This window comes from Rhizobium sophorae (genome assembly GCF_013087515.1).
Classification (GTDB): Bacteria; Pseudomonadota; Alphaproteobacteria; order Rhizobiales; family Rhizobiaceae; genus Rhizobium; species Rhizobium sophorae.
Window position 1 is genome coordinate 1 of sequence record NZ_JABFCN010000009.1, and the last position, 224,756, is coordinate 224,756.

A 224,756-nucleotide genomic window follows, 5' to 3' on the forward strand; every position below is an offset into this window, starting at 1 on the left:
TCGCAGGACCTACGCCGTTGTCATGCTGATGCAACTGGAAACGTCGTATGTCCTCGACCGTCGCGGTGTCGGGGGCACGCCCAAGAAACGTAGCGAAGCGCCGGACGTGACGGATGTAGTCCTGCCGAGTGTGGGATCCCAACCCTCGCATCACCATGTCTTCCTGCATGCGCTGGCGGAGCGGTGTGGTCGGGGCATCGTGTTGAAAGCTGGCCATTGAACGTTCCTCTCGTTGAAGGGAACGTCATGGTCAGGCAACACCAACAGCCTGCCTAGAACCTCAGATAATCATGCGAAACTCGCCGCGCACTCTCTCCCGCGAAGCGGGTTCGTGCATGAGGGCGCAAAGCAGCCGCAGCCCATGGCTACTGTCGGACCACGGCCGTCATTCGTCCCCATTTAGGATTTCGTCCAAAGTATCTTCATCAGAGACGTCTTCGTTGCCAAAAACGCGATATCTCAACATGATCATCGTCGAAGACAGAAATCTCGACACGCTCTCCAACCACTGTGGCCGTCATGTCTATCGTGTCAGGACGATATCCGATGAAATAGTGGACTTTCGCATCATCGAGCCGTTTTAAACCCCGAATACTTTCGACATCGGCGGCCTCCTTCGGACTTGCCTTGCTAGATCACCATTTCGCGCAAATCGCGGATAATTCCGCCGGGGCCGTCCTCGGCTGCAGCGTCTACGCCAATCTTCGTTAGCCAGCACCACATGCTGACCCGGTGGAAAAGAGTGTAGAGCCGAAGCGCCCTTTCGGTGTCCGGGTGATCGATCGAGCCGTAACCTTCCAAAATTGGCTGGTAGCTGCGCGGGTCTTCATGTGCAGAGCAGAAAAGCGCCTTGGCCAAGTCGAAGAGCTTGTCCGCAGCGCGTGCGTTTCCGAAATCGACAAGCCCACTCAACTCAAGTCCGCCAGCCTTGCCACGCAACGCTAACACATTGCCCTGATGAAGATCGTCGTGGGCGAGGACTGCACCGTCGCTTGCGTCAAAAAGATCGAAGCTGCCTTGGGCAAATCGTTGCAGAGGACGTGCCAGCTCGGGGTCGCCGCCAAGGTTGCGAAACCGCCGAAACACGTCGTCAAACGCGGCGATCATATAATCTGCGTTCGTGGGTGTCGGTTTGCCGATGCCCTGGCCATGCACATAGCCATAAGCAGGCATCGGCACCGCATGAATGCGTCTCAGAAGCTCCCCCATCTGGCGATAGACCCTTTTGATATTAGGCTCGGCCATCCAGTGACGAAGCGAGCGGCCGGGCAGATGAGTCAACAAGGAATAGCGTAATGGGAGAACGGACCGTGATTCATCGACGCGCAGCCAGGTAGGAACCGGCAGCGTCAAATCCTTGAGCCAGCCCGCTACGAGCGCCTCCTTGGAGGGTCCCCACTCGGGCTCGTCCGGATAAATCTTTAGAACCAGCGACCCGTAATCGGAACCCGCGAGATCGATCTTGTAGACCTCGGTGCTGCCGCCCTCCAGTCGAGAGAAGCCGCTGATGGCGAGCCCAGGCTCATGCTGCTGGATGACCTGCAAGACAACTTCAGCGGTCAGTTCGAAAGTCATCCTTCGTCTCGGTGCCATTGCATGCGACCTCTTGTCGCGCCTTCACGTAACGAGATAAGCTCTGTGCATCTCACTATAATCAAGGCAATTGCGCAATGCTGACGAGGAACTCCACGGTGCCGGAAACTGGCTGGACCCGCGGCGTCAGTCCGTAGCCGGTGGGTGCCAATCGTTCGGCACGTTAGGACGGTCCACATTGCGGCTGATTCCGCCCAGGCGGCCATATCGACATCAGCTGTATGCCCGAACCGACCCAGTGACGGGTCTTCGGCGAGGAACGGAGTGGTCGCGGCATTTCCCTTCTCCCCGCAGGCGGAGGCCCGAAGGACCGGGTCGAGACCAGTGGCTCGACCCTCGGCAAAGGTGGCGGCAACCGGATGAGGAGCAGGCTTCGGCGATCTCCGCGGCCGAGGATTCGTATGCCCCACCGGTTCTTGCGCCTAGAGCGCCACGCCGGTGCCTCGGTCAAACACATGCACCTGATCGCTGGTGATGCTTGCCTCGAAGACGGCGCCGTAGCGGGCGGGATATTCGCCGTCGACGATGGCGGTCACCTGCTGGCCGGCAAGATCGAAGACGACATGGGTCTGGGCGCCTGTCGGTTCCACCAGCATCGTCCGGCCGGCGAGCGGCGTGCCGGCGGCAACACCGGGAATGAGATGTTCAGGGCGCAGGCCGATGGTGACGGCCTGGCCGGCCTTGACCTTGCGGTCGGGCGCTATTCGGATCGCCGTGCCGTCGCTGAGACGAGCAGCAGGCCCACCATTTTCACCGTCGACCGTGCCTTCGAGCATGTTCATCGCCGGCGATCCGATGAAGGCGGCGACGAAGAGATTGGCGGGTTTTTTGTAGAGTTCGAGCGGCGTCCCCTCTTGCTCCACCCTGCCCTGATTGAGCACGACGATGCGGTCGGCAAGCGTCATCGCTTCGATCTGGTCATGGGTGACATAGATCGATGTCGTTCTGACCTTCTGGTGCAGCGTCTTGATTTCCGAGCGCATCTGAACGCGCAGCTTGGCATCGAGATTGGACAGCGGCTCATCGAACAGGAACACGGCGGGATTGCGCACCACGGCGCGGCCCATGGCGACGCGCTGGCGCTGGCCGCCGGAAAGCTGGGCCGGCTTGCGGTCGAGGAGGTTGGCGAGATCCAGCATACGGGCGGCTTCGGCAACGCGGGCCTCGATCTGGGGTTTGGCAACGCCGGCAAGCTTCAGATTGAAGCCCATGTTCTCAGCAACGGTCATGTGGGGATAGAGCGCATAGGATTGGAAGACCATGGCGATGTTGCGTTCGCGCGGCGTCATGGCATTGACGACTTTGCCGCCGATGGCGATCTCGCCGTCGGTGATCTCCTCGAGGCCGGCGATCATCCGCAGCAGCGTCGATTTTCCGCAACCGGACGGGCCGACGAGGGCGACGAATTCCCCATCCTCGATATGAAGCGAAATGCCATGGATGACGTCGACGGCGCCATAGGTCTTGCGAATATCGGTAAGTTCAACGGATGCCATAATTGCACTCCAACGGTTCGGCTCAGGACTTCACGGCACCGGCGGTCAGACCGGCTATGATGTGTCTCTGGGCGACGAAAAAGACGATGATGGTGGGAAGGATCGTCAGCGTGATGAAGGCCAGCACCAGCTGCCACTCCGTACCGTACTCGCCGCGATAGACCATGATGCCGAGCGGCCAGGGATATTTCGATTCCGAGTTCAGCATGATCAGCGGCAGGATGTAGCTGTTCCAGCTGCCGACGAAGGAGATGATGCTGACGGTGGCGACGATCGGGCGGGAAAGCGGCAGCGAGATATGCCAGAAGAAGCGGAGATAGCCGCAGCCATCGACAAAGGCCGCCTGAAACAATTCTTCCGGAAGATTGCGGAAGTAGTTTCGAAACAGCAGGATGCTCATGCCAAGGCCGAAGGCCACCTGCGGCAGCACCACGCCCCAATAGGTATCGAGCAGGCCGAGATCGCGGATGCGGATAAACAGCGGCAGGATCGCGGTCGCCGCCGGAAACATCAAGCCGAGCAGGAAATAATTGAGCAGGAAAGACGATCCGAAGAAGCGGACATGGGCGAAGGCGAAAGCCGCCATCGACGATACGATCAGCGTCAGGAGGACGGTGAGCGACGCGATCACCAGCGAATTGCCGATCTGCAGCCAGTAGCGTTCACCGAAAAGAATGTCGGTGTAGTTCGTCCATTGCCACTCTGTCGGCAGGCCGAAGGGATTGGTGCGCAGGTCGCCCAGCGTCTTGAAGCCGCCGAGCGCCGTCGTCAGCAGCGGCACAAGCACGATTGCGGCAATCAGGCTCAGCGACACGTAGAGATAGACGCGCGTGGACGTGCTCATGCGGATGGAAGAGCTCATATCAGTCATGGCGCATGAATATCCTTTTGTAACCGAAGGCCAGCGTCACGCAGATGATGAAGAGCACGACGCCGACGGCGCTGCCGAGGCCGACCTGCATGCGCATGACGCCGTAGGTGTAGAGGAAGGTGACCATCGTCTGGGTGGAGTTGGACGGCCCGCCGCCCGTCAGCGGCATGATCATGTCGAAGAGCTGCAGCGAGCCGACGACGGCAAAGAAGATGGAAAGACGCAAGGTCGAGCCGAGCAGCGGCAGCGTGACGTAGCGGAACTTCTGCCAGCCGGTGGCGCCGTCGATTTCGGCAGCTTCCAGCACGCTCTTGTCGACGGATTGCAGGCCGGCGATGAACAGCATCATGTGGAAGCCGAAATATTTCCAGACGATGACCCCAAGCACGGCATAGATCGCCACGTCCTTGTCGGCGAGCACGTAAGGGTTGGCGAATCCCAAGAAATTGGAAACAGCGGCAAACAGGCCATAGTCGCCATCATAGACGAAGCGCCAGATAAGACCCGCGGCAACGTCCGCCAGCACATAGGGCAGGAAGAAGATCAGGCGGTAGCCGACGACACCCGGAATGCGGTGCGCCAACATGGTCGCCAGCCAGATGGCGAGCGGCACCTGGATGCAGATCGAGATCACGATGATCAGGCCGTTATTGACCAGCGCCTGGGTGAAGGCCGCATTTCGAAAGAGGACCTGGAAATTGCGCAGCGCGATGAACTCGGTCGGCGTGCCGTAGCCATTCCACTTGTAGAGGCTGTACCAGGCCGCCTCGCCCATCGGCATGATGACGAAGAGGGTGAAAAGCAGCAGCGCCGGCGGCAGGAAGATCAACAGCACCGCCAGCCGGTCATGGGCGACCGAGCTCTTGCTGTTTGCGGCTCTTTTTGCCGGCCTTGCGGCCGTGGTTATCGATGGGACTGAAATATTGGCCATGGGTCCTGCTTTCGCGTCTCGTCGGCAGAAATGCTGGCGCTCCGGATTAGCGGAGCGCCAGGAAGGGTCTGCAGGCGCTGGTTATTGTTCCAGTTCGAAAGCGTCCTGGATCATCTGGGCGCCGTCCTTGGAATTCATCTGCCCGGAGACGATTTCCACCGACACGTCGTTCACGACACGGCCGACCGCAGCGCCAAGATCCTGGTCGAAATAGTTCTGATGCCAGGTCGAACCGGCCAGCTGTTTTGCCGATTCGGCAAGCAGCGGATTGGTGACGCCATCGCCGGCGCCGACGGCAACGGGCAGAAGCATGCCGGCCTTGGCCATCGCCCGCTCATTGTCCGCATTGGTCAGGAAGGCGAGGAAATCGAGCGCTTCCTTGGATGCCTTCTTGGTAACGGCCCAGCCGTTCAGACCGCCCAGCGTATCGGTCGGCTTGCCGGCGCCGCCATCAACCGCCGGGAAGGCAAAACGGCCGATATTTTCGGGTGCGAGACCCTTGCCGTCGCCGGCATTCTTGCGCTGGTTGGCCTCGGTATTTTCAAAGCCGAGGATGATCGCAGCCTTGCCGTCGCCGAAAACGCCGAGCGCCTGCGGCCAGGTCGAGCCGAGATAGCCGGGCTGGAACGGTTCGAGCTTTCCAAGTTCGGCGAGATCGTCACCGGCCTTGATGATCGCGGGATCGAGGAAACCTTCGCCCTGGCCGGTCTTTGCCGCTTCGAAGACCTTCTGTCCGCCTTCGCGCATGACGAGATAGCTCCAGTAAAAATGGATCGGCCATTTCTCACCGCCGCCGCCGGCGATCGGCACGATGCCTGCCGCCTTGATCTTCTTCACGGTGCCGAGAAAATCAGCCCAGTTCTTGATGTCCTCGGCCTTCACGCCGGCCTTGGCAAAGAGCTCCTTATTGTAGAAAAAGCTGACGAGACCGACCTTATAGGGGATAGCCCAGGTCTTGCCTTCGAATGTCAGGCCGCTGACCGAAGCCGGGCTATAGGCGCCGCGCAATTTGCCGCCATCGGCATCCAGCGCCGGCGTCACATCCTGGAGGGCGCCGGTTTCGGACTGCTGCTTCAAGACGCCGCCGCCCCAGCTGAAAAAGAAATCCGGTACGTCATCGGATTGCAGCAATGTCGGAAGCTTGGCCTTGAAGGCCTCGTTTTCGAGGAACTGCATCTGGATATCGACGTCGGGATGCTGGGCTTCGTATTTCTTGACGATGTCTTCCCAGGCCGCGACATATTTCGGGTCGAGCTCGAGATGCAGCCATTTGACGACTGTCGCCGCCGAAGCCGCACCTGCTCCGGCCAGCAACATGCCGGCAGCCGCGGCAATGGATGCGATACGCCTGCCGCGAAAGGCGGCGCTCTTGAACCTAAAAGTCATGTTTTTCCTCCCAGGGGCCTATCCTCACAATTTTTCCCCTATGCGGATTAATTCAACGGAGCTTTGACGCAATGTCAACCCAATGCCTCTATTTTTATCAAATGCGCTTGACAGGACCGCCGAATTGTCCGCTATTTATTTCGTAACCCGTTAAAAATATTTGGGTTCCGTCCCAACGAAACGCTCGCCTGGCTAGTTCCAATGAAGACCGCAGATCCCGAATTAATGCGCGCGATCAATCGCTTGAACGTGCTCGATACCGTCCGACGCCATGGCCCCATCTCGCGGATAGAGATCAGCGAGCGTACCGAACTCTCCACCACGACCGTTTCGGCCATCACCGCTTCATTGCTCGACGACGGCCTGATCTTGCCGCGTCACGAAGGCGATATCCGCAATGAGGCCGTGCGCGGACGGCCGCGCGTGATGCTGGAGCTCAATCCCGATGCCGCCCGCGTGGTCGGCGCAAAGATCGCGGCCAACAGGATGGTCTTCGTCGTCACCAATTTCCGCGGCGACGTGCTGTCGAAGCTCGCCTTGCCGATCCGCATCGACCGGCAGCCGATCGGCGTCATCGCCGATCTGGTCGAGGATGGCGTCAGGCGCTGCGTCGTCGATGCCGGGCTTTCGCTGGAGGATGTCGACAGCGTCTGCCTCGGCTTTCCCGGCGTCATCGAGCATCGCACCGGATATATCCGCAGCAGCCCGATCTTTCGCGACACCAATGTCGATTTCGCCGCCGAAATGTCGACGCGGCTGGCAACGCCGACCATTGTCGAAAGCGACGCCCACGCCATTACGCTTGGCCATCACTGGTTCGGAAAGGCCCGCGACCTCGAGGATATGGTGCTGATTTCGCTGGAACAGACGCTTGGGCTCGGGGTCCTGCACGGCAACAGCCTGTTTCGCGGCGCCGGCGGCCTCAGCCACAACCTCGGCGACCTAGTGCTCGGCATGGGACCGAACGGCGTCGTCCGGCTTTTCAGCCAGGCCGGCGAAAGCGCCATCCTCGGCGAACAGCAGGCCGACGGGCGTTTTGCCGAAGCGATCCGTCTCGGCCGCGGCATGAACCATGCCCAGGCGCTGATCAAGGCCGATGACGACCGGCTGATCAGTGCTGCGATCCGCGCCGGCGAAGCGGTGGGTTTGACCATTGCCAACATCGTCACGCTGTTTGCGCCGCCGCGGGTCATTCTGGTCGGATCGAGCCTGGCGCTCGGCGAACCCTTTCTCAACAGCCTGCGCGATGCCTATGCGCTCGCCATTCCGCCATCGCTGCGCGGGGTGAGCGAACTCGTCTTCGACGATTCGACCGATGATTTCTGGGCGCAGGGTGCGGCGGCGGTGGCGCTCTACGAACTCTACGAATCGCCCTGGAGCACGACAGGGCCGGCGCTCTGACGAGCGTCACAATCAAGACTCAATGGAGGAATTCATGGACAAGGTCGGTATCGGCATCATCGGATGCGGCAATATTTCGGGCGCCTATCTCACGGCGATGGCATCCTTTCCCATCCTTGAGATCCGCGGCGTCGCTGATCTCAATCGGGAACTGGCGGAAGCAAAGTCTGCGGAATTCAATGTTCCCGTCAAGACCGTCGAGGAGCTTTTCGCCGATCCAAAGGTCGAGATCATCGTCAATTTGACGATCCCGAAGGCCCATGTTGCCGTGGCATTGCAGGCGCTTGAGGCCGGCAAGCATACCTATTCGGAAAAGCCGCTCGGGATTAATTTCGCGGAAGGGAAAAAATTGGCGGAAGCCGCCAAGGCGAGGAATCTCCGCATCGGCGCTGCCCCCGACACCTTCCTCGGCGGCGGCCACCAGACGGCGCGTGCCTTGATAGACCAAGGCGTCATCGGCCAGCCGGTCGGCGGCTCGGCAACCTTCATGTGCCCAGGCCATGAGCGCTGGCATCCGAACCCGGCCTTCTATTACGAAGTCGGCGGCGGGCCGATGCTCGATATGGGGCCCTATTACATCACCGATCTCGTCAATCTTCTCGGACCGGTTTCTCAAGTTGCGGGTTTTGCGACGACGCCGCGCGCGGAACGGCTGATCACCAGCGAACCGCGCAATGGCGAACGCATTCCCGTGCATGTGCCGACCCATGTCACCGGCATGATGGCCTTTGCCAACGGCGCCGTCGTCCAGATCGCCATGAGCTTCGATGTCGCCGGCCACAAGCATGTGCCGCTCGAAGTCTACGGCACCGACGGCACGCTGATCGTTCCCGATCCCAACAAGTTCGGCGGCCCTGTCGAATATCTGAAGAAGGGCGGTCCGTTCGAGGACCAGCCGGTCACAGCGCCCTATGCCGACGGCAACTACCGCTCGCTCGGCGTCGCCGATATGGCGCATGCGATCCGCTCCAACCGGCCGCACCGCGCCAATGGCGATCTGGCGCTGCATGTGCTCGAAGTCATGGAAGCGTTCCACACCGCTGCCGCAACCGGCCGGACGGTCGCGATCACCACGGCAACGGAGCGCCCTGCCCCGCTGTCCGATTCCATCGTCGACGGACGGCTGGCGAAATAATTTCAGGAGGAAAGACTATGCGTGAAGCACTGATTGTCTGGGGTGGCTGGAGTGGACACGAGCCGCAGGAATGCGCCGAAATCATCAAGACCATGCTCGAGGAAGACGGCTTCAAGGTCTATCTCGAACACGGCACCGAGGCGCTTGCAGACCCTTCCGTCCATGATCTCAGCCTCGTCGTGCCGATCATGACGATGTCGAAGATCGAGAAGGAAGAGGTCAAGAACCTTGCGACCGCGATCGAAAGCGGCGTCGGTATCGCCGGCTATCACGGCGGCGCGGGCGATGCCTTCCGCGAATCCGTCGACTACCAGTTCATCATCGGCGGCCAGTGGGTGGCTCATCCCGGCAACATCATCGATTATACCGTCAACATCACCCGCCCAGACGATCCCCTCATGGAGGGTATTGCCGATTTCCCCTATACGTCAGAGCAATATTACATGCATGTCGACCCCTCGAACGAGGTTCTGGCGACGACCAAGTTCACCGGCGAACACGCCTACTGGATCGACGGCGTCGTCATGCCTGTCGTCTGGAAGCGAAAATACGGCAAGGGCCGCGTCTTCTATTCCTCGCTCGGCCATCAGGCCAAGGAATTCGACGTTCCCCAGATGAAGACCATCTTCCGCCGCGGCGCCAACTGGGCTGCGCGGTAAGGCGAGGCTGTTGAGGCGGATGCCGCATGAGGGGCCAAGACATGGAGCCCTTTGGCAAGGGTTACCCTCATCCGCCTGCCGGCACCGACCGGGGTCGAGCCACGGGTCTCGACCCGTCCTTCGGACCCCCGCTTGCGGGGCGAAGGGGGATGTCGCGACCTCTCCGTTCCTCGCCAACTTTTCGCAGGGCACGTCCCCTCGCCCCGTTTACGGGGAGAGGGTTAGCGTGAGGGGCAGCCCGCGATCTCAGCGCAAGATCAATGCCGTCCCGTAGAGCCCCAGCGCGAAAACCGTATGGGCGAGAAGGTTGAAGCACCGGACCTTGTTCGGGGTCGGATGTTTGGAGGCGGCCCAGCCGATGCCGAGGCCCGGCTGCAGCAGGAACCACCCTGCCCCGACGGTGACGATGCCGAAGATCCAGGCGGGAAGAAATGTCGGGGCCGTCAGCCAGGCCGAGCCCATGATGACGGCGAAGATCACCCCATAGAGGATGCCGACGGCGTAATGGCTGATCCAACCGAGCGCCAGTTCATGGGCATAGGGCTCGGCGTCGGCAATGCTCTCGTGAAAGACCTTGCCGCGGCGAAGGTGCCAGAACCAACGGCCGACCGGAGCCCAGTTGGGCGCCGCCTGGCCGAACTGGGTGAGCAGGATCGCCCAGAGGTCCATGAGAATGGTTGCGCCGGCGCCGATCACCAGGCCGCGCCACAGAATATCGAACATTGGGAATCACCGGAAAACGTTGCGATTGCAGGACGCTACAAGATCATCGCAGACGCGCCGGCGCAATGGTTCCGGTGAATTCAAAAGGCACATTCCGGAGTGATTCAGAGGCTAATCCGCCTGCGGTCCGTCCTCGCCCTGCGTCTCACCCGCGCCATTGCCAATATCGCCACTGATATCCTCCGCAAACTTCCGCATGAGGCGCACGAGTTCATTGAAGTCGTGTTCGTCCCAGCTCTCGAAAATGGCCCGGCCCATCCGCTCGCGGGCGACGTCGATGCGATCGGTCATTGCCTTGCCCTTCGGGCTGATGACCGCCTCGCGCACGCGGCGGTCGGTGGCATTGCCGCGGCGCTCCACCAGATCGAGACTTTCGAGCTTGGCGACCTGGCGGCTGACGGTGGTGTAGTCGCGCCCGGCGCGGTCGGCGAGTTCGACCACGCCGATGGGACCGAGCCGTTCGATCGTGACCAGCAACGGAAACAGGGCGCGATCGAGCGAAATGCCCGCCTCGCGGACCATCTGCTCGTCACGCTGCGGGCGGTTCATGACACTGACGATCTCGATCAGAGCCCCATGCAGTTCGCGCAGTTTTCCGCTTATATGTGTATTTTGCACATTCTTTGTTGACGTCATGCCGATTCTCCTATTATGTGCATAATACACATATGGAGAAACCAATGACAGAGAATTCCACAGTCGACGTGCTGATTTCAGGCGCCGGGGCTGCCGGCCTGACGCTGGCAATCGAGCTGGCGCGGCGGGGCGTATCCTTCCGCCTGATCGAAAAATTGAACGACCCATTCCGCGGTTCCCGCGGCAAGGGTATTCAGCCGCGGAGCCAGGAGGTGTTCGAGGATCTCGGCATTCTCGACCGGATCGTCGCGCTCGGCGGCGCCTATCCCCGGCAGCGGGAATATCGTGACGACGGCAGCGTCAGCGAATCCGACGCCGTGGTGGGTGGGGAGCCGACGCCGGCCGAACCCTATCATCTTCCGCTGATGGTGCCGCAGTTCCTGACCGAAGGCGTGATGCGCGAGCGCCTGCTCGAGCTTGGGCATCGCCCAGAGTTCGGATGCGAACTCATCGGCTTCGAACAGGATGAGGCCGGCGTGACGGCGCGGCTTAAGGGCACATCCGGTGAAGAGGCCATCCGCGTGCGCTGGCTCGTCGGCGCCGATGGCGGCCGCAGCTTCGTGCGCCACGCGCTGGATATCGGCTTTCCCGGCAAGACGCTCGGCGTGCGCGCCATGGTCGCCGATGTCATTCTGACAGGGTTGGACCGAGACGTATGGCATCGCTTCGGCGATGGCGACATGCAGCGGCAGATCGCCATTTGCCCGCTCGCGGGAACGGATCTGTTCCAGATCCAGGCGCCCATCCCGCTCGAAGGCGAGCTCGACCTCTCCGCGGCAGGCTTGACTGCCCTGGTGAAGGAACGCACCGGCCGCGACGACATCGAGGTCCAATCGGTCTCCTGGGCGTCAGCCTTCCATATGAACGCCCGGCTTGCCGATCGCTACCGACTCGGCCGCGTGTTCCTGGTCGGCGATGCCGCCCATACGCATCCACCAACCGGCGGACAGGGTCTGAATACCAGCGTTCAGGACGCCTATAATCTCGGATGGAAACTGGCTGCGGTCACTGCCGGCGCCCCCGACGCGCTGCTCGACAGCTACGAGGAAGAGCGCCGCCCGGTCGCCGCCGCCGTGCTCGGTCTGGCGACCAATCTTCTCGACGCCATGAAGCGAGGCGATATGCGGCGCGGCCGCGATGTGCATCAACTCGATATCGGCTATCCCTCCTCCTCCTTCTCGCTGGAAAAGCCGGAGCGGAACGCCGGCCTGCTTGCGGGCGATCGTGCGCCCGATGCGCCGCTCAAAGGTGTCGCCGGCCAGCCGACGCGCCTGTTCGAACTGTTCAGGGGGCCGCACTGGACGCTGCTGGGCTACGAGGCCGCGCAAGCCGCCGTGCCGCCGCGCCCGGGACTGCATATCCACAGGATCGGCGAGCGCGGAGATGTCATCGATGAAGGCGGGCATTTCCATAATGCTTACGGTCTGACATCGGGCGACTGGGTGCTCGTACGTCCGGACGGTTATGTCGGCGCTATCATTGCGTCTGCTCACGCCTGGGCTCTGGAAGCCTATCTCGCAGATGTCGGCCTTGCTGCATAAGCGGCAACTCAAAGCGCCACCGCCTTGGCGCGTCTGAAAACAGACGCGCTGCTGGAACCCGGCCGCGGGAATACCCGCCCCGATCGCGCGGCGCACCGGAGAAGCGCCTCGACGCGGATTCTCTGGGCGACCGCCTGCGTCGCACCGCCCTACCCGTCAATGAGAGAGATGTGATGAGCGCTGAACTGCGTCCGATCGATGCTGCCGCAAGCGCCGCGTCGCAGAAACTTGATTGACGGCTGATGTTGCCGGTTTTCATCATCGTCAGCCTCGATGCCGCCAGCAGCGGCGCCATCCTGCCGGTCCTGCCATTCTACCTCCGAAATTTCGGCGCGTCGCCGCTCGTTCTCGGACTTGTCCTCGGTGCGGAAGCGCTCAGCCAGTTCGTTGCCGCTCCCTGGCTGGGTCAACTTTCCGACCATTACGGACGCAAGAGGGTTTTGCTCGCCAGCCAGGCCGGAGCGTTGATCAGCCTTTTGCTGCTGGCGCTTGCCAACAGCGTCGTCTTCGCGCTGCTGGCGCGGATCGTGCTCGGCCTGACCGCAGCCAACTTTTCGGCCGCGGCCGCCTATGCCGCCGACAACAGCAGTCCCACCACCCGGCGCCAAGCCATCGGCATTCTGAGCGCAGGCCTCGGCCTTGGCGGAATGATCGGACCGAGCCTCTCCGGATACCTTGCCGGCATTTCCCTGACGGCGCCGATCTGGGTTGCGCTTGCCCTGTCAGCGACCAGCATGCTGGTGACCGGGCTTTGGCTGAAAGGCGCCGATGCGCGCGGCCGGTTCGGCAACGACAGCAAAGCGGACGAGACGGTCGGCGAGAAGGTTTCCTTCCGAACCCTGCTTGCCTCGCCGGTCATCCGCGTCCTCGTCGCCGTTCTTCTCTGCCACTATTTCTCATACGGGATGTTCAGTTCGCAGCTCGCCGTTTTTCTGGCGGACACTTTCACCTGGAACGAGCATGCGTTCGGTCCGAAGGAGTTCGGTTACCTCCTGACCGCCGACGGTGCGATCAACGTCCTGGTCCAGCTTTTCCTGCTGAGATGGCTCGGCGGCACCTTCTCTGAGCGAGGCCTGATCGTTCTGGTCTTCACCATTCTCTCGATTGGCTATGTCACGGCTGGCCTTGCTACCGACATCGCCACCCTCGCCTTCGCCGTCCTTTGCATCAGCACGGGCGTGGCATTGGCGCGGCCGACATTCGTTGCGGCGCTCTCTGTGCACGTGCCGCAGCAACGCCAGGGCATCGTCATGGGAGCAACGCAGTCGCTTGTCGCCGTCACCGACATCGTCACGCCGGTCCTTGCCGGCGTCATTCTCGGGCAGAGCTTGTATGGCACATGGATCGGCGCCGTGGTGGCGATCGCACTGGCCGGGGCCGTCATCGCCCGCAGCCGGCTTCCCGCGATCGATCCGGAGACGAATGCTGCCGGCGGCTGACGCCTCTTGCCAGGCTTGGATCGCCTCTGTTTCAGAGGGCGTCACGCTCATATCGCGGCGCCCATCCGCGGGCCATCCCGCGGCTCATCACGCTTTCCGCCAGCGCCAATTGCCGGCGGAGATGTTTGCAGTCATCGAGCAGCGAGCGTATCGCTGCCTTGGCATTGTCGTCATGCCAGGCAAGCACGGCTTCGACTTCCCAAGCTTGATCGGGCCAAGCTTGATCCGGCCAGGCTTGCTCGAGCCCAGCTTGATCGATCCCGGCTCGTTCGGGGCGTGCCCGATGGGGTTCCAAGGCTTTTGCCGGCTGCATCAGTTCAGCGCCAACGGCAATTGAACCGGGCGCGGCAAGGGCGGCAGCGGCCGGCTGAGTTCGACCTTTCTCTGCCAGGCGGCCCGCCGCTGTTGATCCCGCTCGCGGGCTGCGCGGGACGCTTCGACAAGCGCGAGGGCGTTGGCGATCACCTGTTCCGTATGCGTCATGATCATCTCCAATGTTCCTGTTTTGTTCTAAGTTAGAGCTTCGGCAGGAAAAGTCAAGCGTCAGGACGATCTGGCTTTGAGGATAGGTGGGGAAGCGCGGAGAGTATTCAGTCCGCCGCTTCTATGACGGCAATGCCGGCCTCCTGTGCTGCCCTGATGAAGGCCGCCCGCACATGTTCTGGTGGGAGATCGCCGATAATCGCATCCAGGCACGACTTGACGGCCTCGAAATACTCTTCGCCGTCGTCTACCGGCCAGTCGCGCAAGAGCGTGCGCGCGGCGTCCCACACAGAGTTAATAACGGCGTAATGGCCGAGCCCCATTGAGGCCAAGCCAACCGGTCGAAAATGTGCCGTCTGTCTCACTTTGCTACAGCTTTTCCCAATTTCGGTGGAGCTATGGAATACGATGCAATTTGCGTGCCGTTGGCAATCCGCCTACCGGCCGAAGCGTCGCTTTTGATCCTAGAACAGATGATTTCAGGCCGGGTCGGCCTAAAATCTGAATCCTGTTCTACATTATATAGTTAGACCATGATGTCGTCCGAAAGCCGCTCACACTTTTCGGCACCATGCCCTCGTCGATCATGCCCGTCACAGACGTGTTACTCCAATCCCCGGGTTCGGCAGCCGCCGCGCTTGAGAACATGGAACGCTTGAAGATCCCGACAGCTCCCCGACCAGTCATTAAGCGACCGATTATGGTAAATATCGGGCTTTCATCCCACGCCCCGCTGATTAAAACTCAGTCTTTCCTTCTATACTCTATAATGATCACAGCAACACATATGCTTTGCTGGAAGCAAAAACCCTCTCTAATCATTCGTTGATTGTCCCGGAGGTGGACGGAGTTTCGTCCGGGTCGTACAATGCCATCTCCTGCACGCGGCGGATCTGGGAGGAGCGTGCGATGCCTATTTTCATGGACCGGCACCTTCTTGAAGGAACGACAGCCGCCGACGTTGCTCGGGCGCATCGTATGGATCTCGATATTCAGGACAAATACGGCGTCAAGTTCCTGACCTACTGGTTCGATCAGCGGCGCGGGACCGCCTTTTGTCTCGTGGATGCGCCGGATGCGGAAACCGCGCAATGCGTGCATCGTGAGGCCCACGGCTTCGTCGCCGGCGAGATCGTCGAGGTCGCCTTGTCGGCGGTCGAGGCTTTTCTTGGCCGAATTCACGATCCTGAGCCGGCCCCTGGCCAGTCGTCCAGCGACGTCGATCCCGGCCACCGGGCAATCCTCTTTACCGATATCGTCGGTTCGACAGCGATGACATCGCGCCTCGGCGACCGCATTGCGACCGAAATGGTCCGCGCCCATGACGCTATCGTGCGCCGATGCCTCAGCCAGAATTCGGGCCGCGAAGTGAAGCACACCGGCGACGGCATCATGGCGGCCTTTGCCGCGACAACGGCAGCCGTCGCATGTGCCATGGCGATCCAGCGGGAATTCGAGCGCTACAACGGCGGAAACACCGAGCCCATTCATATCCGCATCGGACTGGACTGCGGCGAGCCGGTCGAAGACAGCAACGACCTCTTCGGCTCGACCGTGCAACTTGCAGCGCGACTCTGCGCGGCAGCCTCCAGCGACCAGATCCTGGTATCGGAGAATATTTTTCGGGAGTATGGCGCTGCCGATCTCTTCGCTCACGCAACGCGCCGACGGTTCAAGGGGTTCTCGAAACCCATGCTGGTCTTCCGATGCGACTGGGCCAATGCCGGCGTAAACTAAGATCTGTTGAATCCGAAACCCGACCAAATAGCCGGCTGCCTCTTGGCAGGGCTTGCCGCCGCGCTTTGTGGCGAAGAAATAGGCGATCATCCGATCAGCAGATATCGAAACCAGAACGCGCCGCAACTGATGTCACGGCGCGCCCTCCCCTGCCATGCAGACGGCCCCCAATAGGCCTATAATCTGACTAAGCATTACCAACTTGATGATTCATCAGTCCGTCGAATTTGGGGCCACCCTCGACCTTCGCAAGCACGCCAGCCATCTTCAGGAACCGCCGGAAATTCTCGCGTGCAGCGCTCAGCGGGAAACGCCCGTTGGCCGTATCTCTGCATGCCTTCAACAGCGTGTCATATGCCAAACCCCGTTTGTCCTCCGGCCACTCGTCGAGAAAATCGAAGATTTCATCGAGGGAGCTGATCTCATCGATGAAATGTTTGCGGTGAAGCAGAATCGGATCAAACCGAGTTGACGACATAGTATCCTCCCATTTATATTACTTTTTTATGGTGTAATTTTACTGAAAAACCACAATCAATTCAAGTCGAAATCGAATCAACTTGACTATTAACGTCACGCAACTACTTCCATAACGACAGAATAGCCCGATCAGATTAGACTTACGTGAATTTGATCATCGGTTGAGGCACGACGCATCACGATTATAGATTGACTGATCAATCATACGAATGTTTTGGCTCAGGTGAGCGTGATCTGGCGGGCCAGAAGTTTTCGTATATTCTCGTGCGGGCATAGTAGATTGCAACCATGACAACCTTGCGAAGAGATGTTCAGATGAGCCGATTTTTTCCATTGGTAGCGGGAGTGCTGATCGGTGTGTCCGCGTTCACGTCTTCCTGCACATCGCCTGCAAGGCAGGATCACCAGGATTTTCAATATCAGCGGGATACATCGGTAAACCCGGCATGCGCGGGTGGATTCAGACCCGGCAATGCTCGCTCGTGCAGCTATTGAAAGGCATAGAGCCGGAAATTGGTTTGGCGCCGAAGGTTGCACACAGCATTGGACCGGTTGGGAACTCCAAGCCCTGCCTCACCGTTAAGTGATCGGGCCACAATGGCCCGACCCTTAAACAGGAGAACGGTTTCTCATGAACAATTTGATCTGGCTTGTCGGCGCTGTCGTTATCGTGCTCGCGATTTTGAGCTTCTTCGGCTTCCGCTGATTGCAGAGGTGCTGATGGCATGCGGCGGCTCAACCGCGTCTTCTTCTCCCGCGATCGTATGGACGAGGGAAGCCGGAGCACGCGCCTGGTTGAAAACACTTCACGAAGCGCGATTGATCCGCCAACGCCTCCTGACAGGCTTTAAGAAGACCGAGCCGGCTGTGTCACCGAAGGAATTTTCGGTCGTCAGTTGTGACGGTATTTTATGGCATCGGCGATACCGCCCGGTTGCCATCCAACAACGTCAGCCCACTTGCCCCCGGAGATACGCGTTTCCATATCGGAGAGCTTGAGCATTGGAGGAAGGGGAGACCGGCAATCCTGCGATGTCTTATTCTTTCAGTGCACTCGTTCTTGCGGGTTGCAGCGGTCAGCAGTCCGCGCTTAGTCCCGCCGGCGAGGAATCGGCGGCGGTCTATCGGCTGTTCGTCGTCATGCTTGTTGGCGGCATGTCGATTTGGGTCGGTGTAACCTTCCTGCTCATTCACGCTGCGCGCCATCGACGGGAAGCATGGGCGGCGGAGAAGGCTAGCGCGCTCATTGCAACCAGCCTCATCCCGCGTCTCACCGGTCCAGTCAGAGACCTACATACGTGACAGTCTTGAGGCTTATGCGACCGGCAAACGTCCAAGCGGTATCATGAAGGTTGCGCTCTCGCGGACATCGAGCGAAGACCGAAAAAAGCTGGCAGACTATTTCGCCAACCAGAGCGCAGCCACTGAAACGGGCCGGGTTTCGGAAAAAGACGCTCGCGGCAGGGTCCTTGCGGAACGCGGTGACCGGACGCGTGGCATCGCAGGCTGCGCCGCCTGCCACGATGCTGCCGGCGTCAACGAGGCCTATCCACGCCTTGCCGGCCAACCGGTACCCTATCTTGAAAACCAGCTCGGTCTTTTCCGCAGCGGAAATCGTGGCGGCGGCGCCTATGCGGGTGTGATGACCAGGGCTGCTGCAGGTCTGAGCGACGACGATATTCATGCGCTCGCGGCCTATTACGGCGCGTTTCCCCAGGATTGAAGCTTTCCTGCGCGACGATGTTCGCCGATCGCAAAAAGTGGATGATCACCCCCTCGGCCTTCCTTTACAATCAACCGTTTCGGCCTCCCAAGGCAGATGGCAAAGGAAAATCGATGGCTCGTCTTATGTGTCCAGATGAAACGGCTCAAAAGCGGGCTGCAAAAGCCGATCGGCCGGAGGGCTTGGCGCGGGATGTGACTGCCATCAAGATCGGCGACTGTCTCATCGGTTACAAGGCCGTCCAGCGCCGCATGCGGGCCAGCCGTTGGAACCATTTCCGCGGCCGGATGCGCGAGATCGAAAAATTGATCAGGCATCGCCATGGCGAAATCGTGCCGGAGGCCGATGACGCCTTGATTTACGTCGAGGTGATCGCCGGCCTCGCCCTTGTCGAATTCAAGGAAGAGTTTGTCGAGGTGGTCCTCGGCTGGGCGGCGCGATGGCTTCCCTGGGCTGGGAAAGCCGATATAGAGGAACTGATCTACGAGCGAACAAAGGTGCGCTTTTCTGACTTGTCCGCCGACGCGCTCGGTCACGCTCTGCACTTAAGCTACGCGGAACGGAGCGCCCTGGATATCCGCACCATCGGTGCATTCGATGTGCCGAAACGGATGAGAGCAAAACTTCAAAAGGAAAAGCGGCGGCAGCGGGACCGAAGCCGAAAAGAGGAGCAGCGCCGTGCCGCCGGCGCGCTTTCCAGAGCCGATTATCTCGCCAATTCTTTGAGCACAGCACGCCCCTGGGAGGCTTTCGGCATCAGCCGCCGGACGTGGGAACGCCGCGGCAAACCGATACCGGATCCCGCGACGATATCGGATTGCGATCCAATCTCGCTCGCCGCTTAGTCAGCGTTTTTCGGCCTTGAGCCAGTTGGTCCGAACCAGCTATTCACAGCCTCTTGCAGACCATCCTGCGTCCCCTCGCCCACCCACGCCACATATCCATCGGGCCGGATCAAGACTGCGGTTGGCGCCGAGACCAAGCCCAGCGCAGGCAGCTCCCATCCGCCGTGATATTCGGCGTCGACCAACCTGATGCGGTCCGACCACGGCGTGATGTGGAAGCTGCCGGGCGCGTCGAGGTTCAAGAACACAGGCCGCGCATCCTGGAGCAGCGTAAAGAGGCGCACAGGACCATCCGCCGTGGTGAGGTCGAGGTCAGGCATGCGGCGGCCGAGCAGCGGATGCCCCTCGCCGAACTCGTAATGGAGCGCCAGTCCGGACATTTCGGCTGCGATCCGTTTGCGTGGCTCCTCCATGCCAAGCAGCTCCGTCACCACCTCACGCAGAGCTTCTGTGCGATCGTCGGTCCGCTGCAATGCGACCTGCGCCATCGTCATGCGCAACACGCGCGCCGCAACCGGATGCCGCTCGGCGTGATAGGTGTCGAGCAAGGCGTCAGGCGACGCGCCTTTCACCACCTGCGCCAATTTCCAACCGAGATTGACGGCATCCTGCACGCCCGTATTGAGGCCCTGCCCGCCCACCGGAGAATGCACGTGGGCGGCATCGCCAGCCAGGAGTACCCGACCCTTGCGGTAGACCGTTGCCTGCCTGGACATGTCGGTGAACCGGGAAATCCAGTTGACGCGATGGAGTCCGTAATCCGTTCCGAAGGCGGCAATCAGCGCTTCCCTGAGATCGCCGAGCGTCGGTTCGGTCGTCGCGCCCGCATTCTTCTCCGGCACCATCACGCCGATCGGACCTTCCTTGGCAAAGACGATCTTGCCGTCGACAATTTCATACTCCTCCCTGCCGAAGGCATAGATGCCAAGCGCCGTGCGATGGATGCCCAATGGCGGCTCCTCTTCCATCTCCACCTCGGCGAGAATGTTGCCGGTCGTCGGATCCCATCCTTCAAACGCAATGCCGGCAGCCTTGCGAACCAGACTGCGGCCGCCGTCACAGCCGACGAGATAGCCTGCCCGGAGCGAGGCGCCGTCGGAGAGTTCGATGGTGACGCCGGTGTCGTCCTGCGCGAAACCCGTTACCTCCAGACTGCGATAGATCGGCACCGCCAGCTCGCCGACCCAGCCGGCCAGAATGCGCTCGATATGCTTCTGCCGCAGCGCCAGCCCGTAATTGTGCCGGGTCGGAAAATCGCTGATATCCAGACGCGTGACCGCGAACCCCGTGACCTGGGCTATCTGCCCTTCAGCAAGGAACCGGTCGACGATGCCGCGCTGATCGAGAACCTCGAGCGTGCGCGCACTCAGACCGCCGGCCCGCGTACCGGCAAGCCCCTGGTCGGGGCGGCGCTCGACAATGGCGACGTCGACGCCTGCCAAGGCCAGCTCGCCTGCCAGCATCAGGCCCGTCGGCCCTGCCCCTGATATCACGACCGCATGTTCGCTCATCCGCAAACCCCCTTATTTCAATTGTTCCAACGCAATATCTCAGGGTCCCAGAGACCTAGCCCACTGCTTCCTCTCCATCCAATCGGCCCTGCGCAGATGCCGATTTTCTCTGTCGTAGGTTGTTCTCCTATAAATATAAGCTCCATACTGGTTGGAAGGACTTGCGACAGGATTTCAGGCTTGCTCTTCAAAGCCCCTATTCGCTGCCACTTGCGGGTCTCTTGCTGTGGAGCCCAAGCTTCTCAATACGACCTGACCGGGTGGGCGCTGGATGTGGCAGGCGCCCTCTCTCGTCATCGCCCTCTCGAAGGGCGAACAATCAATGACTTGGAAGGACGTATCTCACTGCGGAGCTGGAGCTTTTTGCTGAATCGTCTCGGCCGCCGGTCGCTCGGACGGATCGGCGGGATGGCCATAGATCGTGTAGGCGGCGCCTGCCAGCACCCCCAGGACGAGAAGAGCGAGCACGTACAACATCATTCCGCGGATGGCCGTCTTCGGTGTCTTGTCCATCAGGATCTCCAGAATTGCTCAGCGGTCAAATTCACCGCGAGCGCTTTTGGTTCGGATGCGGCGGTTGTTCACGCGAGTAGCCGCTCACGGAACGATCAGGTCCGGATTTGGTTTAACCCACATCCTCATCGCTAGCGGAGGCCATCATGTGGGCAATCCTGACCGGAGCCGCTGTCATCATCGGCGGACTTCTTTTTCTCTTTACCTCGGTGCTTGGTCGAAGACCGAGTAATCCGCATCAAATGCCGCAAGGCGGCACCACGCTGGAGCCCCGGCGCCAGGGCCTCAGGTTCCTCGGGATATCCCAGAACTGGCCAGCGCTCGCCGTTATCGCGATCGGTGCACTTCTATTGGCTTTTGGCGGATATTCATGACATCCGACGGTCATCAGCCGGCTTAACTCCTTCGGCAACAAAAACCCGGCTTTCACCGGGTTTTTGTTCAGTCATTACCAGGTCTGGCATTACCAAGTCTGGCGACCGGTCCAGTCATCGATGTCGCGTTTAATACGATCCTTTTCGATGCCATACCGCTCCTGGATCTTGCCTTCCAGCTGGTCGCGCTTGCCGGCGATCTGGTCGAGATCATCGTCAGTGAGTTTTCCCCACTGCTCCTTGATCTTGCCTTTCGCCTGCTTCCAGTTTCCTTCGACACGATTCCAATCCATGGTCGATTTCTCCTGTTTGTCGATGAGAAGAAAACGGACCGCAGTGGAAGTTGGTTCCAGCCGGCACGTATTGGCGGGGTGGAATTCTCGAAATACCACCCCTCTTTCCGTGAAATTTATACCGGCGCTTGTCAACTCGTTCATGATGACGAAAAGCGATGCTTCGGGCTTGCGGCTGGTGCGAATAGAATCCCGTGACACAGGATGTCCAAAGAGATGATGACTTCGTCGTGAACGCCAATCATCACGTTAAACAGATGGGTGTGGCGTTTAATGTGCTAAAATACCCTGTAGGCGGAGACGACACAAATCAGGGAGAAAGAACGATGGCCGACTTAGGTGACCGCAAAAAGGCGATGGAGGATCAATACTTCCAAGACGCCGAGAGGTCCATCAAGCTCAAATCTCGCATGGACAGGCTTTTGGCGCAATGGATTGCGGGCCTCATTGGTCGGGATGATGTTGCGGGCTACGGCGCTGAAATCACTGATGCCCGCTTTAAAGGGGGTGGAGACGCTGGAGTTCTCTCGAAAGCTATATCGGATCTTCAAGCGGCTGGTCAGGACGTCAGCGAGCAGGACGTGGCAGCAAAGATGAGTGAATTTCTGGTTGAGGCCGCTGGACAGCCTTGAGCACGAAGCGCTCCTGCACTGGGCGTGTTCCATACGGTATGCAGCCGTCGGCCTCACCAGCCGGCGGTTTTACATGCCCATGTGTCATGTGCCAATCGTGTGCCGTAAAACCGCGTCATACGCCGTAAAGTGTGTAAAAGGGCCTCAATCACTGACGCCCCTTACACATACTACAGTATTGATATTGCTTGCAAATTATGGTGAGAGCGTCGGGGTTCGAACCCGAGACCTACTGATTAAAAGTCAGTTGCTCTACCGGCTGAGCTACGCTCTCCCTCTCCGCGGGTGTGACCACCCCGGCCGGAAGTGGGCGGAACATAGGCAGGCGACCCATTGCGGTCAACCGAAAAATTTGCCTTTTTCCGGCGGTCGGCACATTTCTTGCCAAGCGCAAGACAGACGTCTCGCCTGCAAAGACAGATTTCTTGCGCGCGCAAAAAGGTGATTGGCAATCGCTTGCCTGCAAAGATAGGAACATCACGCAGATTGCAGCCGGAGAGAATGCGTGTCGATTGCCGATATTTCCCTGTGGAGCGCGCTGATTGCCGGGGCGCTTTCCTTCCTGTCGCCCTGCGTGCTGCCCCTCGTCCCGCCCTATCTCTGCTATATGGCCGGCATCTCCGTCGAGCAGTTCCGCGGCGGCGGTGCGGTGGCGGTGGCGCCCGACGTCAGGCGCGGTGTCTTCTTCTCGGCACTGCTCTTCACACTCGGCTTTGCCACTGTCTTCGTGGCGCTTGGCGCCGGTGCTTCCAGCATCGGCATGGCGCTTCGCCAGCATCTTGACCTCCTGTCGAAGATCGGCGGGCTGATCATCATCGTCATGGGATTGAACTTCCTTGGCCTCTTTCGAATCGGAGTGCTGGCGCGTGAGGCGCGCTTCCAGGGCAGCGGCAAACCGGCGACGCTGACGGGCGCCTATATTATGGGCCTTGCCTTCGCATTCGGCTGGACGCCCTGCATCGGCCCGGTGCTCGGCGCCATCCTCGGCGTTGCCGCCTCGCGCGAGACGGTCGGCTCCGGCGCCGGGCTGCTCGCCATCTATTCGCTCGGCCTTGCCATCCCCTTCTGGATCGCCGCCGGCTTTTCGGGCGCCTTCATGCGCTTCCTGTCGCGCTTCCGCCGCCATCTCGGCACGGTAGAAAAGGTGATGGGCGTCTTCCTTGTGCTTACCGGCTTCGCCTTCCTGTTCGGATGGGTCAGCAATGTTGCGATCTGGTTCCAGCAGACCTTTCCGATCCTGATGCAGATCGGCTAGGCCACCGGTTGCCGATTTTCCCGGCCATGCGGCAGGTTGTGTTTGGGCTCCTCAAAAATAGCGCGGCGCCCACACTTCCGTGCAACTTGCTCTCATAAAAAAGTCAGATGTTAGCGATGGCGTTTAGTTGCGCCTTTTGTACGGACGTGCGTCTTCGTCTCGCATTTGCCGACTTCAGCTCGGGAATGTCCAAATTCGTCTCGTAATCCCAGTTAATGTCCATCTCTATCGCTCAAGCCGGTCCCAAGGATCGGTCTTTGTGTCATCGTGCGAAACGGTCGGATCTCGCTTGTTCAAAGCAACACCGAGGCTGACCCTAAAGCCAATTAATGACGGGTCTGGCAGTCGCTAAAGTTTCTCGACAGGCTCGCCGTTTGGGTTGGGCACCGGCGCCTCTCTTGTATCACGGGCCGGGTGTTTACGATCGTCAGGCTCCGGCGGTTCCTTATTGTCGGGGCGATTGACAGGCTGCTTTGATGGGGCATTATTCTTTTTGGACATGGCCGGTTCCTCCACAACAGAACGAACCGATTGGGGACATTGAAAGTTCCGAGGCAGCCAAACTGCCAACGCCAGCGCATAAAACTTAAGCTGAAGTACATTCGGCGGGGCTGGCCGGGCGCGATCCTACTTTCGTCCGAGGAATTGACGAACGCTTTGCTACCATCTGAAGGCGGCCCCCACTCGGACGCGGACGTGGAGCGGTATTCGCCGGCTCTACGGCCGCCATTCCTGGCTATTGCGATCGTCGAGCTCGCGATCTAGGTAGAACGCTGCGCTGATGAGAGCGAGATGAGTAAAGGCTTGCGGGAAATTGCCAGCGAGCTGCGCCTTGGTATCAAACTCCTCGGCATATAGTCCGAGATGGTTGGCATAATTCAGAACCGACTCGAAGACCCTGCGAGCCTTCTTGGTGTCCCCCGCTCGTGCGAGACACTCTGCATACCAGAATGAGCAGGCTGAGAAGGCGCCCTCCTCCCCGTCAAGGCCGTCATTACTTCGATATCGGTGCACGACGCCGTCGTCCGCTAGTTGGTCGCCGATCGCCGTCAAGGTCGACAGCCACCTCGGGTCCGTGGCACTGACAAACCTGACCAGCGGCATGAGTAGCAGCGAGGCGTCAAGCGTGTCGCCGCCCTTTGTCTGCACAAAGTGCCCCTTCTCCTCGTTCCAGAAGTTTTTCCAAATGTCTTCGTAAATGTCGTTCCTGACGTCATGCCACTTGGAAAAAGGCGCCGCGAGGGATCGCTTGGTCGCGAGACGTATTCCCCGATCGACCGCCACCCAACACATGAGCCTGGAATGGAGGAACTCCTGTGGCTCGCGGCGCATCTCCCAAATCCCGGCGTCAGGATCCTCCCAGTGGTCGCAGACAAACTCCACAACCTTTCGAACCCCCTCCCAGTGATCGTGAGAGATTGCGTGGCCGTATTTGTTGCTCAGATAGATCGAGTCAAGAAGCTCACCGTAGATGTCGAGCTGGAACTGTTCTGCAGCGTTGTTTCCCACCCGGACGGGCGTCGCACCGCCATAGCCGTGCAGGTGCTCGAGGCTGGCCTCATTAGGCACCTCGCCGCCGTCGATCGCATACATGATCCTCAGTCGGCCGCCGGCGTCACATGCCGACGCCCGCTGGCCGATCCAGTCGTTGAATGCCATCGCCTCGTCGCGATAGCCAAGCCTCATCAATGCATACACTGTGAAGGAGGCGTCGCGTATCCAGGTGGCGCGATAGTCCCAGTTGCGGCTGCCACCGGGGGTTTCCGGCAAGCCAAAGGTTGCGGCGGCGACGATCGACCCGTGCTTGCGCGAGGTCATGAGCTTCAACGCCAGTGCAGAGCGATTGACCATTTCGCGCCAGCGTCCGCGATAGGTCGACTGTCTCGCCCAGTTCTGCCAGAAGGCGACCGTCTGATCTTCCATCTCCTCCGTGGTCGCTTCCTCCGCATTGTCGCCACCGTCGTCGAGAATGAAATCGACGCCCTCTCCAGCTTGAAGGGTGATCTCGGCGATAACGCCGCCATCGATCTCGACGAGTGGCACACCAGCCAAGAGTCGTAGAACCTCGCCGTTCGCCTGCCGCCAGATTACAGCGCCCTCTTCCATCTTCGCCGGGAGCTGTCTTCTCGCATATTCGAACCGAGGAGTGCACGACATACGCAACTTCAAACTCCCGCGCGTCACACGAAAGCGCCGTACAACCATGCTCGAGCCGTCGCTACGGCTGTTTTTCACGTACATGAAATCAGTAAGTTCGCCGCTTGCCTTGTCGCCCATCCAACGTGTGAGGAGGACGTTCGTATCCGGAAGATACTGCTGCGTCACGCGGGCGTCGGCAAGCTCCGGAGCGATCTGAAACATGCCACCACCTCCCGGGTCGAGCAGCGCAGCAAAAATTGTCGGACTGTCGAAATCGGGCCAACATAGAAAATCGATCGTGCCGTCGGTAGCGACAAGCGCGATCGTCGCCAAATCGCCGATGACGCCGTGGTTCTCTATCGCGCGCGGAACGACGGCTGCGTCCTCCTGGCTACGTTTTGCGGCAACCTTATCCCCGATGAGCCCGCTGTTTGCATCCATGCTGCGTTCCTCTTGGCTGAGCTTCGGATGAAAAGTCCGCAGGGAGCTCGCCACTTCACCGATTTGGCGCTTTGGTTCGAAACGGCAATAGCGAATGAGGTCGCCGGGAGAGGGCCGCAGGTCAATGACCTTGCGTTAACGGGAATAGACAAAATTTGGCTTAGCCACAGCGTTTTCGACTATAGCATAGGTCTCTTCAAGCCCCATAGTCGCAGCAATTCTGCTGGAGCCGAAATCTCTGCCGCAATGACGTAAGGGTCTCCAGATCGTCTCGACTTCGTAGCATCCCGCATTTTGATTGGAAGCCCGTGCCCCATGTTCCTGACCGAATAGGAGGCCAGCTTAAGACCGTCTGTGGCCCGCCACGACTGCAATCTGCCCCATGGTTTTTCCTCCGCACGTCCGCTGCTTTCATCGAGGCCCTGGACTTCGAGCCACTGTGCTATGCATGCGCTCGCGTTGACCGGGTTCACAGTCCTATCGTCCATGCCCTGCCAGATCGTTACTCCGGGCCACGCCTTGACCACGGAAGAGATCTCTGTGACGGGTCGCCCCCAGCCGCCGGACGGCGGCGCCGCGCCCGACTTCATCGCTCGTAACGCGGATATCGCATCTCGGGCCGATCCGACGGGCATGCCTGCGATGATCGCGACGCCTGCGAACATTGGGGGATAGTTGGCAACGAGCGCGGCCGTCATCGCCCCGCCTGCAGACAGTCCTGCGATAAAGATCCTCGAGTGATCGATGCGATGTCTTTCGCAAGCATGTTCGATCATCTGCTTGATGGACAGCATCTCTCCACGGTCTCTGGCGACGGCGCTTGGGCGGAACCAGTTGAAGCATCGTTGCGAATTATTGGCGCTTCTCTGCTCAGGATAAAGGAGAACGAAGCCGCGGTCTTTTGCGAGTTTGGAGAAACCAGCGGCACTATCCAGGCTTTCGGGTGTTTGTCGGCAGCCATGAAGCACGACCACAAGTGCGGGGTTTTTCGGCAGCCGCGCTGTCGGCACGAAGGTTTTCATGATCAGGCGGCCGGGATTGCTTCCAAATGCGGTCGTCTCGACCAGAGTCGGTTTCGCGGCACGGAGTGTCGGCGTCGCGCGTTTCGCCTTGTTTCGCGGCGCCTTGAGGCCCTTTTCGATCAGCCTGCTGAATTTCTTCTGGGATTTGAGGAGCCGGGCTAGCGATTTGCCGAAACCGAACTTCATACGCCCACGGTCTCAAGCCGCGACAACAGCGTCCGCAGGCCCGGCTGCGCTGCTTCCCGCAGCGCGGTCTCCAAGGGGAACCACCGTGTCTTACGGGCATCCTTTTCCGGAAACTTGTCCGCGATCCTCCAGACCTTAAGAAGATGGACGGCCACGTGGTATTGGTTGGGACTCGTGTCCTTCCGATAAGAAAACGTACCGAATACGGCCTTGTCCACGGCGCCTGCGACCCCGGCCTCCTCGAACGCCTCTCTCAGCGCCGCGGCGCTGCTGGCCTCACCACCTTCGACGTGCCCCTTCGGAATGCCCCATCGACCGTTCCGTCGGCTGCCTACAAAAAGGACTTCAACTCCACCGTTTTCGTTCCGACGGTAGCAGAGAGCACCAGCCTGCGCGACATCGCGACCAGACATGGTTTTCGTAAGTTCCGTCTGGGCTTTTTCGTTGAGCATCGTCCGCCTCCGGTTTCGAAGCCCGCGCAAGCTAGCTGGGCAACGTTGAAGAGTCCAGTTTGCTTCATCACGTCGTGACGCAACCGAACTATGACAGGGCCTCAAGCGTTGAGGAGCGTCCAATCAGAATGGAGCCTGCCTTGCCATCAGAAAGCGAAATCAAGCTCGATCTCTCTAACGAAGCCCTTGAGAGCCTTTTAGGTTCCGATCTTCTCGGGGAGCCTGACGAGGCACTGCAGCAGTCTTCGACCTACTTCGAGACGGACGATCGTCGGCTGTCGGAAAAAGGGTTCTCTCTGCGTGTCCGCTCTACCGGCGCTTCCCACGTCCAGACTGTGAAGGCATCCGGACCGGCGAAATCACTGTTTGTCCGTTCGGAATGGGAGACCCCCCTTGAAGGGATGGAACCCGTCCTCGACCATACGAGCCCTCTCATAAGCGAGTTCGGACCGGAACTTGAGGTGGAAGCCGCTTTTAACGTGTTCATTGAGCGCCGCGTCTGGAACATCGAGTTGAACGGCTCTCGGCTGGAGGTGGTCGTCGATCGGGGAGCGGTGGCGTCTGGCAACAGGCGCTCGCCTGTTCAGGAAATCGAGGTCGAACTGAAGGACGGCGATCCGAAAGACCTGTTCGTATTTATTCGCAAGATCGACGCGATCGCACCTTTCCGGTTCGGCATTCAGTCCAAGTCCGAACGGGGTCTGGCACTACTGGACAGGCAGCAATTCATGTTCAAGGCAGAGCGCCTCGATCTTGAGCGAAACATCAAGGCATCTACCGCCTTTCGAGAGATCGCCGCGTCCTGCTTTCGGCAGTTCCGTCTCAACGAAGAGATCCTTCTCCAGCGACGAAATTCCGAAGCCCTTCATCAGGCGCGGGTAGCTCTTCGGCGTCTCCGCTCTGCGTTCTCGCTGTTCAAACCGCTCTTGACGGGCGACGAGCCGAGCAGGCTGCAGGGGGAGATTCGCTGGCTCGCTGGCGTCCTAGGTGAAGCGCGTAATCTCGACGTCCTGCTGATGAAGGCGAAGGACTCCGACCTTCGGGCCAAGCTCAAGGATGCCCGCAACACGGCATACGGCGACGCTGTCGAGGCTCTGGAATCGGCGAGAGCGCGCGCGCTGATGCTCGATTTCAACGAGTGGCTTCAATGTGACACCGATCGCGCAGGCGGCGGTGGCGCAACTTCCGAGGACGCGTCGGCTTCGGAGTTTGCCGCGAAGGCCCTCGACAAGATGCGCAAGAAGCTGAAAAAGCATGGCAGTGCGCTGGCTGAGACCGACGACGAGCATCGTCACCAGGTTCGCAAGGACGCTAAAAAGCTTCGCTACGCGGCCGAGTTCTTCGGATCGCTGTTCGACGACAAGCGCGGCGCCCGTCGGCACCGGAAATTTATCGCAGCGATGGAGGAGTTGCAGGACCATCTTGGAGCATTGAACGATCTGGCTATGGGACCGGACGTGCTTGAGCAGCATGGACTGGCCGACCACCCTGCTCGAGATTCTGTCATTTCCCACGATGACAAAAATGCGTTGATCGGCATGGCGCAGTCCTCAGTCGATGAGGTCATCGACACGAAGCGCTTCTGGCGCTGACATGAGGACGCCATGAACCTTAAGCGAAGGAACCTCGGTCTATCCGGCACGGTCGAGAACGTCGATGAACATGAGGAGACACGATGAATGAGATTGACGTCTATCCGAAGCCGATCCAGCAGTATGGTGCATTGTGTTTCCGAAACACCCCCAAGGGGCCACAGGTGCTTCTCATCACGACGCGGGAGACGAGACGTTGGATGATCCCGAAGGGATGGCCGATATCAGGTCTGAAGCCGCGCAAGGTGGCAGAACGTGAGGCCTGGGAGGAAGCTGGCGTGATCGGCAGGGCGAAGAAGAAGCCCTTCGGCGAGTTCCTCTATGACAAGCTGATGCAGGACGGAAGTGGAGCGCGACCGGTCGTTGCCGTCTTCCTACTGGAAGTCCGCCGTAGCCGAAAGCGCTTTCCAGAAATGGCGCAGCGAGATTCCGTGTGGCTGACGCCGATTGAGGCCGCCCGCCGCGTAGACGAACCCGACCTTGAGCGCCTGCTGCTGAAGTTCGGACGAATGGTCGAGCGCGGGGGCCGGCTTCCCTAGCTCGACTGTCGCACTCCTCAGCACTCGCAGAACATCTGGCATCCGCCCACCGACCCTGCCATAAATGAGCTTCATCGAGGGAGGCATCGTGATGCAGAAGAATGCGCCGGACTTCAGCCTTGAGGGCAAGGTGACTTTGGTGACGGGAGCGAGCCGTGGCATCGGTCGAGCTTGCGCACTTGCCTGTGCCGCAGCAGGCTCCGATATTGTTTTAGGGGTCCGCGATGTCGCAGCGTCGGCGAGCCTGGTTGCTGAACTGGAGGGCACGGGACGAAAAGTTCTGCCCGTTGAATTGGACATTCCCAATAAGGCCCATATCGCGCATGCCGTCGACGCGGCGCTTGCGACGTTCGGCCGGATCGACATCCTCGTCAACAATGTCGGCGTGGCTCCGGGCAATCTCGCGGAACTCGTCGAGGAGAAGGATCTTGACGAGATACTCGATGTCAACATCAAGGGTACCTTTCTGATGACGCAGGCTGTGGGCCGTCACATGATCAAGCGCAATGGCGGCCGGATCATCAACATCAGCTCACAGGCCGGTACCGTGGCACTGCGCGGCGAGGCAATCTATTGCATGAGCAAGGCGGCAATCAATCACCTCACGCGCTGCCTTGCAGCCGAATGGGCACGCTATAATGTCACCGTAAATACCGTATCGCCGACGTTCATTCACACCGATGGCACAGCACCTTTTCTATCCGATGCCGACAATCGCGAAGCGACGCTCGGTCACATTCCACTCGGCCGGATCGGTGAAACCGATGATGTGGTGGGTGCCGTCGTCTTCCTTGCATCACCGGCTGCGAGCCTGATCACCGGCGCTAACCTGCTGGTGGACGGTGGATGGTCCGTCGCCTGAGATCGAGGCGCAACCTGCAGCGCAAATCTTATCCAGACGAGAACAACGATTCCCCCGATAAGGATCTCTTCGGCGACTTGCGGACGCCGATCAGGGATCTACATTCCCTGGATGAAAAGCTTCGAATCCGACAACGGCTCTCGGCAAAATTCGCTTCGTCAGGTACTGCGAAGGCTCGATAGGGCCGAGGGCAGGCAGGCGGTCGCCTTTCGGCTGGTATTTGCTGCCATTGACGTCGCCATTCTCGCCTTCTTCCTGCTCGGCCCGTACCTGCGATCCGGTCCGTCCTATCTGATTATCGACTATGCGATAGCAGTGTGGATCGCCGCCGAGATGGTCGGCCGGGCGGTCGCCGCATTCTCTTTGCGCGAGTGGATTCGGCGGCCGATGACCTGGATCGACTTCGTGGTGCTGGCCACGCTGTTGCTGCCGGACCTGCTCTACAATTTCGCTTTCCTGCGGATCATGCGGTTCTGGGCGATCGGCACGAGTCCGCTGCTCAAGGACTTGCTGCGCAAGGCTGGCTATTTATACCTTCTCGACGTCGTCCGGGCGGTGATCAACCTCCTTGTGTTCCTCTTCATGGCAACCGGGTTCGTCTATACGTCCTTCTTCTACAACAGGGAGGGAAGCGAAGGATTCGTCGATGCGCTGTACTTCACGGTCGCGACGGTGACGACGACGGGATTCGGAGACATCACGCTTCCGGGAACGCTGGGCAAGCTCACTTCCGTTGTGACGATGATCGTCGGCATTTCCCTATTCGTCAGGCTTGCTCAGGCTGTGGTCCGCCCTCACAAAGTGACCTATTCCTGTCACCGATGCGGCCTTCAGCGCCATGACGCCGACGCCGTTCATTGCAAGGCGTGCGGAGAGGTCTTGAACATACCGGACGAGGGATCGTGACCGTCGATCCTGGCTAGACGATACGCTAGGAATCGCACGCAGTCGTTTGTCTGAGAGGGCGCCCAAGATCGTATCGGGGCAACCAGTGAACGTGGAATCTTGCAATTGAGCCACGTCTTCAGGTTGGAGCGCAGCCCCGCAGATGTTGTTGTGCCAGCTCATTGGTTTGCGCCGCCCCGGCGCACCATTTCAAATCGGTCCGTCGGATTGCAGCCCGCCATACCGGGGGAGCACGCCGCCGCCGACATCATCCTCTCGCGAAAGGATTATCCGCATCGTGGGCTGTTGCTAGACCGGCCGCCAGTTCATACGTTCTGTCATCCAACCTCACAGGAGCAGAAGATGCAGATCGACCTCACAGGCAAGACCGCTCTGGTTACCGGATCCACTGAAGGCATTGGATACGCAATCGCCCGCCAGCTCGCGAGGGCGGGTGCGGACGTGGTGGTCAACGGCCGGTCCGAAGAAAAGACCGCGAAGGCCGCCGACCGCCTGAAAGGCGAAGGCGCCAAGGGAAGCGTGACCGCGGCGGCAGCGGATCTCGCGACCGCTGGCGGATGTGACGCTCTTGTCGCCCAAGTTCCTGACGTGGACATCCTCATCAACAACGCGGGCATCTTCCAGCCGCTAGACTTCTTCGATGCGGACGACGAGGTATGGGACCGACACTGGCAGGTGAACGTCATGTCCGCCGTCAGGCTTTCGCGCGCATATCTTCCGGGCATGCAGAAGCTCGATTGGGGCCGCGTCATCTTCATCGCGTCGGAATCCGGCTTTAACATTCCGGTCGAGATGATCCACTACGGTGTCAGCAAGACCGCAGACATCGCGGTTGCTCGCGGCCTTGCCAAGCGCATGGCTGGCACGGGCGTCACCGTGAACTCCGTCCTTCCCGGCCCCACGCTGTCGGAAGGCGTCGAGGCGATGCTCGCCGAGGAACGTGCGAAGACGGGGAAACCGATCGAGGAGGTGGCGGCGGACTTCGTCAAGAAGCACCGCGCCGGTTCGATCATCCAACGCGCCGCGAGCGTCGAGGAAATAGCCAATCTCGTCACCTATCTCGCCTCCCCTTTGGCGTCCGCAACGACTGGAGCTTCGATGCGCGTGGACGGAGGCCTGATCGACACGCTCTGACGAACTTCACCGACCGGCCACTGCACCGTCTTCGTCGGAAGTTGTCTCCGCGATGCGCTGCGGTGGCGGGCTATTTTGGCGGCAGCACTACCATTCCGGTGCCCATGAAGTGCTGGGAATTGCACTTGGTAGCGCCACGCTGCTGATTGGTGGTCCCGGCGGTCAAGCAATAGCGGTGGCGGCCGGAGACTGTCTGGTGCTTCCAGCCGGGACAGGCCATCAGAATCTCGGCTGCACGTCGAACCTCCAGGTCATCGGCGCTTATCCTAAGGGACAGCATGCCGACATTCAGACTTCGGCTGCTTCAAGCGAAACGCTAACGAAAATGTCGTCGGTACCTCATACCCCACGCCGATCCCGTTCAAAGACCATCGGGATTTCTCATCGAGAAATGGCGGTAGCAGGCTTGCCGCGTTCGCTGATCTGATCGACTCCGCCCCCATCAGCACCACGCCGGCAGCAAAAAGCGAGGCCTGCACCTATGCCGTGGTATGGCTTGTCCTGTCCCTCGGCCCCACTCGTCCTTACCCCTCGACCAATCGATCGCAAGCACGCCTCCATGTAGCGTCGTCGATGCCGTGTTTGAGGCGGCGGTCAGAAGGAGACGAACATGAACCTTGAGACAAAGATGAGCCTGGAAAACACCGCACGCACCGGCAGACCTCCGCTCGACGAATTGGTTCCGTCGCGCTACGCGGTGCGGGTCGGCGAGATTGAGGTGCTGGTGGTCAGCGATGGAGTGCTACCGCTCCCTACCGCGATGCTGGGACACAACATCGATCCCGCCGTCCGAGCGGCCTGGCTGAAAGACATGTTCCTGCCAGCGGATGCTTTCGACTGGGCGCTGAACGTGGTCGTGGTGCGCAGCGGCGACCAGACCATCCTCCTCGACGCCGGGCTGGGGATCGACCCGGACCTGCACCTGCCGCGCGCCGGGCAGCTGATCAAGCGGTTGGAGGCCGCCGGCATCGATCTTGCGTCGGTGACCGACGTGGTGCTGACTCACATGCATATGGACCACATTGGCGGATTGCTCGTCGACGGGGTGAAGGACCAGCTGCGTCCGGACCTGCGGATCCACGTGGCGGCGGCCGAGGTCAAATTCTGGGAGGCGCCCGATTTCTCCCGGGTCTCCATGCCACCGGGGTTCCCGGACGCGCTTCGCGCTACCGCCAAGCGGTTCGCCAAGGAGTATCGCAGCCATCTCAGGCTGTTCGATGATGAGTACGAGGTGGCGCCGGGCGTGGTCGTCCATCGCACGGGCGGCCACACCCCGGGGCATAGCGTGATCCGCCTGACGTCCGGCGGCGAGCGGCTAATGTTTGCCGGCGACGCCGTGTTCGCGGTCGGGTTTGAACATCCCGACTGGTTCAACGGTTTCGAACATGACCCCGAGGAGGCGGCGCGCGTTCGGGTTCGTCTTTTGCGCGAACTGGCGGAGACCGGCGAGCAGCTGGTGGCGACTCACCTGCCGTTCCCGTCCGTCGGCCGGGTGGCGGTCGACGGCGACGCCTTTCGTTGGGTGGCGGCCTTCTGGGACTACTGATCGCTTGTCGGGTTGGGGTCATAAAGCGTGTACTCATTGAGTCCACGCTCTATCGATTTGTTTCTGCGCAATTCCGGACGCAAAACCGCTATACACTTTTGCTGGAACTGCTCTTGTTTTTGCGCAATTCCGCTCGCAAAAACCACTACACAGTTTCGTTGGAATTGCTTAAGTCAGATCCCCTACCCGCCGATCATCCCCGCGCCCCGGAAGACCTCTTGGCCGAAATCGTCAGCCTGCTATTGCCGTTCTTCGGCCTGATCCTGATCGGTTACATCGCCGCCAAGGCGACGAAGCAGCCGGCCGAAGCGCTCGGCTGGCTGAACACCTTCATCATCTATGCCGCCCTGCCCGCTCTCTTCTTCAAGCTCGTCTCGCGCACGCCGATCGAGGAGCTCACGCGCGTCGACTTCATCGTCACCGATATCGCGGCGACCTATGCGGTCTTCATCCTGCTTTTCGTCATCGGCCGCCTGGTGCACGGCAATTCGCTTGCCGATTGCACCATCCAGTCCTTTGCCGGCGCCTATGGCAATATCGGCTATATGGGGCCGGGCCTGGCGCTCTTGGCGCTCGGCGAAGGCGCAGCCGTGCCGGTGGCGCTGATCATCTGCTTCGAGAACGCGCTGCATTTCATCGTGGCGCCGGCGCTGATGGCGGCGGCCGGCGACGACAAGCGTTCGCCCAGTCGGCTCGCCGCCGATATCGTGCGCAAGGTCGCGCTGCATCCCTTCATTTTGTCGACGGCGCTGGGCTTTGCTGTGGCCGCCTTGCACATCGATCAGCCGTTGGCGTTTCTGCGCCTGGTCGATTATCTCGCCCAGGCGGCAGCGCCCTGCGCGCTCTTTGCCATGGGCGTGACGCTGGCGCTGCGGCCGCTGAAGCGGATCCCGGCCGAGATCTCCTATATCGTGCCGGCGAAGCTGATCCTGCATCCGATCGCGGTTTTCATTGCGCTGACGGCGGTTGGTGGTTTCGAGCCGGTCTGGATTCAGGCCGCCGTGCTGCTCGCCTGCCTGCCGACGGCGACCAACGTCTTCGTCATCGGCCAGCAATATGGCGTCTGGCAGGAGCGCGCCTCGGCGACGATCCTGATCACGACGGTGTTTTCGGTGGTGAGCGTTTCGCTCTGGCTGATCGTGATCCGATCAGGCCTTCTTCCGCTTCAGCTTTTCCCGTAGCGCATCCGGAATATCGCGAAAGCCGCGGCCGGGCTCGATGCCCTCGCGCATGACGATGTTGCGCAGCGGCGGTATGGCCGAGAGGATATGCAGCCCGGCAGCACGCAGCATCTGGACGGGCAGGAAATCCGAAAGCAGCGAGCGGTTGAGAATATCGACACTGGCCGTGCGCGTCATGATATCGGCGCGGCGCCTGCGGTCGAAGCTTTCGCCGGCATCGGCCGGCACCGGCAGCTCCGCCCTGTCGCAGAGGATATCGGCAAGCGCCATGATATCACGCAGGCTGAGGTTCAGCCCCTGCGCCCCGATCGGCGGGAAGACATGGGCGGCCTCGCCGATCAGCGCAATGCGTCCTTTGCCGAAACGATGCGCCATCATGCCGGAGAGCGGCCAGACCTGGACGCCCTCCTCGACGCTGACCTTGCCGAGCATGGATTGCATGCGCGCCTCGACAAGAGCGCCGAGCTCGGTAAGCGGCAATTCCATGCGGCTCGCCGCCTCAGCGGGATCCTGCACCCAGACGAGGCTGGAGCGGCTCCCCGGCAGCGGCACCTGGGTGAAGGGGCCGTGTCTGGTGTGAAATTCAGTCGAGATGTTCTGGTGCGGCAGCGAATGGGCGAAATTCAGCACCATGGCCGATTGCGGATAGGACCAGTTGCGCACGGTAATGCCGGATGTCTCGCGCAGCTTCGAGCCGCGGCCATCGGCGCCGACGGCAAAATCGGCCGACAGCGTCTCGCCGCCGGCCAGCGTGATCGAGACGGCTTCAGCCGATATTTCGAGCGATTCGGCCATATCGGTAAAGCGGGTGATATTGCCCTCGCCGGCTGCGGCCTCTTCGAGGATATCGATCAGCGCCTTGTTGGGGAAATTGTAGCCGAAGGCATCAAGGCCGACTTCGGCCGCGCGGAAGGTGGTGGTCGGCGCGCGCAGCAGCCGATCGGTGCCGTCGACGATGCGCATGCTGGTGAGAGGGGCGGTTGCGGAGCGGAGCTTTGCCCAGAGCGCCAGGCGGTCGAGGAAGCGGATAGACTGATCCATCAGCGCCGTGGTGCGTCGATCCTCTTTCGGAGCGAGGGGTGCCACCAGCGCCACGTTGCGACCGCCGCGCGCAAGCGCGATTGCGGCGATCATGCCGGCGAGACCTCCACCGATCACCGCCACTTCGAATGTCTTCATGCTACTGTTCCGCCATCGTAAAAGGGCGGGCCCCGCCGCTTATGCGGCCGGCTTCGCCTGACGGCGCCAACTATAGCCCTTGCCGGCGTCGGCGTCACGCACCGCCGGCTGATAATGATGGGGAATGGCGGGAAGACGGTTTTCGGAAAGCCGCTTCAATGCCGTGGCATTGCTGACCGAAAAGCTGTCGATGCCGACGCGCAGCATCAGCGGCACCTGATCGATCAGCACGTCACCGACGGCGCGCAGCTCGTTGGTGTAGCCGAGGCGCTGGCGCAGCAGCGAGGCATGGCTGAAGGCGCGGCCGTCGTTGAAAGCCGGAAAGGCGACGGCGACGATTTCGAGGCGATAGAGATAGGGCTCCAGCCGGCGCACGTCGTCCGCCGGCTTGATCAGTACGCCGAGGCCGACATCGTTGCTTTCATCGGCCCTGGCGATCAGTTCGTCGAGACCGAGCAGCGGCTTCTGCTCCTCGGTCGCCTTCACCTCGTCGGTTTCGATCACCCAGGGATCGTTTTCGACAAAACCGGTTTCTCTCCAGATCTTCGTCATCATCCCCCCCTTATGCCGCTTCGGCGGCTGAGCCGTAGAGCGCAGTCTTGAACGGCTGCGGTCCGACACGGCGATAAGCGGCGAGGAAGTTCTCGGAATGATCGAGGCGCAGGCCGAGATAGGTGTCGACGATCGTCTCGATCGCGTCCGTCACCCGGTCCGGCTCGAAGCCGCGGCCGATGATTTCGCCGATCGAGGTATGTTCGTCGCCGGAGCCGCCGAGCGTGATCTGGTAGAGTTCGGCGCCCTTCTTCTCCACACCGAGCAGGCCGATATGGCCGACATGGTGATGGCCGCAGGCATTGATGCAACCGGAGATCTTGATCTTCAGCTCGCCGATCTCGGCCTGGCGTTCGGCGTTGCCGAAGCGGCGGGAGATTTCCTGCGCCAGCGGAATGGAGCGCGCATTGGCGAGCGCGCAGTAGTCCAGCCCGGGACAGGCAATGATATCGGTGATCAGGCCGGCATTGGCTTCGGCGAGATTGATGGCGACGAGGCCGCGATAGACGGCTTCGAGATCGGCAAGCGCCACGTGCGGCAGGATCAGGTTCTGCTCATGGCTGACGCGGATTTCGTCGAAGGCATATTCCTCGGCAAGATCAGCGATCGCATCCATCTGTGCATCCGAGGCGTCGCCCGGAATGCCGCCGATCGGCTTCAGCGAGATCGTCACCATGCCGTAATCGGGGTTCTTGTGCGGCTGCACGTTCTGCTGGACCCAGCGGGAGAAACCGGAATCGGCCTTCTTCCAGCGGGCGAGGTTTTCCCAGCCCTCGGCGCGTTCGGGCAGTGCCGGCGGCGCGAAATAGGCAGCGATCGACTGCACGTCCTTTTCCGGCAGCTTGAGCTCGGTATCCTTCAGCGCGGCGAATTCAGCTTCCACCTGGCGCGTCAGCTCCTCGGTGCCGGTTTCGTGCACCAGGATCTTGATGCGGGCCTTGTACTTGTTGTCGCGGCGGCCGTGCAGATTGTACACACGCACGATTGCCGTGGTGTAGGAGAGCAGGTCTTCCTCGGGCAGGAAGTCGCGGATCAGCTTGGCGATCATCGGCGTACGGCCCTGGCCGCCGCCGACATAGACGGCAAAGCCGATCTCTCCCTTGTCATTCGTCTTCACGTGCAAGCCGATATCATGCACCTGGATTGCGGCGCGGTCACGCTCGGCGCCAGTGACGGCGATCTTGAACTTACGCGGGAGGAAGGAGAATTCCGGGTGGACCGACGACCACTGGCGCAGGATTTCGGCGTAAGGACGCGGATCGGCGACCTCATCAGCGGCAGCACCGGCAAAGTGATCGGCGGTGACGTTTCTGATACAGTTGCCCGAGGTCTGCAGCGCATGCATTTCAACGCTGGCAAGGTCGGCCAGCGCATCGGGAATGTCGGACAGCTTCGGCCAGTTGAACTGCAGGTTCTGGCGCGTGGTGAAGTGGCCATAACCGCGGTCGTAGGTGCGGGCGATATGGGCGAGCATGCGCAGCTGGCGCGAGCTCAGCGTGCCATAGGGAATGGCAATGCGCAGCATGTAGGCGTGGAGCTGCAGGTAGACGCCGTTCATCAGGCGCAGCGGCTTGAACGCGTCCTCGGCGAGCTCGCCGGAAAGGCGGCGCTGGACCTGATCGCGAAACTGCTCGACGCGCTCGGTAACAAAGGCATGGTCAAATTCGTCGTAACGGTACATCGTCTTCCTCAGACTGCAATGAATTCGGGATCGGCAGGAGCGTAGCCCGGGGCATATTCCATGGTCGGGCCCTGTGCGCGGATGCGCTCGCGAAGGCGAAGCGGCCAGAGAATGCCGTTGGTTTCCTGAACGTCGACGACGGCGACGTCGACGACCTCGTTGTCGGCATAGGATTTCTTGCCGATCGCCTCCAGCGCCGCAACGGCCTCGGCATGACGGGCAACGAGCGCCTCCTGCAGCGAGGTGGACCACTTGCCGTTCGCATCCAGCCAGACGGCAATGCCGTCCGTCAGCCGGTTGGCGGTCAGAACCTTGTCACCCATATTCAGCTCCTTGCAAGTTCCTCGAGCCGGGCGTTTGCGCGCACCAGTGGCTCGGACAGTTCGAAATTGGCGCCGGCGACCGCATCGCCGATGATGACCATGACAGGCCCGGTCAACTCGTCGCGGTGCTGCAGATCGGGCAGATCGGCAAGCGTGCCATGCAGCAGGCGGCGCTCAGCGCGGCTGGCATTTTCGATGACGGCGACGGTGGTTTCCGCAGGAATGCCCGCCTGCATCAGCCGCTCGGCAACGGAGGCAGCGACCGTGCGGCCCATATAGACGGCGATCGTCGCGCCGGAAACGGCAAGGCTTGCCCAATCGGGCAGCACGTCGCCTGTAAGATCATGGCCGGTGGTGAAGACCAGCGAGGAGGCGACGCCGCGCAGTGTCAGCGGCAGCTCGAAATCGGCAGCGGCGGCGAAGGCCGAGGTGATGCCAGGCACGACCTCATAGGTGACGCCGGCAGCGCGCAGTGCCGCCATCTCTTCCCCTGCCCGGCCATAGACCAGGGGATCGCCGGATTTCAGGCGGACGACGCGCTTGCCCTGACGGCCGAGATCGACCAGCAGGTCGTTGATCTCTTCCTGGGACTTCGAGTGGCAGCCCTTGCGCTTGCCGACGGAAAGCCGTTCGGCATCACGGCGGCCCATATCGACGATCGCCTGCGGCACCAGCGCATCATAGACGATGACATCGGCTTCCATCATTACGCGCTGGGCGCGCAACGTCAGCAGATCCTCGGCACCCGGACCGGCGCCGACCAGCCAGACATGGCCGGCGACCTTGTCCATCGCATGCAGCAGCCGGTCGGCGGCATGACGAGCCTGCGGCAGGTTGCCGTTGGCGACCGCATCGGCAACGGCACCGGAAAAGAAACGGCGCCAGAAGACCCGGCGGGAGACGCCTCTGGGAATCAGTTGTTCGACGGCCTTGCGGTAGCTCGTCGCCAGCCCGGCAAGGCGGCCGAGCGAGGGCGAAAGAAGCTGGTCGATCTGCGCGCGGATCATCTGCGCCAGAACCGGCCCCGCCCCTTCGGTGCCGATCGCAACGGCGACGGGCGCGCGGTTGACCAGCGCCGGCGTGAAGAAATCGCAGTAATCGGGCTGATCGACGGCATTGGCCGGAATTCTGGCGGCACGCGCAGCGTCGACGATGCTGCGGTCGTCGGCTTCATTGCCGGTTGCGGCGAAGACGAGCGCTGAACCCTCGACCTGTTCGGCGGAGAAGGCAGCGCGCACGGTCTCGATACGGTTGGCAATCAGGAAGGCGTGGTAATCGGCTTCCGGCCGGTCGGCATAGGCGACAATCCGGGCCTTTGTGTTCAGCAGCAGCCGCACCTTGGCGAAAGCTTCGTCGCCATTGCCGAAGACAGCCGTCTTCTGGCCTTCCACGCGAAAGAAGGCGGGAAATACCGAAAGCTGTTCAGTCTTGGGAGGCATCATCAATCCACTTCGAAGTTGCCGGAATATGCCCTTGATCGACAAGGGATTGAAGGAACAGAAATTCGAAAGCCCAAGCAAGCAGGTATTCTTTTGCTCGTGCCGTCAGTGATTTGAGAAAAGTCACCCGTGCTGCCAAAAAGCCGCATATTCTCAGCCCGCTTGCTGCAGTGCAGTATAAAGCCTGTGACAAAAGACGTCCACCGATGCTTCACGCATTTCACTCGCGCCGCCAAGGCGATAGACTGAGGAAAACTGGAGGGCCTTCATGCCTGATAAGACCATTGCCTCCCGCCTGCTTCAGGTCATGGAAGACGATATCCTGCCGCTGACCGAGCGTGGCGTTTCGCTTGGCAACAAGGTGTTCGGTGCGGCGATCTTAAGGAAATCCGATCTTTCGCTTGTCGTCGCCGAGACAAATAACGAGCTGGAGAATCCGCTCTGGCACGGCGAGGTGCATACGCTGAAGCGTTTCTACGAGCTGGGCGACAAGCCGTCGACCAAGGATCTGATCTTCCTGTCGACGCACGAACCCTGCACGATGTGCATGTCGGCGATCACCTGGGCGGGATTCGACAATTTCTACTATTTTTTCAGCCACGAGGATTCCCGCGACGCCTTCGCCATTCCGCACGACCTGAAAATCCTGAAGGAGGTCTTCGGGCTTGAACCCGGCGGCTACCGCAGGCAAAACGCCTTCTGGAACAGCTTTGCCATCGCCGATCTCGTCGAGACCGAAGAGGCTCAGCTGAAGACCGCGCTGAAGACGCAGACCGCCCGCATCAAGGCGCGCTACGACGCGCTGTCGACCAGCTACCAGTCGTCGAAGAGCGTCAACGACATTCCATTGAACTGAGGGCCATTGAACTGAGGGCCATTGAACTGAGGGCCTCTCAACTGAAGCCTGCTGAACCGAGGCAACATGCAACCTTCCAAAGACATTTCGCGGCTGATCGAGATCATGGCGGCGCTACGCCATCCCGAAACCGGCTGCCCCTGGGACATCGAACAGAACTTCGAGACGATCAAGCCCTATACGATCGAGGAGGCCTATGAGGTCTCCGATGCGATCGAGCGCGGCGATATGGACGACCTCTGCGACGAACTGGGCGACCTGCTGTTGCAGGTGGTCTTTCACGCCCGCATGGCCGAGGAGGCCGGCGAATTTTCCTTCGGCGACGTGGTCAACGCCATCACCACCAAGATGATCCGCCGCCACCCGCACGTCTTTGCCCGCTCGGCGGCGGATACGCCAGACGCGGTCAAGAGACAATGGGACGAGATCAAGCAGGCGGAGAAACGCGAGCGCGCTGAGCGGCGGTCACGGCGCGGCATCACCGAGGACTTCAACAGTGGCTTCCTCGGTTCCGTGCAGCGCAGCTTCCCGGCCTTGACGGAAGCCTTGAAGTTGCAGGAACGCGCCGCCAAGGTCGGCTTCGACTGGTCAGCGCCAGAGCCGATCCTCGACAAGATCGAGGAGGAAATCGGTGAATTGCGGGCGGCACTCAGGGAAGGCGATCAGGCAAAGGTCAGCGACGAACTCGGAGACCTGATCTTCGCCGTCGTCAATATCGGGCGGCATGTGAAGGCGGATCCGGAGCAAGCAGTGCGGGGAACGAATACGAAATTCCGTCGTCGCTTCAGCCATATAGAACAGGTTCTTGAAGCAGAAGGCGAGACGCTGGAAGACGCGACGCTGGAGCGGATGGAGGAAATCTGGCAGGCGGCGAAGGCGATCGAGCGGGCTGTGACATCGGGGGTTGAGTAAGCGGAACGTTGCCACATCTCCCTTTTCCCCGGCGGGGAGAAGGGAATGCCTTACCGCTCCCAATCTTCCTTTGAAGATTTCTGTCCGTTGCCGATGCGGCGTTCCAGTTCGGTTGCCTCGGTTTCGGACAGGCGCAGATCGAGCGTGATCGTGCCGTCCTCATTATCTTCGCGGCTGTCGACGATCGCGTGATCGTAAAGCCAGGGTAGCAGCGCCAGCTTGTCGACCGGAAGGCGGATCGTTGCAACGGTCATCACGCCTGACAGTCTGCGGCTGATCTCTTCCATCAGCGTGTCAACGCCCTCGCCGCTGACAGCGGAAACCGCCACCACGTTGCTGGCGCCGGCCGATTTCTGCACCATGGTGTCGTGCACCTCGGGCTCCAGCCGGTCGATCTTGTTCCAGACCTCGATCAGGCGTTTTTCGGCTTCGGCCTCGTCGATGCCGAGATCGTTCAGGATGCGCATCACGTCGGAGCTCTGCGCCTGGTTGTCGGCATCGGACATGTCGCGGACATGCAGGATGAGATCGGCTTCCAGCACCTCTTCCAGCGTCGCCCGGAAGGCGGCGACCAGATGGGTCGGCAGGTCGGAGATGAAGCCGACGGTGTCGGACAGGATGACGGTGCGGCCGTGCGGCAGTTTCATGCGCCGAAGCGTCGGGTCGAGCGTCGCAAAGAGCATGTCTTCGGCCAGCACGCCGGCGCCGGTGATGCGGTTGAACAGCGTCGACTTGCCGGCATTGGTATAACCGACCAGCGCCACGATCGGGTGCGGCACCTTGCGGCGCTTGGCGCGGTGGAGCTGGCGGGTGCGCACGACCTGCTCCAGCTCGCGTTCGAGCTTGATGATGCGGTCCTGCAGCATCCGCCGGTCGGCTTCGATCTGGGTTTCGCCGGGGCCGCCCATGAAGCCGCCGCCGCCGCGCTGGCGTTCAAGGTGGGTCCAGCTTCGGACCAGGCGGCCCTTCTGATAATTCAGATGGGCGAGATCGACCTGCAGCGTGCCTTCCTTGGTGGAGGCGCGGCGGCCGAAGATTTCGAGGATGAGGCCCGTCCGGTCGATGACCTTGGCGTTCCATTCCTTTTCGAGGTTGCGTTGCTGCACCGGCGTCAGCGGATGATCGACGATGACAAGACCGGAATCGCGCTCGTCGAGCAGCGCCTTGATCTCCTCGATCTTGCCGGTGCCGAGCAGTGTGGCCGGTCTCGGGTCATTGACCGGGACGATCTGGCCATTGACGACATCGAGGTCGATCGCCTGGGCAAGGCCGGTCGCCTCTTCGAGCCGGCTTTCCGGCGTGCGGGTCGAGGCCGATTCGCTTTGGCCGCCGCGACTGCGCGATTTCAGAACCGGCACGACGACAGTCGCGCGCATGTCGTCCCTGTGCTTGGCGGCTTCAGGGATGATCGAATCGTTCTTGGTATCGCGTGTCGAAATGACGGCTGATCCTGTTAGGACGCTGCTTCTTCGCTCTCGAACATCTGCATGGGTTGGCCCGGCATGATCGTCGAGATCGCATGCTTATACACGAGCTGCGAATGGCCGTCACGGCGAAGAAGAACACAGAAATTGTCAAAAGACGTAACAACGCCCGTGAGTTTCACGCCGTTGATCAGAAAGATTGTCAGGGAAATCTTTTGCTTGCGAACAGTATTGAGAAATAAGTCCTGAAGATTCTGAGAACGTTCCGCCATCGCGCCGCTTCTTTCTTTATTGCCGACCTGATCTGGCCGGTAGAATATCAATCAACCTCACCATGCGAAGACCGGTGGCATCCTCATTCCACCTGTCCAGCAAATCTTGGTATCAAATCGCAATCTTTTCCGCAACGTCGAAAAAGGCCTCGCGGACTTTCTGCGAAACGCTGCCCGGATGGCCGTTGGCAATGGGCTGGCCATCGACGGAAACGACCGGAAAACAAATGCTTGTGGCTGCAGTGAGGAAGACCTCGCGGGCTGCGAGCATCTCCGAAACGGAGAAATTCCGCTCCGCGATACTCAACCCCAGCTTGGCTCCGACATCCATCAGAGTGGTGCGGGTAATGCCGCGCAGAATGCCGTGTTCGGCCGGTGGCGTCACCAGCGTTCCGTCCGGATCGACGATCCAGACATTGGTCGCCGCCCCTTCCTTCACCATGCCGTCGCCATCGACATAGATCGCTTCCTGGGCGCCGGCCTCCTTGGCCTGCTGGCGGGCCATGGCATTCGGCAGCAGGCCGACGGACTTGATGTCGACGCGGTCCCAGCGATTGTCGACAAGGGTGATCGCCTTGATGCCGTTGGCGTTCTTGGCGGCGATGATCCTGGCATCGGTGCTCTTGGCGGTGATCACCAGAGAGGGCGGCGTACCCTCGGCCGGAAAGACATGATCGCGGCGGGCGACGCCGCGCGTCACCTGCATGTAAAAAAGCCCGTTGCGGACATGGTTGCGGCGCAGCGTCTCGCGAATGACCTGCGTCAGTGCCGCCCGGCCCATCGGCCAGGCGATGCGCAACTCACTAAGCGATCGGTCGAGACGGTTCAGATGGCGCGTGAGGTCGACGATATAGTCGTGGCGCACTTCGCAGACCTCGTAGACGCCATCGGCAAACTGGTAGCCGCGATCCTCGATATGCACGCTGGCATCGGAATGCTTGACGTAACGGCCATTCACATAGGCAATTCTCGGCATGGGAAACCTGGTCTTCCGGGAAGCAATATGGGACGCGGCGCGGCATCGGTCGCGCCGGAAACGATCAGACGCCGAGCGACTTCAGCTTGCGGTGTAGCGCCGAACGCTCCATGCCGACGAATTCCGCGGTGCGCGAGATATTGCCGCCGAAGCGGTTGATCTGGGCGATCAGATAATCCTTCTCGAACATCTCGCGGGCTTCGCGCAGCGGCAGCGTCATGATGTGATAGTCGTTCTTGGCGGACACCTTCGGCAGCATGTCGCCAAGATCGGTTGGCAGCATGTCGGCCGTGATCGGCGCATCGGGGCCGTCGGTGCGGGCAAGGATCATCAGCCGCTCGATATTGTTGCGCAGCTGGCGGATGTTGCCGGGCCAGTCATGCGCCTGCAGCACCGCCATGGCGTCGTCGCCGATGCGGCGCGGACGGATGCCGGCCTGCTCCGATATCTGGCGCATCAGCTGATCGACGAGGAAGGGAATGTCCTCGCGCCGTTCGGCCAGTGCGGGCACACGCACCGGCACGACGGCAAGGCGATGGTAGAGATCCTCGCGGAACCATCCTTCGGCGATGCGGCTTTCGAGATTATAGGCGGTCGAGGAGATGATGCGGACATCGACCTTGACGCGCTTGGAACCGCCGACCCGCTCGAACTGCTGATCGACCAGCACGCGCAGGATCTTGTTCTGCGTCTCGCGCGGCATTTCGCCGACTTCGTCGAGATAGAGGATGCCGCGATGAGCTTCCTCGAGCGCGCCGATCTTGCGCGCTTGGCCGGGTGTGCCCTCGGTGCCGAACAGCGCCACTTCCATGCGTTCGGGCGTGATGTTGGCGGCGTTGATCGCAACGAAGGGGCCGTTGGCGCGGGCCGACTTCTTGTGGATCATCCGCGCCACCAGCTCCTTGCCGGAGCCGGAGGCGCCGAGGATCATGATGCGGCTGTTGGTCGGCGCAATCTTCTCGATCGTCTGGCGCAGCTGCGAAACGGCGACCGAGGTGCCGATCAGCTCCAGCGCGTCGCCGGTGCGGCGCTTCAGATCTGAGACCTCGCGCTTCAGCTTGGAATTCTCCAGCGCGCGTTCGGCGATCAGGATCAGCCGGTCGGCCTTGAAGGGCTTCTCAATGAAATCGAAGGCGCCGCGCTTGATCGCCGAGACGGCGGTCTCGATGTTGCCATGGCCGGAGATCATCACGACGGGCAATTCCGGATGGCGGGTCTTGATCTCGTCGAGCAGCGACAGACCATCGAGCTTGCTGCCCTGCATCCAGATATCGAGGAAGATCAGCCGCGGCACACGATCGGAAATCGCCGCCAGTGCGCTGTCGCTGTCATGGGCCGTGCGCGTCTCGTGTCCCTCGTCCGAGAGAATGCCGGAAACGATCTCGCGAATATCGTGCTCATCGTCGACGACGAGAATATCAGAGGCCATAAACGCTTTCCTTGTCATTAGATGCGGGAGCAGCAGGCGTTGGATCAAGGCGTGGCAGATGCACGCGGATCATAGCCCCTCTTCCCCGGTCAAAATCGGCGGGCGCATCATGCAGCTCGAGCTGCCCGCCATGTTCCTCGATGATTTTCTTGACGATGGCGAGGCCGAGGCCGGTGCCCTTCTCGCGCATCGTCATATAGGGTTCCAGAATGCTGTGGCGGTTCTCCACCGGCAGGCCGCGGCCATTGTCGATCACGTCGACGGTGAAGCGGTCGCGGCCGGTATCGAGTACGGCGCGGACGAGAATCTTGCGTTCGTCCCGCTCGTCGCTCGGAACGGCCTCAATCGATTCGACGGCATTCTTGATGAGATTTCCGAAGGCCTGGCCGAGCATGCGGCTATCAAACAGGCCCTCCAGCGGCTGCTCGCCGAAATCCTGAGCAAAGCTGACATGATGATTGCCCATCTCGCGCAGGAAGATCGCGTCGCGCAGGATATCGCGCAGGTCGCTCGGCTCCTTGGTCGGCTTCGGCATGCGGGCAAAGGCGGAGAATTCGTCGACCATGCGGCCGATATCGCCGACCTGGCGGATGATCGTATCGGTGCATTGGTCGAAGACGGTCCGGTCGTTCGGGTCGATCTGCTTGCCGTAACGCCGCTGGATACGCTCAGCGGAAAGCTGGATCGGCGTCAGCGGGTTCTTGATCTCATGGGCGATGCGCCTTGCCACGTCGCCCCAGGCGGTCGAGCGCTGGGCGATGACGAGATCGGTGATGTCGTCGAGCGTGATCACGTAGGATTCGCTCATGTCGCGCACTTCCTCGCGGGTGACCTGCACGCTCAGCGTCCTCACAGTGCCGCCACGCACCAACGCGATCTGCTTGCGGAAATCGCCGCGATAGCGCACCGCCGCTTCGGTCAGCACGTGATCGACCTCCGGCGCGATATCGACCAGCTGCTTTCCGAGCATTTCGTCGGCTGACAGCGACATCAGCGTCTCGGCTGAGCTGTTGACGATGGCGATGCGGCGGTCCTGCTCGACGCCGATGACGGCGGCGGTGACGCCCGACAGCACCGCTTCGATGAAACGGCGGCGGTCGTCGACCTCGTCCTTGGCTTCGAGGATCTCATCGCGCTGGGTGCGGATTTCCGAAATCATCTTGTTGAAGGTGCGCGAGAGATTGGCGACGTCGCCGTCGACCGCGTGCACCGGCACGACGATATCCATATTGCCCGATGCAACGCTGTCGGCCGCCGTGATCAGCAGCCGGATCGGCCGGACGATTCGGTCGGCGACGGCGATCGCAGTCCAGATCGCCGCCAGGAGCACGATCAGCGCGAAGCCGATATAGAGAACGGCGAAGGCGACCTGCAGCGAGAAGCGATTGGCCTCCATCGAGCGGTATTCGGTAGCGTTCTCCTCCATCATGCGCATGGCGCCCATGACCTTGGGATCGACGGCGCGCACCGTATAGAGGAAGGTGCCCTGGATGGCATCGAGCTTGATGATGGCGCCGACGAGATTGGTGACGCCGGGCGGGATCAGCGTCGGCTGGCCGGCCGCCGCCTTTTCCAGCGCGTCCTGCGGAATGGCGGGCAGCGGCTTTTCGGTGGAGATATCGGCCTGGACGATCACCGAGCCGTCGCGCTCGACTAGGAAGGCGCCGAGCAGGCCGCGGCCCCTCGCCTGGCGGGTCATCAGATCGGCAAAGCCCGTCCTGTCGAGGCTGTAGAGCGCCCGGTTGCGCTCCAGGTCGTTGGCCATGGAGACCGTCTGCCCCTGCAGGTAGCTGGCATTCTCCATCATGTAGGCCTGGCCGATATTGCGCGACGAGCTGACGATCGACTGGGTGCGCAGGGCAAACCAGCGGTCGAGACCGGCGTTCAGCGTGATACTGGCGAAGATGGCGACGAGGATCGCCGGCGTGATCGCGACGATCGAAAAGAGCACGACGATGCGGATGTGCAGGCGGGCTGCCGCACGGCCGCGGGTGCGGGCCTTCAGCAGCCTTGCCACCTCGCGGCCGATCAAGGCGAGCAGCGTCAGGACAAAGAAGGAATTGACGATCACCGAGGTGATGACGACATGCGACGTCGGGGCGATCGGCGTCAGGCCGAGCAGCACGAAAAGCGTGGCCGTGGCACAGAGAAGCGCGCCGCCGGCGAGCACGAGGCCGGGCACGGCAAATAGGGCGCGGCGGTCGGTCACCGTCGTCACCGTCTCGCCCGCCGCCGCCGGCGATACCCCATCCTGCGTCATTCGGCCTCTCTTCAGACGGCACCTGCCGCCCTCGCCATCCGATCGAAAACCAAGCAACGCCGGCTTAAAAAAGCCAGCGCTGCAACGACTCGATCGGGAGCGAATGTCCAAAACCCTTGCGTGACCTTTAAGCAACGCATTGTGGCGAAAATGCAACGCGTGTCGTCACATTGTCAAGCCGTGCTTCCCTCGGCGAGCCTTAATCTGACCCGTCGAGGGAAGTTGTTTCACCTGAAGCGCGTCGCAATCTTTAGATCGCTCCTCGCGCTTTAGGTCTTTGTTTTTACGCATGTCGTTATCGCGCGACATGCTTAGAAGCGACGTGGTCCTTCCGGTTTATTTCCGACGATCGTGTCGATCCGGTCCAGCACGTCGGCAGTCACCTTCTCTCGGTGTGAGAGGGCCGCGAGATTGTCCTGCAGCTGGCTGGCGCGCGAGGCTCCAAGAATGACGGTCGAAACGTTGCGGTTGGCAAGGCACCACAAAAGGGCGAGATGCGTGATCGATATCCCGATCTCGTCCGCCAGCTTTGCAAGCTCGCCAACTTGTTTGAGCTGGGCGCGGCCGGCATCGCTGGACCATTTTTCCTTCAGCCATTCGTAGCCTGGCAGGTTCATACGGCTGTCGGCCGGCACACCGTCATTGTATTTGCCGGTCAGGACGCCCGAGGCGAGCGGCGACCAGATCGTGGTGCCAAGGCCGATCAGGTCATAGAGCGGCAGATAGTCAGATTCGACCTTCTGACGTTCGAAGATGTTGTACTGCGGCTGCTCCATGGTCGGCGGCGTGATGCGCAAGTCCCGGGCAACGGCGTAGGCTTCCGTCAACTGCTGCGCCGACCATTCCGACGTGCCCCAATAGAGCACCTTGCCCTGGGCGACGAGATCGTGCATCGCCCGGACCGTTTCCTCGATCGGCGTGTCGATATCCGGGCGGTGGCAGAAGTAGAGGTCGAGGTAGTCGACCTGAAGCCGCTTGAGCGCTGCATGGCAGGCGTCGGTCACATGCTTGCGCGACAGGCCGCGCTGCGTCGGCCTCTCACCTCCCCAGAAGACCTTGCTGGAGACGACGAAGCTGTCACGGCTCCAGCCAAGCCTGCTGAGCGCCTCGCCCATCACGATCTCGGACTTGCCGCTCTCGTATCCTTCGGCATTGTCGAAGAAGTTCACCCCATTGTCGTAGGCAAGCTTCATGAGGTCGACGGCGTCGCCTCCATTGACCTGCTTGCCGAACGTCACCCATGAGCCGAAGGAGAACTCGCTCACTTTCAGGCCCGATTTTCCCAAACGTCGATATTCCATCATGCAGCTCCCGCAGGTTATGAAGATGTGCCGGCCGGTCACCGGGTTCGGTGCCGCCCGATCGATCGGATGTCGATTCGCGTTGTCTAGGCATGAGCAACGGCATGCGAGGCTCAGCCCGCCAAGTTGACCGGCATAAAACACGATGTCGCCGTTCCCGTCAGCCCCCGACCGTAAAGAAAAAGGGCGCTCCACGACATCAGTCGGAGCGCCCCGTGGCTGCGATCGACGACGTTTGCGGCGGAGGTCGACGGCAGCAACGGCACAATGATGAGATTCGGAACGGATAGGCAACATGCGATTGGAATCTGCGACGTTATCGACCGCTGATTGATCATGTCGTCCACCGGATATCCACAGCTTATCCACAGGCACGGCGACGATGATCGCAGCAACTTCAATGACATTTGCCTGGCAGTAAAACACTCCTCACAAATGCTTATGTGACCGTCGAATGACACTGCATCTTTGTTTGTCTGCTTGGATACAAACCGTGGCCTGGCTCAGATAGGCTCACCTCTCCTCCCGACCGTGGCGGCGGACGCCGGGAGGGGTGGGCGGTGGGCAACATGAGGGCCCGCCGCCTTCTTTTAATCGCGCCCCGAGCAGGCTCAGGCGGTGCGGGAACTCCTGTAGACCGAGACGCCAAGTTCCCTGATCTTCTTGCGCAAGGTGTTGCGGTTGAGACCGAGAAGATCGGCCGCCTTGATCTGGTTGCCGCGCGTCGCCGTCAGTGCGGCGAGGATCAGCGGATATTCCATTTCGGTCAGCACGCGATCATAGAGGCCGGGCGGCGGCAGATTGTCCCCGAAGCCTGCGAAGTAGCTGCGCATGTTCTCTTCGACGGCTTGCGCGATCGTCATCGAGCCGCTGCGCATCGGCCCCTTGTCGATCGGGCTGTCGGGCACGTCGGAACGCAGTTCCGCGTCGATGATCTCGCGGGTGATCACATCCTGCGGATAGAGCGCCATTAGACGGCGGATGAGGTTTTCCAGCTCGCGGACGTTGCCCGGCCAGGCATAGGCCTTCATCAGTTCGAGCGCTTCCTGATCGAAACGCTTGGAGCCAAGACCTTCCTTTTCCGCCTGCTGGATGAAATGGCGCACCAGGTCGGGAATGTCCTCGGCGCGGTCTCGCAGCGGCGGCAGCCGCAGTGGCACGACATTGAGGCGGTAATAGAGATCCTCGCGGAAGAGGCCCTGGTTGATCGCCTGCTTCAGGTCCTTGTTGGTGGCGGCAACGATGCGCACGTCGGTGCGGATCGGCGTGCGGCCGCCGACGGTGGTATATTCGCCCTGCTGCAGGACGCGTAAGAGCCGCGTCTGGGCGTCCATCGGCATGTCGCCGATCTCGTCGAGGAAGAGCGTACCGCCTTCGGCCTGCTCGAAGCGGCCGGTCGAGCGGGTCTGCGCGCCGGTGAAGGCGCCCTTCTCATGGCCGAAGAGTTCGGATTCGATCAGGTCGCGCGGGATCGCCGCCATGTTGATCGCGACGAACGGGCCGTTGCGGCGCTTGCCGTAGTCGTGCAGCGCACGGGCGACGAGTTCCTTGCCGGTGCCGGATTCGCCGGTGATCATCAGCGTCAGGTCCGTCTGCATCAGGCGGGCGAGCACGCGGTAGATTTCCTGCATCGCCGCCGACCGGCCGACGAGCGGCATGCCGTCCTGCATGTCGTCTTCGAGTTTGGCGGGCTTGCGCTTCGGCTCGGCGAGCGCCCGGCCGATTATGCCGATCAGTTCGGTGAGGTCGAAGGGCTTCGGCAGATAGTCGTAGGCGCCCTTTTCCGAGGCCTTGATGGCAGTCATGAAGGTGTTCTGGGCGCTCATGACGAGGACCGGCAGGTCGGGCCGCGCCTTCTTGATACGTGGCAGCAGATCGAAGGCGTTCTCGTCGGGCATCACGACATCGGTGACGACCAGATCGCCCTCGCCTGCCGAAATCCAGCGCCAGAGGGTAGCGGCGTTGGAGGTGATGCGAACGTCATAACCGGCGCGGCTCAAAGCCTGGTTAAGCACGGTCCGGATGGCCGCATCATCATCTGCAACGAGGATCGTGGCTGTCATCGAGAAGGTCCTGTCGAGCTTGCTATAGAGGCGTCTTCAAGCGAGGCGTCCTTCGACGCCGGCATGAGAACGCGGAATGTCGTGCGGCTGTTCTGGCTGTCGCATTCGATGATGCCGCCGTGATCGCCGATGATCTTGGCGACCAGCGCCAGGCCGAGGCCGCTGCCGTTCGGCTTGGTGGTGATGAAGGGATCGAAGAGATGCGGCAACAGATCGAGGGGAACGCCGGGGCCGTTGTCGTGAACGCAGAATTCCAGCGGCAGCGAAATCTTTTCGCGCGTGCCGGCGACCGAAAGACGGATGCCGGGGCGATAGGCCGTCGTCAGCATGATTTCGCCGTCCGGCCGATCGCCGACCGCTTCGGCGGCGTTCTTCACCAGATTGAGGAAGACCTGGACGAGCTGGTCGCGATTGGCATAGACGGCCGGCAGCGACGGGTCGTAACTCTCGGTGACCCGAATGTTGCGGGCAAACCCCGCCTTGGCGACCGCCTTCACATGATCGAGCACGGAATGGATATTGACCGGCATGCGGTCGACAGGGCGTTCGTCGGAAAAGACTTCCATGCGGTCGACCAGCGAGACGATGCGATCGGTCTCGTCGCAGATCAGCCGGGTCAGCGCCCGATCGTCGTCGACCGCAGACTGTTCAAGCAGCTGGGCAGCACCCCGGATGCCGGAGAGCGGATTCTTGATCTCATGCGCCAGCATCGAGGCAAGGCCGGTCACCGAGCGGGCGGCGGCGCGATGCGTCAGCTGCCGGTCGATCTTGTCGGCCATCGAGCGTTCCTGAAAGACGATGACGACGGCGCCGGGCTCGCTGAGCACCGGGGCGACGTAGAGATCGACGAGTTTGTCCTGGCCCAGGCGGGGCGAACTCAGGTCGACGCGATATTCGTTGACCGGCGCCTTGCGCTCGCGCACCTGGTCGATCAGGGCAAGCAGCGGGCTGCCGAAAGGAATGAAGGTCGAAATGCGGTAACGCGCCAGATGCGAGGCGCTGGCGCCGAAGAAGGCTTCCGCCTCCCAATTGGCGAAAACGACGAAGCCGGATTCGTCGACCATGACGACGGGGTTCTGGATGGCGTTCAGCACGGCCATGGCGACGGTCCCGCCGGCGTGATCGGACGGAGATGTCATATCCTTCATCATGCCGCCTCCCGGCTGTCGACAATATTCGCAGCCAGCGCATCATAAAGGCGCGCGGCCACCTCGCGCGGGTCGCGCGAGGTCATGATCTCCGCCTTTTCAGCGCCTGACAGATCAGGCGCGAAACGCTGGAGATACCAGCCAAGGTGCTTGCGGGCATGGCGGATCGCCACCACCTCGCCATAGAAATCCAGCATCATCCGGTAATGCTCGACGGCGATATCGGCGATCTCCTGCGCTAGCGGCTCGGGCGCCCCCGATATGACGCCGGCATGCCATGGCCTGCCCTGGCAGCCCCTGCCGATCATCACGGCATCGGCGCCGGAGCGGCGCAATATTTCCTGCGCGTCGCCCGCGGTCTCGACATCGCCATTGGCGATCAGCGGAATGGAGATCACTTCGCGGACGGCGCGGATCGCATCCCAATCGGCGCGGCCCTCGTAGAATTGCATGCGGGTGCGCCCGTGAATGGTCACGAGCTGGATGCCGGCCGCCTCGGCGCGGCGGGCGATATCAGGCGCGTTGATCGAATTCTCGTCCCAGCCGAGACGCATCTTCAGCGTCACCGGAATGTCGACCGCCTTGACCGTCGCCTCGATGAGGCCTAGCGCGTGATCGGGATGGCGCATCAGCGCCGAGCCGGAATAACCGCCGATCACCTTCTTTGCCGGGCAACCCATGTTGATGTCGACGATATCGGCGCCATGATCGGCGGCGATCTTGGCCGCCTCCGCCATCCAGTGCGCCTCGCGCCCGGCAAGCTGCACCATATGCGGCCGGAAGCCCGCAGCACTCAGCCGCGACCACGATTCGGCCGTGTCATTGACCAGTTCGCGGCTCGCCACCATCTCGGTGACGACGAGGCCGGCGCCGAAGCGCCAGGCAAGCTCGCGGAAGGGCATATCCGTGACGCCGGACATCGGCGCTAGCACAACGCGGTTCCGCACGGACACGGGTCCGATTTGGAAAGGCGCTGCGAGGTCCTTGGAAATCAAATGATTATCTTTCGGGCACACAATAGAACTGCATTATTTTTAGCCACTATTCCCTGGCTTGCCAAGGGGGCTGGGACCCGAATTGATATTTTTCGGGCAGATGCTGGAAAAGGCCAAAGCAAGACGTTAGAGCACTCCGGTCAATTCCGCATAATTTAGGGGATTTATGCTGCAAATGCCTTCTAAGCAACCGATATCGGCTGGAATTGTCATCGTGGCCGCCGGCCGCGGCGAGCGCGCGGGATCATCCAAGGAAGGCCCCAAGCAGTATCGCATGATCGGCGGCAAGCCGGTTATCGTGCATACGCTTGAAAACTTCATGACATGGGAAGCGGCAACTGAGATCGTCGTCGTCATCCATCCCGATGACGAGGCGCTGTTTGCGAGAGCCTTCCGCCACATCATCTCGGCAACGCCGATCGAAACGGTGCATGGGGGTGCGACCAGGCAGCAATCCGTGCTTGCAGGCCTCAGATACCTCAAGGACAAGCAAATCAGCCATGTGCTGATCCATGATGCCGTGCGCCCGTTCTTCGACCATGCGCTTCTCGATCGCATCGCAGAGAGCCTTGACGCCGGCGCGCAGGCCGTCCTGCCGGCGATCCCGGTCACCGATACGCTGAAACGCGCAGACAATGCCGGCACAGTGCTGGCGACGGTTTCACGCGAGCATCTCTACGCGGCGCAGACGCCGCAATCCTTCGCCTTCGAAACGATCCTCGAGGCGCATGAGAAGGCGGCAGCAAGCGGACGAAGCGATTTCACCGACGACGCCTCGATCGCCGAATGGCTGGGCATTCCGGTGACGATCGTCGAGGGCACGGCCGACAACGTCAAGCTGACGGTCAAGGACGATATCGCCATGGCCGACGACAAGCTGTCGGCTTCGCTGCTTCCAGACGTGCGCACCGGCAACGGCTACGACGTGCACCAGCTCGTAGCGGGCGATGGCGTAACACTCTGCGGCGTGTTCATTCCGCACGACCAGAAGCTGAAAGGTCACTCGGATGCCGACGTCGCGCTGCATGCGCTGACGGACGCGCTGCTCGCCACCTGCGGCGCCGGCGATATCGGCGATCATTTCCCGCCGTCCGACCCGCAATGGAGGGGGGCAGCCTCGCGGATCTTCATCGAGCATGCCGCCCGGATCGTGCGCGAGCATGGCGGCACGATCATGAATGCCGACGTCTCACTGATCGCCGAAGCGCCGAAGGTCGGCCCGCATCGCGACGCCATGCGGACGAAACTGTCGGATTATCTCGGCATCGATATCGAGCGTTGCTCGGTCAAGGCGACGACCAACGAGACGATCGGTTTCGTCGGCCGGCGCGAAGGCATCGCGGCGATCGCGACCGCCACCGTCGTCTATCGCGGGAGGAAATGATGAGCCTTTTTCCCGACGATATCCTTTTGGCGGCGGAGGCGATCATCCGTGACTTTACGGCCGCAGGGCTGATGGTCTCGACTGCCGAATCCTGCACCGGCGGGCTGATCGCCGGGGCGCTGACGGAGATTTCGGGCTCCTCCGCCGTCGTCGACCGCGGCTTCGTCACCTATACGAATGGCGCGAAGATCGAGATACTCGGCGTGCAGACGGAAACGCTTTCGCGTTTCGGGGCGGTCTCCGAGGAAACGGCGCGACAGATGGTGCATGGCGCCCTCTTCCGCTCACGCGCCGAGATCGCCATTGCCGTCACCGGCATTGCCGGGCCCGGCGGCGGATCGGCGGAAAAGCCGGTCGGCCTCGTGCATCTCGCCGCCAAATCGCGCGGCGGCACGCTCATCCATCGGAAAATGCTCTATGGCGATATCGGCCGCAGCGAGGTCCGGCTGGCGACGATCAGGACGGCGCTGGAGATGGTGCGCTCGCTCCTTGCTGCCTGACGCGGGTTCGCTCATCAGACCGGCGTGTAGATCCTGTTTGCCCTGGTCTCGAAGGCTTCGGTGAACATGCGGAAGGCGCGGTCGAACATCGAGCCCATCAGCGCGCCTAAAATGCGGCTCTTGAACTCGTAGTCTATGAAGAAATCGACGGTGCAGCCGCCGGACGGGATCTCGGCAAAGTGCCAGCGATTATCGAGATATTTGAACGGGCCATCGATGTATTTGACCTCGATGACGTGCTCGGCGCGGTTCAGCAGCACCTGCGTCGTGAAGGTCTCGCGGATCGCCTTATAGCCGACCGTCATGTCGGCGACGAGAAGGATCTTGCCGTCGCGCTCCTTGCGGCTCCTAATGGCGAGCGCTTCGCAGAGCGGCAGAAATTCCGGATAGCGCTCGACATCGGCGACGAGATCGAACATCTGCTCGGGCGTGTGCGGGACGGGACGGTGCGTTTCGAATTGCGGCATAAGCGGCAATTAATCGGGCCGGCCGAGAAGATCAAGAAGCTCGCGCATCTGGCGGCGGGATTTTAGCTGAAGAACCGGCACGTCGGGGCCGTGCTCGGCGATGCCGGCGACGAGGCGCGGCGCGAATTTCTCCTCGAAGGTCCAGATGAAGCGGAGGAATTCCAAATCGACCTTCTCGATACAGCCCGGCGCCATTTCCGGTCGGGTGCGGCCGATCCATTTCACCCATCGGCTGATTGCGCCCCAGATGCAGAGAAGTCGTGGCATGCGCACCCAGACGACGAAATCGGTGCGCGGCAGCCGGATGTCCAAGGAAGACGGGTTCGTGCCGTCCATGATCCAACGTTCTTCGAGGATCCGGCTGGCGATGATATTTCTCTGCTCGACCCTGTCGCGCACCACCCAGCCGGGAAGCCAGAAAACATCGCGGTCGAGCGAAATGTAGGAAAGCCCGAAGCGCCTGGCGATCTTCAGCGACAGCGTCGATTTACCGCCGCCCGAGCAACCCATCACGAGGATGCGGCGGGCTGTACGGATATGCTCCGCAGCCTGTTTAAGATCGGTGATCTGGTGACGCGGCGGCAGCTCTGCTCTCTGATCCATCATGCAACTCCCTCGAGCCAGACATGCGTTTCGCCGGCACGATCTTAAGCGCCAAGAGCGGCGAACCGGTTAGCTGCTTTGCGCGATCTTATGATGACGGTGGAATTTGCAAGCGCGTGTTCCTGAAGCGCCGCTTCGATCAAGGGTACGGCGTCCCGCTCGAAATTCCAGATATAGGCAAGCGCGTCCAGCGAGAGGCGTTCAGGGCAGCCGGCAGGCAGTTCTGGGCGGTTGCGCCCAAAGTAGCGGAACGCTCTCGAGATGGCGCCGTACAGGCATGCATATCTAGGCAGCCGAAGCCAAATGACGGCGTCTGCGCGCGGCAGGCGAAGATGGAAGGAGCTGAGGCCGGTTCCATCCATGATCCAGCGTTCTTCCGCCACGGCCTTGGCGATCAGGCGGTCGACCTCGTCGCGCGGCCTCCTTCTCCAGCCCGGTAGCCAGTAGAAGTCACGGTCCATGGAAATGTAGTCAAGGTCGAGCGCTTGCGAGAGCCGCTTTGCGAGCGTGCTCTTGCCGCTGCCGGGGCAGCCGATCACCAGGATACGGTCGGCTTCTATCAGCGTCGATTTCAATCCGGAGGTGATGTTCATCGTCGGCCGCCCAATAAAAACGCGGCGAAAATCGCCGCGGTTCAATCAAAAAGCAAGTGATGGATCTTATTCGGCTGCGATCAGCAACTTCCTTTCGCGCGCTGCTCTCAGCCGCGCGAAGTCGTCGCCGGCATGGTGGGAGGAGCGTGTCAGCGGGCTGGAGGCGACCATCAGGAAACCCTTGCTGTAGGCGACGGTCTCGTAAGACTTGAACTCGTCGGGGGTGACGAAGCTTTCGACCTTGTGGTGCTTGCGGGTCGGCTGCAGGTACTGGCCGATCGTCAGGAAATCGACGTCGGCGGTGCGCAGATCGTCCATCAGCTGCAGGACTTCGTTTCGCTCTTCGCCGAGACCGACCATGATGCCCGATTTGGTGAACATGGACGGATCGAGTTCCTTCACCCGCTGGAGCAACCGGATAGAGTGGAAATAACGGGCGCCGGGACGAACCGTCAGATAGTTGCCGGGCACGGTCTCCATATTGTGGTTGAAGACGTCGGGCTTTGCAGCAACGACGCGCTCCAGCGCACCAGGCTTCTTCAGGAAGTCCGGGGTCAGGATCTCGATGGTCGTCATCGGCGAGGCCGCGCGGATCGCCCAGATCACCTTTTCGAAATGTTCGGCGCCACCATCTGCCAGATCGTCGCGGTCGACCGAAGTGATGACGACATGGCTGAGGCCCATCTGCTTCACGGCCTTGGCGACATTCTCAGGTTCCGCCATATCGAGCGCATTCGGCTTGCCGGTGGCGACATTGCAGAAGGCGCAGGCGCGGGTACAGATCTCGCCCATGATCATGAAGGTCGCATGCTTCTTGTCCCAGCACTCGCCGATGTTCGGGCAGCCGGCCTCCTCGCAGACGGTGACGAGCTTGTGCTCCTTCACGATCGCGCGCGTTTCGGCATAACCCTTGGAGGTCGGCGCCTTGACGCGAATCCAGTCCGGCTTGCGCATGACTTCCGTGTCCGGCCGATGCGCCTTCTCCGGATGCCGCACGCGCTTGGCGTCGGGATTGATCGTGTCGAGGATGGTCACCATTGCAGTTTCAGCTTTCTACCGCCCCTATGCGGCAAATCGATCGGATCTAGCGCCGCACCAGCCGCGCAAGGAATATCAACAAGCAGGCGCCGAGGAAACCCGTCACGAAATAGCCGAGCCGACCGCCGACCACCGCGACATGAAATTGCGCGAGGATGGCGCTGGCGACGACCGAGCCGACGATGCCGAGCACGATGTTCAGGAAGATTCCGTATCGCGCTTCCATCAGCTTGCCGGCGAGCCAGCCCGCAAGCCCGCCGATGATGATTGCCGAAATCCAGCCGACGCTTTCCATGCCCTGCCCTCTTTTGACCGTTAAGCGACCGCTCTTGCGATCAGAACCACGATAATGGCGCCGACCGTGGCATGGATGATCTGCACCACCAGCGCGTTTTCAATGCCCAGCGAAATGCCGAGCGCGCTGAACAGATAACCGCCGACGAAGGCGCCGATGATGCCGCTCAGCAGGCATCTTATCAACCCGCCGCCACCGACGACCAGGCTTGCAAGGAAGCCTGCAACCAAGCCGATCAGCAAAAACACCAGCAACGCCTGCGTCTCCATAGACATGATGATTTCCTTTCGTTTTTTCCACCCCGGCGGAGTGGCTTTCCACTCCGGACATAAAGGGCAGCTTCGGAAATTCTCAAGCGTTCAGCACACGGCCATAAGCATCGAGTACCGCTTCCTTCATCGTTTCGGACACGGTCGGATGCGGGAAGATCGTGTGCATCAGCTCTTCCTCGGTCGTTTCGAGGTTCATCGCGACGACGAAGCCCTGGATGAGCTCGGTGACTTCGGCGCCGACCATGTGGGCGCCGAGGAGCTCGCCGGTCTTCTTGTCGAAGATCACCTTCACCATGCCCTGGTCTTCGCCGAGCGCGATCGCCTTGCCGTTCGCCGCGAAGGAGAAGCGGCCGACGCGGATGTCGCGGCCCAGTTCCTTGGCTTTGGCTTCGGTGATGCCGACGGAGGCGACCTGTGGATTGCAATAGGTGCAGCCCGGGACCTTGCCCTTGTCGGTCGGATGGACATTCGGCAAGCCGGCGATCTTTTCGACGCAGACGACGCCCTCATGCTCTGCCTTGTGCGCCAACATCGGCGGGCCGGCGACATCGCCGATCGCATAGATGCCGGCGACATTGGTCTTGCCGTAACCGTCGATGACGACGCAGCCGCGGTCGGTCTTGACGCCGAGCGCCTCCAGGCCGAGGTTTTCGATATTGCCCTGAACGCCGACGGCCGAAATCAACCGGTCGGCGGTGATCTGCTGCACCTTGCCATCGGCCGTCTCGACGTGAGCGGTGACGCTGTCGGCGGCCTTGTCGACCTTCGAGACCTTGGCGCTGGTGAAGATCTTGAGGCCGCGCTTTTCAAGCTGCTTGCGGGCGATCGCTGTGATCTCGGCATCCTCGACCGGCATGATGGTCGGCATGACTTCGACGACCGTCACGTCGACGCCCATCGAGCGATAGAAGCTGGCGAATTCGATGCCGATCGCGCCCGAGCCCATGACGATCAACGACTTCGGCAGAACATCCGGCTTCAGCGCCTCGAAATAGGTCCAGATCAGCTTGCCATCCGGCTCGATGCCGGGCAGCGCGCGCGGGCGGGCGCCGGTGGCGATAATGATGTGTTTAGCGGTATAGGTGCCCTCGCCGCTCTTGACGTTCTTCGGCAGCGGATGCTGCGGCTCGACGACGGGCTTCGACGGCTTGCCGACAACGATCTCACCGGGCTTGGTGATCTTCGCTTCGCCCCAGATGATGTCGATCTTGTTCTTCTTCATCAGGAAGCCGACGCCGGCATTCAGGCGGGCGGAGACGGCGCGCGAGCGGCCGACGACGGCCTTGGCATCCGGCTTGACCGTGCCTTCGAGAACGAGGCCGTAATCCTTGAAGTGATTGGCGTGGTCGAGCACCTCGGCCGAGCGCAGCAGCGCCTTTGTGGGTATGCAGCCCCAGTTCAGGCAGATGCCGCCCATATGCTCGCGCTCGACGATCGCAGTCTTGAGGCCGAGCTGGCTGGCGCGGATGGCGGCGACATAGCCGCCGGGACCCGAACCGATGATGATGACGTCGTAGGATTCAGCCATGTGTTTCCTGCCTTTGTTACGCTGCGCTGCGGGTCATGAGCACCCACGCATGTCTCTTGCTGTTTTCGAAGAGCGGCACGGCATCGGCGCGCGCAGCCTCCAGGAATCCGTTTCTTTCATAAAGCGACAAAGCCGCTTCGTTGTCGCTTGCGGTGATCAGGCTGACGGGCCGTCGATCGGCCCTGTCGATCTGATCGTCCAGCAGCCTGCGTCCAATGCCGATGCCGCGCAGATGGCGATAAACGCCGAGACTGCCGATGAACCAGCTTCCGACCACCGTCTTCTGCAAGGCGAGCATCGGTTCGGTCGCCGGGATGCTCGCCTCGATATCGGCTATGCCCTCCTCCAGCGCATGGCCGATCGCCACACCTGCCACTTCGCCATAGGCCTCAGCAATGACGGCATCCCGCCAGCCGCCGACAGCCTCCTCCTCGCTCATCTTCAGCCGGCCCCGCTCCAGCGGCGTGTCGCTCACGCCGCTCTCCACATCGGCAAACCAGAGCCAGGAGGCAAAACCGCGCGATGCGATATCCGCCAGAATCGCCAGCTCCGAGGCATCCCGCCGTGAGGCCTGCCGCAGCGCGATGAAGGCGGTCATGATCAGATCCCCAGCATCATCCGCACGATCGATTCCAGCCCGCGGCCGAGCGCACGCGTATTCTCCGCATCGAGGTGAATGCCGTCGATCGGTGTGGTCTTGGCGACCGAATTGCCGTCGAAGAAGCCACAACCGAGTTCGTCGGCAAGATCACGATAAAGCGTTGCAAGCTTTGCCGATTCCTCGATGCCGCCGGGAAACGATGCGGCGAAGGGCACATTGCCCGTCGCGCGGATCGCCGGCGGCGCCACGATCAGGATCTCCGGCCCATCGAATTCGAAGGGCCAGGCATGATTGCGGATCAGCCGCACGAGCCGGCTGATGCCCTGGCATGCGGCAAAGGCCGAGCCTGCCACGACCGGCTTCATGTCATTGGTGCCGAGCAGAAGGATGACGAGGTCGAGCGGTGCATGCGTCTGGAGGATCGTCGGCAGGATGCGCGCACCGTTGCGGTCGCAATCGGCGAGATGGTCGTCGAAAGCGGTCGTGCGACCGTTCAAGCCTTCGGCGATGATACGCGCGTCACCGCCGAGCGCTGCCTGAAGCACGCTCGGCCAGCGATTCTTGTAATCATGACGGCCGATCGTCTCGGCGTCATAACCCCAGGTCAGCGAGTCCCCGTAGCAAAGAACGGTCTTGGTCATTTCCGCCTCGCGCCGCTATCAGACAAGCATGCCCATCGGGTTCTCGATGTAGCCCTTGAAGGCCTGGAGCAGCTCGGCGCCGAGCGCGCCGTCGACGCAGCGATGGTCGGTCGAGAGCGTGACTGACATCACGGTGGCAATCGCCATTTCGCCCTTCTTGACAACGACCCGCTGTTCGCCGGCGCCGACCGCGAGGATCGTCGCATGCGGCGGGTTGACGACGGCGGCGAAGTTCTTCACGCCCATCATGCCCATGTTGGAGACCGAGCTGGTGCCGCCCTGATATTCCTCAGGCTTCAGCTTGCGGTCCTTGGCCCGTTTGCCGAGATCGCGCATCTCGTTGGAGATCGTCGACAGGGTCTTTTCCTCGGCCTTGCGGATGATCGGGGTGATCAAGCCGCCGGAGATCGAGACAGCAACGCCGACATCGGCGTGCTTGTGCTTGACCATGTTGCTGTCGGTCCAGGAGACATTGGCATCCGGAACGTCGCGCAGCGACAGCGCCATGGCCTTGATGACCATGTCGTTGACCGAGAGCTTGTAGGCCGGAGCGTTGTCCTTGCGCGGAGCCGCATCGTTCAGCTGGGCGCGCAGCGCCAACAACGCATCGAGCTCGCAATCGACGCTGACGTAGAAATGCGGGATCGTCTGCTTGGATTCGACCAGGCGCCTGGCGATCGTCTTGCGCATGCCGTCATGCGGCACGAGCTCGTAGGAGCCAGGTTCGAATAGCTTGAGCACGGCTTCTTCGGACGCGCCCTTCGGGGCAGCGGCGGCCGGAGCCGGAGCTGCGGAGGCTTGCGGAGCGGAAGCAGCAGCTGCCGGGGCTGCGGCCTTAGCGCCGCCGCCGGCAACGGCGGCTTCGATGTCGCTCTTGACGACGCGGCCGTGCGGGCCGGAGCCTGCGACTGCCGAAAGGTCGATACCGGCTTCCTTGGCCAGCCTGCGGGCAAGCGGCGAAGAGAAGGCGCGGCTGCCATCAGATGAAACCGACGCGGGTGCAGCGGCGGTGACAGGTGCCGCAGCCGGAGTAGACTGGGCCGGAGCCGGTGCAGCTTCGGCCTTCGGCGCCGCTGCACCGTCAGCTTTCGGCGCCGGAGCGGCCGAACCCGCGCCGCTTGCGGCAGCGGCGACATCCTCGCCATCGGCGGCGAGAACCGCGATCAGCGCATTGACCTTGACGCCTTCGGTGCCGGCGGCAACGACGAGCTTGGCGACCGTGCCTTCATCGACGGCTTCGACTTCCATCGTCGCCTTGTCGGTCTCGATCTCGGCGATCACATCGCCAGACTTGACCGTGTCGCCTTCCTTGACCAGCCATTTGGAAAGATTGCCTTCCTCCATGGTCGGAGAGAGGGCGGGCATCGTGATATTGATCGGCATCGAAACACCCTCCCCTTATTTGTAGCAAACAGCCTTCACCGCATCGACCACTTCGCCGACGTTCGGAAGGGCGAGCTTTTCGAGATTGGCAGCGTAAGGCATCGGAACGTCCTTGCCTGCGATCGTCAGGATCGGCGCATCGAGATAGTCGAAGGCCTGCTGCATGACGCGGGTGGCGATTTCAGTGCCGACGGAGGACTGCGGATAACCTTCCTCGACGGTGACCAGGCGGCCGGTCTTCTTCACCGATTCGATCACGGTCGGCAGGTCCATCGGGCGGATGGTGCGAAGGTCGATCAGTTCGACGTCGATGCCGATCTTCTCGAGTTCGGCGACAGCCTTGGTCGCATAACTCATGCCGATGCCGAAGGAGACCACGGTGACGTCCTTGCCCGGACGATGGATGCGGGCCTTGCCGATCGGCAGAACGAAATTATCGAGCTTCGGCACATCGAAGTGCTGGCCGTAGAGGATTTCGTTTTCGAGGAAGATGACCGGGTTCGGATCGCGGATCGCAGCCTTGAGCAGGCCCTTGGCGTCGGATGCCGTATAAGGCATGACGACCTTCAGGCCGGGAATGGCGCTATACCAGGCTGCATAATCCTGGCTGTGCTGAGCGCCGACGCGGGCAGCCGCACCATTTGGGCCGCGGAAGACGATCGGAGCGCCCATCTGGCCGCCGGACATATAGAGCGTCTTGGCGGCGGAGTTGATGATCTGGTCGATCGCCTGCATGGCGAAGTTGAAGGTCATGAACTCGACGATCGGGCGAAGGCCGGCCATTGCGGCGCCGACGCCGACGCCGGCAAAGCCATGCTCGGTGATCGGCGTATCGACGACGCGGCGGGGGCCGAATTCCTGCAGCAGCCCCTGCGTGACCTTGTAGGCACCCTGATATTCGGCGACTTCCTCGCCCATGACGAAGACATTCTCGTCGGCGCGCATTTCCTCGGCCATGGCGTCGCGAAGCGCTTCGCGCACGGTCGTCGACACCATTTCGGTGCCGGCCGGAATTTCGGGGTCGTTCGGAACGACGGCCTTCGGCTCGGCCGGAAGCGGCGCGGAGGCAGAACCGGTGTTGGTCGGCTTCTCTTCCTGGGCAACTTCCGGAGCTGGTGCGGCGGCCGGCTTGGCGGCGGAAAGATCCGAGGCCGATTCGCCGTCCTGCAGCAGCACGGCGATCTTGGTGTTGACCTTGACGCCTTCAGTGCCGGCATCGACGAGCAGCTTGCCGATGACGCCTTCGTCGACGGCTTCGACTTCCATCGTCGCCTTGTCGGTTTCGATTTCGGCGATCACATCGCCCGAGGTGACCTTGTCACCTTCCTGCTTCAGCCATTTGGACAGTGTGCCTTCTTCCATGGTCGGAGAGAGGGCGGGCATGAGGATATCGATAGGCATGGGTTCCCTCCCCGATTAGAGCAGAATGTCGGTATAGAGCTCGGATGCATCCGGCTCCGGATCGGCCTGGGCGAAGTCGGCGCTGTCGGCGACGATGTCGCGGACATCCTTGTCGATCGCCTTCAGATCGTCTTCGGAAGCCCAGCCCTTTTCGACGAGGCGTGCCTTCACCTGTTCGATCGGATCCTGCTCGGAGCGCATCTTCTGCACTTCCTCCTTGGAGCGATACTTCGCCGGGTCGGACATCGAGTGACCGCGATAGCGATAGGTCAGCATTTCGAGGATGATCGGACCCTTGCCGGAGCGGCAATGTTCGAGCGCCTCATCGGCCGCCGCCTTGACGGCGCGAACGTCCATGCCGTCGACCTGAATGCCCGGGATGCCGAAGCCGGATCCGCGAAGCGAGTAGTTCGACTGAGCCGTGGCGCGGGCGGTCGAGGTGCCCATGGCGTAACGGTTGTTCTCGACGATATAGACGATCGGCAGCTTCCAGAGAGCAGCCATGTTGAAGCTCTCGTAGACCTGGCCCTGGTTGGCAGCGCCGTCGCCGAAATAGGCGATGGAGACATTGTCATTGCCGCGGTAGCGGTTTGCGAAGGCAAGACCCGTTCCGAGCGAGACCTGGGCGCCGACGATGCCGTGACCGCCGTAGAAATGCTTCTCTTTCGAGAACATGTGCATCGAGCCGCCCTTGCCGTGGGAATAGCCGCTGCGGCGCCCGGTCAGTTCCGCCATGACGCCCCGCGCTTCCATGCCGGTTGCCAGCATGTGGCCGTGGTCGCGATAGGCGGTGATGACCTGATCGCCTTCCTTCTGCGCCATCTGCATGCCGACGACGACAGCTTCCTGACCGATGTAGAGGTGACAAAAGCCGCCGATGAAGCCCATGCCGTAAAGCTGGCCGGCCTTCTCCTCGAAGCGGCGGATCAGCAGCATTTCGCGATAGGCCTTGAGCTCTTCATCGCGATCGAAGTCGGCTACCGGGCCTCCATTCGATGCTTTGGCTGCCGGTTTTGCTGCAGTTTTGCGGCTGGAAACGGTCGCGGTCTTTCGCGGCGCCATTCAACCCTCCCTATGGGTTTGTCGTTTCTTGGTGGCGCGTACCATAGGGAAGAAATATGACCACAGCAATGCCATAATTGCATGGCTCGTATTCGGCGCTAAATTGTTGGAATAACTACGAAAATTCTAATTAACCTGTTTCCGGTTAATTGGAATAATGGTTGAATACGACTATCTCGTCCGCGCGCGACATGTTGAGCTGATAGCGCGCTTTTTCGTCCAGCATATCCTTGTCGAGCGAACCATCACTCAGGAGCGCGACCTGATTTTCCAGATGTTCGCGCTTCGCCTTCAAGACCGCAAGCTCTTTTTCACGGGCGATACGCTGACGCTCGAACATCTCCGTCGCGCGCAGGCCGTAATCGCCATGGATGCAATGATAACCGAAATAGGAGAGGAAGGCGACCGTCATGGCCGGAATGACGAAGCGACCGATCTTTCTCTTCTTATGATGCTTTGTCCACATACACGCATGCTCTTGAACGCATTACCAATTCATTCAATCTAACGCGCAGAGATTAACCGTTCGTTGACTCTAAAAACAGGGCAACAAAAAACCCGCGCCGGGAAGGCGCGGGTCAAACCATTGAACATCAGATCCGATCAGCCGCGAATGATCGAGCGGCCGGCATACTGGGCCTGGGGGCCGAGGCCTTCTTCGATGCGGATCAGCTGGTTGTACTTGGCAAGACGGTCGGAACGCGACAGCGAGCCGGTCTTGATCTGGCCGCAGTTGGTGGCGACCGCGAGATCGGCAATGGTCGAATCTTCCGTCTCGCCGGAGCGGTGGGACATGACGGCGGTATAGGCTGCCTTATGCGCGGTGTTTACGGCATCGAGGGTTTCCGTCAGCGAGCCGATCTGGTTGACCTTGACGAGGATCGAGTTGGCAACGCCCATGCGGATGCCATCGCGAAGACGGGCGGAGTTGGTGACGAAGAGATCGTCGCCGACGAGCTGGGTCTTCTTGCCGGTCAGGTCGGTCAGCGTCTTCCAGCCGTCCCAATCATCTTCAGCCATGCCGTCTTCGATCGAGATTATCGGATACTTGGCAGCGAGTTCGGCGAGATATTCGGCCATGGCGCCCGATTCGAGCGTGCGGCCTTCCCCTTCGAGAACGTATTTGCCATCCTTGAAGAATTCCGTCGAGGCGCAATCGAGGCCGAGGTAGATATCCTCGCCCGGCTTGTAGCCGGCTTTCTCGACCGACTTCATGATGAAGTCGAGGGCTTCCGAAGCGCTCTTCAGGCCCGGTGCGAAACCGCCTTCGTCGCCGACATTGGTGTTGTGGCCCTGGCTCGCAAGTTCCTTGCGGAGCGTATGGAAGACTTCCGAACCCATGCGCACGGCTTCGGCGATCGTATCGGCGCCGACCGGCAGGATCATGAACTCCTGGAAATCGATCGGGTTGTCGGCATGGGCGCCGCCATTGATGATGTTCATCATCGGCACCGGCAGCAGGCTGGCGGAAGCGCCGCCGACATAACGGTAGAGCGGCAGGCCCGAGGCCTGGGCGGCAGCCTTGGCGACGGCGAGTGACACGCCGAGAATGGCGTTGGCGCCGAGGCGTGATTTGTTCGGCGTGCCGTCCAGCTCGATCATGATGTTGTCGATCTGGATCTGGTTTTCGGCGTCGATGCCACCAATCGCGTCGAAGATCTCAGTGTTAGCGGCTTCGACCGCCTTTTCGACGCCCTTGCCGAGGTAGCGCTTGCCGCCGTCGCGCAGTTCGACCGCCTCATGCGCGCCCGTCGAGGCACCCGAGGGAACGGCCGCGCGGCCCATGCTGCCATCTTCGAGATAGACATCGACTTCGACGGTGGGGTTGCCACGGCTATCGAGAATCTCGCGGGCGATGATATCGGTGATTGCAGTCATGGGTTCTTCCTGCTCGGTGGGTGATAAGTCGGTTCGAAACCTGTCTTAGTCGAAGGCGTGCAAATTACAATGCTGCAATTTCCCGCCTTCGAACCAGCGTTCGGATCTCGCCTATAGCACGATCATGTCAGGCTGTTGAACGTCAAGCCTTGGCGACCGCATCGAAGGCAAGCAGCTTTTCGAGAAGCCGCGGCATGTCCTTGAGATAGACCATGTTCGGCCCGTCGGAAGGGGCATTGTCAGGGTCCTGATGGGTTTCGAGGAAGACGCCGGCGATCCCGGTAGCCACCGCTGCGCGCGCCAGCGTTTCCACGAATTCCCGTTGACCGCCGGAGGATTCGCCCTGGCCGCCCGGCTGCGCCACGGAATGGGTCGCATCGAAGATGACGGGGGCGCCCATCGCCGCCATGATGGGCAGTGAGCGCATGTCGGAAACCAGCGTATTGTAACCGAAGGAGGCGCCGCGCTCGCACAGCAGCACGTTCGGATTGCCGCTGGCATTGAGCTTCTTCAGGACGTTCTTCATATCCCAGGGGGCGAGGAACTGGCCCTTCTTGACATTGACGACGCGGCCGGTCCTGGCGGCGGCGATGAGAAGATCGGTCTGGCGGCAGAGGAAGGCCGGGATCTGCAGGACATCGACGACCTTCGCCACCTCCCCGCATTGCTCGGCGGTGTGGACGTCGGTCAAGACAGGAAAGCCGAATTCCTTCTTGAGGTCGGCAAAGACCTCCATGCCCTTTTCGATCCCGATACCACGTTCGGCCGACAGCGAGGTCCGGTTCGCCTTATCGAAGGAGCTCTTGTAGACGAGGCCGATTCCGAGCTTTCCACAAAGCTCCTTCAGCGTGCCGGCAATCATGAAGGCGTGGTCGCGGCTCTCCATCTGGCAGGGACCGGCAATCAGCGACAGGCGGCCGGCATTGGAAAAGGTGACCTGGCCTTGGCCTTCGCCGACCCTGACTTCGGAATTCGTATCAGTGCTCATCGTGTTTCCTCGAAGGCGAAGAGCGTGCCCTGCCCGGGCGCGGGCTTCACCACAATGCGATTGTTCTTGCGCGTGTATGTCACCCCGTTAGCAGCCAAATGCGCTTCTGTCACGGCAAGATCGGCGACAGTAAAGAGGATTGCCCGGCCGCGCAAACCCCGATCGGCGGATGAGCCGCCAATGTCGAAACAGGCCTCCAGCCCTTCTGGCGTCATCAGGCTGATTTTGGCATTCGATGCCGCGATATTGACGCCGAAACCGGTTTTCTCGACTGCCGATTGCGCCACGACAAGGCTGACGAAGGCAGCGAAGGCGGCCGGTTCCGGCGTGCAAAGCGCGATCTCGACTATCCCGGTGACGCCATTGGCATGTGTTTCAAGCTCGGTGCGGTCGGCCGGCAGCGGATTGACGCGCTCGACGCTGAAAAGCAGGAGATCAGGCGCGCGCAGGTCGCCGGCAAAAGCCAGCTTGAAGCCGGCGATCGTCTCGGAACCGTCCGGCATCGTCATTGGCCGGGTGAACTGCAGCATCTCGCCGACGCTCGATCCGTTGCCGACGAAGTTTTGATGATCGATGCCGCCATCCTTGCTGCCGAAGGCCAGTCCCGAAAGCCCCTCCTCGCCGCAGCGGAAGCGGAAGGCCTGGTTGCGGGCAGTGAAGACATTGCCTTGCCGCGCCGATGCCTCGCTCTCCTCGACGCTCGCAACCCCGAGCGGCTCCAGATAGGTCTTATCGGCAAAAAAGACGCAGGCATTCTCCGTTCCGAAGGGGTGGCGCGCATCGGCGGCAACGGTGAAGCCGAGCTTACCGAGCCTTTCGCGCGCCAGATCGATATTGACGACCGGCAGCACGACATGATCCAGCGGGTGCGGTTTGGCGGAATGCTCGTTCATCATGTCCCTCCTGGAAAGGTCAAGAGATGTGCAGCGCCACCTTCAATACAAGCCTTGTGTCCCAATCCGGCGAATGAAAATAAAAATCTCAACGAGTTGGCGCCAAGTTTTACGGAAATTTAGCTACTTGCGGAACACATATGGAACATATAGTGTCTGTTCTGGATTTGTTTCAATCACGAGGTCACAACGTCGATGCTCACGCGCAAACAACAGGAGCTTCTCCTTTTTATTCATGAGCGCATGAAGGAATCCGGCGTTCCGCCATCTTTCGACGAGATGAAGGATGCCCTGGACCTCGCCTCGAAGTCCGGGATTCATCGCTTGATTACAGCGCTCGAGGAACGAGGCTTCATTCGCCGCCTACCGAACCGCGCCCGCGCGCTCGAGGTCATCAAGCTTCCGGAGGCCTACAGCCCCAGCATCCAGCCCCGGCGCGGCTTTTCGCCGAGCGTGATCGAGGGCAGCCTCGGCAAGCCACAGCCGGTCGCCGCTCCTGCTCCCGCAAAGCCCGTCGCCGACAATGGCAATTCGGTCTCCGTGCCGGTCATGGGCCGAATCGCTGCCGGTGTTCCGATCTCGGCGATCCAGAACAACACCCACGACATCGTCGTTCCGGCCGACATGCTCGGCTCCGGTGAACATTATGCGCTGGAGGTCAAGGGCGATTCGATGATCGACGCCGGCATCTTCGACGGCGACACCGTGATCATTCGCAACAGCAGCACCGCAAGTCCCGGCGATATCGTCGTTGCTCTCGTCGACGACGAAGAAGCGACACTGAAGCGCTTCCGCCGCAAGGGCGCCTCGATCGCGCTGGAGGCGGCCAATCCGGCTTACGAGACCCGGATTTTCGGGCCGGACCGTGTCAAGGTTCAGGGCAAACTCGTCGGCCTCATTCGCCGCTATCACTGATATTGGCCACGCCGGGTTCGGCAAAACTATTGCTGCGCCAGTCATAGGCGCGATGGCGCATCCATGGCCGCGACAATGCATCGAATGCCGTTACGGCCTCCAGGCCGGCCTGCGTGAAGCGCAACTCGACGGAACCGGTCCTGCGAAGCGTCTCACCGGTGAAGAGCGTCGCACCTGAGCGGCAGCTGTTGAGGCGCAGGCGGACCGACGTCACGACGATATCGGCGGCATCGCATGCCGGGCCGAGATAGGCGGCATTGTCGATGACGGCCACGATATGACCATTGCCAAGCCTTGATGTGCACCAAGCTTTCTTGACACAGGAAAAGCGATTTGCGTCACCGCCCTCTGCGGCGGCCCGCATCGCGGTCCTTGCTTCGTTCTGCTGATCGCGGGAAAGCCTGACGCCGCGATCTTCTCCCTCCGGCGGGATAGCAGGACCGTCCAGCATCTTCGGCGGATCATGCTTCGGCAGGACCAGCGCTCTCTGCTACTGGTCGAAGATGAAATCCGGCGGTCTTTGACGGTTGGAAGCCATTGCCGCCGCCTCGACGATTGCGACGAGACTACCATCCTCCGAAATGACCAGGTCCGGCGGCCGGGAAACCGGCAGAAGCAGCAGGATGAGCGTTGCGACCGCGATGATCGATGTGCCGATATGGCGCAACCGGGTGCGGAGCAGCGTCAGCAGCAGAAAGCCTGCCACGGTGAGCGCGAAATACCAAGCGGGCAAGCGGCCGACGTCGATATTGCCATTCCAACCGGACACCGTCTTTGCGACCGCGATCACCAGATCGAGGCCGAATCCGACGACCTTCCAGGGCAAGACGTCCAAGCCGAAAGGCATGAGCAGCATCGCCAGCAAGCCGGCCGGCATGATGATGAAGGAGATGATCGGCATCGTCGCGAGATTTGCCGGCAGGCCGTAGGCGGTCAGGCGATGAAAAATGCTCGATAGAAAACAGCGCGGTGGAAAAACCGCCGATCAGCGAGGTCAGGAAGACGCCACCGAAGAAGCCCGCAACGGTAACGAAGGGCCTGATCATCGGCAGCTTCAGGAAAGCGTTTTCGCGGACCCGCCGATCCTTCCACAGCTGATAGCCCGAGACCAGCGCTAATGTCGCGGCAAAAGACATCTGGAAGCTCGGACCCAAGACCTCGGACGGCGAAATGATAATGATGACGAGCGCGGAGAGAGCGACATTGCGAAGGCTGATCGACGGCCTGTCGAAGAAGACGGCAATCAACATGATGGCCATCATGATGAAGGCGCGTTCGGCAGAGACCGCAAAGCCGGAGATCAGGAAATAGGCGGTGACGGTGATGAGCGCGCCGGCGGCGGCGATCTTCTTCGTCGGATAGGCTTCGGCGACACCGGGAAACAGGCTGAGCAGCATCCGCAAGCCGACGAAGAAGATGCCGGCCGACAGCGCCATGTTAAGACCGGAGATGGCGATGATATGTGCCAGACCGGACTGGCGCAGCGCCTCCGTGGTCGCATCCGAGATGGCACGCCGCTCGTCCGTCACCAGAGCAGCGGCAAAAGCGCCGGTGTCGCCGGGCAGGATCGACCTTATGCGGTCGCCGATACCGCTGCGCAGCCGGTAGAGCCATTCCAGCAGCGCTTCCGTCGTCGATCTGGCCACCTGGGAACCTGCCTGCGCATCGACCTTCGTCGGTGCACCGTAGAAGAAACCGTTGGCGCCGATGCCATCGAAATAGGCACTGAAGGAGAAGTCGTTGAGCCCGGGAAGCGCTGGGCCCGCCGGCGGCGTCAGCCGTGCCCTGCCGGTGATAATGTCACCGATCTCGAAAGGCGCGTCCGCGCCGCGGGCAATCGCGGTTATGCGCCCCGGAGGCCGCTTCACCTGTGGCGCCTCAGTGCCGGTGACGGCAAGAATGTAGCGCCACCGCCCGCGACCGTCGCCTTCGCGCCGCTCGACACGGCCGGTCACCGTCGTCGTCACGGCGGAATCGAGGATCACGGTGGAAGCCCGCCGGCTCTCGAACTGCGCGGCGACCATGCCGCAGGCCACGAGCGAAAGCGCCAGCAGCGTTGCCCGCACCGCCGCCCGGCTGCGGCCGGCGACGAGAACCGCCACGGTCAGCGCCAACAGGCAGAGCAGTGATGCAACGAGAGGAAAATCCGATGCCGCGAGAAACCAGCCGGCTGACCCGGCGCCGAGGAAGACCGGCGAGAACAGCAGCAGGCGGCCATGGTCTACCTCCTCGCCCAGCATGCGCATGCCGGCACGCAGCAATTGCGAGGCTGCGGCCGGCAGCCGGTGGCGCAAGGGTGTCGCCGACTGTGTCGTTTTCGGTCGCGTCGCCACAACAGGTGGTGAAAAATTGGCGGAGCCGGCAAGGCCTTCGCCTGCTTCCGGCCGCAATTCGACTGTCGTCAACTCCTGCATGAACCGCCCAAGCCCGGCTGCGAAGGCGGCCAGAATGCAACCTTCGATCAGATCCGGCAAGCATAATCGATTGAAATATGAGGGAAAATCGCGAGCGCCAAAAGACCAGTCGAATCATCGGCTTCCGATATGCATGCGGCTCATCGCTGCAGTGCCTAAAAGGTGATACCGCAATGCACAAAATGCCATCACGGTAACTTGGCATTAGCTTCGCGATCATATAGCTATCGGTGAGGACGCTTAACCCCTATGGCGCTTTTATGGCGCCACCGCCATTTCGGAGGATCAGCATGACGGATCAAAGCGCTACAATAAAAATCGGTGACAAGTCTGTCGACCTTGCTGTCAAAAGCGGGACGATCGGCCCGAGCGTCATCGATATCGGTGCCCTCTACAAGAACACGGCTTCCTTCACGTACGATCCGGGTTTTACCTCGACCGCATCCTGTGAATCGAAAATCACCTACATCGACGGCGACGAAGGTGTTCTGCTGCATCGGGGCTATCCGATCGAGCAGCTCGCCGAGCACGGCGACTTCCTCGAGGTCTGCTATCTCCTGCTTTACGGCGAACTGCCGACCACCGTGCAGAAGAAGGATTTCGATTACCGCGTCACGCACCACACCATGGTGCACGAGCAGATGAGCCGCTTCTTCACCGGCTTCCGCCGCGATGCGCATCCGATGGCCGTCATGTGCGGCTGCGTCGGCGCGCTGTCGGCCTTCTATCACGACTCCACCGACATCACCGATCCGCACCAGCGCATGGTCGCCAGCCTGCGCATGATCGCCAAGATGCCGACGCTTGCCGCCATGGCCTACAAATACCATATCGGCCAGCCCTTCGTTTATCCGAAGAACGACCTCGACTACGCCTCGAACTTCCTGCGCATGTGCTTTGCCGTGCCTTGCGAGGAATATGTGGTCAATCCGGTGCTTGCCCGCGCCATGGACCGCATCTTCATCCTGCATGCCGATCATGAGCAGAACGCCTCGACCTCGACTGTCCGTCTCGCCGGTTCGTCGGGTGCCAACCCGTTCGCCTGCATCGCCGCCGGCATTGCCTGCCTCTGGGGGCCCGCTCACGGCGGTGCCAACGAAGCAGCCCTCAACATGCTGACGGAAATCGGCACGGTCGACCGCATTCCGGAATATGTCGCCCGCGCCAAGGACAAGAACGATCCGTTCCGCCTGATGGGCTTCGGTCACCGCGTCTACAAGAACTACGATCCGCGCGCCAAGATCATGCAGAAGACGACGCATGAAGTGCTCGGCGAACTCGGCATTAAGGACGATCCGTTGCTCGAAGTGGCGATGGAGCTGGAGCGCATCGCGCTCACCGACGAGTATTTCATCGAGAAGAAACTCTATCCGAACATCGACTTCTATTCCGGCATCACGCTGAAGGCGCTGGGCTTCCCCACAACCATGTTCACCGTGCTCTTCGCGCTCGCCCGCACGGTCGGCTGGATCGCGCAGTGGAACGAGATGATTGAGGATCCGGAACAGCGCATCGGCCGTCCGCGCCAGCTCTATGTCGGCGAATCGAAGCGTGACTATATTCCGGTTTCGAAGCGCTGATCGCTTCAGAAAGAACCCAAAAGAAAACCCGGTCAGAAACGACCGGGTTTTTTCTTTTTCAGCACGTCGAGAAGGATCCGGGCAGCATGCTCGCCCGGCGGCTTTTCGGTCTGCATGCGTTGCCAGATGAGATCGTAGCCTTCCTTCATCGCCTTCAGCTGATAGGTGTCGGCCGACAGCCTTTCCATCCAGCGCGCGAGGCTTGCGCCGCGAACGACGTCGTTCAGATATTCCGGGACGACCGCGTAATCGGCGATCAGGTTTGGCAGCGCGCCGGTCCAGGTCTTGATGCCCGCTGTCAGCATGCGCATGATCCAGTCGACCTTGTAGGCGGAGACGACGGGAACATCTGCAAGCGCCAGTTCAAGAATAACGGTTCCGGATGCCGCCATGGCCGCATCAGCCTCGGCAAAGGCTTTCCATTTTGCTTCTGCGCCGACGACGATCTCCGGCTTTACCCCCCACCCCGCCGTCATTTCGCGGATAAGCGCCTCCTTGTGCGTTACGGTCGGCAGAACGAAGCGTGTCGGCCCGTTGCGTGCGACGAGTTCGTTCGTTGCGACCTCGAAATAGGGCAGAAGCTTCTGGATCTCGGAGGAGCGTGAGCCGGGAAGAAGCAGGATCGTACCGTTGCCGGGTCGCCTTCCCACGCGCAGGCGACGTGTCTCCAACAGAGCGGGGTCGGCGACCAGACGATGCCCGACATAGGTTGTCGCCGGGCCATTGAGGCGTTGCATCACTGCAGGCTCGAAGGGCAGGACGGCGAGCACATGATCGACATAGGCGAGCATGCGCGTGGCGCGATATTCCTTCCAGGCCCAGACGCTTGGACAGACATAATTGACAACAGGCAGATCGGGCAGCGCGGTGCGGACACGCTTTGCGACGCGATGGGTGAAATCCGGGCTGTCGATGATGAGAAGAATATCAGGCCTTGCGGCGATGATGTCAGCCGTGGTCTGGCGGATCAGGGTATAGAGTTTCGGCAGCCGGCTCAGCACCTGGGTGATACCCATGATCGACAGCTCGGAGAAATCGAACAGGGATCTCAAGCCTTCGGCCTGCAGCCCCTCGCCGCCGACGCCGACGAGTTCCACCGGTCCGCTATGAATCCGCTTCAGGGCGGCGACGAGATCGGCACCGAGCAGGTCACCTGACACCTCGCCGGCAATGACGGCGATCTTCAGCGGCGCGCCGTTCATTCGAGCCCCCATGCCGGCAGGCCGCGATCGATGCCGCAGACGAAAAGCCCAGCCTCATCGGCGGCTTTGATAACGGCGGCGCGATCGAGCACCAGCGAGCGGCCGGCCTCGACAGCGACGCCGGCAAGGCCGGCTTTCTTTGCATTCACGACCGTGGAAACGCCGATCGCCGGCAAGTCGGCGCGGATATCCTGCTGTGGCTTGCAGAGCTTGACCAGCGCGCCGCGGCGGCGCGGCGAGATGCGCCCGGCTGCTCTGAGACCCGTGACACGGTCCAGCATCTCATCCGTGCCCTCAAGACCCTCGAGTGCCACGACGCGCCCGCCGATGCTGACGGCACCCTGCCCCACATCGAGCCGGCCCAGCATATCGGCGGCCTCGGCGGCGCGGCTGATATCGCGCCGGTCCTCCTCGCCGGGTGCTGCAGCGCCAAGCGGGCCGACGGAGGCAAGAAGGTCGGGGGCGATTTCATGGGCGCCGACGACGCGGCGGCCATTCCCCTCGATCAGCCGGATCACCATCTGCAGAACCGTGTCGTCGCCACCGGACAGCAGCGTGCGGATGGCGGCCGGCACCTTCATCAGGATGCGTAGCGTCGGACGCACCTCGCGCCATTCCGGCCGGCGGCGCACGCTGCCCGACATCACCACACGGCCGATACCATAACGGTTGAGCAACCCATCGAGGGCTGCGAAATCGCCGATAGCGATGACGGCGTGGTCATAACCCTCCCAGCGCCGGTCGCTTTCGTCCTTCAGTGCGACGATAACGGGATTTTCGCCCGCCGCGCGCGCGGCTTCGGCGACATAGGAAGGCAGAAGACCGCCGCCGGCGATGATCGCCAGCCGGCCCGCAGCGGTGTCGCCGGAAAAAGCCACGGATTAGCCCTTCTGCCCCCGGGTCGGCGAGGACAAGGCGCGGTCGCTGTCGGCGGCGATGAAGTCGAGGATGTGGAGCACCTGCTCGCAATCGGCATATTCTTCGCGGATGGCGGCGGCGTTTTCGCGGACGGAGCCTGTTCCTTCGAAGATCGACTTGTAGGCGCGGCGCACCCTGTGAATGACGGCGCGGTCGACGCCGGCGCGCGTCATGCCGACGACGTTGAGGCCGCCCAGCAGCCCGGGATTGCCGTTCAGCATGCCATAGGGAATGACGTCGTAGCTCACCGCCGAGAGCCCGCCGACGAAGGCTTGGCGGCCGATGCGGGTGAACTGGTGAACGGCCGAGCCGCCGCCCAGGATGACGCGATCCTCGATGACGACATGGCCGGCGAGCATGACGTTGTTCGACATGATCACGTGATTGCCGACCCGGCAGTCATGCGCGACATGGGAATTGGCAAGGAAGAGGTTGTTGTCGCCGACGATCGTCTGGCCGCCGAAATCGGCCGTGCCGGTGTTCATCGTCACGCCTTCGCGGATCGTGCAATTGGCGCCGACCGTCAGCGTCGTCTCCTCGCCGCCGTGATGCACACTCTGCGGATCGCCGCCGACGACGGCCATCGGGAAGATGCGCGTGCCCTTCCCGATCATTGTGCGGCCGGTTACGACCGCATGCGCTAGGAGCTCGACATTCGCATGCAGGACGACATGCGGGCCGACATAGCAGAAGGGACCGACTTTGACGCCCTCACCGATGGTCGCCCCGTCTTCGACGACGGCCATCGGATGAATATGGGCGCTTTCGGCGATAGTGCTCATGCCTGATCCTTACGAACGATCATCGCGCCGATATCGGCCTCGGCGACAAGCGCGCCGTCGACTTTGGCGTCACAATGGAACTTCCAAATATTGCCGCGCTGCTTATGCTTCTTCACGTGGAACTCGACGCGGTCGCCGGGCACGACGGGCTTGCGGAAGCGCGCATTCTCAATGGTCATGAAGTAGACGAGATTTCCCGGCTGGCCTTCCTTCTTGGCACAGATCGCGCCCGCCGTCTGAGCCATGCCCTCGATCAGCAGGACCCCCGGCATAATCGGAGATTCCGGAAAATGGCCGGTGAAATGCGGCTCGTTCACCGTGACGTTCTTGATGCCGATCGCCGAGTTGTCACCGTCGATCTCGATGATCTTATCGACCATCAGAAACGGGTAACGATGCGGCAGCAGCTTCATGATCTCAATGATGTCAGCCGAAGAAAGCGTTGTCGTGGCTTCCTCAGTCATTTTGCTTGCCTCCAGGTTTCCGCCCGTGCGATCTGGTCTTCGACACCAGTTGCGCAGCATCTCTCAAATATTCTTTTAGCGGACGTGCAGGGATACCGCCATATTGTCCGCCGGCGGCAAGATCGGTCATGATACCGCTTTTGGCGGCGATCTGCACGCCGTCGCCGATCGTCACATGCCCCTTGATGCCGACCTGGCCGCCGATCTGCACGCCATTACCGATCTTCGTGCTGCCGGCGATGCCGACCTGCGCGACGATGGCGCAATGGCGGCCGATCTGAACGTTGTGGCCGATCTGTACCTGGTTGTCGATCTTGGTGCCTTCGCCGATCACCGTATCGTCCATGGCGCCACGGTCGATCGTGGTGTTGGCGCCGATCTCGACATTATCCTGGATGATCACTCGGCCGATCTGGACGATCTTGATCATGCCGCGCGGGCCTGGTGCATAACCGAAACCATCCTGGCCGATGCGGGCGCCGTTGTGGATGATGACGCCGTTGCCGAGCAGCGCGCAGAGAATGCTCGCGCCGGCCGCAATCGAACAATCCCGGCCAATCTTGACATTCGGGCCGATGATGCTGTGCGCGCCGATGCGCGTCCCTTCGCCGATCTCGGCATGCGCCCCGATGACAGCCATCGGCTCGACGATCACACCCTTCTCGAGCTTGGCGCTCGGATCGATCACCGCGCTCGGCGCGATCTCGCTTTCACCGGAAAAGACGACCGGGTGCAATGCCGCGGGATAAAACAGGCCGCCCGCCATCGCAAAAGCCGCATGCGGATTGGACGACAGGATGACCGGGATGTGTGGGGGTACGAGATCGGCAAGCGCCTTGTCGCAGATCACTGCCGAGGCTTCGCATGTCACCAGCTCATCGCGGCTGCGACGCGACAGGATATAACAGACATCGCCCGCCCGGGCCCGGCTGATGGGGGCAACGGACCTGACGATAACATCGGCATAGTCGGAATTAGCAAGTTCCGCCCCAAGAAACTCTGCCAGCTCAGCGAGCTTCAGACCTTCATGGGGCAGAAAAAAAACGTTTTGCTCCATCGGCAATGCTCCAGAACGGAATTGAGTCTTACAGTTCCGGACTGCCGATATCAGAATTGGTTGTTGATGCCAAACTTGAAGTTCTGCGTCTTGTCGAAGTCTTCCTTGAGGACCGGGATCGCGTAATCCAGACGCAATGCACCGAAGGGAGACTGCCAGACGACACCGACACCGACGGACGCGCGCAGCGAAGCGCTGGTGCCGTCGGCCTGGTCGGACCCAAGAAGCTCGACATCGTTGCCGAACAGCGTGCCGGCATCGGCAAAGACTGCGCCGCGCAGGTTAAAGTCGCGCGGGAAGCCTGGCATCGGGAAGGTCGCTTCTGCAGACGCCGTGAAATAGGTCGTGCCACCGAGCGGGTCATCATTATCCCCGCGGATGCGCGGGCCGATACCCTTGTTCTCAAAGCCGCGAATATCGCCGTTGTTCAGCGTAAACTGGTCGAAGACGTTCAGATGGTCACCCAAGGGGACGACATAACCAGCCGAAGCGGAGAGCGAGCCGATGATATCGGCATCGTCAGCGAGCAAGTGGTAATAACGGGCCTTCCCGTAGATCTTGTAGAACTGCGAGTCGCCGCCGAGGCCGGCAAGTTCGTGCGTCGCCGTCGCATAGATGCCTTCACGCGGTAGGACGGTGTCGTCAAGCGTGTTGTAAGTCAGCGTCTGAGAGACGGAAGAGCGTGTCCACGGGCTCTCGTCGACCAGATTGGCGTAGGTCGCCGAAAGGTCGTCGGTATCGCCGTCATACTTCATCTGCTTGTAGTTATAGCGGAAGGTCGTCGCCAGATCTTCGGTGATCGGCGCAGTGACACGCAGGACGACGCTGGTTTCCTCGTAGTCGTAGTCGTCGTTGCTCGACGTTTCGCTGCGGTTGACGTCGAAGCCTGCCGCCAGGCGGTAGCCGAGGAAATAGGGTTCGGTGAAGCTGACGCCGTAGGCGCGCGAACCTTCCTGGCCGCCACCGGCCGAGATGCGGATGTACTGGCCACGGCCGAGGAAGTTCTTTTCCTCGATCGAGGCTTCGAGCAGCAGGCCGTCGCCGCCGGCGGCATAACCCGCGCCGACACCGAACGAACCGGTCGACTGATCCTGCACGTCGACGATCACCACGACGCGGTCCGGCGAACTACCCGGAGCGGTGGAGATGTTGACCGAGGAGAAGTAACCGAGCGCTTCGAGGCGACGCTTGGCCTTGGTGATCATCTGCTGATTGAAGGCGTCGCCTTCGCTCATGTCGAATTCGCGGCGAATGACGTAGTCGCGCGTACGGCTGTTGCCGCGGATCTCGATGCGCTCGACATAGGCGCGCTCGCCCTGGTCGACCAGATATTCGACACCGATCGTGTTGTTGTTGAGGTCGCGGTTACCACGCGGCGTAACGCGCGCAAAGGGATAACCGGCAGACGCCACCTGATCGGAGATCGCCTCGATCGACTTCTGCACTTCCTTGGCGTTATAGACTTGGCCTTCGCGGGTGCGCACCAGCGGCAGCAGCTGCTCTGAGCCGACACCTTCGACGGTCGACTGGACGGTCACCGGTCCGAAGTCGTAGCGCTGGCCTTCCTCGATGTTGAAAGTGAGCGTGTATTTGTTGGTCGCGTCGTCGAAGGTGGCATCGGAAGAGACGATGCGCATGTCGGCATAGCCGCGATTGTAATAGAACTGGCGCAGCGCTTCTTCGTCGGCGTGGAGCTTGTCTTCGTTGTAGACGTCCTTGCGGGTCAGGAACGACAGGAAGTTCGAACGCTTGGTGTTGATGACGGCAGCCAGGCGGCCGGCACTGTAGGCATTGTTGCCGACGAAGTTGATCGAATCGATCTTGGTGCGGTCACCCTCGTTGATAACGAAGGCAAGGTTGACGCGGCCTTCGCCGAGCGGCACCACCTGCGTCGTGACTTCGACTTCGCTGCGGCCGGTGGCAGCATAAGCTTCCTTGATCGACTGGATGTCGGCCTGAATCTGAGTATCGCTGTAGGGGCCTGCGGCGTGGGTCTGGACGATGGTCGCGAGCTTGTCGTCCTTGATCTTGCGGTTGCCGTTGAAAACGACCTGATTGACGAGCTGGGCTTCCTGAACGTTGACGACGAGCGTGCTTCCGGAAACCGAGATCTTGACGTCGGAGAAGTAACCCGTCCCGTAGAGCTGCTTGACCGAGGCATCGATATCGCTGTTCGAAAAACTCTTTCCGGGAGCGATGGTGAGGTTCGACCGAACGGCTTCCGCGCCGACACGGCTTGCGCCGCGCACATCGATGCGCTGGATGACCGCGGCCTCAGCGGCCGTAGCGGAAACGAACGTCACAGCACCTGCGCCCGAAGCAACAACACCAGCAGACAGCGCAACCGCCGATACTGCGTTCAAAAACTTTGAACCAGCCTTCATTTCACCCATTACCTTTTGTTTCCCTCGTCCTCGGCTTCAGGAGAACCCGATTCCGGTCACGTGTGTCGTTTTACCCGCTTTTGACATACAAGCAAGGCAGGTCGTTAATTTCTGTTTACTTCATTTGCAAGCGTGACCCATTCGCCACTACAGCCTTGAAACATCGTAAATAAATAGTAATTGGCCTCGCCTTGCTCGTTTACCCTATCCACGAGCCAATGTCGTTCCAGGTCGTGAAAACCATCAATGTCAGTATCATCGCCAGGCCGATGCGAAATGCAATTTCCTGGGCCGAAGAGCCGAGCGGTTTCCCCCTCACCGCTTCCACCGCATAGAACATCAGGTGGCCGCCATCAAGTACCGGAACCGGCATCAGGTTAAGCAATCCTATCGAAACAGAAAGCACCGCCGCAAGCTGCAACACTGCGCCTATTCCAAGCGACGCCATCTGGCCCGAAGCTTGCGCCACGCGGATCGGCCCGCCCAATTGATCGGCGCGCATCGTTCCGCTGAAGATGTTGCCGATATATTTGAAGGTGCCGGTGACAATGTCGCGGGTCTCGATCACAGCCTCGCGCAGCGACTGCAGCGGCGTATAGGTCTTCAGGCGGAAGTTGCCGGCCTCCCGGCTGGTGACGATGCCGATCTGGCCGAGCTCGACCTTGTTGCCGAACTGGTCGGTCGTGTCTACGCGCTGCGGCACCATCGGCACATCAAGTTTCTGGCCGGCGCGCTCGATCGTCACGACGATCTTCTGGCTCGGGCGGATGCCGACATAACGGCGCACGTCGTCGAATGTCTCGACCTTGCCGCCATCGATGGCGACGAGAAGGTCGCCTGGAAGGATGCCGGCGGCAGCGGCAGCGCCGTCGGGCTTGACCTCGGCAACGACGGGATCGGCGATCGTGCGGCCATAGACCGAGAAAAGAATGGTGAAGATGGCGATCGCCAGCAGAAAATTGGCGATCGGGCCAGCCGCGACGGTTGCAGCGCGTTTCCACAGCTTGGCGCCGGCAAAGGAGCGCGCCTTGTCCTCCTCGGACATGGCGGCGATCTTGTCGGTGTCGGGTTTGCTCGAGGCATCCTCGTCGCCGAAGAACCGGACGTAGCCGCCAAGCGGGATCACCGAAATCTTCCAGCGCGTTCCGTGGCGGTCGGTGAAGCCGAAGATCTCCGGACCGAAGCCGACGGAAAAGGCAAGGATGCGAATGCCGCTCCAGCGCCCGACGAGGTAATGGCCCATCTCATGCACGAAGACGAGCAGTGACAGCACGAGGATGAAGGTAACGATGTTCCCCATCAGAAATGCGTATATGCCGCTCATCGTTTCCATGAGTCCCTTCCGTCAGACTGCCGCGTTGTCAGAGTCCGAACAATGCCGCGCCGAGCGACGTCATTTCGGCCCCCTTTATCAGGGAAAAAAGCCCAGCAAGCAAGAACGCCGAAAAGCAGGCGAAAATCAGTCCGTCGACACGGTCCATGACGCCGCCATGGCCCGGAATGAGACGGCTCGAATCCTTGACGCCGAATTTCCGCTTGATGAACGATTCGAAAAGATCGCCCGATTGGCTGCAAACCGAGAGAACGAGTGCCACGAAGGCGGCGATGATTTCAGCGCCCGGAAGGAGAAAATGGACGAGAACGACGCCGGCTGCGACCGCCGAAACGGCGCCACCGATTGCACCTGACCAAGTCTTTCCGGGCGAGATCGAAGGGGCAAGCTTCGGCCCGCCAAGCGCCCTGCCGACGAAATAGGCAAGGATATCGGTTGCCCAGACGACGGCAAAGACGAAGAGCATGGCGTAAAGGCCAGGCCGGTCATCGCTTCTGATCGCGGCAAGCGCCAGGCCGGTGGCGCCGGCATAAAACAGGCCGGCCGCAAACCAGCGGCTCGTGCCCTGCAGGATGATCAGGGCGATGCCGACGGCGGTGACGCCGGCCAGCATGCCGGCGGCGAATTCGAAATTGCCGACAAGCACCAGGAAGGCAATCGCCGCCTCGCCGATCCAGCCGACGGCATTGGCGACCCAATCCCGCGCGATGCCGGTGATCTTCGACCATTCATAATAGATCAGCAGGCCGATCACGACCGCCAGGATACGGAAGGCAAGGCCGCCATACCAGGTGGCGGCAAGAACGATGGCCGCAAGAATCATTCCTGAAACGATGCGGAGCTTCAATTCCCTCTGCATCAGGTGCCGACCGCGGCCGCCTGCGACGACAGGCCGCCGAAGCGCCGGTCACGAGAGGCGAATGTCTCGAGCGCCGAGCGGAAGATCTCGGGGCTGAAATCCGGCCAATATTCCGGAAGGAAAATGAATTCCGAATAGGCGGCCTGCCAGAGGAGGAAGTTGGAAAGCCGCTCTTCGCCGCTGGTGCGGATAATGAGATCCGGATCGGGAATGCCGGCCGTGTCGAGACGGGCGTTGATCAGTGCCGGGGTGATGTCCTGCGCCCTCAGGCGGCCGGCCTCGACATCGCGGGCGAGGCTGACGACGGCGCGGGCGATCTCGTCGCGCGAACCGTAGTTGAAGGCGATGACGAGCGTCAGTGACGTGTTGTCCTTGGTCGTCTCCTCCGCCTCCAGCAAGAGGCCCAGAATGTCGCTGCGCAGGCTGTGGCGGTCGCCGATCACCTTGATCCGCACGTTCTGGCGATGGAGCTCGGCGAGGTCGCGCCGGATGAAAGCCTTGAGCAGGCCGAGCAGATCGGAGACCTCGGCTTCTGGCCGGCGCCAGTTCTCCGAGGAGAAGGCAAAGAGGGTCAGATATTTTATGCCGGCCGCACCGGCGGCGCGGACTGTCTCGCGCACCGCCTCGACGCCCTTGCGATGGCCCATCGTGCGCGGCAAGCCACGCTGCTTGGCCCAACGGCCATTGCCATCCATGATGATGGCAACATGCTCTGGCACAGTCACAAATACAGATTCCGACATTTCCCGTCCGGTCTTTCCAGGCAAAGGCACAGATCCACTAGACCTGCATGATTTCCTTTTCCTTCTCGCCAAGCAAGCGGTCGATTTCGGAAATCGTCTCGTCCGTCATCTTCTGTACACGTTCCGACTGCGCCCGGCTCTCGTCCTGGCCGATTACGCCGTCTTTTTCGGCTTTCTTCAGGCCATCCATGCCGTCGCGGCGGACATGGCGAATCGCCACCTTGCTCTTTTCGGCATAGTCGTGCGCCACCTTGACGAGCGACTTGCGGCGCTCCTCGTTCAGCTCCGGCAGCGGAATACGCAGGTTCTGGCCGTCGACGATCGGGTTGAGGCCGAGATTGGATTCGCGGATGCCGCGCTCGACGGCGCTGACCATCGACTTGTCCCAGACGGAAACCGACAGCATGCGCGGCTCGGGCACGGTGATGTTGGCGACCTGATTCAGCGGCATCCGCGAACCATAGGCCTCGATCGTCACCGGGTCGAGGATGTTGGCCGAAGCACGGCCGGTACGCAGCGATGCGATGTCGCTCTTGAATGCGGAAATCGCGCCGTCCATGCGGCGTTTCAGTTCCTTGATGTCGATACCTTCACTCATGTCGATGCTCCCGTCCAGAGCATGATGCCCGAAAAGTGTCAGCGGTTTTCGGGCGCCATCATGCTCTTACTATTTAATGTAGAACATGATTCAGCTTTCAGGCCAAACGGGCCTAAAATCATCATGTTCTAGCGAGGGCTGCGCCGAAACCGCGGCGCAGCTTATATCAGTTGTCGGAGACGATGGTCTTGAGGCCACCGCCCGTCAAGATTTCGGCAAAACCACCCTTCTCGTGGATCGAGAAGACGATGATCGGAATGGAATTTTCTCTGGCTAGCGCCACGGCGGCAACGTCCATCACCGCCAGCCCCCTGTCCAGCACTTCCTGGTGCGTCAGCCGGTCGAGCCGGGTCGCATCGGGATATTTTTTCGGGTCGGCGGTGTAGATGCCGTCCACCTGCGTGCCCTTGAAGATCGCTTCCGCACCCATTTCGGCAGCGCGGAGTGCTGCGGCGGAATCGGTGGTGAAGAAGGGGTTGCCGGTGCCGCCGGCAAAAATCACCACGCGTCCCATCGACAGATGATAGAGGGTTGCGCGCTGCGAAAAACTCTCGCAGATCTCGGGCATGGAGATGGCCGAAAGCACCACCGTATCGATGTTCAGCTTGCGCAGCGAGGTCGCCAGCGCCAGCGCATTGATGATGGTGCCGAGCATGCCCATATGATCGCCGGTGACCCGGTCGCCGCCCTTGGACGCTACCGCGACACCGCGAAAGATATTGCCGCCACCGACGACGACGCCGACTTCCACGCCCATATGCCTTGCCTCGGCGATGTCGGATGCAATGCGGTCTGCCACCGTCACATCGATCCCGAAACCCTGGCCACCCATGAGCGCTTCGCCGGAAGCCTTGAGTAGAACGCGTTTATAGACAGGCTCTAAAGACATCTTGGCTCCTCGTAAATTGCCGTGAATGCCCGATACACGAAGGGCACCGCGTTGTCACGCGATGCCCTTCGTGTTTTCCCAATTATGACTGGAAGATCAACCCTTCACGGCAGCCGCGACTTCGGCGGCGAAATCGGTCTCTTCCTTCTCGACGCCTTCGCCGAGCAGCAGGCGGGCCATGCCGGCGACTTCGATCGGCGCGCCGACGGCCTTTTCGGCTTCCTTGATGGCGGCAGCGACCGTCAGATCCGGATTGATGACGAAAGCCTGCGAGAGAAGGGCGACTTCCTCGAAGAACTTGCGCATGCGGCCGTCGACCATCTTCTCGATGATATTGTCCGGCTTGCCGGAAGCACGCGACTGCTCGATGAACACGTTGCGCTCGCGCTCGGCGACAGCGGCATCGACTTCTTCCGGGCGGATCGCCAGCGGCGCGGTGGCGGCGATGTGCATGGCGACCTGGCGGCCGATGGCGTTCAGGGCGTCCTTGTCGCCCGTCGACTTCAGCGCGACGAGAACGCCGAGCTTGCCGAGGCCGTCGGAAACAGCATTGTGGATATAGGTGGCGACGACGCCGTCCTCGACCGAGAGAGCGGTCGAACGGCGCAGGTTCATGTTCTCGCCGATCGTTGCGATCGCATCCTTGATCGTGTCGGACACGGACTTGCCGGATGCCGGGTAGGTCGCAGCGGCAACGGCGTCAACGCTGCCGTCGGTCGAAACAGCGACCTTGGCGATGCCGCGGACGAGTTCCTGGAAGGCATCGTTACGGGCGACGAAGTCGGTTTCGGAATTGACTTCGACGACGACGGCCTTGGTGCCTTGGCTCGAAACGCCGATGAGGCCTTCGGCAGCGGTGCGGCCGGACTTCTTGTCGGCCTTGGCGATGCCCTTGGCGCGCAGCCAGTCGATTGCCGCTTCCATGTCGCCGGCGGTTTCAGCAAGAGCCTTCTTGCAGTCCATCATGCCTGCGCCGGTCTTTTCGCGCAGTTCCTTCACCATTGCAGCCGTAATCTCGCTCATTAGCTTCCTCTTGTCGGTTCATACGGTGGGTCGCAAAGCGCGGCTCGGCACCGGATTGAGGCACGAAATGTACCTGTATGTATGACAGCGTGATGAAGACGCGTCATAACGAAACTTATCGGGCGGAGAGCCTGACGCCCTCCTCTTGAAACAGGCAAGGCCGCCGAACTTCGATGAGTCGCGAGCGGCCTTTCCCAGTCTCTGTAAGCTTTGGCGGAGTTTTCGATCCGCCCGCTTTCATCAGCCTTCGGCTGCTTCCTCGAGAGCCGGCTCGACCGGAACTTCGATGGATGCGCCGAGATCGCGGCCGGAAGAGCCCTGCTGACGCGCAATGCCGTCGATGGCGGCACGGGAGATCAGCTCGCAATAAAGAGCGATCGCGCGCGATGCGTCGTCGTTACCCGGGATCGGATAGTCGATCAGGTCCGGATCGCAGTTCGAATCGATGATGGCGACAACCGGGATGCCGAGGCGCTTGGCTTCGTCGATCGCGATCTTTTCCTTGTTGGTGTCGATGATGAACATCAGGTCGGGCGTGCCGCCCATATCGCGGATACCGCCAAGAGCCTTGTCCAGCTTTTCGCGTTCGCGCTCGAGGTTCAGGCGTTCCTTCTTGGTGAAGCCCTGGGCTTCGCCGTTCAGAATCTCGTCGAGCTTGCGCAGGCGCTGGATCGAATTGGAGATCGTCTTCCAGTTCGTCATCATGCCGCCGAGCCAGCGCGAGTTGACGTAGTACTGGGCCGAGCGCTTGGCGCTGTCGGCAATGATCTCAGACGCCTGGCGCTTGGTGCCGACGAAGAGAACGCGGCCGCCGCGGGCAACGGTGTCGCTGACGACCTGAAGGGCGCGCGACAGCATCGGAACGGTCTGGGCCAGATCGATGATGTGAATGTTGTTGCGATCGCCGAAGATATACGGCTTCATCTTCGGGTTCCAGCGATGCGTCTGGTGACCGAAGTGGACGCCTGCCTCAAGAAGCTGGCGCATAGAAAAATCAGGCAATGCCATGCCTTGTTACTCCTTTTCCGGTTGAACCTCCGCAAGGCGAACAGCACCCTCTTCGAGGATGCCACCGGGCGGAACAGCCCGGATTTCTCCCGGACGATCCCATGCCTTACGTGTGGAATGCCGGTGCCCATACATTCGATTTGGCGCAAAAGCAAGGCTTATGCCGAAAAAACCTGGTAGCTCAGCTTGCCAGCGTCGGCAGCAGCGACAGCATGACGCCTGCGTCGGGCATCGGCAGGATGGCATCGACCTCAGCCGGCAGCAGGGTGCCGATTGCGCTGTCGGCGTTGCCGGTGGCGGTCCCCAGCGGACCGCGGAAGCCATGCCTCGTCCAGGCAAGCCCCTGGAGCTTCGGGCTCACCAGCGCTTCGATCAGTCGGTTGGCATTCTCGTCGACGACGATCAGCGGATGCGCCGAATAGACGGTCGGGCGCGGATAGAGCACCACCGGCTTTGCGCCGGCGCTCGCCTTGATGCGCTCCCAGCGTGCTGGATCGGCGAGGATCCATTCGACCAGCTGGTTCTCATAACCGACGATCATCGGCTCGCCGCCGAGGCCGCCTGCGAGATACTGGTCGAAAAGTTTGCCCGAGGACGGCGACTTGAACCCCATGTTGCGGAAGATCGCCTGCACCTTGCCGCCAAACGTAGCAAGGTCGCCGGATGTCGCGACATTGCCGCTGAACAGGCTGAGCACCAGGCCTGCGAACATGAAGCCGGAATTGGAGCGGTTGGGATCGGTCGAGACGATGCGGGCGCGGCCGTAGAGCGAATTGACGCCGAGTTTCGACCAGTCGGATCCGGCCAGGATCGCATCAAGCAGCGCTTTGAGGTCGAGCTGATGATGGCCTTCGTTCGTCACCGTCACCAATCCCGCTTTCATCAGTCCATCGACGACGGGCTGCCAGGAATAGACGACGACCGGCGTGTTCAGCATGACGCGGTCGTTGCGAATAGAAATGCCGTTCTGCCTGGCGATATCGACCATGATCGAGGAGGATGGCCAGAGGAATTGCGGATGCTGCGACAGCAGCGCCGGTTCGCGCACCATCTCGACGGAACCGGCGACGCGGCTGTCCACCGTCAATCCGTATCCGCCGAGCGCCCTGACGACGTCGGGATCGGCGAGAAAGGCTTCCTTCTCGCCACCGACGAAGCCGAAAAGCGTCGTGCGGCTGCCGAGCAGGCCCTGCAATTCCGGCCGATCCCGGACAGCGAAATAACCGCCGGTGCCGAAGACGCCGGCTCCGAGCAGTCCCACTCCAAAGGCGCGACGAGAAAGGGCCATCAGCGTCCGATATCCTCTTTGAGTGATGCCTGGATGAGGCGCAGATCGGTGTCGAGCGTGCCGAGCTCCTCATCGACCAGGCTGTCGGCATAATGGACGAAAGCCTCTTCGAGCTTCACCAGCACGCCGCGCACCTCCTGCAACTGCTTGGGGTCTGGAACGCGCTTCGCCTCGATCACGGCAAAACCTTCCGCCACCTCGGCGGCACGCGGCAGATAATAAGAGAGGAACCGCCGCACGGCATTGGCACTCTCGGGCTTGGCCTCGACCTTGCGAAAGACATCGGCGGCGATTTCAGCAAGATGCCGGACCGCGGTTGCCATCTGACGATCGCTTATCGTGTCGGCGGCAGTCTCCAGCCTCTCAGCAAAGGGCACGGCGGCCTCCAGCAGGTCGCGGGCAAAGGCGACGCGCCCGCTGCCGATGCTCTTGATATCGAGGCCTTCGAACAGCCGGCGCGGCGCGAGCAGAATGACCAGGCCGGCAAAGACCAGAAGGGCGATGATGGCGGCGATCCAGAAGGGCATGCCGGCGGCAAAGCTCAAGAGCGGCACGGTGATTGCCGCCGCCAGTCCCGCCACGATCCAGTTGCCGTCATTGCCGAGCCAGTTGCGCATGCCTGTCCTAATTGTAGCCTCGCGCGGTGCGGAAAGCGGTGGCGAGATCCGAACCGCCGTCGAACACGCGCGCCGAGGTCAGCTTGGCGAGGCTGTCGAGCTGGGTCTTGTCGGCATCGCCGAATGTGATGCCGAAAATCGGCACATGCGGCTCCATCGCGTTCCATTGTCTGGTGAAGGCCTGGCTTTGATCATCGGACTTGCCATCGGTCATGATGACGATGGCAGGCAGATAAGTCGAGAGCCCGTCGGTTCGGGCAATCTGCTGCAGAGCCCGTGCGGCGCAGGCATACATGTTCGTGCCGCCATTGGCCTTCTGCCGGGAAATCTCGTTCAGCAGCCCCTCCTGCTCGAGCGGATTTCCACTCGCCACGAAAGTGTTGCGCACGCTGCCGTCGAAGGGAATAACGATGATCTGATCGGCGGGCGACCATTGCACCAGCACCTTACTCGCTTCGTCGGGCGTCAACAGGAAACGCATCGCCTTCTGCAGCTGGTCCTCGCCGTGACCTTGCATTGAACCGGAAAAATCAAGGCAGAGCGCGGTCAGCGACGGTTTGCGCAGCGCGGCCTGATAAAGGTTGAGCGCCTGGCGGATGACGCTCGCCTCCGGCATGCGGATCGCCGTCACCAATCGGGCGGGATCGAAATTCCAGCCTGGCTCCGGCTTTGCGGCAACGCCGGTCAGCGGAATGCGTCGGCCGGTATCGGCAATGCGCTGCTGCACCGGGGCCGAGCTGAGATAGGCGAGCAGATCGTTGAAGAAGGTCTGCACTTCAGGCCCTCGGCCATGATCGACGAAACCGATCGGCGAATCCGCCACGGCCACACCATCGGCCGGATAGATCGCGTAAAGCGGCTCCTGCGACAGGGCGGCCAGCTTGTCGTTGGTTTCCTTCAGCACCGCCTCGTAATTCCACATCGCGTCATAGACCGTGCCCTTGCCGGCGGATTCGACATAGAGATCGGCAAGCCAGCCGGAAGAGCCGGAAGAGCGCACGACACCTGACAGCAGCGACCGGACGCTCTCCTGGACGTGTCTGTCGTCGAGATCGCCGGGTTCGATCACCGGCTTGTTGCCGAGCGCGCTCGACAGCATGGCAAGATAGGCGCTGGCGCCCGAATTGGATTGCGTCGCCGAGGTCATCAGGAACTTCAGCGATCCGCTCTCGACCGCAGCGAGAATGTCCCTCATGAAGACGTCCTTGCCGATCCAGCCGAGCTGCTCAGCCTTCGACCTGCGCACGCCCAAGACCACCGGCGTCTGAGCGATCGAGGTCAGGCTTTTGACGCGGCGCTTGGTGTCGAACATGTCGACCCACACGCTGGAGGCCGGCCAGACCGCATCCTGCACGACGCCCTGGTCACTCTGCAGCGCCAGGCCGATATCGAGCGTGCCTTCATATTTGAAGGTGCAGGTGGCGCTCTTCTGCTTGCAGAATTCTTCGACGATCGGCTGCAGAACGGTGTTCTCCGATCCCGATACGATCGAGAAATCCGGCCCCTGCCCGAAGGGATTGCAGCCGGCAAGGGGCAGAACGGCAAGAAGTGCCAGACCGGAAAGCAGTGCTCGCATCGTCATCTTGCCGATCACGCCTGGGTCATAGCCTTCTTGAGTTCGACCGTCATCTGCTCCATCTGCTGCTCGGCGAGCGCCCGCTTCCGGCGCCCCTCCTCCTGAACCTGAAGCACCCCTGATATGGTATCGATCAGATCCTTGTTGGCCTTGGCGAGCGTGTCGATATCGACGATGCCGCGCTGCGACTGCTGCTCGATGGCGATAGCCTGATCCTTCATCATTTCCGATGCTTGGCGGATCATGTCGTTGGTGGCGTCGGTCACCGCCTTCTGCAGGTCGAGCGCCGATTTCTGCCGCGTCAGGCCGAGCAGGATCACCATCTTCTGCTTCCAGGCCGGCACCGTCAGCGCCGACGTCGCCTGCAGGTTTTCGATCAGCGTCTCGTCACCCGCCTGGACGATGCGGATCTGCGGCAATTGCTGGATGCCGAGCTGGCGAGCCTGCTGCAGGTAGAACACCCGCTTTTCCAGCCGGTCGAGCGCTTGCAGGCTATCCTGATAGCTCTGCGCCTCCAGCATGCCGCCGCCGGGGCCGGCCGCGGCCGCCTCTGCTTGCGCCTTCAGCTTTGGCAAATCGACACTGCGGAAGCGCTCGGCGAAAGTCTTGCCGGCCTGAACATAGGCCTCGAGCCGCATGATCGATTGCCTGGTTTCCTCATGCAGGTCGTCGAGCAGCGCAATGTCGCGCCTCAGCGTATCCTTATGGCGGTCGAGCTCCAGGCCGATCCGGTCGATCTGGCCGGCCACGTCTTCGAACTCTGCCTTGAAGCGTTCGAGCCGGGCCTTGGCAGAGAGAAACATGCGGCTGAGGAAACCCTTATCCTTCAGCGATGCCGGATCGAGGCTTCTCGATTTGTGGATGATGTCGGTCAGCAAGCGGCCGACATCGCCGAGGTCCTTGTTGCGGACTTCCCGCAGGATCCTGTCGGCATAATCGCTGACCGCCTGCTGGGCGCGGTCGCCATAGACCGAGATGCCGGCCCGGTCGGTGATATCGATGCTATCGGAAATGCGGGCAATTTCCGCCGGATCGGCGACCACAACCGGCAGGGCGGCATTCTGAACAGTCGCGAGATCGGTGTCGGCCATGGTTCGGGCTTTCAAGCTTGCGATGCGTAGTGGTCAAAGCAGTCTAGCAGATAGACGTCATCGCAATGGCTTGGCCGCCAGGATCGCACCGACCCGAAAAGCAGGACGTCAGACGGCGACTCAGTCATCGCTGATCGCCGAACCATAGTGAACTTTATGATACAGTTTTATGACAGGCGAGATGTCGTCGCCTACTTGCAAACCTCGGCCTTGCGATCGAGCAGCTCCAGCTTGGCGAGCTTGCCGGTCAGGACGAAATCGCCGTAATCCATCGTCAGGTCGCGGGTGATGCCGTTCTCATAGAGCTTGAAGGACATGCGGTAGACCGGCAAAGCATCCGATTTCGCACTCTCGTTGAAATAGGCGATCGTTACCGGCCAGAAGGCCGTCTTGGAGAAGGCGCCGGCATTGCCGGCATCGGCTTCCTCGGCGATAGGCGTTTGCTGCTTGCCGACGATCGTCGTCGTCGCCAGCGACTTGTCGCCGTCGTCCGAACCGTCGAAAACGCGCGCCTCGAAGAAGCGCTTGCCGTCCTTGGCGTGCTGGATCACGTCGAGCATATGTTCCGTGGGAAAACGGCTTTCTAAAAGCTGCAGCTCGCGGCTCGCTGGCTGCTTGAGATCGACTTTGACGCCATCCGGCTGGTCCTGCGCCGCGCCGTTGACCTCTTTATCGAGCTGTTCGTCGGTGAAGGATTTGGTGTCGAAGGTGAACTTGCCGTCCTTCAGGTTCTCGAATGTCTTCGTCTGCTGGTCGCTGACACGCACGCTATCGCCGGTGTCGATCTGCGTCACGAAGCGGAAGTTAGTCGTAAAGCCCCGGCAATAGCTGCCGTCGAACTCATAGACCATGCGACCGTACATGGCGGCGATGCCGGAGCGGTCCGAAGCGTCCTTCAGTTCCAGATCGTAGACCGCGCGATGGGCGACGAGGCCGGTCGCGATCGCAGCGCTCACCGCGGGCGCAGCCGCCCATGCATTGGCGGAAACGCTGGCGAGAAGCAGAGCGACAAGACTCGATCGGAACATTCATTAACTCCTGTTGGACTCGGTCGCGATGTTATAAGAACGCTTTCGGCCAAATCGAGGCTCGAAACTGTCATATTAAAGATTCTAGTCTTGATGCATAATTTTTGAAGAATTGACAACAAAAGCGGAGACGAAAATGTCCGATGAAATTGCAGCGCGCCTGACTGAGATGGGGATAACCCTGCCCGAAGCCGCAGCACCGGCTGCAAATTACGTTCCCTATGTCATCAGCGGCAATCTTCTCTACATCTCCGGCCAACTGCCACTCGAAGGCGGCAAGGTCACTATCTCGGGCCATCTCGGCAAAACCGTCGACGTTGCAACAGGCCAGCGCGGCGCCGAACTCTGCGCCATCAACATCCTTGCCCAGGCGAAGGCGGCACTTGGCGGCAATCTCGGCCGCATCCGGCGCGTCATCAAGCTGAACGGCTTCGTCGCCTCGGCGCCCGACTTCGTCGAGCAGCATCTCGTCATCAACGGCGCTTCGAACCTGATTGCCGGCGTGCTTGGCGAGGCCGGCAAACATGCGCGTGCCGCCGTCGGCATGGCCGCCCTGCCGCTGAACGCCGCCGTCGAGATTGATGCTATCATGGAAATCGCAGAATGACTAATGCAGACTGGATCAGGGACCTGCCGGTCGCCCACCGCGGCTATCACGACCTCAACCGACTCGTCTGGGAAAATACGCTTTCGGCCTTCGCGCGCGCCGTCGAAGCCGGCTTTGCGATCGAGTGCGATCTGCATTACGCCTCCGACGGCGTACCGGTCATCTTTCACGACGAGGACCTGCAGCGCCTGTGCAATCTCAACGGCGATATCCGCGAGCGCACCTCCCGGGAACTCGGACTGATCGCCATCGGCGGCACGCGCGACAAGGTGCCGACGCTGCGCCATCTCCTCGATCTCGTCGAGGGCAAGGTGCCGCTGGTGCTGGAGCTGAAGGGGCGCGAGGCCGATGACGAAGGTTTCGCCGAAGCCGTGCTCGAAGTCCTCGAAGGTTATGAGGGCAAGGCGGCGCTGATGAGCTTCGACCATTGGCTGCTGCGCGATCTGAAAGCGCTTGGTTCCCCCTACCCACTTGGGCTGACCGCCAACGGCAACACGCCGGAGGAGTTCAGGACGCATGCGGATGCGATGGAGATCGGTCTCGATTTCATCTCCTATTATTATGACGACCTGCCGAATGCCTTCATCACAGGTCAACGCGAAAAGGGCATTCCCGTCATCACCTGGACGGTGCGTGACGAAGAGGCGCGCCGACGCACATTCGCCAATGCAGACCAGATGACCTTCGAAGGCTTCGATCCGCGTGTGCCTGCTTGACGCTCGCTTTTTGGCCAAGATCATGCGCAGACTGAAGCAGAGCCGAGACCATCCCCCAAAGGCTTCGCATTTGCTCCATGACTGATGAACTATCCATTCGCGTAGAACGCTCCTTCACCGCGATTTCCCCGGAGAGCTGGTCCAGGCTTTCCGGGGCATCGAAGACTTGCGGCACGCTTGCCTACAACCCCTTCGTTTCGCACGCATTTTTATCGTCGCTGGAGGAATCCGGCTCGGCCGATGCCCATACCGGCTGGCTTGGCCACCACCTGATGCTCGAAACCGATCGCGGCGAACTGGTCGGCGCCCTGCCCGGCTATCTCAAGAGCCACAGCCAGGGCGAATATGTCTTCGACCATGGCTGGGCCGACGCCTTCGAGCGAGCCGGCGGGCGTTATTACCCCAAACTTCAGTGCTCTATTCCGTTCACGCCGGCGACAGGCCCGCGTCTTCTTGTCGCCGAAGGCTTGCAGCGGCTGCCGATCCAGAGCGCCATCGCCGAAAGCCTGAAGGAAGTCGTGCGCCGGCTCGGCATCTCCTCGGCCCATATCACCTTCGTGCCGGACGAAGAGATCGGCGTCTTCGAGATGGACGGCTATCTGCACCGCACCGACCAGCAGTTCCATTTCATCAATGACGGCTATGCCGATCACGAGGCGTTTCTGGAAACGCTGGCCTCGCGCAAACGCAAGGCGCTGCGCAAGGAGCGTCGCGCCGCGCTCGAAAACGGCATCAGCATAGACTGGCTGACCGGCCGCGACCTGACGGAACGCATCTGGGATCAGTTCTTCAAATTCTACATGGATACCGGCGGCCGCAAGTGGGGCCGGCCCTACCTCACCCGCAAGTTCTATTCGCTGATCGGTGAGCGCATGGCCGACGACATCCTGCTGGTCATGGCCAAGCGCGACGGGCGCTATATCGCCGGCGCGATCAACTTCATCGGCGGCGATACGCTCTACGGCCGTCACTGGGGCTGCATCGAGGATCACCCCTTCCTGCATTTCGAGGTCTGCTATCACCAGGCGATCGACTTCGCTCTGTCGAAAGGGCTGAAAAGGGTCGAGGCCGGAGCGCAAGGCGAACACAAGCTCGCCCGCGGTTACCTGCCGGTGACAACGCATTCTGCCCATTATGTCGCTCATGCCGGCCTTCGCCGGGCGATCGGCGACTATCTCGCCCGCGAGCGCGCCGATGTCGAACAGATGAGCGAGTTGCTGACCGAGCACAGCCCTTTCCGCAAGGGCGAACGTCAGCAGGAGGATTGACGCCACCGCACCGGCCGCGCTATCCGCTCAACGACGCATATTCCTTAAATCGGAATCGATTTAAGGATAAAACTTTGCAGCAATTCAAAGTGCGACAGCGTCCTTTGCGCGTTTGAAAAGACGCACGGCGCTGTGAAAAACGAGGAGATTTCGTGATGACCAGCCCGGCCGCTTATGACGACAACAACATCTTCGCCAAGATCCTCCGCGGCGAAATCCCCTCACACCGGGTTTACGAGGATGAGCATACCATCGCCTTCATGGATGTGATGCCGCAGGCGCCGGGCCATGTGCTCGTCCTTCCGAAGGCGGCGTCGCGCAATATTCTGGATGCCGATCCAGCCACCCTTACCCATGCGATCATCGTCGTCCAGAAGATCGCCAATGCGGTGAAAGACGTCTTCGACGCCGATGGCGTGTTCATCGCCCAGTTCAACGAGCCGGCCGCCGGTCAAACGGTGTTCCATCTACATTTCCACGTTATCCCGCGGCATGAGGGCATGGCCCTCAAGCCGCATTCCGGCAAAATGGAGGACGGTGCCGTGCTGGCCGGCAATGCCGAAAAGATCAGGGCGGCACTGACGTAAGGTCGGCCCTGCCGGTATCTAGCTCGGATGCCTCGCGTTTGCGTGCGGTCGTCAGTCAATCGATTACCGGCGAGCCTCCTCAGAGGGGCGGCATCCTGGCAGCGCTCCGCCGCTCTCCCATGGTCGGCGCAGATCTCGACCTCACGCGCCCTCGTGAGGAAGGTCGCAAAGTCGATCCTTGATGCGCTATCTGCTCGACACGAACATTCTCAGCATTGTCACCAAGCCGGCGCCATCGGAGTCCCTGCTGGCCTGGATGGCCGCTCAGACCGACACAGACCTCTTCATTTCCTCCCTTACCGTCGCCGAGATCCGATGCGGCGTTCTCGATAACCCTGCCGGCAAGAAGCGCGATCAGTTGGAGGCATGGTTTTCAGGGCCGGAGGGTCCGCAGGCCCTATTTGCCGATCGTATCCTCGCATTCGACGAGAAGGCCGGTCTGATCTGGGCACGGCTGATGGCTGATGGAAGGACCAAAGGCCGACCACGCAGCGGCCTCGACATGATCATCGCGGCTGTCGCCGAGGCCAACGGATGCATTGTCGTCACGGATAACGAGAAAGATTTCGACGGGATCGATATCGTCAATCCGCTGCGATATCCTTCATGACCGGTATCCCCTATCCCATCGTTCCCGTTGACGCTCTTCTCGACTGAATTTCTTTCGCACCTCTGAATGGACAAAATCATGATCCGCCACACTGTAGCATTCCGCCTGAAGCACGAAGCTGGCTCGGCCGAAGAAACGTCATTCCTCGCTGGCGCGCTGGTGCTTGCCAATATCCCGAGCGTTCGGAATTTCGAGCAGCTTCGGCAGACGAGTCCAAAGAATGATTTTACCTTCGGCTTCTCGATGGAGTTCGACGATCAGGCTGGCTATGACGTCTACAACGTCCATCCACTGCATGTCGCCTTCGTGCGCGACCGCTGGGTGCCCGAGGTCGCCGACTTTCTCGAGATCGACTACACCGAACTCTGAAAGGGCGCATGTAGATCCGGAAACGAAAAAGGCCGCGGGTGACGCGGCCTTTTCCAATTCGGTGACGGTATCTTACTTCTTGCGTGGAACCTTCGGAACCGCGCTTCCCTTCTTCGGGGCGTCGCGGACCTCAGGCTCGGCCTGCGGCACCGCTTTGGCGCGGGTCTTGCGGGCCGCCTTCGTCTTCAGCTCGCCGTCATCCCCATCATCGCCTTCGGGATGCACGACCTCGGCTTCGGGCTTCGGCTTGATCGGCGCCGTTTCCGAAATGGCTTCGAGCACGATGCCGGGTTTGCCGTCTTCCTTCGGGCCGACGGTGACGTTGACGACGCCGCCCTTCTTCAGCTTGCCGAAGAGGATTTCGTTGGCGAGCGGCTTCTTGATCGTATCCTGAATGACGCGAGCAAGCGGGCGGGCGCCCATCTTCTCGTCGTAACCCTTTTCCGCCAGCCAGGCGATCGCGTCCTCATGCAGGTCGAAGGTGACGTTCCTTTCGGAAAGCTGGGCCTCCAGCTGCATGATGAACTTCTGCACGACCTTGTGGATGACGGCCGTCGGCAACGCCGCGAAAGGAATGATCGCGTCGAGACGGTTGCGGAATTCCGGCGTGAAGAGACGGGTCAGCGCCTCTTCGTCCTCGCCGGTGCGCTTGGACGAGCCGAAGCCGATCGCCGCCTTGGCCATTTCGGATGCGCCCGCATTGGTCGTCATGATCAGGATGACGTTGCGGAAGTCGATCTTCTTGCCGTTATGGTCGGTCAGCGTGCCGTGGTCCATGACCTGCAAGAGGATATTGTAGATGTCGGGATGCGCTTTCTCGATTTCGTCGAGCAGGACCACGCAATGCGGATGCTGATCGACGCCATCGGTCAAAAGGCCGCCCTGGTCGAAGCCGACATAGCCGGGAGGTGCGCCGAGCAGACGCGAAACCGTATGCCGCTCCATATATTCCGACATGTCGAAGCGCAGCAATTCGACGCCGAGCGACGAGGCAAGCTGCTTTGCCACCTCGGTCTTGCCGACGCCGGTCGGACCGGAGAAGACATAGGCGCCGATCGGCTTGTTCGGCTCGCGAAGACCGGCACGCGCCAGCTTGATCGAGGTCGAAAGGGCTTCGATCGCGATATCCTGGCCGTAGACCACCGAACGCAGTTCCTGCTCGAGATTGGCGAGCACGGCTTCGTCGTCCTTGGAGACGGTCTTCGGCGGAATGCGCGCCATCGTGGCGACCGTCGCCTCGATCTCCTTTTCGGTGATCAGCTTGCGGCGCTTCGACGGCGGCAGCAGCATCTGGGCCGCACCGGTTTCGTCGATCACGTCGATCGCCTTGTCGGGCAGCTTGCGGTCGGAGATGTAACGGGCCGACAGTTCGACCGCCGACTTGATGGCGTCGTTCGAATAACGCAGGTGGTGATATTCCTCGAAATAAGGCTTCAGGCCCTTCATGATCTCGATCGCATCATCGATCGACGGCTCGCTGACATCGATCTTCTGGAAACGACGGACCAGTGCCCGGTCCTTCTCGAAGAACTGGCGGTATTCCTTGTAGGTGGTCGAGCCGATGCAGCGAATCGCGCCCGATGACAGGGCCGGCTTCAGGAGGTTCGATGCATCCATTGCGCCGCCCGAGGTGGCGCCGGCGCCGATCACCGTGTGGATCTCGTCGATGAAAAGCACGGCGCCCGGATATTCCTCCAGTTCCTTGACGACCTGCTTCAGGCGTTCCTCGAAATCGCCGCGGTAGCGCGTGCCGGCCAGGAGCGTGCCCATGTCGAGCGAGAAGATCGTCGCATCGGCAAGCGCTTCCGGAACCTTGCCTTCGACGATGCGCTTGGCAAGGCCTTCGGCGATCGCCGTCTTGCCGACGCCGGGATCACCGACATAGAGCGGATTGTTCTTCGAACGGCGGCACAGGATCTGGATCGTGCGGCTGACCTCGGCGTGACGGCCGATCAGCGGATCGATCTTGCCGCCCTTGGCCTTCTCGTTGAGATTGACGCAATAGGCCTTGAGCGCATCCTGCTGCTTCTTCGGGCCGCCCTCTTCCTCGCCGCCGCGCGCCGTCGGCTTACTGCTTTCGGCTTCCTCCTCGGCGCCGCGCGGGGGACGCACATCCGAAGCGCCCGGCCGCTTGCCGATGCCATGGGAGATATAGTTGACGGCATCGTAGCGGGTCATCTCCTGCTCCTGCAGGAAATAGGCGGCATGGCTTTCGCGCTCGGCGAAAATGGCGACGAGCACGTTAGCGCCGGTCACCTCCTCGCGGCCGGACGATTGCACGTGGATGACGGCACGCTGGATGACGCGCTGGAAGCCGGAGGTCGGCTTCGAATCCTCGTCATAACCGGTGATCAGGTTGGAAAGTTCGTTATCGACATATTCGACGAGCGTCTTGCGCAACGCGTCGAGATCGACATTGCAGGCACCCATGACCGCGGCCGCATCGGCATCGTCGATCAGGGCGAGCAGCAGATGCTCGAGCGTCGCATATTCGTGGTGCCGCTCGTTGGCAAAGGTCAGTGCCTGATGGAGCGCCTTCTCTAAACTAGGCGAAAATGTTGGCACGTTCAGATCCTCACTTCTTTTCCATGACGCATTGCAGCGGATGCTGGTGTTGCCGGGCGAAGTCCATCACCTGGCTGACCTTCGTTTCCGCTACCTCGTATGTGAATATTCCGCATTCGCCGACGCCGTGGTTATGGACATGGAGCATGATGCGGGTGGCACTTTCACGATCCTTCTGAAAAAAACGCTCCAGAATATGGATGACGAATTCCATGGGAGTGTAGTCGTCATTCAAAAGCAGCACGCGATAGAGGTTGGGCTTCTTGGTCTTCGGCTTGGTGCGTGTGATGACCGAGGTTCGATTTGCGTTGTCCCCGTTCCTTTCGCTGTCGTTCTGCATCCGGATCGGCTTTGCGATCATTGTCATTCATTCCTCAAGCAATCCGGCAGAGCATGGGAGGGTGCTTTTCCCGCCGAATATCTGAAACACTAACTTAGTTCATAATAGGCTGATTTTAAGCCCCCTGTCAGACACTGCAATCAAGAAATGGCCCGCATGCACGGGAAAGACCAAAAAAGTCCCCGAAGCATGTCGCGCAAAACCGTGCAACGGTTTTGCGCGACATGCGTAAAAACAAAGACCTAAAGCGCGAAGGGCGAATCTGAAAGATTGCGACGTGCTTTAGCCGATCCCAGCGGGCGCCGCAGCGAAAGTGGAAACAAAAAGACCGGCTACAGATGCGTAGCCGGTCCTCGTTTTTCAATATGTAGCGCAGGTTGCGCTTTAGAAATCATTTCATGCAGCAGCAGGCGTCGCCGACGGCGCAGACTTGGCGGTCTTGACGACGGCAGCGGCGATCGGCGCTTCATAGGGCTTATAGGCTGATTTGGCGAGATCGGCATACATCTCACTGAGCTTCGTCGTCTCGGAGACAAAACCTTCAAAATATGCCTTAACGTAGTTCGTCTGCAGCTCGAAAGCGGCCTCGAAGCTCTTGACGCCGGCCAGCGTCTCGAAATGCGTCACCGCGTCCTGAAAGGATTTCTTCGAATATTCAGTGGCTTCAGCGGCGATCGCCTGAAAGCCCTTGGTCGTGTCGGAATAGGTTCTCAGTGCCGTGTCCACGGCTTCCTTGCTCTTCTTGTTAGCATCGTCAAAGTTGAACATTAGCCATCCTCCGTTGGGCTGTTGGTGGCGGCAGGGTAGCTGCAATGCACAAATAGTCAAGTAGTCTTGTGCGCTGCAAAACATCTACTGGTTGCATTACAATAACATAACAAAGCCTGCGAGCCGGGGCACGTACGTCTTTAACTGATTTTGCTAAAATATATCAGAATGCCGCAACCGGAAGTTTTGAATAAATTCTCTCTTTGAATCGAAAAAACGAAAAAGGACCGAACGGATCGCGCCGTTCGGTCCTTTTGAAGCTTTCGAACGCGATCAGAGATCGACGTCAAGGATCGCCATCGAAAAGTTGTAGGAGCGGTCGCCGTCCTCGTCATCGATATAGACGACACCCAGAAATTCTTCGCCGAGATAGACTTCCGCAGAATCATCCTTGCGCGGACGCGCCTTGACGATCATCTGCGGGTTGAACATGCGCTTGAAATAGGCGTCGAGCTTCTTGATTTCTTCTGGCTTCACTCTGTCATCTCCGTAAGCGGTCTTGATTGGCCGCTTCTTGCACAGGAAATGCAGCGGTGTAAAGGCAAGGTTGCCGTTTGCTGATGGCCCTCCCGCTCGGATCCCGCCGACTTTTCCTATCCTTAGTTTCCAACGGGCGCTCAGATATCGGCGCCGATCACTTGGTCCATGTTGCGCGACGGCTCGGAACAACCGGCCTCGCCGACGACCTTGGCCGGCACGCCCGCCACCGTCTTCTTGGGCGGCACCGCCTTCAGGACGACGGAGCCGGCGGCGACGCGTGAGCAATAGCCGATCTCGATATTGCCGAGGATCTTGGCGCCGGCGCCGATCATGACGCCGGAGCCGATCTTCGGATGGCGGTCGGCGCCCTCCTTGCCGGTGCCGCCGAGTGTGACGCCGTGCAGGATCGAGACGTTGTCGCCGATGACGGCCGTCTCGCCGACGACGAGTCCGGTGGCGTGATCGAGGAAGATGCCCTTGCCGATCCGGGCGGCCGGATTGATGTCGGTCTGGAAGACGCTGGAGGAGCGGCTCTGCAGATAAAGCGCGAAATCACGCCGGCCGCGGTTCAGCAGCCAATGGGCCAGACGATGGGTCTGCAGCGCATGGAAGCCCTTGAAATAAAGCACCGCCTCCATGAAACGCAGGCAGGCTGGATCGCGATCGTAGATCGCTTGGATATCGACGCGCAGGATGGAGCTCCAGTCAGGCCAGTCGAGGAGCATTTCCTCGAAGGTCTGGCGAAGCAGGTTCGCCTGCATGTCGGGGTGATCGAGACGTTCGCAGATGCGGTGGATGACGCATTCCTCGAGCGAATGGTAGTTGATCACCGTAGAATAAAGGAAGGCGGCGAGAACCGGATCCCGTTCGGCGGCGAGCCGGGCTTCCTCGCGCAGGCTGTCCCAGATGGGATCCATCACCTTCAGAGGATGACCTGTGTCAAAAGCACGGATGTCAGTCTTTGCGACCATCGCCGCTCTCCTCGCTGCCAACAGGAATGCCATTTTCGGAATGCCAATATATAGATGAAAACGCCAATAACATAAATGGGTGTCGTCGCCATGGTTTTTTAGCATGGTTTTTCGGCATCACGATGTTGTCAGCGATGGGCGACCCTTGCATAGAAGGCCAGCACCGCCTGCTTGAAAACCCTGTCGCCGACGGCAAGCATATGATCGCGGCCCGGAATATCGAGCGCTTCGGCCTTTTGCATCAGCGCCGCCAATTCCTGCGGCGAGCCGGCGATATCATCCTTGGTGCCGACGCCGATCAGCGTCGGCATGTCGAGCTTGGCCATATCGGAGCGGGCGACGAGATCGCGCGAGCCGCGGATGCAATCGGCAAGAGCGACCCGGTCGCTCTTCGTCTGCTCGGCGAAGGCGCGGAACATACGGCCGCGGGCGTGCGTCACTTCGTCGAGCGAGGGGGCAAGCAGCGCATCGGCGATCGGGTCCCAGTCGCCGACGCCGTCGGTCATGCCGATGCCGAGGCCGCCGAGCACCAGTGAACGGACGCGATGCGGATTGGCAAGCGCTGCAAAGACGGAAATGCGCGCGCCCATCGAATAGCCCATGACGTTGGCTTCCGGGATGCCGAGATGATCGAGCAAGGCGATCGCATCGCCAGCCATGACCCAGGGACGATAGGCTTCGGCATCGTGCGGCTTGTCGCTTGCGCCGTGGCCGCGATTGTCGATGGCAATCACCCGGTAGCCGGCATCGCCGAGCGTCTTCAGCCAGCCCGGATGCACCCAGTTGACGTTGGCGGTCGAGGCAAAGCCGTGGATCAGCAATACGGGGACGCCGGCCGGATCGCCCTCATCGAAGAAGGCGAGTTGCAGTCCGTCATGGGTGAAGCTTGAAAATGTGGGCGTATTCAGGTTCATCGGGCCTTCCCTTTTGGCGCGACCATAGTCGAGCGGCATTTCATCGTGAAGCCAAAAACTGTGGCTAAAAACTGTGCTTGGCGCGGCGGTTTGGCTCTACACATTTGCGGCGAAGGCTTATAAGGTTCGCGCACATTTCAAAGCATTCGGAGAGCGACATGGCCGGCCACAACATTCCCCACTTCCAGAACGACGGCGGTCACCGCGTTATCGAAGTCGGCGTCAAGGAATTCATGTGCACCGGCGCTTCGGCTCCCTTCGATCATCCGCATATCTTCATCGACATGGGCGACGACAACGAGAAGGTCTGTTCCTACTGCTCTACGCTCTATCGCTTCAATTCCGCGCTCAAGCCGAGCCAGACCAATCCGGCCGGTTGCGTTTTCCACGTGAAGGCGGCGTAGTCGGTCCAGATCCGGATCGGACGGGCAATGCCGATCGAACATGCCGCCATCATCGGCGCCGGGATATCAGGGCTGACCGCTGCCCTTGCGCTTTCGCGCCGGGGCATCAGTTCGGAGATCTTCGAGCAGGCGGGCGAACTCACCGACATCGGCGCCGGATTGCAGGTTTCGCCGAACGCTTCCTGCATCCTTGCCGAACTCGGTATCCTTGAAGGCCTGTCAAAGGTCTGGCTCGAGCCCGACGCGATCCGGCTGATATCGGGTGGGTCGCTTCGCCAGCTCGCGGCGGTGCCGGCCGGCAAATTCGCGCGGGAACGCTGGGGCGCTCCCTATGGCGTCCTCCACCGCACCACATTGCAGAAAGCGCTTTTGGCTGCGGTTACGGCCGATCCGCGCTGCCGGCTTCACCTTGGCGTAAGGATGGTCTCGATCCTACCGCCTTTCGAGCGCGCGGCCGATGTTGTCATCGGCGCCGACGGCGTCTGGTCGAAGCTGCGGCAATTCTTTCCGGGCAGCCCCTCGCCGCGCTTTTCCGGCAATATCGCCTACCGCTTTACCATTGCCGAAACGGAGGCGCCCGGTTTCCTCGACCGGGCAAGCGTTTCGGCTTTTCTCGGCGGTTCGGCGCATCTCGTCTGCTATCCGCTGAGGGAGACCGGCAGCTTCAACATGGTGGCGATTACCGCCGGCAATATCGCGCCACAGGCTTGGCAAAGCGAACCGACGGCCGAGCAGCGGGCGCAACTGCGGGCGCGCTTTTCCGGCTGGAACGCCGCCATCGTCTCGCTGCTCGACAGAAATAGGAAGCTGACGTTCTGGCCGCTGTTCGAAACCACATCAGGCGCATGGCAGGACGGCCGAAAGACGGTTCTGATCGGCGATGCCGCGCATGCGATGATGCCTTTTGCCGCCCAAGGAGCGGCGATGGCGATCGAAGACGCCTATGAACTGGCCGCATTTCTTTCGAACCGTCCCGTGGCGGAAGCGCTGGCGCTGTTCGAAAGACATCGGGCACCGCGCATTGCGAGGCTTCGCCAGCGCGGCGCCTTCAACCGGTTTGCCTATCATGCGAAAGGGCCGATCCGGATCGGCCGCGATCTCGTGCTCGGCCTCAAGCCGCCGCTAAGCCTCGCGGCAGATCTCGACTGGATCTACGGCTATCGGGCTGCAGATCTGCGTTGAGTTGCCAGCGACGACGAAGCGTGTCTGATCAGATCGCGCTTGCCGCGGCAAAACCCCGTTCGATATCGGCCTTGAGGTCAGCCACGTCCTCTATGCCGATCTGCAGGCGGATGACCGGACCGTCCGTCGGCGCCTTGGCGACCTTGCGATCGTTGAGATAGGCATGCAAAGCGAGGCTTTCAAAGCCACCCCAGGAATAGCCGAGACCGAAAATCCTGAGCGCGTCGAGGAAGGCATGCGCCTTTGCTCTTGATTTCTCGGGGCCGTCGGCGGCAAGCACGAAGGAAAAGATGCCGCTGGCGCCTTTGAAATCGCGCTTCCAGAGATGGTGCGAGGGGAAACTCGGCAGGGCCGGATGCAGCACGCGGGCGACATCCTCCCTGCCCTCCAGCCATTCTGCGATATGAAGCGCGCTTTCATAATGCCGCTCGAGGCGCAGGGCCATGGTGCGCAATCCGCGCAGGATCTGGTAGGCATCATCGGGTGCGCCGCAGATGCCGAGCACACCGTTTGCTTCCTTCAGCCTCTCCCAGTGCTCGGCATTGGCCGAAACCGTTCCGAGCAGAATGTCGGAATGGCCGGACGGATATTTCGTCGATGCGTGGATGGAGATATCGACGCCGTAATCGAGCGGCCTGAAATAGACCGGCGTCGCCCAGGTATTGTCCATCATGACGACGGCGCCATGGCGGTGCGCAACCGTCGAGATCGCCGGAATATCCTGCATTTCGAAGGTATTGGAGCCCGGAGCCTCGGTGTGGACGAGCTTGGTGTTCGGCCGGAACAACGCCTCAATGCCGGCGCCGATCGTCGGATCGTAATATTCCACCTCGACGCCGAGGCGCTTCAGCATCGTGTCGCAGAAATGGCGCGTCGGGCCATAGACCGAATCGACCACCAGCGCGTGATCGCCGGCAGCGACGAAACCCAGAAACGGAATGGTGACGGCCGCAAGGCCAGACGGCACAAGGATCGTGCCGGCCGAGCCTTCGAGTGCGTCGATCGCCTCGCAGAGCGCATCCGTCGTCGGGGTGCCGCGCGTTCCGTAGGTGTATTTCTGCGTGCGCGTCTCCATCGCCCGCGCATTCGGAAACAGCACCGTCGAGGCATGCACGACCGGCGGATTGATGAAGCCGTGATAGTCGAAAGGATCGTTGCCGATATGGGTCAGGCGGGTGTTGATGCCGGCATTCTGCAGCAAGCTGTCTTTGTCTTTCATGTCGGGAATAGCCTTTGGCGACGGAGACGCGAAACCGGACTTTTGGACGCCCCGCCATATCAGGTCAACCCCTTGGAGTTGATCGCCGGCGACGTAGCGAAGCGGTGGAAGCCACGATTTTCGCGTTATTTTTCCGCAATCAGGCGCCTATTTCATAGCCAAGTGCCCACGAACGCAGCGCAATCTCCCAAAATGCTGAAATTTGCCGCAATTATTGACCGCGACACTTGACCCTGGTGACATTTGCGACTGTGATAGAACAACTCGCGCCGGGAGGGTGTCGAGAAAATGGGGGGCGGCAGAGTTTTTCCGCCGGAACTTCCCACAAGAAAATACAAGACAACGGAAAAGGTTGGGAAAAAATGAAGAACAAGCTTCTGTCCGCAACGATCGGCGCAGCAGTTTTCGCTCTTGGCGCTTCGGCTGCTTCGGCCACGACACTCACGGATGTCAAGGCAAAGGGTTTCGTTCAGTGCGGCGTCAATACCGGCCTTACCGGCTTTGCCGCACCTGACGCTTCCGGCAATTGGGCCGGCTTCGACGTCGACTTCTGCAAGGCCGTCGCTTCGGCCGTGTTCGGCGACCCCACCAAGGTCAAGTACACGCCGACAAATGCGAAGGAACGCTTCACCGCTCTGCAGTCCGGTGAAATCGACGTTCTCTCGCGTAACACCACTTGGACAATCAATCGCGACACCGCACTCGGCTTCAACTTCCGTCCCGTGACCTATTATGACGGTCAGGGCTTCATGGTTCGCAAGAGCCTGAATGTGAAGTCGGCTCTCGAACTCTCCGGCGCCGCAGTCTGCGTACAGTCGGGCACGACCACGGAATTGAACCTCGCCGATTACTTCAAGACGAACAATCTGCAGTACAATCCGGTCGTCTTCGAAAATCTTCCTGAGGTCAACGCGGCCTACGACGCCGGGCGTTGCGACGTTTACACGACCGACCAATCCGGTCTCTATTCGTTGCGTCTGACGCTGAAGAACCCCGACGAACACGTCATCCTTCCTGAGATCATCTCCAAGGAGCCACTTGGCCCGGCCGTCCGTCAGGGTGATGATCAGTGGTTCGATATCGTTTCCTGGACGGCTTATGCGCTGATCAATGCCGAAGAGTTCGGCATCACCCAGGCAAATGTCGACGAGATGAAGAACTCGCCGAACCCTGATATCAAGCGCTTCCTCGGCAGCGAGACCGACACCAAGATTGGTACCGATCTCGGCCTGACCAATGATTGGGCCGCCAACGTCATCAAGGGCGTCGGCAATTATGGCGAAATCTTCGAGCGCAACATCGGCCAGGGCAGCCCGCTTAAGATCGAACGCGGCTTGAATGCTCTGTGGAACAAGGGCGGCATCCAGTACGCACCGCCGGTTCGCTAATCGAGCTTTGGCATGAAATGCCGGGAAGGCGGCCGAGCCGCCCTCCCATCTTCCAAAAGTAAAAAGAAAGCCCGAAAACGGGCACAAGGGGATTGGCGCGGCATGACGCATGGGGCTGTGGATAGGACACCTTTGCATGACACCGGCTGGAGTTTCCGGTCGGCAATGTACGACCCGAAATACCGGAGCATATTTTACCAGCTTCTAACAATCGTTGTTCTCGTGGGCTTTGTATGGTGGGTGGCCCACAACACTGCCGTGAACCTTGCCCGCAGCAACACGGCATCGGGTTTCGGCTTTCTTCGCGGTCGCGCCGGTTTCGAAATCGGCCAGTCGCTGATCACCTTTTCGAGTGACTCGACTTATGCGCGCGCACTTCTCGTCGGTATTCTGAATACCTTGCTGGTGGCGGTGACCGGTATCTTCACGGCGACCATCATCGGCTTCCTGATCGGGATCGGCCGGCTGTCGCGCAATTGGCTAATTGCCAAGCTTTGCACGGTCTATGTCGAGGTTTTCCGCAACATTCCGCCGCTGCTCGTCATCTTTTTTTGGTATCTCGGCGTTCTCTCCGTTTTGCCGCAGCCGCGCGAGTCGGTGGGTCTGCCGTTCAGCATGTACCTCAACAACAGAGGACTGGCCTTCCCGAAGCCGATCTTCGACACGGGCATGATAGCGGTCGGCATCGCCCTGCTGATTGCGATTGTCGCCACCATCATCATCGCGCGCTGGGCCCACAAACGCCAGGCCGCAACCGGCCAGCCGTTCCACACCGTATGGACGTCGATCGCGCTGATCGTCGGCTTGCCATTGCTGGCCTTCGTTGTCTCCGGCTTTCCGCTCACCTTCGACGTTCCGGTCGCCGGAAAATTCAACCTGACGGGCGGCTCCGTCGTCGGCCCCGAATTCATGTCGCTGTTTCTCGCTCTGTCCTTCTATACCGCCTCGTTCATCGCCGAGATCGTTCGCGGCGGCATTCGCGGCGTTCCAAAGGGACAATCCGAAGCAGCCGGAGCGCTGGGGCTGCATCCGTCAAGCGTGACGAGACTTGTCGTGGTGCCGCAGGCGCTGCGCATCATCATTCCGCCGCTGACGAGCCAGTACCTGAACCTGACCAAGAACTCCTCACTCGCCATCGCGATCGGTTTCTCGGATCTCGTTGCCGTCGGTGGCACGATCCTCAATCAGAGCGGTCAAGCGATCGAGATCGTCTGCATCTGGGGTATCGTCTATCTCAGCTTGAGTATTCTCACGTCGCTGTTCATGAATTGGTTCAATGCCAAGATGGCACTGGTGGAGAGATAAGATGTCGGTCGCCGATAAACCGTTTGTCAGAACGTCCATCCTTGCCGCCGAACCGCCGCCGCCCGGCGAGAGGGGAGCCGTCGCCTGGATACGTCGCAATCTCCTGGCAACTCCGAAGGACGTGATCCTGACAATTCTGGCTCTTGCGCTCATTGCATGGGCGGTGCCGCAGCTCGTCAACTGGCTGTTCATCCAGGCCGTGTGGTCCGGGCCGGACCGCACATTCTGCGCGACGACGATCCAGGGCGGCATCCAGCCTGACGGCTGGAGCGGTGCATGCTGGGCCTTCATCAGCGCCAAGTACGATCAGTTTATATTCGGCCGCTATCCGCTCGGTGAGCGTTGGAGGCCGGCGATCGTCGGGATCCTATTCATTCTGCTGCTAATTCCAATGCTGATCCCGTCGGCGCCGCGCAAGGGTCTGAACGCCATTCTTCTGTTCGCCGTCCTGCCGGTCATCGCCTTCTGGCTTCTTCACGGCGGCTTCGGCCTCGAAGTGGTGGAGACTCCACTCTGGGGCGGGTTGATGGTGACGCTCGTCCTGTCCTTTGTCGGTATTGCCGTCTCCTTACCCTGCGGCATTCTGCTTGCGTTGGGGCGCCGCTCGAAGATGCCTGTCATCCGGATGCTCTGCGTTACCTTCATCGAGGTCATTCGAGGCGTTCCGCTGATCACCGTTCTGTTCATGGCAAGTGTCATGCTGCCGCTCTTCCTTCCCACAGGCTGGAACGTGGACAAATTGCTGCGGGCGCTGATCGGCGTGTCGATCTTCACGTCGGCCTATATGGCGGAAGTGATCCGCGGCGGCCTTCAGGCGATCCCGAAGGGACAATTCGAAGGCGCAGATTCGCTTGGCCTCGGCTATTGGCAGAAGACCCGACTGATCATCATGCCGCAGGCCATCAAGCTGGTCATCCCGAGCATCGTGAACACCTTCATCGGAACGTTCAAGGACACGTCGCTGGTCACCATTATCGGCATGTTCGATCTGCTTGGCATCGTCAAGCTGAACTTCTCCGATGCCAACTGGGCAAGCTCCGTCACGCCGATCACGGGTCTGATCTTCGCGGGCTTCATCTTCTGGCTGTTCTGCTTCGGCATGTCGCGCTATTCAGGCTTCATGGAACGCCATCTCGATACCGGCCACAAACGATAAGAACGCTAAAACGATAAGAATGAGGGAAAACAATCATGGCTGAAGCTCCAGCAAAAAAGCTCACCGTTTCCGCAACGGAAGTGGCGGTCGAGATCGTCAACATGAACAAGTGGTACGGCGATTTCCACGTGCTGCGCGACATCAACCTCAAGGTCATGCGCGGCGAGCGCATCGTCATTGCCGGTCCGTCAGGCTCGGGCAAATCGACGATGATCCGCTGCATCAACCGCCTGGAAGAGCATCAGAAGGGCCGCATCATCGTCGACGGCACCGAGCTCACCAATGATCTGAAGAAGATCGACGAGGTGCGGCGTGAAGTCGGCATGGTGTTCCAACACTTCAATCTCTTCCCGCATCTGACGATTCTGGAAAACTGCACGCTGGCGCCGATCTGGGTCCGAAAAATGCCGAAGAAGCAGGCCGAAGAAGTGGCCATGCACTTCCTGAAGCGGGTCAAGATTCCGGAACAGGCCAACAAATATCCGGGCCAGCTCTCCGGCGGCCAGCAACAGCGCGTGGCGATCGCCCGGTCGCTGTGCATGAACCCGAAGATCATGCTGTTCGACGAGCCGACCTCCGCACTCGATCCCGAAATGATCAAAGAAGTGCTCGACACTATGGTTGGCCTTGCCGAGGAAGGCATGACCATGCTCTGCGTCACGCACGAAATGGGCTTTGCCCGTCAGGTGGCCAACCGCGTCATCTTCATGGACCAGGGCCAGATCGTCGAGCAGAATTCGCCGGCCGAGTTCTTCGACAATCCGCAGCACGAACGCACCAAGCTGTTCCTCAGCCAGATCCTGCACTAAAGCGCGGTTGCGATCTTTCAGATTCGCGTACCGCGCTTTAGGTCTTTGTTTTCCGCATTCTTTGTCGCAAACCGCTGGACACTTTCGCGAGACATGCTTTAGATCAAAGTATTCTTTGAAAAGACCCGCCGAACCCTGTGGCTCGGCGGGTCTTTTCACGTTTAGCGGGAGGCTGTCGCCTGCAGCAGACTGCAGAGACCGGCAAGTCCGGAATCGGAGCCGCCTGAACCGGAGATATCGGCGCAACGGACGAGCATCTTGCGCTGCTCATTGACAGGCCTCGCCCGGAAGGCCTCCAGGGTGCGGATCTGGGACGCGCTGAGGCTGCGCTCAGCCGCGGGTCTCCCGCTGCTGCCTGCCCCATCTGCCCTGCCGATGGCGAGATTGGCATCGACGCCATTACCGCTGCCGACTGCGGCCGTGGCGTTGGCATCGATTCCATTGGAAACGCCGGTGCGCGCATTGAGATCGGCATTGACGCCGCGCCCGCCACCGATCCTGGCGTTGGCGTCTGCGTCGAGACCGTTGCCACCGCCGATACCGGCATTGACATCGGCATCGATGCCCCGGCCACCACCTGCATTGGCGGTCGCATTGGCATTGACGCCGCTCGAGCCGCCGACGGAAGCATTGGCATCGGCGCTGACGGCATTGCCTGCATTCACCGACACACCGACATCGATTGCACGCGCATCGCTTGCCGGCATGGCAAGGAGAGCGCAGGTAGATGCGAGCACTGCAAGGGAGACTCTATTGTGGTTATGGGTCATATTTTCCTCCGTTTCATTCCGCCGAACCATCTGCCCGGCAGCCGAAAATCGAGGAACGCGCGTACCTTCGATCGACCGGACGCCTGCAACTATAGGACGTCCATGGCAAGGCAACGTAAAGAGATGACAAATGTTTCACAGCATGGCGCGGCAAGTCGGTTTGGCGGCGTGCAATGATGTTTCACGGTTATTGAATTCCGAATTGCCTGACCGACTGTGCCAAAAGCGGGCATGTCTGATGACAGTCGGAAGGCTGCTGAAGTATTCCCTCCGATTGCGCAGCAATCTTGAACCGGCGGCGAGCAATCCTATGGCAGCTGTTCCTTATGATGGACCACAGCTGTCCCGGGCATTGGCTTTTCCACCAACGATTGAACATGCTAAAAATAACTCCCTTTCCGCCTGGATATATCAAGCGGGAAGTCCATGTTTCAGCATGTTCTCACCTGAGGGAACTGGAGGTTTAAAATGGGTATTTTCGACAAGATCAAAAATGCAATCTTCGGAGAGGCGAAAGCAGCCGAACCCGTTGCTGCCGGCGTGCCGAAGACAGAGCCGGCGCAAGCGCCTGCCTCACCGTCGGCAGCCCCCAGTCCGGCGCCTGCGGCCCCTGCCCCGCAGAGCAAGCCGGTCCCCACGGCCACCGCGCCAGGCACAGCCACAGTCGATATCGTCCCGATCCTCGATGCGGCTGTAAAGAAGAGCGGTCAGAAACTCGATTGGCGCCGCTCTATTGTAGACCTGATGAAAGCCGTCGGGATGGATGCGAGCCTGACCGAGCGCAAGGAACTTGCCGCTGAACTCGGCTATACCGGCGACACCAACGATTCCGCAAAAATGAACATGTGGCTGCACAAGGCGCTGATGAAGCGGCTTTCGGAAAATGGCGGCACGGTCCCGGCCGATCTCCTGGATTAATCAACGGCGGATGGCTGCCGCCATTTCTACGACGGCAGCCACCCGGCAAGGTCTCGCGCCGATGCGGAGGGAACAAGGAGTCCGCTTGCCCGCAGGCGTTGGAACCAATAACGTCGCGCTCGATTACTTCAAAAATCGATCATGGAGAATTAAATCCGATGAGATTGATGGCAGTCGTTGGTCTTGCACTGAGCTTGGGCTGTATCTCGGCCGCAGAATCCCCTTCAAACTATCAATCCTATAGCGGCATTCGGGTCGATACCGACCCGGTCCTCCTGGCTCGATACGACAAGGCGCTTCAACGCTGCGTGCCGGAGGCGAGCTCCTGGCGGCGCGGCTCGCCGGATCCGCAAAGCCTGCATTACAACGCGGCGCTCAGAAATTGCCTCTATAGACGCAGCTTCGTCGACAGAGGCGTCTACGCCTATCCTATCCCGAAGGTCTACTTCGATCACTTCCTGGATCGCTGAAAAGAGCCGAGCCCTTCAGAGGCCTATCAAACAGAAACCCCGCCATTTTGGCGGGGCTGTCCTCAATCGCGATGCTGCGACCTCTGCATAGTTCCTTAAATCGGAAAGACGCGCGGCGTTATAGTCAGCGTTTGCCGCCAGCTGGCGGGCGGCCCTTGCCCGCCGGGCGATTGCCGCTTCCGGACGAGGTCTTGGCATCGTTGCCCTGACCGAAGTTGGTGCCGCCGAGATGGCCACCGCCGCTGGTATTGGCAACCTGGCGCTGCGCTTTGCGCAACAGTGCCTCTGCATTGGTCTTGCTCATGAAATTCTCCTCGATGGCTGGAAAACCCAGCCGGAATGCCGCCCCTGACATCCGCGGTCAAGGACCGAAGGCATATCAGGCAGCGACGATGGGTGTTGGCGGGAGGCTTGTGTCGATCAAAGAATTGCCTGCGTTCATGACGATCCCCCCTCAACCGGCATGACAATCACCCTCCGGCTGCTACCGGACGGCGCAGAAATCGATTTTGAAAGGAAAGATCAGCTGGGACGCCAGGGCGCAAACCAAGCTCGACAAGCAATTTCGATAGAAGAATCAATAAGACGGCAATGTGTTTAAAACAAGTTCCCGGCTTCTGGTTGGAAAGGCATTGCCGACTGCTTTTGCCGATTTCATAGAGGATGATCATGACGCAGCTCGGGTTGGAACACTTCTTGCAGAGTTACTAATATGTTTATGATGCAAGGACCAAATGTCATGAATCGGTACACATCGCATCAGTTTCCCGCACTGAGGATCCTCATGAGCGGCCAAGATAAATACAGCGTCGTCAGAACCCTCGGCGACGCAGCCACCATGCTCATTTCCGAATGGCCCGGCGATGATGGCGAGGAGTATGTTGTCGCGGTGAGGACATGCCTCGACGCCATCCGCGGAACCACGCCCCCAAACGCCGCGCGGGAAGCGCTGATCAGAGCGGCGGATGAAGCCGGCATCCGCTACCTCTCGGTCGTTCACTGAGATCGCTCGAGCAGATTCCGGAGAAGAATTTGAGGAAGCGCTCGAGCAGTGCAGATCCGCCGCGATTTTCGCTTCTGCCCAGCTCATAGCCTGTCCTGGCGCTTCTCCCGTGACATCAGTTGGCTAACCACTGCAGCAGAGAGCGCGTCGTCGGCATATCCAAACGTACCCGCTGTTTTGACCTCCGTAGCGGCGCGCATCAACGCACCCAGCGCGGCCCGCGCGAAAGAGCCGCCGACACTCACGCGGCGCACTCCGACGCTCGACAGTTCGGCAACAGAGTATTTTCGCGCTTTCAAACCCATGACCACGTTGACCGGCTTGTCCACGGCTGCGCAAACGGTTCTGATTGCCTCGATATCAGGCAAGCCGGGGGCGTAAAGCACATCTGCCCCAGCGGCCGAAAACGCTTGCAGCCGTTCGATGGTATCGTCCAGATCGGGTCTCTCCCAAAGATAGTTCTCCGCCCGCGCCGTTAGAAGGAAAGGCAGATCGCGTGCCGCCTCCGCTGCAGCATGGATGCGTTCGACGGCCTGCGATAGTTCGTAGATCGGGGCAGCAGGATTGCCTGTCGCGTCTTCGATCGATCCGCCGACAAGTCCGATTTCGCAGGCCAAGCGGATGGTTTCCGCACAGGTTTCTGGCGACGCACCGAAGCCATCTTCAAGATCAGCAGAGACAGGAAGATCAGCAGCGCCAACGATCTCGGCGGCGTTCTCAAGAACCTCATCGCGTCCAAGGCTCGCGAATGAATCCAACTTGCCTTTGGAAAAGGCGTAACCCGCGCTGGTGGTCGCGAGCGCTTCGAAGCCAAGGCTCGCGAGAAGGCGAGCCGAACCGGCGTCCCACGGGTTCGGGATGACAAAGGCACTGTCCCCCTGGTGAAGTGCCTTCATCGCTCGAACTTGGCCTTTTGATCCATAAACGCCTCCCCTCGCCGGTGACTGAAGGTGAGACTAGCGCTGCGAGAACGAAATGTGAACACGCTCCCCGAACTTGCTTTGGAGAGAATAGCGACGATGGCTCTTGGGGCGCCTTTCCGTCAGTCTCAAGCTCCTGGACCAAACATGAGTCCGCAACAGAGGCCGAAACCAGCTATTACCCATGTCTCGGTATGGACAATTGAAATGATGGCGACCCCTGCAGGAATCGAACCTGCGACAACCTGCTTAGAAGGCAGGTGCTCTATCCAGCTGAGCTAAGGGGCCGTCCGGCGGCCGCGTCTCACGAGCGCGACCGGATGGCATATCTGGACCAGAAATCTCAATGCGTCCAGGGTTGCGTGCGGGTATAGCGAAAATTGTCCGGATAGGCGACGACCTGGCGGACCGGATCCTTCGGCGCGATGACGCGGTATTCGATGCCGTTGCGCTGGGCGTAGGCCTCGGCGAGTTCCTGCGTTTCGAAGGTGAGCTTCACCTGCTGGCGCATATCGCCCGAGGAGGTGTAGCCCATGATCGGATCGATCTTGCGCGGCGACTCCTGATCAAATTCAAGCACCCAGAGATGGGTCTTGGCCTTGCCGGACTGCATGGCGGTCTTGGCTGGACGATAGATCTTGGCAGACATGACTGCAGCGTCTCCGACTATGCGGGCAACGCCCGCCTTTCCTGGTCTCTATCCCGTTACCGGCCCGCTCTCGGGCCTTGGCTTCATCGCTGACGATAATGCCAAGAGATGAATTTTGCTTAGCCGCGAATCCCCGCTTTTTCAAGAAAAAAGGCGGTGTGCGACACGGCTGCCGACTCCGTTCGCATGACGGCCGACACCGCCTCCTTTCAAACCAGGTGATTGTCGGCCGGATTTCGCAATATTTCCGCTTGTCTCACCTTGTGATCACAACCTGATTGCCGCAGCCAGCCCTCGGCACTACTTTACGGGCCAGTCGCTTTCAGTGGATTTGCACTCATGATCAAACGTTCGGCGGAGTTCAATGCCATTGTGATTGGGGCCAGCATCACGGCGTTCTTCTACGTTGTCATCAGCTACGCCCAATATATCGGCCTGATCGCCCAAGGCTGAGGCAGCCTTGTCCTGACGTACAATTGCGCCAGGCAGACCGAACTCGTGCCCCTGGCAAGCAGGCTGGTGGCCTATCAAGATTTTTCTGTCTTGCATCCACAGGTCCGGCGAGGAATCTTCGGCCAGAGCTGGATTTATGGGTTGCGACGGCGAAGTGAACCGTGTATCTCCCCTGCCATTCACGGCACGGAGTGTAGCGCAGCCTGGTAGCGCATCTGGTTTGGGACCAGAGGGTCGGGAGTTCGAATCTCTCCACTCCGACCATTCAAATATCCCGATATTGTTGAATTCCTTGACAGGCGCACCTCTGCTCGTGGTCGCGCGCCGTCACTTCGCCTTCTTCGTTGTCGTGGCGCTGACGATCCTGTCGCCGGGCTTGATTCCCAGTTTGGCGACGATGCCGGCGTTGAGTTCGACGACGTATTTCACCGCGACCGTCGAATCGATGATGTCGCGCGAATAGGGCGTCGCGTTTTCCTTGATGTGACGGATCGTGCCGGTGTCGTCGGCAAAAAGCATGTCGAGCGGCAGGATGGTGTTTTCCATCCACATGGTGACGCGCCGCGGCTGGTCGAAATCGAAGATCATGCCGGCATCATCGGCCATCGTCTTGCGAAACATCAGGCCGTGGGCGCGCTGATCCGGGGTCGCGGCGATCTCGACGGTGAAATGCAGCACCTTGCCGGCAGCGGTCTGGATGAGCAGCGGCTCCTTGTCGAACCGCATCCCCTCGTCAGCGAACGCCGGCAGCGCGACCATGAAAAAAAGCGCCAGGATGGCGCTTCTGATGGCATCAAATAGGATTAAGCCGCGCATGTTCAGTGAGACCGGCTTGCCGGGCTCGGAACGTCGGGATGGATTTCAGCGGCCATCAGGCCCTTTTCTCCGTCGCCGAAGCGGACGAGAACCACCTGGCCGGGGCGGAGCTCAGTCAGGCCGAAGCGGCGCAATGTCTCCATATGCACGAAGATATCTTCGGTGCCCTCGCCGCGTGTCAGGAAGCCGAAGCCCTTGGTGCGGTTGAACCACTTGACCAGCGCACGCTCGAGCCCGCTCGTCGCGGTGACCTGCACATGGGTGCGCACCGGCGGCAGCTGCGAGGGATGAACCGCGGTCGACTGGTCCATCGAGAGGATCTTGAAAGCCTGATAGCCGCGCTCACGGCGCTGGATGAGGGCGACGATGCGCGTTCCCTCGAGGATCGTCTGGTAACCGTCGCGGCGCAGGCAGGTCACGTGCAGAAGAACATCCTGCAAGCCGTTGTCAGGCACGATGAAGCCGAAACCCTTGGCGACGTCAAACCACTTGACGACGCCGGTGATTTCAACAAGATCGACCGGCTCTCCCGATAGCTCGTCGAGGTCGGAGTATTCGTTCGATGAAATCCTATCAGCCATTGTCGCCAGCCCCTCGAATACGCGTCACACTGTTACGGTTAACTGATTCTTGAAATCAAGATTAACATCTTGGTAACGGATAAGCGCAAGTCCTAGTTTTCGGTTATTCCCAGCTGCACATTTTATAAAGATGACTTGCCCGAAGCTGACCTCGGTTCGCCGAAAAAAGCCAGCCCCAATAAAGGAGTAAATAGAATGCGTTATCTTCATACAATGGTTCGCGTCAAAGACCTGGACGCCTCGCTTGCCTTTTACACCACGCTGTTCGGGCTGGAGGAGATTCGTCGCCACGAAAACGAGAAGGGCCGCTTTACCCTGGTTTTCCTGGCCGCCCGCGACGATCTCGACCGTGCGCGCAGCGAAAAGGCTCCCTGCCTCGAGCTTACCTACAACTGGGACACGGAAGATTATAGCGGAGGACGCAATTTCGGCCACCTCGCTTATGAGGTCGACGATATTTACGCCACCTGCCAGAATCTGATGGACAACGGCATCACCATAAACCGACCGCCGCGTGACGGGAATATGGCCTTCGTGCGCTCGCCCGACGGCATCTCGATCGAAATCCTGCAGAAGGGCAGCCCGCTTCCGGCCACTGAGCCCTGGGCCTCGATGGGCAATACCGGCGCCTGGTAAGGGTTTTCGCCGCAAGGCTTTTGCGAGGCTTGCGGCTTTTTCGATTTCGGGTCCGGCCAGCGCCTCGGCGCTTGCCGCGATCCCACGCCGCAGGCAATCTCCTGGCGACTCGAAGCGGAAGAGAAGCGTTTTTCGCTTATTTTCCGCATCAACTGGAGACTGTCGCTTGTGTAACATGCAGATGCGGATGCCCGTGACGGGCGCTTTGCTGATCGCCACCTCGGTGCTGGCACTGTCCGGCTGCGCGTCGGACAAGAAGGCGCTCGATGCGGCGGCGACGAATCCAGTGGTTCCGGCGGTGCAAGCCGCAGCACCGCAGCTGGCCACGGCAGCCCCTGCAAGCCCTGCCCCGCGTGCGGTCTATACCGATCCCCGGCTCGTCAACGTCTCCGGCGTCCAGGGCGCGCCTCAGGTCGTGGCACAGGATCCGAATGTAGCCGTCCCGCCCGCTGGCTCGGCAACGGCGGCGCCTGCCAATATCGGCGGGCTCGTCCTGCAGTCGACCCGGATCAACGCGCAGGCGATGAGCATCTTTTCCGATCATCAGCCGGCGCCGCAGAACAACAGCACGTCGACCGTCATTCAACCGCAGGCCTATGTGCCGGTGGAAGGTGCAGCACCGGCGCGAAGCAGCGTCTACAGCCAGCCGCCCGTGCCCCAACAGCCGGCAGAACCAGTGCTGCCGCAGCAATCCTCGCAGAATAACAGCACGCAGCTTGCGCCCGTGCAGACGGCGTCGTTGGCGACGGGCAGCATTCCGACCTCGACGATGAACGCGCTCTACAGCGCGCCAAAGCAGAACCTGCTCGGCAGCCTCTCGGGCCTGCTGCACAAGGCGGCCCTGCCCGGCATGACGCGTATCGCGCCGAACGGGCTACATCTCCAGAACGACAAGGTCGAGGTCGGCTGCTTCAAGCCCGACCTGCTGAAGGTGATCAAGATGGTCGAAAGCCATTTCGGCCGGCCGGTCATCGTCACCTCCGGCTATCGCGACGAAGAACACAACCGCCTCGTCGGCGGCGCTGACGAATCGATGCACAAGAGCTGCGAGGCCGCCGACATCCAGATCGACGGCGTGACGAAATGGGATATCGCCGCCTATATCCGCTCATTGCCGGACCGCGGCGGCGTCGGCACCTACTGCCACACGGATTCGGTTCACCTCGATACTGGCAAAACCCGCGACTGGAACTGGGGTTGCGGCGGCAAGCGCGCACCGATAACGACGGCAAGAGCGATCTGACGGCCGCGCGATTTCCACATTACGTTACGGCAGCGCCGCCTCGTTTCATTAAAGAAACAAGTGGCAGCCTATTGATTCAGCTTCATTAATCGGCGTCTCGAATGCAGTCGGATTTCCTGTCATTTTTTTGAAAGAAAACCGCAATTGCCGCTTGCGGGATTTAAAACGCCTGACTATAAGGGCGCCACCACGAAGGAAGCGCCCTTCGTCTATCGGTTAGGACACCAGATTTTCATTCTGGGAAGAGGGGTTCGACTCCCCTAGGGCGTACCACTTTCTCTCCATATAGAAGCCAACACTTCCGCTTGCAGAAGCAGGCGCGCGCTCCTATTTTAACGATGCTGCCTGCGCCCTTCGTCTATCGGTTAGGACGACAGATTCTCATTCTGTAAAGAGGGGTTCGACTCCCCTAGGGCGTACCACTCCTGGTGATAGGCCATTGTCTTCCGTTTCGATCGACGTTGGCCGGGCCCTATGTGTGCCCTCAAGGAGAACCCTTCGGAGTCGCGCGACGTTGCCCATCCTAGCTGCCGGCTTGATTTTTCTCCGCTCCGCCGTAGCCTGCGCCTCGATTTTCCACAGGAGCAAAAAAATCGGCGAAAACGATGATTTTTTCGTGTCTTGGCGCTTGCGGCCTTCGAAGGTGCTGACTATAAGGGCGCCACCACGAAGGAAGCGCCCTTCGTCTATCGGTTAGGACACCAGATTTTCATTCTGGGAAGAGGGGTTCGACTCCCCTAGGGCGTACCACTTTCTCTCCCTTGACACTTCCCATCGTCAGCGCTCTTACGCGACTGCTCTATTTCGCCGGCGCAGCATCGCAGACGCGCAGCTGGATGCGGCGTGCGCCCTGGTAATGGTCGGCACCGAGCGAACCCGCGACATGCAGGCTGGCGCCGCGTGAATTGATGAGAAGATTGCCTAGCGGCGTATCGGCGGCGCGGAAGGCGATGCCGTCGAGCCGCGATCCGTCCATTGCCTCCAGCGTCACCTTCACATGTTTCTCGCCGACCAGGCGGGCGTCGCGCAGACGATGCGCCGGCACGGCAAAGAGCGGCTGCGCGTGACCGGAGCCATAGGGGCCTGCGGCCTCCAGGCGGTCGATGAGTTCGAGGGTGGCGCCGCTTGCGCCGATCGCACCGTCGATTTTCAGCGTCTCGTTGGCGACGAGGCCTGCCACCGTTCTTGCTGCCTTCTCCGTGAAGAATGTCCTCAGCTTGCCGAGATCGGCGCGCTCGACCGTCAGACCCGCGGCCATGGCGTGGCCGCCGCCTTTGACGAGCAGACCCTCGTCGACTGCGGCCCGGACCATCCTGCCCATGTCGAAGCCGTTGATCGAGCGGCCCGAACCAGTGCCGCGGCCGGAGGGATCGAAGGCGATAGCGAAAGCCGGCCGTTTGAATTTTTCCTTCAGCCGCGCCGCGATCAGCCCGACGATGCCGGGATGCCATTTTTCATGGGCGGTAACGATGACGGAGGCGCCCTCGCCGTCGCCATATTCGGCAAGCGCCTCGGCTTCCGCCTCCTGCAGCATGATCGCCTCCATCGCCTGACGTTCGCGATTGAGCTCGTCGAGACGCTGCGCGATCACATCAGCCTCTCCGGCGTCATCAAGCGTCAGCAGGCGGCTTCCGAGTGCCGCGTCGCCGATCCGCCCGCCGGCATTGATGCGCGGGCCGATCAGGAAGCCGAAATGATAGGGTGTCACCGGGCCGGCGAGCCCCGCCTTGCGGAACAGTGCTGCCAGCCCGGCATTGCTCTGGTGGCGGGCAGCGACCAGCCCCTTCACCACATAGGCGCGATTGAGGCCCTTCAGCGGCACGACATCGCAGACCGTCGCAAGTGCGACGATATCCAGCCATTGCAGCAGATCGAGCGCCAGGATGCGCTTGTTGCCGGCCGCGCGCAGCAGCCGGAGCGTCGCGACCAGCACCATGAAGACGACGCCGGCGGCGCAAAGGTGCCCCTGCCCCGACAGATCGTCCTCGCGGTTCGGGTTGACCAGCGCATGGCAGGGCGGCAGCTCATGTGTCACCTGGTGGTGATCGATGACGACGACATCGATATTGCGCGCCGCAGCGGCGGCCAGCGCCTCATGACTGGTGGAGCCGCAATCGACGGTCACGATCAGCTGAGCGCCATAGTCGATCAACTGGTTGATCGCCGCCGGATTGGGGCCGTAACCTTCGAAGACGCGGTCGGGGATATAGATGTTCGCCCTGACGCCGAAATGGCTGAGAAAACGAAACATTAGCGCCGAGGAGGCTGCGCCGTCGACGTCGTAGTCGCCGAAGATCGCGACGCTCTCGCCGCGCTCGATCGCGCGCAAGAGGCGGGTCGCGGCCTTTTCGCAATCGGTCAGCTTATGAGGATCGGGCATCAGGCTGCGGATCGTCGGATCGAGGAATTCGATCGCCTCGTCCACCGTCACGCCGCGCCCGGCAAGCACCCGGGCGATCAGATCCGGCAGTCCGTGGATCTGCGACATGGCCAGCGCGCGGTTCTGCCCGGCCTGGTCGAGCCGCGCGACCCAGCGATTGTCGAGCGCGGATTTCTCCACGCCGAGAAACGCGCGCTGTACGGGATCGACGAGATCTGCCATGCCACACTCCGCTGACTTCATCTGCTCTTTCTACAGGAGCAGCGGAGATAACATAGCGATGGATTTGCAGACACCGTTTTTACCAAAACACCGCCCAGATGATCATGGCGATGCCGGCGAACTGCACCAGCAGGAACGAAAACAGCGTCAGCAGAATGGCCCAGTTGCGGCCTTCCGTGTTTTCCTCGTCATCAGCCTCATCAGCGATCTCTTGAGGAATTTCACGGTAGGCCGGCTTGAGGATTTCCTCAGGCAAATCAGGATGGTTCGGCGGCACGTCGCTAGGGTAGCCATACCCCTTCCCGGCGTGGCTGTCCTTGCTCATGAAATTCTCCACCCAGACGACTCACCATCTTAGGTTTAGTTATATCAATATTTCGGTATCTGTTAATATAGACTTCCGTAACGAAAGGTTGAATAGATAACAAAAAAACCGCCCTGCAGGGACAGGGCGGCGCAACGGTCCTCCGGGACGAGAAAAGGCTCAGCCTTCCTCTTTCGGCCGCTCGATGCGAATCACCTGCGGCTCGCCGAAGAGGTAACCTTCCGACTTGATCGAGGCGACTGCCCTGCGCACCGACTCTTCCGTCGTTGCGTGGGTGACGAGAATGATCGTCTGGTGGTGCGATGGCGCCAGGTGCTGCTTGGAGCGCTGGACGATCGATTCCAGCGAAATGTTGTTTTCGGCCATGCGGGTTGCGACGCTGGCAAAGACGCCGGTACGGTCGAGCACGGTCAGGCGGATGAAATAGCCGCCCTCATGGCTCTGCATCCGCGCCTTGCGGTAGGGCTCCAGCGTCGTTGCGGGATGACCCAGCACCGGTACGCGCTGGGCGCCCGGCTGGCTCTTGGCGATATCGGCGATATCGCCAAGCACCGACGATGCCGTGGCGTTGCCGCCGGCGCCAGGGCCGACCATCAGCAGTTCGCCGAGCACGTCGGATTCGATTGCCACCGCATTGGTGACGCCGTCGACCTGGGCAATGACCGAATCGACCGGCACCATGGTCGGGTGCACACGCTGCTCGATGCCTGTATCGGTGCGCTGGGCAACGCCTAAGAGCTTGATGCGATAACCGAGCTCGGCGGCGGCGTGGATATCCTCGATCGAGATGTTGGTGATGCCTTCGAGATAGATGTCGTCGGCCGCGATCTGATTGCCGAAGGCGAGCGTCGTCAGGATGGAAAGCTTATGGGCGGTATCGTTGCCCTCGATATCGAAGGCCGGATCGGCCTCGGCATAACCCAGCCGCTGCGCTTCCTTGAGGCATTCGGCAAAGGAAAGCCCCTCCTTCTCCATCTTGGTCAGGATGTAATTGCAGGTGCCGTTCATGATGCCATAGATGCGCGAGACGGAATTGCCCGTCAGCGATTCACGAAGCGCCTTGATGACCGGGATACCGCCGGCAACCGCCGCCTCGAAGTTCAGCAGCGACCCCTTTTCCTCGGCGATCGTCGCAAGTTCGACGCCGTGATAGGCAAGCAGCGCCTTGTTGGCTGTCACCACATGGAGACCACGCTGGAGTGCGGCGCGGACCGAGACGTTGGCAACCCCTTCGGCGCCGCCCATCAGCTCGACGAAGACGTCGATATCGCCCTTTTCGGCAAGCTCTTCCGGCCGGTCGAACCAGGCAACAGTGGAAAGATCGATGCCGCGGTCCCTCGCCTTGTCACGTGCCGAGACGGCCGTAATGGTGATCGGACGACCGCAGGTAACGGCAAGCTCGTTGCTCTTCTGCTGGATGATGCGGACAAGCGAGGCGCCAACGGTGCCCAAGCCCGCAATGCCGATTTTGAGGGCATCTGCCATGGATCGATCCTGAATATCTGTGTGGCGGCAGCCGCTTGACGCGGCTGCCGGAGAGTTGGATTAGCGGTGTGCGTTCAGCGAGATGACGTTGTGCATCGTCTCGTCTGCCGTCGACATGAACTTCTTGATGTTGCGCGCAGCCTGGCGGATGCGGTGTTCGTTCTCGACAAGGGCCAGACGGACGTAGTCGTCGCCCATTTCGCCGAAGCCGATGCCCGGGGCAACGGCGACGTCGGCCTTCTCGACCAGCAGCTTGGAGAATTCCAGCGAACCGAGGTGACGGAACTTTTCCGGGATCTTCGCCCAGGCGAACATCGTCGCAGCCGGCGGCGGCACGTCGAACCCGGCCTTGCCGAAGCTTTCGACCATGACGTCGCGACGACGTTTATAGACGTTGCGGACTTCCGCAATGTCGGAACCATCGCCGTTCAGCGCATGCGTCGCCGCCACCTGGATCGGCGTGAAGGCGCCGTAGTCGAGATAGGACTTGACGCGGGTGAGCGCCGCGATCAGCCGCTCGTTGCCGACGGCAAAGCCCATTCGCCAGCCGGGCATGGAGAAGGTTTTCGACATCGAGGTGAACTCGACGGTCACGTCCATCGCGCCCGGCACTTCGAGAACCGACGGTGGCGGGGCGCCGTCGAAGTAGATTTCCGAATAGGCGAGGTCGGAAAGCACGATGATGTCGTGCTTTTTGGCAAAGGCGATGACGTCCTTGTAGAAGTCGAGCGTCGCGACAAAGGCCGTCGGGTTCGAGGGATAGTTGAGGATCAGCGCCAAGGGCTTCGGGATCGAATGCCGGACGGCGCGTTCAAGCGGCTCGAAGAAGCTCGCATCCGGCTCCACCGACATGGAACGGATCACGCCGCCCGCCATCAGGAAGCCGAAGGCGTGGATCGGATAGGTGGGGTTCGGGCAGAGGATCACGTCGCCGGGCGCGGTGATTGCCTGCGCCATGTTGGCGAAGCCTTCCTTGGAGCCCAAGGTGGCGACCACCTGGGTATCTGGGTTGAGCTTGACGCCGAAACGGCGGGCATAATAGGCGGCCTGGGCGCGGCGCAGGCCCGGAATGCCCTTGGAAGAGGAATAGCGGTGCGTGCGCGGATCCTGCACGACCTCGCACAGCTTGTCGACGATCGACTGGGGAGTGGGAAGGTCGGGGTTTCCCATGCCGAGATCGATGATATCGGCGCCGCCCGCTCGCGCGCTTGCCTTCAAACGGTTAACCTGTTCGAAAACATAAGGCGGCAAACGCCGGACTTTGTGAAACTCTTCCATCTCATTCCCCATGGAAAGGCGGCATTTCGGGCCGCAGTCGAAGTTCGTTCCGTCTCCCGGCGGCTGCGACACGAACTTCAGAATCGCAACGCCGTATTCATCAGACCCAAGCGACGCGGCGAATCTTTGACGGAAAGGCCGCGTAACGCGCTTTATCGGGAAAATTGTATCTTCCGATCCTTGCCGAAGGCTTTGCGTCCAAATTGCCTGAAAGGCAAGGTCTATTTGGAGATTTCAGACAGCGTATCGGTGCCGTGCTCGGCGGCGAGACGCCGCATTTCGGCGACCTTGGCCTGATATTCGGCTTCCGAAAGCGCGCCTGCCTTGCGCCGGGCGGCAAGTGCCGTCAGCTGATGCTGCAGTTCGGCCGCCTGTTCGTCGCTCATCTGGACATTGGCGGCCGTTAACGGAGCGCCGAAATTCGGATAGCCGTCAGGGTATTTTGTAAGGCCGCCCTCGGCCGCCTCGCCCTTGGTGGCCGGCATGACGACGGCGGTCGGCGCCGCTCGCTTGGCGGCGGCTGCGGCTTTTTGTTCCGCCGTCAGATTGCATCCGGCAAGGGCCATCGCCGCCGCGGCGCAGATCAGTGCGGTGCGGTTGAAGGTTGCGATGCGCCGAATGCCGTTCTTCGTCATGCCTCAAAATCCAATTTTGACTGCTTCGACTGTTAAATTTGTCGCAGCCACAAAGCAATAGCATGAGCCGATGCGGGTGGAACTTGTTTTCTCGTTCGATCGCGATGTACAACGAATGGATAAAAAGAGTGGTGCTGCCGCCGGAGGAAATGGTGACCGACAGCAAGCAGGAGAATGGCGGCAAGGCCGGCTTCGACGCGACCGATCTCGATCCCTATCTGTTGAAGGATCCTGAGGCCATGGCGATGAATTTCGCCCGGGCGCTCGAAAATCTCGGACAAGCAGCGTCTGCCTGGCTTGCGCCGCGCGAACGCGGCGAGATCACCGAAAGCGCCGCCGATCCGATGACCGACATGGTCAAGACGCTTTCCAAGGTCACCGAATACTGGATTTCCGATCCGCGCCGCACCTTCGAGGCACAGACGCAGCTGATGTCCTCGTTCTTCGGCATCTGGATGCGCTCGATGCAGCGCATGCAGGGCGATCCCACGCCACCCGAGCCGGACACCCGCAAGGACAAGCGCTTTTCGGACGAGGACTGGCAGAAGAATCCGTTCTTCGATTTTCTCCGCCAGGTCTATTTCGTCACGACCGACTGGGTGGAAAAGATGGTGTCGGAGACCGAGGGCCTCGACGAGCACACCAAGCACAAGGCCGGCTTCTACGTGAAGCAGATCACGGCAGCGCTTTCGCCGACCAACTTCATCGCTACCAATCCGCAGCTCTACCGCGAGACGATTGCGAGCAGCGGCGCCAATCTGGTGCGCGGGATGAAGATGCTGGCCGAGGATATCGCTGCCGGACATGGCGACCTTCGCCTTCGCCAGACCGACATGACGAAATTCGCCGTCGGCCGCGACATGGCGCTGACGCCGGGCAAAGTGATCGCCCAGAACGATATCTGCCAGATCATCCAGTACGAGTCATCGACCGAAACCGTGCTGAAGCGGCCGCTTTTGATCTGCCCGCCCTGGATCAACAAGTTCTATATACTCGACCTCAACCCGCAGAAATCCTTCATCAAATGGTGCGTCGACCAGGGGCAGACCGTCTTCGTCATCTCCTGGGTCAACCCGGATGCGCGCCACGCCGACAAGGACTGGGCGGCCTATGCCCGCGAGGGTATCGATTTCGCGCTGGCGACGATCGAGAAGGCGACCGGCGAGAAGGACGTCAACGCCGTCGGCTACTGCGTCGGCGGCACGCTGCTGGCAGCAACGCTGGCGTTGCATGCCAAGGAGAAGAACAAGCGCATCAAGACCGCGACACTCTTCACCACCCAGGTCGACTTCACCCATGCCGGCGACCTCAAGGTCTTCGTCGACGAGGAGCAGCTTGAAGCACTCGAAGAGCATATGCAGGCGGCCGGCTATCTCGACGGCACGAAGATGTCGATGGCCTTCAACATGCTGCGCGCCTCCGAGCTGATCTGGCCTTATTTCGTCAACAACTACCTCAAGGGCCAGGATCCCCTGCCCTTCGACCTGTTGTTCTGGAACGCCGATTCGACCCGCATGGCGGCGGCAAATCATGCCTTCTATCTGCGCAACTGCTATCTCAAGAATGCGCTGACGCAGAACGAGATGATCCTCGACGGCAAGCCGGTGTCGCTGAAGGACGTGAAGATCCCGATTTACAATCTCGCCACCCGCGAGGATCACATCGCACCTGCCAAGTCCGTCTTCCTCGGCAGCCAGTTCTTCGGCGGCAAGGTGGAATTCGTCGTCACCGGCTCGGGACACATCGCCGGCGTCGTCAACCCGCCCGACAAGAAGAAGTATCAATATTGGACCGGTGGCCCCGCCAAGGGAGAGTACGAGACCTGGCTCGAGCAAGCGACCGAGACGCCGGGATCATGGTGGCCGCATTGGCAGGCCTGGATCGAGGCGCATGACGGTAGACGCGTCCCGGCGCGCAAACCCGGCGGCGATGCGTTGAACGCGATCGAGGAAGCGCCGGGGAGTTATGTGATGGAGCGCGCCTGAGGCCCAACGCATCTGTTTTTGAGACGTCGAAAGAAAGAGCGACGCCGCGTAAACAAATTAGAAACCATAATTCGTCATCCTTGCGAGACAGTCGGACGTCGCGGGTGGTCTAAATTCGGCCCATTTGCGCCTGTACCGGCCCCCGGCGAAGTTTAGTCAGTCAGTGCCGCCGGCCTGCGTAGCGAGTTTGAAAGACGAGTGTAGTATGGCGTGTGCGGTCGGGACGTTCGATGACGTCACCCCTCTTGGCGGATCTGCTTTCCGTTGGCGCAGATCTCGCGGTTTCCTTTACGGTGTTGTCGGCGCCGGATTTTTGACCTCCACCTGGCTGATCGCGACCTTCGCGACGATGCACTCGATAGCCGCTCCCTATTCTCCCCCGGATCGCCTGGCACAGCTCGGCACTGCGCCAAAGGTTGCGCCTTCACCGCGCCATGAGAGGCTGATCCATGTCGGCAAGGCCGACCGGCTGACCGCCTTCGATGCAAAGCCGAAGGTCCCGCTGACGGCGAGCCTCATTCAATCCCATGCCGAAAAGACCGCCGCTGCTGCAACAGCACTGGCGGTTCTCGCCAAAAACAATCGGCTCGCCATGGCTGCCGAGCAGCCGGTCGTGGCAGCGATCTCCGACAGCGCCAAATTCCGCAAGGACGACGTGATCGCGGCGGCGGCGGTCGAGCTCGCCTCGGCAGAGACGGAAGAAGACGACGGCGACCGGATCATCGTTCCCTCGAAAGAGGCGGTCGCTGCGGCCGAACTCCCGACCCTGCTTGCTCTTGCCGATGCCGGATCCCGGCAAATCGCGCCGGCTCCGGTCGAGCCAGCTGCACCTCCCGTCAAAACGGCCTCCATTCCCGCATCTGAACCAGCTCCTGTGGTTGTCGCCGCCGCGGAAGACGCGCCACCCTTCGATCTCGTGCTGGCGCCGGACGAAGATTCGGTGCCGCTGCCGATGGCGCGTCCTGACGGATTGATTGGCAAACCGACACCGACCTCCAAGGGTTCTGAGCGCTCTGCCGAGCCTGTGCTTGCCTACGCCCAGCCGAACTCGCCGATCGAGGATGACGAGGACGATGCCGTGCCGCGCTACGACAAGCCGGTCTTCTCGCCGAAGCTGCGCGCAGGCGTGGCGATCTACGATATCGAGAACAGCACCGTCTATCTGCCGAATGGCGAACGGCTCGAGGCCCATTCCGGGCTCGGCAAGATGCGCGACAAGCCGCGTTTCGCCAACAAGAAGATGCGCGGACCGACGCCGCCGCACACCTATGTTCTTACCATGCGGGAGAGCCTTTTCCACGGCGTCGAGGCGCTGCGGCTGACACCTGTCGAGGGTTCGGACGCCATCTATGACCGTGTCGGCCTGCTCGCCCACACCTACATGCTCGGCAAGAACGGCGATTCGAACGGCTGCGTCTCCTTCAAGGATTACAAGCGCTTCCTCGCCGCCTATAAACGTGGCGACATCAAGCAGCTCGTGGTGGTGCCGCGGCTGAACAACAAACCGTCTTCGACGCTTGCTTCGCTGTTTTCGCGGCGCAGCTGAGGATTGGCGAGCGCACCGCCGCGTGCCCGGCAGCGGACGCTACTTCAGCCAGGCTGCGATTCGCTCCACCGCCTCGGCGATCTCCGCTTGCGAGCCCGCATAGGAGAGACGCAAGCTTCGATTTCCCTCCAGCGGATCGAAATCGAGACCGGGCGTGGCGGCGACGTCGATTTCCGCGAGCATGCGTTTGGCAAAGCCCATGCTGTCATTGGTGAAGCGGGTGACGTCGAGATAGGCGTAGAAGGCGCCGTCCATCGGCGAGGCGATGGAAAACCCGATCTGCGGCAGTCGCCGCATCAGCAAATCTCGGTTGGCGCCGTAACTGGCCTTGTAACGATCGAGCTCGGCGCCGGCGCTGAGAGCAGCCGTGGCGGCGATCTGGGAAAGCTCGGGCGGGGAGATGTAGAGGCTCTGCGCCACCCGCTCGATCGGCCGCACCAGGCGTTCCGGCAGTACCATCCAGCCGATTCGCCAGCCGGTCATGCAATAATATTTGGAGAAGGAGTTGATGACGATCGCCTCGTCGGTCAGTTCAAGCGCGCTCGCCTCCTCACCTGCGAAGGTCAGCCCGTGGTAGATTTCATCGGAGATGAAGACGATGGAATGGGCCGCGCAGTAATCCGAAAGCGCCTTCAGTCCCTCGCGGCCGGTCACCGTACCCGTCGGGTTGGCGGGGCTTGCGAGCAGCACGCCTTTCAGCGTGATGCCGCTTTCCTTCTGCGCCGCTTCGAGGCTTTGCGGCGTCAGGGTGAAGTGGGTCTCGGCCGTTACAGGCACTTCGAGAACCTTCAGGCCCAGCGCACCGAGGATATTGCGATAGGCGGGATAACCGGGTCTTGCGATCGCCACCGCATCACCGGCATCGAAGAGCGACAGGAAGGCTAGATTGAAGCCGGCCGAGGAACCGGTGGTGATGGCGATGCGCGTGGGATCGATCTCCAGGCCATGACGATCCTTGTAGTGCCAGGCGAGCGCCGATTTCAGCCGCGCCGTCCCCAGCGCATCGGTATAACCGATCCGGCCGTCGGCAAGGGCTGCCCGCGCCGCTTCGAGGGCCGCCTCAGGTGCCGGATGCGAAGGCTGGCCAACCGCCATCGAGATCACCGGATGGCCGGCCGCACGCCGCTTCGTTGCCTCCGCTAGGACGTCCATGGCGTGAAAAGGCTCGACTTCGCTGCGTTTCGATATGGAAAACAAGATCGTTTCTCGCTCAGCTTCTGCAATCACGGCCCGACAATTGCCGCATTAATCGGCTCATCACAATCCCGCGAGGGCCGCGCGGGGATGAAAAATTCTGGTTTGAGCAGAACCGAACGCACCGTACCTTGACGCGACGCATTCAAGTCCATTAACCCGGCGACGGTCTTCTCGATGAAGAGACGACCATATCGCCGATGACGAGGATATCATGGCATTCTTCCCGAAGACCTTCACCGCACTGGCGCTTGCCGCATCGATCGCCCTTCCGCTTCCGGCGGCAGCGCTCGACGATCAGCAGAAGAAGGAGTTCGGCGAATTCATCAAGCAATACCTGATCGAGAACCCCGAGATCATGCTCGAAGTCCAGGATGCGCTGCAGAAGAAGCAGGAGGCCCAGCGGTCGGTGAAAGCCAATATGGCGATCGAAGAGAACAGCACCGACATCTTCGAATCGAAGAACGACGTCACGCTCGGCAATCCCAAGGGCGATGTCACTGTCGTCGAATTCTTCGATTATAATTGCAGCTACTGCCGCCATGCGCTTCCCGACATGCAGGCGATGCTGAAGAAGGACAAGAACGTCCGTTTCGTCCTCAAGGAATTCCCGATCCTCGGGCCGGATTCGGTCGCCGCCCACAAGGTGGCCGACGCCTTCCGCAAGCTCGCACCGGAGAAATATGCCGATTTCCACGTCGCCCTTCTCGGCACCGAGGGCCGTGCCTCTGACGAAACAGCGGTCGCGGTCGCTGCCTCGCTCGGCGTCAGCGAGGACAAGATCCGCGCCGAGATGGCAAAGAGCCCGAATGACGGAATCGTTCAGGCGACCTATCAGCTCGCCTCCAGTCTCGGCATCAGCGGCACGCCGTCCTATGTGATCGGCAACGAACTGGTGCCCGGCGCCGTCGGGCTCGACGATCTCGAAGCCAAGGTCAAGAACATGCGCAGCTGCGGCAAGACCGCCTGCTGAGCAAACCAACCGCCGAACGATAGCCCATCAAATCGCCAAAATCGAAGCGTTTCAACCATGTGGACAAATGTGGCACGATTGCCGCTGCCAATCCGTAAGGGCTTTCATTCAGCCTTCGCGGAGTCTATAGGTTGCCGTCGTACATTTTACGGAACATTCGATGACGCAAACGATTTTTGTCCTGAACGGGCCCAACCTGAACATGCTGGGTAAACGAGAGCCCGGCATTTATGGCGGCAAGACGCTCAAGGACATCGAGGCGGACTGCAAGGCTGCAGGCCGCGAACTCGGATTTGATATCGATTTCCGGCAGAGCAACCACGAAGGCACGCTCGTCGACTGGTTCCATGAGGCCGACGACAAGGCCGCCGGCGTTGCCATCAACGCGGGCGCCTATACGCATACATCGGTCGCGCTGCATGATGCGATCCGCGCTATTTCCATTCCCGTCGTCGAGCTCCACATATCCAACGTGCATGCACGGGAAGAATTCCGCCATAAGTCGATGATCGCGCCGGCATGCAAAGGCGTGATCTGCGGCTTCGGGCCTCACAGCTACATCCTGGCGCTCCACGCGCTGAAGAACATCACGGCATAAGAAGAAGACAGGGCAACACCATGGCTGAAAAGAAATCGGGTATCGACCAGGCACTGATCCGCGATCTCGCTAATATTCTCAACGAAACGGATCTGACCGAGATCGAGGTCGAGCAAGACGACCTGCGCATCCGCGTTTCGCGTGCCGGCACGCCGCAATATGTCCAGGCGCCGATCGCAGCACCGGCCTTTGCCGCGCCCGCAGCCACCGCTGCGGCAGCTGCTGCCGCGCCTACCGCAGCTCCCAGCCGCAACCCGGCCAATGTCGTCAATGCACCGATGGTGGGTACCGTTTACATGGCGCCGGCTCCGGGCGCGCGTCCCTTCATCGAAGTCGGCGCAACCGTCAAGGAAGGCCAGACATTGATCATCATCGAAGCGATGAAGACGATGAACCAGATCCCCTCGCCGAAGTCAGGCAAGGTGACCGAGATCCTCGTCGATGACGGACATCCCGTCGAATACGGCCAAGCCCTCGTCGTCATCGAATAGGCCGATGCCCATGATTTCGAAAATCCTCATCGCCAATCGCGGGGAAATCGCCCTTCGCGTGCTCCGGGCCTGCAAGGAACTCGGCATCGCTTGCGTGGTGGTTCATTCCACCGCCGACGCCGATGCCATGCATGTGCGCCTTGCCGACGAAAGTGTCTGCATCGGCCCGCCCTCCTCGCGCGAGAGCTATCTCAACATCCACCAGATCGTCGCCGCCTGCGAGATCACCGGCGCTGACGCCGTGCATCCGGGCTACGGCTTTCTGTCGGAGAATGCCAAATTCGCCGATATCCTCGAAGCTCACGGCATCACCTTCATTGGGCCGACGGCCGACCATATCCGCATCATGGGCGACAAGATCACCGCCAAGACTACGGCGCTCGAGCTCGGCATTCCCGTCGTTCCGGGGTCGGACGGCGAAGTCAAGACCGAAGAGGATGCGCTGAAGACCGCCGCTGAAATCGGCTATCCCGTGCTGATCAAGGCGACGGCCGGCGGCGGCGGACGCGGCATGAAGGTCGCCAAGAGCGAGGCCGACCTGATCGAGGCCTGGTCGACGGCGCGCACGGAAGCGGCAGCCGCCTTCGGCAACGATGCCGTCTACATGGAAAAATATCTCGGCAAGCCGCGCCACATCGAAATCCAGGTGTTCGGCGACGGCGAAGGCAATGCCATCCATCTCGGCGAGCGCGACTGCTCGCTGCAGCGGCGCCATCAGAAGGTCTGGGAAGAGGCGAATTCGCCGGCACTCAACGTCGAGCAGCGCATGAAGATCGGCCAGGTCTGCGCCGACGCCATGAAGAAACTGAAATATCGCGGCGCCGGCACGATCGAATTCCTCTACGAAAACGGCGAGTTCTATTTCATCGAAATGAACACCCGCCTGCAGGTGGAGCATCCCATCACCGAAGCGATTACCGGCATCGACCTCGTGCACGAGCAGATCCGCGTCGCTTCCGGAGGCGGTCTCTCAGTGACGCAGGATGAAGTGCATTTTTCCGGTCACGCCATCGAGTGCCGCATCAATGCCGAGCACCCGCGCACCTTCGTGCCCTCACCCGGTACGATTACGCATTTCCACGCGCCGGGCGGCCTCGGCGTGCGCATCGATTCCGGTGCCTATCAGGGCTACAAGATCCCGCCCTATTACGATAGCCTCATCGGCAAGCTGATCGTGCACGGCCGTACCCGCGTCGAATGCATGATGCGCCTGCGCCGGGCGCTTGACGAATTCGTCGTCGACGGCATCAATACGACGTTGCCGCTGTTCCAGGATCTTGTCTCCAACCAGGATATCGCCAACGGCGACTACGACATCCATTGGCTGGAAGACTACCTCGCCAAGACACCGGCGGCATAGGACAGGAATGGCAGGATCGCGCAGGAAGTCACCAGGCATAACCCCTGACATTCTCCTGCGCGCCTATTCCATCGGCCTCTTCCCGATGGCTGAATCCGCAGATGACCCGGAGATCTTCTGGGTCGAACCGGAACTGCGCGGCGTGCTGCCGCTCGACCATTTCCACGTGTCGAAGAGCCTTGCCAAGGCAGTGCGCAGGAAACCCTTCGAAATCCGGTTCGATCACGCTTTCGATCAGGTCATCGCGGCTTGCGCGGAGGAGACGTCCGGGCGCCCGAGCACCTGGATCAACAGGACGATCAGATCGCTCTATTCGACGCTCTTCGACATGGGCCATGCCCACACCGTCGAAGCTTGGGAGAACGATGAACTGGTCGGCGGCCTCTACGGCGTCTCACTCGGCTCGGCCTTCTTCGGCGAAAGCATGTTTTCGCGCCGGACGGACGCCTCGAAGATCTGCCTCGTTCATCTGGTCGACCGGCTGCGGGAAAGAGGCTTCACCCTGCTCGACACGCAGTTCACCACCGAGCATCTGAAGACGTTCGGAGCTATCGACGTTCCGAAGGCCGACTATGCCGTGATGCTGTCTGCGGCGATGGAGTCGCCGCACCTGGCTTTCTGACGATCATTATCCGACGGAGGTTTGATCGAGCGGGACGATCCTCCGAGATGATCCTGCGCATAGCACATGAGGATCAGGCGCATAGGAGATGCCAGCCTAACGAAGATGCAGCTATTTCGCCTTGGCACCGTCAGGAGCCGGGACATCCGAGTTTGCCTTGCAGTCCTTCAGCCAGACGTCATAGATCGGGTGCTCGACGGCGTTGAGGCCGGGGCTGGCGGCGAACATCCAGCCGGTGAAGATGCGGCGGATCTTGCGGTCGAGGGTGATCTCGTCGACCTCGACGAAACCGTCGATCTTCTGTGCTTCCGACTGGTCGCGCGAATAACAGGTCTTCGGTGTCACCTGCAGCGCACCGAACTGTACCGTCTCATTGACATAGACGTCGAACGTCGTGATGCGGCCGGTGATCTTGTCCAGGCCGGAAAAGACGGCAACCGGATTTTCGATGCGTGCGGCATTTGCCGCAACTGGCGGAAGCAGGGCCGAGAGCGCCAGCAGCGATCCGGCGGCACGCAGCACCATGTTCCGCGTGAAGAGCTTCATGTGTACCCGTCTCCAGACATTTTCAGTTCACGGCCGCGGTCAAGCGCGGCCAACCTGCGGGTAAAGGTCAATTGTGGCCAAAAGCCGGGTCTTGGGATCGCCCGGTCGAGCCGTCTCAGTTGCCCGGCGTCCAGGCGTCGTAATCGCCGGTGACGCGCGGACGCTCGCCCGGAACGGCGATGGAGCCCGGCGGACGATAGGCCTGCGGCGAACCGGTATGGTTGGGCCGGTGCGGCTTCTGCCAATCCTTGGCGACGTAGTTTTCCTTGGACGGAGGAACATCGGTGCGATGATGCATCCAGCCATGCCAACCCGGCGGAATGGCGGAGGCTTCGGCATAACCCTTGTAGATCACCCAGCGCTTCGGCAGACCGTAGGAAGACATGCCGCCTTCGTAGTAGACGTTGCCGAATTCATCCTCGCCGACGCGCTTGCCAAAACGCCAGGTCGCAAAACGCGTGCCCATCGTCTGACCGTTCCACCAGGTAAAGGTCTGAACCAGAAGATTCCACATGTCTTTTCCTTGTGCCCGCCAGATGCGAGCCAAACCAGAATTCGTTTCCTCGCTTATGCCGTCGCCAAGCCGAATTGTCCAGCGATTCCGCGACAGTCACGGGTCATTTCAAAACCATCTTGAAGCCGAGATGCGAGGGCTTGAAGCCCAGCCTTTCGTAGAAACGATGGGCATCCTTGCGTATTGCATTCGAGGTCAAGGCAACCCGCCCGATACCGCGGCCTTTTGCCTCGGCAATGGCGAATTCGATCATCAGTCCGCCGACCCCCTGCCCGCGCATATCGGCGCGTGTCTGCACCGCCTCGATAATCATCGCCGAGGAGCCACGGCCGGTGAGCGAAGTCGTCACCATCGTCTGAAACGTGCCGACGACCTCGCCGCCACGCTCTGCGACGTAAAGCGTCTGGTCGGGCGAGGCCTCGATGACGGCGAAGGCCCTGAGGTAGTCGGGGAAGGCCTCAGGTTCCGTGGAATCGCCGTGACCGCCGAGTGCGTCGGCGGCAAACATAGCCACGAGCGCAGGCAGGTCGTCCTTGCGAGCCTGGCGAATGAAAATGTCGGATAACTCGGCCGCCACGGTCTCAATGCCCTTCGAGCGGTTTTTCGAAGATCAGCGCAGGAATGCCGGATTGCCCGGCCCCACTATTCTCATTGCGGCCGATCTCGCTGAAGCCATGCGTGAGATAGAAGGCGATCGCTGCAGCGTTTTGCGGTTCGACTTCGAGGCGCATGATCTCCGCATCGGGAAAGCAGGTTTCGAGCTCGGCGAAGATATCGCGGCCGATACCCTGGTGCTGCAGCGCCGGCCTGACATAGAGGAGATGCAGCATGACCGTTTTCGTCAATGCCTGCGACATTGCCGCATAACCCATGCCGCCGATATTACGGCCGTCATCGGCAACGAGGAATTCGGCATCCTTTCGCACCAGCCGCGCCTTCAGCGCCGCCGGCGAAAAGAGATGGGCGACCAGTTCATCTACTTTAGCTCGGCCATGGAGACCGTCATAGACGGCATGAAAGCTCTCCGCCAGCAGGGCGCGCACCTTCTCCAGGTCGCGCTCGCCGGCAGTGCGGACGAAATACACCGCTTACTCCTCGATGCCGAGCTTCGCCTTGACGAGGGCCTGAACAGCCTGCGGATTGGCCTTGCCGCCGGTCGCCTTCATCACCTGGCCGACGAACCATGCCGCCATGGTCGGCTTCGCCTTGACCTTTTCGACCTGGTCCGGATTGGCGGCGATGATCTCGTCGACGGCCTTTTCGATCGCGCCGGTATCGGTCACCTGCTTCATGCCGCGCGCCTCGACGATCTCGGCGGGATCGCCGCCCTCGGTGAGCACGATCTCGAAGAGATCCTTGGCGATCTTGCCGGATATGGTTCCCGCCTTGATAAGATCGATGATGGCGCCGAGCTGGGCAGGCGAAACCGGCGTCTGCTCGATGTCCTTGCCGGTGCGGTTCAGGGCTCCAAGCAGATCGTTGATCACCCAGTTGGCCGCCGTCTTGCCGTCACGGCCTGCGGCGACCGCTTCGAAATAATCGGCAATCGCCTTTTCGGAAACGAGCACTGAAGCATCGTAGATCGACAGGCCGAGATCGCGCACGAAGCGCTCCTTCTTGTCGTCGGGCAGTTCCGGCAGATCGGCTTCGAGCGCCTTGATGAAGGCATCGTCGAATTCGAGCGGCAGCAGATCCGGATCGGGGAAATAACGATAGTCATGCGCATCCTCCTTGGAGCGCATCGACCGCGTCTCGCCCTTGTTCGGATCGAACAGGCGGGTCTCCTGATCGATCTTGCCACCGTCCTCCAGAATGCCGATCTGGCGACGGGCTTCGTATTCGATCGCCTGACCGATGAAACGGATGGAGTTGACGTTCTTGATTTCGCAACGCGTGCCGAAATCTTCGCCCGGCCGGCGGACGGAGACGTTGACGTCGGCGCGCATCGAGCCCTCGTCCATGTTGCCGTCGCAGGTGCCAAGATAGCGCACGATCGAGCGCAGTTTGGTCATATAGGCCTTGGCCTCGTCGGACGAGCGCATGTCGGGCTTGGAGACGATCTCCATCAGGGCAACGCCCGAACGGTTTAAATCGACATAGGACATGGTCGCGTGCTGGTCATGCATCGACTTACCGGCATCCTGCTCCAGGTGCAGGCGCTCGATGCCGATCTCGATATCCTCGAACTGGCCCTGGCGGTCCGGCCCGAGAGAAATGACGATCTTGCCCTCGCCGACGATCGGATCCTTGAACTGCGAGATCTGATAGCCCTGCGGCAGGTCGGGATAGAAATAGTTCTTGCGATCAAACAGGGAGCGCTTGTTGATCTGGGCCTTCAGGCCGAGGCCGGTGCGAACAGCCTGCTTGACGCATTCCTCGTTGATGACAGGCAGCATGCCGGGCATGGCGGCGTCGACCATCGAGACGTTCGAATTCTGCGGCTTGCCGAATTCCGTCGAGGCGCCGGAGAAGAGCTTCGAATTGGACAGCACCTGGGCATGGACTTCCATGCCGACGATGACTTCCCAGTCGCCGGTGGCGCCGGGGATGAAGCGTTTCGGATCAGGCGTGCGGACGTCGACAAGGGTCATCTGATGCTCTTTGCAGGCTGTTCTTTTCCACTGGTGAGGTAAAGGAAATGGCGTGCCGGTGCAAGGCTTTCGCCATGACGCGCATTGCGGTTTTGCCGTCCATTAACGGAGCCGCGGTAGGGTTCCCCTATGACGATGATCGATATTATCAAATGGGCCTTACTGTTTCTGGCCCTGAACCTTTTAGTATTCTCGATCTATTTTAGGGACAAGCAGGCGGCGCGCCACGGCAAGCGGCGCATCAGCGAGCGCACGCTTCTCTTGCTGGCGCTGATCGGCGGCAGCCTTGGCGCGGTGGCGGCACAGCAGTTGCTGCGGCACAAGACGAGAAAGGAGCCGTTCCGGTCAATCCTGGCGGCGATCCTGATCCTGCACGGCGCACTGATTGCTGTGCTGGCCTTCTTGCCGCAATGGAGCCCTCTCCTTCTTTAGGATTTTTGAAACATCAGAATTCCAGCCCATACTCACCTTGGCCGTCCGAAACGAGCTGTTTCGTCAGTCCAACGGAGGGCACGTCACGGTCGAGCTTCGGATTGTAGGCAACCGAAAGCCAATGAATGCTATAGCCGTGCTTCTGGAAGAAGCCGATCGCCTCGCTATTGCCGGAATGGGTCTGCATCGCCGCCTTCTCGAAGCCCTGATCGGCGATCTCCTTTTCGATGCGGACGAGAAGGGCCGAGCCGAGACCCTGGCGGGTGAATGCGGGATCGATCCAGAAATCCGAGATGGTTTCGTCCAATCCCTCGCGCGCTGCCCATCCTGCGACCTGGCCGTTCTGCTCGACGACGGTGATGGTCAGCCAGTCGTTTTCCACGAAATTCCGGAAGGCGTTGCGCGCTGCGTCGATCATCGCGTCCGATTCGCCGATCGACGCCATCGCCTTTTGCCAGGCCCTGAGCCCGATCTCGCTCAATAGCTCCGCTTCACCGTCGCGGGCATTGCGAATGTGGATCAACGACACCTCCGCGTTACGCCTCAACTAGACCATTGAGTCGCGGATTTTACCAGTAGCTCCAACAGGATGATCGACCGAAACCGCGGTTTTCGGCTGGTTTTGAGAGGCAAACACGTCTTGACCGAATTTTCCGGGCTGAATAATAGGTCTTATCGAGGTGTTTTATGTTGAGCCTGCCTGAGACCCGGTAAAGGCCCTGCCCGCAAGTTTCCTTGCGCGCATGGGCCCGAAAAAAACGAAGCCCTGACGTTCGAATGAGCGCCAGATCGTTTTTGTGCGCCCTGCCGGGCGCGATACCGGATCTCAACATATGGACATTTCTCGCACGGAGCAGCGAATCCTGCATCTCATGGCCCAAGGCGGCCGCATCGAAATTACCCGCGACGACGACAGGAAGATCGAGGGGGTCAGTTGCTTCACTCGCGACGGCTGGCTCTATCCCGGGGTCGACCTCGATCTCTTCCGCAGGCTGAAGCGGCTGAAGGCAATCAAGTCCTCAGGCGGCCACCCCTACCGGATCACCGAAAGAGGGCTGAAGTTGGTCAGGTCTCAGCTGAACAACAGGTAATAGTGGCACTCCCGATCGCGTCTCGAACGGGGCGATCGGGGGTGTCGCCTCAAACCTTTGCAGAGAGTTCCGTCCGCATCGCCGACCACTCGTCTGCCATCGTGCCCGTGCCCCGCGCCTTGCCGGCGCGGCGATACCAGTAGTCGGCATTCCAGTCATCGCCCTCGATGCGATGGCAAAGGGCGTGCCCCCAATCGAACGGCTGTTCGCCTTCGTGGCGCTGGCAGATGTCGTGCACCGCCTGCCAATCCGCACCCATGGCGAAACCGCCGGCAGAGAGGCGATCGAATGCCTCGATTAATTGCGCAAGATCATTGTTCGCCATAAGACCTCCTCCTGGTTCCCGCTATCGGTCAGGCAACCGCTTCTCCAGATGCACCTTTTCAAGTTCAACGCCCATGCTCTTGGAAAATTCGCGGCCGCGCCAGATGATGATGAAGCCGCAGCGTTCGTAGAGCCGGATTGCGCCCTCGTTCCGGGCGTGCGTGTCGAGCCTGGCAGTCACCAGTCCCTCTGAGGCCATCAGCTCGCACAAATGAAGCAGGAGAGCCCGGCCAACGCCGTTGCCCTGATGATCGGGATGCACCCAGAGGTCGGACACATAATTCGGTTGATTTTCACGCGCGCCCCAGCCGAGAATCGTCCCGCCCCGCTCGGCAACGACGATCTCGCCTTTCGTTTCCTTAGGAAAGATGGCGAACTCGTGCCGCACCCTGGCGATTACATCGGGATCGAGATAGCTGTCCTCGAAGGCATCACTGGCGGCCCATGCGGCAAAGCCGACGGCGCCGACCGTTTCGTGGTCGGCAGCCGTTATTCTTCGGATCGTTAGATCCGTTACCACCACTTGGCCGGCGTAAACCGGCCGGCTGCCTGCTCGATGACATGAGCGGTCTTGAAGAGGGTTTCCTCATCGAAGGGTTTGCCGATCAGCTGCAGGCCGAGCGGCAGGCCCTTATGGTCGAGGCCGGCCGGCACGGCGATGCCGGGCAGGCCTGCCATGTTGACCGTCACCGTGAAGATGTCGTTCAGATACATCTTCACCGGATCGGCGGCGAGGTTCTCATCGGCAACGCCGAAGGCCGACGACGGCGTTGCCGGCGTCAGGATGGCATCGACACCAGCGTCAAAGGCGAGTTCGAAATCGCGCTTGATCAGCGTGCGCACCTTCTGGGCGCGGATGTAATAGGCATCGTAATAACCGGCCGACAGCACATAGGTGCCGATCATGATGCGGCGCTTGACTTCCTTGCCGAAGCCCGCGGCACGCGTCTTCTCATACATGTCGACGATATCCTTGCCGTCGACGCGCAGGCCGTAGCGCACACCGTCGTAACGCGCGAGGTTCGAGGATGCCTCGGCGGGAGCGACGATGTAATAGGCCGGAAGGGCATATTTTGTGTGCGGCAGCGAGATGTCGACGATCTCGGCGCCGGCATCCTTCAGCCAGGCGATGCCCTGGCGCCAGAGGGTCTCGATCTCATCCGGCATGCCGTCGACACGGTATTCGTTCGGAATGCCGATCTTCATGCCCTTCAGCGACTGGCCGAGAGCTGCTTCGTAATCCGGCACCGGCAGATCGACCGATGTCGTGTCCTTTGCGTCGACGCTTGCCATCGACTTCAAAAGGATGGCGGCGTCGCGTACGTCGCGGGCGATCGGGCCTGCCTGGTCGAGCGAAGAGGCGAAGGCGACGGTGCCCCAGCGCGAGCAGCGGCCATAGGTCGGCTTGATGCCGACGGTGCCGGTGAAGGCAGCCGGCTGGCGGATCGAGCCGCCGGTATCGGTCGCTGTGGCGCCGGCGCAAAGATGCGCGGCGACGGCTGCGGCCGAGCCGCCGGAGGAGCCGCCGGGCACGAGCTGCTGGTTGGAGCCTGACGCACGCCAGGGATTGATCACCGGGCCGTAATGCGAGGTCTCGTTGGAGGAGCCCATGGCGAACTCATCCATGTTCAGCTTGCCGAGCATGACGGCGCCGTCATCCCAGAGGTTCTGCGTCACGGTCGATTCATAACGCGGCTCGAAACCATCGAGAATGTGGCTGCAGGCCTGGGTGTGAACACCGACGGTGGCGAAGAGATCCTTGATGCCGAGCGGAATGCCTTCGAGTTCGCCCGCCTTGCCGGCGGCGATGCGCGCGTCGGAGTTCTTCGCCATGACGCTGGCAAGATCCGGCGTGATCTTGATATAGGCGTTCAACCGGCCATTGGCCGCATCGATCGCCGAGATATAGGCTTCGGTGAGTTCGATCGCGGTGATTTCCTTGGCGCGCAGCTTCTGGCGGGCTTCGGCAATGGTCAGGCTGGTGAGTTCGCTCATCGTGTTTTCGCTTCAGATCTGGAATGGCAACAGGGTCGGAAAGAGGCTTCGAAGCCTTATTCGACGACTTTCGGCACCAGGAAAAAATTGTGGTCGGTGACGGGCGCATTGGCGACGATATCGGCTGCCTTGTTGCCGTCGGTCACCTCATCGCTCCGCTTCTTCATTGCCGTCGGGGTCACCGACGTCATCGCCTCGACGCCATCGACATTCACTTCGGAGAGTTGCTCGACGAAGCCAAGGATGCCGTTCAGCTCGCCGACCATGCGATTTGCCTCGTCCTCGGAGACGGCAATACGGGCAAGGCGGGCGACGCGCTTCACAGTGGCAAGATCGACGGACATGGCATTCTCCGGATAGGATTTTTCCTACCCGCTATAAAGGCCATGTCCGCCGTGTGCAACGGGGTTTCGTCAGATCGACAGGCTCTCGGAAGGCTTGATCGCCCTCACTTCCGTCTTCGATCCCTCCATGCCGGCAACGAATTTTTCAGCCGTCTGGTCGATGATCGGAAAGGTACCGTAGTGGCAGGGGATCGCGGTCTTGAAGTTGAAATAGCGCCGGCAGGCAAGTGCTGCCACCGCGCCACCCATGGTGAAGCGGTCTCCGACCGGCACGAAGCCGATATCAGGCTGGTGCAATTCATTGATCAGCGCCATGTCGGAGAAGATATCGGTATCGCCCATGGCAAGGATCGAGGCTTCGTCGTCGAAATGCAGCATCAGGCCGTTGGCGTTGCCGAGCGCATGCGAGACGCCGTCCTCGGTGATCTGGGCGGAAGAGTGCAGCGCATTGGTGAAGGTCGCCGAGAAGCTGCCGAGTGCGATGGTGCCGCCGGTATTGCCCATCTCGATCTTGTCGACGCCCTTGGAGCCGAGCCAGGCGGCGAGATCGGCATTGGCGAGAACGACGGCGCCGGTTTCCTTGGCGAGTGCCACGGTATCGCCGACATGGTCGCCATGGCCATGCGTCAACAAGATATGGGTGATGCCTGCGGACACTTCCTTAATATCCTGGCCGGAAAAGGAGGCGTTATAGCTGAGGAACGGGTCGAGCAGGATCCTCGCCTTTGATGTCTCGATGCGGAAGGCGGAATGGCCGAGCCAGGTGATCTTCATGAAATCTCTCCTTTATTACGTGATGTAAAAGCCGGTTTGGATGGTATGGACATATCTCATACGGCCGCAAAGAAAAGCGGCGGCGACTTCAATTTGTTTTGACGGGATGAAACGGCGATGACGGTGCTGACGATCGAGGAAATGGCCGAGATGCTTGCCCCGCGCCAGGCGATTGCCGGCCTCGATCTCGGCACCAAGACGATCGGGCTTTCGATGTCCGATCTCGGCCGGCGTTTCGCCACGCCGCGCACAGTGATCCGCCGCGTCAAGTTCACCATCGATGCCCAGGCGCTCTTGGACTTCGCACAATCGGAAAAGGTCGCAGGCTTCATCATCGGCCTGCCGATGAATATGGACGGATCAGCGGGTCCGCGTGTGCAGGCGACGCGCGCCTTCGTGCGTAATATGGAGCAGAAGACGGCGCTGCCCTTCGTCTATTGGGATGAGCGGCTTTCGACGGTTGCCGCCGAACGGACGCTGCTCGAAATGGACGTCTCGCGCGCCAAGCGGGCCGAACGGATCGATTCGGCCGCGGCAAGCTTCATCCTTCAGGGCGCGCTCGACAGGCTTTCCTTGCTGGCAAGGTCTGACGGAGATGAATTCAGCGCCTGACGCGCCTTCCACCAGGCGATGATCGACTTGCGCTTCCGAAGGCCGATAATGGCGAAGACGACGAGGCTGTCCAACGCGATCGCGCGGGCAACGAGCGGCGGGATGGTCTCCGGCGGAATGCCGAGCGCCTTGCCATAAAGCTCGAAGGTCAGGTCATGGACCTGCCGGCTCAGCATGAAGATGCCGAAACTCATGTCGTAATAGGAGAGCCAGTACCATCCGCCCAGAAAGACGATGGGGCCGGCCCAGAAGATCAGAAACCACTTCATGCGGCCTCTCCTCCATGCTTGCGCGCCATGGGCAGATCGAGGGAGACCAACCAGGTCGACAATGCCATGATGCAAAGCACCAGCGCGGGAATTGCGATATCCAGCGCCAAGACTGCGAAAAACATCATCGCCGTCACCAGAAGCGCGACTTTAGCGATCTTGGTTCCCATGGGCGTCACTCGGGGACTCTCACTCATACTATCTCTGCTCACCGCCACACTGTCGGGTTAACCACCCCCACGCAACGTAAACCATTTGTTAAGGTTAACGTGAGGCCTGCCCCCTGTGGATGAGGCAGGCATCAGCCATAGACGCCGCGCACGATGCGCTTCAACGCCGTCGCCGCCTTCTCCCAGTCCTTGGGCGTTTTCAGCGACAGGCCGGCGCACTGCCCGCCGGCTGCGGCGGCGAGCACAAGGTGCTGGATCGCGGCGATGACGACGGCGTTGACGGCTGTTGCATCCACGCCCTTCGGCGGCGCCAGCGAGCCGCGCATGCGCTCGAGCCACAAGGCGAGCGCCTTCGAACGCGCCTCGGACAACCGCCTCACCTGCTCGGTGTTTTCCGATATCTCCCAGGCGAGGATGCGGCGCATCAGCGGATCGTTTCTCAAGGCGTCGAGGAGAAGAAGCGACAGCCGCTCCATCAGGTCGCCATAGGTGAGCAGGAACATGCCGCCGGCGTCTTCCGGAATGCGATCCTTCACCCATGTGCCGAGATCGGCGCCGATCGCCTCGACCAAGCCGTCGAGGCCGCCATAGTAACGATAGATCAACTGCTTGTCGCAACCGGCGCGGCGGGCGACCGCGTTGATGCCGAAATTCTGGAAGCCTTCCTCGGCGAGCAGCCCCTTGGCGGCGGCAAGAATTGTGCGCTCGGTGGCGCCGCGATCACGCACGCGCCGTTCCGGCCCCTCGCCGGTCCTGGGTGAATTTACAAGATTTACGGCTTCATTCAGCATGATCGACCCTTCCCCGCTGTCACCAACCGGTGAGTAGCGGGGAGGCTTCATGCAATCAATCCTATCCCTTTGGGAAGATTGTGGATATTCCAGCCGGACCGATGATTGTCCGTCGAACGGATGTGGATGGCTGCACGTTGAGCGGATCGGATCGGTTCAGAAATCTCGTCCTGGCGGTTGATCGCGATGGACGAACCCGGCATAGCTGCATTATGAACAATTCTAATATTCTCCACTAAGGCCCTGCAATGGTGAACTATATCGAAGCCTCTACCGCGCCCCCGAAGAATACGGGCGCCATCCGGCTTTATGACGCGCAAGCATTCGAGGGCATGCGCAGGGCGTGCCAGCTGACCGCGCGCTGCCTCGATGCGCTTGCCGACATCGTCAAGCCCGGCCTGCTGACCGATGAGATCGACAGGTTCGTTTTCGATTTCGGCATGGATCACGGCGCCTATCCGGCGACGCTGAACTATCGCGGCTACACCAAATCGACCTGCACCTCGATCAACCACGTCGTCTGCCACGGCATTCCGAACGACAAGCCGCTGCGTGACGGCGATATCGTCAATATCGACGTCACCTTCGTGCTCGACGGCTGGCACGGCGATTCCAGCCGGATGTATCCCGTCGGCGTCGTCAAGCGTGCTGCCGAGCGGCTGCTCGAGGTCACGTATGAATCGCTGATGCGCGGCATTGCCGCCGTCAGGCCCGGCGCCCGCACCGGCGCGATCGGCGAGGCGATCCAGACCTATGCCGAAGCCGAGCGCTGTTCAGTGGTGCGCGATTTCTGCGGCCATGGTGTCGGCCGGTTGTTCCACGATTCGCCGAACATCCTGCATTACGGCCGCGCCAATGAAGGGCCGGAGCTGCGCGAAGGCATGATCTTCACCATCGAGCCGATGATCAACCTCGGCCGACCGCATGTGAAGGTGCTGGCCGACGGATGGACGGCGGTCACCCGCGACCGCTCGCTCTCAGCCCAGTACGAACATACGGTCGGCGTCACCTCCGACGGCTGCGAGATTTTCACGCTGTCGCCGGGTGGGCTTGACCGCCCCGGTCTGCCGTCGCACAACGGGTAACGGTCCGATGGCGAAGGGGCCTGTTTCGACATCTTCCGACGACGAACTGCCTTTCGAGACGCAAGAGCCCATTGCCGCCGACGAACGTTCGTTCTTTGCAGGACAGCCCCAAAAACCGTCGGTAACGAATGCCGGGACCGCCCTGCCCGCCTCGCTTGTTGGCCAAGAGCATTATCACGGCCATCGCGAGCGGTTGCGTGACCGCTTCCGCGAGCTCGGCGACACCGCGCTTGCCGACTACGAAATCCTCGAGCTCTTACTTTTCCGCCTGATCCCGCGGCGCGACACCAAGCCGATCGCCAAGGCGCTGATCGAACGGTTCGGCTCGCTTTCGGGCGTCTTCGGTGCGCCTCAGGCGCTGCTGACCGAGGTAAAAGGCGTCGGCGAGGCCGTGGCGCTCGACTTGAAGCTGATCTCGACTGTCGCTCACCGGACGCTGAAGAGCGAACTCAGGAGCAAACAGGTCCTGTCCTCGTGGTCTTCGGTTATCCAGTATTGCCATGCCGCCATGGCGCACGAGACCCGCGAGCAGTTCCGCATCCTCTTCCTCGACAAGCGCAATGTGCTGATCGCCGACGAGGTGCAGGGCCGCGGCACGGTCGACCATACGCCGGTCTATCCGCGCGAGGTGGTCAAACGCGCACTTGAGCTTTCGGCAACCGCCATGATCCTCGTGCACAACCACCCCACTACCCCCTTTCGATCCCGCTCGATCACGCTCAATACCGCTGAAACACCAGTAGTTTAGCCGCTTTTTGTAGGTTGCGTACAGGGGGCGGTTATGGCAAATTGGGGGCGGTTGAAGGGGTAGAATACGGCTTTCCGCTCCCAGCAAACGATCCCCGTTTCTCCTCGACCGATCCCAGTTGCGGAAGAGGAGGAAGTGCAATGCCAAGCCTGACCGACACCGCCATCCGACATGCGCTGAAGCGGGTCGAGATGGGTCAGAAGCAAGAAAATCTCGCCGACGGCGAAGGGCGCGGCACAGGCCGTCTCGTCCTCGTCCTGAAGCCAATGCCGAAGCGCGTGACAGCGGACTGGATGGCCCAGCAGTGGCGCGACGGGAAGCGAACCAAGAAGAAGCTCGGCGCCTACCCGTCAATGACACTTGGCCAGGCCCGCGAGATTTTCAAACGCGACTATGCGGACGTGATCCAGAAGGGTCGAAGCATCAAGATCGCGACCGATACGCGCCCCGGCACCGTCGCCGATCTTTTCGAGGGCTATGTAGCGTCGCTCAAGGCCGCGAACAAACCCTCCTGGAAGGAAACCGAAAAGGGCCTGAACAAGATTGCCGATACGCTCGGGCGCAACCGTCTCGCCCGTGAGATCGAGTCCGAGGAAATCATCGAACTGATCCGCCCGATCTATGACCGCGGCGCCAAGTCGATGGCCGATCACGTCCGATCCTATATCCACGCCGCGTTTAGCTGGGGCATGAAGTCCGACAACGATTATCGCCAGCAATCCGCTCGTCGCTTCCGCATCCCGTTCAATCCAGCAGCAGGCATTCCGACCGAGCCCAAGGTCCAGGGCACGCGCTGGCTCGATGAGGACGAGTGGGTCCAGCTCTATCGCTGGCTCGAGTGCCCCGATACACCTGTCCATCCTCCGTATACCCGTGCGGTCCGAATCCTCATGCTGACCGGTCAGCGGGTCGAGGAGATCGCGAACCTTCACATCGATCAATGGGACGCTAAGGAGAAGATTATCGACTGGTCCAAGACCAAGAACGACCAGCCCCATGCCGTTCCGGTCCCGGATTTGGCCGCAGAGCTAATCTCGTCAATCAACGTCAACGAGTACGGCTGGTTCTTCCCTTCGGCCAAGGATCCCTCCAAGCCCGTCAGCCATGGCACGCTCTATTCGTTCATGTGGCGCCAGCGGGATCGTGGCGTGATTCCCTACGTGACGAACCGCGATCTGCGTCGAACCTTCAAAACACTCGCCGGCAAGGCAGGTGTGCCGAAAGAGATCCGCGACCGCCTACAGAACCATGCCTTGCAGGACGTCAGCTCAAAGCACTACGACCGCTGGAACTACATGGTAGAGAAACGTGCAGGCATGGCGAAATGGGACAAATTCGTCCGCGCCATGCTTGCGAAGAAGCGCATGAAGGCGGCGGCATGAGCTTCCGGCCTCTCCTTCTCTCCGGCGTGCTTGTTTTCCTTTGCCAGGTCGTCCCCGCCTATGCGGACCCGTGCAAAGCGCCTCTGCCAGCCCAAGCTGGCGTGCAGCTCTCTGGCACGGTTCGCTATGTCGGTGATGGTGACAGCCTTTGCGTGGGCAAGACGGCCGACCCCAACGCCTGGATCGAGGTCAGGCTCGCCGACTTCAACGCCCCCGAGCTTCACGAAGACCGCGGGGCTCAAGGAAAGGTCGCGCTCGAACGCATTGCGCTTCACCGTGAGGTGACATGTACGACGGAGCGCGGCCGCAGCAGGCGCGTGATCTCATTCGACCGCGTCATTGCTCGCTGCCGCGTCGGCTCTCAGCCCATTGGTGATATGCTGCGCCAAGCCGGAGCGCCGGAGGGCGGCAACTGATGTCGGTCCACCATTGACTTAACATAGCCTGGAAGCTATATGGATTGGGACGTCAGACTGCATGATGCCTTCGAGGCGGAGTTTCAGGCTTTCGCGAACGAGGTGCAGATCGAAATGCTTGCCCTCGCAAAGCTGCTGGCCGAATGCGGGCCGCAACTTGGTCGACCTTACGTCGACACGCTGAAGGGCTCGAAGCATTCCAACATGAAGGAAATGCGCTTTTCAGCAGCCGATGGCGAGTGGCGAACCGCCTTTGCCTTCGACCCAGCGCGAAACGCAATCCTGCTTGTAGCCGGAGACAAGTCGGGCGGAAGTCAGAAGCGCTTTTACAAGCAGCTTATCGCAAAGGCGGACAAGCGGTTTTCCGACCATCTGGAAAACCTGAAATCCGTAAAGAAGGGATAGCCCGATGGGACGCAGCATCACGGACGTCATCGCTTCGCTGCCCCGCGACCGGCAGGAGCAGGTCGAGGCCCGCTACCAGGAGCTTCGGCAGGAGGTCGAGGGTCTGCGCGAGCTGCGGCAGATCGCGGGGAAGGCGCAGGAAGATGTCGCCGGTGCCTTGAACATCAAACAGCCCTCGGTCTCGAAGATCGAAAAGCAGGCCGATATGTATCTGTCGACGTTGCGCAGCTACGTCGAAGCGATCGGCGGCAAGCTTGAACTCACCGTGAAGCTGCCGTCGCATCCGCCCCTCAAGCTTCACAGCCTGGGCGACGTGATGTCATCGAGCAGTCCCGCGCGCGCTCCCTCCCGCGTGCGAAAAGCGGCCAGAGCCCGGCCCTGATGCTTCAGTTCGACGGCAACTGGCGGTTCGACAGTCCCAGCGCGATAGAGCCTGCCGTACAAGAAGGCTTTCGCGACCTGATCAACCGCATCAGCGGACAAGGGCTTCGGAAGGCCATTCTGGAGCATTTCAAGGCGCGGTTCTGTGCGGCCGCCAGCGCCGAGTATTGGCCGAGCACCAACGAGCGGTTCGCCTCCGAAGATCTCGACCGAGACATGGCGCGCGCCGGTGAGAACGCTCCGGTCTTCATCGAAGCGTTCTGGGACGCATGCCAGGAACTTTGGGCTCGCAATCCGACGATGGTGATACCGGATGCCGGGAGGATCAATCGCATCCTCGCCGACGCCAACGCCGGCTATCAGCTCAATCCTCCGATGCTAGTCGCCACGCGCGTCCACATTCCGATCATCGTTCCCGACGCGCCCCCGTCCCTCGATGTCCAGGCGCGGGCCCTCATCCACGAGTCCCTCGACGCTTCCCAGCGATCCCTGAGCGAGGGCAACGGCCGTCAGTCGGTCCAGGAAGTGCTCTGGCTGCTGGAAACCATTGCCACCGCCTTTAGGGGCCTCGACGTTGCCGATGGAAGCATCCAGGGCCACTACTTCAACAAGATCATCCCCGAGTTGCGAAAGCGCGGCCGAGGGCACCAAGAGCAAATCCTGAACTGGATGATGACGCTGCATGGATACCTGTCGTCGCCCACCGGCGGCGGGGTGCGACATGGCGTAGATCTTAAAGAGGGCCTCGCTCTCGGGATCGACGAGGCGCGTCTTTATTGCAACCTCATCCGCAGCTACCTGACGTTTCTGATCGCCGAACACGAACGCGTCAGCAGAGGCGTTGCGTAAAACTCAAAAAAAGAGGCGATCGTGACCCGCATTTTCGACTTCGATGGACCAAACCTTGATCGTGGCTTCGTCAACCTCAGAACGGCTGACCATCCAGTCGAGAGGGAATTGCACGAACTCATCGAGAGAATGTGGGAGCGCTACGAGCCGTATGCCGATCCGGATTTCCGCCATGGCTTTGCGCGCGACGTCGACGGCCGTTTCTGGGAAATGTATCTTGGCTGCACCCTCCTCGACGCTGGCCGCAGCCTGCTGCCGGTTTCAGAACGCTTGCGCGAGGGCGGTCAACCCGACCTTTGCGTTCTAACGGACGAAGGCCGAATCTGGATCGAAGCCATCGCGCCAGACGAAGGTGACCCTGGCCCTGATCAGATTATCCGGCCTGTGCCAATGAACGAGGGCGGTGGCCTCAGCGCCGCCCCAATCCGTCAGGCGCAACTTCGCACCACGAGCGCCTTCTGGACCAAATTCCGAAGAGTTCGGCACTACCTGCGAGAGGGTGTGATCGGCGAGAATGACATTCGCATCATTGCGATCAGCGCGAGCCGGTTTGGGGTTTATGTGTCCGAGCGCCCACCGCTGATTATGACCTCCCTGTTCCCGATCGGCGACGCCTACATCACCATCGATCGCGAGACGGACGAAGTGGTGGATCAAGGTTTTCACGCCGCGCCGGAGATCGCGCGTCAGGGCGGGCCGATCCCGCGCACCGCCTTTCTCGATCCGGCTTTTGCCGATGTCTCCGGCGTTCTGTGGTCTCGCGTCAGCCTGGGCAATCTGTCCCGCGGAACCAGGCCGCTGACCTATGTCCACAATCCTCTCGCTACGCATCCGTTGCCGGTCCGCTGGGGTGTCTGGGACCGAGAATTCGTGACCGTCGTCGATGGCGAGGATTGGGAAGCCACCGACATCCTCGCACCGCAGCCTGAAACCGAACCATCGGCGGCCGAATGAGCACGACGCCGATTGACGTACGGAATATCGGGACGGCCTTTCTCGCCGAAATCAGGGCGTTGAGCGCCGATGGCTAAGACACTCGACGAGGACGCCATCGAACGCCACAAGGAACTGCTGATCGAGCCGGCTGCCACCCTCTACGCCGTCCAGAAGGTTTTCGGAGATCAAGCCAAGGCCAAGTCGATGGCCGCATACGGACGGCTGATCGACGCCCACATGCTGGCGACCGGCGTACTTGCAAACGGCATTTTGCGTATCAATGGCGCCGTCGTTGAGGGCGATCAGACCAGCTTCGAGCGAGACGCGCTGTTCGCCGCCTTCATCATCGGCCTTGAGCCCTGTGAGAGCGCAATTGCCGAGGCGCGCTATCTACAGGCCCACGCGCTGCTGCGCCAGGAACTCGAGATCCTCGCCCAGCTCAAAGCGGTTGGTGCAAAACGGCGAAAGCCCAACGGCGCTCCAAACGTCGCAGCTCTCGAACAATCGCTTGGCCGTCTCTATGGCGGGCTTTCCGCAGCCGCGCATGTGTCCAGGCATGACATCGTCCAGAGCGCGACAGCATGGGATGGCGAAATGGACAGCCTGCCCGGGCCGACAAACATGACCCGCTATTTTCCGGAAACCGACGAAGGGCTCGCAAGACGATCCTATGCCCTGCACATTTACATGATTGTCCGCCTCGTCGAGGAACTGAGCGTTGATCTTAGCGCCCGGCATATTTCAGCAACGTTTACCGACGCCGAAAACACGGCGCTCAATCTTGCAATAGATTTGATGGCGGCAGAAGGAATGCTCGAGATCATCACTGATGCTGATTCAAACAGCAGTACTGATAATTAGTGCATTGCCGTGTCGTTCGATTGTTCGGCCGACGCATGACGATTAATACGCTTGGGGGAGCAAATGCCAGCAACTGCATTTTCCGTGAGGTTCGCGCGCGAACTCGATGTCGACCAGCTCGCGATCCTGATGACCGGCACACAGCCGACGCCGGACCGCGATGGGGCCGAACTTCTCAGTATCTTCAGCGATGCGATCCGCGCGGACGTGCAATGCTCATCCTGCGGCAAATTCGGTGCAGGTGTAGTGCGGCCCGCAAAGTCGCGCGCGTCCAAGGCGGTTCTCCGGCAGGCCCACTTCCGGTTTGTCGATCCGAGTGGCGGCGACGCCCACCATCCCTTCTGTGAATTCTACGGGGACGAAGAGACTCGTTCGCCCCAAGTCAGCCTTCTCGACTTTGGATCGGAAAAAAGCGCGGAAACGCGAGCCGTGCGGCTCCTCGTCTGCAAAGGCATCGAACAGGGCATTTTTGACCAACGTCGTATCCGCGACATGCGGCAGTGGTTTTTCGATCTTAAATCCGCGACCCGCTTCACAGTATCGATGCCGCTAGAGGCGATTTCCTGGGCACACGCGCTTCAGCGCCATCCCCACTACCGGCGCTGGCAGTTCCACCCAGCCCAAGCGGAGATGCCGGCCTTCGATTGGAAGGCCGCCGCGAAGAATCAATTCACGGAAGATCATTTTCATCTGTTTGAGCTGCTGAAGGAGATACGTTCGGACGATAAAATATGGCAGCAGGCGACCGAGCTCGCCCGGAAAAACCACGGGCGTGAAGTGTTCAACGTCACCGTGCTCCAGCCCTACTACGAAGCTGCCATCTCGCTTTGCGTTTTCGTCGCCGCGAACAGCAGCGTCGATTTCGGCAAGACTCAGCCGGAATACTATCGGTGGAAAGGACCGCCGGTCGCGTTGCTCGCGCTGTGCGCTTTGGTGCTGTTCGTTTCCGATTGGGAGATGAACACTGCCATCTCAGCGTTCGCCAAGCTCTTGTCGGCCCCGGCGCCCAGCGATCTCACCCTTGGCAACGTCATCGGGCTCAACCCGTTTCACGAATATGCTGCGTGGCGCCTGGTCACCGCTTCCGCCGAGGTGGCCGCCAAAAGCACCGGTGAACTGGATTACGACCGCCAGCTTGCCACCATCGAGGCAGCGCTCCGAGAGCAACATCGTCGTTGGAAGAGCGGGCAATCTTAGGTCGGCTGTGCAGTGCGATGGAATGCGAACCAGATTGCAGGAACCTCCTGTCGTCGGACACACTGCGGCCCGAAGATCGAGCGACCTACGAAAAAGCTCGGTCGGACGAGCAGGCAAAACTGACGTGGGCTCCGGCCGGGCCGTCTGCCCTTAAACCCACGGCGGCCGGCGGATGAGCATTTCATGGGAATGGATCATCAGTTTGGGGGGAGGCTCGAAAAACGGTTACACCTCGGATGATATCGGTAAAGTGAACCTTGCCGACTACACGATCTTCGTCATCCTCTTGAAGATCATCTCCCCAGGCATGCCTGATGAGATTTCTCGTATACTCAGCTATATTGGAGTCACTCCATTTCGGCTGTGCGGTAATGGACTTCGGCCAGTTGTTATTGCCCGCTCTTAAGATTCCACCGTCATGCTTGAGCACCACCGCGACGTCATCAGAACCTTTAAAGCCCTCTCGAAACTCCTTCGGGTGGACCTCATCTTGGTCCTCGTCGTAGTCGAACTCGCCGTTAAAGCTAATGGCGATTTCAGACGATGATCGAAGTCGCTCTTCAAACTCGCTGGTCGACAGCCAGTCCGTTCCCCACTTCAAGAACTTAAGGCCTCCAAGCTCACCTCCGCATTCGAGCACCACCTCTGCAGAGCGGGCTTGGCGCTCCTCATCCTTCACGAAGGCCGTGATCAACTCAGCTTGCTTGGACGCCCAATACGCCAGAGCCTCCTTTGTAGCGATCGGCTGGGCGGCATCCCGTGCCGCGGTCATGGCCTCCCCCAGCAGTATCCCTTCCACATTGTGAAGCCTTCCGGCACGAAGCCCAGAGATGGTCACCCAGCCACCATCTGGCGAATACGAATATCGCGAGGGAGATATGAAGGCTCGACCATAGACTTGATCGTTATCTCCTTCGATCGGCTGCATAAGCGCCCTGTCTGCTTTGGGAGTGTCAGCTTCAGAATGATCGGCGGTGGGATTTAGTCGGCGCACTAGATCGAAATCGCTGATCTCAAGCCAATCGCCCGGGCGGGCTACCGGCTCCGCGCCTTCTTTCACCAACGTCGCAATCGCCACATCGAGGTTCGGAGCGACCGCGCCTACGAGTGTCGCGAGAGACATCGTTCGCTTGGTGTAAGAATTGATGTGGAGGAGCCCACCTGGCTGATACGGATGGATCTTCAGCAGCACCTCAACGCGCGTTCCCCCATCAATCGGGACCGGCTCCTTAGGTGCAGGAGAGAGAATGGGCCGCGCGCTCGTTCCCCCGCGAAACTCCAATAGCCGGCCGGTCTCTTGCCCCTTGTCGCAGCGTCGTGAGTAGACCCGGACCACTGGACCGAGCATAAAAACTGAGAAAAAGCCGATTCCGAACCGACCAATGGCCTGCATGCCAGCCGCCATAAGGCCAGGGAATTCCTCCATGGCCTGGGGCGATCGCCAGAAAGATGTTCCAAAATCGAGGAGTGGCCCGGTCATCACCTGCTCGGACATGCCGATGCCGGTATCCTCGACGACCAGCCACACCTTGTCGGCGTCCGACAACAGGCCGACTGTAATCAGGCCCCAATCCGCAGGTCGTTTTTGAAATTTTCGCCTCGCCTGAACAGCGTCGGCGGCGTTTTGTATCAGCTCACGGAGAGCAACAGTCGGGTCGTTGCCATAGAGCTTAGAACCGCCAAGGTTTTCTACGATACGTGGAACATCCGACACCTGAAGCCGTGCATCGACTGGGCGCCAGCCACGCGTCTGAACTGTACGCGCTAGCATCTCCGGCGATCCTGCGCCTTTGACACGTCTGGCTTTCAGCACTTCGCGACCGCGTCCTTGCAGCAGCAGGTCGACGTCCCGAAGCTCTCGGTCGACCGAATTCAGGGTGTCATATGCGAGCCACCAAGCTTCGGCGTCTTCCCGCCCAAAAGGCTGCCCAGTTGTGAAGACCACGGCGTCAAGCTCGATATGCGGTCTTGCCAACCGTTCCTGAAACGCCCAGTGGAGCGCCGAAATACCGCTCGGATTTGTTATCGCCCGAAGGAATCTGGGGGCGCGGCGGCTGTCGAGATGCAAGGCGTCGGCGACGCGCAACAAACAGGCGAGCTTTACCCGATCAACTCGATTAAGGGTCCTATGTGCGAGCGCACCTAAGTCCTCGGAGAATTCCTGCTCCAGTTTCTGCACCGACCACCAATGACTATGGGCGATCTGACCAATCGTCGGTCCGTAGAACCGACGCAATTCTGAATCCTCAACGAGATAGACCTGTGAACCGTCAGCAGCGATCCATGCCTGCTCGGCAAGTTCCTCGGCCCGCTCCGCATGCAGCCGGCGAAGAACATCGGGCACAATTCTTTGCAAGATATCGTTCGGCGGATTCTCAACGTCGAATTTCTCCCCTCCGCCCTCTTCTGACGCCAACGCGAGGCGGGCAACAGCGTCCTTCCATGCCACGGTGGCTCTAACTTCCGCCAAACCACCGGGATAAGCCGCCAAGCTCATAGCGGCATCGTGCAGAAGAATGCTCGCGCCAAGCACGAAGGCCTCGGCGGGATTGACGTTTACCGCCCCCTCAGCAACGGACGACGCCGTATCCCATAAGGCGTCCAAGTGGCTGACGTCATGGACGGTCATCCCTGGCAGATCGACAGCGATGCGCGAAACGAGATGGGCAGCCCTTTCCCGTATGGATAGGTACTGCGTCCTAAAGAACTCCTGTTCGTCCGTGGTAGAATCTGAACGCGGGTTTAGAAACGCTTGCCGCCATAGCCACGTTTGACGAAAATCAAGTCCACTCACAGTCATCTTTCTCCCTGGCCGGTCAAAACTCGAAGCTGGTGCACGCCTACTTCGTGCCGACTTGATCTCATTTTCGATCAAGTCGGCGATAATATTTCTTCTGACCGTTTGTAGGGTCAACGTATGTGAAGCAGTCCGCTAGACCGTCGATGCTTTGCAGCACACCGAGCAAAGCATAAGCATTGAAGGGGGTCCCCGCGCCGGTCTCGTAGTGGCTAACGAAATTGCCGATGATCGACGGCGCATGATGGTTCTGGAGATCGGCGATTTGCTGAGGTGCCAAGACGCATCGGTTCGCGGCCTGATACAGCGTCACAGCTTCGGTAATCGCGTCGATATAGGTGGACAACGTTCGCTTGTCGCCTCGTGTCGCATAGTCGGGAGGAACCGGGATTTCCAGTTTCGATATGATCTGCCCGAGCTTGTATTCGAGATACTGGCGCAAAAACGGCGCACCGATATCGAGTTGTCCCGCGTTGAGGTACTGAAGTGCCTGGGCCTTGAGCCGGTCCGCTTCCTGCGATGACACCATGAGCCGGCCCTTCGGCGGCATTCCCTGAAGCTTCTGATGATGCCAGTCGGTTGTGCCGTTTAGCTTGTCGAAATATTTCTCCAGGCTCGTGTCGTGGCTGAGGATAATGAACTGCAAACCATCAGGCACCGCGCCGTAGCGCAACAGCGTGCGCATCCCGTCCATCAACGCGAACTGATGGCCGGCGTCAAAGCTCGATGTCACGTCGTCGAGCACCATGAAACGCGGGACGCCACTATGCTTTATCGCGGCCGCCAAGAAAATCGAAGCGGCGACGGCATTGCGATAACTCTCCGAGAGCAACGCCCGTGCGCTGAGATCGTGCAAACCGAAGAAGTCGGCGAGCGTGAGGTCCACATTCTCGCTATTTTGGGCCCGTATCAACGTTGGCTTGACGTCCGGCCCACCGCGCACGAATTTGCCGAACAGTTCCTGACACGAGGTCTGGATCTCACCGATCCGCTCGTTCGCCAATGTCGCTTCCGCATCGGCAAAGGCTTGGCCAGCCTGGATGATGAATGACTTCCAGCGGTTCAGGAGCTTGAGCCTGTCCTGCTTCGCCTTCAGCGTCGGCTCCGCGGTTTCGTATTCGAGGACCGCATCGCGGAATTGCTTTGCGAAACTGAGGGTACGGGTCACCTGCACAAGCGAGGGCGGCAACTGCGCTTGCAGAGTAGTCGTCTCCTCCTGTGCGCGCTCGAGCGCGCGCGTCCGTAGCTTTTCTAGGTCCGACAGCCGCTCCTTGATCTTCTCCAGATCAGCAGTCGCCACCTCGCCCTTTTTCGCCTCAAAATCTAAGGCCACATGCAACCGATCACTCGTGCCGATCGCCATGGCCGGGACCTCTTCGATCTGGCGAAGCTTTGCAATCCCCGGCGCTGTCGAGACCTCTTTCGCGAGTTCGACGCCGAGTTGGGCGGCGGTGTCATATAGGGCGATCTTGCCCTCCAACCTGGGCTTCAGCGGCGCATCGCTCTTTGCCTCACAGACGGGGCACTGATTTGGATCGTGCCAGTCAGTTCCCGTGACGACCGTCAGCGCATCCCGCAATAGAGCATGCAGTGCCTCAGCGCCGACGGCACGCACTGCGTCATCCCGTTTCTTCGCGAGATCGATCAGCCGATCGACGTCGCTACCATCGGCATCCACGACAGCGATCACCGACAGCGACGCCACCGCGCCCGTCAGCGCATCGAGCGTCTTGCGCGCTTCTCCACCTTCCTCTTTCTCGATCGCCTTCTCTGCGGCGTCGAAATCGAGGTCCATGACCGACCCCTCGTCCACGAATGGCTTGAGCAAAGTGATACCGGATAATGCGGCAGTGACTGCGGTCTTCAAATCAGCGAGCTTGTCGATGTCGGCTCCGCCTGCCCCCGCCACTTCGTCATGAGCGGCGATGACGCGTCTTTCAACGCCGCTCAGCGCCCGCGCGCCGGTTGTCACCTCGGCGTCAAGAGTAGAAAGGCCGAGATCGCTGTTGATGTTCTGCGTCCTCTTCGCACCGTCGAGCGCTTGGCGGAGCCGGGAATAACGGCTCAGCCCCACGAGCGACGCGAAAGACCGCCCCCGATCCAACGCCGAAATGTCGACCAACTTGGCGAACCGGCCGTAGTCGACGAGGACGAAATCCTCCTGCAGACTCGCGAGGAATTGCAGGGGATCCGCCTGGCCGCTCGGTGATGTCACCAGACGCGCGCCGTTGGCCGCACGCGTCACTTTGATCGTGACATCCGCTGTCCCGTCGTCGCTCACGAACGTTAGGTCGATCGTCGCTTGCTGGCCGGGATGAAATTTGTTGACGATATAGCTGTCGCCTTGTTCGGCGTCCTGCATCGCCTTTAGACGCGGAACTGTGCCGTAAATGGCATAGTGAATGGCTTCAAAGATTGAACTCTTCCCGACACCGTTCGGCGCGTGCAGCGAGTTGACGGCGTCGGGTTTAAATTTGAGCACAAGCGGGTCGCCGTCGTTATTGATCCCGCGAAAGCCCTCGATGGTCAGAGCACCGAGAAAATAGCGGGTCACGACCTATCACCCTCCGGGGGCTTCGCTAGTGCGTCTAGCGCGGTCAAAACGGCTTTATGAAACTCGCCGATCGTTGCGCGGCTCGGCGCTGCATCGCCGCCTTTCTCAAGAAGTCCCAGATTGTCGAAGAGAATCTTCGCACATTCGGAATCGAGCTTTTCCGCCTCCGCTTTAAACAGCGCGACATTGTCGTCGAAAGAGTTATCGAGTTCGAACTTCATTTGCGCCCCCGCCCAATACGCTACATTTCAGATGTATGCTTTTCTTGTTACTTCTGACGACTGATCAGAGTCGCTACCGATATACCAGCGAACATAACACTCTAGTCATAGTAGAAAATCCGTTGAGCGAACATCCGCCGTTTTGCATTCGGCGATGAAAAAGCCTGTTCGCTGAGGAACCGCGCGCGCAGATCCAGAAGATCGAAGCCGGCTTTCGACCCCTTTATCTTTGCGCTCCCAGCGCACGCACTATTGGCGTCGTGACCAAAAAGCGATGTGCCACGTTCAAAATGGATAGCCATCCTTCCTAGCCAACCAGATGGCCTGATCCGACGTATTCTCTCACCTCAATCCATCCACTCAAGCGCCAGTGGGTCCGACGTGGCATCCACGTCCGCAGCGGCAAAAACCCTTTCGCGGATTTGAGTGAATTCCCGTTCTTTCAGAGCATGTTCGAAATGCTCGGCGAAGACCAGGTGGTGGGCGTGGTGCGCTTCCCTGCCGCAGTCGCATTGCTCCGGATGATCGATGCGATGCCAACGGAACTCGTCATCAACTCGAAAATAGCAGCCTCGGGTGATGCCAAACCCACCGGGACGGACGCCGAAGTGATCGACCGCCAGTTCCGTGAGAAACATCGTTCCGTCCTCATGCGCCTCCAGATAGACGCCTTTGCCATACTGGCCTGAGTTGGCGGCGTAAGGATGCCGGACTAATCCGTCGATTTCCAACGCGACGCTTGTGCGCTCGCGCAGGACACGGGTCAGATTCGGGAAGATCAGGTCGCCCGACGCCGTGCCATGGAAGAGCGTTTCTTCCGTCAGGTAGAAAGTCGTCTCGGCCAATAGCGTCTCGGGCTTCGCCGCATCGGCCAACCAGAACCGCCGATAATAGGCTGTCGTCTGCCCCGTGCGGCGAATGTCCTTCATCTCATATTCGGGGAGCGGAAGGCCGCGGTCAAAGAAGTCGATGCCAATTCCATCGCTATCGACCTCCCGCTTTACCCAAGGGATCGACAGCAGCGCCGCCATGACCGGGTCCACGGTCGGGCCAGGAAATAGCGCCTCGCATGTCAGTTCAGGCGATTGTGCAGCATAGTCCCGGAAGACTGACGACGGGGCGAAAACCCGAGTCACGATGCAATCATCGGGCAAGGGTCCGTTCAAAGGCCCCACCATGAACGCGGACTGCGCCAAGCAGCGATGACGCCCGGAGGCGGTCGCAATCTCAACCAGATCGACCGTTTGAAGGTCGCGCGCGCGCAACGCCTTGCGACTGAGCACATAGATACAGCCGCGATCGTCTGCCGGTTCATACCAGGCTCGTTGCCGAGCCACGAAAAGCGGGTCTTCGAAGCAATCCTCGATCATTTCACCGCAAGGCTCGCTTCGATAGCTGTTGGCGGCAAACCAACAGGCCACGGCCGGGTCCTCAGTCGCATCCAGAAAGAAAGATCGCCAACCATAGTGCTGCAAGATGGCCTGATCCGTCGCCAGATCGGTGAGGCCGTCGAACCCTTTGACGTAGGTGGACAGGATGGCGCGTGAATAGTGCCACCATTTCAGCATACGCGAGGGAATACAGCCGTGCCGATCAAAGCTCGTGCGAATATCGGGACCGCCATCGGCGCGAAGGTATTCCCTGGTTTGACCACGAAACAAGACACCGGGAGCTAAAGCATCGAAGAATTTCTGTAACTCCTCTGGCGTCTGGCAGTCGACCGTTTCCATCATACCTCCCCAGCGCATTCCCTTCGGGCGCTGACAATACCAGTAGCATCAAAACCTTTCAGCTTGCTCTCCTGTCCGAATCGCTTAGCTTGGTAGCTGGCTGATCCGGCCATGCCGTCCACAATGGCGAAGCCCCAGGGCAGGAAGTTTCAATCACCCTCTCCGAACCTCTTCCAGGTGCGCGGGCCTAGTGGACACACCTTCTCATAAGCACCGCTGGAGTGGTTCTATGCGAATCCAATTTCCCGACCTCGCGCGGCCAAAACAGGCCGCGAAAAACCTTGTCCGCATGTCGCCTGACCTGCAGCTCTCAGCAGCCCATGAAGCGCTTGCGCACGTACTCGGCTATCGCGATTGGCGCGAGCTTTCGAGCAGTCCCCGTTCAGACACATCAACTGCACCCTTTGAAGCCGACGACGCATTCCGCGTCGTCCTCGATCTGGCTGACGCTTTGGGACTCCCCGACCCCGATGTTCAGTATGCGATTTCCAAGGCGCGGCTGCTCCAGCACTGGTCTATCGACAATCACTTGAGCCTTCGTTCTGCGATCTGGCGCCAGCGCGTGTTTGGTCCGCCTGGCCGTGGCAAGCCGGGAACGATTGTCAGGGACAAAGCCTATGGGGCAAACGAGCCGGCCTATCTTCGTCAGGCCGGCCGGCCAACCTATCTGTTGTTCGACACTGGCATGGGCGTGCGCGCCGATTTCGAGGTGGCGGTGCCCCGGATTCCGCTCGCTGATTTCGTGCCATCTCGGCTCTGGCTGCCGTATGGCTACTGGACCCTGCAAGACGGCTCCGAGGTGATCTTCTCCCGCGACTATCTTCCGATGTGGCGGATCGCCGAGGGGACGGTCGAACGGCTAGATCCGTGGCTCTGGATCAACGGCATTGCGCGCGAGTTCCATTTCAGCCGGTCCGCCGCAACGGTCGTTTGGGCCAGTGGACCAGCACGGGAACTTGCGCTGCGTTACCTTGAGGAGCGTCGCATTTTCGAGTTGCCCAAACTCGTAGATGTCATGCCGCATCTGTTCGAGGTTGACGTCGAAGCGATCGCGGACGGTGTCGGAAAACTGCGGGAACAGCGTGGCGACGGCCAAACGCCGCCAGCCTATGCCGAAATCAATACCCGCATCTCTTTCGGTTGAGTTCAATATCGGCCAAGCCCATTCGAACCTTGCCGAACAGCGACAACATCCGCCGATACAGTCCTAGCCTATCATCCGACATCATGGGGAAAGCCTTACACTATGGCCGAGTAATCGGTAACGGCGATCGCCTCGATGACGGGATCGGCAACCTCAAGCGCAGATAGATAGTCTTCCCATGCCGTTGGGCCGGTGAACTGATTGTTCATCACTGTGCCGGGCGCATGGATGTGTGGCTCCCAGCGGCGCCATTCCGACCCTCGATTAATCCTGCTCCCCCCGTTTTTCCCTTTCGCGCTGCCTTATCGTGTAGCGACCATCGAATCGTGTGCAATGCAGCTAGCCCTCGAATCCCTGTTTGGGCGACCACCGTCTCATCTCGAGTTTGCGTGAACGGAAAGGGTCGCCCAGCAACGCAAGGCCGTCGCGAAACAGCGCGTAACTATACTCGGAGCCATCGACGCGCCGGCCGCGGCCACCCTCGCCAACACCGAAACCGACGTGGCCGAAGGTGGGCAGGTCGAGCCGCTCTGGACGACCGCCGCCGCCGCCGCTCCGGATCATACCAGTGAGACCGTTGAGGAACGCCGTACAGGCCGTCTCCTCCATGACGAACCAGCCAACCGACTCACCCGGGAAACCCCGGGCGATCACCTCGCGAACAGCGTGGTGCCGCCACATCGGATCGTCCCAGAGTCCGTCGTGCAACCAGTGGGGGAGTAAAGCCGGCCAGATCGAAAAGGCGCTTCCGAGATACCAACGCCCGGCATAGGGCAACCGAACAAAAGCCACTGGTCCAGAATCCACCGGCAACTCACCCGGCGCGCCGATCCAGTCAATCCAATCGACGACCTGGCTCGCACCCATGAGAAAGAAGTTCGAGCGGTGCGTCGCCAGCGCGATCGGCGTAGAAACCCCGCTGCTGACGGGCGATTGGCCAGGGGGCGCCGGCGGAGACTTTTTCTTGGGCTTCGAAATCCGTGTCTCGGCCACACTCAGGAATGCGCCAGTCGTTCCCGGCTTCGAGCCAAAGGCGACGGAGTAGCCGTGGACGACATGGCCAAACGGCGACCCCGTGTTGACGTAGGGCTTCACCTGTCGAGCATATTTTCGCTTCGCCTGAGAAGCGATGGTCTTTGCGGTCGCGTTCGCGGCGAACGAACCGTGCGCCTCGGCCAAAACCACGCCGTGCCCATCGACATTCCCGCCATCATAAAGAAAATCCGCATGCGGGTTGAGCGCCTTTGACAGGCAAGCTGCGTTGGCGCGCCAGACATACCCCAAGGCGTTCATATAGAGATCCGTTATCCCGGCTCCACAGCGCGCAGTGAACAGCGTTCTCTCGGTGTCGGCCAAGTCCGCAAAGTCCGGTGTCAGCTCGAACGACGACCCGTTCGAGATCAGGCATTCCAAATGGGCGAGCGCGCTTTTCTGGAGACCAGCGAGCAGTCGCGGTCGCGCTGGGCGCGTCGTCGCCGTTCTGGCGACGGCCGCGGCCAGCGCGATCGGTCCGAAGGTCAGAGTCGGCGCGGCTCCGGGCGCCTGGAAGAGCGGTGTTACCGGGCTGGGAACGTGCCGATGCTTTGTATGGGTGGTCAGGCCGACGGTGACGTCGACGTCCCACAACTCTACCATTGAGATCAAAGCGCTCATTCGTCCCCCCAAAGCCCGTGCGCTACTTGCTAGTCGCCTTGGCAGCGATATCGAAGCCAGGAATGGAAAGGCCCACGATCAGGTTGATGAACGTCTTCGCTTCAGAAATCGCCGCCTCGGCCTCTTCTGCATTACTGAACGCCCCCTGGTGTACGACAGCGTTCCGCACGGAATTGATCCGATCAGCAGATTTGATGAGCGCCTTCCCGGTTTTACTCTTCTCGGGACGAGCGAAGTAAATTGGCACAAACAAGCGCGAGACTTTGAGCTGGAGACCGTTGGCCCATCGCAAAAATTGGTCGACGATCGCCGCGTCGAACTCGGTCTGACGAGCCCATTCCGTTCTGATGGCGTAGTTCGCGGCGATTTCAGCAGCGGTCGCGCAGCGCACGATCGCAGCGGACGGTTCATCCCTCAGATGAAGCCCAGAAAGTTTGTTCCATTGCGATTGAAGTTTCTCGAGATCCGATCGCTCGTTGTATGGTTTCTTCGACGTCTTCCGGTGCGCCTCGTCTATCGTCTTCGCCACTTACTTCCCCTCCCGTCTTCAATAAAATGCAATACACGCAAAACGTCATTGATGTCCGTTCTGCTACTACAGTATCGACTATCAAAATTCCATGCATTCAGCGCCTTAAAGACTTTCGAGGCGCGTAGAGAAGATGAATTGACCGCGATGTGCGCTTCGAGCGCATTTCATCGAGCTTGGACGTGGCGGCAGTTACTCGATGAGATCGTCAGGGATGGGCTCGGTGATCAGCACCTCCGCCAGTTCCGAAAGCCATGCCGAGACATCCTCGATCTGCACCGCATCCCCATGAACAGCATAATACTCGCGAACCTTCCGAAATTGGCCGTCGAAACGCTCGGAGAACATCTTCTGCAGTTTGTCGTTCCGGCTTAGCACGCTGGATAGCGCCCGACCGCCGTGGAGGAATTTCAGAGCATGCTCGGTGCCTAGCAAGTACAGGTATTTCCGCTTGGGCGTTGGATGCTCCGCCAGCAGGACATAGTCCTTGAAGACGGAGTTTTGTCGGATCGATTCCGCGCCGCCGCGCCAGCGGATGAACTTGAACTCCGCCACCCGCAGGTTTGTCTCCAGATCGAATTCCCGACCTGTGTTGCCCGCGCCGAGCGAGACATATTCGACTTTCTCGCCTGGCTCCAGAATGTGCGGCAAGCACAGTAGGATGCCCAGAGCGTGGATCGTCACATTGATCTGACCTGCCAGGCGCTTCATCTCGGCGGCCGCGGCAAGCACTTCGCGACCAGCGCCGGCCCCTTCAAGGAAGGCGTCGCAGTCGTCGGCCGATATCCCCCGCACGGCCCCCTCGATCCGCCCGAGCGTATGGGTGAGATCCGGCCCGGTGAATTCCGACAGGAGATGAATGACCTTGGCTGGATCGGACTTCAAGCGGCGCCCCCAACGACCGCATTCAATCGGTCAATCTGATTGTAGTTGATGACCCGGGCGTCGGACCCGATCACCGGAAAGCGGCTGATCAGGTAATGCTCCACCTTATCGAGACCCAGTTTGTCCTTGAGCAAACCTTCACGCTTGCGCTCTTTTTGAAGCGCGCGCCGATAGTAGTTGGTCAGAGACCGATTGTAGCGGACGAACAGGGCCCGGTTTGACTCGACCTTCGCCAGGTCAATCCAGTTGTTCTTGCATTGGAAGTTATAGATCACGCCGCCGTGGATAGTGACGACGTCGAACTCCTTGCGGTTGATGCGCTTCACGTCAGTCACCTGAAAACCCATGGCCGACAGGTCGCGCTTCACCATGTCCTCGAAGATGAAGCCGGCATGGATTTGGAAGCGGCGGCGGCTGCCCAGGTGGACGTTCTTGAAGGCATACAGGAAGCGCGACAGCAGGTTGACGTTCGAGATCACCATATCGCCCGCGTCGATAAACGGCTCATAGGCGTTGCTGTTGGTGGCGTAGTCAGAGGGCACGTTCACCAGCAGGCGTTCAAGTTCGTCCGCGTCGAGAACCGACTGCGCCCGAAGCATCGCCTGAAATTTCGCCTTCCCGATCTCGACGAAATAGTCGTCGCGGGCTTGTCGCGCGAAGGCGATCATCAACAGCGCCATCGTCGAGAAATCGGAATCGTTCAGCCCGAAGGCCGCGTAGGTCGCGCCGATCAGCCTCACCGAATTTCGCAGCTCGGCCGCTGAAAAAATCTTCTTCGGATCGAGCGCCTCCATCGGAGGCAACACAATCTGGTCTCGGCGAAGCTCGGCCATCACATGGATGGACGCCCGTTCCGGCTCCAGGAAATTCTCATCGAGCGTGTCGAACCCGTGGCTGGCCATCGCTCCGATCCCGTCAACCTCCAAGATGAAGTCGTCGAGAATCTCCAATTGGGCCAGCTTCAGGTGGAGCCCGGTAATCGTGATGCAGCTATGCTCGACCTGGGGCAGAAGGACATTCAGCGTGTCGAGCGGCACGAGAAGGTCTGTTCCCTTGCAGACAAGGGGCATGGTGTAGAGCAAAGTGACCATGTGCCGGCGGCGCGATTGGAAATAATCGACGGCCGCGCCCACGCTGTTGAGCGTAATGCCGGGTCCGAATGTCTGTCCGTGCATTTTGAACGCGCTGGCGATGGCCGCAGTCTGCAGCATCGTTTGGAGGTAGCGGCTGACGACGCCGGCTTCGAAGCGCGGGGATAATATCTCCCGAACGGCCCTGAAGGCGGACTCCACATTGGACAGCAGCCGATCGTCGAGAGGGATCGAACAAAGCCGCGCCCTCACACGCGGATCGTCGATGCCGAACCGGGGAAGGTTGATGAACTCCTCGACCGCGCGAATGGTCCCGTGCCAGGCAGCCAAGGCATCCGCCAACCGATATCGCGCAAGGACGGCAAGAACGCCGTCATCATGAGCGGCCAGTTGCGCTTCGATCAACGACCTGGCCTCTTCCCCGGAAATCTTACGCGACGCTGCCGATGGCATCGGGAATTCGACGCCCCTCATGTGCCCATCCATCGCCGCTGCCGCATGTGATCGGCGAAATCCGCACGATCCTCAGACATCCCCCGAACACTCGGAATCTTCAATCGTCCAACGCGCACTCATCTCCGCCCCCGAAATCACTTCTGTATTTCTACAGTTGTAGCGCAAATGCCCGCAGCAATCTTGCAGACTCTCGCTGATTACCGAAAGGGGAAAGCCTTCCCCTGCGCCCGAGCCTTGCGTCTCGGTCGACCCCTTCTGCGGGAGGCCCCGCAACGCCCCTTTGAGAGGAAGAGGACGGACCGGCTTTGCCGTGACGGGTTGAGGGCTGGAGAAGAGGTCTCCGGCGCCCGTCATGGAGATTGGTCCCATGACCCAGCTTTCAGTTCTAGAGGCCCGCCGCGACACCAGCGGCGGTTACAAAGTGGATGTCGGCCGCGGCGAGCGAATCGGCCGCGTCTCGTCGGAATGGTTTTCCCGGCCCGCAGACGAGCGCTACCTGTCGCTGTCCGAGCTGGCGTGGGCCGTTCGTGATCGCACCGATCGCAGCCGGACCCGCGTGGTGGAAAGCGCCTTGATCCACGTCGAGGCGAACCGCAGCGACCCCGAACGGCTGGCGTTGATCCTGCCAGGCACGGACACGCCCATCGCCCCGACCCATTGGAGCTTCGGCCAACTGGCCAGCCTGGTCGGCGCGCCGGCAGCCTATCTGCGCCAGCTTCCCGCACCGCTCGCCGCGATCAACCTGCAATATGGCCTGACGTCCAATCGGGCGGAGCAGATCAAGACGCTGGAAACCGATAACGGCCGGGTCGCGCTGCGCGCCGTCACCGGTCCGGATTATGGCCGCATCTTCGACCACGAATTGGTCGAGGCAGTGCAACGCATCGCCGGCAACGGCACAGGCGACACCCGCTGGAAAGTGCCGGGCGTGCTAGACTGGTCGACCGGCATCTACAATCCGCGCGTCGATATCACCGAGGATACGACCACGCTTTATGCGTCCGACCGTGACGTTTTCCTGTTCCTGGTCGACGACCTGAATCCGATCGAGGCCGGGCGCCTTCCAGACGGCTCGCCCGACTTATATTTCCGCGGCTTCTACTGCTGGAATTCGGAAGTTGGCGCCAAGACGCTGGGCATGGCGAGCTTCTATCTCCGTGCGGTCTGCCAGAATCGAAATCTCTGGGGCGTGGAGGATTTCGAGGAGATCACCATCCGCCACAGCAAATATGCCGCCAACCGTTTCGCCCATGAGGCGGCGCCAGCGCTGGCGAACTTTGCCAACTCCTCACCCCTGCCTTTCGTCAACGGCATCAAGGCGGCGCGCGAGCGGATCGTGGCGCGCAGCGACGAGGACCGCACCGACTTCCTGCGTCGACGCGGTTTCTCCAAGGCCGAGACCGGCAAGATCATCGACACGGTCCTGGCAGAGGAAGGCCGTCCGCCCGAGAGCATCTTCGATTTCGTGCAGGGCATCACTGCGGTCGCGCGCGACAAGCCGCATCAGGACGCCCGCCTCGACATGGAAGGCAAGGCCAAGAAGCTGCTCGATCGAGCGGCCTGATTTCCGCAAAGCCGGAGATGCGGTTTTCCGTGTCTCCGGCTTTGCGCTTCCGCGTGTCCCCAATTCCGCTCCGTGGCGCTGCCCCCTTTAGAGGAAGAGGGCGGCGCTTCGCTTCGTGACGGGTTTAGGGCTGAGAGAGAGTCTCTCGGCGCCCGTCGCGGAGTACATTCCCATGGCTACTGCTGCGAAGAAAATCACCCTGTCGTCGTCGCGCGACATCCCCTTCAACCAGCTCGTCATCTCCCAGGCGAACGTCCGGCGGATCAAGGCCGGTGTGTCGATCGAGGAGCTGGCGGAGGACATCGCCCGGCGAACTCTCCTCCAGAGCATCACCGTGCGGCCCGTGCGCGATGCGGACGGCAACGAGACCGGCATGTTCGAGATCCCGGCCGGCGGGCGCCGCTATCGCGCGCTTGAACTGTTGGTGAAGCAGAAGCGCCTTGCCAAGAACGCGCCAGTCCCCTGCGTCGTCCGCGAGGGCGGCATGGCCGAGGAGGATTCGCTGGCCGAAAACATCCAGCGGGCGCCGCTGCATCCGCTGGACCAGTTCCGCGCCTTCCTGACCTTCCGCGAGAAGGGCATGTCCGAAGAGGAGATCGCCGCCAACCAGTTCGTCTCGGTCTCGGTCGTGAAGCAGCGCCTGCGTCTGGCGTCGATCTCGCCCAGGCTCCTCGACGTCTATGCCGCCGACGGCATGACCCTCGATCAGTTGATGGCGTTCACCGTCAACGGCGATCATGAGCGGCAGGAACAGGTCTTCGAGCGCCTTGCGCAGGCCTACAGCAAGGAACCGCATCTCATCCGCCGGATGCTCACCGAGGGCGCGGTCCGCGCGGCCGACAAGCGTGCACAGTTTGTCGGGCTGGAAGCCTACGCCGAAGCTGGCGGCGTAATCATGCACGACCTGTTCCAGGGCGACGACGGCGGTTGGCTGCAGGATGTCGGCCTTCTCGACATGCTGGTGGCCGAGAAACTGCGCGACCAGTCCGAGGCGATCTCCGCCGAGGGCTGGAAGTGGATCGATGTCGCGCCGGACTTCCCCTACGGCCACACCTACGGCCTGCGTCACCTCCGTGGCGAGCAGCCCACTCTCACCGAAGAAGAACAAGCCACCCGCGACGCCCTGCAAGCCGAGTTGGATGGACTGGAGGAAACCTATGCCGATGCCGAGGATCTGCCCGACGAGGTGGACGAGCGGCTCGGGGAGATCGAGACCGCGATTAGCGCGCTCGACGATCGGCCGATGGTCTTCGATTCCGAGGAAATCGCGCGGGCCGGCGCTTTCGTCAGCATCGATGGATCGGGCAACCTACGGGTCGAGCGCGGCTATGTCCGCCCCGAGGACGAACAACCGATCGAACGAAAAGTCGGTCCCGAGATCGCCGACGGCGTGAGCACCATGTCTGCACGCGCAGAGAATGACGACGATCACATGATCGCGGACAGCGAAACCACGGCAGAGCCCGAGGAAGACGATGGCCTGAAGCCGATCCCTGACCGCTTGATGACCGAGCTGACCGCCCAACGCACGCTGGCTCTGCGCCATGCGCTCGGCGAGCGGCCCGATGTCGCCTTCCTCGCCGCGCTCCATGCGCTCACCCTTCGGGCCTTCTATCACTATGGCTCGGATACCTGCCTGGAGTTCGACCTGAAAAGCGTCAGTTTCGGCGCACAGGCGCCAGGTCTCAATGACAGCAGCCTGGCCTCGGCAGTCGACGGCCGCCATCAGGCGTGGGTGGCGGCGCTTCCCAAGGAGCCCGGGGAGCTGTGGGAGGCGCTGCAGGCGTTCGACGGCGACAGCCGCCACTCCCTGTTTGCGCATTGCGTGTCGCTGTCGGTCAACGCGATCTACGAGGCCTACAATCGTCGGCCTCGTGCGCTCGCGCATGCTGATCTGCTCGCCCAGGCCGTCGATCTCGACATGGTGGCGGCCGGATGGGAGCCGACGATCGACACCTATCTCGGTCGCGTCACCAAGGCGCGCATTCTCGCGTCGGTGCGCGAGGCGAAGGGCACCCGTGCTGGCGATCGCATCGAGCACCTCAAGAAGGGCGACATGGCCGAAAAGGCGCAGGAACTGCTCGCCGGGTCCGGTTGGTTGCCGGAGCCGCTGCGCACGCCCGGCCACCTTGTCACCGCTGTCGACGACGCGTCGTCCGTCGATACCGGCCAGTCCGCCGATGGTGACGTCGAAGACACGGCGGAAGACGGCGGCGAAACGGCCATGGCAGAAATCGATTGGCGGATCGAAGATGAGCTGGCCGAGATCGACATGCATGTGATCGCGGCTGAATAGCCGAAGGAGCAACACGTCCATCCAAGGGCGCCCGTCGGCAACGGCGGGCCCATTTTCGTCTCGGAGACCGCGATGCAACCCGCCACAGATCTCGCGCGACGGCTGGCGGCTCAGGCCGAGGCCGTGTGCCGACACTATCTCTCCAACGGCCACCGCGAAGGCCGCTACTGGCTTGTTGGCGATGCGCGCAACACGCCTGGCCGATCGATGTTCGTGCGGCTGAAGGGCGGCGACAGCGGCAAAGGCGCCGCCGGCAAATGGACCGACGCCGCCACCGGCGAGCATGGCGATCTCCTCGACGTCATCCGGAAAAGCTGTGGCTTGGTCGACTTCAAGGACGTGGCCGACGAGGCGCGCATCTTCCTCAGCATGCCACCACCCGAGCCGGAGCCACGACTTCCGGAGCACCGACGCCCTGCACCGAGCGGTTCACTCGAAGCAGCGCGACGTCTCATCGGAATGTCGCAGCCGATTACGGGCACAGTCGTGCAAGCGTATTTACGGAAACGCGGCATTACGGATTTACGCGGAACCGGAAACCTTCGCTTCCATCCACACTGTTATTATCGGCCCGACGAGCATTCGCCGACCGAGACATGGCCGGCGATGATCGCCGCCGTCACGGATCTTGACGGCAAGATCACGGGCGTGCACCGAACTTGGCTCGATCCCCGATCGCGGGACAAGGCACCGATTGACACGCCGAGGCGAGCGATGGGCGACTTGCTCGGCAACGCGGTGCGCTTCGGCATTGGCGGTGAGGTCATGGCGGCCGGCGAAGGCATCGAGACTGTCCTGTCACTCAGACAGGTCCTTCCCGACATGCCGATGCTGGCGGCGCTCTCGGCAGCACATCTCGCCGCCATCCTGTTCCCCGATACGCTGCGACGGCTCTACATCGTGCGCGACAATGATCCGGCCGGCGACGGTGCGCGTGACAGCCTGATCGAACGGGCCAACGTCGTCGGGATCGAGGCGATCGTCATTTCGCCGGCGCTCGGCGACTTCAACGAGGATCTCCGCACCCTGGGCATCGAGCATCTCCGTCAGCAGTCGCGGATGCAGATTGCACCCCAGGACGTCGCAAGGTTCATGGCGCTGTCGGCATAGCCCGGCACGCGAGAACGACAAGGGCGGTGCGTCGTCATGCTCGCGCGGATGCACCAACCCTCGGAGGGGGACCGCGCCTCGGCCTTCGAGAGGGCGATCGGCCAGCAAACGGGCCCGCCCGGCAATGGCTGCGGCCGACGATTTTCCGGCGGCGCGTGCCGCGCCTTTCCATCGCGAGGCAAAATCGCCGGCCTTCGCCATCCTCCGCTGACGCTCCGGCCCTGCGCTGCGCTCCGGGTGCAGGGCTGGCCCGCCCGCCGGCTTCGTCGCCATGAAGGCCGCGACGGTCGCGGTCCAACCGACGGAGCATCCCATGAGCCAGCACGACGACTTCGAACCGCATCACGCCTCATCACCGACCGACCATGTCCTCACCGAGCTTCAGCTCCACGGCTACCGTCCTTTCGAGGATGAACCCGACCAACGACTTCTCCCCGACGGCAGTGCAGTTGCGGGCGCCATCGCCGACATCTTCGACGCTCTGATCGGGACGCTGGAGGACACTCGCCTCGAACCCGACCTCGACGATCTCCTCTGGTCGACGGTCAACGTCTTCCACCGCGCCACCGACCGGATCGCGCGCGAACTGGACGACAACGAGCAGGCGCAACGCCGCGGGCAGCGTGAACAGGACGGCAGCGAGGTGAAAGCGGTCGAACTCGAGCGCCACATCGCCGAGGGCCAGACCCTGATCGAACGTCAGAACGCCTTCGAACTGATGCGCGACCAAGCAGCCGAACATTACGAACGCCACGTCGGCAAGACCTGGCTTCCGCGCAGCGGATCAAGGGTCAATCACCGCAATCTAACCTCGGCGATGATCGACAGCCGCGACTTCCTGGCAGCGAAGCGGCGCGCTGAGCAGACGATCCTTCTTCCCCCTGGTCCGAAGATCCTCGTCACCGGCGGGCTCGACTTCGACGATCACCGCCTGATCTGGGCCAAGCTCGACCAGGTGCACGAAAAGCACCCGGACATGGTGCTGATGCACGGCAAGTCGCCGAAAGGCGCCGAGAAGATCGCCTCGCTTTGGGCCACGAACCGCAACGTGCCGCAGATCGGCTTTGCTCCCGACTGGACCAAGCACGGGCGCGCAGCGCCCTTCAAGCGCAACGACGAGATGCTTGAAATCCTGCCCAAGGGCGTGATGCACTTCCCCGGCACCGGCATCAACGACAACCTCGCCGACAAGGCCAAGAAGCTCGGCATCCCGGTCTGGAAGTTCGGCGGCGCGTGAGCGCCGCCTTGCGAACAACGTCGACCGCACAACGGGTCATCGGAGTCTACTCTGGCGTTCGCGGAGAGCGTTGACGCTGTGGAGCTGACAGAGGCAGGTGGGTTTTTGCATCTAGTCTTCGACATAGCGCTTTGCCAACAGGGCTACGGCGCGCAGCGCGTCCGCGCGCTCGGCTTCTCCCAGGCGACCGAATTCTGCGGACGCCTGCTCGCGCGCTTCGATCTCTCTCAATAAAAGGTCGCGGACCTGCTCTTTGGCCAGGACCAGCCTTTCGATTTCCGCTGACCCGCTGCGGAAATCATGGCGCACAAGCGCCGTCCGCTCCGTGCGGCCAGGCGCGGCCTCCGCATTGTCAATCGCGGCGATCAGCTCTCGAAGGAGCGCGACTTCGCGCTTCTTTCCGAGCTTCATCGCCCTGCCCAAGTCGGCGCGCAGGCGCGATTTCATTTGGCTTCCACCATCTTCGGACATTTGCCTGCTCTCAATTTCTGCGCAGCCACGAAGCTACATATTGATCCTGGATGCTCCCTATTATACCATATTAACGGCGCTTTCAGGGGCAATGTGGTATGTCTGATATTCTTGTCACCGTCGAACAAGCAGCGGAGCAACTGAAGCTGCACCCCAAGACCGTGCTCCGCTACATCCATGACGGACGCTTGCCCGCGACGCGGATTGGAAAGGCGTACCGTATCGAGCGGGCCAAACTTGTGGAGTTTTCCGGTGTGGTGAGCGGCTACACGAGTGCATCGAATGACGTGCGCACAACCTGCATCGTCGACATCCCCCGCATCACGCCAGAGAGTGCCGAGCGGATGGCAATGTTCCTTAACGCCGCCGCTATGACGGGCGACGCCAAGACGCCGCCATTGCACATCAACACTGCATTCGACCCGCTGGCCACGAGCATGAAGGTCGTTGTGATCGGCAGTCCATCCGATGCGGCCAGGTTGTTGGAGATGTTGCAACTGCAGCTTGGATCGAGCCGATGAACGATGTAGTCTTTCGAAGCGGCGCGGCCGCCGAGCAAGTCATGGCGCAGTACAGGCAGGTCCTCGACCAATGGCCGGTGCCGAAATCCGAAATATACGTCCCGACACGCGAAGGCCCGACATTCGTCGTGGCATGCGGACAGGAGGACGCTGCGCCGGTGGTGCTGCTCCACGGTTCGCAGGCCAATTCCGCGGCCTGGATGCCAGATGTGACGCTGTGGTCAACCAAGTTCCGGCTCTTTGCGGTCGATATGATCGGAGAAGCTGGGCTGAGCCCGCGGGTGAGACCAGACCTTGCGGGGGATACTCACGCTCTGTGGCTCGATGACGTCCTAAGAGGCTTGAATATACAAACCGCCGGCGTTGTCGGTACGTCGCTGGGCGGTTGGCTCGCGCTCGACTACGCGAGCAGTAGACCCTCGGCGGTGCAGGCGCTTGGATTGATCTGCCCAGCCGGCATCGGGCGGCAGAAGAATTTCCTGCTCAAGGCAGTGCCGTTCCTGCTTCTCGGCTCTTGGGGGAAGCGCAGAATCCGGGAGATGGTTTTTGGTCCCGCGCCAGAGGAGTTACCGACCGACGTGCGGCCCATGGCTGACCTCATGGAGACCGTCGGCCGAGCGATCAAGCCGCGCGTGGTGAAGATCCCGCAACTGACAGACGAACAGCTTCGTCGGCTTAACATGCCGATCCTCACGATCATCGGTGGGCGGGATGTTCTGCTGGACTCTCAGGATACCCGGGTCAGGCTGGGCCGAGACGCGCCGCACGCTGAGATTTGCTTTATCGACGACGGCTATCACTTCCTGCCGAATCAATCGCACCGCGTCATGGAGTTCCTGGAACAGCATGTTCAGCCCGCCTAATGTCGTGGACCGCGCTGGCTCCCATCGCTGAGCACCTCCCCGCTTATCTGCGCTGATCCTTGGTCCGACTGATCGCCTGACGCCATCAACCCGTAAAGGGTCGGCTATGCGAGCATGCCGCCGCTTCGGCTTCGCCTGCGCCGTGATTGCAGCGCTCAGTCCGACACATCGGGCGCCTGTCAGCGGGGGATGGTCCTCCGCTCAAACAGGAGCCGGATCGATGTCCCTCAACGACGCGCACGCCTTCGCCTTCAGCCTCGCCACCACACTGATGGCCGCCATCATCATCTTCCAAGCCGGCGACGGCACCCTCTCGGTGACACTCGCCAGCGAGTACGACGGCGACACGGCCGCGATCGTCCATGAGATCGATCCCTTCGCCCCCTGACCGGGGCGAACCGGCGCCGCCGCGCGGAAGTCGCACGCGATTTCCGCTCCCGGCGCGGTCGATTTTCAACTATAGTTCGAGCGCGCCGTGGTGGTGGTGGAAGACGCGACCGTCAGACTTTTCTCACTGAGGCCACCACCATGATCTTCCTCGCAATACTTGCATCCCTCGCAGCGATCGGCCTGCTTTGCTGACTGCTGTTCACGCTGGCCGTCTTCGCGCTGCCGGCGCTCGTCGGCGTGACCGCAGGGGCCTGAGCGCACGGCACCGGCGGCGGCATCCCCGGCGCAATCCTGGTCGGGGCCGTCGCCGCCGCCTTCACGCTGGCCACCGGTCAACTGCTAATCACCTTCGTCCGCCCGATGTGGGTGAAGTTACTTGTGGCCATTGCCTTCGTTGCGCCGGCGGCGATTGCTGGATTCCACGCCACGCATGGCATTGTGAAGCACCTCATGCCGTCCGACGGATGGCAAATCACCTTTTCCGTCATTGGTGCGATCGCGGTCGGCATCACCGCCTTCGTGCGGGTCGCGGGAATGGCGGCAGCCCTGAGCCCGTCCGACCGGGATCTTGCGCGGGCCTGATCTTCATCATCGCCGTCAGGAGGGTCAGCGCAGCGGTGAGCGGTCGTCCCCTCGTCCCATGTCGGAGCGATGGACCGTTGTGGCATGCATCGACGCTCGGCCTGACAAAGCGGTCGTCATTGGAGCCTGCTTGAGCGGTATCATGTCTCGGCGGCGCGCCGAACATTCGGAGCGGCGATCTCTCCTATTGGCGGCGAAAGGGCCAGGATGCAGCAGCGTTGGCCTGCCGGGAGGGGACGAAGCCGGTGAGCGTTGCAGCGACGCCGATTTGCTGGCGCGGGACGGCCGCCATTTTCTCCGTTCTCTGACCGTGCCTCGACCGCTCCAAACGGCCTCTTCAATGGCCTGATCTGGCCGAAGGCCGGCTGCGCCTCGATCGCCTAGACGCAACAGCCGCGTCAAACTTTCTTCCCCTGCCGGCTTTGCCGCCATTCCTCGCGAGACAAGAAAGCCCTCCTTAGCTGTCAGGCCCCTTCGGGGTGTGCCGTCGATCGCCTCCGGCCTGCCGATCGCCATCGAGGCCGCAATGGTGCGGGCTCGGGAACGGAAAACGGAGACTTACAATGGCGACCATCGGAACCTTCAAGAAGACCGGCTCGAACGAGTTCACCGGCGAAATCACAACCCTCAGCGTCCAGGCCAAGAACGTGCGCATCGTCCCCGACCAGCGCGCCACCGGCGAGAACGCCCCCAGCCACCGGGTCCTGGTCGGCCGCGCCGAGATCGGCGCCGCCTGGTCCAAGCGCTCCAATGAGGGCCGCGACTATCTGGGCCTCAAGCTGGACGATCCGAGCTTCAACGCCCCGATCTACGCCAACCTCTTCGACGACGAGGACGAGAGCTTCTCGCTCATCTGGTCCCGCCCCAACGGGCGGCGCGGCGACTGAGGCCCGCGCAAGGCCCCGGCCAAACAGGCCGGGGCCTTCGGCTTGGCGGCGACCGAATCAGTTGTCGCCTTTCACGGTCGCAGAAAGCCTTAACAGCCACTTCCGACTAGAAAACCAAGCCAAGAACGACTATTATAGCCGTAGTTTTGGCGTACGCGTAGGTCCGTGTGGGAGGTGATCATGCATGATCACCGCCCGACAGTTTCGGGCCGCACGCGCGTTGCTGGGTTGGACACAGGAGACGCTCGCTGACAAGGCCCGGGTCTCATTGACCGCACTCAAGCGCCTCGAATCCCTCAGTGGGCTCGAGGTCTTCGAGAGCACGCGCGATGAGGTGAGACGGGCTTTCGAACGCGCCGGCATCGTCTTCCTGAACTCCGATCAGGGCAAGGGAGTGCTGCTCGTTGATACGAACAAGGAAACCTGACGTTCGACAGGTCGCGGCGTTGCCACGTCTTCCCGCGTCAGGGCCTTGCGTCATCATTCCGATGAAATCATCGTTAACAATCTCCTCCAGTTTGGATACATCTCATCATCGGGGGATGTTGTGACCAAAGACGACTTTCTTGATCAGCCGCCCACCGGGGCGGCTTTGACCGCCTATGACGAGGCGCATCTGAAGCTCTACGCCCGGCTGCTCGATGCCGACGCGGCGAGCGCCGACTGGCGCGAAGTCGTCGAAGTTCTCTTCGGCCTCGACGCCAAGGCCGAACCGGAGCGCGCCCTGCACGTCTACACCAGCCATCTCGACCGCGCCAAATGGATGACGACAAGCGGCTTCTGCCAGCTTCTCCAAGGCCGCCTGCACTGAGGTGATGCGCAAATCGCATCACGTTGCGGCCACTTCGTTCTTCCCGCGCTTCATTCAACCGGGAATCGTATCCACTGCATAACTCGCGTTGTGGACCTTGCGCGGAGACGGTGGAGATGTCCGAAGATGAAAGTTGGCGGTCTGAAGCCGCCTATGACTATATCGACAAGTTGACGCCCGGCGATCTCGCCTGGGAGTTCCTGCGTCGTAATCCCGATTACAGAAAATCCTATCAGGAATTGGTGTCCACCGGCCGGCTAACCGAGGACATTGCGCGCAAGTTTGCCGAACAATGGGGGTTGCGATTTCGTCGCCGACCCTCGCAACTCCGCGCTCGTCCAGCCGATCTTCTGGACCCCGCAAACCGATCCGGCGACACTCCCGTTTACCGCCGGACCGAACCCGGCGGGAGATCTCCGCCTCAGTGTTGAGGATCTGCGCACCCACGCCATCATTGAACATGATGCTCGCCTGATCCGGCTGGTGCTGCGGGGCGAACCCCACGACGTGGCCCTGGTCGACGTCGATGACGCCTGCCCCCTCGGCGCATTCGTCATGTTCGATGAATTGACGCCCGACCGGCTGACAGCTGTCGAACGCCTCTGGCATGCAATGTTCGGCAAGCGTGTGCCGACCGATCCACGCCTCACACCGCAGCGCCGTCATCGGGCACGTCTGATGCTCCGCGTCCTCGACGCGCGTTTCGCGAGCGCGAGCTATCGAAGGATCGCCGAGCAGATCTTTCCCAACCTCAAACCTGATGCCGCGACGTGGGATGAAAACCCGGTCCGGATAACGATCGCCCGGCTTGCGCGGGACGGCCTGTCCTACGTGCGCGGCGGCTACCGCACGCTGCTCCGCCGCCCGCGCCGCCGCTGATCTGCAGTAGGTATCAAAAATAGTCCCCTAACTTCGTTCCTGCCCGAGGCGCCGTCACCACGCCACCGTGCTCGCAACCCGCCGCTTGTTCGTAGCGGCCACCCGCGAGACCACGGAGGTTCGATCATGGCCGAAAAAGCCGCCAATATACCGCCGCGCTATCTGAGGACGCAGGAAGCGGCCCGCTTCCTTGGCCTTTCCGAGCGTACCCTAGAGAAGCACCGGACCTACGGAACCGGGCCTACCTACCGCAAACTCGGTGGTCGCGTCGTCTATTCCGTCGAGGACCTGCAGAGCTGGGCGGACCGGGGTCTCGTCACCTCGACCTCCGATCCCCGTGGCGGCACGGTGCTCCCAGCCAAGCGCCAGGCCGCCGCATCCTCCGCCACCGCCGGCGGCCGCTTCGCGCGCTGAGGCGGCCGGCCATGCTGTCCCGCCACACCCATCACGATGACCGCGCGCAGCTCGATCTGTTTCGGGCGTTGCCCGGCGATCTCGCGCCCCGCGACGCGCAGGACCTCATGGCCTATCCGTTCTTCTCGCTCGCCAAGTCGAAGCGCCTCGCGCCGATCGACTTTAAAGCGGGCTCGGTGAAGATCCGCGTCGAAGCCGTGCCCGAGCACGGCATGGCGACGATCTGGGACGCGGACGTCCTGATCTGGGCGGCTTCGCAGATCGTCGAAGCCCGCGACGTCGGCCTACGCCCGTCGCGCCTGATGGCGACTACCCCCTATGAAATCTTGAACTTCATCGGCCGCGGCGCATCGCTGCGCGATTACGACCGCCTGAAGGCGGCACTCGACCGATTGCAATCGACCACGGTCGCGACCTCGATCCGCCAGCCGACCGAACGGCGGATGCACCGCTTCTCTTGGATCAACGAATGGAAGGAGCGCGCCGACCATCGAGGACGTCCGCTCGGTCTCGAGCTGATCCTCCCCGACTGGTTCTATGGCGCCGTCCTGGACGACGCGCTCGTGCTGACAATTGACCGAAACTATTTCGGTCTCACGGGCGGCCTGGAGCGCTGGCTCTACCGCCTGGTGCGCAAGCACGGCGGCAAACAAGAGTTCGGCTGGAGCTTCGACTTCCCGCACCTCCACGCGAAATCCGGCAGTCTCTCACCGCTCAAGCACTTCGCCTACGACCTGCGCGACATCGTCCGCCGCCAGCCGCTGCCGGGCTACCGGCTCACCATCGAGCAATGCCTCGGCGGTCCGGAAATCCTGTCCTTCGTACCCACCGATCCCGACGCGCTCGGCATCCCGCGCCGCCGTCGCCGCTCGTCAACTCGCCCTGGGGATAAGCTGTGAATAGTCTCGTGCTATCAGGGACCGGCACTGTCGTGCCATCGGGGACCGGACTCTCGTGCTATCGGGGACCGGAATCGCCTATTCATCATGCTGAATCAGCCGCTTGCAGGCCCCGTAACTTATCTAACCTAGATTCCTTCGGAATCTTTCTAACGGAACCCGCTTTCTCGCGCCGTGTGGACGAGTCCCCTTTTCCCGGGAGACCGTCATGATCGTCGCTCTCCTCAACCAGAAGGGCGGCGTCGGCAAGACGACGCTGGCGCTGCATCTCGCTGGCGAATGGGCTCGACATGGGCAGCGCGTCACGTTGATCGACGCCGACCCACAGGGCTCGGCGCTGGACTGGTCGCAGCAACGCAGCCGGGAGGGATTGCAGCGGCTCTTCGGCGTCGTCGGCCTGGCGCGCGACACCCTGCATCGCGAAGCGCCCGAGCTGGCCCGTGACGCCGACCATGTCGTCATCGATGGGCCGCCACGCGTCGCCAGCCTCATGCGCTCGGCGCTGCTCGCCGCCGATCTCGTGCTGATCCCAGTGCAGCCGTCGCCGTTCGACGGCTGGGCGTCGGCCGAGATGCTGGCGCTGCTCGGCGAGGCGCGCATCTACCGTCCCGACCTTGCCGCGCGCTTCGTGCTGAACCGCTGCGCGGCGCGCACGGTGCTCGCCCGCGAAACCGCCGAGACGCTCGCCGACCACGACCCGTCTTTGCTCGCCACCACCATCGGTCAGCGCATCGTCTTCGCCGATGTCGTGCAGACCGGCCGGATCGCTGCTGAGCAGGACGAGGATAGTCCAGGTGCGCGCGAGATCGCCGCGTTCGCGGCCGAGGTGGCGAGGCTCGGCGCATGAGCGAACGATCCCCCAACCGCGGCTTCGCATCCCGACCAGGCGATCCGGAGAGTTGGATCAAGGCCCCCGATCGCCAGGCCCGGCAACCTCAAAGCGCCGACGACTTCTCGGCCAGGCTGACCATCGACGTCACCGCCGACATGCGCGGCCGGATCAAGATCGCGGCCTTCCAGCGCGGCCAGACGGTCGCCGACATGCTCCGCGCGCTGTTCGAGCGCGAATTTCCACCAGCCCAAGGAGACGCTCAATGACCGGCCTTGCCGCCGCATCCGCGCGCCCCGGCCGCGCCCTTCATGCGCCGCCGGAAGATCTCACCCAGGTCGAACTGGTCTGGATCGAGAAGCAGATCGAACACTGGATCCGCTTCGGCCGCGAGGTCCGCGAACAGGTCCTCGACCGACGCCGCCGCATCCTCTTTTTCCCTCCCGGCGTGACCTTCGCGCTGGTGCGCTGGGCCGCGAACGAGCACGGCACCGTGCTCTCCCGGCTCGACATTCTGCGCGCGGTCGCTTCCGGCGAACCCTGCCAGACGCTCCCGGCCGTAACGCCTGGCGGCGACATCCTGCTACGGGTCGATGGCTGGCCGAAAGTGGAGCGCATCCTCCAACTCATCGACGCGGTCGAGGCCATCGGCATCGATCCAGTTGATGTCTCGCCCGATCACTGGCGGCACGTCCATAACCGCCTGACGGCCGGCGAGACGCCGCGCAGCTACACGATGCAGCGCCATCGCGCCTTCCTTCTCCGCCGGGAGATTGGCGCATGAGCCGGCTCGGCTACGCCATCACCACGACGGCCGCCGTGTCGTTGCTGGGCATTCTGTCGCTCGTTTCCTTCGCGCCGAAGCTGATCTGGAACGCGTCGGCCAGCACGCCCATTGGCCTCTACTCCATCGAGCCGGACCGGTCGCAGGACGTCACCGATCTGGTCGCCGTGAATGCGCCCGAGCCGCTCGCGAGCTTCCTTGCTGAGGGCGGTTATCTGCCGCGCGGCGTGCCGCTGATGAAGCGCGTCGTGGCGCTTCCTGGCCAGCGGGTTTGCAGGACGGGCCTCGCGATCACCGTCGACGCCGTGCCACTCGGCGAGGCGCTGGATCGCGACCGCCACGGCAATCCGCTGCCCGTCTGGCAGGGCTGCCGCGTCGTCGCCGAGGGCGAGCTGTTCCTGATGAACTGGGAAGTCCGCGACAGCCTCGACGGCCGCTACTTCGGACCGCTGCCGGCCTCCGCCGTGATCGGCCGGGCCATCCCTCTCTACACCGACGAGGACGGCGATGGCCGCTTCGTCTGGCGCGCGCCGACGCGGTGACGGCGAGCCCATGCCCAACCTCACCGCAATCTGAAGGAGGAAATCATGTCTCTGATCGGTCAATTCACCCGCGACGATGGTGGCTTCATCGGCCACTTGGAAACACTCCTGCTGCAGCAGGACATCATCATCATTCCGGCCGAGCCGTCCGATGCCGAGAATGCGCCGGATTTTCGCGTCCATATCTTCGACAGTATGAACAACGAACCCCGAGCCGAACTCGGCGCGGGTTGGAAGCGCACCGGTGAGAAGGCCGGAGAGTACGTCGCGCTGCAGCTCGACGATCCATGCTTCCCGCAGCCGATCCGCGCTAATCTGTTCCAGTCGGCCGACGACAAGTCCGCCTGGGGCCTGCACTGGAACCGCCCGCCCAAGCGCGGCGAGCGGGACTGAGCGATGCCGGTCCACCGCCATCGCGCTGTTGTCGGACGGTTTCCCACCGTCCGGCACACAGTCTTCCTTCTCCTTTCCGGCCTGTTCACCGGCCTGTCGTCGACCGTTCCGGCCGCCGCACAAGACGCATCGGTGGAGCGCGCATCACCTAGCGATCCCTATGCTGGTCATATCACCGACGCAGCGCGCCGGTTCGGCATTCCGGAGGCGTGGATTCGAGCCGTCATGCGCGTCGAAAGCCGCGGTGATGTGCGCGCGATCTCGCCCGAGGGCGCGATAGGCCTGATGCAGATCATGCCAGCGACGTGGCGCGATTTGCGCGCTCGACATGGTCTCGGCGGCGATCCCTACGACCCACGCGACAACATCATGGCGGGCGCTGCGTATCTGCGCGAGATGCACGATCGCTACGGTTCGCCCGGCTTTCTGGCGGCCTACAATGCTGGTCCCGGGCGCTATGAGGAATATCGCACGACGGGTCGCACATTGCCGGCCGAAACGCGCGCCTATGTCGCCGCTCTCGCACCGATCATCGGTGGCGGCGATCTTGCTGCCCCCATCACGGTAGCGACCGCCGATCCGCTCGCCTGGACCCGTGCGCCGCTCTTCATCGTGCAGGTCGATAGCAGGCCGCGTGCAGATCAGCAGCATGCGGACGCCGATCCGGCTACACCATCTGCGGCAGAGTCCGCGGCCGATCCGGCACAACCTGCACTGCGATCGGACGGCCTTTTCGTGATGCGTTCCGATAGTGCGGGGCCGCGATGATGGGCTTCGCACTCTCTGCGGCATTGTCGGGCTCTGGCGTAGAATTGGCGTCAGAAGTGGGAAAAGCAGTCACCACAACCGCACGATGGCAGGATAAAGGGCCGCGATGTGCGGCCTTGTGCGGTTGTAGTTTTTCAAGGGGTTATGGCGCCTTTGCGCGAGGTGCGCCTGATCGGCGCAGCCTGCGCGCGCGGCGCTTGCCCAACGATTTCCTCGGCTTTGCGCGATGTGCGGGGCCACGCCCATGAGCACCGAGGACGATTTCCGCATCCGGCCGGGCCGCATCCGCTCGACGCGCGCGCAACAAGTCAGACCCTTCATCGCGCAGGCGCTCGCCGCCGCGCAGAAGGCCGGCGGCGCGGTATCCCGGCAAGGAAGGATCGGGCCGGGCAACCGCTCGCGCTTCGGCCGCGGCCAGCGCGCGGCTGTGCAGGCCAACCGCCTGCTGACCGCCCGCTCGCGGGGCGCCGTCGTCAAGGCGCGGGTCGTGCGTCAGGGCGGACGCAACGCGCCGCTCGCCACCCACCTCAATTACCTCCGCCGCGAAGGCGTGACCCGGGATGGAGAGAAGGCCCGGCTGTTCGGTCCAGACGGGGATGACGCCGATCCCAAGGCGTTCGCGGAGCGGTGCGAGGACGACCGCCACCATTTCCGGTTCATCGTGTCGCCCGACGACGCGGTGGAGATGGCCGACCTCAAAGAGTTCACCCGCGAGCTGGTCGGGCAGATGGAGAAGGATCTCGGCACAAGGCTCGACTGGGTCGCCGTCGATCACTGGAACACCGAGCATCCGCATGTGCATTTGATCATGCGCGGCGTCCGCGACGACGGCGAGAATCTCGTCATCTCGCGTGACTACATCAAGGAGGGCATGCGCGACCGGGCACGCGATCTCATCACGCAGGAGCTGGGGCCGCGCACCGATCTGGAAATCCGTCGCACCATCGAGCGCCAGATCGAGTCCGAGCGCTGGACCAATCTCGATCGCCAGCTCGCGCGCGACGCCTACAGGACCGGCGTCGTTGATCTCGCCCCGCATCCCGACCGGCAACCGGATGAATTCCACGCCCTGAAGGTCGGGCGGCTGCGCAAGCTCCAAGGCCTTGGCCTTGCCGACGAGATCGGCCCCGGCCAATGGACGATCTCGGAGAAGGCCGAGGCGACGCTGCGCGAGCTCGGCGAGCGCGGCGATATCATCAAGCGCATGTACCGTGCGCTGACCGACCGCGGCATCGAGCGCGGCGCGGCGACCTATGTCCTGGCCGGCGAAAGCCTGAACGACCCCGTTGTCGGCCGGCTGGTGACGCGAGGTCTCGACGACGAACTCAAGGGCACGGCCTATGCCGTCGTCGACGGGGTCGATGGCCGCACCCACCACATCAAGCTACCCGACCTCGAGGCCGCGGGCGACGGCGCACCGGGCGCGATCGTTGAACTGCGCAAGTTCGACGACGCGCGGGGGAAGCGGCGCGTCGCGCTTGCCGTCCGCTCGGATCTGGACATCTCTGCCCAGGTCACCGCGACCGGCGCGACCTGGCTCGACCGGCAGGCGATCGCCCGCGATCCCGTTGCGCTCGGCGGCGGCGGCTTCGGCGCGGAGGTTCGCCAGGCAATGGACAGACGGGCCGAGCATCTCGTCGGCCAGGGCCTCGCCAAGCGGCAAACGCGCGGCGTCAGTTTCTCGCCGGGGCTGATTGACACGCTGCGGCAGCGCGAGGTGGAGGCCCTTGGCGAAAAGCTCGCGGCCGAGACCGGCCGACAATTCTCGAAGGCCGGAACGGGCGAGTATGTGGCGGGCACCTATCGCCAGCGCTTCGCGCTCGCGTCGGGCCGCTTCGCCATGATCGACGACGGCCTCGGCTTCCAGCTCGTGCCCTGGTCGCCATCCCTCGAACGCCAGCTCGGTCAGCACGTCTCCGGCGTGTCGCGCGGCGCCGGCGGTGTCGACTGGAGCTTCGGCCGCAACCGCGGGCTCGGCATGTAGCCCAATCAAGAAAGGAGTGCCCGCCATGTCGGCGACCAAAATCCTCTGGGGTCAGATCCTCACTGTCGGCTTGATCGTCCTGATGACGACTTGGACGGCGACGCAGTGGACGGCCTACCGTCTCGGCTTCCAGCCGCAGCTCGGCCTCCCTTGGTTCGAGCTGGCCGGCTGGCCGATCTATTATCCGCCGGCCTTCTTCTGGTGGTGGTACTTCTACGATGCCTATGCGCCGCCGATCTTCGTCGAGGGCGCCTATATCGCAGCGTCGGGCGGTTTTATCTCGATCGCCGTTGCCATCGGCATGTCGGTCTGGCGGGCACGTGAAGCGAATAACGTCGAGACCTATGGCTCGGCACGCTGGGCGCGGGATGACGAGGTGAAGGCCGCCGGCCTGCTCGGTCCCGATGGCGTGGTGCTCGGCAAGCTCGATCGCGACTATCTGCGCCATGACGGCCCCGAGCATGTGCTGTGCTTCGCCCCGACCCGCTCCGGCAAGGGCGTGGGCCTGGTCGTGCCGTCGCTGCTGACCTGGCCGGGCTCGGCGATCGTCCACGATATCAAGGGCGAGAACTGGACGCTGACGGCGGGCTTCCGCTCAAAGCATGGCCGCGTCCTGCTGTTCGATCCGACCAACCCGAAGTCAGCCGCCTATAACCCGCTGCTCGAGGTGCGCCGTGGCGAGTGGGAGGTCCGCGACGTTCAGAACATCGCCGACATCCTAGTTGACCCGGAAGGCAGCCTCGAAAAGCGCAATCACTGGGAAAAGACCAGTCACGCGCTGCTGGTCGGCGCGATCCTCCATGTCCTCTATGCCGAGGCCGACAAGACCCTCGCCGGCGTCGCCGCCTTCCTCTCCGATCCAAAGCGGCCGATCGAGTCGACGTTGGCGGCGATGATGAAGACAGCGCATCTCGGCGAAGCGGGTCCGCATCCCGTCATCGCCAGCGCCGCACGCGAGCTGCTGAACAAATCGGACAACGAACGCAGCGGCGTGCTTTCGACTGCGATGTCGTTCCTCGGCCTCTACCGCGATCCCGTCGTCGCCGAGGTGACCCGACGCTGCGACTGGCGCATCGCAGATGTCGTCGGCGGCAAGCGGCCATCGACGCTTTACCTCGTGGTTCCGCCCTCGGACATCAACCGGACAAAGCCGCTGATCCGCCTGATCCTCAATCAGGTCGGCCGTCGCCTCACGGAGGACCTGCAGGCAAAGGGCGGCCGACACCGCCTGCTGCTCATGCTGGACGAGTTTCCGGCGCTCGGACGGCTCGACTTCTTCGAGTCCGCGCTGGCGTTTATGGCGGGCTACGGCCTCAAAAGCTTCCTGATCGCCCAGTCGCTGAACCAAATCGAGAGGGCCTATGGGCCTAACAATTCGATCCTCGACAACTGCCATGTCCGGGTCAGCTTTGCGACCAACGACGAGCGAACCGCCAAGCGCGTGTCGGACGCGCTCGGCACCGCGACCGAGATGCGGGCGATGAAGAACTATGCCGGCCATCGGCTTTCGCCCTGGCTCGGCCACATGATGGTGTCGCGGTCGGAAACCGCCAGACAGTTGCTCACGCCCGGCGAGATCATGCAGCTTCCGCCCTCCGACGAGATCGTCATGGTCGCAGGCACGCCGCCGATCCGGGCGAAGAAGGCGAGGTATTACGAGGATCGCCGCTTCCAGGACCGAGTGCTGCCGCCTCCAAAGATCACCAAGCCGGATGGGGCCTCGTCCGATGACTGGAGCAAGCTGGCGTTGCCGCCGTCGCCAGAAATCCTGACGGTCACGGCGGGGATCGACCCAGATGAGGAGGACACGACCGATTCCGAGCGCCGCCGCCAGCCCGAGCTGAGCCACGTGCAGCCGATCGCCAAAGTGGCGCCGATCGAGAACGAGTTCGAGATCGACCCGGCGGACGACGCGGATGACGACGCCGCGCGCCTCAGCCGGATAAACCAGAAAATGCGGCAGGTCGCCCGCCAGGCTTCGCTCGACCCGGGCGACGGCATCGAGCTTTAGGAGTGCCGCGATGACGAAATCCCCGAAGAAGCAGCGGCTCTCCGTCTATCTTGAGCCCGACGTCATGAAGGCGCTCTCCGCCCACGCGGCCAGGCGTGGTCACTCACTCTCGCTCGTCGCCGAGGCCGGCATCGCTTCCTTCCTGTCGCCCGACGCGGCTGAACGCCAGGAGGCAGCGATCACCAAGCGCCTCGACCAGATTGACCGACGTATGACCCGCATGGAGCGCGACGTCGGTATCGCCGTCGAGACGCTGGCCATCTTCGTCCGCTTCTGGCTGACCACGACGCCGGCCTTGCCCGAGCCTGCCGCTCAGGCCGCTCGAGCCAAGGCCGGCGAACGATACGAGGTGTTCATCGCGGCTCTGGGTCGTCGACTCGCGACCGGGCCGAAGCTCAGGCAGGAGATCTCGGAGGACGTCGATCCGTCGCGCGACGCTGACTAGCGCAATCAGACCGAGCCTTGTTGATGCCGCGTTGCGGATCTACCACAACACGAATACCTGCTGTTGAGGTTCGTTATGCGTATCCGGTCATCGCTCTATTTCCTCGGCATGGCAGTCACGTTCATGCCCGCCATGATCAGTTGCACGTCCGCAGAGGTGGCTCCGGTTGCGGCTTCTCCGCTTGCCACGCCGAATGTCGTGATGGTTGCCGATCCGCGGCCGCCATTCACGTATTGGGCTCCTGAAAACTCGACAGTCCGAAATCATCCGCGTGAGCCGGGTATCTGGATCGCGGAGTCCCCAAATGGCTCGCGCAAATTTTACTACGGCGACCAGTGCCGTGCGTCGGAATTCCAACGCTTCATCGGTCAGAGCGTCGATGCGCTTCCGGAAAAGCCAGCCAATGCGACGTGGCGTCTGTCCTGTTCAGCGTGCGCACGAACTTCAGATCTGGGTTGGACAAGAATGAACGTCTCCTACAATCAGGAAACGCGAAGGATTGACGACATCTCGTGCGGCTAGCCGGGCACTGGGCCTGCGTTGCGAGCCTCTTCAGCGCGATGCAACCACGGCTACGCGTGTGGCTCGCGGAGGAGTCGGCGAACACGCTCGCAAGGACAATGTGTCCGTCTAGGACAACGGCCTCAACTGCCAGAATAGTGATGGCGAGCACGCAAACTCGGTCTGGCGGGAGAGACCGCACCGTGCGTTAACATTGGCGAAACAGTCGCCGAGACGTCCTGCATATCGGCGGAAACGTGTTGCCAACACGGCTACAGTAGTGAGCGCATCCATCAGGATATCAAACATCAAGTTCGGACGATCAAAAAGATATCACGGATTTCCGAGCATAGATCGTTTCTACAGGCATAACTATCGTATCGCCTGACTATGGAGGCGATACAATGATTTGCACCACGATCCATTCCATACCCGCGCCGGCAGCAGATCGGATCAAAGGACCGGCGGGCGCTCTGTTTACAATTCTTTTGCCTATCGGGCTGTTCTCTGCGTCTTCAGCCGCCGCTCAGGAGGCAGATGGAGAGCGCTTGTTCCGGCAGCGTTGCGCCGCCTGCCACAACATCGAGCCGGGACAAACCAAAATGGGACCCCCACTCCTTGGCGTTATCGGCCGGACTGCCGGCACCGTCGAAGGCGCGAACTATTCCCAGGCCATGCAATCTTCCGGGATCACCTGGGATCCCCAGTCACTCGAGACCTTTCTCGCCGCGCCGCGCCAAATGATCCGCGGGACACGGATGACCGTCAGCATCCCCGATGGCGCACAACGGGCTGCAATCATCAATTACCTCGAGAGCCAATCACCAGATTGAGGAGAAGCATTTATGACGACCTTCACGATCAACGGGCGAGCGGTTGATGTCGCCGCCGAACCCGATACGCCGCTCCTTTGGGTGATCCGCGAGCATCTGAAGCTCACCGGCACCAAATTCGGCTGTGGGATTGCGCAATGCGGCGCGTGCACTGTCCATATCGACGGAGAACCGACACGCTCATGCCAGACCTTCCTGGAAGACGTTGCGGGCCGAGAAGTGACCACCATTGAAGGTCTGTCGCCGGACGCAAGCCATCCACTGCAGAAGGCTTGGATCTCCGAGCAGGTGCCGCAATGCGGATACTGTCAGTCCGGCCAGATCATGCAGGCGGCAGCACTCCTCGAACACACTCCCGCCCCCACTCGCGAGCAGATCATCGCTCACATGGACGGCAACATTTGTCGTTGCGGGACCTACGTCCGCATCATCAGCGCGATCCAACGCGCCGCACAGGAGGGCTGAGCCATGACCCACATCTTGCAGCCTCAGAGCCGCGCACTGTCGCGCCGCAGCTTCCTCGTCACTGTCGGTGGCTTAGGCATCGCAGTCGCGTTCGGGAGATCGCCCGGCCTTGCATACGGTGCAGACATGGCCCCCTCCGCCCAAGGTGACTTCCGTCCTAACGCCTGGGTCACGATCGCGGCGGACGGCACCGTCAGCATCATCTCACCTGCGGTCGAGATGGGCCAAGGCATCACAACGACACTGCCGCTCCTCGTCGCCGAGGAGCTAGATGCCGATTGGAACCGTGTGCGGGTCGTGCAGGCGCCCTCCGATGCCGAGACCTACGGTAATCCCGGTTTCTACGGGATACAACTCACCGGTGGTAGCGAGTCTACGCGCGGCTACAATGCACTGCTCCGGCTAACCGGCGCCCAGACCCGCTTGGTCCTTCTTGCAGGTGCGGCTGGCATGCTGAACGTGCCAGTGAAGGAGCTCGAGACCGAGCCCCACAGGGTCGTGCATCCACCCTCGGGCCGCTCGCTCGACTACGGTGAGATCGCTGTCAGGGCAGTGCTTCCGGATCCAATGCCGCAGGCGACTGAGGCTGATCTAAAGCCAAGCGACAGGTGGCGCTATATCGGAAGCAGGACAATCCGGCGCATCGACGTGCCCTCCAAGGTCAATGGAACCGCCGTCTTCGGTATCGACGTCCAGCTTCCGAACATGCTCTTTGGAGCGGTTCTGCGGGCGCCGGTTCAGGACGAACGGCCTGAGACCATCGACGACGCCGAAGCGCGAAACGTGCCCGGCATCACCCAGATCGTCCCGCTGCCCTACGGCGTCGGCATTATCGGCGAAACGGTCGAAGCTACGAAGCGTGCGAAAGATCTGCTCAAGGTGACCTGGAGCACCACATCACGGGTCAGAAATTACACAAGCCAGCGGCTGATCGACGAGTATCGCGCCGTCGGCCGCGACCTTGGCCAGCAAGGTGTTCCTGCACACACCAATGGTGACGCCGAGGCTGCAATTGCCGGGGCCGCGAGGGTAATCGAAGTCGACTACATGAGCGACCATGTCGCCCACGCGACCATGGAGCCGATGAACGCCACGGCGCTTGTCACCGGCGACAGGGTGGAGATCTGGGCGCCGACCCAGGGTCCGACGGGCACACAGGGTTTCGCGGCAAAGGTGGTGGGCACTACGCCCGACAAGGTCAAGGTCAACACAACCCTGCTCGGCGGCGGGTTCGGACGCAAGGCGGAGGCGGACTTCATCATCGATGCGGTGTCGCTGGCCAAGGCCGTGGAGGGCCGGCCGGTTAAGGTCATTTGGAGCCGGGAAGATGACGTCCGGCACGACACGTTCCGGCCACTCGAGGCACAGCACGTTAAGGTCGGACTCGATGCCGAGGGGAACATCGTCGGCTGGCGGCATCGCATCGTAGCGGACTCGATCTTTGCACGCACATTGCCGCCCGTCTTCGCGGAGGCAGGCGGTCACGACGACGTCGTGACCGAGGGCGCAAAATTCAATTACGCAGTGCCGGCCCACCAGATCGAATACCTGCGGCAAGACAAGGGTCTCGCCATCGGATTCTGGTTCGCGGTGGGGGTCGGCTATACGAGGTTTGCGATCGAATGTGTCATCGACGAGATTGCAGCCGCCAGGGGCATCGATCCCGCCGCGTTGCGGCTGGAACTTCTCAAGGACCAGCCGCGCGCGCGAAAGGTGATCGAGACCGTTACCCGGATGGCTGAGTGGGATCGCACCCGGGACGGTCGGGGGCTCGGCCTGGCCTACTCCGATGCCTTCGGCTCGCATTGCGCCCAGGTCGCCGAGGTTTCTCTCAACCGCGACACTGGCGAAATCCGGGTGCACAAGGTCTGGTGCGCGATCGATCCCGGCGTGGCGATCCAGCCCCTCCATATCGAGGCCATGATGATGACCGGAATCACCAACGGTACCGGCCATGCCCTCTTTGAGCAAATCAACGTCGTCAATGGCGAGGTTCAGGAGTCAAATTTCGACACGTATCGAGTGATCCGCATGTCCGAGGCGCCTGAGATCGAGGTCGCCGTGGTGCCGACGCCCGGGAGTTCGTTTGGCGGCATTGGTCAGGCTGGCCTCCCTCCCACGGGTCCGGCAATCGCCAACGCTGTCGCGCGCCTCACCGGGGGTGTGCGACTTCGGCACTATCCGTTCACGCCAGACCGAGTTAAGGAAGCACTGGAAGCCTGACCTTCTTCGGGCCTCGCGGTGGATTGGCCCAGCCCACATAGCCGCGCTACATCGCAGCTATGTGGGGGGCCCGTTTCAATCTCTGCGCCGCCTTACCTGCAGGCCATGATCATCTTGTCTCGGTGGCGTTCCCACCGCTTGATGCTGCTTGACCTATAACGCGCATTACCTTGCTGCTGGATTACGACATCGTGGGACATGCGCCGACCACCCGCCTCTTGTCCACGCTACGGCAGAAGGCTTTCGATTAAAAGCGACTCTCCCCAACTTTATCGAATTGAAGGGTTCGGCAATTCCTCGCTCTTCTTCTCACTAGCCCCTGCGTCCCAGGTAGGCCGTCCACTTTGCGTCCCGTAAAGGCGGCCAATCACGCATTTGTAGGAATGAGCAATTTATTTGAAGGATCGCGCGTGTTCGTCTGAGCCGGAACAGAATAGCCTCTCAGGTGAAATAGCAAATCCCGAGAGTTGTTCATGCCGTATGCGATCTCCGTCAATGGCCAGGTTCACCACGTCGAAGATGACGGGGAGACTCCCCTCCTCTGGGTGCTTCGCGATACGTTAAAGCTGACCGGCACGAAGTATGGCTGCGGTGCTGCGCAATGCGGCGCATGCACGGTGCATGTCGATGGCGAGCCGATGCGTTCCTGTACGCTCCCGCTGGAGGTGGCTTCGTCCGCGCGAATCACCACGATCGAGGGTGTAGAAGGCGCCGACGTGAGAGCAATCCAGAATGCCTGGGTTGCGCACGACGTCCCACAATGTGGCTTCTGTCAATCCGGGCAGGTGATGAGCGCGATCGCGTTGCTTCGCACCATCGAGAAACCAACCGACCGCGATATCGATCTAGCCATGAGCGGCAACCTCTGTCGATGCGCGACCTATAACCGGATACGTGCCGCAATCCACGACGCGGCGTCGAAGTTGGGTATACCGACATGAGTTCCGAGGCAACCACCTTCGGGAACTGGCGTCGCCGACTTAAGGTTGGCGTCTTATCGTTACTTGGGCTGATCGTGGTGGTGGGTGCGGGCGGCCTTGCCTACGCGCTATACCCCCGGACCATGCCGCAGACACAGATCCTCGCGGCCAAGCTGCAGCCTGTCGAGATCGAGCGCCTGCGCCTTGCGGCGGACTTCGATACGATCGCCGATCCACGGGCGCGGTCGGTCGCGCTGTTCGAGGAAGCGGGTCGCGTGATACAGCACCCGCGCTGCATGAACTGTCATCCGCGAACAGATCGGCCGACGCAGACGGATGGCATGCGGGCCCACACGCCTTGGGTGACGCGCGGCGTTGATGGTGGTGGCGCGTCGACGCTGCGCTGCAGCACCTGCCACCAGGCTGAAAATTTCGTGGCGTCCGGTGTGCCGGGCAATATCAATTGGAAGCTCGCTCCAATCGAGATGGCCTGGCAGGGCAAGACGCTCGGCGATCTCTGCAGGCAACTTCTGGATCCCGCACGCTCGCACATGACACGACAAGAACTACTCCACCACATGACAGAGGACGAACTGGTCGGCTGGGCATGGCATCCGGGCGCAAACCGGCGGCCTGTGCCCGGCACTCAGGCGGAGTTCGGCGCGCTGATCAAAGCCTGGCTGGAAACCGGTGCAGCCTGCCCGCCATGAGCAGGCCGCGCACCCCCGACAAGAGGATACCCATGACGGATTTGCCCGAACAGAAATCGCGCTTCCGGATGACGCGCCGCCGGTTAATCCTGGGTGGATCGCTGATCGGCGGCGCACTGGTCGTCGGCTACATCGCAGCCAACCCGATGCAGGTCGCCGGCGCAATCCTGCAAGGCGGCGGCGGCGATCCCGAGCCCAGCGCCTTTGGACCCTTCATCCGTATTACTGAGGACGGTTGGGTAACGATCGTTAGCAGGCAGCAGGAACTGGGTCAGGGCATCCATGCCGGTCTCGCCGCGATCGTCGCCGAGGAGCTCGACGCGGATTGGGACAAAGTGCGCGTCGTCGATTCGCGCAGCAATTTTCGCGCCTACGGCCCGCAGATGACAGGAGCGTCAAACGGCATTGCATCCAATTGGGACCTGATGCGCAATGCCGGTGCCGCGGCACGTACTATGTTCGTGGCCGCGGCCGCTCTCCGGTGGGGCGTTCCGAGCGGCTCAATCGATGTCCGCGACGGCATTGTATCTCACCTCGACTCTCGCCGCACTGCCACCTTCCCGGAACTCCTCGCCGACGCTTCGCGCCAGCCGCCGCCGGAGTCGCCCATGCTTAAACAGCCGGCGGACTATCGGCTGATCGGCACCGACAAGGTGCGGCGCAAGGATAGCCTTTCGAAGAGCACGGGCGCCCAGGTCTACACGCAGGACATCCAACGCCCGGACATGCTGGTCGCGATGGTCGCGCATAGCCCCCGCTTCGGCGGCACGCTGGCGCGGTTCGATGCATCCGACGCGCGCAAGGTGAAGGGCGTCGTCGATGTCTTCGCGATCGAAACCGGCGTTGCCGTGGTCGCCGACACGACTTTTGCCGCATGGAAGGGGCGCGATGCGCTTCGCATTGAATGGGACGACAGCGAAGCCGAAACGCGCTCCACGCACGAACTCGTCCGCTACTATCACGATATCGCGGCAGGACGCAGCGATGTGGAACCGGCCGAGTTCGATTCCAAGGGCGACGATCCTGAGGTCCCGTTCGATGGTGATGTCGCGGATTTCGCCTTCGACTTTCCCTATCTCGCGCATGCGCCGATGGAGACACTCGACTGTGTTGCCCAGGTGAACGGCTGGGACGTCTCGATCACATCGGGCGCGCATCTGGCGACGGTTGACCAGGTCTATGCGGCGTTTGCCGCCCGCACCATTCCCGGCAAGGTCGACATCGAAGTGGTGCCTGCCGGCGGGTCGTTCGGCCGCCGCGGCGTTCTGAGCTCCGACTATCTCGTCGAATGTGTGCGGATCGCCAAGCGGACCGATGGCCGCCCTGTCAAGCTGATGTGGAGCCGCGAGGACGAGATAGCATCCGGCTATTTCCGGCCGATGTCGCATCACCGTGTGTGGGTTCAATTGGGTCCGGACGGGTTTCCGACGCGCTGGCGCATCCACAGCGTCTGCCAATCGCTTCTTCCCGTTGGGCCGAACTCTCTGGCAACCGAAGGGATCACCCACTCGCCCTATTTCTCGACCGCTTCGACCGTCGATGGCAAGATCTTCACCCCAACTTTTCCGGTCGTCGTCGGCTTATGGCGCTCGGTCGGTCATTCCTATACCGCGCTGGTGATGGAGCATATCGTCGATCAACTTGCCCGGCGGGCCGGCCTCGACCCGGCAGGATACCGACGTGTGTTCTATGAGAAGGTGGGGGATAGGCGACGGCTGGCAGTTCTTGACGAGCTTTGCCTGAAGGCAGGCTGGGGCACGGCCGTCGAAACCGGGTGGTCACGGGGTCTCGCCATTCACGAAGCCTTCGGCACGATCGTTGGCCATGTCGCCGAGGTGCGATTGGTCGACGACCGGCCCATCGTCCGCCGCGTTGTTGCTGTCGTCGATTGTGGTATCGCAATCGCGCACGACCAGATCGCAGCGCAAATGGAGGGGAGCATCGGCTTCGGTCTGTCTGCTGCCCTGTATGGCGCCATCACGCTAAAGGACGGTATCGTTCAGGAAACCAATTTCGATCGATACCTGGTTGTGCGTATGAACGAGATGCCGGTCGTCGAAACCCACGTTATCCCCTCCACGGGCCGACCGACCGGTATGGGGGAGCCGGGGGTAGCGCCAATTGCACCGGCGGTCGCGAACGCGATCCTGGCATTGACTGGGCAGCCAACGTCACGCCTGCCCTTCCTCGACGGAAACGCGCGCAGCAATTCGGACGTGTCCGTGCAGTCCTAGCTGTTGGCGGATCCTGCAGGTCTTTGATCCAACGCAAGTCGTCCACCCGCTGCCGCCACAGCAATCTTGTGCTGAATGCGACGGCTCTCATTATCGGTATCCGGGCGCCGCTCATGGGACAGCAAGCTTGCGGCAACAGACCTTGTCTCAGGCTCAACCTTCCGCCAGCGCCCATATTGACGGGGCGAGCAGCCCATGACGCGTTTGAAGGCCGTGCTGAACGCGCTTTCCGACTCATAGCCGAGCCAAGCGGCAACCGTCGCGACGGGATCGCTTGAATTTTCCAGCCTCTCGCAGGCAAGCAGCATCCGCCATCGCGCCACGTACTGCATCGGCGGCTCCCCGACGCGCTCCTTGAACCTGAGCGCGAAAGTCGAGCGCGACATGCCGGCGATCGTACCAAGCTCTTGAAGGGTCCATTGGTAAGCGGGTTCGGCATGGATTGCCTTGATCGCGGCACCAAGCTGTTTATCCGCCAGAGAGAAGAACCAGCCGACTCGGTCTCCGCCGCCCGTGTCCAGATGCACACGTAGTGCCTGCACCAGCATCATATGGGCCAAATGCTGCGCGACCAGGGCGTTGCCAGGCTGCTCTTCTCGCAGTTCCTTCATCATTTGCTCGACAGACCAGCGCAGGGCTGCCTGCTCTGGCTGTTCGTGGATGTGCACGATCGGCGGAAGCATGCCCAGCAGCATATCGGCCTGATTGCCTCTCACGCCGAAGCGGCTTCCGACAAGAAACAATCCGCCGCCGCCATTGAGCGTGACGACACCACCCCTTCGCGCGGCCGGGAATATCTCCCCGGCCCCAACCGCGCCGCCATCGATGCTGCTGCCAAGCCGGAAGGGGCGACCAGTCGGCAGCACGAAGCAATCCCCAGCCACCAGGCGCACCGGGTCGGCAACGCCGTCGACGGTGAGCCAGCAGTCACCGGACACGACCGCATAACATTTGATGAGCTTGTGCTGGTCGCCGAACTGGACAGCCCAGTCGCCGCCAGCGTCGAAGCCCGATGAGACGTAGGCATGTGGCTTGAGCAGAGAAAGGACGTCTGAAAGTGGATCCATGGCTATCTCGGACGATTGCGAAGATAATGAGGATTATGCAGCATAGACCGTCCTAATGCAACGGCGTAATTTCGAGGCCGAACGTAAATGCTGGCGAGGCACATTTGCTGGTCAGCCGGTGCGAGACGCGTCGGCCGAACTTGCGCCTTCAAACACTGGAGTAAAACATGATCGTTATAACTGCCCCCACTGGCAATATTGGCCGTCAAGTCATTCAACATCTTCTCATGTCGAGCGCGCCAATCCGAGTGATTGTGCGAGATCCATCACAGTTGGCCGAAGATGTGCGAGATAGCGTCGAGGTCGTCAAAGGCTCTCACGGGGATCCTGGCGTCGTCAATGAAGCGTTCAGCGGCGCCGACGCGGTATTCTGGCTCGTGCCTCCCGACCCGAAGGCCGTTTCCGTCAAGGCGGCCTATGTCGATTTCACCCGTCCCGCGGCAGCGGTTTTGAAGGAGCACCATATCAAGCGCGTTGTTTCGATCACGGCGCTCGGGCGCGGTTCGCCGGTCGCAGACCAGGCGGGCTTTGTCACCGGCTCGATGGCGATGGATGACTTGATTGCCAGTACGGGCGTCGCATTCCGCGGCTTGGCCATGCCGTCCTTCATGGACAACATAGCCCGTCAGGCGGCAGCGATCAGGGATCAGGGCAAGTTCTTCCTGCCGATCTCGGGCGGTCTCAAGCTTCCCAGCGTCGCCACACGTGACATCGCAGCGGTCGCGGCACGCTGGCTGCTCGATGAGAGTTGGACAGGCCAGAGCGAGGTGCCCGTCCTCGGACCCAAGGACATTTCGTTCAACGACATGGCCGAGATCATCTCCGATGTGCTCGGCAAGGCAGTCAGCTACCAGCAGATCAGCTTAGACGCCTACAAGGCGCGCTTCGTGCAGTTCGGCATGTCCAACGCGATGGCGCAGGGCATGATGGACATGGCCTGGGCCAAGGATCAGGGCCTCGACCTGGCAGTGTCGAGGACGCCGGACAACTCAACGCAGACAAGTTTCCGCCAATGGTGCGAGGACACGCTCAAGCCCGCGTGCTCGGCTGAACCGATCTTCCCAATACGCCATTAACAGGAGCATCAAGCCATGCATTTGACGGGCCACACAATTCTCATCACCGGCGGGACGAGCGGCATCGGCCGAGGGCTCGCCGAGGCGTTCCATCAACTCGGCAACCGGGTCATCATCGCTGGACGTCGCCAGGCGCTCATCGACGAGATTACCGCAGCGCATCCCGGGATGCATGGCCTGCAGGTAGATGTGCAGGATCCGGCGGCGATTGCCTGCCTAGCCGAAAAGACTCAGTCGCTTTTTCCCGACCTCGACGTTCTCGTGAACAACGCAGGCATTTCCCGTCTCGAGGCCTTGGATGGCGATGAAATCGACATCGACACATCGCTCTCGATCATCGAGACCAACATTGTGGGTGTCCTGCGGCTAACGGCGGCCCTGCTGCCGACACTCGCGAGGCAGCGGGCGTCGACCATTATAACCACCACTTCAGGCCTCGCCTTCATACCCCGCTCCAACTACCCCACCTATTGCGCGAGCAAGGCCTTCCTCCATTCGTGGCTACAGTCCCTGCGCCACCAGCTGCGGCATAAGCCGATCGAGGTCATCGAGCTTCCGCCGCCATACGTTCAGACTGAACTCGCGGGTCCTCAGCAGGCGAGCGATCCCGCCGCCATGCCGCTCGCGGACTATATCGCCGAAGTCATCAAACTTCTCGGGGAGCCAGCGTCGTCCAACGGCGAGATCCTGGTCGAGCGGGTCAAGGCTCTGCGCATGGCGGAGCAGCGGGGCGCGTATGCGGAAATCTACGCGCATCTAAACCCGGCATAGGCGTCGGTGTGTTCGCGGGGTCGGATCGATACCCCGAAGCATAGCTCGACTCGCACACCCCTCGTCTCGACCGGGTTCTGGAGACTTATGAAAGGAAACATCACAATGAGCAGTGCACAATTTCAAGAAGCGCAAAGGCTGCCGCAGGCCAATCACCGCCTGCACCGCAGGAAATTCATCCTCTGGACAGTCATCGCCTCCGTCGTAGCGGCCTTCGCCGCGTGGCTCAGCGCAGCGCTCAACCTCGAAGTCTGGGTGATGTTCATCGGATTCATCGCGTGGTTCACCCGCCCAACATCCGTGAGGAATAGCTCGGCGGCGATGCTATGCCTCTGGCTCGGTATTGCGGTCGGCGCGGTCTCACATATCATGACCGGCGCCCTCTTCCCTTTGCTCGACCATATGGCGCTGCCTGCCGTTGTGTTCCTCGTCGCGATCCTCATCGTCGGCCTGCGCACCCACAGTATCGTAGGCAACATGCTGGCATGGTTCCTCGGCATGGTGACCTACTTCGCGGCCGAACTCGATCTTGCCGTCGCCTCCTTCATGCATCTGGCCATCGCGACCGGGATCGGCGGATTTGCCGGCTATACTTGCCAAGCTTTGAACCGGCGCTTCGCCGAGTAACCTCGTCCTTCCGGATCGCGAAGAAATGCCAAGCGCAACAGGACTGAGCACAAGATCACTCGTGCTCAGTCACACATTTTGAAGCAACGCATCTGCGGCCCAGATGGCCTGCAAGATTATTTCATCTGACCAAGACTAAATCATCCAGGATCGCCCAGCTGTCTCCAGCATCACACCGCCATAGTGAGCTATGCGGCCCGCCATCTCCCTGTCTTTGTACGCCACAGTACGACGACCACATTTCGGTTGTTGTCATGCCCTGATTTCTGCCTCTTCTACTTATCCCCGATCCAGGGCCGCACTTCGCGGGCCCGCACGAGAACGGGGACGACGTGGCGGCCACTCACCAGAAATCGGAGGCAATCCTTCGCGGCGCGCGCATGCTGCGCACGGCCCTCGGGCCGGCGATCGCCCAATTCCTGGAAGATCCCGCGATCGTCGAGGTGATGCTCAACCCTGATGGGCGGCTCTGGATCGACCGCCTGTCCGAGGGACTCTCCGACACGGGTGAACGGCTGTCGCCGGCCGACGGCGAACGCATCGTTCGCCTCGTCGCGCACCATGTCGGCGCCGAGGTTCATCCAAGCAGCCCCCGCGTCTCTGCCGAGTTGCCGGAAACGGGAGAGCGGTTCGAGGGCCTTCTGCCCCCCGTCGTCGCCGCGCCGGCCTTCGCGATCCGCAAGCCTGCGGTCGCTGTGTTCACGCTCGACAACTATGTCGCGGCCGGCATCATGGCGGACGACCAGGCTGAAGCGCTGCGGGTCGCCGTCGCCGAGCGCCGCAATATCCTGGTCGCCGGCGGCACCTCGACCGGCAAGACCACGCTCACGAACGCGCTGCTTGCCGAGGTGTCAAAGACGTCCGACCGCGTGGTGCTGATCGAGGACACGCGCGAACTGCAATGCGCCGCCCCGAACCTCGTTGCCATGCGGACGAAGGACGGCGTGGTCACGCTGTCAGATCTCGTCCGATCCTCGCTGCGTCTGCGCCCTGATCGTATCCCGATTGGCGAGGTGCGCGGCGCTGAGGCGCTCGATCTGCTCAAGGCCTGGGGCACCGGCCATCCGGGTGGCATCGGGACCATTCATGCCGGCACCGCCATCGGCGCGCTCCGCCGCCTCGAGCAGCTCATCCAGGAAGCCGTCCTCACCGTTCCGCGCGCCCTGATCGCCGAGACGATCGATCTGGTCGCCGTGCTCTCCGGCCGCGGCGCCTCGCGCCGGCTCGCCGAACTCGCTCGCGTCGAAGGGCTCGGCCCCGACGGCGACTACCGCGTCATACCCGCCAGCCAGCACCTCACAGGAGATCCGTCATGATCCAGCATACCATGCGTATCCGCCGTCATATCGCGACGGCGGCCTCCCTCACCTTCCTCACCTTGGCGCTCGCGCCCGCCGCCCACGCGTCCGGTTCGTCCATGCCGTGGGAAGCGCCGCTGCAGTCCATCCTCGAATCCATCGAAGGCCCTGTCGCCAAGATCGTCGCGGTGATCATCATCATCGTGACTGGCCTCACGCTCGCCTTCGGCGACACCTCCGGCGGCTTCCGGCGTCTGATCCAGATCGTCTTCGGCCTGTCGATCGCCTTCGCCGCGTCCAGCTTCTTCCTGTCCTTCTTCTCGTTCGGCGGCGGAGCGCTGGTCTGATGGCGACGTCCGCGGAGACGGCAGGCGAAGTGCCGGGTTTTTCGGTGCCGGTCCATCGCGCGCTGACCGAGCATATTCTGCTCGGCGGCGCGCCGCGCTCGATCGCTATCCTGAACGGGACGCTGGCGGCAGCGCTTGGCCTCGGCCTGCGCCTCTGGCTGGTCGGCCTCGGTCTTTGGGCGATCGGTCACTTCGCCGCCGTCTGGGCCGCCAAACGCGATCCGCAGTTCATCGACGTCGTGCGCAGGCATCTGCGCATCCCCAGTCATCTGTCGGTTTGAGGGGCGCGCGGCCATGATGAACCTTGCCGAATATCGCAACCGCAACACCCGGCTCGCCGACTTCCTCCCCTGGGTCGCGCTGGTCGGCGAAGGCGTCGTCCTCAACAAGGATGGTAGCCTGCAGCGCACCGCCCGGTTTCGCGGCCCCGATCTCGACAGCGCCGTGCCGGCCGAGCTGATCGCGGTCGCGGGACGGCTGAACAATGCCTTCCGCCGCCTCGGCTCCGGCTGGGCGATCTTCGTCGAGGCGCAGCGGCACGGCGCCGCCACCTATCCCGACAGCATGTTCGCCGACAGCGCCTCCGCGCTGGTCGACGCCGAACGCAAGGCCGACTTCGAGGAAGCCGGCGCGCATTTCGAGTCGAGCTACTTCCTGACCTTCCTCTATCTGCCTCCAGCCGAGGACGCCGCGCGCGCCGAAACCTGGCTCTACGAGGGCCGCGACCATGCCGGCGTCGATGCACGCGAGGTCCTGCGGGGTTTTGCCGACCGCACCGATCGCATCCTCCAGCTCATCGACGCCTTCATGCCTGAATGCGCCTGGCTCGATGACGGCGAGACCCTGACCCATCTGCATTCGACGGTCTCGACGAAGCGGCATCGGGTCCGGGTGCCCGAGACACCCATGTATCTCGACGCACTGCTCGCCGATCAGCCGCTCACCGGCGGGCTCGAACCCCGGCTCGGTGACGCACATGTCCGCATCCTCACCATCGTCGGCTTCCCCACCGCGACCACGCCCGGGATCCTCGACGAGTTGAACCGCCTGGCTTTTCCCTATCGTTGGTCGACGCGCGCCGTTCTCCTCGACAAGACCGACGCGACCAAGCTGCTGACCAAGATCCGGCGGCAATGGTTCGCCAAGCGCAAGTCGATCGCCGCCATCCTCAAGGAGGTGATGACTAATGAGGCGTCAGTGCTGGTCGACACCGACGCGGCGAACAAGGCCGCCGACGCCGACATGGCGTTGCAGGAGCTCGGCGCGGACTATGCCGGCCAAGCCTATGTGACGGCGACGATCACTGTCTGGGACGAGGATCCACGAATCGCGGCCGAGAAGCTCCGCCTCGTCGAGAAGGTCATCCAAGGCCGCGACTTCACCGCCATGCCCGAGACGATCAACGCGGTGGACGCCTGGCTCGGGTCGCTGCCCGGCCATGTGTACGCCAATGTCCGGCAACCACCCATCAACACGCTCAATCTCGCCCACATGATCCCGCTGTCGGCGGTATGGGCGGGACCGGAACGGGACGAGCACTTCGCAGCACCCCCACTGCTGTTCGGCAAGACCGAAGGCTCGACCCCGTTCCGGCTTTCCATCCACGTCGGCGACGTCGGTCACACACTGATCGTCGGCCCGACCGGCGCCGGCAAATCCGTGCTGCTGGCGCTGATGGCGCTGCAGTTCCGCCGCTATGCGCGCTCCCAGGTCTTTGCGTTCGATTTCGGTGGGTCGATCCGGGCCGCGGCGCTCGCCATGCGTGGCGATTGGCACGATCTCAGCGGTGGACTCACCGAAGGTGCCGACGACAGCGTGTCGCTGCAGCCGCTGGCACGCATTGACGATGTCGCGGAACGCGCCTGGGCGGCGGACTGGCTCGCCGCCATCTTGGGACGCGAGAGCGTTTCGATTACGCCCGAGGTCAAGGAGCATCTCTGGTCGGCGCTCTCGTCGCTCGCCTCCGCGCCGATCGGCGAGCGCACGCTGACGGGCCTGTCGGTCCTGCTGCAGTCAAACGACCTTAAGCAGGCGCTGCGGCCGTTCTGCGTCGGCGGCCCCTATGGCCGGCTGCTCGACGCCGAAGCCGAGCATCTCGGCGAAGCCTCGGTTCAGGCGTTCGAGACCGAAGGACTGATCGGGACTGGCGCCGCGGCCGCCGTGCTCGCCTATCTCTTCCATCGCATCGAGGATCGTCTCGACGGCCGGCCGACGCTGCTGATCGTCGATGAAGGCTGGCTGGCCCTCGATGACGAGGGCTTCGCCGGCCAGATTCGTGAATGGCTGAAGACGCTGCGCAAGAAGAACGCCAGCGTCATCTTCGCCACCCAGTCGCTTTCAGACATTGACGGCTCGGCAATCGCGCCGGCCATCATCGAGAGCTGCCAGACCCGCATCCTGCTGCCGAACGAACGCGCGATCGAGCCGCAGATCACGGCGATATATCGCCGCTTTGGGTTGAACGACCGGCAGATCGAGATCCTCGCCCGGGCCATGCCCAAGCGCGACTATTACTGCCAGTCGCGCCGCGGTAATCGCTTGTTCGAGCTCGGCCTGTCGGATGTGGCGCTCGCCCTCTGTGCAACATCTTCAAAGACCGATCAGGCTGCGATCGCGCAGACGGTCGCAGCGCACGGGCGCGAGGACTTCCTGGCGGCATGGCTGCGCCAGCGCGGCCTCGGCTGGGCCGCCGATCTCATCCCCAACCTCAACAACATGGAGACGTCCTCATGACCCCGCGTCGTTCGCGCGGCGTGCGCCTTGCCGCCGCGCTGCTCACCGCTTCCGTTGCCACGACCCCGTTCCTGGCGGCTCCCGCACACGCACAGTTCGGACGCATCGTCTATGATCCCACAAATTACGCGCAGAACGTCCTGACGGCGGCCCGCACCCTTCAGCAGGTCAATCAGCAGATCACCCAGCTTCAGAACGAAGCCACGATGCTGATCAACCAGGCCCGCAATCTCGCAAGCCTTCCCTATTCCTCGCTCCAGCAGCTACAGCAGTCCGTGCAGCGGACCCAGCAGCTCCTGCAACAGGCGCAGCGCATCGCCTACGATGTCCAGAACATCGATCAGGCATTCCAGACCACCTACGGCAACGCCTCGATGTCGGCGTCCGATCGGCAGCTCGTCGCCGGAGCCCGGGAACGCTGGCAGAATACCGTCGGCGGCTTGCAAGACGCCATGCGCGTGCAGGCCGGTGTCGTCGGCAATATCGACACCAACCGGTCCGAGATGTCGTCACTGATCGGACGCAGCCAAGGGGCGACCGGCGCGCTGCAGGCGACGCAAGCCGGTAATCAGCTCCTCGCGCTGCAGGCGCAGCAACTCGCAGACCTGACCGCCGTGGTGGCCGCCAACGGTCGTGCGCAGGCGCTCCAATCGGCCGAACAAGCTGCGGCCGCCGAACAGGGTCGCGAGCAGCGCCGCCGCTTCCTTACGCCGGGCTCCGGCTATCAGGCGGGCAACGCCCGCATGTTCCCGAACAGTGGCAACTGAGGGGGCGCGGCCATGGACGGCAAGATCCTCGCCCGACTTGGCGCGGTGGTATTCGTCGCGGTGGCCGTCACCGCGACGGCGATCGAGTTCAGCCGGGATGAGGAGTCGGCGGAGAGCTGGGCTTCGTCACGACCGGGCACGGCCCCGTCCGACCCCTTACGCGACGAGCTGTTCCGCTGCCAGGCCCTCGGAGAGGCCGGCCCGCGCGACGCGGCCTGCCTGCGTGCCTGGGCGGAGAACCGCAACCGCTTCCTTGCGCCGGGCGCTCGACCGGCAGAGCGGCTGCCAGAAGCGGCGCCGGCTCCCCATCCGCAAGCGGACCCGGCCATGCCGGCCCATCCGGCGCCGGTCTCTCCGCCGGCCGAGACGCGGTAGCGTCATGGGCAACACCGGCGTCATTGACCACTTCCTTGAAGTCTTCACCCGCTACATCGATTCCGGCTTCGGGCTGCTCAGCGGTGAAGTCGCGTTCATCGCCACGACGCTGATCGTGATCGATGTGACGCTGGCGGCGCTCTTCTGGTCCTGGGGCGGCGACGACGACATCTTCGCCGCCCGACTCGTGAAGAAGACGCTGTTCGTCGGCGTGTTCGCTTACATCATCGGCAACTGGAATAACCTCGCGCGGATCGTCTTCGAGAGCTTCGCGGGTTTGGGCCTGAAGGCCAGTGGCACCGGCTTCACGACCGCCGACCTGCTGCGGCCCGGCAAGGTGGCCCAGACCGGTCTCGATGCCGGGCGGCCGCTCCTGGAATCGATCTCGGGCCTGATGGGTTACTGGTCGTTCTTCGAGAACTTTATCCAGATCGCCTGCATGTTCCTCGCCTGGGCGCTGGTGCTGCTCGCCTTCTTCATCCTCGCCATCCAGCTCTTCGTCACGCTGATCGAATTCAAGCTGACGACGCTCGCGGGCTTCGTCCTCATTCCGTTCGGCCTGTTCGGCAAGTCCGCCTTCATGGCCGAACGTGTGCTCGGCAACGTCATCTCGTCCGGCATCAAGGTGTTGGTGCTCGCCGTCATCATCGGCATCGGCTCGACACTGTTTTCCGAATTCACCGCCGGCTTCGGCGGCGCCACGCCTTCGATCGACGAAGCCATGGCCATCGTCCTGGCCGCGCTGTCGCTCCTCGGCCTCGGCATCTTTGGCCCTGGCATCGCCAGCGGCATCGTCTCCGGCGGCCCACAGCTCAGCGCCGGCGCGGCGGTTGGTACAGGTCTCGCGGCCGGCGGCATGATCGCCGCGGGAGCCGGCGCGGTCGGCGCCGTCGCCTCCGGCGGTGCGGCACTTGCCGGAGGCGCAGCAGCCGCGGCCCGGGGCGGCGCCGCGATGGCGGGTGGCGCGTCCACTGCGTACAGCCTCGGCGCAGCCGGCCAGTCAGGCGCCAGCGGCATCGCGTCAGGTCTCGGCGGTGTTGCCCGCGCCGGCGGTGGCGCGGCTGTTTCGCCGCTGCGCCGTGCCGCCTCACGCGCCGCAGAGAGCATGCGCTCCAGCTTCAATGCCGGCGCCAAGGCCGCGTTCGAAGCCACTGGCGGCTCCTCGACGATGGGATCGGTCGGTGGCGACGCAGCCGGCGATGGCGGCGGCTCGGCCGCTCGGGCAGCCGCGGGCGGACCGCCCGCATGGGCGCAGCGCATGCGCCGCTCCCAACGCATGACCCACGCCGTCCAGGCGACCGCCCATGCCGTGCGCTCCGGTGACGCCCATGGCGGCGGCTCCTCTGTCAATCTCTCCGAAGGCGACCGCTGATGTTTAAACGACTCTCCACCCACTATGGAAAATCCCCCGAGCCTGAGACGCCCTATCAACGCGCCGCGCAGGTCTGGGACGAACGGATCGGCGCGTCGCGCGTCCAGGCGAAGAACTGGCGGCTGATGGCCTTCGGCTCGCTAGTTCTCTCGGCCGCCTTCGCCACCGCGCTGGTCTGGCAATCGGCGCGCGGCACGATCGTCCCCTGGGTGGTGCAGGTCGACCGGCTCGGCCAGGCCCAAGCCGTGGCGCCTGCCGTCGCCGACTATCGCCCGACCGATCCGCAGATCGCCTTCCACCTGGCGGGGTTCATCGAGCAGGTCCGCTCGATTCCGGCCGACGCCATCATCGTGCGGCAGAACTGGCTGCGCGCCTACGACTTCACAACCGACCGCGGCGCGGCGGCGCTCAACGACTATGCGCGGGCAAACGACCCGTTCACCAAGGTCGGCCGCCAGCAGATCGCCGTTGAAGTCTCGAGCGTCATCCGCGCGTCTCCAGACAGTTTCCGCGTCGCTTGGGTCGAGCGCCGCTACGAGAACGGCCAACTCGCCACGACCGAGCGCTGGACCGCGATCCTGACAATCGTCGTGCAGGTCCCGCGCAACGCCGATCGGCTCAGGGCGAACCCGCTCGGCATCTACGTCAACGCCATCAACTGGTCACGGGAGCTTGAGCAATGAAGCCGTCTTTCCGTAAAGCCGGAAACCCGGCTTCACACAATTCCTCAGCTCCGGCTTTGCGCCGAGGCGCACTGCCGCTCCTGCTGCTGGCGACGTCCGCGCTTGCCGGCTGCGCCACCAGCACGCCGCCGCCGGGAATCTCCTACGATGCTGCCGCGCCCGCCGTGCAGACCGTCGACCCACCGGCGCCAGTCACCGTGGTCGAGATTCCGCGACCGCTTCCGCTGCCTGGCCAGATGCAACGCGTCGAACCGTCCCGATCGACACCCGAGCCGACCGACCCGATGGCGCGCGTCAACCAGGCCAACGCCGCCGCGCGCATCCAGCCCGTGCGCAACGGCTTCATCAACTCGATGCAGGTCTACCCCTTCACTCAGGGCGCACTCTACCAAGTCTACACCGCCGTCGGGCAGATCACGGACATCGCGTTGCAGCCGGGCGAGCAGCTCGTTGGCTCGGGTCCCGTCGCCGCTGGCGACACGGTGCGCTGGATCATCGGCGACACACAGAGCGGCGCCGGGCCGACGCTTCAGATCCATATCCTGGTGAAGCCGACCCGGCCGGATTTGATGACCAACCTCGTCATCAACACCAACCTGCGCACCTATCACATGGAGCTGCGGTCGACCGAGCGGACCTACATGGCCTCGGTCTCCTGGCAGTACCCGCAGGACCAGCTCATCGCGCTGCGCCGCCAGAACCAACAGGCTGAGGCCGCGCAGCCGGTCGCATCCGGCGTCGACCTCGCCAACGTCAACTTCCGCTACGCGATCAACGGCGACCGCGCGCCGTGGCGGCCGCTGCGCGCCTTCGACGACGGCCGCCAGGTCTTCATCGAATTCCCACGCGGTATTGGCCAGGGAGAAATGCCGCCACTATTCGTGGTCGGCCCGGAGGGCAACACCTCGGAGCTGGTGAACTACCGGGTGCGCGGCCATCACATGATCGTCGATCGGCTCTTCGCCGCCGCCGAGTTGCGGTTCGGCTCCGGCGACCGCCAGAAGCGCGTCCGCATCGTGCGCAGCGATGGGAGGCCAGCGTCGTGAGCGAGACGGAGCCCCGGAAAGAGGAAGGGCCGGACGAGGAGGCTCGGCCGTTGACAGGCGAGCCCGTCGGTCCCGCGCCGATGCGGCTGCGCACCGAACCGCCGCGCGTCACCCGAGTGTCGCGCAAGGTGCTGGCGGGTCTCGGCCTGGTCGCGAGTGTCGGGATCGGCGGTGCGCTCATCTATGCCCTACAGACCCGCGATGGCGGTCGGCCGAACGAGGAACTCTATTCGACCGAGAACCGCTCGACAGCCGATGGCATCGCCGGTTTGCCGCGCGACTATAGCGGCGTGCCTCAGCTTGGCCCGCCGCTTCCGGGCGACCTTGGTCGCCCCATCCTTGGCGCACAGAATCGCGGCCAACCCGTGCCGACACCCGGCATGGCCACCCCGAGCCCCGGCCCCAGTCCGGAAGAGCAGCGGCGCATTCAGGAGCTTGAATCGGCACGCACGGCGCGTTTGTTCGCCGCCACCGAAACCCGGACGGCGACGATGACACCGTCCCAGGCAACGCCCGGTGTGCTACCGACGCCCGATCTAACCAGTCTCGGGCTGGCCCCGCCGCCAACGACGCCGACGGCGCAGGATCGGCAAAACGCCTTCCTCAACGCCGCCGCCGATCGGCGCACCGTCGCGCCGGACCGCGTCGCCGCGCCCGCATCGCCGAACATCCTCCAGGCAGGCGCCGTTATCTCGGCGGCTCTGATCACCGGCATCCGTTCGGATCTCCCCGGCCAGATCACAGCTCACGTGACTGAAAATATCTATGACAGCCCGACGGGGCGCATCCTGCTCGTGCCTCAGGGCACGCGGGTAATCGGCCAGTACGACAACAACGTCCAGTTCGGGCAGAGCCGCGTGCTTCTAGTTTGGAACCGGCTGATCTTCCCGAACGGTCGCTCAATCGTGCTCGAGCGTCAACCAGGCGCGGACGCGGAAGGGTTCGCCGGGCTTCAGGACGGCGTCGACTACCATTGGTGGGATCTAGCCAAGGCGGCGGGCCTCTCGACGCTGCTCAGCGTCGGTGCAGAACTCGCCGTGGACAATGACGACCGTCTGATCCAGGCAATCCGTGACGGCGGGCAAGACACGATCAACGACGCCGGCCAGCAGATCGTCCGGCGCCAGCTCAACATCGCCCCGACGCTCACCATCCGCCCGGGCTTTCCCGTCCGCGTGATCGTCACGCGAGATTTGGTGCTCGAACGCTACGGAGCCTCCTGATGACAAAGCTGAAGCTCGGCCCGATTACGGATGACAAGCCGGTCAAGGTGACAGTGGAACTGCCGCCATCGTTACACCGCGATCTTATCGCCTATGCCGAAATACTGTCACGTGAGACCGGCCAGGCGGTGGCCGACCCGGCAAAGCTGATCGCGCCAATGGTGCAACGCTTTATCGCCACCGATCGAGGTTTTGCGAAGGCGCGCCGCTCGTCCTGAGCGAACAGGCAGACCCTGCAATCACGGCCGTTGCGCAAGACCTTGCATCGTCTCCGCGACGAGAGGTTGGCATGGCCGTCCGACACCAGTGTAAGACTTGAATATCAGAAAGCGAGCCGACTCGTCGAAACTATGTATGTTCTCGCCGACGCGCTGTTGAGCTTGCAAGTTGCTCCCCTGTCTGAAGGAACTTGTGAAACGCCGGATTGTCGTTTTCGTACAACCAGACTGCGCTGAACGGTACGATGTCGGCGCGAGCGGTCAACGGCCGTAGCACCAACCCCGGCACCTTGACAGCGGCCCATGCCGCCGAGACCAGGGTGATGCCTTGGCCAAGGCTGACGAGGTTCATAAGCGTGTCCTGCAGCGCCGCCTTCTCTTCGATATAGGGGTAGTTGCTGTAATCGGCGGATCGCCGAACAATATAGTGATGAACCTCGGGCCCCGGTTCTCCACGGCTCACGAGGAAGTGCTCCTCTTTGAGGTCGGGCCAATCGAGCTTGTGTTTTTCAGCCAGCGGATGGCTTTCCGGCAATGCGACATGGACGCGCTCGCGCCACAGCTCCCGTGTCTCACAGCCAGGTATCGCTCCCGAACCTGTAACGATGGCGGCATCCAATCGACCGGTCCTCACCGCTGCGAGATGCTCCAGTCGGCCGCCGTCACGAACGTCAATGATCACGCAGGGATGGCGTTCCGCATAGCTTTGAACGAGTTCTCGCAGAAATCCGCCTGCCAGCGAGGTCAGTATGCCAATGCGTAACAAGCCTGACTCAGCCGCCCGCGTTGTGCGGGCAGAGCGTCTTGCGGATTCAAGCTGCTCGATCACGGGCGAGACATCAGCCAAGAAGTGCCGCCCCGCCGGGGTCAGCCGCACCCCACTGCGTGCCCGCTCGAACAATGACACGCCGAGGTCATCTTCCAGTTGCTTCAGCGCGCGGCTGACACTTGATTGATCGACATCGCACATTTCCGCTGCGCGCCTGAAGCTCCCTACTTGCGCGGCGACTGACAGGTATCGCAGTTGTCGAAGCGCGTTCCTCATGGCCGCGGCTCGTCGCGGTCGACGACGCCGATCAGCGGCGCATCGCTGGGGCGAACCCGCGCTCTGGAGCCAATATGCAGACTTTCGTACGGACGGCGGCTCATTTGGGCACCCCGTCAGTTCAGCGGTTCGGGTGTGACCGGGCCGGCTTCGTCGGTATTGGCGGCAGGCTTCAAAGAGGTGCCCATCCCAAAGGTCTCACGCGAGGGTAACGTTCGTGAGCTGCAAGGATGTCTCCCACAGACGGGCGGCAACGGCGGTATCGAGCGCCTGCTTGGGAGGCTTCTCCTCGGTCGGATAGCCACGCGTCCCTCCCAGCCTGTCAGGTCCGTAGTAGGCGCCGTCGCGCGCTGCCGGATCGGTCGCTGCATAAAGCGTGGGCAGTGCGCCCTGCCACACGGGCTGAAACAGAAATGGCAAGAAGCGGCGCGCCATCCCGGCTGCGCTCGTCTTCCCCGCTCCGTTCGGAAGCAGATCAGTGCGCGAGACGCCGGGATGTGCCGCAAGGCTCTCGACGCCCCATCCGGCCGCTTTGCTGCGCCGGCTCAGCTCAAACGCAAACATTATGCAAGCGAGCTTAGACTGGCTGTAGACCGGCCCCGGTTTGTAGCCGCGCTCGGCTTGCAGGTCGTTGAAGTTGATCGCGCCTTGCCGCGCCGCAATGCTGCCGAGGGTCACGACCCGCGAATTCCGGCCCTCCTTCAGCAGCGGCAGCAAATGCCGGGTAAGAGCGAAATGGCCGAGATAGTTGGTGCCGAACTGCAGCTCGAAGCCGTCGGCGGTCTCGCGACGCGTCGGCGGCGTCATAACGCCGGCATTGTTGATCAGGAGATCGAGGCTGTCCTGCTCCTGCGCGAGTTGCTCGGTGAACGCCGCGATAGAAGCGAGGTTGGCAAGATCCACCTCCCCGAACCGCACTTGTCCGCCTGGAACAGCTTGCTTGATCGCTGCCACAGCTTCAGCGCCCTTGCGCGGGTTCCGCCCGGCGATCACGACACTTGCACCGGCTCGAGCCAAGGCCAGGGCGTCTTCGTAGCCCAATCCTCCAGTGCCCGTGACGACCGCTGTACGGCCGTGTTGCGGTGGAATGTTACTTGTCGTCCATTTGGTCATTTATGAGGTCCACGCCTTCTCGAAACTTCAGCGAGACGTCTCGGAAGGGTTGTCTCAACGCGCTCGCTTTTCACGTTCCTCAATAGAATGGCTACGGCTCCAAGCTACCATGCCCGAACCGGCAAAAAACGTGCCTATTTCTACATTCGTTCCGCATGCGAGGAGTATCTGACGGGAGTGGATGCCGAACTTGGTGCGCCTATGTTGGCGCGATCAAAGCCTGCGGGCGTGCTACATCTATGTTCACGTTGGTCAGTTCCAGCGAGGTCTCCCAGAGGCGAGCTGCGGCGGCTGTGTCCAGTGCCTGGAAAGGAGGTTTCTCCGCGGCCGGATAGCCCCGCGTCCCAGCCAGCCTGTCAGGGCCGTAATAGCCGCCGTTCCGCGCTTCCGGATCTGTCGCAGCAAAGAGCGTGGGCAAGGCGCCCTGCCATGCAGGCTGGTAGAGAAACCATAGATAGCGTCGCGCGAAACCAGGTAAGCTCGACCAGCCGGGTCCGTTCGGAATGAGGTCGGTGCGTGAGATACCGGGATGCGCCGCCAGACTCTGCACGCCCCATCCGGCCGCCTCGCTGCGTCGGCTCAACTCGAAGGCGAACATGATGCAGGCAAGCTTCGACTGGCTGTAGACCTGCATCGGCTTGTAACCACGCTCGGCTTGCAGGTCGTCGAAGTTAATCGCTCCCCACCGTGCTGCCACACTGCCCAGGGTCACGACGCGCGGCTTTTTCGCCCTCTTCAGGAGCGGCAGCAGATGGGCGGTAAGAGCGAAATGACCGAGATAATTCGTGCCCAACTGGAGCTCGAAGCCGTCGCTGGTCTCGCGACGCTCCGGCGTTCTCATGACGCCCGCGTTGTTCACCAAGAGCTCGACGCTATCTTGCTCCTGTACGAGCTGGGCGGCAAATTCCGCGATCGAAGCAAGATTTGCGAAATCCGCCTTGCCGAACCGCACCTGCGCGCCAGGGACAGTTTCTCTGATCGCCTCGACCGCTTTAGCGCCCTTATCGGGATTGCGCCCGGCTATCACGACACTCCCGCCCGCGCCCGCCAGGGCGAGCGCGGTCTCGAAACCCAGCCCACCGGTGCCGGTGACGACCGCTGAGCGGCCGCGCTGTGATGGAATGTTCCGGAATGTCCACTTTGACATCAATCGTTCTGCCTTCTCTAACGCTGGGCGGAGCCTTCGACTAATGATGGTTTCCAAGCCCGCCTTTCTTCTTCATTGCCAGCATGCCCGGGGCACGGCAGACCTCCATGCCGGAACCCGCAAAAATCATGTCTGATCCTGCATTGGTGCGGTTCATGACGGGATGTCGGAGGCAAGCCATCGCCCAGCTTCGGCCGTGCTTAGGATTCGCACGAGGCCGATCATCTGCAACTGCGATATCGCCTGATGGATGCCTAAAGCCACGCTTCCGTGACGCCGCTGATCATCCTCGGGCCCCAACTGCGGACGGTGAAGTTCCACGTCGCGAAGAGAATGAAGACGCTTGCAGCCAGGAGCACCGTTGCTGCTCCAAAGTGAATAACCCGTCCGCGATTCTGGCGGCACACCCGGATAAACAGTTCGGCGACGATGAGATTGGGGACATAGAAAAAGAAGATCATGATCGCGTCGAACCAACCGGTAAAGCCGGGTCCGATTCCGACACCGCCGCTCAATAGGAACCAGGCGCCATATTCCATCCGGTACAGCCAGGAGCCGACCGTCAGCGCGAAAAGCCTGATCGCCCAGGCACGGTGCTGATCGAAACTGCCGGCCCGGGCTCGGGCATAGGCCATCGCGGCGCAGAGCACCATCAACGCGCCGTAGATGCCAAAGCCCGTATCCATCAGTGGCCCACCGATCGTGCCTCTTCCTAGTATGAAGCCAAGCCCACCCAGCCCGGCCACGCCGGCGCAAAAGACGTAGGTTCGGCCCAACCAGCGATGGAGGGCGGGAACGCTGCGGCGCACGCTCCCTATCAGCTGAACAGGCCCGAGCAACAGGAGCACGCCCCCAGCCATGAAATGTGCACCGATGGCTGCCGTGGGAAGCAACGCGCGGCCATCGTACAAGTCGGGAAGGGATTCGTTCCATTGCTCACCGGCACCGCTCAAGGCCGTTCCTCCGAAGAAGGCGATGATATAGGTGGCGAAGATGGCGCCGCTGATCCAACTCGCGGCCACGAGCAGCCGAGCGCTCCAGCGCAATGCAGCACCATGAGAGGCTCCGCTCTGCCTGGCGAGTTGCCGAGCTATGGTCGGGGAACTGCCCGCTATGGTGATTGTGTTAGATCGCACACCCATTGCGCGCTCCTCTTCAAAGGCATGGCTGTCCCCCTGGTACCTTCGCCCGGTTTCATTGCGCGCGGCGAAGCACCATGGTCCGACCGAGAAGGGCGGTGCCCATATAGGCGCGAAGCTCCAGTTTTCCGCTCACGAGCGTTGCTTGTGCTGAATGGGTCCGACCGGTCGCTCCGCTGTAGAAATTTCCGCCTTCCCAGCGATCGTCAGCTGGATCCCACTTGAGGTTGGTCACAAGGACGGCTCGTTCCAGCGAACGGCTTCTGAGCTTCGGATCCGGATTGAGGGTATCCTTCTTGAAGGTCTTGCCGTCAGCCTCCATCAAAAGCTTTCCGTGGAGGACCCGGGCCGCATAGCTTCCTCCGGCGTCAAACATCTCGAGTTTGAGGTTGCCGTCATCGGATTCCCAGACGCCGACAATCTGATCCGGCGAATACGTCTGTGCGAAAGCCTCTCCAGCCGGGAGACCTGTCATTCCTGCCGAGAGCACTGCGGCCAGCAACGGGCCCACTAGTGATTTCACCATTCCATGCTTCCTTTTTACGGTTTGAGGCGGACATCGACAAGAGAGTCGTCGCGCGCCAGACGCTGTGGATGCCAATGATCCAGCGGCTCTCCTCAAAAGGAGCTCGGTCTTGGAACCATCCGGACAACTGACATTGCGCCCTTGAAACTACACGCTCGCGGCGCGGCGCCGAATGCCCAGAAGCTCAAATTTCCTGCCTGATCCTACAGTTGAGCAAAGCGAGGATGGGTCATCCCAGCTCGCTCAGCAGTTCGTGAAGAGGCGAGGAAACTGGCCTTCGTTCGATCTGCCAATGCTGCCTCCTCTCCTCCCGCCAGTGATCTAAGCAAAGCGGATCCCCCTTGACATTTATTTGGTACCTCACATATTTGCTAGGTAGCTAGCAAGATTGGAGCCTGCGTTGGTGGATCGGGAGCGGAAAGATACAGGTCGCGACCGTATCGGAGCCTGGACAAAGCGATGCTACTTTGCCGGACGGGCGGTCATGGACTCTGCCCTGCGTCCTTACGATCTCGGATCCGTGCAGTGGTACGTGCTCTACCAGCTCGCAACTGCCGGACCGACCATGCAACGTGATCTCGTGCGGTTGCTTACGATCGAACGCGCCACAATGACCGGCATCGTCGCGACCCTCGTGCGCAAGGGTCTCGTGGAGCAAGAGCCCGACCGGGTTGATCAGCGCCAGAAGCTTCTACGCATTACCGCCACCGGCGCCAAGTTGTGGGGCGAGCTGCCCGATCTCTCATTCATCCGCTCGGTCGCGTTCGACGGCATCGACGAGGCCGACGTCGCGGTCGCGGTCCGGGTTCTTCAGACCGCAACGGAGCGTCTCGAAAACCTGCTACAGAAAGGAACAGCGTCATGACAGTCTTGGTAACCGGCGCAACAGGGCTCGTCGGAGCCCGCCTTCTTCCGCGCCTTGTCGACGCAGCGGTGAATTGCCGTGTCCTGATGCGCGGCGCGAAGCAGGCGCCCCCCGGCGTCAGCGCGGCAGAAGCGGACCTACTCGATCCCGCGTCCGTCATGCGGGCGGTGGAGGGCGTTTCGGCGATCATCCATCTTGCTGCGGTTTTCCGCACCTCCGACACCGATCTTATCTGGAAGAGCAACCTCGAAGGCACGCGCAACCTTATCGCCGCGGCAAAGGCGCGTGCGCCCGAGGCACGTTTCATCATGGCAAGCACGTCCAATGTTTATGACGCGGACAGCCCGCGCCCTGGCCGTGAGGACGATGCGGCCAACCCGCAACAAGCCTATCCGGCCAGCAAGCTCGCCGCCGAGAACGCGCTACGTGAAAGCGGGCTAAACTGGGCGATCCAGCGGTTCGGCTTCGTTTATGGCGATAAGGACGGACATCTCGAAGAGTTGCCGCGATTGGTCACAAACTTCAAAATGCATCCTGCCCAGAGGATGAGCCTCATACATCATCTCGACATCGCCACCGCCATGAACCTCGCCCTGACCGGCACGATGGATGGGCGCATCGTCAATATCGCTGATGAGGCGCCGACCTCGATCTACGAGCTCGTCGCCCTGGTCGGCGGCACAATGGAACCGTCCTCAGCGCCGCTCGGCAATCCCTGGCGCCTGCACATGGATGTCTCGCTCGCTCGCAGTGTTGGTTTTCGGCCAATCGTGAGGACCGTTTATCAGGCAATGCAGGAAAACCTGATGTGACGCCGCCGGTCGGCATCTGACGGCCCGAGGCATATCCGCGCCACTCACAATGGCATTCCTTCATATCAGGACGGCCGCTCCGAACCGAGGCGGCAAGGAGCGACCTGCTGCAAACGGTGTCTAGGCTGTTCGCGCCTTGCGGCTGGCGTACTGGCTATACATGCGCTGGTGGTTCAGCGCGTCCTGCTTTGGGGCAACGCCGAACATCCGAGAATATTCGCGGCTGAACTGCGAAGCGCTTTCGTAGCCGACCTTGTAGGCGGCTTCCTCGACGCTTGCAGCGTCCGCGACCATCAGGCGTCGCGACTCGAGGAGGCGCAACTGCTTCTGGAACTGAAGCGGTGTCACCGAGGTGAGCTGCTTGAAATGCTGGTGAAACGATGACGGACTCATGCGCGCCACCTCTGCCATTTGTTCTACACGCAGCGTCTGGGCGAAATTTGCGCGCAGGAAATAGATGGCCTTGGCAACCCGCATGAAATTCGATTCCGGCACGGCCAGGCTGCAGAGCTCGGCGCCGTGCGGGCCGGTCAGAAGCCAATAGCAGATCTCCCGCATGACAGATGGGTAGAGGATCGGAATTGCCTTCGGTGTCTGGGACATCCGGATCAGGCGCAGCACGCATTCCGCCAAAGGTTCGTCAACCTTTCCGACGAACACGGATGGACCGGGCGTGGCAGGCGAAACCGGTGGCGTCTCCAACTGCTCCAACACCTCGCGCAGCATGTTCACGTCGAGATCGATGGTAACACCGATATAGGGTGTCTGCTCACTTGCCTCGACAACCCGCCCGCTGGCCGGCATTTCCATGCTGACGACCAGGCATTCCATGGCGCCATAGCGAAGCGTCTCTTCGCCGAAGAGAATTTCCTTTGCGCCCTGAGCCACCACGCAGAGCGACGGACGATAGATCTGCCGCATAGGCATCCGCTGCTGGTAGGAACGGATGATGTTGACGTTCTCTATCTGCGTCGGAAATAGGCCTTCACCGCCGCCCTGGCTTTCGATGTATGCGGTGATCCCGTCAAGCAGCGATGACGACACGCGAACCTCCGGTTGGTTTCGAGGCCAGCGCAGCACTCGCCCTTCAGCCGGCAACATATCGCCGCCTGTAGGAATAGGCAAGTTTATTGAGGTATTCGGCATTCTGGTCATGGAAGACTTCCTCTAGCTTGATGACGTCACTCACAGCCAGGGAAGCACCAAGCATGACAGAAACGGCCGCTTCGTCAATAGATAAGCACGCTGATCTGCCCACCATATCTACTGCGAGCGGGGATGAATACGTTGAGGGTCGGCGGGCCACAATGCTGCTTATTACGCTATTTCTTGTCAGCGCCACGTCCCAGATCGACCGGATGCTTCCCTTCGTCCTGGCCGAGTCAATCAAGGAAGAACTCGATCTGAGCGACACCGATGTGGGCTTGCTCACGGGCCTCGCCTTTGCGGTGTGCTACACGTTGCTGTCGATGCCCCTCGCCCGTGCCGCCGACCGAGGATCGCCCCGTTCCGCCCTCGTTTCATGCATCTTGCTCTGGAGCGCGATGACATTGCTCGGCGGCCTCGCCATGAGCTTCCTGTTCCTCGCCTTTACCCGCTTCGGTGTCGCTTTCGGCGAGGCCGGCGGAACGCCCTGCAGCCACGCGATCATTGCCCGGAAGATCCCACCCGCGCACCGCGGGCTGGCGCTCGGCATTTTCTCGATGGGCATTCCACTCGGCACTATGGTCGGTTTCGGCGCCGGCGGCGCTATCGGCGATACGCTCGGCTGGCGTACAGCGCTGGTCGGGGCCGGCGCCATGGGCGTACTGATCGGTTTGCTGGCCCTCCTCGTCGTCGGTCCGACCTCACCGCTCAAGCGCTCGGCCGCCACGAGCGAACCCTTCCTGCGGTCGAGCTTGCAACTGCTTTCGTCCCCGTCATTTCGTTGGTTGTTTATGGGCTCGATCGCACTCGGTTTCGCCGCAGCACCGTTCTACGCTTTCGCGGTTCCTTTCCTGATCCGCACCCACGACTTCAGCGCCAGCGAAGCCGGGCTCGCGTTCGGACTGCTGCAAGGCCTGATGGGGATTTGCGGAACACTGATAGGTGGGCGCCTGTTTGACCGCGCCGTGCGCTCCCGCACCGGCAGGTTGCTCGGGCCGCCCGCAATCCTGTTCATCATCGCAAGCCTGACGACGACCGCTGCGTTGCTCGCGCCGGTCGGGTGGCTTTCCATCCTCCTTTTCGTCCCCGGCATGTTGTCGTTCGCTTTTCTTCTGCCCTGGTGCTTCGGCGCTGCCCATTTGGTGGCAGGCAAGGGCAAGGAGGCGATGGCGACAAGCCTCGCGATGATCGGCTCCGGGCTCCTGGGGCCTGCGCTGGGCCCTCTGATCGTCGGCATAATCAGCGATGCGGCAACAGTGGCGCAAGTTCCCAATGGCCTAGGACTTGGTCTGCTGACAGTCCCGGTCGCCAGCGTTCTGACCGGCATCGCGATGCTGATCGCAAATAAGCGCATCGCAGCGGCCCTTCGCACAGCTGACATCGCCTAAACGCCCGAAAATTCACCTCTGGGAGCGTATCCTGAAATGACAGACTCATCGGGAGAGAACGGGACGATCAAGACCAGATCATCAGGATTGTCGCGCCGTTCGTTTATGCGATACAGTACAGTGGGAGCTGGTGTCGCGGCCGTGGGCGGCGCAATTGCGGTCAGGGCAAACATGCCACCCTTGTCCCCGCGTCAGCAGGGACTACCGAGCATCCCCGATTGGACGGCAGCCGACATCCCCTCGCTGCAAGGACGCTCGGCGCTCGTCACGGGCGGCAACGGCTATCCCGAGGGCGACCGAAGTGGTTTGGGCTATCATGACGCCCTTCAACTCGCACGCGCCGGGGCGGACGTAACCATCGCGTCCCGGAAGCAGGAACGTGGAGAGGAAGCCGTCCGACGCATCAAGGTCGCCGTCCCCAGCGCTTTGATCCGTTTCGAGCCGCTCGATCTTTCGGACCTCCTTTCGGTTGCCAGCTTTGCTGATCGGATGCGCGCTTCCCGGAAAAATTTGGACATCCTCGTCAACAATGCAGGCGTCATGGGGCGGAAAAACCGGGAAATGAGCGCCAACGGGTTCGAACGAGTGTTCGCCACGAACGCGCTTGGTCATTTTGCGTTGACCGCCCGGCTGTTGCCACTGCTGAGCCAAGGGAATTCCCCGCGCGTCGTCTGGGTGTCCAGCAGTCGCGCGTTCATGGGCACAATCAACCCCGCCGATCTGCCACTCGGTCGCGACTATGACTATGGGGCGGCTTACGACAACTCCAAGCTCGCCATCCTCATGCTTGCCTTTGAGATGCAGAGGCGCAGCGCGGCGGAAGGCTGGGGTATCTCGGCCATGGCTTCCCATCCCGGCATCGCCCGCACCAACCTGGTCCCGGACGGCCCCGGCTTCGACAGCCTGGAGGGGCGCAATCATAGATACCTGCCTTTCCTGTTCCAGCCGCCTGCTCAAGGCGCTCTGCCGACCCTATATGCGGCAACATCGCCGCAAGCGGTGGCTGGCGGATATTACGGCCCCAACGGGTTTCTGGGGTTAGGTGGTTTGCCGGGCTGGGCCGGGATTCCTGAGAAAGCCGACGACCAGCAAGCTGGGACGAGATTGTGGGCCACCCTTGAGCAGCTTGGCAACGTGACATTCGGGCGGATGAGTTGATGCACAATCATGTTGTCTCTATAGACTAACGATCAATCATGGCGAGCAATGAACGCCGTTAGCGAACTCGCGTTTTGCTTCCGGCTGTCACAGCCGCATTTGGCTAGCTCTGATCGGGGCTTGGACGAACGAAAACGGGATCGGGGACATCTCGCAACTCAAGATCCTACCGGCGGCCGCTGCCACCTCCTTGCCCAAGCGACTCCCGGCCAGCGCACCTGATCCATATCCGACTATGACGCCAGGCCCCGGACGAAATCCAGAAAGGCCCGCACCTTGGCCGAAACCAGGTTCGAGCTGTGGTGAAACGCATAGAGCGGGAACGTTTCGTCTCCCCAGTCCGGCAGTAACTGGACCAGCCTGTTCTGGGCAATAAAGTCCCTGGCATAGATTTCCAGCAGCTGGGCAACGCCGGTACCACCCAGGCACGCGCCGAGCAGCGAGCCGGTATCGTTGACCATCAGACGGCCGGATGCGGCAAGCGGGACGACCTCCTTCCCGCGTTGGAATTCCCATTCGAACGGACGGCCCGTCGTGGGGTCGCGGATCAGCAGGCACTGATGGTCCTGGGCGAGCTGTTCGGGATGCGCCGGCGCGCCGTGCCTGGCGACGTAGGCCGGAGAAGCGCATGTCAGGACGTGCGTCTCCAGCAACAGGCGAGCCTTGAGCGAAGACGGCTCGGGCGCCCCGAACCGGACGGCGACGTCAACGCCCTCGGCGACAAGATCGCCCATGGCATCCCGGACGCTGATCTCGACGGAGAGTTCGGGATAGTGATCCAGAAACTCCCCTAGCCGCGGCGCAAGAACATAATGTCCGAAGGTTCCGTCGACGTTCACGCGCAATCGTCCACGCACGATTGCCTTGCTCTTGCCCGCGCTCACAGCCGCTTCTCCGATGCCCGCAAGCAACGGCGCCACGGCTTCGTAGAAACGGCGCCCTTCGTCGGTCAGCGAAATCGCCCGGGCGGTCCGATTGAAGATGCGGATGCCCACGCGCTCTTCCAAACGCGCAACGGCGCGGCTCACCGCGGGCTGGGTCAGCCCCATCGCCTCACCGGCTCGCGCAAAGCTACCGGCCTCAACCACGGCGACCACGACCCCTATTCCACTTAGCAGCCGGCTATCGAAGCTCATGACACATACTTTTAGTCATTATTGGGATGACGAGTATGCATTATTTTTATTGGGCGGAAACCGCTAAATTTCCCGTCAGCCGCGGTGCGGTATATCAGGAAAGGCAGAAGTCATGAGCGAAACGAACAAGGTGGCCCTGGTTACGGGCTCTTCGCGCGGGATAGGTGCTGTCATTGCGCAGCGTCTCGCGGGTGACGGCTTCAAAGTCGTCGTGAACTATGCGCGTGGCGCGGAAGCCGCGCAGGAGGTTGTGGACAGGATCGCAGCGGCAGGCGGCGAAGCGATCACGGCTCAGGCAGATATTTCCGACCCTGCGGCGGTTGCGGCGATGTTCGACACAGCCGAGCGGTCTTTCGGCGGCATCGATGTCGCCGTGAACAACGCCGGCATAATGCGGCTGGCGCCGATCGTCGAATTTGCCGACGATACCTTCGACCAGACCGTCGCGATCAATCTTAAAGGCACGTTCAATGTCGCTCGCCAGGCCGGCAGGCAACTGCGCGAGGGCGGGCGCATCATCAACCTGTCCAGCAGCGTCATCGGCATGCGTCTTCCCTCCTATGGCGTCTACATCGCGACCAAGGCTGCGGTGGAAGGGCTGACGCAGGTGCTCGCGCAGGAAATGCGTGGCCGAGGAATCAGGGTGAATGCCGTTGCGCCGGGGCCGACCGCCACGGACCTCTTCCTCGAGGGCAAGAGCCCGGAACTCATCGACCGGATGGCCAAGATGAACCCGCTCGAGCGGCTCGGCCAGCCCGAGGATATCGCCCGCGTGGTTTCGTTTTTGGCAGGGCCGGAAGGTGCCTGGGTGAATGGTCAGACGCTGCGGGCAAACGGCGGCATGTGCTGAACCGATCCCAGGCAGTCCTACATCGACAATCAGAAAGATTGAGGAGATCAAGAGATGTCACATGAAACCAACTCGACCGCGTCAACCGCACAAGGCCGCAACACAGGTACCGGGATTTATATCATACTGACCGTCACAGCGGCACTGACAGCCGCGACGGCGGCCCAGACAAGTCTGCTCCTGACACTTCCGCCTTGGGCGATGTTCATGGGCTGGGTTGCCTATTTTACACGCCGTCCCTCTGCCGCCGAGGGCTTCCAGAGCTGGGTCTGCACGGTACTCGGGCTGTGCGTCGGCGCGGCTGCCGTACTGGCGGTGCCGTTGCTCGCACCGACCCTTGGCAGCGTGGCGTTTCCCGTGGTCGTGTTGTGCGTGGCGCTTACCGTCATCTCCACACGCGGCCTTCCGGTCCTCAGCAATCTGCTCGGCTATTTCATCGGCCTGATTACCTTCTTCGCCGCCCATCTTGAGCCGGAGCTTTCTTCAATCGCGAAGCTTGGAAGCGCTACCGCAATCGGCTCGATCGCAGGATGGGTTGTTCAGACGGTGGAGAAGAAGATCCGGAGCATCGTTGCGGCCTAGTTGAGCCAGCACATCGAAGGCAACACACGGAGAAGACCATGACCAAGGTCGTCATTATCACGGGAGCCGGCACTGGCATGGGCCGGCTCGTAGCAAGAAGTCTTGCTCAGGCAGGGCACACCGTCTACGCCACCATGCGCTTCGTTGAGGGTCGCAACAGGGACAAGGCTGAAGAGGCCCTCGCATTCGCGAGCGACCATGAGGTTAATCTGCGGCCGCTGGAACTCGATGTGAACTCCGACGCCTCCATCGAGCAGGCAGTCCAGACCGTTACGGCGAACGAAGGCCGTATTGACGTCCTCGTGCACAACGCGGCGCATCTTTACTTCGGCATCACTGAAGCCTTTACCCCGGAGCAGATCCTGGCAAGCCTGAACACGAATACGGTCGGAGCCCTGCGGGTGAACCGTCGCGTATTGCCGGTGATGCGCGAACAGGGCTCGGGTCTTCTCCTTTGGATTGGCAGCGGCACATCCCGTGTCGTTCCGCCGTTCCTTGCTCCGTATACAGCGGCGAAAGCCGCGATGGACTCGTTCGCAGACAGCATCTCCTACGAGGTCGCCAGATTTGGCATCGAGACCTCAATTTTGATGCCTGGCCCATTCGTTGAAGGCACGGCCCACTTTCCGCATGCCGAATTTCCGGCGGACGAGACAGTCCAGAAGAAGTATCTCGCGCTTTACGAGGATGCCATTGCCGGAAACGAGCAGTCGACAAGGGCGCTTTTCCCCGACGATGTGACCGCAGACGTGCAGGCCGTCGCCGACGAAGCTCTTAGGATCGTCGATCTCCCGCATGGATCACGACCTTACAGATCCGAGGTGGACTTCAGCGATTTTGGCGATGCCCCAGTCAACGCTGTGGCCACTGTAATGCGCGAACGGCTCCTGAAGCGCTTCGGGCTCTCCGATCTGCTCCACCCGACGAACTTCAGATCACAGGGGAAATGAAACCTTGCAGACGGATGATACAATCGAAATGTCAAAAAACATCCCCGCCGATTTGCCGAACGTCATCCGGAACTTCGTTCTGCGCACGAACGCCGGAGATTCAGCCGGTGTCCTGGAATGTTTCACGTCAGATGCAATCCTGAGCGACGGCGATCAGAAATATCAAGGTCGGGCAGAGCTGGCGGCGTGGGATCGAAATGACAACGTGGGTGTCCAATCGCAACTGACAATTACAACATGGGCAGTGTTCTTCCGAGGTTATCGCATCGCGGTCAAAGTCGCCGGGAACGGTTTCACCGGAACGGGCGAAATGAATTTTCAACTACTTGACGGAAAGATCGCTCTTCTCAGCATTTCGGAAGCGAACGTCAACTAGCGATGGCGTGCAGGCATGTCTTGCCTTGGCTGCGTCACCCGGCCACGTCGAAGAATCTGCCTGCTTCGCAGTTCTTGTGGTGGCGAGAAATCAAGGTCGTGACCATGTCAATAATCTGACATCCTTACGGTCCGATCGTAACTTCACTGGTCTTGTGAACTGCGACAGACTTGTTCCGGCAATGTCTCCTGAGGCTACTCCCGGTCAGTCAGCCCCCTCGCTGGACCCCTGCCGCCTCGAGATCGGCGACCGTGTCGATATCGATCGATTCGCAAGGATTGATCGATATCGTGCCCGCTCCGGGCAGCATGCTAAAGAGCCCGCGTGCTCCTTCATCTCCACGCAATTCCGTGAGCCGATCAAATAAATCACGCCTAAAGGCCGCCGGGGGCATAAGGATCTCGCCCTTCCTGGAGAAGACTGCTGCCCGGTCGCCTGTGATCGCCTGACGCAGGGCGAGCAGGTGGCGCTCTGATACCTCAGGCATATCCGCAAGGAGGATCAGCGCAGCACCTACGGGGTAATTGCTTGCGCAACGGATGCCTTCGGAGATCGAGGCGGCCAGCGCCGGCACTTTCGTTCGGCAGACAGCTACCGACCAGCCCATCGCCTGCAAAGTCTCGGTGCGGGCGCGCTACCGTTCTCCAACGACCGCGATGCGTATAGCGACGGCTTCGCCTTTTAACAGTCGCGCGCTCCGCTCTAAAATTGGAGCTCCCCGGTACATCGCCATAAGCTTGTCACCGGCCTCGAAGCGGCTCGACTTGCCGGCGGCGAGGAGAATTATGGCCGTGTCTGAAAAGGGTCGATCGAAACCTGCTTCCAGCAACCGAGAATCTCCGCCAAAATTGAGACAGCAAGGGATGAGGCATCGCGCATTGAAGCGACTAACCCGACAGGCGCCCTAATGCGCCGGATCTGTTGCTCACCGCATCCGAGCGCGCGCAGGCGATTGCATCGCCGTTCATGCGTCTTGCGGCTGCCGACGGCGCCGATGAAGAACGCCGGGCCTTGCAATGCCTGAACGAGTAAAGGATCCTCCCAGTCGGCGTCATGGAGCGACAGAATAACCGCCGTCCAGGGATCGTCGTCAAGAACTGGCAACGACGTTGGTATCTGCATGCGCAATGCCCTTGAGAGATCGAGCGCTGGATCAGCATTGCCAAAATCTTGCTCCGGCATCTGAAGAAGAACCGGCAGACCGGCCGCGGTAGCGACCCTGTGCAACGCGATCGCATCGGCGCTACGTCCGGCTATCCGGATCCGCAGCTTCGGCAGATAGGTGAAGATATGATCGACCTCCCCGGTTGGAGCGAGCACGATCTCGCCGCACTCACGAAAGCCGAGGCGCTGGGGAATGCGGGCGGCAAGCAAATCGGCGCAGCGGCGCACAACCATGGGATCGGCATTTGGAACGATCAATACTTCGACCGCCCCACCGCAAGGAAGCGGCAGATCCAGAAATGGAGAGCCTGAACCATAACGCAGTTTTCTGGCCTTACCGTCTGAGAATGCGTCAAGAGCATGCCTTGCAACGTCGGCATCGAGACAGCCGCCGGAAATGTAGCCAACGCGTTGGCCCGTTCGCGAGACCGTCATCACCGCGC

232 protein-coding genes, 6 tRNA genes and 5 pseudogenes (1 of these 243 running past the window's edge) are annotated in these 224,756 nt (G+C 61.4%); 121 read left to right on the plus strand and 122 right to left on the minus strand.

All coding sequences use genetic code 11. The annotated features are described in order from the left end of the window. The 6 genes from G9X64_RS04635 to G9X64_RS04660 all read right to left on the minus strand — a co-directional run. Positions 1–217, minus strand: a 217-nt coding sequence (locus G9X64_RS04635) for a phage integrase N-terminal SAM-like domain-containing protein (RefSeq protein ID WP_171376039.1), incomplete at its 3' end; no start/stop codon positions are given. Positions 218–630: 413 nt separating this feature from the next. Beyond that, on the minus strand, positions 631–1,575 hold the full coding sequence (locus G9X64_RS04640) for a phosphotransferase family protein (RefSeq protein WP_171376040.1): 945 nt from the start codon (positions 1,573–1,575) through the stop codon (positions 631–633). Between the two features lie 440 nt (positions 1,576–2,015). Further along, positions 2,016–3,089, minus strand: coding sequence for an ABC transporter ATP-binding protein (locus G9X64_RS04645; protein WP_171376041.1), 1,074 nt, complete (start codon positions 3,087–3,089; stop codon positions 2,016–2,018). Positions 3,090–3,111: 22 nt separating this feature from the next. Continuing rightward, entirely contained in the window at positions 3,112–3,960 is an 849-nt protein-coding gene (locus G9X64_RS04650) for a carbohydrate ABC transporter permease (protein WP_131644008.1), read from the minus strand. After that, on the minus strand, positions 3,953–4,891 hold the full coding sequence (locus tag G9X64_RS04655) for a carbohydrate ABC transporter permease (RefSeq protein WP_171376042.1): 939 nt from the start codon (positions 4,889–4,891) through the stop codon (positions 3,953–3,955). The genes G9X64_RS04650 and G9X64_RS04655 overlap by 8 nt, the downstream gene beginning before the upstream one ends. An 81-nt stretch (positions 4,892–4,972) precedes the next feature. Further along, positions 4,973–6,277 (minus strand): ABC transporter substrate-binding protein, encoded by a 1,305-nt coding sequence (locus G9X64_RS04660; protein WP_171376043.1) that lies wholly within the window; start codon positions 6,275–6,277, stop codon positions 4,973–4,975. Positions 6,278–6,478: 201 nt separating this feature from the next. Between G9X64_RS04660 and G9X64_RS04665 the strand changes: the two genes are divergently transcribed. From G9X64_RS04665 to G9X64_RS04675, 3 genes are read left to right on the plus strand one after another with little or no spacing between them, the layout of a single operon-like run. Further along, the gene (locus G9X64_RS04665) at positions 6,479–7,678 is read left to right on the plus strand and encodes an ROK family transcriptional regulator (protein WP_003559245.1); all 1,200 of its coding nucleotides are present in this window, start codon (positions 6,479–6,481) and stop codon (positions 7,676–7,678) included. Positions 7,679–7,712: 34 nt separating this feature from the next. Beyond that, on the plus strand, positions 7,713–8,813 hold the full coding sequence (locus G9X64_RS04670) for a Gfo/Idh/MocA family protein (RefSeq protein ID WP_171376044.1): 1,101 nt from the start codon (positions 7,713–7,715) through the stop codon (positions 8,811–8,813). 17 nt (positions 8,814–8,830) lie between these two features. Beyond that, complete coding sequence (locus tag G9X64_RS04675) at positions 8,831–9,472, plus strand: ThuA domain-containing protein (protein WP_168308854.1); 642 nt, start codon at positions 8,831–8,833, stop codon at positions 9,470–9,472. Between the two features lie 246 nt (positions 9,473–9,718). Here the strand turns inward: G9X64_RS04675 and G9X64_RS04680 are convergent, their stop codons facing one another. Beyond that, positions 9,719–10,195 carry a DUF2938 domain-containing protein gene (locus G9X64_RS04680; RefSeq protein ID WP_168308853.1) on the minus strand — a complete coding sequence of 159 codons (477 nt, stop codon included), beginning with the start codon at positions 10,193–10,195 and terminating at the stop codon, positions 9,719–9,721. A 111-nt stretch (positions 10,196–10,306) separates the two neighbouring features. Further along, positions 10,307–10,831, minus strand: coding sequence for a MarR family winged helix-turn-helix transcriptional regulator (locus G9X64_RS04685; RefSeq protein WP_168308852.1), 525 nt, complete (start codon positions 10,829–10,831; stop codon positions 10,307–10,309). Between the two features lie 44 nt (positions 10,832–10,875). On the opposite strand from G9X64_RS04685, the gene G9X64_RS04690 reads away from it, so the two are divergent. Beyond that, positions 10,876–12,372: an FAD-dependent oxidoreductase gene (locus G9X64_RS04690; RefSeq protein WP_168308851.1), complete on the plus strand. Its 1,497-nt coding sequence runs from the start codon at positions 10,876–10,878 to the stop codon at positions 12,370–12,372. 242 nt (positions 12,373–12,614) lie between these two features. Then, positions 12,615–13,811: an MFS transporter gene (locus tag G9X64_RS04695; RefSeq protein ID WP_246270899.1), complete on the plus strand. Its 1,197-nt coding sequence runs from the start codon at positions 12,615–12,617 to the stop codon at positions 13,809–13,811. A 31-nt stretch (positions 13,812–13,842) separates the two neighbouring features. Here the strand turns inward: G9X64_RS04695 and G9X64_RS04700 are convergent, their stop codons facing one another. The 3 genes from G9X64_RS04700 to G9X64_RS04710 form a co-directional block, all read right to left on the minus strand. Beyond that, positions 13,843–14,124 carry a hypothetical protein gene (locus G9X64_RS04700; RefSeq protein ID WP_168316907.1) on the minus strand — a complete coding sequence of 94 codons (282 nt, stop codon included), beginning with the start codon at positions 14,122–14,124 and terminating at the stop codon, positions 13,843–13,845. After that, entirely contained in the window at positions 14,124–14,294 is a 171-nt protein-coding gene (locus G9X64_RS04705; protein ID WP_162039352.1) for a hypothetical protein, read from the minus strand. The genes G9X64_RS04700 and G9X64_RS04705 overlap by 1 nt, the downstream gene beginning before the upstream one ends. A 107-nt stretch (positions 14,295–14,401) precedes the next feature. Beyond that, a complete protein-coding gene (locus G9X64_RS04710) occupies positions 14,402–14,659 on the minus strand; it encodes a DUF982 domain-containing protein (protein ID WP_011651896.1) in 258 nt (85 codons plus the stop codon). Between the two features lie 544 nt (positions 14,660–15,203). Between G9X64_RS04710 and G9X64_RS04715 the strand changes: the two genes are divergently transcribed. After that, positions 15,204–16,031 (plus strand): nickel-binding protein, encoded by an 828-nt coding sequence (locus G9X64_RS04715; RefSeq protein WP_168308849.1) that lies wholly within the window; start codon positions 15,204–15,206, stop codon positions 16,029–16,031. A gap of 187 nt (positions 16,032–16,218) precedes the next feature. Here G9X64_RS04715 and G9X64_RS04720 read toward each other — a convergent pair whose 3' ends face one another. Continuing rightward, positions 16,219–16,509: a DUF982 domain-containing protein gene (locus G9X64_RS04720; RefSeq protein WP_168308848.1), complete on the minus strand. Its 291-nt coding sequence runs from the start codon at positions 16,507–16,509 to the stop codon at positions 16,219–16,221. Between the two features lie 1,004 nt (positions 16,510–17,513). Here G9X64_RS04720 and G9X64_RS36380 point away from each other — a divergent pair. The 3 genes from G9X64_RS36380 (at position 17,514) to G9X64_RS04735 (ending at position 19,079) form a co-directional block, all read left to right on the plus strand. Then, positions 17,514–17,813, plus strand: coding sequence for a cytochrome c oxidase subunit II (locus G9X64_RS36380; protein ID WP_246270900.1), 300 nt, complete (start codon positions 17,514–17,516; stop codon positions 17,811–17,813). Positions 17,814–17,856: 43 nt separating this feature from the next. Next, positions 17,857–18,234 (plus strand): c-type cytochrome, encoded by a 378-nt coding sequence (locus G9X64_RS04730; protein ID WP_246270901.1) that lies wholly within the window; start codon positions 17,857–17,859, stop codon positions 18,232–18,234. 113 nt (positions 18,235–18,347) lie between these two features. Continuing rightward, positions 18,348–19,079, plus strand: coding sequence for a hypothetical protein (locus G9X64_RS04735; RefSeq protein WP_171376045.1), 732 nt, complete (start codon positions 18,348–18,350; stop codon positions 19,077–19,079). On the opposite strand, the gene G9X64_RS04740 is transcribed toward G9X64_RS04735, so the two are convergent. Both G9X64_RS04740 and G9X64_RS04745 read right to left on the minus strand, forming a co-directional pair. Then, positions 19,076–20,590 (minus strand): FAD-dependent monooxygenase, encoded by a 1,515-nt coding sequence (locus tag G9X64_RS04740; protein ID WP_171376046.1) that lies wholly within the window; start codon positions 20,588–20,590, stop codon positions 19,076–19,078. The genes G9X64_RS04735 and G9X64_RS04740 overlap by 4 nt on opposite strands. A 342-nt stretch (positions 20,591–20,932) precedes the next feature. Further along, positions 20,933–21,103, minus strand: coding sequence for a hypothetical protein (locus G9X64_RS04745; protein WP_171376047.1), 171 nt, complete (start codon positions 21,101–21,103; stop codon positions 20,933–20,935). Positions 21,104–21,249: 146 nt separating this feature from the next. Between G9X64_RS04745 and G9X64_RS04750 the strand changes: the two genes are divergently transcribed. Continuing rightward, positions 21,250–21,477 (plus strand): hypothetical protein, encoded by a 228-nt coding sequence (locus G9X64_RS04750; RefSeq protein ID WP_171376048.1) that lies wholly within the window; start codon positions 21,250–21,252, stop codon positions 21,475–21,477. 89 nt (positions 21,478–21,566) lie between these two features. Here G9X64_RS04750 and G9X64_RS04755 read toward each other — a convergent pair whose 3' ends face one another. Beyond that, a complete protein-coding gene (locus G9X64_RS04755) occupies positions 21,567–21,770 on the minus strand; it encodes a CsbD family protein (RefSeq protein WP_129420829.1) in 204 nt (67 codons plus the stop codon). A 194-nt stretch (positions 21,771–21,964) separates the two neighbouring features. Between G9X64_RS04755 and G9X64_RS04760 the strand changes: the two genes are divergently transcribed. Continuing rightward, entirely contained in the window at positions 21,965–22,402 is a 438-nt protein-coding gene (locus G9X64_RS04760; protein ID WP_312864026.1) for an ATPase inhibitor subunit zeta, read from the plus strand. Positions 22,403–22,600: 198 nt separating this feature from the next. On the opposite strand, the gene G9X64_RS04765 is transcribed toward G9X64_RS04760, so the two are convergent. Then, positions 22,601–22,676 (minus strand) — tRNA-Lys (locus tag G9X64_RS04765). Positions 22,677–22,907: 231 nt separating this feature from the next. On the opposite strand from G9X64_RS04765, the gene G9X64_RS04770 reads away from it, so the two are divergent. Further along, positions 22,908–23,657, plus strand: coding sequence for a cytochrome c biogenesis CcdA family protein (locus G9X64_RS04770; RefSeq protein WP_168308842.1), 750 nt, complete (start codon positions 22,908–22,910; stop codon positions 23,655–23,657). 717 nt (positions 23,658–24,374) lie between these two features. On the opposite strand, the gene G9X64_RS04775 is transcribed toward G9X64_RS04770, so the two are convergent. From G9X64_RS04775 to G9X64_RS04785, 3 genes are all read right to left on the minus strand, one after another. Then, a complete protein-coding gene (locus G9X64_RS04775; protein WP_171376049.1) occupies positions 24,375–26,237 on the minus strand; it encodes a glycoside hydrolase family 15 protein in 1,863 nt (620 codons plus the stop codon). A gap of 179 nt (positions 26,238–26,416) precedes the next feature. Next, positions 26,417–27,445 (minus strand): extracellular catalytic domain type 1 short-chain-length polyhydroxyalkanoate depolymerase, encoded by a 1,029-nt coding sequence (locus G9X64_RS04780; RefSeq protein WP_171376050.1) that lies wholly within the window; start codon positions 27,443–27,445, stop codon positions 26,417–26,419. Next, the gene (locus G9X64_RS04785; protein ID WP_171376051.1) at positions 27,442–27,897 is read right to left on the minus strand and encodes an NUDIX hydrolase; all 456 of its coding nucleotides are present in this window, start codon (positions 27,895–27,897) and stop codon (positions 27,442–27,444) included. Before G9X64_RS04785 ends, G9X64_RS04780 begins: the two co-directional genes overlap by 4 nt. Before the next feature lie 128 nt (positions 27,898–28,025). Here G9X64_RS04785 and G9X64_RS04790 point away from each other — a divergent pair, with 128 nt between their 5' ends. The 8 genes and pseudogenes from G9X64_RS04790 (at position 28,026) to G9X64_RS04820 (ending at position 35,657) form a co-directional block, all read left to right on the plus strand. After that, positions 28,026–29,489 carry a CYTH and CHAD domain-containing protein gene (locus G9X64_RS04790; protein WP_171376052.1) on the plus strand — a complete coding sequence of 488 codons (1,464 nt, stop codon included), beginning with the start codon at positions 28,026–28,028 and terminating at the stop codon, positions 29,487–29,489. An 83-nt stretch (positions 29,490–29,572) separates the two neighbouring features. Continuing rightward, complete coding sequence (locus G9X64_RS04795) at positions 29,573–30,028, plus strand: NUDIX hydrolase (protein WP_168308837.1); 456 nt, start codon at positions 29,573–29,575, stop codon at positions 30,026–30,028. 91 nt (positions 30,029–30,119) lie between these two features. Next, the gene (locus G9X64_RS04800) at positions 30,120–30,890 is read left to right on the plus strand and encodes an SDR family NAD(P)-dependent oxidoreductase (RefSeq protein ID WP_168308877.1); all 771 of its coding nucleotides are present in this window, start codon (positions 30,120–30,122) and stop codon (positions 30,888–30,890) included. A 111-nt stretch (positions 30,891–31,001) separates the two neighbouring features. After that, on the plus strand, positions 31,002–31,796 hold the full coding sequence (locus G9X64_RS04805) for a potassium channel family protein (protein ID WP_171376053.1): 795 nt from the start codon (positions 31,002–31,004) through the stop codon (positions 31,794–31,796). Positions 31,797–32,138: 342 nt separating this feature from the next. After that, a complete protein-coding gene (locus G9X64_RS04810; RefSeq protein ID WP_129420819.1) occupies positions 32,139–32,930 on the plus strand; it encodes an SDR family NAD(P)-dependent oxidoreductase in 792 nt (263 codons plus the stop codon). A 67-nt stretch (positions 32,931–32,997) separates the two neighbouring features. Further along, positions 32,998–33,331: pseudogene (locus G9X64_RS36385) on the plus strand (cupin); the annotation flags it as partial. Positions 33,332–33,540: 209 nt separating this feature from the next. Beyond that, the gene (locus G9X64_RS04815; protein ID WP_171376054.1) at positions 33,541–34,476 is read left to right on the plus strand and encodes an MBL fold metallo-hydrolase; all 936 of its coding nucleotides are present in this window, start codon (positions 33,541–33,543) and stop codon (positions 34,474–34,476) included. A gap of 218 nt (positions 34,477–34,694) precedes the next feature. Continuing rightward, positions 34,695–35,657: an AEC family transporter gene (locus G9X64_RS04820; RefSeq protein WP_171376055.1), complete on the plus strand. Its 963-nt coding sequence runs from the start codon at positions 34,695–34,697 to the stop codon at positions 35,655–35,657. On the opposite strand, the gene G9X64_RS04825 is transcribed toward G9X64_RS04820, so the two are convergent. From G9X64_RS04825 to cysG, 5 genes are read right to left on the minus strand one after another with little or no spacing between them, the layout of a single operon-like run. Next, a complete protein-coding gene (locus tag G9X64_RS04825) occupies positions 35,625–36,836 on the minus strand; it encodes a UbiH/UbiF family hydroxylase (RefSeq protein WP_171376056.1) in 1,212 nt (403 codons plus the stop codon). The genes G9X64_RS04820 and G9X64_RS04825 overlap by 33 nt on opposite strands. Before the next feature lie 39 nt (positions 36,837–36,875). Continuing rightward, entirely contained in the window at positions 36,876–37,388 is a 513-nt protein-coding gene (locus G9X64_RS04830; protein WP_168308876.1) for a DUF934 domain-containing protein, read from the minus strand. A gap of 10 nt (positions 37,389–37,398) precedes the next feature. Continuing rightward, the gene (locus tag G9X64_RS04835; RefSeq protein ID WP_171376057.1) at positions 37,399–39,069 is read right to left on the minus strand and encodes a nitrite/sulfite reductase; all 1,671 of its coding nucleotides are present in this window, start codon (positions 39,067–39,069) and stop codon (positions 37,399–37,401) included. An 8-nt stretch (positions 39,070–39,077) separates the two neighbouring features. Beyond that, entirely contained in the window at positions 39,078–39,392 is a 315-nt protein-coding gene (locus tag G9X64_RS04840) for a DUF2849 domain-containing protein (RefSeq protein ID WP_011651871.1), read from the minus strand. 2 nt (positions 39,393–39,394) lie between these two features. Then, positions 39,395–40,831: a siroheme synthase CysG gene (gene cysG / locus G9X64_RS04845; RefSeq protein WP_168316949.1), complete on the minus strand. Its 1,437-nt coding sequence runs from the start codon at positions 40,829–40,831 to the stop codon at positions 39,395–39,397. Between the two features lie 268 nt (positions 40,832–41,099). Between cysG and G9X64_RS04850 the strand changes: the two genes are divergently transcribed. Then, on the plus strand, positions 41,100–41,687 hold the full coding sequence (locus G9X64_RS04850; protein WP_168308829.1) for a deaminase: 588 nt from the start codon (positions 41,100–41,102) through the stop codon (positions 41,685–41,687). Between the two features lie 66 nt (positions 41,688–41,753). After that, positions 41,754–42,599 carry a nucleoside triphosphate pyrophosphohydrolase gene (mazG, locus tag G9X64_RS04855; protein ID WP_171376058.1) on the plus strand — a complete coding sequence of 282 codons (846 nt, stop codon included), beginning with the start codon at positions 41,754–41,756 and terminating at the stop codon, positions 42,597–42,599. Between the two features lie 50 nt (positions 42,600–42,649). Here mazG and hflX read toward each other — a convergent pair whose 3' ends face one another. The 9 genes from hflX to dusB form a co-directional block, all read right to left on the minus strand. Beyond that, a complete protein-coding gene (hflX, locus tag G9X64_RS04860; RefSeq protein ID WP_168308827.1) occupies positions 42,650–43,975 on the minus strand; it encodes a GTPase HflX in 1,326 nt (441 codons plus the stop codon). A 77-nt stretch (positions 43,976–44,052) separates the two neighbouring features. Continuing rightward, positions 44,053–44,295: an RNA chaperone Hfq gene (hfq, locus tag G9X64_RS04865; protein ID WP_003539403.1), complete on the minus strand. Its 243-nt coding sequence runs from the start codon at positions 44,293–44,295 to the stop codon at positions 44,053–44,055. Positions 44,296–44,407: 112 nt separating this feature from the next. After that, on the minus strand, positions 44,408–45,271 hold the full coding sequence (locus G9X64_RS04870; RefSeq protein WP_171376059.1) for a D-amino-acid transaminase: 864 nt from the start codon (positions 45,269–45,271) through the stop codon (positions 44,408–44,410). Between the two features lie 64 nt (positions 45,272–45,335). Further along, positions 45,336–46,700, minus strand: a complete 1,365-nt coding sequence (ntrX, locus tag G9X64_RS04875) for a nitrogen assimilation response regulator NtrX (RefSeq protein ID WP_003539383.1) — start codon at positions 46,698–46,700, stop codon at positions 45,336–45,338. Further along, positions 46,690–48,960, minus strand: a complete 2,271-nt coding sequence (locus G9X64_RS04880; RefSeq protein WP_171376060.1) for a sensor histidine kinase NtrY-like — start codon at positions 48,958–48,960, stop codon at positions 46,690–46,692. The genes ntrX and G9X64_RS04880 overlap by 11 nt, the downstream gene beginning before the upstream one ends. A 311-nt stretch (positions 48,961–49,271) precedes the next feature. Continuing rightward, positions 49,272–50,261: a potassium channel beta subunit family protein gene (locus G9X64_RS04885; protein ID WP_171376061.1), complete on the minus strand. Its 990-nt coding sequence runs from the start codon at positions 50,259–50,261 to the stop codon at positions 49,272–49,274. A 611-nt stretch (positions 50,262–50,872) separates the two neighbouring features. After that, a complete protein-coding gene (gene ntrC / locus G9X64_RS04890; RefSeq protein ID WP_003539347.1) occupies positions 50,873–52,324 on the minus strand; it encodes a nitrogen regulation protein NR(I) in 1,452 nt (483 codons plus the stop codon). Further along, positions 52,321–53,475 carry a two-component system sensor histidine kinase NtrB gene (locus tag G9X64_RS04895; RefSeq protein WP_020049802.1) on the minus strand — a complete coding sequence of 385 codons (1,155 nt, stop codon included), beginning with the start codon at positions 53,473–53,475 and terminating at the stop codon, positions 52,321–52,323. Before G9X64_RS04895 ends, ntrC begins: the two co-directional genes overlap by 4 nt. After that, positions 53,472–54,488 (minus strand): tRNA dihydrouridine synthase DusB, encoded by a 1,017-nt coding sequence (dusB, locus tag G9X64_RS04900; RefSeq protein ID WP_171376062.1) that lies wholly within the window; start codon positions 54,486–54,488, stop codon positions 53,472–53,474. The genes G9X64_RS04895 and dusB overlap by 4 nt, the downstream gene beginning before the upstream one ends. Positions 54,489–54,633: 145 nt before the next feature. Between dusB and G9X64_RS04905 the strand changes: the two genes are divergently transcribed. Both G9X64_RS04905 and G9X64_RS04910 read left to right on the plus strand, forming a co-directional pair. Then, positions 54,634–55,851: a bifunctional 2-C-methyl-D-erythritol 4-phosphate cytidylyltransferase/2-C-methyl-D-erythritol 2,4-cyclodiphosphate synthase gene (locus tag G9X64_RS04905; RefSeq protein WP_171376063.1), complete on the plus strand. Its 1,218-nt coding sequence runs from the start codon at positions 54,634–54,636 to the stop codon at positions 55,849–55,851. Further along, positions 55,848–56,351 carry a CinA family protein gene (locus G9X64_RS04910; protein WP_171376064.1) on the plus strand — a complete coding sequence of 168 codons (504 nt, stop codon included), beginning with the start codon at positions 55,848–55,850 and terminating at the stop codon, positions 56,349–56,351. Before G9X64_RS04905 ends, G9X64_RS04910 begins: the two co-directional genes overlap by 4 nt. A gap of 14 nt (positions 56,352–56,365) precedes the next feature. Here G9X64_RS04910 and G9X64_RS04915 read toward each other — a convergent pair whose 3' ends face one another. The 16 genes from G9X64_RS04915 to G9X64_RS04990 form a co-directional block, all read right to left on the minus strand. Further along, positions 56,366–56,818 carry a type II toxin-antitoxin system RatA family toxin gene (locus tag G9X64_RS04915; RefSeq protein WP_129420805.1) on the minus strand — a complete coding sequence of 151 codons (453 nt, stop codon included), beginning with the start codon at positions 56,816–56,818 and terminating at the stop codon, positions 56,366–56,368. Positions 56,819–56,827: 9 nt separating this feature from the next. Continuing rightward, the gene (locus G9X64_RS04920; RefSeq protein WP_171376065.1) at positions 56,828–57,424 is read right to left on the minus strand and encodes a P-loop NTPase family protein; all 597 of its coding nucleotides are present in this window, start codon (positions 57,422–57,424) and stop codon (positions 56,828–56,830) included. 41 nt (positions 57,425–57,465) lie between these two features. Further along, positions 57,466–58,014 carry an AAA family ATPase gene (locus G9X64_RS04925; RefSeq protein WP_168308821.1) on the minus strand — a complete coding sequence of 183 codons (549 nt, stop codon included), beginning with the start codon at positions 58,012–58,014 and terminating at the stop codon, positions 57,466–57,468. A gap of 66 nt (positions 58,015–58,080) precedes the next feature. After that, complete coding sequence (lipA, locus tag G9X64_RS04930; protein WP_168308820.1) at positions 58,081–59,052, minus strand: lipoyl synthase; 972 nt, start codon at positions 59,050–59,052, stop codon at positions 58,081–58,083. A 46-nt stretch (positions 59,053–59,098) separates the two neighbouring features. Beyond that, entirely contained in the window at positions 59,099–59,347 is a 249-nt protein-coding gene (locus G9X64_RS04935) for a GlsB/YeaQ/YmgE family stress response membrane protein (RefSeq protein ID WP_168308819.1), read from the minus strand. 20 nt (positions 59,348–59,367) lie between these two features. Then, positions 59,368–59,622, minus strand: a complete 255-nt coding sequence (locus G9X64_RS04940) for a GlsB/YeaQ/YmgE family stress response membrane protein (RefSeq protein WP_003539329.1) — start codon at positions 59,620–59,622, stop codon at positions 59,368–59,370. Between the two features lie 76 nt (positions 59,623–59,698). After that, complete coding sequence (lpdA, locus tag G9X64_RS04945) at positions 59,699–61,147, minus strand: dihydrolipoyl dehydrogenase (RefSeq protein WP_171376066.1); 1,449 nt, start codon at positions 61,145–61,147, stop codon at positions 59,699–59,701. Between the two features lie 16 nt (positions 61,148–61,163). Further along, entirely contained in the window at positions 61,164–61,745 is a 582-nt protein-coding gene (locus G9X64_RS04950; RefSeq protein WP_171376067.1) for a GNAT family N-acetyltransferase, read from the minus strand. 2 nt (positions 61,746–61,747) lie between these two features. Further along, the gene (locus G9X64_RS04955) at positions 61,748–62,389 is read right to left on the minus strand and encodes an SGNH/GDSL hydrolase family protein (protein WP_003539320.1); all 642 of its coding nucleotides are present in this window, start codon (positions 62,387–62,389) and stop codon (positions 61,748–61,750) included. An 18-nt stretch (positions 62,390–62,407) separates the two neighbouring features. After that, on the minus strand, positions 62,408–63,772 hold the full coding sequence (locus G9X64_RS04960; protein WP_171376068.1) for a pyruvate dehydrogenase complex dihydrolipoamide acetyltransferase: 1,365 nt from the start codon (positions 63,770–63,772) through the stop codon (positions 62,408–62,410). A gap of 15 nt (positions 63,773–63,787) precedes the next feature. Beyond that, positions 63,788–65,173 (minus strand): pyruvate dehydrogenase complex E1 component subunit beta, encoded by a 1,386-nt coding sequence (locus G9X64_RS04965; RefSeq protein ID WP_168308814.1) that lies wholly within the window; start codon positions 65,171–65,173, stop codon positions 63,788–63,790. A 15-nt stretch (positions 65,174–65,188) separates the two neighbouring features. Continuing rightward, positions 65,189–66,235 (minus strand): pyruvate dehydrogenase (acetyl-transferring) E1 component subunit alpha, encoded by a 1,047-nt coding sequence (gene pdhA, locus G9X64_RS04970; protein WP_129420796.1) that lies wholly within the window; start codon positions 66,233–66,235, stop codon positions 65,189–65,191. A 145-nt stretch (positions 66,236–66,380) separates the two neighbouring features. After that, positions 66,381–66,701, minus strand: coding sequence for an FtsB family cell division protein (locus G9X64_RS04975; RefSeq protein WP_168308813.1), 321 nt, complete (start codon positions 66,699–66,701; stop codon positions 66,381–66,383). 137 nt (positions 66,702–66,838) lie between these two features. Further along, on the minus strand, positions 66,839–68,113 hold the full coding sequence (gene eno / locus G9X64_RS04980; protein WP_168308812.1) for a phosphopyruvate hydratase: 1,275 nt from the start codon (positions 68,111–68,113) through the stop codon (positions 66,839–66,841). A gap of 142 nt (positions 68,114–68,255) precedes the next feature. Beyond that, a complete protein-coding gene (gene kdsA, locus G9X64_RS04985) occupies positions 68,256–69,101 on the minus strand; it encodes a 3-deoxy-8-phosphooctulonate synthase (protein WP_168308811.1) in 846 nt (281 codons plus the stop codon). Further along, positions 69,098–69,994 carry a VOC family protein gene (locus G9X64_RS04990; protein ID WP_168308871.1) on the minus strand — a complete coding sequence of 299 codons (897 nt, stop codon included), beginning with the start codon at positions 69,992–69,994 and terminating at the stop codon, positions 69,098–69,100. Before G9X64_RS04990 ends, kdsA begins: the two co-directional genes overlap by 4 nt. A gap of 195 nt (positions 69,995–70,189) precedes the next feature. Between G9X64_RS04990 and lexA the strand changes: the two genes are divergently transcribed. Then, positions 70,190–70,909 (plus strand): transcriptional repressor LexA, encoded by a 720-nt coding sequence (gene lexA, locus G9X64_RS04995; RefSeq protein WP_129420792.1) that lies wholly within the window; start codon positions 70,190–70,192, stop codon positions 70,907–70,909. On the opposite strand, the pseudogene G9X64_RS05000 reads toward lexA, so the two are convergent. After that, a pseudogene (locus G9X64_RS05000) lies at positions 70,890–73,323 on the minus strand (ComEC/Rec2 family competence protein). The gene lexA and the pseudogene G9X64_RS05000 sit on opposite strands and share 20 nt — an antisense overlap. Positions 73,324–73,613: 290 nt before the next feature. Here G9X64_RS05000 and gltA point away from each other — a divergent pair. Further along, positions 73,614–74,903 (plus strand): citrate synthase, encoded by a 1,290-nt coding sequence (gene gltA / locus G9X64_RS05005; RefSeq protein ID WP_171376069.1) that lies wholly within the window; start codon positions 73,614–73,616, stop codon positions 74,901–74,903. Between the two features lie 32 nt (positions 74,904–74,935). On the opposite strand, the gene lpxB is transcribed toward gltA, so the two are convergent. The 18 genes from lpxB to G9X64_RS05095 form a co-directional block, all read right to left on the minus strand. After that, a complete protein-coding gene (gene lpxB, locus G9X64_RS05010; protein ID WP_168308810.1) occupies positions 74,936–76,105 on the minus strand; it encodes a lipid-A-disaccharide synthase in 1,170 nt (389 codons plus the stop codon). Further along, entirely contained in the window at positions 76,102–76,983 is an 882-nt protein-coding gene (locus tag G9X64_RS05015) for an LpxI family protein (RefSeq protein WP_168308809.1), read from the minus strand. The genes lpxB and G9X64_RS05015 overlap by 4 nt, the downstream gene beginning before the upstream one ends. A gap of 3 nt (positions 76,984–76,986) precedes the next feature. Next, the gene (gene lpxA / locus G9X64_RS05020; RefSeq protein WP_168308808.1) at positions 76,987–77,805 is read right to left on the minus strand and encodes an acyl-ACP--UDP-N-acetylglucosamine O-acyltransferase; all 819 of its coding nucleotides are present in this window, start codon (positions 77,803–77,805) and stop codon (positions 76,987–76,989) included. Continuing rightward, the gene (fabZ, locus tag G9X64_RS05025) at positions 77,802–78,269 is read right to left on the minus strand and encodes a 3-hydroxyacyl-ACP dehydratase FabZ (protein WP_038688684.1); all 468 of its coding nucleotides are present in this window, start codon (positions 78,267–78,269) and stop codon (positions 77,802–77,804) included. Before fabZ ends, lpxA begins: the two co-directional genes overlap by 4 nt. Then, the gene (lpxD, locus tag G9X64_RS05030) at positions 78,262–79,326 is read right to left on the minus strand and encodes a UDP-3-O-(3-hydroxymyristoyl)glucosamine N-acyltransferase (RefSeq protein WP_168308807.1); all 1,065 of its coding nucleotides are present in this window, start codon (positions 79,324–79,326) and stop codon (positions 78,262–78,264) included. The genes fabZ and lpxD overlap by 8 nt, the downstream gene beginning before the upstream one ends. Before the next feature lie 50 nt (positions 79,327–79,376). Then, a complete protein-coding gene (gene bamA, locus G9X64_RS05035) occupies positions 79,377–81,710 on the minus strand; it encodes an outer membrane protein assembly factor BamA (RefSeq protein WP_168308869.1) in 2,334 nt (777 codons plus the stop codon). A gap of 199 nt (positions 81,711–81,909) precedes the next feature. Beyond that, positions 81,910–83,043, minus strand: coding sequence for an RIP metalloprotease RseP (gene rseP / locus G9X64_RS05040; protein WP_168308806.1), 1,134 nt, complete (start codon positions 83,041–83,043; stop codon positions 81,910–81,912). A gap of 28 nt (positions 83,044–83,071) precedes the next feature. Beyond that, positions 83,072–83,902, minus strand: a complete 831-nt coding sequence (locus G9X64_RS05045) for a phosphatidate cytidylyltransferase (RefSeq protein WP_168308805.1) — start codon at positions 83,900–83,902, stop codon at positions 83,072–83,074. Further along, positions 83,902–84,645: an isoprenyl transferase gene (locus G9X64_RS05050; RefSeq protein ID WP_003539291.1), complete on the minus strand. Its 744-nt coding sequence runs from the start codon at positions 84,643–84,645 to the stop codon at positions 83,902–83,904. The genes G9X64_RS05045 and G9X64_RS05050 overlap by 1 nt, the downstream gene beginning before the upstream one ends. Positions 84,646–84,682: 37 nt before the next feature. Beyond that, positions 84,683–85,243, minus strand: a complete 561-nt coding sequence (frr, locus tag G9X64_RS05055) for a ribosome recycling factor (protein WP_018241888.1) — start codon at positions 85,241–85,243, stop codon at positions 84,683–84,685. A gap of 166 nt (positions 85,244–85,409) precedes the next feature. Beyond that, a complete protein-coding gene (gene pyrH, locus G9X64_RS05060; protein ID WP_003539289.1) occupies positions 85,410–86,132 on the minus strand; it encodes a UMP kinase in 723 nt (240 codons plus the stop codon). Between the two features lie 96 nt (positions 86,133–86,228). Continuing rightward, complete coding sequence (gene tsf, locus G9X64_RS05065; protein ID WP_168316877.1) at positions 86,229–87,155, minus strand: translation elongation factor Ts; 927 nt, start codon at positions 87,153–87,155, stop codon at positions 86,229–86,231. Positions 87,156–87,395: 240 nt separating this feature from the next. After that, positions 87,396–88,163: a 30S ribosomal protein S2 gene (rpsB, locus tag G9X64_RS05070; protein ID WP_064654227.1), complete on the minus strand. Its 768-nt coding sequence runs from the start codon at positions 88,161–88,163 to the stop codon at positions 87,396–87,398. 181 nt (positions 88,164–88,344) lie between these two features. Next, on the minus strand, positions 88,345–89,451 hold the full coding sequence (locus tag G9X64_RS05075) for a type 2 periplasmic-binding domain-containing protein (protein WP_171376070.1): 1,107 nt from the start codon (positions 89,449–89,451) through the stop codon (positions 88,345–88,347). Then, on the minus strand, positions 89,451–90,068 hold the full coding sequence (locus tag G9X64_RS05080; RefSeq protein ID WP_171376071.1) for a 5-bromo-4-chloroindolyl phosphate hydrolysis family protein: 618 nt from the start codon (positions 90,066–90,068) through the stop codon (positions 89,451–89,453). The genes G9X64_RS05075 and G9X64_RS05080 overlap by 1 nt, the downstream gene beginning before the upstream one ends. A gap of 7 nt (positions 90,069–90,075) precedes the next feature. After that, a complete protein-coding gene (locus G9X64_RS05085) occupies positions 90,076–91,644 on the minus strand; it encodes a substrate-binding domain-containing protein (protein ID WP_171376206.1) in 1,569 nt (522 codons plus the stop codon). Between the two features lie 14 nt (positions 91,645–91,658). Further along, positions 91,659–92,735, minus strand: coding sequence for a toxic anion resistance protein (locus G9X64_RS05090; RefSeq protein WP_171376072.1), 1,077 nt, complete (start codon positions 92,733–92,735; stop codon positions 91,659–91,661). A gap of 191 nt (positions 92,736–92,926) precedes the next feature. Continuing rightward, positions 92,927–93,763, minus strand: a complete 837-nt coding sequence (locus tag G9X64_RS05095) for a cell envelope integrity EipB family protein (RefSeq protein ID WP_168308800.1) — start codon at positions 93,761–93,763, stop codon at positions 92,927–92,929. A gap of 136 nt (positions 93,764–93,899) precedes the next feature. Here G9X64_RS05095 and G9X64_RS05100 point away from each other — a divergent pair, with 136 nt between their 5' ends. The 6 genes from G9X64_RS05100 to G9X64_RS05125 all read left to right on the plus strand — a co-directional run bounded on the left by G9X64_RS05100 (position 93,900) and on the right by G9X64_RS05125 (position 97,920). Next, complete coding sequence (locus G9X64_RS05100; RefSeq protein ID WP_168316874.1) at positions 93,900–94,370, plus strand: RidA family protein; 471 nt, start codon at positions 93,900–93,902, stop codon at positions 94,368–94,370. Beyond that, complete coding sequence (locus G9X64_RS05105) at positions 94,367–95,086, plus strand: glycerophosphodiester phosphodiesterase (RefSeq protein WP_168316873.1); 720 nt, start codon at positions 94,367–94,369, stop codon at positions 95,084–95,086. Before G9X64_RS05100 ends, G9X64_RS05105 begins: the two co-directional genes overlap by 4 nt. Before the next feature lie 77 nt (positions 95,087–95,163). After that, on the plus strand, positions 95,164–96,354 hold the full coding sequence (locus G9X64_RS05110) for a GNAT family N-acetyltransferase (protein WP_168308797.1): 1,191 nt from the start codon (positions 95,164–95,166) through the stop codon (positions 96,352–96,354). Positions 96,355–96,509: 155 nt separating this feature from the next. Beyond that, positions 96,510–96,941, plus strand: coding sequence for an HIT family protein (locus G9X64_RS05115; RefSeq protein WP_171376073.1), 432 nt, complete (start codon positions 96,510–96,512; stop codon positions 96,939–96,941). Positions 96,942–97,122: 181 nt separating this feature from the next. Further along, positions 97,123–97,551 carry a PIN domain-containing protein gene (locus G9X64_RS05120; RefSeq protein WP_171376207.1) on the plus strand — a complete coding sequence of 143 codons (429 nt, stop codon included), beginning with the start codon at positions 97,123–97,125 and terminating at the stop codon, positions 97,549–97,551. A 78-nt stretch (positions 97,552–97,629) separates the two neighbouring features. Beyond that, complete coding sequence (locus G9X64_RS05125) at positions 97,630–97,920, plus strand: Dabb family protein (protein ID WP_171376074.1); 291 nt, start codon at positions 97,630–97,632, stop codon at positions 97,918–97,920. A gap of 72 nt (positions 97,921–97,992) precedes the next feature. On the opposite strand, the gene clpA is transcribed toward G9X64_RS05125, so the two are convergent. From clpA to G9X64_RS05155, 6 genes are all read right to left on the minus strand, one after another. Beyond that, a complete protein-coding gene (gene clpA / locus G9X64_RS05130) occupies positions 97,993–100,485 on the minus strand; it encodes an ATP-dependent Clp protease ATP-binding subunit ClpA (protein ID WP_168316871.1) in 2,493 nt (830 codons plus the stop codon). Between the two features lie 10 nt (positions 100,486–100,495). Further along, complete coding sequence (gene clpS, locus G9X64_RS05135; RefSeq protein WP_017988219.1) at positions 100,496–100,846, minus strand: ATP-dependent Clp protease adapter ClpS; 351 nt, start codon at positions 100,844–100,846, stop codon at positions 100,496–100,498. A gap of 375 nt (positions 100,847–101,221) precedes the next feature. Continuing rightward, positions 101,222–101,593, minus strand: coding sequence for a phasin family protein (locus G9X64_RS05140; protein ID WP_168308793.1), 372 nt, complete (start codon positions 101,591–101,593; stop codon positions 101,222–101,224). Between the two features lie 273 nt (positions 101,594–101,866). Beyond that, on the minus strand, positions 101,867–102,070 hold the full coding sequence (locus tag G9X64_RS36390; protein WP_003539277.1) for a DUF3126 family protein: 204 nt from the start codon (positions 102,068–102,070) through the stop codon (positions 101,867–101,869). A gap of 140 nt (positions 102,071–102,210) precedes the next feature. Next, positions 102,211–103,044 carry a serine O-acetyltransferase gene (gene cysE, locus G9X64_RS05150; RefSeq protein WP_003539276.1) on the minus strand — a complete coding sequence of 278 codons (834 nt, stop codon included), beginning with the start codon at positions 103,042–103,044 and terminating at the stop codon, positions 102,211–102,213. Between the two features lie 128 nt (positions 103,045–103,172). After that, positions 103,173–103,958 (minus strand): alpha/beta fold hydrolase, encoded by a 786-nt coding sequence (locus tag G9X64_RS05155; RefSeq protein WP_171376075.1) that lies wholly within the window; start codon positions 103,956–103,958, stop codon positions 103,173–103,175. A 158-nt stretch (positions 103,959–104,116) separates the two neighbouring features. Between G9X64_RS05155 and G9X64_RS05160 the strand changes: the two genes are divergently transcribed. Both G9X64_RS05160 and G9X64_RS05165 read left to right on the plus strand, forming a co-directional pair. Then, positions 104,117–104,362 carry a zinc-finger domain-containing protein gene (locus tag G9X64_RS05160; RefSeq protein WP_003539274.1) on the plus strand — a complete coding sequence of 82 codons (246 nt, stop codon included), beginning with the start codon at positions 104,117–104,119 and terminating at the stop codon, positions 104,360–104,362. A 27-nt stretch (positions 104,363–104,389) separates the two neighbouring features. Then, positions 104,390–105,544: an FAD-dependent monooxygenase gene (locus tag G9X64_RS05165; protein WP_171376076.1), complete on the plus strand. Its 1,155-nt coding sequence runs from the start codon at positions 104,390–104,392 to the stop codon at positions 105,542–105,544. A 28-nt stretch (positions 105,545–105,572) separates the two neighbouring features. Here G9X64_RS05165 and G9X64_RS05170 read toward each other — a convergent pair whose 3' ends face one another. Next, complete coding sequence (locus tag G9X64_RS05170; RefSeq protein ID WP_168316869.1) at positions 105,573–106,763, minus strand: cystathionine beta-lyase; 1,191 nt, start codon at positions 106,761–106,763, stop codon at positions 105,573–105,575. 362 nt (positions 106,764–107,125) lie between these two features. On the opposite strand from G9X64_RS05170, the gene G9X64_RS05175 reads away from it, so the two are divergent. The 4 genes from G9X64_RS05175 to G9X64_RS05190 all read left to right on the plus strand — a co-directional run bounded on the left by G9X64_RS05175 (position 107,126) and on the right by G9X64_RS05190 (position 111,421). Beyond that, a complete protein-coding gene (locus tag G9X64_RS05175) occupies positions 107,126–108,151 on the plus strand; it encodes an amino acid ABC transporter substrate-binding protein (RefSeq protein WP_168308789.1) in 1,026 nt (341 codons plus the stop codon). 102 nt (positions 108,152–108,253) lie between these two features. Next, positions 108,254–109,456, plus strand: a complete 1,203-nt coding sequence (locus G9X64_RS05180; RefSeq protein WP_168308788.1) for an amino acid ABC transporter permease — start codon at positions 108,254–108,256, stop codon at positions 109,454–109,456. A gap of 1 nt (position 109,457) precedes the next feature. Continuing rightward, positions 109,458–110,612, plus strand: coding sequence for an amino acid ABC transporter permease (locus G9X64_RS05185; protein ID WP_168308787.1), 1,155 nt, complete (start codon positions 109,458–109,460; stop codon positions 110,610–110,612). A 35-nt stretch (positions 110,613–110,647) separates the two neighbouring features. Then, entirely contained in the window at positions 110,648–111,421 is a 774-nt protein-coding gene (locus G9X64_RS05190; RefSeq protein ID WP_064654243.1) for an amino acid ABC transporter ATP-binding protein, read from the plus strand. A 161-nt stretch (positions 111,422–111,582) separates the two neighbouring features. On the opposite strand, the gene G9X64_RS05195 is transcribed toward G9X64_RS05190, so the two are convergent. Further along, positions 111,583–112,191 carry a hypothetical protein gene (locus G9X64_RS05195; RefSeq protein WP_168308786.1) on the minus strand — a complete coding sequence of 203 codons (609 nt, stop codon included), beginning with the start codon at positions 112,189–112,191 and terminating at the stop codon, positions 111,583–111,585. Between the two features lie 468 nt (positions 112,192–112,659). Between G9X64_RS05195 and G9X64_RS05200 the strand changes: the two genes are divergently transcribed. Both G9X64_RS05200 and G9X64_RS05205 read left to right on the plus strand, forming a co-directional pair. After that, a complete protein-coding gene (locus tag G9X64_RS05200; RefSeq protein WP_168308785.1) occupies positions 112,660–113,109 on the plus strand; it encodes a DUF3597 domain-containing protein in 450 nt (149 codons plus the stop codon). Positions 113,110–113,267: 158 nt separating this feature from the next. Further along, complete coding sequence (locus tag G9X64_RS05205; protein ID WP_168275161.1) at positions 113,268–113,579, plus strand: hypothetical protein; 312 nt, start codon at positions 113,268–113,270, stop codon at positions 113,577–113,579. A gap of 124 nt (positions 113,580–113,703) precedes the next feature. Here the strand turns inward: G9X64_RS05205 and G9X64_RS05210 are convergent, their stop codons facing one another. Beyond that, complete coding sequence (locus G9X64_RS05210; RefSeq protein ID WP_003559012.1) at positions 113,704–113,883, minus strand: hypothetical protein; 180 nt, start codon at positions 113,881–113,883, stop codon at positions 113,704–113,706. 166 nt (positions 113,884–114,049) lie between these two features. Then, the gene (locus G9X64_RS05215; protein ID WP_168308784.1) at positions 114,050–114,250 is read right to left on the minus strand and encodes a hypothetical protein; all 201 of its coding nucleotides are present in this window, start codon (positions 114,248–114,250) and stop codon (positions 114,050–114,052) included. Positions 114,251–114,291: 41 nt separating this feature from the next. Here G9X64_RS05215 and G9X64_RS05220 point away from each other — a divergent pair, with 41 nt between their 5' ends. Next, positions 114,292–114,582 carry a DUF982 domain-containing protein gene (locus tag G9X64_RS05220; RefSeq protein ID WP_168308783.1) on the plus strand — a complete coding sequence of 97 codons (291 nt, stop codon included), beginning with the start codon at positions 114,292–114,294 and terminating at the stop codon, positions 114,580–114,582. A gap of 83 nt (positions 114,583–114,665) precedes the next feature. On the opposite strand, the gene G9X64_RS05225 is transcribed toward G9X64_RS05220, so the two are convergent. The 3 genes from G9X64_RS05225 to G9X64_RS05235 all read right to left on the minus strand — a co-directional run bounded on the left by G9X64_RS05225 (position 114,666) and on the right by G9X64_RS05235 (position 116,151). Beyond that, positions 114,666–115,478 carry an isocitrate lyase/PEP mutase family protein gene (locus G9X64_RS05225; protein WP_171376077.1) on the minus strand — a complete coding sequence of 271 codons (813 nt, stop codon included), beginning with the start codon at positions 115,476–115,478 and terminating at the stop codon, positions 114,666–114,668. A gap of 235 nt (positions 115,479–115,713) precedes the next feature. Then, positions 115,714–115,790, minus strand: a tRNA-Arg gene (locus G9X64_RS05230). A gap of 55 nt (positions 115,791–115,845) precedes the next feature. After that, positions 115,846–116,151 (minus strand): ETC complex I subunit, encoded by a 306-nt coding sequence (locus G9X64_RS05235; RefSeq protein ID WP_130743780.1) that lies wholly within the window; start codon positions 116,149–116,151, stop codon positions 115,846–115,848. A 640-nt stretch (positions 116,152–116,791) separates the two neighbouring features. Between G9X64_RS05235 and G9X64_RS05240 the strand changes: the two genes are divergently transcribed. Further along, positions 116,792–116,868 (plus strand) — tRNA-Pro (locus tag G9X64_RS05240). A 63-nt stretch (positions 116,869–116,931) separates the two neighbouring features. Here G9X64_RS05240 and G9X64_RS05245 read toward each other — a convergent pair. Beyond that, positions 116,932–117,420, minus strand: coding sequence for a DUF192 domain-containing protein (locus G9X64_RS05245; protein WP_168308782.1), 489 nt, complete (start codon positions 117,418–117,420; stop codon positions 116,932–116,934). A 2-nt stretch (positions 117,421–117,422) separates the two neighbouring features. Further along, complete coding sequence (locus G9X64_RS05250; RefSeq protein ID WP_168308781.1) at positions 117,423–118,001, minus strand: cold-shock protein; 579 nt, start codon at positions 117,999–118,001, stop codon at positions 117,423–117,425. Between the two features lie 195 nt (positions 118,002–118,196). Between G9X64_RS05250 and gloA the strand changes: the two genes are divergently transcribed. The 5 genes from gloA to G9X64_RS05275 all read left to right on the plus strand — a co-directional run bounded on the left by gloA (position 118,197) and on the right by G9X64_RS05275 (position 120,630). After that, positions 118,197–118,637: a lactoylglutathione lyase gene (gene gloA, locus G9X64_RS05255; protein WP_017988206.1), complete on the plus strand. Its 441-nt coding sequence runs from the start codon at positions 118,197–118,199 to the stop codon at positions 118,635–118,637. A gap of 166 nt (positions 118,638–118,803) precedes the next feature. Then, positions 118,804–119,880, plus strand: coding sequence for a D-Ala-D-Ala carboxypeptidase family metallohydrolase (locus G9X64_RS05260; protein WP_171376078.1), 1,077 nt, complete (start codon positions 118,804–118,806; stop codon positions 119,878–119,880). A 198-nt stretch (positions 119,881–120,078) separates the two neighbouring features. Further along, positions 120,079–120,153: transfer RNA gene (locus tag G9X64_RS05265), tRNA-Glu, on the plus strand. A gap of 74 nt (positions 120,154–120,227) precedes the next feature. After that, a tRNA-Glu gene (locus tag G9X64_RS05270) sits at positions 120,228–120,302 on the plus strand. Positions 120,303–120,555: 253 nt separating this feature from the next. Next, a tRNA-Glu gene (locus tag G9X64_RS05275) sits at positions 120,556–120,630 on the plus strand. Positions 120,631–120,679: 49 nt separating this feature from the next. Here G9X64_RS05275 and recJ read toward each other — a convergent pair. The 5 genes from recJ to G9X64_RS05300 form a co-directional block, all read right to left on the minus strand. After that, entirely contained in the window at positions 120,680–122,482 is a 1,803-nt protein-coding gene (recJ, locus tag G9X64_RS05280; protein WP_168308779.1) for a single-stranded-DNA-specific exonuclease RecJ, read from the minus strand. A gap of 79 nt (positions 122,483–122,561) precedes the next feature. Next, positions 122,562–122,807 (minus strand): hypothetical protein, encoded by a 246-nt coding sequence (locus tag G9X64_RS05285; RefSeq protein WP_168316815.1) that lies wholly within the window; start codon positions 122,805–122,807, stop codon positions 122,562–122,564. A gap of 159 nt (positions 122,808–122,966) precedes the next feature. Further along, positions 122,967–124,292, minus strand: a complete 1,326-nt coding sequence (locus tag G9X64_RS05290) for a homoserine dehydrogenase (RefSeq protein ID WP_168316814.1) — start codon at positions 124,290–124,292, stop codon at positions 122,967–122,969. 60 nt (positions 124,293–124,352) lie between these two features. Continuing rightward, positions 124,353–125,570 carry an LL-diaminopimelate aminotransferase gene (locus tag G9X64_RS05295; RefSeq protein ID WP_018445590.1) on the minus strand — a complete coding sequence of 406 codons (1,218 nt, stop codon included), beginning with the start codon at positions 125,568–125,570 and terminating at the stop codon, positions 124,353–124,355. A 221-nt stretch (positions 125,571–125,791) separates the two neighbouring features. Beyond that, positions 125,792–126,205: a hypothetical protein gene (locus G9X64_RS05300; protein WP_171376079.1), complete on the minus strand. Its 414-nt coding sequence runs from the start codon at positions 126,203–126,205 to the stop codon at positions 125,792–125,794. A gap of 149 nt (positions 126,206–126,354) precedes the next feature. On the opposite strand from G9X64_RS05300, the gene G9X64_RS05305 reads away from it, so the two are divergent. Then, a complete protein-coding gene (locus G9X64_RS05305) occupies positions 126,355–128,190 on the plus strand; it encodes a PHA/PHB synthase family protein (protein WP_246270911.1) in 1,836 nt (611 codons plus the stop codon). Positions 128,191–128,395: 205 nt separating this feature from the next. Next, the gene (locus G9X64_RS05310) at positions 128,396–129,736 is read left to right on the plus strand and encodes a DUF2778 domain-containing protein (protein WP_171376080.1); all 1,341 of its coding nucleotides are present in this window, start codon (positions 128,396–128,398) and stop codon (positions 129,734–129,736) included. A 39-nt stretch (positions 129,737–129,775) separates the two neighbouring features. Here the strand turns inward: G9X64_RS05310 and G9X64_RS05315 are convergent, their stop codons facing one another. Next, the gene (locus G9X64_RS05315; protein ID WP_168316811.1) at positions 129,776–130,933 is read right to left on the minus strand and encodes a pyridoxal phosphate-dependent aminotransferase; all 1,158 of its coding nucleotides are present in this window, start codon (positions 130,931–130,933) and stop codon (positions 129,776–129,778) included. A gap of 211 nt (positions 130,934–131,144) precedes the next feature. On the opposite strand from G9X64_RS05315, the gene G9X64_RS05320 reads away from it, so the two are divergent. From G9X64_RS05320 to aat, 5 genes are all read left to right on the plus strand, one after another. Then, positions 131,145–131,903 carry a DsbA family protein gene (locus G9X64_RS05320; protein WP_011651696.1) on the plus strand — a complete coding sequence of 253 codons (759 nt, stop codon included), beginning with the start codon at positions 131,145–131,147 and terminating at the stop codon, positions 131,901–131,903. A 160-nt stretch (positions 131,904–132,063) separates the two neighbouring features. After that, a complete protein-coding gene (aroQ, locus tag G9X64_RS05325; RefSeq protein WP_168316810.1) occupies positions 132,064–132,501 on the plus strand; it encodes a type II 3-dehydroquinate dehydratase in 438 nt (145 codons plus the stop codon). 20 nt (positions 132,502–132,521) lie between these two features. Then, positions 132,522–132,992, plus strand: a complete 471-nt coding sequence (gene accB / locus G9X64_RS05330) for an acetyl-CoA carboxylase biotin carboxyl carrier protein (RefSeq protein ID WP_171376081.1) — start codon at positions 132,522–132,524, stop codon at positions 132,990–132,992. Between the two features lie 4 nt (positions 132,993–132,996). Continuing rightward, on the plus strand, positions 132,997–134,352 hold the full coding sequence (gene accC, locus G9X64_RS05335; RefSeq protein ID WP_171376082.1) for an acetyl-CoA carboxylase biotin carboxylase subunit: 1,356 nt from the start codon (positions 132,997–132,999) through the stop codon (positions 134,350–134,352). A 7-nt stretch (positions 134,353–134,359) separates the two neighbouring features. Further along, on the plus strand, positions 134,360–134,974 hold the full coding sequence (aat, locus tag G9X64_RS05340) for a leucyl/phenylalanyl-tRNA--protein transferase (RefSeq protein ID WP_168308772.1): 615 nt from the start codon (positions 134,360–134,362) through the stop codon (positions 134,972–134,974). 111 nt (positions 134,975–135,085) lie between these two features. On the opposite strand, the gene G9X64_RS05345 is transcribed toward aat, so the two are convergent. The 5 genes from G9X64_RS05345 to gatB form a co-directional block, all read right to left on the minus strand. Further along, entirely contained in the window at positions 135,086–135,520 is a 435-nt protein-coding gene (locus G9X64_RS05345; protein WP_168308771.1) for a DUF2155 domain-containing protein, read from the minus strand. A gap of 115 nt (positions 135,521–135,635) precedes the next feature. Continuing rightward, positions 135,636–136,034 carry an NADH:ubiquinone oxidoreductase subunit NDUFA12 gene (locus G9X64_RS05350; protein ID WP_003539071.1) on the minus strand — a complete coding sequence of 133 codons (399 nt, stop codon included), beginning with the start codon at positions 136,032–136,034 and terminating at the stop codon, positions 135,636–135,638. 103 nt (positions 136,035–136,137) lie between these two features. Next, the gene (locus G9X64_RS05355; RefSeq protein ID WP_171376083.1) at positions 136,138–136,611 is read right to left on the minus strand and encodes a GNAT family N-acetyltransferase; all 474 of its coding nucleotides are present in this window, start codon (positions 136,609–136,611) and stop codon (positions 136,138–136,140) included. Positions 136,612–136,615: 4 nt separating this feature from the next. After that, positions 136,616–137,119, minus strand: a complete 504-nt coding sequence (locus tag G9X64_RS05360; protein ID WP_168316808.1) for a GNAT family N-acetyltransferase — start codon at positions 137,117–137,119, stop codon at positions 136,616–136,618. A 3-nt stretch (positions 137,120–137,122) separates the two neighbouring features. Next, entirely contained in the window at positions 137,123–138,625 is a 1,503-nt protein-coding gene (gene gatB / locus G9X64_RS05365; protein WP_168308767.1) for an Asp-tRNA(Asn)/Glu-tRNA(Gln) amidotransferase subunit GatB, read from the minus strand. A 129-nt stretch (positions 138,626–138,754) separates the two neighbouring features. Between gatB and G9X64_RS05370 the strand changes: the two genes are divergently transcribed. After that, entirely contained in the window at positions 138,755–139,057 is a 303-nt protein-coding gene (locus tag G9X64_RS05370; protein ID WP_168308766.1) for a DUF1294 domain-containing protein, read from the plus strand. Between the two features lie 13 nt (positions 139,058–139,070). Here G9X64_RS05370 and G9X64_RS05375 read toward each other — a convergent pair whose 3' ends face one another. Beyond that, the gene (locus G9X64_RS05375; RefSeq protein WP_168308765.1) at positions 139,071–139,580 is read right to left on the minus strand and encodes a GNAT family N-acetyltransferase; all 510 of its coding nucleotides are present in this window, start codon (positions 139,578–139,580) and stop codon (positions 139,071–139,073) included. Between the two features lie 310 nt (positions 139,581–139,890). Here G9X64_RS05375 and G9X64_RS05380 point away from each other — a divergent pair, with 310 nt between their 5' ends. Next, positions 139,891–140,148 (plus strand): YjhX family toxin, encoded by a 258-nt coding sequence (locus G9X64_RS05380; protein ID WP_171376084.1) that lies wholly within the window; start codon positions 139,891–139,893, stop codon positions 140,146–140,148. A 49-nt stretch (positions 140,149–140,197) separates the two neighbouring features. On the opposite strand, the gene G9X64_RS05385 is transcribed toward G9X64_RS05380, so the two are convergent. The 5 genes from G9X64_RS05385 to G9X64_RS05405 all read right to left on the minus strand — a co-directional run bounded on the left by G9X64_RS05385 (position 140,198) and on the right by G9X64_RS05405 (position 143,585). Next, positions 140,198–140,473, minus strand: coding sequence for a hypothetical protein (locus tag G9X64_RS05385; RefSeq protein WP_168308763.1), 276 nt, complete (start codon positions 140,471–140,473; stop codon positions 140,198–140,200). Positions 140,474–140,494: 21 nt separating this feature from the next. Continuing rightward, positions 140,495–140,995 carry a GNAT family N-acetyltransferase gene (locus G9X64_RS05390; protein ID WP_168308762.1) on the minus strand — a complete coding sequence of 167 codons (501 nt, stop codon included), beginning with the start codon at positions 140,993–140,995 and terminating at the stop codon, positions 140,495–140,497. Beyond that, positions 140,986–142,467 carry an Asp-tRNA(Asn)/Glu-tRNA(Gln) amidotransferase subunit GatA gene (gene gatA, locus G9X64_RS05395; protein ID WP_168308761.1) on the minus strand — a complete coding sequence of 494 codons (1,482 nt, stop codon included), beginning with the start codon at positions 142,465–142,467 and terminating at the stop codon, positions 140,986–140,988. Before gatA ends, G9X64_RS05390 begins: the two co-directional genes overlap by 10 nt. 56 nt (positions 142,468–142,523) lie before the next feature. Then, positions 142,524–142,811, minus strand: a complete 288-nt coding sequence (gatC, locus tag G9X64_RS05400) for an Asp-tRNA(Asn)/Glu-tRNA(Gln) amidotransferase subunit GatC (RefSeq protein WP_168308760.1) — start codon at positions 142,809–142,811, stop codon at positions 142,524–142,526. Between the two features lie 69 nt (positions 142,812–142,880). Then, entirely contained in the window at positions 142,881–143,585 is a 705-nt protein-coding gene (locus tag G9X64_RS05405) for a metal-dependent hydrolase (RefSeq protein WP_171376085.1), read from the minus strand. Positions 143,586–143,702: 117 nt separating this feature from the next. Between G9X64_RS05405 and ruvX the strand changes: the two genes are divergently transcribed. Next, positions 143,703–144,197 (plus strand): Holliday junction resolvase RuvX, encoded by a 495-nt coding sequence (ruvX, locus tag G9X64_RS05410; RefSeq protein ID WP_168316804.1) that lies wholly within the window; start codon positions 143,703–143,705, stop codon positions 144,195–144,197. Here the strand turns inward: ruvX and G9X64_RS05415 are convergent. From G9X64_RS05415 to G9X64_RS05425, 3 genes are all read right to left on the minus strand, one after another. Then, positions 144,134–144,466, minus strand: coding sequence for a DUF6105 family protein (locus G9X64_RS05415; protein ID WP_168308757.1), 333 nt, complete (start codon positions 144,464–144,466; stop codon positions 144,134–144,136). The two genes, ruvX and G9X64_RS05415, sit on opposite strands and share 64 nt — an antisense overlap. Further along, a complete protein-coding gene (locus G9X64_RS05420; protein ID WP_168316800.1) occupies positions 144,463–144,663 on the minus strand; it encodes a hypothetical protein in 201 nt (66 codons plus the stop codon). Before G9X64_RS05420 ends, G9X64_RS05415 begins: the two co-directional genes overlap by 4 nt. A gap of 104 nt (positions 144,664–144,767) precedes the next feature. Next, positions 144,768–145,427, minus strand: a complete 660-nt coding sequence (locus G9X64_RS05425; RefSeq protein ID WP_168316803.1) for a TetR/AcrR family transcriptional regulator — start codon at positions 145,425–145,427, stop codon at positions 144,768–144,770. A gap of 248 nt (positions 145,428–145,675) precedes the next feature. On the opposite strand from G9X64_RS05425, the gene map reads away from it, so the two are divergent. The 10 genes and pseudogenes from map to G9X64_RS05475 all read left to right on the plus strand — a co-directional run bounded on the left by map (position 145,676) and on the right by G9X64_RS05475 (position 153,687). Next, positions 145,676–146,512, plus strand: coding sequence for a type I methionyl aminopeptidase (map, locus tag G9X64_RS05430; RefSeq protein WP_003558931.1), 837 nt, complete (start codon positions 145,676–145,678; stop codon positions 146,510–146,512). A 7-nt stretch (positions 146,513–146,519) separates the two neighbouring features. Then, positions 146,520–147,218, plus strand: a pseudogene (locus G9X64_RS05435) (JAB domain-containing protein); the annotation flags it as partial. Between the two features lie 182 nt (positions 147,219–147,400). Further along, positions 147,401–148,642 carry a tyrosine-type recombinase/integrase gene (locus G9X64_RS05440; protein ID WP_171376086.1) on the plus strand — a complete coding sequence of 414 codons (1,242 nt, stop codon included), beginning with the start codon at positions 147,401–147,403 and terminating at the stop codon, positions 148,640–148,642. Next, positions 148,639–149,058, plus strand: a complete 420-nt coding sequence (locus tag G9X64_RS05445) for a thermonuclease family protein (RefSeq protein ID WP_171376087.1) — start codon at positions 148,639–148,641, stop codon at positions 149,056–149,058. Before G9X64_RS05440 ends, G9X64_RS05445 begins: the two co-directional genes overlap by 4 nt. A gap of 39 nt (positions 149,059–149,097) precedes the next feature. Beyond that, positions 149,098–149,463: a type II toxin-antitoxin system RelE/ParE family toxin gene (locus G9X64_RS05450; RefSeq protein WP_171376088.1), complete on the plus strand. Its 366-nt coding sequence runs from the start codon at positions 149,098–149,100 to the stop codon at positions 149,461–149,463. Between the two features lie 4 nt (positions 149,464–149,467). Then, on the plus strand, positions 149,468–149,845 hold the full coding sequence (locus G9X64_RS05455; protein ID WP_171376089.1) for an XRE family transcriptional regulator: 378 nt from the start codon (positions 149,468–149,470) through the stop codon (positions 149,843–149,845). Then, a complete protein-coding gene (locus G9X64_RS05460; protein WP_171376090.1) occupies positions 149,845–150,693 on the plus strand; it encodes a hypothetical protein in 849 nt (282 codons plus the stop codon). The genes G9X64_RS05455 and G9X64_RS05460 overlap by 1 nt, the downstream gene beginning before the upstream one ends. 108 nt (positions 150,694–150,801) lie before the next feature. Next, entirely contained in the window at positions 150,802–151,647 is an 846-nt protein-coding gene (locus G9X64_RS05465; protein ID WP_246270902.1) for a hypothetical protein, read from the plus strand. Between the two features lie 186 nt (positions 151,648–151,833). After that, the gene (locus G9X64_RS05470; protein ID WP_171376092.1) at positions 151,834–152,490 is read left to right on the plus strand and encodes a hypothetical protein; all 657 of its coding nucleotides are present in this window, start codon (positions 151,834–151,836) and stop codon (positions 152,488–152,490) included. Positions 152,491–152,553: 63 nt separating this feature from the next. Then, on the plus strand, positions 152,554–153,687 hold the full coding sequence (locus tag G9X64_RS05475) for a hypothetical protein (protein ID WP_171376093.1): 1,134 nt from the start codon (positions 152,554–152,556) through the stop codon (positions 153,685–153,687). Positions 153,688–153,868: 181 nt separating this feature from the next. On the opposite strand, the gene G9X64_RS05480 is transcribed toward G9X64_RS05475, so the two are convergent. The 4 genes from G9X64_RS05480 to G9X64_RS05495 all read right to left on the minus strand — a co-directional run bounded on the left by G9X64_RS05480 (position 153,869) and on the right by G9X64_RS05495 (position 160,989). After that, on the minus strand, positions 153,869–156,487 hold the full coding sequence (locus tag G9X64_RS05480) for an HD domain-containing protein (protein WP_171376094.1): 2,619 nt from the start codon (positions 156,485–156,487) through the stop codon (positions 153,869–153,871). Between the two features lie 61 nt (positions 156,488–156,548). After that, on the minus strand, positions 156,549–159,038 hold the full coding sequence (locus G9X64_RS05485; protein WP_171376095.1) for an AAA family ATPase: 2,490 nt from the start codon (positions 159,036–159,038) through the stop codon (positions 156,549–156,551). Next, positions 159,035–159,259 carry a hypothetical protein gene (locus tag G9X64_RS05490; RefSeq protein WP_171376096.1) on the minus strand — a complete coding sequence of 75 codons (225 nt, stop codon included), beginning with the start codon at positions 159,257–159,259 and terminating at the stop codon, positions 159,035–159,037. The genes G9X64_RS05485 and G9X64_RS05490 overlap by 4 nt, the downstream gene beginning before the upstream one ends. A gap of 347 nt (positions 159,260–159,606) precedes the next feature. Continuing rightward, a complete protein-coding gene (locus G9X64_RS05495) occupies positions 159,607–160,989 on the minus strand; it encodes an FRG domain-containing protein (protein ID WP_171376097.1) in 1,383 nt (460 codons plus the stop codon). Positions 160,990–161,218: 229 nt separating this feature from the next. Between G9X64_RS05495 and G9X64_RS05500 the strand changes: the two genes are divergently transcribed. Continuing rightward, on the plus strand, positions 161,219–162,133 hold the full coding sequence (locus tag G9X64_RS05500) for a hypothetical protein (protein WP_171376098.1): 915 nt from the start codon (positions 161,219–161,221) through the stop codon (positions 162,131–162,133). A 339-nt stretch (positions 162,134–162,472) separates the two neighbouring features. On the opposite strand, the gene G9X64_RS05505 is transcribed toward G9X64_RS05500, so the two are convergent. The 4 genes from G9X64_RS05505 to G9X64_RS05520 all read right to left on the minus strand — a co-directional run bounded on the left by G9X64_RS05505 (position 162,473) and on the right by G9X64_RS05520 (position 166,765). Next, positions 162,473–163,786 (minus strand): hypothetical protein, encoded by a 1,314-nt coding sequence (locus G9X64_RS05505; RefSeq protein WP_171376099.1) that lies wholly within the window; start codon positions 163,784–163,786, stop codon positions 162,473–162,475. Between the two features lie 22 nt (positions 163,787–163,808). Continuing rightward, positions 163,809–164,315 (minus strand): hypothetical protein, encoded by a 507-nt coding sequence (locus G9X64_RS05510; protein WP_171376100.1) that lies wholly within the window; start codon positions 164,313–164,315, stop codon positions 163,809–163,811. Positions 164,316–164,507: 192 nt separating this feature from the next. Continuing rightward, the gene (locus G9X64_RS05515; protein ID WP_171376101.1) at positions 164,508–165,200 is read right to left on the minus strand and encodes a hypothetical protein; all 693 of its coding nucleotides are present in this window, start codon (positions 165,198–165,200) and stop codon (positions 164,508–164,510) included. Then, positions 165,197–166,765, minus strand: coding sequence for a hypothetical protein (locus G9X64_RS05520; protein ID WP_171376102.1), 1,569 nt, complete (start codon positions 166,763–166,765; stop codon positions 165,197–165,199). Before G9X64_RS05520 ends, G9X64_RS05515 begins: the two co-directional genes overlap by 4 nt. A 349-nt stretch (positions 166,766–167,114) precedes the next feature. On the opposite strand from G9X64_RS05520, the gene G9X64_RS05525 reads away from it, so the two are divergent. From G9X64_RS05525 to G9X64_RS05540, 4 genes are all read left to right on the plus strand, one after another. Continuing rightward, positions 167,115–168,311: a DUF932 domain-containing protein gene (locus G9X64_RS05525; protein ID WP_171376103.1), complete on the plus strand. Its 1,197-nt coding sequence runs from the start codon at positions 167,115–167,117 to the stop codon at positions 168,309–168,311. Between the two features lie 172 nt (positions 168,312–168,483). Beyond that, entirely contained in the window at positions 168,484–170,607 is a 2,124-nt protein-coding gene (locus tag G9X64_RS05530; protein ID WP_171376104.1) for a ParB/RepB/Spo0J family partition protein, read from the plus strand. A gap of 72 nt (positions 170,608–170,679) precedes the next feature. Continuing rightward, the gene (locus G9X64_RS05535; protein WP_171376105.1) at positions 170,680–171,717 is read left to right on the plus strand and encodes a DUF7146 domain-containing protein; all 1,038 of its coding nucleotides are present in this window, start codon (positions 170,680–170,682) and stop codon (positions 171,715–171,717) included. Between the two features lie 313 nt (positions 171,718–172,030). After that, entirely contained in the window at positions 172,031–172,954 is a 924-nt protein-coding gene (locus tag G9X64_RS05540) for a DUF2493 domain-containing protein (protein ID WP_171376209.1), read from the plus strand. Between the two features lie 111 nt (positions 172,955–173,065). Here G9X64_RS05540 and G9X64_RS05545 read toward each other — a convergent pair whose 3' ends face one another. Further along, positions 173,066–173,401 carry a hypothetical protein gene (locus G9X64_RS05545; protein WP_171376106.1) on the minus strand — a complete coding sequence of 112 codons (336 nt, stop codon included), beginning with the start codon at positions 173,399–173,401 and terminating at the stop codon, positions 173,066–173,068. 122 nt (positions 173,402–173,523) lie between these two features. On the opposite strand from G9X64_RS05545, the gene G9X64_RS05550 reads away from it, so the two are divergent. The 27 genes and pseudogenes from G9X64_RS05550 to G9X64_RS05675 all read left to right on the plus strand — a co-directional run bounded on the left by G9X64_RS05550 (position 173,524) and on the right by G9X64_RS05675 (position 195,313). Next, on the plus strand, positions 173,524–173,946 hold the full coding sequence (locus tag G9X64_RS05550) for a helix-turn-helix domain-containing protein (RefSeq protein WP_171376107.1): 423 nt from the start codon (positions 173,524–173,526) through the stop codon (positions 173,944–173,946). Next, on the plus strand, positions 173,943–174,809 hold the full coding sequence (locus tag G9X64_RS05555) for an alpha/beta fold hydrolase (protein ID WP_171376108.1): 867 nt from the start codon (positions 173,943–173,945) through the stop codon (positions 174,807–174,809). The genes G9X64_RS05550 and G9X64_RS05555 overlap by 4 nt, the downstream gene beginning before the upstream one ends. 220 nt (positions 174,810–175,029) lie before the next feature. After that, positions 175,030–175,197: a hypothetical protein gene (locus tag G9X64_RS05560; RefSeq protein WP_171376109.1), complete on the plus strand. Its 168-nt coding sequence runs from the start codon at positions 175,030–175,032 to the stop codon at positions 175,195–175,197. 194 nt (positions 175,198–175,391) lie between these two features. Beyond that, positions 175,392–175,781 (plus strand): annotated as a pseudogene (locus G9X64_RS05565) (hypothetical protein). 563 nt (positions 175,782–176,344) lie between these two features. Then, complete coding sequence (locus tag G9X64_RS05570) at positions 176,345–176,668, plus strand: DUF736 domain-containing protein (RefSeq protein WP_171376110.1); 324 nt, start codon at positions 176,345–176,347, stop codon at positions 176,666–176,668. Between the two features lie 184 nt (positions 176,669–176,852). Further along, complete coding sequence (locus G9X64_RS05575; protein ID WP_171376111.1) at positions 176,853–177,095, plus strand: helix-turn-helix domain-containing protein; 243 nt, start codon at positions 176,853–176,855, stop codon at positions 177,093–177,095. A gap of 120 nt (positions 177,096–177,215) precedes the next feature. Continuing rightward, positions 177,216–177,479: a DUF2285 domain-containing protein gene (locus G9X64_RS05580; RefSeq protein ID WP_171376112.1), complete on the plus strand. Its 264-nt coding sequence runs from the start codon at positions 177,216–177,218 to the stop codon at positions 177,477–177,479. Positions 177,480–177,595: 116 nt separating this feature from the next. Further along, positions 177,596–177,910, plus strand: coding sequence for a transcriptional regulator domain-containing protein (locus tag G9X64_RS36395; RefSeq protein ID WP_246270903.1), 315 nt, complete (start codon positions 177,596–177,598; stop codon positions 177,908–177,910). Between the two features lie 4 nt (positions 177,911–177,914). Continuing rightward, positions 177,915–178,358: a DUF2285 domain-containing protein gene (locus G9X64_RS05585; protein WP_246270913.1), complete on the plus strand. Its 444-nt coding sequence runs from the start codon at positions 177,915–177,917 to the stop codon at positions 178,356–178,358. Between the two features lie 126 nt (positions 178,359–178,484). Next, entirely contained in the window at positions 178,485–178,772 is a 288-nt protein-coding gene (locus G9X64_RS05590) for a helix-turn-helix transcriptional regulator (RefSeq protein WP_171376114.1), read from the plus strand. Between the two features lie 11 nt (positions 178,773–178,783). Further along, positions 178,784–179,671, plus strand: coding sequence for a replication initiator protein A (locus tag G9X64_RS05595; RefSeq protein ID WP_171376115.1), 888 nt, complete (start codon positions 178,784–178,786; stop codon positions 179,669–179,671). Positions 179,672–179,879: 208 nt separating this feature from the next. Next, the gene (gene parA, locus G9X64_RS05600) at positions 179,880–180,518 is read left to right on the plus strand and encodes a ParA family partition ATPase (RefSeq protein ID WP_171376116.1); all 639 of its coding nucleotides are present in this window, start codon (positions 179,880–179,882) and stop codon (positions 180,516–180,518) included. Further along, positions 180,515–180,769, plus strand: a complete 255-nt coding sequence (locus G9X64_RS05605; protein WP_171376117.1) for a hypothetical protein — start codon at positions 180,515–180,517, stop codon at positions 180,767–180,769. Before parA ends, G9X64_RS05605 begins: the two co-directional genes overlap by 4 nt. Continuing rightward, the gene (locus G9X64_RS05610; protein ID WP_171376118.1) at positions 180,766–181,284 is read left to right on the plus strand and encodes a DUF2840 domain-containing protein; all 519 of its coding nucleotides are present in this window, start codon (positions 180,766–180,768) and stop codon (positions 181,282–181,284) included. The genes G9X64_RS05605 and G9X64_RS05610 overlap by 4 nt, the downstream gene beginning before the upstream one ends. Continuing rightward, entirely contained in the window at positions 181,281–181,826 is a 546-nt protein-coding gene (locus tag G9X64_RS05615; RefSeq protein WP_171376119.1) for a S26 family signal peptidase, read from the plus strand. Before G9X64_RS05610 ends, G9X64_RS05615 begins: the two co-directional genes overlap by 4 nt. 45 nt (positions 181,827–181,871) lie before the next feature. Further along, positions 181,872–182,219 carry a DUF736 domain-containing protein gene (locus G9X64_RS05620; RefSeq protein ID WP_171376120.1) on the plus strand — a complete coding sequence of 116 codons (348 nt, stop codon included), beginning with the start codon at positions 181,872–181,874 and terminating at the stop codon, positions 182,217–182,219. A 3-nt stretch (positions 182,220–182,222) separates the two neighbouring features. Next, a complete protein-coding gene (locus G9X64_RS05625) occupies positions 182,223–182,987 on the plus strand; it encodes a lytic transglycosylase domain-containing protein (protein ID WP_171376121.1) in 765 nt (254 codons plus the stop codon). Between the two features lie 244 nt (positions 182,988–183,231). Then, complete coding sequence (locus tag G9X64_RS05630) at positions 183,232–184,971, plus strand: relaxase/mobilization nuclease domain-containing protein (protein WP_171376122.1); 1,740 nt, start codon at positions 183,232–183,234, stop codon at positions 184,969–184,971. A 25-nt stretch (positions 184,972–184,996) separates the two neighbouring features. Continuing rightward, positions 184,997–186,982 carry a conjugal transfer protein TraG gene (locus G9X64_RS05635; RefSeq protein ID WP_171376123.1) on the plus strand — a complete coding sequence of 662 codons (1,986 nt, stop codon included), beginning with the start codon at positions 184,997–184,999 and terminating at the stop codon, positions 186,980–186,982. A gap of 10 nt (positions 186,983–186,992) precedes the next feature. Further along, positions 186,993–187,427 carry a CopG family transcriptional regulator gene (locus G9X64_RS05640; RefSeq protein ID WP_171376124.1) on the plus strand — a complete coding sequence of 145 codons (435 nt, stop codon included), beginning with the start codon at positions 186,993–186,995 and terminating at the stop codon, positions 187,425–187,427. Between the two features lie 75 nt (positions 187,428–187,502). Beyond that, complete coding sequence (locus G9X64_RS05645) at positions 187,503–187,949, plus strand: hypothetical protein (RefSeq protein ID WP_171376125.1); 447 nt, start codon at positions 187,503–187,505, stop codon at positions 187,947–187,949. A 383-nt stretch (positions 187,950–188,332) separates the two neighbouring features. Then, on the plus strand, positions 188,333–188,761 hold the full coding sequence (locus G9X64_RS05650; RefSeq protein ID WP_171376126.1) for a c-type cytochrome: 429 nt from the start codon (positions 188,333–188,335) through the stop codon (positions 188,759–188,761). A 12-nt stretch (positions 188,762–188,773) separates the two neighbouring features. Beyond that, entirely contained in the window at positions 188,774–189,226 is a 453-nt protein-coding gene (locus tag G9X64_RS05655; RefSeq protein WP_171376127.1) for a (2Fe-2S)-binding protein, read from the plus strand. A gap of 3 nt (positions 189,227–189,229) precedes the next feature. Continuing rightward, entirely contained in the window at positions 189,230–191,449 is a 2,220-nt protein-coding gene (locus tag G9X64_RS05660) for a xanthine dehydrogenase family protein molybdopterin-binding subunit (RefSeq protein WP_171376128.1), read from the plus strand. Between the two features lie 473 nt (positions 191,450–191,922). Then, positions 191,923–192,390 (plus strand): (2Fe-2S)-binding protein, encoded by a 468-nt coding sequence (locus tag G9X64_RS05665; RefSeq protein ID WP_171376129.1) that lies wholly within the window; start codon positions 191,923–191,925, stop codon positions 192,388–192,390. Next, a complete protein-coding gene (locus G9X64_RS05670; RefSeq protein WP_171376130.1) occupies positions 192,387–193,079 on the plus strand; it encodes an Isoquinoline 1-oxidoreductase subunit in 693 nt (230 codons plus the stop codon). The genes G9X64_RS05665 and G9X64_RS05670 overlap by 4 nt, the downstream gene beginning before the upstream one ends. Positions 193,080–193,111: 32 nt before the next feature. Continuing rightward, a complete protein-coding gene (locus tag G9X64_RS05675) occupies positions 193,112–195,313 on the plus strand; it encodes a xanthine dehydrogenase family protein molybdopterin-binding subunit (protein ID WP_171376131.1) in 2,202 nt (733 codons plus the stop codon). On the opposite strand, the gene G9X64_RS05680 is transcribed toward G9X64_RS05675, so the two are convergent. Next, the gene (locus G9X64_RS05680) at positions 195,310–196,380 is read right to left on the minus strand and encodes an AraC family transcriptional regulator (RefSeq protein WP_171376132.1); all 1,071 of its coding nucleotides are present in this window, start codon (positions 196,378–196,380) and stop codon (positions 195,310–195,312) included. The two genes, G9X64_RS05675 and G9X64_RS05680, sit on opposite strands and share 4 nt — an antisense overlap. 167 nt (positions 196,381–196,547) lie before the next feature. Here G9X64_RS05680 and G9X64_RS05685 point away from each other — a divergent pair, with 167 nt between their 5' ends. From G9X64_RS05685 to G9X64_RS05750, 14 genes are all read left to right on the plus strand, one after another. Beyond that, a complete protein-coding gene (locus G9X64_RS05685) occupies positions 196,548–197,456 on the plus strand; it encodes an NmrA family NAD(P)-binding protein (protein WP_171376133.1) in 909 nt (302 codons plus the stop codon). Positions 197,457–197,471: 15 nt separating this feature from the next. Further along, a complete protein-coding gene (locus G9X64_RS05690) occupies positions 197,472–198,227 on the plus strand; it encodes an SDR family oxidoreductase (protein ID WP_171376134.1) in 756 nt (251 codons plus the stop codon). A gap of 105 nt (positions 198,228–198,332) precedes the next feature. Then, the gene (locus tag G9X64_RS05695) at positions 198,333–198,854 is read left to right on the plus strand and encodes a DUF1097 domain-containing protein (protein ID WP_171376135.1); all 522 of its coding nucleotides are present in this window, start codon (positions 198,333–198,335) and stop codon (positions 198,852–198,854) included. A gap of 332 nt (positions 198,855–199,186) precedes the next feature. Next, complete coding sequence (gene trbB / locus G9X64_RS05700) at positions 199,187–200,170, plus strand: P-type conjugative transfer ATPase TrbB (protein ID WP_171376136.1); 984 nt, start codon at positions 199,187–199,189, stop codon at positions 200,168–200,170. Further along, positions 200,167–200,499: a TrbC/VirB2 family type IV secretion system protein gene (locus tag G9X64_RS05705; RefSeq protein ID WP_171376137.1), complete on the plus strand. Its 333-nt coding sequence runs from the start codon at positions 200,167–200,169 to the stop codon at positions 200,497–200,499. Before trbB ends, G9X64_RS05705 begins: the two co-directional genes overlap by 4 nt. Then, positions 200,499–200,780 carry a VirB3 family type IV secretion system protein gene (locus G9X64_RS05710; protein ID WP_171376138.1) on the plus strand — a complete coding sequence of 94 codons (282 nt, stop codon included), beginning with the start codon at positions 200,499–200,501 and terminating at the stop codon, positions 200,778–200,780. Before G9X64_RS05705 ends, G9X64_RS05710 begins: the two co-directional genes overlap by 1 nt. A gap of 13 nt (positions 200,781–200,793) precedes the next feature. Continuing rightward, positions 200,794–203,232 (plus strand): conjugal transfer protein TrbE, encoded by a 2,439-nt coding sequence (trbE, locus tag G9X64_RS05715; protein ID WP_171376139.1) that lies wholly within the window; start codon positions 200,794–200,796, stop codon positions 203,230–203,232. Next, positions 203,229–203,999 (plus strand): P-type conjugative transfer protein TrbJ, encoded by a 771-nt coding sequence (trbJ, locus tag G9X64_RS05720; RefSeq protein ID WP_171376140.1) that lies wholly within the window; start codon positions 203,229–203,231, stop codon positions 203,997–203,999. Before trbE ends, trbJ begins: the two co-directional genes overlap by 4 nt. 12 nt (positions 204,000–204,011) lie before the next feature. Further along, positions 204,012–204,374, plus strand: a complete 363-nt coding sequence (gene trbK-alt, locus G9X64_RS05725; protein WP_171376141.1) for a putative entry exclusion protein TrbK-alt — start codon at positions 204,012–204,014, stop codon at positions 204,372–204,374. Between the two features lie 4 nt (positions 204,375–204,378). Further along, a complete protein-coding gene (gene trbL / locus G9X64_RS05730; RefSeq protein WP_171376142.1) occupies positions 204,379–205,746 on the plus strand; it encodes a P-type conjugative transfer protein TrbL in 1,368 nt (455 codons plus the stop codon). Beyond that, positions 205,746–206,429 (plus strand): conjugal transfer protein TrbF, encoded by a 684-nt coding sequence (gene trbF, locus G9X64_RS05735; RefSeq protein WP_171376143.1) that lies wholly within the window; start codon positions 205,746–205,748, stop codon positions 206,427–206,429. The genes trbL and trbF overlap by 1 nt, the downstream gene beginning before the upstream one ends. Further along, positions 206,426–207,475 (plus strand): P-type conjugative transfer protein TrbG, encoded by a 1,050-nt coding sequence (gene trbG, locus G9X64_RS05740; protein WP_171376144.1) that lies wholly within the window; start codon positions 206,426–206,428, stop codon positions 207,473–207,475. The genes trbF and trbG overlap by 4 nt, the downstream gene beginning before the upstream one ends. Next, the gene (locus G9X64_RS05745; protein ID WP_171376145.1) at positions 207,472–208,698 is read left to right on the plus strand and encodes a TraB/TrbI/VirB10 family type IV secretion system protein; all 1,227 of its coding nucleotides are present in this window, start codon (positions 207,472–207,474) and stop codon (positions 208,696–208,698) included. Before trbG ends, G9X64_RS05745 begins: the two co-directional genes overlap by 4 nt. Beyond that, the gene (locus G9X64_RS05750) at positions 208,698–208,916 is read left to right on the plus strand and encodes a DUF2274 domain-containing protein (protein WP_171376146.1); all 219 of its coding nucleotides are present in this window, start codon (positions 208,698–208,700) and stop codon (positions 208,914–208,916) included. The genes G9X64_RS05745 and G9X64_RS05750 overlap by 1 nt, the downstream gene beginning before the upstream one ends. A 130-nt stretch (positions 208,917–209,046) precedes the next feature. Here the strand turns inward: G9X64_RS05750 and G9X64_RS05755 are convergent, their stop codons facing one another. From G9X64_RS05755 to G9X64_RS05775, 5 genes are all read right to left on the minus strand, one after another. Further along, positions 209,047–209,961, minus strand: a complete 915-nt coding sequence (locus tag G9X64_RS05755; RefSeq protein ID WP_171376147.1) for a LysR family transcriptional regulator — start codon at positions 209,959–209,961, stop codon at positions 209,047–209,049. Positions 209,962–210,159: 198 nt separating this feature from the next. After that, on the minus strand, positions 210,160–211,074 hold the full coding sequence (locus G9X64_RS05760) for an SDR family oxidoreductase (RefSeq protein WP_171376148.1): 915 nt from the start codon (positions 211,072–211,074) through the stop codon (positions 210,160–210,162). Positions 211,075–211,273: 199 nt separating this feature from the next. Then, entirely contained in the window at positions 211,274–212,221 is a 948-nt protein-coding gene (locus G9X64_RS05765; RefSeq protein WP_171376210.1) for an SDR family oxidoreductase, read from the minus strand. 254 nt (positions 212,222–212,475) lie between these two features. Next, entirely contained in the window at positions 212,476–213,243 is a 768-nt protein-coding gene (locus G9X64_RS05770) for a DUF2306 domain-containing protein (RefSeq protein WP_312864027.1), read from the minus strand. 172 nt (positions 213,244–213,415) lie between these two features. After that, positions 213,416–213,886, minus strand: a complete 471-nt coding sequence (locus tag G9X64_RS05775; protein WP_171376150.1) for a DUF2147 domain-containing protein — start codon at positions 213,884–213,886, stop codon at positions 213,416–213,418. Between the two features lie 484 nt (positions 213,887–214,370). On the opposite strand from G9X64_RS05775, the gene G9X64_RS05780 reads away from it, so the two are divergent. After that, the gene (locus G9X64_RS05780; protein WP_376766385.1) at positions 214,371–214,751 is read left to right on the plus strand and encodes a MarR family winged helix-turn-helix transcriptional regulator; all 381 of its coding nucleotides are present in this window, start codon (positions 214,371–214,373) and stop codon (positions 214,749–214,751) included. Continuing rightward, positions 214,748–215,563 carry an NAD-dependent epimerase/dehydratase family protein gene (locus G9X64_RS05785; protein WP_171376152.1) on the plus strand — a complete coding sequence of 272 codons (816 nt, stop codon included), beginning with the start codon at positions 214,748–214,750 and terminating at the stop codon, positions 215,561–215,563. The genes G9X64_RS05780 and G9X64_RS05785 overlap by 4 nt, the downstream gene beginning before the upstream one ends. Positions 215,564–215,683: 120 nt before the next feature. Here G9X64_RS05785 and G9X64_RS05790 read toward each other — a convergent pair whose 3' ends face one another. Further along, the gene (locus tag G9X64_RS05790; protein ID WP_171376153.1) at positions 215,684–216,607 is read right to left on the minus strand and encodes an AraC family transcriptional regulator; all 924 of its coding nucleotides are present in this window, start codon (positions 216,605–216,607) and stop codon (positions 215,684–215,686) included. A gap of 164 nt (positions 216,608–216,771) precedes the next feature. On the opposite strand from G9X64_RS05790, the gene G9X64_RS05795 reads away from it, so the two are divergent. Together G9X64_RS05795 and G9X64_RS05800 are read left to right on the plus strand one after the other, a co-directional pair. Beyond that, positions 216,772–218,097 carry an MFS transporter gene (locus tag G9X64_RS05795; protein WP_171376154.1) on the plus strand — a complete coding sequence of 442 codons (1,326 nt, stop codon included), beginning with the start codon at positions 216,772–216,774 and terminating at the stop codon, positions 218,095–218,097. 36 nt (positions 218,098–218,133) lie between these two features. Next, positions 218,134–219,255, plus strand: a complete 1,122-nt coding sequence (locus tag G9X64_RS05800) for an SDR family NAD(P)-dependent oxidoreductase (RefSeq protein WP_171376155.1) — start codon at positions 218,134–218,136, stop codon at positions 219,253–219,255. 233 nt (positions 219,256–219,488) lie between these two features. Here the strand turns inward: G9X64_RS05800 and G9X64_RS05805 are convergent, their stop codons facing one another. Beyond that, entirely contained in the window at positions 219,489–220,391 is a 903-nt protein-coding gene (locus G9X64_RS05805) for a LysR family transcriptional regulator (RefSeq protein ID WP_171376156.1), read from the minus strand. A 112-nt stretch (positions 220,392–220,503) separates the two neighbouring features. Here G9X64_RS05805 and G9X64_RS05810 point away from each other — a divergent pair, with 112 nt between their 5' ends. Genes G9X64_RS05810 through G9X64_RS05825 form a run of 4 tightly spaced genes read left to right on the plus strand, consistent with a single transcriptional unit; the run spans position 220,504 to position 223,149 of the window. Then, the gene (locus tag G9X64_RS05810; RefSeq protein WP_171376157.1) at positions 220,504–221,241 is read left to right on the plus strand and encodes an SDR family oxidoreductase; all 738 of its coding nucleotides are present in this window, start codon (positions 220,504–220,506) and stop codon (positions 221,239–221,241) included. Positions 221,242–221,295: 54 nt separating this feature from the next. Beyond that, entirely contained in the window at positions 221,296–221,823 is a 528-nt protein-coding gene (locus G9X64_RS05815) for a DUF1097 domain-containing protein (RefSeq protein ID WP_171376158.1), read from the plus strand. Positions 221,824–221,861: 38 nt separating this feature from the next. Next, a complete protein-coding gene (locus G9X64_RS05820) occupies positions 221,862–222,773 on the plus strand; it encodes an SDR family oxidoreductase (RefSeq protein ID WP_171376159.1) in 912 nt (303 codons plus the stop codon). A gap of 4 nt (positions 222,774–222,777) precedes the next feature. Then, the gene (locus tag G9X64_RS05825) at positions 222,778–223,149 is read left to right on the plus strand and encodes a nuclear transport factor 2-like protein (protein ID WP_171376160.1); all 372 of its coding nucleotides are present in this window, start codon (positions 222,778–222,780) and stop codon (positions 223,147–223,149) included. A gap of 208 nt (positions 223,150–223,357) precedes the next feature. Here G9X64_RS05825 and G9X64_RS05830 read toward each other — a convergent pair. After that, positions 223,358–223,978, minus strand: a pseudogene (locus tag G9X64_RS05830) (nucleotidyltransferase family protein). Further along, positions 223,933–224,756, minus strand: partial view of an XdhC family protein gene (locus G9X64_RS05840; RefSeq protein WP_171376163.1) — the 3' portion only. It continues 121 nt past the right edge of the window; 824 of the gene's 945 nt are visible here — the last part of the coding sequence; its start codon lies off the right edge, out of view; it ends in the stop codon at positions 223,933–223,935. Before G9X64_RS05840 ends, G9X64_RS05830 begins: the two are co-directional and overlap by 46 nt.

Bases quoted from the DNA above. Each gene is read 5' to 3' on its own strand.
- G9X64_RS05450 (WP_171376088.1), top strand. From the start codon at position 149,098: ATGGATTGGGACGTCAGACTGCATGATGCCTTCGAGGCGGAGTTTCAG.
- G9X64_RS05075 (WP_171376070.1), bottom strand. From the start codon at position 89,451: ATGGCCCTTTCTCGTCGCGCCTTTGGAGTGGGACTGCTCGGAGCCGGC.
- G9X64_RS04925 (WP_168308821.1), bottom strand. From the start codon at position 58,014: ATGAACATCACCTCCGGATTGAAATCGACGCTGATAGAAGCCGACCGT.
- G9X64_RS05155 (WP_171376075.1), bottom strand. From the start codon at position 103,958: ATGAACCTGAATACGCCCACATTTTCAAGCTTCACCCATGACGGACTG.
- G9X64_RS05660 (WP_171376128.1), top strand. From the start codon at position 189,230: ATGACCCACATCTTGCAGCCTCAGAGCCGCGCACTGTCGCGCCGCAGC.
- G9X64_RS04810 (WP_129420819.1), top strand. From the start codon at position 32,139: ATGCAGATCGACCTCACAGGCAAGACCGCTCTGGTTACCGGATCCACT.
- G9X64_RS05590 (WP_171376114.1), top strand. From the start codon at position 178,485: ATGGCCGAAAAAGCCGCCAATATACCGCCGCGCTATCTGAGGACGCAG.
- G9X64_RS05820 (WP_171376159.1), top strand. From the start codon at position 221,862: ATGACCAAGGTCGTCATTATCACGGGAGCCGGCACTGGCATGGGCCGG.
- G9X64_RS04720 (WP_168308848.1), bottom strand. From the start codon at position 16,509: ATGTCGTCAACTCGGTTTGATCCGATTCTGCTTCACCGCAAACATTTC.
- G9X64_RS04670 (WP_171376044.1), top strand. From the start codon at position 7,713: ATGGACAAGGTCGGTATCGGCATCATCGGATGCGGCAATATTTCGGGC.
- G9X64_RS05125 (WP_171376074.1), top strand. From the start codon at position 97,630: ATGATCCGCCACACTGTAGCATTCCGCCTGAAGCACGAAGCTGGCTCG.
- G9X64_RS04885 (WP_171376061.1), bottom strand. From the start codon at position 50,261: ATGGAATATCGACGTTTGGGAAAATCGGGCCTGAAAGTGAGCGAGTTC.
- G9X64_RS04750 (WP_171376048.1), top strand. From the start codon at position 21,250: ATGTGGGCAATCCTGACCGGAGCCGCTGTCATCATCGGCGGACTTCTT.
- G9X64_RS05710 (WP_171376138.1), top strand. From the start codon at position 200,499: ATGGCGACGTCCGCGGAGACGGCAGGCGAAGTGCCGGGTTTTTCGGTG.
- G9X64_RS05245 (WP_168308782.1), bottom strand. From the start codon at position 117,420: ATGCGCGGCTTAATCCTATTTGATGCCATCAGAAGCGCCATCCTGGCG.
- G9X64_RS04675 (WP_168308854.1), top strand. From the start codon at position 8,831: ATGCGTGAAGCACTGATTGTCTGGGGTGGCTGGAGTGGACACGAGCCG.
- G9X64_RS04835 (WP_171376057.1), bottom strand. From the start codon at position 39,069: ATGTACCGTTACGACGAATTTGACCATGCCTTTGTTACCGAGCGCGTC.
- trbG (WP_171376144.1), top strand. From the start codon at position 206,426: ATGAAGCCGTCTTTCCGTAAAGCCGGAAACCCGGCTTCACACAATTCC.
- G9X64_RS05170 (WP_168316869.1), bottom strand. From the start codon at position 106,763: ATGAAAGACAAAGACAGCTTGCTGCAGAATGCCGGCATCAACACCCGC.
- G9X64_RS05380 (WP_171376084.1), top strand. From the start codon at position 139,891: ATGGACATTTCTCGCACGGAGCAGCGAATCCTGCATCTCATGGCCCAA.
- pdhA (WP_129420796.1), bottom strand. From the start codon at position 66,235: ATGGCGCCGCGAAAGACCGCGACCGTTTCCAGCCGCAAAACTGCAGCA.
- G9X64_RS05480 (WP_171376094.1), bottom strand. From the start codon at position 156,487: ATGACTGTGAGTGGACTTGATTTTCGTCAAACGTGGCTATGGCGGCAA.
- G9X64_RS05525 (WP_171376103.1), top strand. From the start codon at position 167,115: ATGACCCAGCTTTCAGTTCTAGAGGCCCGCCGCGACACCAGCGGCGGT.
- G9X64_RS04870 (WP_171376059.1), bottom strand. From the start codon at position 45,271: ATGCCGAGAATTGCCTATGTGAATGGCCGTTACGTCAAGCATTCCGAT.
- accB (WP_171376081.1), top strand. From the start codon at position 132,522: ATGGCTGAAAAGAAATCGGGTATCGACCAGGCACTGATCCGCGATCTC.
- trbF (WP_171376143.1), top strand. From the start codon at position 205,746: ATGTTTAAACGACTCTCCACCCACTATGGAAAATCCCCCGAGCCTGAG.
- G9X64_RS05205 (WP_168275161.1), top strand. From the start codon at position 113,268: ATGAGATTGATGGCAGTCGTTGGTCTTGCACTGAGCTTGGGCTGTATC.
- G9X64_RS05755 (WP_171376147.1), bottom strand. From the start codon at position 209,961: ATGAGGAACGCGCTTCGACAACTGCGATACCTGTCAGTCGCCGCGCAA.
- G9X64_RS05440 (WP_171376086.1), top strand. From the start codon at position 147,401: ATGCCAAGCCTGACCGACACCGCCATCCGACATGCGCTGAAGCGGGTC.
- G9X64_RS05120 (WP_171376207.1), top strand. From the start codon at position 97,123: ATGCGCTATCTGCTCGACACGAACATTCTCAGCATTGTCACCAAGCCG.
- G9X64_RS05345 (WP_168308771.1), bottom strand. From the start codon at position 135,520: ATGAAGCTCTTCACGCGGAACATGGTGCTGCGTGCCGCCGGATCGCTG.
- G9X64_RS04775 (WP_171376049.1), bottom strand. From the start codon at position 26,237: ATGGATGCAAACAGCGGGCTCATCGGGGATAAGGTTGCCGCAAAACGT.
- G9X64_RS05310 (WP_171376080.1), top strand. From the start codon at position 128,396: ATGGCGTGTGCGGTCGGGACGTTCGATGACGTCACCCCTCTTGGCGGA.
- G9X64_RS05680 (WP_171376132.1), bottom strand. From the start codon at position 196,380: ATGGATCCACTTTCAGACGTCCTTTCTCTGCTCAAGCCACATGCCTAC.
- G9X64_RS04830 (WP_168308876.1), bottom strand. From the start codon at position 37,388: ATGACGAAGATCTGGAGAGAAACCGGTTTTGTCGAAAACGATCCCTGG.
- G9X64_RS04815 (WP_171376054.1), top strand. From the start codon at position 33,541: ATGAACCTTGAGACAAAGATGAGCCTGGAAAACACCGCACGCACCGGC.
- G9X64_RS05695 (WP_171376135.1), top strand. From the start codon at position 198,333: ATGAGCAGTGCACAATTTCAAGAAGCGCAAAGGCTGCCGCAGGCCAAT.
- lpxD (WP_168308807.1), bottom strand. From the start codon at position 79,326: ATGGAGCAAAACGTTTTTTTTCTGCCCCATGAAGGTCTGAAGCTCGCT.
- G9X64_RS05290 (WP_168316814.1), bottom strand. From the start codon at position 124,292: ATGGCAGATGCCCTCAAAATCGGCATTGCGGGCTTGGGCACCGTTGGC.
- G9X64_RS05115 (WP_171376073.1), top strand. From the start codon at position 96,510: ATGACCAGCCCGGCCGCTTATGACGACAACAACATCTTCGCCAAGATC.
- G9X64_RS05490 (WP_171376096.1), bottom strand. From the start codon at position 159,259: ATGAAGTTCGAACTCGATAACTCTTTCGACGACAATGTCGCGCTGTTT.
- G9X64_RS04800 (WP_168308877.1), top strand. From the start codon at position 30,120: ATGCAGAAGAATGCGCCGGACTTCAGCCTTGAGGGCAAGGTGACTTTG.
- G9X64_RS05305 (WP_246270911.1), top strand. From the start codon at position 126,355: ATGGTGACCGACAGCAAGCAGGAGAATGGCGGCAAGGCCGGCTTCGAC.
- G9X64_RS05045 (WP_168308805.1), bottom strand. From the start codon at position 83,902: ATGCAGAGGGAATTGAAGCTCCGCATCGTTTCAGGAATGATTCTTGCG.
- G9X64_RS04975 (WP_168308813.1), bottom strand. From the start codon at position 66,701: ATGTGGACAAAGCATCATAAGAAGAGAAAGATCGGTCGCTTCGTCATT.
- lpxB (WP_168308810.1), bottom strand. From the start codon at position 76,105: ATGAACGGCGCGCCGCTGAAGATCGCCGTCATTGCCGGCGAGGTGTCA.
- recJ (WP_168308779.1), bottom strand. From the start codon at position 122,482: ATGGCAGATCTCGTCGATCCCGTACAGCGCGCGTTTCTCGGCGTGGAG.
- G9X64_RS05200 (WP_168308785.1), top strand. From the start codon at position 112,660: ATGGGTATTTTCGACAAGATCAAAAATGCAATCTTCGGAGAGGCGAAA.
- trbJ (WP_171376140.1), top strand. From the start codon at position 203,229: ATGACCCCGCGTCGTTCGCGCGGCGTGCGCCTTGCCGCCGCGCTGCTC.
- G9X64_RS05785 (WP_171376152.1), top strand. From the start codon at position 214,748: ATGACAGTCTTGGTAACCGGCGCAACAGGGCTCGTCGGAGCCCGCCTT.
- G9X64_RS05750 (WP_171376146.1), top strand. From the start codon at position 208,698: ATGACAAAGCTGAAGCTCGGCCCGATTACGGATGACAAGCCGGTCAAG.
- G9X64_RS05545 (WP_171376106.1), bottom strand. From the start codon at position 173,401: ATGAAATCGCGCCTGCGCGCCGACTTGGGCAGGGCGATGAAGCTCGGA.
- G9X64_RS05775 (WP_171376150.1), bottom strand. From the start codon at position 213,886: ATGGTGAAATCACTAGTGGGCCCGTTGCTGGCCGCAGTGCTCTCGGCA.
- G9X64_RS05455 (WP_171376089.1), top strand. From the start codon at position 149,468: ATGGGACGCAGCATCACGGACGTCATCGCTTCGCTGCCCCGCGACCGG.
- G9X64_RS04960 (WP_171376068.1), bottom strand. From the start codon at position 63,772: ATGCCGATCAATATCACGATGCCCGCCCTCTCTCCGACCATGGAGGAA.
- ntrC (WP_003539347.1), bottom strand. From the start codon at position 52,324: ATGACAGCCACGATCCTCGTTGCAGATGATGATGCGGCCATCCGGACC.
- gloA (WP_017988206.1), top strand. From the start codon at position 118,197: ATGCGTTATCTTCATACAATGGTTCGCGTCAAAGACCTGGACGCCTCG.
- G9X64_RS05185 (WP_168308787.1), top strand. From the start codon at position 109,458: ATGTCGGTCGCCGATAAACCGTTTGTCAGAACGTCCATCCTTGCCGCC.
- G9X64_RS05470 (WP_171376092.1), top strand. From the start codon at position 151,834: ATGGCCGCATACGGACGGCTGATCGACGCCCACATGCTGGCGACCGGC.
- G9X64_RS05165 (WP_171376076.1), top strand. From the start codon at position 104,390: ATGCCGATCGAACATGCCGCCATCATCGGCGCCGGGATATCAGGGCTG.
- G9X64_RS04825 (WP_171376056.1), bottom strand. From the start codon at position 36,836: ATGAAGACATTCGAAGTGGCGGTGATCGGTGGAGGTCTCGCCGGCATG.
- lipA (WP_168308820.1), bottom strand. From the start codon at position 59,052: ATGGTGACCATCCTCGACACGATCAATCCCGACGCCAAGCGCGTGCGG.
- G9X64_RS05140 (WP_168308793.1), bottom strand. From the start codon at position 101,593: ATGTTCAACTTTGACGATGCTAACAAGAAGAGCAAGGAAGCCGTGGAC.
- G9X64_RS05535 (WP_171376105.1), top strand. From the start codon at position 170,680: ATGCAACCCGCCACAGATCTCGCGCGACGGCTGGCGGCTCAGGCCGAG.
- G9X64_RS05630 (WP_171376122.1), top strand. From the start codon at position 183,232: ATGAGCACCGAGGACGATTTCCGCATCCGGCCGGGCCGCATCCGCTCG.
- G9X64_RS04785 (WP_171376051.1), bottom strand. From the start codon at position 27,897: ATGCTCAACGAAAAAGCCCAGACGGAACTTACGAAAACCATGTCTGGT.
- G9X64_RS05495 (WP_171376097.1), bottom strand. From the start codon at position 160,989: ATGGAAACGGTCGACTGCCAGACGCCAGAGGAGTTACAGAAATTCTTC.
- G9X64_RS05615 (WP_171376119.1), top strand. From the start codon at position 181,281: ATGAGCCGGCTCGGCTACGCCATCACCACGACGGCCGCCGTGTCGTTG.
- G9X64_RS05210 (WP_003559012.1), bottom strand. From the start codon at position 113,883: ATGAGCAAGACCAATGCAGAGGCACTGTTGCGCAAAGCGCAGCGCCAG.
- G9X64_RS05645 (WP_171376125.1), top strand. From the start codon at position 187,503: ATGCGTATCCGGTCATCGCTCTATTTCCTCGGCATGGCAGTCACGTTC.
- G9X64_RS04645 (WP_171376041.1), bottom strand. From the start codon at position 3,089: ATGGCATCCGTTGAACTTACCGATATTCGCAAGACCTATGGCGCCGTC.
- parA (WP_171376116.1), top strand. From the start codon at position 179,880: ATGATCGTCGCTCTCCTCAACCAGAAGGGCGGCGTCGGCAAGACGACG.
- G9X64_RS05100 (WP_168316874.1), top strand. From the start codon at position 93,900: ATGTCCGATGAAATTGCAGCGCGCCTGACTGAGATGGGGATAACCCTG.
- G9X64_RS05540 (WP_171376209.1), top strand. From the start codon at position 172,031: ATGAGCCAGCACGACGACTTCGAACCGCATCACGCCTCATCACCGACC.
- gatC (WP_168308760.1), bottom strand. From the start codon at position 142,811: ATGTCCGTCGATCTTGCCACTGTGAAGCGCGTCGCCCGCCTTGCCCGT.
- G9X64_RS05810 (WP_171376157.1), top strand. From the start codon at position 220,504: ATGAGCGAAACGAACAAGGTGGCCCTGGTTACGGGCTCTTCGCGCGGG.
- gatA (WP_168308761.1), bottom strand. From the start codon at position 142,467: ATGAGCGAACTCACCAGCCTGACCATTGCCGAAGCCCGCCAGAAGCTG.
- G9X64_RS05655 (WP_171376127.1), top strand. From the start codon at position 188,774: ATGACGACCTTCACGATCAACGGGCGAGCGGTTGATGTCGCCGCCGAA.
- G9X64_RS04680 (WP_168308853.1), bottom strand. From the start codon at position 10,195: ATGTTCGATATTCTGTGGCGCGGCCTGGTGATCGGCGCCGGCGCAACC.
- G9X64_RS04950 (WP_171376067.1), bottom strand. From the start codon at position 61,745: ATGACCGCCTTCATCGCGCTGCGGCAGGCCTCACGGCGGGATGCCTCG.
- G9X64_RS05690 (WP_171376134.1), top strand. From the start codon at position 197,472: ATGCATTTGACGGGCCACACAATTCTCATCACCGGCGGGACGAGCGGC.
- fabZ (WP_038688684.1), bottom strand. From the start codon at position 78,269: ATGACTGAGGAAGCCACGACAACGCTTTCTTCGGCTGACATCATTGAG.
- G9X64_RS04705 (WP_162039352.1), bottom strand. From the start codon at position 14,294: ATGACGCATACGGAACAGGTGATCGCCAACGCCCTCGCGCTTGTCGAA.
- G9X64_RS05705 (WP_171376137.1), top strand. From the start codon at position 200,167: ATGATCCAGCATACCATGCGTATCCGCCGTCATATCGCGACGGCGGCC.
- G9X64_RS04895 (WP_020049802.1), bottom strand. From the start codon at position 53,475: ATGATGAAGGATATGACATCTCCGTCCGATCACGCCGGCGGGACCGTC.
- G9X64_RS05640 (WP_171376124.1), top strand. From the start codon at position 186,993: ATGACGAAATCCCCGAAGAAGCAGCGGCTCTCCGTCTATCTTGAGCCC.
- G9X64_RS05095 (WP_168308800.1), bottom strand. From the start codon at position 93,763: ATGTTCCGATCGAGTCTTGTCGCTCTGCTTCTCGCCAGCGTTTCCGCC.
- G9X64_RS05105 (WP_168316873.1), top strand. From the start codon at position 94,367: ATGACTAATGCAGACTGGATCAGGGACCTGCCGGTCGCCCACCGCGGC.
- G9X64_RS05665 (WP_171376129.1), top strand. From the start codon at position 191,923: ATGCCGTATGCGATCTCCGTCAATGGCCAGGTTCACCACGTCGAAGAT.
- G9X64_RS05175 (WP_168308789.1), top strand. From the start codon at position 107,126: ATGAAGAACAAGCTTCTGTCCGCAACGATCGGCGCAGCAGTTTTCGCT.
- G9X64_RS04735 (WP_171376045.1), top strand. From the start codon at position 18,348: ATGGCTCGTCTTATGTGTCCAGATGAAACGGCTCAAAAGCGGGCTGCA.
- G9X64_RS05555 (WP_171376108.1), top strand. From the start codon at position 173,943: ATGAACGATGTAGTCTTTCGAAGCGGCGCGGCCGCCGAGCAAGTCATG.
- G9X64_RS05190 (WP_064654243.1), top strand. From the start codon at position 110,648: ATGGCTGAAGCTCCAGCAAAAAAGCTCACCGTTTCCGCAACGGAAGTG.
- G9X64_RS04650 (WP_131644008.1), bottom strand. From the start codon at position 3,960: ATGACTGATATGAGCTCTTCCATCCGCATGAGCACGTCCACGCGCGTC.
- G9X64_RS05425 (WP_168316803.1), bottom strand. From the start codon at position 145,427: ATGCTGAATGAAGCCGTAAATCTTGTAAATTCACCCAGGACCGGCGAG.
- G9X64_RS05090 (WP_171376072.1), bottom strand. From the start codon at position 92,735: ATGGCCGACACCGATCTCGCGACTGTTCAGAATGCCGCCCTGCCGGTT.
- bamA (WP_168308869.1), bottom strand. From the start codon at position 81,710: ATGAAGGCTGGTTCAAAGTTTTTGAACGCAGTATCGGCGGTTGCGCTG.
- G9X64_RS04940 (WP_003539329.1), bottom strand. From the start codon at position 59,622: ATGTCTATGGAGACGCAGGCGTTGCTGGTGTTTTTGCTGATCGGCTTG.
- G9X64_RS04790 (WP_171376052.1), top strand. From the start codon at position 28,026: ATGGAGCCTGCCTTGCCATCAGAAAGCGAAATCAAGCTCGATCTCTCT.
- G9X64_RS05475 (WP_171376093.1), top strand. From the start codon at position 152,554: ATGCCAGCAACTGCATTTTCCGTGAGGTTCGCGCGCGAACTCGATGTC.
- G9X64_RS05250 (WP_168308781.1), bottom strand. From the start codon at position 118,001: ATGGCTGATAGGATTTCATCGAACGAATACTCCGACCTCGACGAGCTA.
- lexA (WP_129420792.1), top strand. From the start codon at position 70,190: ATGCTCACGCGCAAACAACAGGAGCTTCTCCTTTTTATTCATGAGCGC.
- frr (WP_018241888.1), bottom strand. From the start codon at position 85,243: ATGAGTGAAGGTATCGACATCAAGGAACTGAAACGCCGCATGGACGGC.
- G9X64_RS05625 (WP_171376121.1), top strand. From the start codon at position 182,223: ATGCCGGTCCACCGCCATCGCGCTGTTGTCGGACGGTTTCCCACCGTC.
- hflX (WP_168308827.1), bottom strand. From the start codon at position 43,975: ATGCGCGCGACTGTCGTCGTGCCGGTTCTGAAATCGCGCAGTCGCGGC.
- G9X64_RS04745 (WP_171376047.1), bottom strand. From the start codon at position 21,103: ATGGACAAGACACCGAAGACGGCCATCCGCGGAATGATGTTGTACGTG.
- G9X64_RS04805 (WP_171376053.1), top strand. From the start codon at position 31,002: ATGAAAAGCTTCGAATCCGACAACGGCTCTCGGCAAAATTCGCTTCGT.
- G9X64_RS05760 (WP_171376148.1), bottom strand. From the start codon at position 211,074: ATGACCAAATGGACGACAAGTAACATTCCACCGCAACACGGCCGTACA.
- G9X64_RS04915 (WP_129420805.1), bottom strand. From the start codon at position 56,818: ATGCCGCAATTCGAAACGCACCGTCCCGTCCCGCACACGCCCGAGCAG.
- trbE (WP_171376139.1), top strand. From the start codon at position 200,794: ATGATGAACCTTGCCGAATATCGCAACCGCAACACCCGGCTCGCCGAC.
- G9X64_RS05050 (WP_003539291.1), bottom strand. From the start codon at position 84,645: ATGTCGGAATCTGTATTTGTGACTGTGCCAGAGCATGTTGCCATCATC.
- aroQ (WP_168316810.1), top strand. From the start codon at position 132,064: ATGACGCAAACGATTTTTGTCCTGAACGGGCCCAACCTGAACATGCTG.
- G9X64_RS05675 (WP_171376131.1), top strand. From the start codon at position 193,112: ATGACGGATTTGCCCGAACAGAAATCGCGCTTCCGGATGACGCGCCGC.
- cysG (WP_168316949.1), bottom strand. From the start codon at position 40,831: ATGCCTCCCAAGACTGAACAGCTTTCGGTATTTCCCGCCTTCTTTCGC.
- gltA (WP_171376069.1), top strand. From the start codon at position 73,614: ATGACGGATCAAAGCGCTACAATAAAAATCGGTGACAAGTCTGTCGAC.
- G9X64_RS04690 (WP_168308851.1), top strand. From the start codon at position 10,876: ATGACAGAGAATTCCACAGTCGACGTGCTGATTTCAGGCGCCGGGGCT.
- G9X64_RS05385 (WP_168308763.1), bottom strand. From the start codon at position 140,473: ATGGCGAACAATGATCTTGCGCAATTAATCGAGGCATTCGATCGCCTC.
- gatB (WP_168308767.1), bottom strand. From the start codon at position 138,625: ATGACCCTTGTCGACGTCCGCACGCCTGATCCGAAACGCTTCATCCCC.
- rpsB (WP_064654227.1), bottom strand. From the start codon at position 88,163: ATGGCATTGCCTGATTTTTCTATGCGCCAGCTTCTTGAGGCAGGCGTC.
- eno (WP_168308812.1), bottom strand. From the start codon at position 68,113: ATGACTGCAATCACCGATATCATCGCCCGCGAGATTCTCGATAGCCGT.
- G9X64_RS04910 (WP_171376064.1), top strand. From the start codon at position 55,848: ATGATGAGCCTTTTTCCCGACGATATCCTTTTGGCGGCGGAGGCGATC.
- G9X64_RS05110 (WP_168308797.1), top strand. From the start codon at position 95,164: ATGACTGATGAACTATCCATTCGCGTAGAACGCTCCTTCACCGCGATT.
- G9X64_RS05805 (WP_171376156.1), bottom strand. From the start codon at position 220,391: ATGAGCTTCGATAGCCGGCTGCTAAGTGGAATAGGGGTCGTGGTCGCC.
- G9X64_RS05235 (WP_130743780.1), bottom strand. From the start codon at position 116,151: ATGTCTGCCAAGATCTATCGTCCAGCCAAGACCGCCATGCAGTCCGGC.
- clpS (WP_017988219.1), bottom strand. From the start codon at position 100,846: ATGATCGCAAAGCCGATCCGGATGCAGAACGACAGCGAAAGGAACGGG.
- cysE (WP_003539276.1), bottom strand. From the start codon at position 103,044: ATGGTCGCAAAGACTGACATCCGTGCTTTTGACACAGGTCATCCTCTG.
- G9X64_RS05405 (WP_171376085.1), bottom strand. From the start codon at position 143,585: ATGAAGATCACCTGGCTCGGCCATTCCGCCTTCCGCATCGAGACATCA.
- G9X64_RS05160 (WP_003539274.1), top strand. From the start codon at position 104,117: ATGGCCGGCCACAACATTCCCCACTTCCAGAACGACGGCGGTCACCGC.
- aat (WP_168308772.1), top strand. From the start codon at position 134,360: ATGGCAGGATCGCGCAGGAAGTCACCAGGCATAACCCCTGACATTCTC.
- G9X64_RS05085 (WP_171376206.1), bottom strand. From the start codon at position 91,644: ATGCGAGCACTGCTTTCCGGTCTGGCACTTCTTGCCGTTCTGCCCCTT.
- accC (WP_171376082.1), top strand. From the start codon at position 132,997: ATGCCCATGATTTCGAAAATCCTCATCGCCAATCGCGGGGAAATCGCC.
- ntrX (WP_003539383.1), bottom strand. From the start codon at position 46,700: ATGGCCTCTGATATTCTCGTCGTCGACGATGAGCACGATATTCGCGAG.
- G9X64_RS05800 (WP_171376155.1), top strand. From the start codon at position 218,134: ATGACAGACTCATCGGGAGAGAACGGGACGATCAAGACCAGATCATCA.
- G9X64_RS04755 (WP_129420829.1), bottom strand. From the start codon at position 21,770: ATGGATTGGAATCGTGTCGAAGGAAACTGGAAGCAGGCGAAAGGCAAG.
- G9X64_RS05620 (WP_171376120.1), top strand. From the start codon at position 181,872: ATGTCTCTGATCGGTCAATTCACCCGCGACGATGGTGGCTTCATCGGC.
- pyrH (WP_003539289.1), bottom strand. From the start codon at position 86,132: ATGTCTTTAGAGCCTGTCTATAAACGCGTTCTACTCAAGGCTTCCGGC.
- G9X64_RS05550 (WP_171376107.1), top strand. From the start codon at position 173,524: ATGTCTGATATTCTTGTCACCGTCGAACAAGCAGCGGAGCAACTGAAG.
- G9X64_RS04780 (WP_171376050.1), bottom strand. From the start codon at position 27,445: ATGAAGTTCGGTTTCGGCAAATCGCTAGCCCGGCTCCTCAAATCCCAG.
- G9X64_RS05195 (WP_168308786.1), bottom strand. From the start codon at position 112,191: ATGACCCATAACCACAATAGAGTCTCCCTTGCAGTGCTCGCATCTACC.
- G9X64_RS05505 (WP_171376099.1), bottom strand. From the start codon at position 163,786: ATGAGCGCTTTGATCTCAATGGTAGAGTTGTGGGACGTCGACGTCACC.
- mazG (WP_171376058.1), top strand. From the start codon at position 41,754: ATGCAACCTTCCAAAGACATTTCGCGGCTGATCGAGATCATGGCGGCG.
- G9X64_RS05795 (WP_171376154.1), top strand. From the start codon at position 216,772: ATGACAGAAACGGCCGCTTCGTCAATAGATAAGCACGCTGATCTGCCC.
- trbK-alt (WP_171376141.1), top strand. From the start codon at position 204,012: ATGGACGGCAAGATCCTCGCCCGACTTGGCGCGGTGGTATTCGTCGCG.
- G9X64_RS04965 (WP_168308814.1), bottom strand. From the start codon at position 65,173: ATGCCTATCGATATCCTCATGCCCGCCCTCTCTCCGACCATGGAAGAA.
- G9X64_RS05560 (WP_171376109.1), top strand. From the start codon at position 175,030: ATGTCCCTCAACGACGCGCACGCCTTCGCCTTCAGCCTCGCCACCACA.
- G9X64_RS05460 (WP_171376090.1), top strand. From the start codon at position 149,845: ATGCTTCAGTTCGACGGCAACTGGCGGTTCGACAGTCCCAGCGCGATA.
- kdsA (WP_168308811.1), bottom strand. From the start codon at position 69,101: ATGAGCACTGATACGAATTCCGAAGTCAGGGTCGGCGAAGGCCAAGGC.
- G9X64_RS05180 (WP_168308788.1), top strand. From the start codon at position 108,254: ATGACGCATGGGGCTGTGGATAGGACACCTTTGCATGACACCGGCTGG.
- G9X64_RS36395 (WP_246270903.1), top strand. From the start codon at position 177,596: ATGTCCGAAGATGAAAGTTGGCGGTCTGAAGCCGCCTATGACTATATC.
- G9X64_RS04795 (WP_168308837.1), top strand. From the start codon at position 29,573: ATGAATGAGATTGACGTCTATCCGAAGCCGATCCAGCAGTATGGTGCA.
- tsf (WP_168316877.1), bottom strand. From the start codon at position 87,155: ATGAGCGAGATTACGGCTGCAATGGTGAAGGAACTGCGCGAAAAGACC.
- G9X64_RS05780 (WP_376766385.1), top strand. From the start codon at position 214,371: ATGGACTCTGCCCTGCGTCCTTACGATCTCGGATCCGTGCAGTGGTAC.
- rseP (WP_168308806.1), bottom strand. From the start codon at position 83,043: ATGGAAACGATGAGCGGCATATACGCATTTCTGATGGGGAACATCGTT.
- G9X64_RS04905 (WP_171376063.1), top strand. From the start codon at position 54,634: ATGCTGCAAATGCCTTCTAAGCAACCGATATCGGCTGGAATTGTCATC.
- G9X64_RS05815 (WP_171376158.1), top strand. From the start codon at position 221,296: ATGTCACATGAAACCAACTCGACCGCGTCAACCGCACAAGGCCGCAAC.
- G9X64_RS05370 (WP_168308766.1), top strand. From the start codon at position 138,755: ATGACGATGATCGATATTATCAAATGGGCCTTACTGTTTCTGGCCCTG.
- G9X64_RS05295 (WP_018445590.1), bottom strand. From the start codon at position 125,570: ATGGAAGAGTTTCACAAAGTCCGGCGTTTGCCGCCTTATGTTTTCGAA.
- G9X64_RS05685 (WP_171376133.1), top strand. From the start codon at position 196,548: ATGATCGTTATAACTGCCCCCACTGGCAATATTGGCCGTCAAGTCATT.
- ruvX (WP_168316804.1), top strand. From the start codon at position 143,703: ATGACGGTGCTGACGATCGAGGAAATGGCCGAGATGCTTGCCCCGCGC.
- G9X64_RS05635 (WP_171376123.1), top strand. From the start codon at position 184,997: ATGTCGGCGACCAAAATCCTCTGGGGTCAGATCCTCACTGTCGGCTTG.
- lpdA (WP_171376066.1), bottom strand. From the start codon at position 61,147: ATGGCTGAATCCTACGACGTCATCATCATCGGTTCGGGTCCCGGCGGC.
- G9X64_RS04665 (WP_003559245.1), top strand. From the start codon at position 6,479: ATGAAGACCGCAGATCCCGAATTAATGCGCGCGATCAATCGCTTGAAC.
- G9X64_RS05350 (WP_003539071.1), bottom strand. From the start codon at position 136,034: ATGTGGAATCTTCTGGTTCAGACCTTTACCTGGTGGAACGGTCAGACG.
- G9X64_RS04640 (WP_171376040.1), bottom strand. From the start codon at position 1,575: ATGACTTTCGAACTGACCGCTGAAGTTGTCTTGCAGGTCATCCAGCAG.
- trbL (WP_171376142.1), top strand. From the start codon at position 204,379: ATGGGCAACACCGGCGTCATTGACCACTTCCTTGAAGTCTTCACCCGC.
- G9X64_RS04655 (WP_171376042.1), bottom strand. From the start codon at position 4,891: ATGGCCAATATTTCAGTCCCATCGATAACCACGGCCGCAAGGCCGGCA.
- G9X64_RS04700 (WP_168316907.1), bottom strand. From the start codon at position 14,124: ATGCAGCCGGCAAAAGCCTTGGAACCCCATCGGGCACGCCCCGAACGA.
- G9X64_RS04730 (WP_246270901.1), top strand. From the start codon at position 17,857: ATGAAGGTTGCGCTCTCGCGGACATCGAGCGAAGACCGAAAAAAGCTG.
- G9X64_RS05530 (WP_171376104.1), top strand. From the start codon at position 168,484: ATGGCTACTGCTGCGAAGAAAATCACCCTGTCGTCGTCGCGCGACATC.
- G9X64_RS05670 (WP_171376130.1), top strand. From the start codon at position 192,387: ATGAGTTCCGAGGCAACCACCTTCGGGAACTGGCGTCGCCGACTTAAG.
- G9X64_RS05650 (WP_171376126.1), top strand. From the start codon at position 188,333: ATGATTTGCACCACGATCCATTCCATACCCGCGCCGGCAGCAGATCGG.
- G9X64_RS05765 (WP_171376210.1), bottom strand. From the start codon at position 212,221: ATGTCAAAGTGGACATTCCGGAACATTCCATCACAGCGCGGCCGCTCA.
- G9X64_RS04990 (WP_168308871.1), bottom strand. From the start codon at position 69,994: ATGAACGAGCATTCCGCCAAACCGCACCCGCTGGATCATGTCGTGCTG.
- G9X64_RS05080 (WP_171376071.1), bottom strand. From the start codon at position 90,068: ATGCGCAACTGGCTCGGCAATGACGGCAACTGGATCGTGGCGGGACTG.
- G9X64_RS05610 (WP_171376118.1), top strand. From the start codon at position 180,766: ATGACCGGCCTTGCCGCCGCATCCGCGCGCCCCGGCCGCGCCCTTCAT.
- G9X64_RS04935 (WP_168308819.1), bottom strand. From the start codon at position 59,347: ATGGAAAGCGTCGGCTGGATTTCGGCAATCATCATCGGCGGGCTTGCG.
- G9X64_RS05445 (WP_171376087.1), top strand. From the start codon at position 148,639: ATGAGCTTCCGGCCTCTCCTTCTCTCCGGCGTGCTTGTTTTCCTTTGC.
- G9X64_RS05285 (WP_168316815.1), bottom strand. From the start codon at position 122,807: ATGAGCAAGGACAGCCACGCCGGGAAGGGGTATGGCTACCCTAGCGAC.
- lpxA (WP_168308808.1), bottom strand. From the start codon at position 77,805: ATGAGCACTATCGCCGAAAGCGCCCATATTCATCCGATGGCCGTCGTC.
- G9X64_RS05520 (WP_171376102.1), bottom strand. From the start codon at position 166,765: ATGAGGGGCGTCGAATTCCCGATGCCATCGGCAGCGTCGCGTAAGATT.
- G9X64_RS04850 (WP_168308829.1), top strand. From the start codon at position 41,100: ATGCCTGATAAGACCATTGCCTCCCGCCTGCTTCAGGTCATGGAAGAC.
- map (WP_003558931.1), top strand. From the start codon at position 145,676: ATGGTGAACTATATCGAAGCCTCTACCGCGCCCCCGAAGAATACGGGC.
- G9X64_RS04740 (WP_171376046.1), bottom strand. From the start codon at position 20,590: ATGAGCGAACATGCGGTCGTGATATCAGGGGCAGGGCCGACGGGCCTG.
- G9X64_RS04715 (WP_168308849.1), top strand. From the start codon at position 15,204: ATGCCTATTTTCATGGACCGGCACCTTCTTGAAGGAACGACAGCCGCC.
- hfq (WP_003539403.1), bottom strand. From the start codon at position 44,295: ATGGCGGAACGTTCTCAGAATCTTCAGGACTTATTTCTCAATACTGTT.
- G9X64_RS05415 (WP_168308757.1), bottom strand. From the start codon at position 144,466: ATGAAGTGGTTTCTGATCTTCTGGGCCGGCCCCATCGTCTTTCTGGGC.
- G9X64_RS05575 (WP_171376111.1), top strand. From the start codon at position 176,853: ATGATCACCGCCCGACAGTTTCGGGCCGCACGCGCGTTGCTGGGTTGG.
- G9X64_RS05500 (WP_171376098.1), top strand. From the start codon at position 161,219: ATGCGAATCCAATTTCCCGACCTCGCGCGGCCAAAACAGGCCGCGAAA.
- G9X64_RS04880 (WP_171376060.1), bottom strand. From the start codon at position 48,960: ATGACGCAGGATGGGGTATCGCCGGCGGCGGCGGGCGAGACGGTGACG.
- G9X64_RS04955 (WP_003539320.1), bottom strand. From the start codon at position 62,389: ATGACCAAGACCGTTCTTTGCTACGGGGACTCGCTGACCTGGGGTTAT.
- G9X64_RS05605 (WP_171376117.1), top strand. From the start codon at position 180,515: ATGAGCGAACGATCCCCCAACCGCGGCTTCGCATCCCGACCAGGCGAT.
- G9X64_RS04920 (WP_171376065.1), bottom strand. From the start codon at position 57,424: ATGATGGATCAGAGAGCAGAGCTGCCGCCGCGTCACCAGATCACCGAT.
- G9X64_RS05420 (WP_168316800.1), bottom strand. From the start codon at position 144,663: ATGAGTGAGAGTCCCCGAGTGACGCCCATGGGAACCAAGATCGCTAAA.
- G9X64_RS04685 (WP_168308852.1), bottom strand. From the start codon at position 10,831: ATGACGTCAACAAAGAATGTGCAAAATACACATATAAGCGGAAAACTG.
- G9X64_RS05225 (WP_171376077.1), bottom strand. From the start codon at position 115,478: ATGAAGGCACTTCACCAGGGGGACAGTGCCTTTGTCATCCCGAACCCG.
- G9X64_RS04660 (WP_171376043.1), bottom strand. From the start codon at position 6,277: ATGACTTTTAGGTTCAAGAGCGCCGCCTTTCGCGGCAGGCGTATCGCA.
- G9X64_RS04840 (WP_011651871.1), bottom strand. From the start codon at position 39,392: ATGGGTGACAAGGTTCTGACCGCCAACCGGCTGACGGACGGCATTGCC.
- G9X64_RS04695 (WP_246270899.1), top strand. From the start codon at position 12,615: ATGTTGCCGGTTTTCATCATCGTCAGCCTCGATGCCGCCAGCAGCGGC.
- G9X64_RS05300 (WP_171376079.1), bottom strand. From the start codon at position 126,205: ATGACGAAGAACGGCATTCGGCGCATCGCAACCTTCAACCGCACCGCA.
- G9X64_RS05215 (WP_168308784.1), bottom strand. From the start codon at position 114,250: ATGATCATCCTCTATGAAATCGGCAAAAGCAGTCGGCAATGCCTTTCC.
- G9X64_RS05320 (WP_011651696.1), top strand. From the start codon at position 131,145: ATGGCATTCTTCCCGAAGACCTTCACCGCACTGGCGCTTGCCGCATCG.
- G9X64_RS05570 (WP_171376110.1), top strand. From the start codon at position 176,345: ATGGCGACCATCGGAACCTTCAAGAAGACCGGCTCGAACGAGTTCACC.
- G9X64_RS05220 (WP_168308783.1), top strand. From the start codon at position 114,292: ATGTTTATGATGCAAGGACCAAATGTCATGAATCGGTACACATCGCAT.
- G9X64_RS05595 (WP_171376115.1), top strand. From the start codon at position 178,784: ATGCTGTCCCGCCACACCCATCACGATGACCGCGCGCAGCTCGATCTG.